This window comes from Streptomyces sp. NPDC056169 (genome assembly GCF_042268445.1).
Classification (GTDB): Bacteria; Actinomycetota; Actinomycetes; order Streptomycetales; family Streptomycetaceae; genus Streptomyces.
Genome location: NZ_JBHJUO010000007.1, coordinates 112,371 through 343,056 on the forward strand (window position 1 = coordinate 112,371; position 230,686 = coordinate 343,056).

181 protein-coding genes and 6 pseudogenes (2 of these 187 only partly in view) are annotated in these 230,686 nt (G+C 72.7%); 92 read left to right on the forward strand and 95 right to left on the reverse strand.

What is annotated here, in order from left to right; translation table 11 throughout:
- The 3 genes from ACFC0G_RS13175 to ACFC0G_RS13185 form a co-directional block, all read left to right on the forward strand.
- Window positions 1–932, forward strand: partial view of a hypothetical protein gene (locus ACFC0G_RS13175; protein WP_376401793.1) — the 3' portion only. The gene continues 382 nt to the left of window position 1, outside the view; only the last 932 of its 1,314 coding nucleotides appear in the window; its start codon lies off the left edge, out of view; its stop codon occupies window positions 930–932.
- Complete coding sequence (locus tag ACFC0G_RS13180; RefSeq protein ID WP_376401796.1) at window positions 929–1,807, forward strand: sortase; 879 nt, start codon at window positions 929–931, stop codon at window positions 1,805–1,807. The genes ACFC0G_RS13175 and ACFC0G_RS13180 overlap by 4 nt, the downstream gene beginning before the upstream one ends.
- 74 nt (window positions 1,808–1,881) lie before the next feature.
- Complete coding sequence (locus tag ACFC0G_RS13185; RefSeq protein ID WP_376402370.1) at window positions 1,882–2,685, forward strand: phosphate ABC transporter ATP-binding protein; 804 nt, start codon at window positions 1,882–1,884, stop codon at window positions 2,683–2,685.
- Between the two features lie 161 nt (window positions 2,686–2,846).
- On the opposite strand, the gene ACFC0G_RS13190 is transcribed toward ACFC0G_RS13185, so the two are convergent.
- The 3 genes from ACFC0G_RS13190 to ACFC0G_RS13200 all read right to left on the reverse strand — a co-directional run bounded on the left by ACFC0G_RS13190 (window position 2,847) and on the right by ACFC0G_RS13200 (window position 6,260).
- Window positions 2,847–4,499, reverse strand: a complete 1,653-nt coding sequence (locus ACFC0G_RS13190) for a phospho-sugar mutase (protein ID WP_376401798.1) — start codon at window positions 4,497–4,499, stop codon at window positions 2,847–2,849.
- 313 nt (window positions 4,500–4,812) lie between these two features.
- Window positions 4,813–5,616, reverse strand: coding sequence for a purine-nucleoside phosphorylase (locus ACFC0G_RS13195; RefSeq protein ID WP_376401801.1), 804 nt, complete (start codon window positions 5,614–5,616; stop codon window positions 4,813–4,815).
- A gap of 206 nt (window positions 5,617–5,822) precedes the next feature.
- A complete protein-coding gene (locus tag ACFC0G_RS13200) occupies window positions 5,823–6,260 on the reverse strand; it encodes a gamma-glutamylcyclotransferase (RefSeq protein ID WP_125745095.1) in 438 nt (145 codons plus the stop codon).
- Window positions 6,261–6,486: 226 nt separating this feature from the next.
- Here ACFC0G_RS13200 and ACFC0G_RS13205 point away from each other — a divergent pair, with 226 nt between their 5' ends.
- Both ACFC0G_RS13205 and ACFC0G_RS13210 read left to right on the forward strand, forming a co-directional pair.
- Window positions 6,487–7,926 carry an NAD(P)H-quinone dehydrogenase gene (locus tag ACFC0G_RS13205; RefSeq protein WP_376401804.1) on the forward strand — a complete coding sequence of 480 codons (1,440 nt, stop codon included), beginning with the start codon at window positions 6,487–6,489 and terminating at the stop codon, window positions 7,924–7,926.
- A 212-nt stretch (window positions 7,927–8,138) separates the two neighbouring features.
- The gene (locus ACFC0G_RS13210) at window positions 8,139–9,101 is read left to right on the forward strand and encodes a DeoR/GlpR family DNA-binding transcription regulator (RefSeq protein ID WP_376401807.1); all 963 of its coding nucleotides are present in this window, start codon (window positions 8,139–8,141) and stop codon (window positions 9,099–9,101) included.
- A 137-nt stretch (window positions 9,102–9,238) separates the two neighbouring features.
- On the opposite strand, the gene ACFC0G_RS13215 is transcribed toward ACFC0G_RS13210, so the two are convergent.
- Together ACFC0G_RS13215 and ACFC0G_RS13220 are read right to left on the reverse strand one after the other, a co-directional pair.
- Window positions 9,239–9,784, reverse strand: a complete 546-nt coding sequence (locus ACFC0G_RS13215; protein WP_362249473.1) for a helix-turn-helix domain-containing protein — start codon at window positions 9,782–9,784, stop codon at window positions 9,239–9,241.
- 73 nt (window positions 9,785–9,857) lie between these two features.
- Window positions 9,858–11,612: an acetyl/propionyl/methylcrotonyl-CoA carboxylase subunit alpha gene (locus tag ACFC0G_RS13220; protein WP_376401811.1), complete on the reverse strand. Its 1,755-nt coding sequence runs from the start codon at window positions 11,610–11,612 to the stop codon at window positions 9,858–9,860.
- Window positions 11,613–11,976: 364 nt separating this feature from the next.
- On the opposite strand from ACFC0G_RS13220, the gene ACFC0G_RS13225 reads away from it, so the two are divergent.
- Complete coding sequence (locus ACFC0G_RS13225) at window positions 11,977–12,411, forward strand: hypothetical protein (protein WP_376401814.1); 435 nt, start codon at window positions 11,977–11,979, stop codon at window positions 12,409–12,411.
- A 3-nt stretch (window positions 12,412–12,414) separates the two neighbouring features.
- Here the strand turns inward: ACFC0G_RS13225 and ACFC0G_RS13230 are convergent, their stop codons facing one another.
- From ACFC0G_RS13230 to ACFC0G_RS13240, 3 genes are all read right to left on the reverse strand, one after another.
- On the reverse strand, window positions 12,415–13,020 hold the full coding sequence (locus ACFC0G_RS13230) for a nucleoside triphosphate pyrophosphatase (protein ID WP_376401817.1): 606 nt from the start codon (window positions 13,018–13,020) through the stop codon (window positions 12,415–12,417).
- A gap of 80 nt (window positions 13,021–13,100) precedes the next feature.
- Window positions 13,101–13,229, reverse strand: a complete 129-nt coding sequence (gene mmpB, locus ACFC0G_RS13235) for a morphogenic membrane protein MmpB (RefSeq protein WP_376401820.1) — start codon at window positions 13,227–13,229, stop codon at window positions 13,101–13,103.
- A 93-nt stretch (window positions 13,230–13,322) separates the two neighbouring features.
- On the reverse strand, window positions 13,323–13,958 hold the full coding sequence (locus tag ACFC0G_RS13240) for a TetR/AcrR family transcriptional regulator (protein WP_376401823.1): 636 nt from the start codon (window positions 13,956–13,958) through the stop codon (window positions 13,323–13,325).
- A 70-nt stretch (window positions 13,959–14,028) separates the two neighbouring features.
- On the opposite strand from ACFC0G_RS13240, the gene ACFC0G_RS13245 reads away from it, so the two are divergent.
- Window positions 14,029–15,435 carry an MFS transporter gene (locus tag ACFC0G_RS13245; RefSeq protein WP_376401826.1) on the forward strand — a complete coding sequence of 469 codons (1,407 nt, stop codon included), beginning with the start codon at window positions 14,029–14,031 and terminating at the stop codon, window positions 15,433–15,435.
- A 72-nt stretch (window positions 15,436–15,507) separates the two neighbouring features.
- Here ACFC0G_RS13245 and ACFC0G_RS13250 read toward each other — a convergent pair whose 3' ends face one another.
- Both ACFC0G_RS13250 and ACFC0G_RS13255 read right to left on the reverse strand, forming a co-directional pair.
- Complete coding sequence (locus tag ACFC0G_RS13250; RefSeq protein WP_366309714.1) at window positions 15,508–15,720, reverse strand: acyl-CoA carboxylase subunit epsilon; 213 nt, start codon at window positions 15,718–15,720, stop codon at window positions 15,508–15,510.
- Window positions 15,721–15,747: 27 nt separating this feature from the next.
- Entirely contained in the window at window positions 15,748–17,340 is a 1,593-nt protein-coding gene (locus tag ACFC0G_RS13255; protein ID WP_376401831.1) for an acyl-CoA carboxylase subunit beta, read from the reverse strand.
- A gap of 134 nt (window positions 17,341–17,474) precedes the next feature.
- Between ACFC0G_RS13255 and ACFC0G_RS13260 the strand changes: the two genes are divergently transcribed.
- The 5 genes and pseudogenes from ACFC0G_RS13260 (at window position 17,475) to ACFC0G_RS13280 (ending at window position 24,129) form a co-directional block, all read left to right on the forward strand.
- On the forward strand, window positions 17,475–18,326 hold the full coding sequence (locus ACFC0G_RS13260) for a biotin--[acetyl-CoA-carboxylase] ligase (protein WP_376401834.1): 852 nt from the start codon (window positions 17,475–17,477) through the stop codon (window positions 18,324–18,326).
- 201 nt (window positions 18,327–18,527) lie between these two features.
- Window positions 18,528–19,691: an adenylate/guanylate cyclase domain-containing protein gene (locus tag ACFC0G_RS13265; RefSeq protein WP_376401837.1), complete on the forward strand. Its 1,164-nt coding sequence runs from the start codon at window positions 18,528–18,530 to the stop codon at window positions 19,689–19,691.
- 65 nt (window positions 19,692–19,756) lie between these two features.
- Entirely contained in the window at window positions 19,757–20,551 is a 795-nt protein-coding gene (locus ACFC0G_RS13270; protein WP_376401840.1) for an enoyl-CoA hydratase/isomerase family protein, read from the forward strand.
- Between the two features lie 148 nt (window positions 20,552–20,699).
- Window positions 20,700–21,809 (forward strand): annotated as a pseudogene (locus ACFC0G_RS13275) (diguanylate cyclase domain-containing protein); the annotation flags it as partial.
- A gap of 517 nt (window positions 21,810–22,326) precedes the next feature.
- On the forward strand, window positions 22,327–24,129 hold the full coding sequence (locus ACFC0G_RS13280; RefSeq protein ID WP_376401843.1) for a DUF4157 domain-containing protein: 1,803 nt from the start codon (window positions 22,327–22,329) through the stop codon (window positions 24,127–24,129).
- On the opposite strand, the gene ACFC0G_RS13285 is transcribed toward ACFC0G_RS13280, so the two are convergent.
- Window positions 24,115–25,209, reverse strand: a complete 1,095-nt coding sequence (locus ACFC0G_RS13285) for a helix-turn-helix domain-containing protein (RefSeq protein WP_376401846.1) — start codon at window positions 25,207–25,209, stop codon at window positions 24,115–24,117. The two genes, ACFC0G_RS13280 and ACFC0G_RS13285, sit on opposite strands and share 15 nt — an antisense overlap.
- A gap of 108 nt (window positions 25,210–25,317) precedes the next feature.
- On the opposite strand from ACFC0G_RS13285, the gene ACFC0G_RS13290 reads away from it, so the two are divergent.
- Window positions 25,318–26,220 (forward strand): alpha/beta hydrolase, encoded by a 903-nt coding sequence (locus ACFC0G_RS13290; RefSeq protein WP_376401848.1) that lies wholly within the window; start codon window positions 25,318–25,320, stop codon window positions 26,218–26,220.
- Between the two features lie 62 nt (window positions 26,221–26,282).
- Complete coding sequence (locus ACFC0G_RS13295; RefSeq protein ID WP_376401850.1) at window positions 26,283–27,518, forward strand: serine hydrolase domain-containing protein; 1,236 nt, start codon at window positions 26,283–26,285, stop codon at window positions 27,516–27,518.
- Window positions 27,519–27,550: 32 nt separating this feature from the next.
- Here ACFC0G_RS13295 and ACFC0G_RS13300 read toward each other — a convergent pair whose 3' ends face one another.
- The 3 genes from ACFC0G_RS13300 to ACFC0G_RS13310 form a co-directional block, all read right to left on the reverse strand.
- The gene (locus tag ACFC0G_RS13300) at window positions 27,551–28,192 is read right to left on the reverse strand and encodes a pentapeptide repeat-containing protein (protein WP_376401853.1); all 642 of its coding nucleotides are present in this window, start codon (window positions 28,190–28,192) and stop codon (window positions 27,551–27,553) included.
- Between the two features lie 88 nt (window positions 28,193–28,280).
- Window positions 28,281–29,312, reverse strand: coding sequence for a hypothetical protein (locus tag ACFC0G_RS13305; protein WP_376401856.1), 1,032 nt, complete (start codon window positions 29,310–29,312; stop codon window positions 28,281–28,283).
- Window positions 29,313–29,531: 219 nt separating this feature from the next.
- Window positions 29,532–30,020, reverse strand: coding sequence for a hypothetical protein (locus tag ACFC0G_RS13310; RefSeq protein ID WP_376401859.1), 489 nt, complete (start codon window positions 30,018–30,020; stop codon window positions 29,532–29,534).
- Between the two features lie 421 nt (window positions 30,021–30,441).
- On the opposite strand from ACFC0G_RS13310, the gene ACFC0G_RS13315 reads away from it, so the two are divergent.
- On the forward strand, window positions 30,442–31,398 hold the full coding sequence (locus ACFC0G_RS13315; protein ID WP_376401862.1) for a DUF1214 domain-containing protein: 957 nt from the start codon (window positions 30,442–30,444) through the stop codon (window positions 31,396–31,398).
- Here ACFC0G_RS13315 and ACFC0G_RS13320 read toward each other — a convergent pair.
- Together ACFC0G_RS13320 and ACFC0G_RS13325 are read right to left on the reverse strand one after the other, a co-directional pair.
- Window positions 31,364–31,630: a hypothetical protein gene (locus tag ACFC0G_RS13320; protein ID WP_376401865.1), complete on the reverse strand. Its 267-nt coding sequence runs from the start codon at window positions 31,628–31,630 to the stop codon at window positions 31,364–31,366. The genes ACFC0G_RS13315 and ACFC0G_RS13320 overlap by 35 nt on opposite strands.
- A 1,597-nt stretch (window positions 31,631–33,227) precedes the next feature.
- Entirely contained in the window at window positions 33,228–33,464 is a 237-nt protein-coding gene (locus tag ACFC0G_RS13325) for a hypothetical protein (RefSeq protein WP_376401868.1), read from the reverse strand.
- A gap of 109 nt (window positions 33,465–33,573) precedes the next feature.
- Here ACFC0G_RS13325 and ACFC0G_RS13330 point away from each other — a divergent pair, with 109 nt between their 5' ends.
- Both ACFC0G_RS13330 and ACFC0G_RS13335 read left to right on the forward strand, forming a co-directional pair.
- A complete protein-coding gene (locus ACFC0G_RS13330; protein WP_376401871.1) occupies window positions 33,574–34,383 on the forward strand; it encodes a Scr1 family TA system antitoxin-like transcriptional regulator in 810 nt (269 codons plus the stop codon).
- Entirely contained in the window at window positions 34,376–34,561 is a 186-nt protein-coding gene (locus tag ACFC0G_RS13335) for a DUF397 domain-containing protein (protein WP_376401874.1), read from the forward strand. The genes ACFC0G_RS13330 and ACFC0G_RS13335 overlap by 8 nt, the downstream gene beginning before the upstream one ends.
- Before the next feature lie 3 nt (window positions 34,562–34,564).
- Here the strand turns inward: ACFC0G_RS13335 and ACFC0G_RS13340 are convergent, their stop codons facing one another.
- From ACFC0G_RS13340 to ACFC0G_RS13350, 3 genes are all read right to left on the reverse strand, one after another.
- A complete protein-coding gene (locus tag ACFC0G_RS13340) occupies window positions 34,565–35,587 on the reverse strand; it encodes a hypothetical protein (protein WP_376401877.1) in 1,023 nt (340 codons plus the stop codon).
- Between the two features lie 61 nt (window positions 35,588–35,648).
- Complete coding sequence (locus ACFC0G_RS13345) at window positions 35,649–36,143, reverse strand: DUF3237 domain-containing protein (RefSeq protein ID WP_376401879.1); 495 nt, start codon at window positions 36,141–36,143, stop codon at window positions 35,649–35,651.
- A 69-nt stretch (window positions 36,144–36,212) separates the two neighbouring features.
- The gene (locus tag ACFC0G_RS13350; RefSeq protein ID WP_376401882.1) at window positions 36,213–36,362 is read right to left on the reverse strand and encodes a hypothetical protein; all 150 of its coding nucleotides are present in this window, start codon (window positions 36,360–36,362) and stop codon (window positions 36,213–36,215) included.
- A 271-nt stretch (window positions 36,363–36,633) separates the two neighbouring features.
- Here ACFC0G_RS13350 and hutH point away from each other — a divergent pair, with 271 nt between their 5' ends.
- Complete coding sequence (gene hutH, locus ACFC0G_RS13355) at window positions 36,634–38,175, forward strand: histidine ammonia-lyase (protein ID WP_376402373.1); 1,542 nt, start codon at window positions 36,634–36,636, stop codon at window positions 38,173–38,175.
- 81 nt (window positions 38,176–38,256) lie between these two features.
- Here hutH and ACFC0G_RS13360 read toward each other — a convergent pair whose 3' ends face one another.
- Window positions 38,257–38,532 (reverse strand): hypothetical protein, encoded by a 276-nt coding sequence (locus ACFC0G_RS13360; protein WP_376401885.1) that lies wholly within the window; start codon window positions 38,530–38,532, stop codon window positions 38,257–38,259.
- A gap of 110 nt (window positions 38,533–38,642) precedes the next feature.
- On the opposite strand from ACFC0G_RS13360, the gene ACFC0G_RS13365 reads away from it, so the two are divergent.
- Both ACFC0G_RS13365 and ACFC0G_RS13370 read left to right on the forward strand, forming a co-directional pair.
- Window positions 38,643–39,014 carry a hypothetical protein gene (locus ACFC0G_RS13365; protein WP_376401888.1) on the forward strand — a complete coding sequence of 124 codons (372 nt, stop codon included), beginning with the start codon at window positions 38,643–38,645 and terminating at the stop codon, window positions 39,012–39,014.
- A 212-nt stretch (window positions 39,015–39,226) separates the two neighbouring features.
- A complete protein-coding gene (locus ACFC0G_RS13370; protein ID WP_376401890.1) occupies window positions 39,227–40,498 on the forward strand; it encodes an Ig-like domain-containing protein in 1,272 nt (423 codons plus the stop codon).
- Window positions 40,499–40,555: 57 nt separating this feature from the next.
- Here the strand turns inward: ACFC0G_RS13370 and ACFC0G_RS13375 are convergent, their stop codons facing one another.
- A complete protein-coding gene (locus tag ACFC0G_RS13375; RefSeq protein WP_376401893.1) occupies window positions 40,556–41,431 on the reverse strand; it encodes a helix-turn-helix domain-containing protein in 876 nt (291 codons plus the stop codon).
- Window positions 41,432–41,559: 128 nt separating this feature from the next.
- On the opposite strand from ACFC0G_RS13375, the gene ACFC0G_RS13380 reads away from it, so the two are divergent.
- A complete protein-coding gene (locus ACFC0G_RS13380; protein WP_376401896.1) occupies window positions 41,560–42,615 on the forward strand; it encodes an NAD(P)-dependent alcohol dehydrogenase in 1,056 nt (351 codons plus the stop codon).
- 140 nt (window positions 42,616–42,755) lie between these two features.
- Here ACFC0G_RS13380 and ACFC0G_RS13385 read toward each other — a convergent pair whose 3' ends face one another.
- The gene (locus ACFC0G_RS13385; RefSeq protein ID WP_376401899.1) at window positions 42,756–45,197 is read right to left on the reverse strand and encodes a beta-N-acetylglucosaminidase domain-containing protein; all 2,442 of its coding nucleotides are present in this window, start codon (window positions 45,195–45,197) and stop codon (window positions 42,756–42,758) included.
- 312 nt (window positions 45,198–45,509) lie between these two features.
- On the opposite strand from ACFC0G_RS13385, the gene metK reads away from it, so the two are divergent.
- From metK to ACFC0G_RS13405, 4 genes and pseudogenes are all read left to right on the forward strand, one after another.
- Entirely contained in the window at window positions 45,510–46,733 is a 1,224-nt protein-coding gene (gene metK, locus ACFC0G_RS13390) for a methionine adenosyltransferase (protein ID WP_376401902.1), read from the forward strand.
- Window position 46,734: 1 nt separating this feature from the next.
- Complete coding sequence (locus ACFC0G_RS13395; protein WP_376401905.1) at window positions 46,735–47,718, forward strand: carbohydrate kinase family protein; 984 nt, start codon at window positions 46,735–46,737, stop codon at window positions 47,716–47,718.
- A 62-nt stretch (window positions 47,719–47,780) separates the two neighbouring features.
- Window positions 47,781–48,240, forward strand: a pseudogene (locus ACFC0G_RS13400) (methylmalonyl-CoA mutase family protein); the annotation flags it as partial.
- A gap of 17 nt (window positions 48,241–48,257) precedes the next feature.
- Window positions 48,258–48,518, forward strand: a complete 261-nt coding sequence (locus ACFC0G_RS13405; RefSeq protein WP_376402376.1) for a methylmalonyl-CoA mutase family protein — start codon at window positions 48,258–48,260, stop codon at window positions 48,516–48,518.
- 54 nt (window positions 48,519–48,572) lie between these two features.
- On the opposite strand, the gene ACFC0G_RS13410 is transcribed toward ACFC0G_RS13405, so the two are convergent.
- Together ACFC0G_RS13410 and ACFC0G_RS13415 are read right to left on the reverse strand one after the other, a co-directional pair.
- Window positions 48,573–51,359 carry an AAA family ATPase gene (locus tag ACFC0G_RS13410; protein WP_376401908.1) on the reverse strand — a complete coding sequence of 929 codons (2,787 nt, stop codon included), beginning with the start codon at window positions 51,357–51,359 and terminating at the stop codon, window positions 48,573–48,575.
- A gap of 134 nt (window positions 51,360–51,493) precedes the next feature.
- Window positions 51,494–52,741, reverse strand: a complete 1,248-nt coding sequence (locus tag ACFC0G_RS13415) for a cytochrome P450 (RefSeq protein ID WP_376401911.1) — start codon at window positions 52,739–52,741, stop codon at window positions 51,494–51,496.
- Between the two features lie 363 nt (window positions 52,742–53,104).
- Here ACFC0G_RS13415 and ACFC0G_RS13420 point away from each other — a divergent pair, with 363 nt between their 5' ends.
- The 5 genes from ACFC0G_RS13420 to ACFC0G_RS13440 all read left to right on the forward strand — a co-directional run bounded on the left by ACFC0G_RS13420 (window position 53,105) and on the right by ACFC0G_RS13440 (window position 59,180).
- Entirely contained in the window at window positions 53,105–54,349 is a 1,245-nt protein-coding gene (locus ACFC0G_RS13420) for a dTDP-4-dehydro-6-deoxyglucose aminotransferase (protein WP_376401914.1), read from the forward strand.
- A complete protein-coding gene (desII, locus tag ACFC0G_RS13425) occupies window positions 54,349–55,806 on the forward strand; it encodes a dTDP-4-amino-4,6-dideoxy-D-glucose ammonia-lyase (protein ID WP_376401917.1) in 1,458 nt (485 codons plus the stop codon). Before ACFC0G_RS13420 ends, desII begins: the two co-directional genes overlap by 1 nt.
- A gap of 190 nt (window positions 55,807–55,996) precedes the next feature.
- Entirely contained in the window at window positions 55,997–56,875 is an 879-nt protein-coding gene (rfbA, locus tag ACFC0G_RS13430) for a glucose-1-phosphate thymidylyltransferase RfbA (protein ID WP_376401920.1), read from the forward strand.
- Between the two features lie 125 nt (window positions 56,876–57,000).
- Entirely contained in the window at window positions 57,001–58,044 is a 1,044-nt protein-coding gene (rfbB, locus tag ACFC0G_RS13435) for a dTDP-glucose 4,6-dehydratase (RefSeq protein WP_376401923.1), read from the forward strand.
- The gene (locus tag ACFC0G_RS13440; protein ID WP_376401926.1) at window positions 58,041–59,180 is read left to right on the forward strand and encodes a DegT/DnrJ/EryC1/StrS family aminotransferase; all 1,140 of its coding nucleotides are present in this window, start codon (window positions 58,041–58,043) and stop codon (window positions 59,178–59,180) included. Before rfbB ends, ACFC0G_RS13440 begins: the two co-directional genes overlap by 4 nt.
- A gap of 89 nt (window positions 59,181–59,269) precedes the next feature.
- On the opposite strand, the gene ACFC0G_RS13445 is transcribed toward ACFC0G_RS13440, so the two are convergent.
- The 9 genes from ACFC0G_RS13445 to ACFC0G_RS13485 form a co-directional block, all read right to left on the reverse strand.
- Window positions 59,270–61,774, reverse strand: coding sequence for a beta-glucosidase (locus tag ACFC0G_RS13445; protein WP_376401928.1), 2,505 nt, complete (start codon window positions 61,772–61,774; stop codon window positions 59,270–59,272).
- Window positions 61,775–61,895: 121 nt separating this feature from the next.
- Window positions 61,896–62,609: a class I SAM-dependent DNA methyltransferase gene (locus tag ACFC0G_RS13450; protein WP_376401931.1), complete on the reverse strand. Its 714-nt coding sequence runs from the start codon at window positions 62,607–62,609 to the stop codon at window positions 61,896–61,898.
- Between the two features lie 56 nt (window positions 62,610–62,665).
- Complete coding sequence (locus ACFC0G_RS13455; RefSeq protein WP_376401933.1) at window positions 62,666–63,946, reverse strand: activator-dependent family glycosyltransferase; 1,281 nt, start codon at window positions 63,944–63,946, stop codon at window positions 62,666–62,668.
- A gap of 71 nt (window positions 63,947–64,017) precedes the next feature.
- On the reverse strand, window positions 64,018–65,316 hold the full coding sequence (locus tag ACFC0G_RS13460; RefSeq protein WP_376401936.1) for a P450-derived glycosyltransferase activator: 1,299 nt from the start codon (window positions 65,314–65,316) through the stop codon (window positions 64,018–64,020).
- Window positions 65,298–66,143 carry a thioesterase II family protein gene (locus ACFC0G_RS13465; RefSeq protein WP_376401939.1) on the reverse strand — a complete coding sequence of 282 codons (846 nt, stop codon included), beginning with the start codon at window positions 66,141–66,143 and terminating at the stop codon, window positions 65,298–65,300. Before ACFC0G_RS13465 ends, ACFC0G_RS13460 begins: the two co-directional genes overlap by 19 nt.
- Window positions 66,140–70,213 carry a type I polyketide synthase gene (locus ACFC0G_RS13470; protein ID WP_376401942.1) on the reverse strand — a complete coding sequence of 1,358 codons (4,074 nt, stop codon included), beginning with the start codon at window positions 70,211–70,213 and terminating at the stop codon, window positions 66,140–66,142. The genes ACFC0G_RS13465 and ACFC0G_RS13470 overlap by 4 nt, the downstream gene beginning before the upstream one ends.
- A 68-nt stretch (window positions 70,214–70,281) precedes the next feature.
- Entirely contained in the window at window positions 70,282–74,994 is a 4,713-nt protein-coding gene (locus ACFC0G_RS13475; protein ID WP_376401945.1) for an SDR family NAD(P)-dependent oxidoreductase, read from the reverse strand.
- A 94-nt stretch (window positions 74,995–75,088) separates the two neighbouring features.
- Window positions 75,089–86,539 (reverse strand): SDR family NAD(P)-dependent oxidoreductase, encoded by an 11,451-nt coding sequence (locus ACFC0G_RS13480; RefSeq protein WP_376402379.1) that lies wholly within the window; start codon window positions 86,537–86,539, stop codon window positions 75,089–75,091.
- Window positions 86,539–100,344, reverse strand: a complete 13,806-nt coding sequence (locus tag ACFC0G_RS13485) for an SDR family NAD(P)-dependent oxidoreductase (RefSeq protein WP_376401949.1) — start codon at window positions 100,342–100,344, stop codon at window positions 86,539–86,541. The genes ACFC0G_RS13480 and ACFC0G_RS13485 overlap by 1 nt, the downstream gene beginning before the upstream one ends.
- An 834-nt stretch (window positions 100,345–101,178) precedes the next feature.
- Between ACFC0G_RS13485 and erm (ACFC0G_RS13490) the strand changes: the two genes are divergently transcribed.
- A complete protein-coding gene (gene erm, locus ACFC0G_RS13490; RefSeq protein WP_376401952.1) occupies window positions 101,179–102,168 on the forward strand; it encodes a 23S ribosomal RNA methyltransferase Erm in 990 nt (329 codons plus the stop codon).
- A 379-nt stretch (window positions 102,169–102,547) separates the two neighbouring features.
- On the opposite strand, the pseudogene erm (ACFC0G_RS13495) reads toward erm (ACFC0G_RS13490), so the two are convergent.
- From erm (ACFC0G_RS13495) to ACFC0G_RS13505, 3 genes and pseudogenes are all read right to left on the reverse strand, one after another.
- A pseudogene (erm, locus tag ACFC0G_RS13495) lies at window positions 102,548–103,342 on the reverse strand (23S ribosomal RNA methyltransferase Erm); the annotation flags it as partial.
- A 358-nt stretch (window positions 103,343–103,700) separates the two neighbouring features.
- Entirely contained in the window at window positions 103,701–104,369 is a 669-nt protein-coding gene (msrA, locus tag ACFC0G_RS13500) for a peptide-methionine (S)-S-oxide reductase MsrA (protein ID WP_376401955.1), read from the reverse strand.
- Window positions 104,370–104,504: 135 nt separating this feature from the next.
- Window positions 104,505–105,614 (reverse strand): hypothetical protein, encoded by a 1,110-nt coding sequence (locus tag ACFC0G_RS13505; RefSeq protein ID WP_376401958.1) that lies wholly within the window; start codon window positions 105,612–105,614, stop codon window positions 104,505–104,507.
- A gap of 71 nt (window positions 105,615–105,685) precedes the next feature.
- Here ACFC0G_RS13505 and ACFC0G_RS13510 point away from each other — a divergent pair, with 71 nt between their 5' ends.
- Complete coding sequence (locus tag ACFC0G_RS13510; RefSeq protein WP_376401961.1) at window positions 105,686–106,840, forward strand: cystathionine gamma-synthase; 1,155 nt, start codon at window positions 105,686–105,688, stop codon at window positions 106,838–106,840.
- Between the two features lie 68 nt (window positions 106,841–106,908).
- Here the strand turns inward: ACFC0G_RS13510 and ACFC0G_RS13515 are convergent, their stop codons facing one another.
- The 4 genes from ACFC0G_RS13515 to ACFC0G_RS13530 are packed head-to-tail and all read right to left on the reverse strand — an operon-like array spanning window position 106,909 to window position 108,475.
- Entirely contained in the window at window positions 106,909–107,100 is a 192-nt protein-coding gene (locus ACFC0G_RS13515) for a DUF1059 domain-containing protein (RefSeq protein ID WP_376401964.1), read from the reverse strand.
- 46 nt (window positions 107,101–107,146) lie between these two features.
- Window positions 107,147–107,398 carry a hypothetical protein gene (locus tag ACFC0G_RS13520; RefSeq protein ID WP_376401967.1) on the reverse strand — a complete coding sequence of 84 codons (252 nt, stop codon included), beginning with the start codon at window positions 107,396–107,398 and terminating at the stop codon, window positions 107,147–107,149.
- On the reverse strand, window positions 107,395–107,907 hold the full coding sequence (locus ACFC0G_RS13525) for a sigma factor-like helix-turn-helix DNA-binding protein (protein ID WP_376401969.1): 513 nt from the start codon (window positions 107,905–107,907) through the stop codon (window positions 107,395–107,397). Before ACFC0G_RS13525 ends, ACFC0G_RS13520 begins: the two co-directional genes overlap by 4 nt.
- Window positions 107,908–107,938: 31 nt before the next feature.
- A complete protein-coding gene (locus tag ACFC0G_RS13530; protein WP_376401972.1) occupies window positions 107,939–108,475 on the reverse strand; it encodes a MarR family winged helix-turn-helix transcriptional regulator in 537 nt (178 codons plus the stop codon).
- Between the two features lie 148 nt (window positions 108,476–108,623).
- Between ACFC0G_RS13530 and ilvA the strand changes: the two genes are divergently transcribed.
- Complete coding sequence (gene ilvA, locus ACFC0G_RS13535; RefSeq protein ID WP_376401975.1) at window positions 108,624–109,853, forward strand: threonine ammonia-lyase; 1,230 nt, start codon at window positions 108,624–108,626, stop codon at window positions 109,851–109,853.
- Between the two features lie 259 nt (window positions 109,854–110,112).
- Here ilvA and ACFC0G_RS13540 read toward each other — a convergent pair whose 3' ends face one another.
- Window positions 110,113–110,577, reverse strand: coding sequence for a helix-turn-helix domain-containing protein (locus ACFC0G_RS13540; protein WP_376401978.1), 465 nt, complete (start codon window positions 110,575–110,577; stop codon window positions 110,113–110,115).
- 248 nt (window positions 110,578–110,825) lie between these two features.
- Here ACFC0G_RS13540 and ACFC0G_RS13545 point away from each other — a divergent pair, with 248 nt between their 5' ends.
- The 3 genes from ACFC0G_RS13545 (at window position 110,826) to ACFC0G_RS13555 (ending at window position 115,687) form a co-directional block, all read left to right on the forward strand.
- The gene (locus tag ACFC0G_RS13545) at window positions 110,826–113,705 is read left to right on the forward strand and encodes a BTAD domain-containing putative transcriptional regulator (protein WP_376401981.1); all 2,880 of its coding nucleotides are present in this window, start codon (window positions 110,826–110,828) and stop codon (window positions 113,703–113,705) included.
- A gap of 93 nt (window positions 113,706–113,798) precedes the next feature.
- Complete coding sequence (locus tag ACFC0G_RS13550) at window positions 113,799–114,884, forward strand: ATP-binding cassette domain-containing protein (RefSeq protein ID WP_376401985.1); 1,086 nt, start codon at window positions 113,799–113,801, stop codon at window positions 114,882–114,884.
- The gene (locus ACFC0G_RS13555; protein ID WP_376401988.1) at window positions 114,881–115,687 is read left to right on the forward strand and encodes an ABC transporter permease; all 807 of its coding nucleotides are present in this window, start codon (window positions 114,881–114,883) and stop codon (window positions 115,685–115,687) included. The genes ACFC0G_RS13550 and ACFC0G_RS13555 overlap by 4 nt, the downstream gene beginning before the upstream one ends.
- Before the next feature lie 9 nt (window positions 115,688–115,696).
- On the opposite strand, the gene ACFC0G_RS13560 is transcribed toward ACFC0G_RS13555, so the two are convergent.
- The 4 genes from ACFC0G_RS13560 to ACFC0G_RS13575 form a co-directional block, all read right to left on the reverse strand.
- Entirely contained in the window at window positions 115,697–117,982 is a 2,286-nt protein-coding gene (locus ACFC0G_RS13560) for a protein kinase (RefSeq protein WP_376401991.1), read from the reverse strand.
- Between the two features lie 89 nt (window positions 117,983–118,071).
- A complete protein-coding gene (locus tag ACFC0G_RS13565) occupies window positions 118,072–120,510 on the reverse strand; it encodes a protein kinase (RefSeq protein ID WP_376401994.1) in 2,439 nt (812 codons plus the stop codon).
- Window positions 120,511–120,618: 108 nt separating this feature from the next.
- Window positions 120,619–121,116 (reverse strand): transcription elongation factor GreA, encoded by a 498-nt coding sequence (gene greA / locus ACFC0G_RS13570; RefSeq protein WP_376401997.1) that lies wholly within the window; start codon window positions 121,114–121,116, stop codon window positions 120,619–120,621.
- Between the two features lie 189 nt (window positions 121,117–121,305).
- Complete coding sequence (locus tag ACFC0G_RS13575; RefSeq protein WP_376402000.1) at window positions 121,306–121,707, reverse strand: DUF4307 domain-containing protein; 402 nt, start codon at window positions 121,705–121,707, stop codon at window positions 121,306–121,308.
- Window positions 121,708–121,805: 98 nt separating this feature from the next.
- On the opposite strand from ACFC0G_RS13575, the gene mca reads away from it, so the two are divergent.
- The 3 genes from mca to ACFC0G_RS13590 all read left to right on the forward strand — a co-directional run bounded on the left by mca (window position 121,806) and on the right by ACFC0G_RS13590 (window position 125,166).
- A complete protein-coding gene (mca, locus tag ACFC0G_RS13580; protein ID WP_376402002.1) occupies window positions 121,806–122,687 on the forward strand; it encodes a mycothiol conjugate amidase Mca in 882 nt (293 codons plus the stop codon).
- A 1-nt stretch (window position 122,688) separates the two neighbouring features.
- The gene (locus ACFC0G_RS13585) at window positions 122,689–122,919 is read left to right on the forward strand and encodes a hypothetical protein (protein WP_376402005.1); all 231 of its coding nucleotides are present in this window, start codon (window positions 122,689–122,691) and stop codon (window positions 122,917–122,919) included.
- A gap of 213 nt (window positions 122,920–123,132) precedes the next feature.
- Entirely contained in the window at window positions 123,133–125,166 is a 2,034-nt protein-coding gene (locus ACFC0G_RS13590) for a thioredoxin domain-containing protein (protein ID WP_376402008.1), read from the forward strand.
- A 62-nt stretch (window positions 125,167–125,228) separates the two neighbouring features.
- Here the strand turns inward: ACFC0G_RS13590 and ACFC0G_RS13595 are convergent, their stop codons facing one another.
- The 3 genes from ACFC0G_RS13595 to ACFC0G_RS13605 form a co-directional block, all read right to left on the reverse strand.
- Window positions 125,229–125,636 carry a rodlin gene (locus ACFC0G_RS13595; protein WP_376402011.1) on the reverse strand — a complete coding sequence of 136 codons (408 nt, stop codon included), beginning with the start codon at window positions 125,634–125,636 and terminating at the stop codon, window positions 125,229–125,231.
- 97 nt (window positions 125,637–125,733) lie between these two features.
- Window positions 125,734–126,774, reverse strand: coding sequence for an LCP family protein (locus ACFC0G_RS13600; protein ID WP_376402015.1), 1,041 nt, complete (start codon window positions 126,772–126,774; stop codon window positions 125,734–125,736).
- Window positions 126,775–127,169: 395 nt separating this feature from the next.
- Window positions 127,170–127,580, reverse strand: coding sequence for a rodlin (locus ACFC0G_RS13605; protein ID WP_376402018.1), 411 nt, complete (start codon window positions 127,578–127,580; stop codon window positions 127,170–127,172).
- A gap of 219 nt (window positions 127,581–127,799) precedes the next feature.
- On the opposite strand from ACFC0G_RS13605, the gene ACFC0G_RS13610 reads away from it, so the two are divergent.
- Together ACFC0G_RS13610 and ACFC0G_RS13615 are read left to right on the forward strand one after the other, a co-directional pair.
- The gene (locus ACFC0G_RS13610; protein ID WP_376402021.1) at window positions 127,800–128,213 is read left to right on the forward strand and encodes a rodlin; all 414 of its coding nucleotides are present in this window, start codon (window positions 127,800–127,802) and stop codon (window positions 128,211–128,213) included.
- 176 nt (window positions 128,214–128,389) lie between these two features.
- On the forward strand, window positions 128,390–128,623 hold the full coding sequence (locus ACFC0G_RS13615) for a chaplin (RefSeq protein WP_376402024.1): 234 nt from the start codon (window positions 128,390–128,392) through the stop codon (window positions 128,621–128,623).
- Between the two features lie 67 nt (window positions 128,624–128,690).
- Here the strand turns inward: ACFC0G_RS13615 and ACFC0G_RS13620 are convergent, their stop codons facing one another.
- Both ACFC0G_RS13620 and ACFC0G_RS13625 read right to left on the reverse strand, forming a co-directional pair.
- The gene (locus tag ACFC0G_RS13620) at window positions 128,691–129,947 is read right to left on the reverse strand and encodes an FAD-dependent oxidoreductase (RefSeq protein ID WP_376402382.1); all 1,257 of its coding nucleotides are present in this window, start codon (window positions 129,945–129,947) and stop codon (window positions 128,691–128,693) included.
- 35 nt (window positions 129,948–129,982) lie between these two features.
- Window positions 129,983–131,317 (reverse strand): ATP-grasp domain-containing protein, encoded by a 1,335-nt coding sequence (locus ACFC0G_RS13625; protein ID WP_376402027.1) that lies wholly within the window; start codon window positions 131,315–131,317, stop codon window positions 129,983–129,985.
- Between the two features lie 157 nt (window positions 131,318–131,474).
- Between ACFC0G_RS13625 and ACFC0G_RS13630 the strand changes: the two are divergent.
- A pseudogene (locus ACFC0G_RS13630) lies at window positions 131,475–132,480 on the forward strand (glycoside hydrolase family 26 protein); the annotation flags it as partial.
- A 698-nt stretch (window positions 132,481–133,178) separates the two neighbouring features.
- Here the strand turns inward: ACFC0G_RS13630 and ACFC0G_RS13635 are convergent.
- The 9 genes from ACFC0G_RS13635 to ACFC0G_RS13675 form a co-directional block, all read right to left on the reverse strand.
- A complete protein-coding gene (locus tag ACFC0G_RS13635; RefSeq protein WP_376402030.1) occupies window positions 133,179–134,318 on the reverse strand; it encodes a GNAT family N-acetyltransferase in 1,140 nt (379 codons plus the stop codon).
- Window positions 134,315–135,025 carry a lipopolysaccharide biosynthesis protein gene (locus ACFC0G_RS13640; protein ID WP_376402032.1) on the reverse strand — a complete coding sequence of 237 codons (711 nt, stop codon included), beginning with the start codon at window positions 135,023–135,025 and terminating at the stop codon, window positions 134,315–134,317. Before ACFC0G_RS13640 ends, ACFC0G_RS13635 begins: the two co-directional genes overlap by 4 nt.
- Window positions 135,026–135,038: 13 nt before the next feature.
- Window positions 135,039–136,172: a glycosyltransferase gene (locus tag ACFC0G_RS13645; protein WP_376402034.1), complete on the reverse strand. Its 1,134-nt coding sequence runs from the start codon at window positions 136,170–136,172 to the stop codon at window positions 135,039–135,041.
- On the reverse strand, window positions 136,169–136,978 hold the full coding sequence (locus ACFC0G_RS13650; RefSeq protein WP_376402037.1) for a polysaccharide deacetylase family protein: 810 nt from the start codon (window positions 136,976–136,978) through the stop codon (window positions 136,169–136,171). Before ACFC0G_RS13650 ends, ACFC0G_RS13645 begins: the two co-directional genes overlap by 4 nt.
- On the reverse strand, window positions 136,875–138,602 hold the full coding sequence (locus ACFC0G_RS13655; RefSeq protein ID WP_376402384.1) for a lipid II flippase MurJ: 1,728 nt from the start codon (window positions 138,600–138,602) through the stop codon (window positions 136,875–136,877). Before ACFC0G_RS13655 ends, ACFC0G_RS13650 begins: the two co-directional genes overlap by 104 nt.
- Window positions 138,603–138,894: 292 nt before the next feature.
- The gene (locus ACFC0G_RS13660) at window positions 138,895–140,232 is read right to left on the reverse strand and encodes an O-antigen ligase family protein (RefSeq protein WP_376402040.1); all 1,338 of its coding nucleotides are present in this window, start codon (window positions 140,230–140,232) and stop codon (window positions 138,895–138,897) included.
- 2 nt (window positions 140,233–140,234) lie between these two features.
- The gene (locus tag ACFC0G_RS13665; RefSeq protein ID WP_376402043.1) at window positions 140,235–141,683 is read right to left on the reverse strand and encodes a sugar transferase; all 1,449 of its coding nucleotides are present in this window, start codon (window positions 141,681–141,683) and stop codon (window positions 140,235–140,237) included.
- The gene (locus ACFC0G_RS13670) at window positions 141,680–142,825 is read right to left on the reverse strand and encodes a glycosyltransferase (RefSeq protein WP_376402046.1); all 1,146 of its coding nucleotides are present in this window, start codon (window positions 142,823–142,825) and stop codon (window positions 141,680–141,682) included. The genes ACFC0G_RS13665 and ACFC0G_RS13670 overlap by 4 nt, the downstream gene beginning before the upstream one ends.
- Before the next feature lies 1 nt (window position 142,826).
- Complete coding sequence (locus tag ACFC0G_RS13675) at window positions 142,827–143,885, reverse strand: DUF3344 domain-containing protein (protein WP_376402050.1); 1,059 nt, start codon at window positions 143,883–143,885, stop codon at window positions 142,827–142,829.
- A 382-nt stretch (window positions 143,886–144,267) separates the two neighbouring features.
- On the opposite strand from ACFC0G_RS13675, the gene ACFC0G_RS13680 reads away from it, so the two are divergent.
- The 6 genes from ACFC0G_RS13680 (at window position 144,268) to ACFC0G_RS13705 (ending at window position 148,562) form a co-directional block, all read left to right on the forward strand.
- Entirely contained in the window at window positions 144,268–144,507 is a 240-nt protein-coding gene (locus ACFC0G_RS13680; RefSeq protein ID WP_376402053.1) for a chaplin, read from the forward strand.
- Between the two features lie 277 nt (window positions 144,508–144,784).
- Window positions 144,785–145,762 (forward strand): hypothetical protein, encoded by a 978-nt coding sequence (locus tag ACFC0G_RS13685; RefSeq protein ID WP_376402056.1) that lies wholly within the window; start codon window positions 144,785–144,787, stop codon window positions 145,760–145,762.
- A 198-nt stretch (window positions 145,763–145,960) separates the two neighbouring features.
- Window positions 145,961–146,227: a hypothetical protein gene (locus ACFC0G_RS13690; RefSeq protein ID WP_376402059.1), complete on the forward strand. Its 267-nt coding sequence runs from the start codon at window positions 145,961–145,963 to the stop codon at window positions 146,225–146,227.
- 158 nt (window positions 146,228–146,385) lie between these two features.
- A complete protein-coding gene (locus ACFC0G_RS13695) occupies window positions 146,386–147,366 on the forward strand; it encodes a hypothetical protein (RefSeq protein WP_376402062.1) in 981 nt (326 codons plus the stop codon).
- Window positions 147,367–147,483: 117 nt separating this feature from the next.
- Window positions 147,484–147,996, forward strand: coding sequence for a hypothetical protein (locus tag ACFC0G_RS13700; RefSeq protein WP_376402065.1), 513 nt, complete (start codon window positions 147,484–147,486; stop codon window positions 147,994–147,996).
- Between the two features lie 287 nt (window positions 147,997–148,283).
- Entirely contained in the window at window positions 148,284–148,562 is a 279-nt protein-coding gene (locus ACFC0G_RS13705; RefSeq protein WP_376402067.1) for a chaplin, read from the forward strand.
- Window positions 148,563–148,627: 65 nt separating this feature from the next.
- On the opposite strand, the gene ACFC0G_RS13710 is transcribed toward ACFC0G_RS13705, so the two are convergent.
- Window positions 148,628–149,494, reverse strand: coding sequence for a tyrosinase family protein (locus tag ACFC0G_RS13710; RefSeq protein WP_376402070.1), 867 nt, complete (start codon window positions 149,492–149,494; stop codon window positions 148,628–148,630).
- Window positions 149,478–149,891, reverse strand: coding sequence for a tyrosinase family oxidase copper chaperone (locus ACFC0G_RS13715; protein ID WP_376402072.1), 414 nt, complete (start codon window positions 149,889–149,891; stop codon window positions 149,478–149,480). Before ACFC0G_RS13715 ends, ACFC0G_RS13710 begins: the two co-directional genes overlap by 17 nt.
- A gap of 149 nt (window positions 149,892–150,040) precedes the next feature.
- On the opposite strand from ACFC0G_RS13715, the gene ACFC0G_RS13720 reads away from it, so the two are divergent.
- Genes ACFC0G_RS13720 through ACFC0G_RS13730 form a run of 3 tightly spaced genes read left to right on the forward strand, consistent with a single transcriptional unit; the run spans window position 150,041 to window position 152,250 of the window.
- A complete protein-coding gene (locus ACFC0G_RS13720) occupies window positions 150,041–150,544 on the forward strand; it encodes a DUF5949 family protein (RefSeq protein WP_221890723.1) in 504 nt (167 codons plus the stop codon).
- 28 nt (window positions 150,545–150,572) lie between these two features.
- Entirely contained in the window at window positions 150,573–151,223 is a 651-nt protein-coding gene (locus ACFC0G_RS13725; RefSeq protein WP_376402076.1) for a vitamin K epoxide reductase family protein, read from the forward strand.
- Between the two features lies 1 nt (window position 151,224).
- Window positions 151,225–152,250 (forward strand): glycoside hydrolase family 26 protein, encoded by a 1,026-nt coding sequence (locus tag ACFC0G_RS13730; RefSeq protein WP_376402079.1) that lies wholly within the window; start codon window positions 151,225–151,227, stop codon window positions 152,248–152,250.
- A gap of 39 nt (window positions 152,251–152,289) precedes the next feature.
- On the opposite strand, the gene ACFC0G_RS13735 is transcribed toward ACFC0G_RS13730, so the two are convergent.
- Window positions 152,290–152,994 (reverse strand): hemolysin III family protein, encoded by a 705-nt coding sequence (locus ACFC0G_RS13735; protein WP_376402082.1) that lies wholly within the window; start codon window positions 152,992–152,994, stop codon window positions 152,290–152,292.
- A gap of 197 nt (window positions 152,995–153,191) precedes the next feature.
- Between ACFC0G_RS13735 and ACFC0G_RS13740 the strand changes: the two genes are divergently transcribed.
- Entirely contained in the window at window positions 153,192–155,015 is a 1,824-nt protein-coding gene (locus ACFC0G_RS13740) for a phosphoenolpyruvate carboxykinase (GTP) (RefSeq protein WP_056643559.1), read from the forward strand.
- Between the two features lie 162 nt (window positions 155,016–155,177).
- Here ACFC0G_RS13740 and ACFC0G_RS13745 read toward each other — a convergent pair whose 3' ends face one another.
- The 7 genes from ACFC0G_RS13745 to ACFC0G_RS13775 form a co-directional block, all read right to left on the reverse strand.
- On the reverse strand, window positions 155,178–156,110 hold the full coding sequence (locus ACFC0G_RS13745; RefSeq protein ID WP_376402085.1) for a poly-gamma-glutamate hydrolase family protein: 933 nt from the start codon (window positions 156,108–156,110) through the stop codon (window positions 155,178–155,180).
- 17 nt (window positions 156,111–156,127) lie between these two features.
- A complete protein-coding gene (locus tag ACFC0G_RS13750; RefSeq protein ID WP_376402087.1) occupies window positions 156,128–156,718 on the reverse strand; it encodes a hypothetical protein in 591 nt (196 codons plus the stop codon).
- Window positions 156,705–158,327 carry a substrate-binding domain-containing protein gene (locus ACFC0G_RS13755; RefSeq protein WP_376402089.1) on the reverse strand — a complete coding sequence of 541 codons (1,623 nt, stop codon included), beginning with the start codon at window positions 158,325–158,327 and terminating at the stop codon, window positions 156,705–156,707. Before ACFC0G_RS13755 ends, ACFC0G_RS13750 begins: the two co-directional genes overlap by 14 nt.
- Window positions 158,324–159,514: a toxic anion resistance protein gene (locus ACFC0G_RS13760; protein WP_376402387.1), complete on the reverse strand. Its 1,191-nt coding sequence runs from the start codon at window positions 159,512–159,514 to the stop codon at window positions 158,324–158,326. The genes ACFC0G_RS13755 and ACFC0G_RS13760 overlap by 4 nt, the downstream gene beginning before the upstream one ends.
- Window positions 159,515–159,546: 32 nt before the next feature.
- Window positions 159,547–160,677: a hypothetical protein gene (locus tag ACFC0G_RS13765; protein WP_376402092.1), complete on the reverse strand. Its 1,131-nt coding sequence runs from the start codon at window positions 160,675–160,677 to the stop codon at window positions 159,547–159,549.
- Window positions 160,678–160,901: 224 nt separating this feature from the next.
- Complete coding sequence (locus tag ACFC0G_RS13770; protein ID WP_376402095.1) at window positions 160,902–161,303, reverse strand: hypothetical protein; 402 nt, start codon at window positions 161,301–161,303, stop codon at window positions 160,902–160,904.
- 79 nt (window positions 161,304–161,382) lie between these two features.
- Window positions 161,383–162,594, reverse strand: coding sequence for a pyridoxal phosphate-dependent aminotransferase (locus ACFC0G_RS13775; RefSeq protein WP_376402098.1), 1,212 nt, complete (start codon window positions 162,592–162,594; stop codon window positions 161,383–161,385).
- A gap of 113 nt (window positions 162,595–162,707) precedes the next feature.
- Here ACFC0G_RS13775 and ACFC0G_RS13780 point away from each other — a divergent pair, with 113 nt between their 5' ends.
- Window positions 162,708–163,223, forward strand: a complete 516-nt coding sequence (locus ACFC0G_RS13780; protein WP_376402101.1) for a hypothetical protein — start codon at window positions 162,708–162,710, stop codon at window positions 163,221–163,223.
- A 67-nt stretch (window positions 163,224–163,290) separates the two neighbouring features.
- A complete protein-coding gene (gene mptB, locus ACFC0G_RS13785; protein WP_376402104.1) occupies window positions 163,291–164,721 on the forward strand; it encodes a polyprenol phosphomannose-dependent alpha 1,6 mannosyltransferase MptB in 1,431 nt (476 codons plus the stop codon).
- Between the two features lie 30 nt (window positions 164,722–164,751).
- Here the strand turns inward: mptB and ACFC0G_RS13790 are convergent, their stop codons facing one another.
- Window positions 164,752–166,359: an amidohydrolase family protein gene (locus tag ACFC0G_RS13790; protein WP_376402107.1), complete on the reverse strand. Its 1,608-nt coding sequence runs from the start codon at window positions 166,357–166,359 to the stop codon at window positions 164,752–164,754.
- 11 nt (window positions 166,360–166,370) lie between these two features.
- Complete coding sequence (locus ACFC0G_RS13795) at window positions 166,371–167,699, reverse strand: amino acid deaminase (protein ID WP_376402110.1); 1,329 nt, start codon at window positions 167,697–167,699, stop codon at window positions 166,371–166,373.
- A gap of 129 nt (window positions 167,700–167,828) precedes the next feature.
- Here ACFC0G_RS13795 and ACFC0G_RS13800 point away from each other — a divergent pair, with 129 nt between their 5' ends.
- The 3 genes from ACFC0G_RS13800 to ACFC0G_RS13810 are packed head-to-tail and all read left to right on the forward strand — an operon-like array spanning window position 167,829 to window position 170,055.
- Window positions 167,829–168,884 (forward strand): sugar kinase, encoded by a 1,056-nt coding sequence (locus ACFC0G_RS13800; RefSeq protein ID WP_376402390.1) that lies wholly within the window; start codon window positions 167,829–167,831, stop codon window positions 168,882–168,884.
- Window positions 168,881–169,645 (forward strand): IclR family transcriptional regulator, encoded by a 765-nt coding sequence (locus tag ACFC0G_RS13805; protein ID WP_351819487.1) that lies wholly within the window; start codon window positions 168,881–168,883, stop codon window positions 169,643–169,645. Before ACFC0G_RS13800 ends, ACFC0G_RS13805 begins: the two co-directional genes overlap by 4 nt.
- Window positions 169,642–170,055 (forward strand): RidA family protein, encoded by a 414-nt coding sequence (locus tag ACFC0G_RS13810; protein ID WP_376402114.1) that lies wholly within the window; start codon window positions 169,642–169,644, stop codon window positions 170,053–170,055. Before ACFC0G_RS13805 ends, ACFC0G_RS13810 begins: the two co-directional genes overlap by 4 nt.
- Window positions 170,056–170,123: 68 nt before the next feature.
- Here ACFC0G_RS13810 and ACFC0G_RS13815 read toward each other — a convergent pair whose 3' ends face one another.
- The gene (locus ACFC0G_RS13815) at window positions 170,124–171,491 is read right to left on the reverse strand and encodes a M14 family metallopeptidase (RefSeq protein ID WP_376402117.1); all 1,368 of its coding nucleotides are present in this window, start codon (window positions 171,489–171,491) and stop codon (window positions 170,124–170,126) included.
- Between the two features lie 90 nt (window positions 171,492–171,581).
- Between ACFC0G_RS13815 and ACFC0G_RS13820 the strand changes: the two are divergent.
- Window positions 171,582–171,866, forward strand: a pseudogene (locus ACFC0G_RS13820) (hypothetical protein); the annotation flags it as partial.
- A gap of 85 nt (window positions 171,867–171,951) precedes the next feature.
- Here the strand turns inward: ACFC0G_RS13820 and ACFC0G_RS13825 are convergent.
- Window positions 171,952–173,673, reverse strand: a complete 1,722-nt coding sequence (locus ACFC0G_RS13825) for a chitinase (RefSeq protein WP_376402120.1) — start codon at window positions 173,671–173,673, stop codon at window positions 171,952–171,954.
- 363 nt (window positions 173,674–174,036) lie between these two features.
- On the opposite strand from ACFC0G_RS13825, the gene ACFC0G_RS13830 reads away from it, so the two are divergent.
- The 15 genes and pseudogenes from ACFC0G_RS13830 (at window position 174,037) to ACFC0G_RS13900 (ending at window position 185,191) form a co-directional block, all read left to right on the forward strand.
- Entirely contained in the window at window positions 174,037–175,104 is a 1,068-nt protein-coding gene (locus tag ACFC0G_RS13830) for a hypothetical protein (protein WP_376402123.1), read from the forward strand.
- A 70-nt stretch (window positions 175,105–175,174) separates the two neighbouring features.
- On the forward strand, window positions 175,175–175,885 hold the full coding sequence (cpaB, locus tag ACFC0G_RS13835; RefSeq protein ID WP_376402126.1) for a Flp pilus assembly protein CpaB: 711 nt from the start codon (window positions 175,175–175,177) through the stop codon (window positions 175,883–175,885).
- Between the two features lie 7 nt (window positions 175,886–175,892).
- Window positions 175,893–177,146, forward strand: coding sequence for a CpaE family protein (locus ACFC0G_RS13840; protein ID WP_376402129.1), 1,254 nt, complete (start codon window positions 175,893–175,895; stop codon window positions 177,144–177,146).
- A 3-nt stretch (window positions 177,147–177,149) separates the two neighbouring features.
- A complete protein-coding gene (locus ACFC0G_RS13845; RefSeq protein WP_376402132.1) occupies window positions 177,150–177,524 on the forward strand; it encodes a TadE/TadG family type IV pilus assembly protein in 375 nt (124 codons plus the stop codon).
- Window positions 177,521–177,910, forward strand: a complete 390-nt coding sequence (locus ACFC0G_RS13850) for a TadE/TadG family type IV pilus assembly protein (protein ID WP_376402136.1) — start codon at window positions 177,521–177,523, stop codon at window positions 177,908–177,910. The genes ACFC0G_RS13845 and ACFC0G_RS13850 overlap by 4 nt, the downstream gene beginning before the upstream one ends.
- Before the next feature lie 19 nt (window positions 177,911–177,929).
- Window positions 177,930–179,273 (forward strand): CpaF family protein, encoded by a 1,344-nt coding sequence (locus ACFC0G_RS13855; RefSeq protein WP_376402139.1) that lies wholly within the window; start codon window positions 177,930–177,932, stop codon window positions 179,271–179,273.
- Window positions 179,274–179,285: 12 nt separating this feature from the next.
- A complete protein-coding gene (locus ACFC0G_RS13860; protein WP_376402142.1) occupies window positions 179,286–180,227 on the forward strand; it encodes a type II secretion system F family protein in 942 nt (313 codons plus the stop codon).
- Window positions 180,228–180,241: 14 nt separating this feature from the next.
- Window positions 180,242–181,129 (forward strand): DUF5936 domain-containing protein, encoded by an 888-nt coding sequence (locus tag ACFC0G_RS13865; protein ID WP_376402145.1) that lies wholly within the window; start codon window positions 180,242–180,244, stop codon window positions 181,127–181,129.
- 7 nt (window positions 181,130–181,136) lie between these two features.
- Window positions 181,137–182,357: a sensor histidine kinase gene (locus ACFC0G_RS13870; RefSeq protein ID WP_376402148.1), complete on the forward strand. Its 1,221-nt coding sequence runs from the start codon at window positions 181,137–181,139 to the stop codon at window positions 182,355–182,357.
- Window positions 182,354–183,040 (forward strand): response regulator, encoded by a 687-nt coding sequence (locus tag ACFC0G_RS13875; RefSeq protein WP_376402151.1) that lies wholly within the window; start codon window positions 182,354–182,356, stop codon window positions 183,038–183,040. Before ACFC0G_RS13870 ends, ACFC0G_RS13875 begins: the two co-directional genes overlap by 4 nt.
- Window positions 183,041–183,136: 96 nt before the next feature.
- Window positions 183,137–183,349, forward strand: a complete 213-nt coding sequence (locus ACFC0G_RS13880) for a Flp family type IVb pilin (protein ID WP_376402154.1) — start codon at window positions 183,137–183,139, stop codon at window positions 183,347–183,349.
- 8 nt (window positions 183,350–183,357) lie between these two features.
- A pseudogene (locus ACFC0G_RS13885) lies at window positions 183,358–183,507 on the forward strand (pilus assembly protein TadG-related protein); the annotation flags it as partial.
- Between the two features lie 45 nt (window positions 183,508–183,552).
- Window positions 183,553–183,969, forward strand: coding sequence for a hypothetical protein (locus ACFC0G_RS13890; RefSeq protein WP_376402399.1), 417 nt, complete (start codon window positions 183,553–183,555; stop codon window positions 183,967–183,969).
- Between the two features lie 82 nt (window positions 183,970–184,051).
- On the forward strand, window positions 184,052–184,570 hold the full coding sequence (locus tag ACFC0G_RS13895) for a hypothetical protein (protein ID WP_376402157.1): 519 nt from the start codon (window positions 184,052–184,054) through the stop codon (window positions 184,568–184,570).
- A gap of 9 nt (window positions 184,571–184,579) precedes the next feature.
- The gene (locus ACFC0G_RS13900) at window positions 184,580–185,191 is read left to right on the forward strand and encodes an OmpA family protein (RefSeq protein ID WP_376402160.1); all 612 of its coding nucleotides are present in this window, start codon (window positions 184,580–184,582) and stop codon (window positions 185,189–185,191) included.
- On the opposite strand, the gene ACFC0G_RS13905 is transcribed toward ACFC0G_RS13900, so the two are convergent.
- On the reverse strand, window positions 185,192–186,193 hold the full coding sequence (locus ACFC0G_RS13905) for a hypothetical protein (RefSeq protein ID WP_376402162.1): 1,002 nt from the start codon (window positions 186,191–186,193) through the stop codon (window positions 185,192–185,194). It abuts the gene before it with no gap.
- Window positions 186,194–186,357: 164 nt separating this feature from the next.
- On the opposite strand from ACFC0G_RS13905, the gene ACFC0G_RS13910 reads away from it, so the two are divergent.
- Together ACFC0G_RS13910 and ACFC0G_RS13915 are read left to right on the forward strand one after the other, a co-directional pair.
- The gene (locus ACFC0G_RS13910) at window positions 186,358–186,720 is read left to right on the forward strand and encodes a hypothetical protein (protein ID WP_376402165.1); all 363 of its coding nucleotides are present in this window, start codon (window positions 186,358–186,360) and stop codon (window positions 186,718–186,720) included.
- A 30-nt stretch (window positions 186,721–186,750) separates the two neighbouring features.
- Entirely contained in the window at window positions 186,751–187,872 is a 1,122-nt protein-coding gene (locus ACFC0G_RS13915; protein ID WP_376402167.1) for a mannosyltransferase family protein, read from the forward strand.
- On the opposite strand, the gene ACFC0G_RS13920 is transcribed toward ACFC0G_RS13915, so the two are convergent.
- Window positions 187,844–188,296, reverse strand: coding sequence for a DUF192 domain-containing protein (locus ACFC0G_RS13920; protein ID WP_376402170.1), 453 nt, complete (start codon window positions 188,294–188,296; stop codon window positions 187,844–187,846). The two genes, ACFC0G_RS13915 and ACFC0G_RS13920, sit on opposite strands and share 29 nt — an antisense overlap.
- A gap of 41 nt (window positions 188,297–188,337) precedes the next feature.
- Between ACFC0G_RS13920 and ACFC0G_RS13925 the strand changes: the two genes are divergently transcribed.
- Complete coding sequence (locus ACFC0G_RS13925) at window positions 188,338–189,075, forward strand: prepilin peptidase (RefSeq protein WP_376402173.1); 738 nt, start codon at window positions 188,338–188,340, stop codon at window positions 189,073–189,075.
- A gap of 291 nt (window positions 189,076–189,366) precedes the next feature.
- Here ACFC0G_RS13925 and mgrA read toward each other — a convergent pair whose 3' ends face one another.
- Window positions 189,367–190,404, reverse strand: a complete 1,038-nt coding sequence (mgrA, locus tag ACFC0G_RS13930; RefSeq protein ID WP_376402176.1) for an L-glyceraldehyde 3-phosphate reductase — start codon at window positions 190,402–190,404, stop codon at window positions 189,367–189,369.
- Window positions 190,405–190,531: 127 nt separating this feature from the next.
- Here mgrA and ACFC0G_RS13935 point away from each other — a divergent pair, with 127 nt between their 5' ends.
- From ACFC0G_RS13935 to ACFC0G_RS13955, 5 genes are all read left to right on the forward strand, one after another.
- The gene (locus tag ACFC0G_RS13935) at window positions 190,532–191,293 is read left to right on the forward strand and encodes an isoprenyl transferase (protein WP_376402179.1); all 762 of its coding nucleotides are present in this window, start codon (window positions 190,532–190,534) and stop codon (window positions 191,291–191,293) included.
- A gap of 361 nt (window positions 191,294–191,654) precedes the next feature.
- Window positions 191,655–192,980 carry a PhoH family protein gene (locus ACFC0G_RS13940; RefSeq protein WP_376402182.1) on the forward strand — a complete coding sequence of 442 codons (1,326 nt, stop codon included), beginning with the start codon at window positions 191,655–191,657 and terminating at the stop codon, window positions 192,978–192,980.
- Between the two features lie 361 nt (window positions 192,981–193,341).
- Window positions 193,342–194,082, forward strand: coding sequence for a transglycosylase SLT domain-containing protein (locus ACFC0G_RS13945; RefSeq protein WP_376402185.1), 741 nt, complete (start codon window positions 193,342–193,344; stop codon window positions 194,080–194,082).
- A 133-nt stretch (window positions 194,083–194,215) separates the two neighbouring features.
- The gene (locus tag ACFC0G_RS13950) at window positions 194,216–195,712 is read left to right on the forward strand and encodes an AI-2E family transporter (protein WP_376402188.1); all 1,497 of its coding nucleotides are present in this window, start codon (window positions 194,216–194,218) and stop codon (window positions 195,710–195,712) included.
- Complete coding sequence (locus ACFC0G_RS13955; RefSeq protein ID WP_376402191.1) at window positions 195,709–196,386, forward strand: hypothetical protein; 678 nt, start codon at window positions 195,709–195,711, stop codon at window positions 196,384–196,386. Before ACFC0G_RS13950 ends, ACFC0G_RS13955 begins: the two co-directional genes overlap by 4 nt.
- Before the next feature lie 69 nt (window positions 196,387–196,455).
- Here the strand turns inward: ACFC0G_RS13955 and ACFC0G_RS13960 are convergent, their stop codons facing one another.
- Both ACFC0G_RS13960 and ACFC0G_RS13965 read right to left on the reverse strand, forming a co-directional pair.
- On the reverse strand, window positions 196,456–196,989 hold the full coding sequence (locus ACFC0G_RS13960; protein WP_376402194.1) for an alkyl hydroperoxide reductase: 534 nt from the start codon (window positions 196,987–196,989) through the stop codon (window positions 196,456–196,458).
- Window positions 196,990–196,995: 6 nt separating this feature from the next.
- Entirely contained in the window at window positions 196,996–197,550 is a 555-nt protein-coding gene (locus ACFC0G_RS13965; protein ID WP_024758658.1) for a peroxiredoxin, read from the reverse strand.
- A 134-nt stretch (window positions 197,551–197,684) separates the two neighbouring features.
- Between ACFC0G_RS13965 and ACFC0G_RS13970 the strand changes: the two genes are divergently transcribed.
- Entirely contained in the window at window positions 197,685–198,659 is a 975-nt protein-coding gene (locus ACFC0G_RS13970; protein ID WP_376402198.1) for a LysR substrate-binding domain-containing protein, read from the forward strand.
- A gap of 104 nt (window positions 198,660–198,763) precedes the next feature.
- Here ACFC0G_RS13970 and ACFC0G_RS13975 read toward each other — a convergent pair whose 3' ends face one another.
- Genes ACFC0G_RS13975 through ACFC0G_RS13985 form a run of 3 tightly spaced genes read right to left on the reverse strand, consistent with a single transcriptional unit; the run spans window position 198,764 to window position 202,382 of the window.
- Complete coding sequence (locus ACFC0G_RS13975; protein ID WP_376402201.1) at window positions 198,764–201,136, reverse strand: FtsX-like permease family protein; 2,373 nt, start codon at window positions 201,134–201,136, stop codon at window positions 198,764–198,766.
- Window positions 201,133–201,861 (reverse strand): ABC transporter ATP-binding protein, encoded by a 729-nt coding sequence (locus tag ACFC0G_RS13980; RefSeq protein ID WP_376402204.1) that lies wholly within the window; start codon window positions 201,859–201,861, stop codon window positions 201,133–201,135. The genes ACFC0G_RS13975 and ACFC0G_RS13980 overlap by 4 nt, the downstream gene beginning before the upstream one ends.
- A complete protein-coding gene (locus ACFC0G_RS13985) occupies window positions 201,858–202,382 on the reverse strand; it encodes a PadR family transcriptional regulator (RefSeq protein WP_376402207.1) in 525 nt (174 codons plus the stop codon). The genes ACFC0G_RS13980 and ACFC0G_RS13985 overlap by 4 nt, the downstream gene beginning before the upstream one ends.
- Before the next feature lie 277 nt (window positions 202,383–202,659).
- Between ACFC0G_RS13985 and ACFC0G_RS13990 the strand changes: the two genes are divergently transcribed.
- Entirely contained in the window at window positions 202,660–204,921 is a 2,262-nt protein-coding gene (locus ACFC0G_RS13990) for a transglycosylase domain-containing protein (RefSeq protein ID WP_376402210.1), read from the forward strand.
- 114 nt (window positions 204,922–205,035) lie between these two features.
- Here the strand turns inward: ACFC0G_RS13990 and ACFC0G_RS13995 are convergent, their stop codons facing one another.
- The 3 genes from ACFC0G_RS13995 to ACFC0G_RS14005 all read right to left on the reverse strand — a co-directional run bounded on the left by ACFC0G_RS13995 (window position 205,036) and on the right by ACFC0G_RS14005 (window position 209,542).
- A complete protein-coding gene (locus ACFC0G_RS13995; RefSeq protein ID WP_376402213.1) occupies window positions 205,036–207,081 on the reverse strand; it encodes a SpoIIE family protein phosphatase in 2,046 nt (681 codons plus the stop codon).
- Between the two features lie 311 nt (window positions 207,082–207,392).
- Complete coding sequence (locus ACFC0G_RS14000) at window positions 207,393–208,058, reverse strand: DUF402 domain-containing protein (RefSeq protein WP_376402216.1); 666 nt, start codon at window positions 208,056–208,058, stop codon at window positions 207,393–207,395.
- A 74-nt stretch (window positions 208,059–208,132) separates the two neighbouring features.
- Entirely contained in the window at window positions 208,133–209,542 is a 1,410-nt protein-coding gene (locus ACFC0G_RS14005; protein ID WP_376402219.1) for a class II fumarate hydratase, read from the reverse strand.
- A gap of 142 nt (window positions 209,543–209,684) precedes the next feature.
- Here ACFC0G_RS14005 and ACFC0G_RS14010 point away from each other — a divergent pair, with 142 nt between their 5' ends.
- The gene (locus ACFC0G_RS14010) at window positions 209,685–211,223 is read left to right on the forward strand and encodes a ricin-type beta-trefoil lectin domain protein (RefSeq protein ID WP_376402222.1); all 1,539 of its coding nucleotides are present in this window, start codon (window positions 209,685–209,687) and stop codon (window positions 211,221–211,223) included.
- 85 nt (window positions 211,224–211,308) lie between these two features.
- On the opposite strand, the gene ACFC0G_RS14015 is transcribed toward ACFC0G_RS14010, so the two are convergent.
- The 3 genes from ACFC0G_RS14015 to ACFC0G_RS14025 all read right to left on the reverse strand — a co-directional run bounded on the left by ACFC0G_RS14015 (window position 211,309) and on the right by ACFC0G_RS14025 (window position 214,586).
- A complete protein-coding gene (locus ACFC0G_RS14015) occupies window positions 211,309–211,980 on the reverse strand; it encodes a lipoprotein (protein ID WP_376402225.1) in 672 nt (223 codons plus the stop codon).
- A 73-nt stretch (window positions 211,981–212,053) separates the two neighbouring features.
- Window positions 212,054–212,740: an HAD family acid phosphatase gene (locus ACFC0G_RS14020; protein WP_376402228.1), complete on the reverse strand. Its 687-nt coding sequence runs from the start codon at window positions 212,738–212,740 to the stop codon at window positions 212,054–212,056.
- Between the two features lie 175 nt (window positions 212,741–212,915).
- The gene (locus tag ACFC0G_RS14025) at window positions 212,916–214,586 is read right to left on the reverse strand and encodes a fumarate hydratase (RefSeq protein ID WP_376402231.1); all 1,671 of its coding nucleotides are present in this window, start codon (window positions 214,584–214,586) and stop codon (window positions 212,916–212,918) included.
- A 216-nt stretch (window positions 214,587–214,802) separates the two neighbouring features.
- Here ACFC0G_RS14025 and ACFC0G_RS14030 point away from each other — a divergent pair, with 216 nt between their 5' ends.
- The gene (locus tag ACFC0G_RS14030) at window positions 214,803–215,519 is read left to right on the forward strand and encodes a DUF1707 domain-containing protein (protein WP_376402234.1); all 717 of its coding nucleotides are present in this window, start codon (window positions 214,803–214,805) and stop codon (window positions 215,517–215,519) included.
- Between the two features lie 317 nt (window positions 215,520–215,836).
- Window positions 215,837–216,211, forward strand: coding sequence for a WhiB family transcriptional regulator (locus ACFC0G_RS14035; RefSeq protein WP_376402237.1), 375 nt, complete (start codon window positions 215,837–215,839; stop codon window positions 216,209–216,211).
- Window positions 216,212–216,307: 96 nt separating this feature from the next.
- Here ACFC0G_RS14035 and glpX read toward each other — a convergent pair whose 3' ends face one another.
- Window positions 216,308–217,342, reverse strand: a complete 1,035-nt coding sequence (gene glpX, locus ACFC0G_RS14040; RefSeq protein ID WP_376402240.1) for a class II fructose-bisphosphatase — start codon at window positions 217,340–217,342, stop codon at window positions 216,308–216,310.
- 133 nt (window positions 217,343–217,475) lie between these two features.
- Here glpX and ACFC0G_RS14045 point away from each other — a divergent pair, with 133 nt between their 5' ends.
- A complete protein-coding gene (locus tag ACFC0G_RS14045) occupies window positions 217,476–218,009 on the forward strand; it encodes a DUF4245 domain-containing protein (RefSeq protein ID WP_376402243.1) in 534 nt (177 codons plus the stop codon).
- Between the two features lie 95 nt (window positions 218,010–218,104).
- Here the strand turns inward: ACFC0G_RS14045 and ACFC0G_RS14050 are convergent, their stop codons facing one another.
- The 5 genes from ACFC0G_RS14050 to ACFC0G_RS14070 form a co-directional block, all read right to left on the reverse strand.
- Window positions 218,105–218,695: a malonic semialdehyde reductase gene (locus tag ACFC0G_RS14050; RefSeq protein WP_376402246.1), complete on the reverse strand. Its 591-nt coding sequence runs from the start codon at window positions 218,693–218,695 to the stop codon at window positions 218,105–218,107.
- Window positions 218,696–219,092: 397 nt separating this feature from the next.
- The gene (locus ACFC0G_RS14055) at window positions 219,093–219,338 is read right to left on the reverse strand and encodes an exodeoxyribonuclease VII small subunit (RefSeq protein WP_376402249.1); all 246 of its coding nucleotides are present in this window, start codon (window positions 219,336–219,338) and stop codon (window positions 219,093–219,095) included.
- 46 nt (window positions 219,339–219,384) lie between these two features.
- Entirely contained in the window at window positions 219,385–220,614 is a 1,230-nt protein-coding gene (gene xseA, locus ACFC0G_RS14060; protein WP_376402252.1) for an exodeoxyribonuclease VII large subunit, read from the reverse strand.
- A complete protein-coding gene (locus tag ACFC0G_RS14065) occupies window positions 220,605–220,835 on the reverse strand; it encodes a hypothetical protein (RefSeq protein WP_376402255.1) in 231 nt (76 codons plus the stop codon). The genes xseA and ACFC0G_RS14065 overlap by 10 nt, the downstream gene beginning before the upstream one ends.
- An 11-nt stretch (window positions 220,836–220,846) precedes the next feature.
- Window positions 220,847–222,208, reverse strand: coding sequence for an APC family permease (locus ACFC0G_RS14070; protein WP_376402258.1), 1,362 nt, complete (start codon window positions 222,206–222,208; stop codon window positions 220,847–220,849).
- Between the two features lie 54 nt (window positions 222,209–222,262).
- Here ACFC0G_RS14070 and ACFC0G_RS14075 point away from each other — a divergent pair, with 54 nt between their 5' ends.
- Window positions 222,263–223,315: a 4-hydroxy-3-methylbut-2-enyl diphosphate reductase gene (locus ACFC0G_RS14075; RefSeq protein WP_376402261.1), complete on the forward strand. Its 1,053-nt coding sequence runs from the start codon at window positions 222,263–222,265 to the stop codon at window positions 223,313–223,315.
- A 64-nt stretch (window positions 223,316–223,379) separates the two neighbouring features.
- A complete protein-coding gene (ppgK, locus tag ACFC0G_RS14080; RefSeq protein WP_376402264.1) occupies window positions 223,380–224,123 on the forward strand; it encodes a polyphosphate--glucose phosphotransferase in 744 nt (247 codons plus the stop codon).
- 178 nt (window positions 224,124–224,301) lie between these two features.
- Here the strand turns inward: ppgK and ACFC0G_RS14085 are convergent, their stop codons facing one another.
- A complete protein-coding gene (locus ACFC0G_RS14085; protein ID WP_376402393.1) occupies window positions 224,302–224,898 on the reverse strand; it encodes a DUF6542 domain-containing protein in 597 nt (198 codons plus the stop codon).
- Window positions 224,899–225,245: 347 nt separating this feature from the next.
- On the opposite strand from ACFC0G_RS14085, the gene ychF reads away from it, so the two are divergent.
- From ychF to ACFC0G_RS14100, 3 genes are all read left to right on the forward strand, one after another.
- Window positions 225,246–226,334 (forward strand): redox-regulated ATPase YchF, encoded by a 1,089-nt coding sequence (gene ychF / locus ACFC0G_RS14090; RefSeq protein WP_376402267.1) that lies wholly within the window; start codon window positions 225,246–225,248, stop codon window positions 226,332–226,334.
- Between the two features lie 199 nt (window positions 226,335–226,533).
- Window positions 226,534–229,194, forward strand: a complete 2,661-nt coding sequence (locus ACFC0G_RS14095) for a BTAD domain-containing putative transcriptional regulator (RefSeq protein WP_376402270.1) — start codon at window positions 226,534–226,536, stop codon at window positions 229,192–229,194.
- A 103-nt stretch (window positions 229,195–229,297) separates the two neighbouring features.
- Window positions 229,298–230,089 carry a DUF4232 domain-containing protein gene (locus ACFC0G_RS14100; RefSeq protein ID WP_376402271.1) on the forward strand — a complete coding sequence of 264 codons (792 nt, stop codon included), beginning with the start codon at window positions 229,298–229,300 and terminating at the stop codon, window positions 230,087–230,089.
- 79 nt (window positions 230,090–230,168) lie between these two features.
- Here ACFC0G_RS14100 and ACFC0G_RS14105 read toward each other — a convergent pair whose 3' ends face one another.
- Window positions 230,169–230,686, reverse strand: partial view of a pyridoxal-phosphate dependent enzyme gene (locus ACFC0G_RS14105; RefSeq protein WP_376402274.1) — the 3' portion only. It continues 604 nt past the right edge of the window; 518 of the gene's 1,122 nt are visible here — the last part of the coding sequence; its start codon lies off the right edge, out of view; the stop codon is at window positions 230,169–230,171.

Genomic DNA, 230,686 nt, shown 5'->3' on the forward strand with positions numbered 1-230,686 from the left:
AGCTCGTCCCCTCCGGGCCCCTCGACGGCCGCTACGAGCTGCGGCTCTCCTGCGAGACGGCCGACTCCGAGGCGCGCGCCGAGTACTTCTCCCAGCTGATCGAGGTCACGGGCGACAACTGGGCGACGGTCAGCCAGCAGGCGACCAACCTGTCCGTCACCACGGACAGCGCGCTCCCGCCCGCCGGCCGCCCCTTCCCGATCCGGGCCGAGGTCCAGCCGGCCACGGCCGCGGGCACGGTCACCTTCTCCACCCTCGTCAACGAGGAGCTCGTCGAGCTCGGCACGAAGGACCTGGCCGACGGCAAGGCGGAGATCACCGCCACCATGGCCGCCGAGATCAACGCCAACTTCCCCGTCCTGGCCCAGTACACGCCCGCCGACCCCACCGCGTACACCGCCTCGACCTCCGTCGTCACGTTCATCGCGGGCCCGGCCACCACCCCCACCCCCACCGGTACGCCGACCGGCACCCCCACCGGCACCGGGACGCCCACCCCGACCGGCACCCCCACGGGCACGCCCTCGGAGACCCCCACGGACGAGCCGACCGGGACGCCGTCCGAGACGCCCGGCGAGACCCCGAGCGAGACCCCGTCCGGCACCGAGAGCCCGACCGGCACCGGCACGCCGTCCCCGTCGGGCACCGCCGACGGCGACAGCGCGGGCGGCTCTTCCGGCGGTGACGCCGGCGGTTCCGGTGACGGGACGACCGGGGGCTCCGGCACGAGCGGAGGCTCCGGCGATTCCGGTTCCTCCGGGTCCGGCTCCTCCGGCAACAACACCACCACCAACGGCGGCAACGGCTCCCTCGCCGCCACCGGCGCCTCCTCCGCCGCATCCGCCGCGCTCGGCTCGCTCGCGCTCTGCCTGCTCGGCGCCGCGGCCGTTCTCCAGAACCGCCGCCGCAAGGCGAAGGCCCCGCGCCCGTGACCACCGCGACGCCCCCCGTCGCCGCCCCCCGAGCCGGGTTCGCCCTGGCCGGGGCGGCGCTGTGCGTCCTCGCCGCGCTCCTCATCGGCTTCGCCGCCAACCTGACCGTCGTCGGCCACCTCCAGCACGCCCGCGACCAGTCCACCGCCTACGACGACCTGCGCGAGCAACTCGCCCTCGGCACCGCGCCCGTGGGCCAGTCGACGTACGACGGCAAGCCCCTCGCCCTCGGCGCGCCCGTCGCCCTCCTCCGCATCCCCGCGCTCGGGATCCGCGAGGTCGTCGCCGAGGGCACCACCTCCGGCGTCCTCATGTCCGGGCCCGGCCACCGCCGCGACACGGCGCTCCCCGGCCAGGCCGGGGCCAGCGTGATCATGGGCCGCCAGTGGGGGTACGGCAGCCCCTTCAACGACGTGCACCGCCTGCCGGGCGGCGCCCGCATCGAGGTGACGACCGGTCAGGGCACGGCGCGGTACGAGGTGACGGCCGTCCGCCGCCCCGGCGACCCGAACCCCGCCCCCCTCGGCGCGGGCGAAGGACGGCTCACGCTGATGACGGCGAGCGGCGGCGCGTACACCCCCGAGGACGTGCTCCGGGTCGACGCCGAACTGATCGGCGACGCGCAGCCCAGCCCCGCCAGGCCGCTGCGCCCCGGCTGGATCACCGCCGCGGAGAGGCCGCTCGCCGGCGAGTCCGACGTCTGGCCCGGGATCTTCCTCGGCGTCCAGGGCCTGCTCGCCGCCGCCCTCCTCACCGTCCTCGCCCGGCGCCGCTGGGGCGCCCGACAGACCTGGGTCGCCGCCGTCCCGGTCCTCGTCGCCCTCGGCGTCCTCGTGTCCGGGCAGCTGACCCGGCTCCTCCCCAACCTCCTCTGACCGCAAGGGAGTCACCGCCCGTGACCGATCTCGCCGACACCGTCACCCTGCCCCCCGTGCCGCCCGTGTCGCCCGTGCCGGGGGACGCGCCGGTCCCGTCCCGCGCCGCCGCGCTCGAAGCCGACGCCGTCTCCGCGTGGTTCGGCGACCGGAAGGTCCTGGACCGGGTCTCGCTCGCCATGCCCGCCCGCGAGGTCACCGCCCTCATCGGCCCCTCGGGCTGCGGCAAGTCGACCTTCCTGCGCATCCTCAACCGGATGCACGAACTCACCGGCACCGCCTCGCTCGCCGGCCGGGTCCTCCTCGACGGCTCCGACATCTACGACCGGGGCCGCCGCATCACCCACGCCCGCCGCGAGATCGGCATGGTCTTCCAGAAGCCCAACCCGTTCCCTGCGATGTCCCTGTACGAGAACGTCCTCGCCGGCCTGAAGCTGGGCGGCATCCGGGCGGGCAAGGAGGCGAAGGACGACCTGGTGGAGGAGTGCCTGACCCGGGCCGGGCTCTGGAACGAGGTCAGGGACCGGCTGCGGCAGCCCGGCGGCGCGCTCTCCGGCGGCCAGCAGCAGCGCCTCTGCATCGCGCGCTCGCTCGCCGTCCGCCCGCGCGTCCTGCTCATGGACGAGCCCTGCTCGGCGCTCGACCCGACCTCCACCCGGCGCGTCGAGGAGACCATCGCCGAGCTGAAGGCGGAGGTCACCGTCGTGATCGTCACCCACAACATGCAGCAGGCGGCCCGGGTCTCCGACTCCTGCGCGTTCTTCCTCGCCGAGCAGGGCACCCCCGGCGTGATCGTCGAGCACGGCCCGACCGCCACGATGTTCGGCTCGCCGCGGGACCCGCGCACCGCCGACTACGTCAACGGCCGCTTCGGCTGACCCGGGCGAGCGACCCGGGCGAGCCGACCCCGGCGAGCCGTCACCGACGGGCGGCGCGGATTTCACCCGTACAGCGGATTTCACCCGTACAGAGGAAAGGGCCGGTACGGAATCACTCCCGCACCGGCCCTCCGCCCTTCGCTCGTCGAGACGTCCCCGGGTCAGAGCCCCGCGGCCGTGCTCAGGTCGCGCTTGATCGCGGCCAGCAGCTCCGCGCCCTTCGCCCGCGCCGGCGCCAGCTCGCTCGCGTCGGCGACCGGGACGACGACCTCCAGGTAGCACTTGAGCTTGGGCTCGGTGCCGCTCGGGCGGACGATCACCCGGGCCTTGTAGTCGCCCTCCAGGTGGTAGCGCAGCCCGTCCGTCGGCGGCAGCGACTCCGTGCCCTTCGACAGGTCCTCGGCCGAGACGACCGTCAGACCGGCCAGCGAGACCGGCGGGCGCTCGCGCAGCGCGGCCATCGCGTTCGCGATGATCCCCAGGTCCTCGACCCGCACCGACAGCTGGTCCGTGGCGTGCAGCCCGTGGGCCACCGCCAGGTCGTCGAGCAGACCGAGCAGGGTGCGGTCCTGCTCCTTGAGCACCGAGGCCAGCTCGACGACGAGCAGCGCGGCCGTGATGCCGTCCTTGTCGCGGACGCCCTCCGGGTCGACGCAGTAGCCGAGCGCCTCCTCGTAGCCGTACCGCAGCCCCTCGACGCGGGCGATCCACTTGAAGCCGGTCAGCGTCTCCTCGTACCCGACACCGGCCGCCTCGGCGATCCGGCCGAGCAGCGACGACGACACGATCGACTCGGCGAACACGCCCGTCGCGCCCTTGTGCACCAGGTGCGCGGCGAGCAGCGCGCCCACCTCGTCGCCGCGGAGCATCCGCCAGCCGCCCTCGACGGCGGCGTCCGGGACGGCCACCGCGCAGCGGTCGGCGTCCGGGTCGTTGGCGATGATCAGGTCGGGGTCCACGGCCCGGGCCGCCTCGAAGGCGAGGTCCATGGCACCCGGCTCCTCCGGGTTCGGGAAGGCGACCGTCGGGAACGCCGGGTCGGGCTCGGCCTGCGCGGCGACGAGCGCGGGCGGCGGGAAGCCGGCGCGGGCGAAGGCCGCCGTCAGGACGTCCTTGCCGACGCCGTGCATGGCCGTGTAGACGGTCCGCGCGGTCCGGGGGGACCCGGGGGTCAGGACGGCGTCCGTACGCGCCAGGTAGGCCTCCAGGACCTCGTCGCCGAGGGTCTCCCAGCCGGCCTCCGGGCGGGGCACGTCCGCGAGGGAGCGCACCGCGTCGATCTCGGCGGCGATCTCCGCGTCCGCGGGCGGCACGATCTGTGAGCCGTCGCCCAGGTAGACCTTGTAGCCGTTGTCGCGCGGCGGGTTGTGGCTCGCGGTCACCTCGACACCGGCGACGGCGCCCAGATGCCTTATGGCGAACGCGAGGACGGGCGTCGGCAGCGGGCGGGGGAGCACGGCCGCGCGGAGTCCGGCGCCGATCATCACGGCGGCGGTGTCGCGGGCGAAGTCGGCCGACTTGTAGCGGGCGTCGTAGCCGATCACGACGAGACCGCCGGTCTCGCCCTTGGCCTTGAGGTACGCGGCGAGGCCGGCGGCCGCGCGGATGACGACGGAACGGTTCATCCGCATGGGGCCGGCGCCGAGCTCGCCGCGGAGGCCGGCGGTGCCGAACTGGAGGGTGCCGGCGAAGCGGGCGGCGAGCTCGGCGGTGTCACCCGTCTCGATGAGCTTCGCGAGCTCCTCGCGGGTCTCGGCGTCGGGGTCCTCGGCGAGCCAGGCCTGGGCCCGGGCGAGGAGGTCGTCCTGCGTCACGGTGTGCCTTTCGGGGAGTGCGGGGCGGGAGGGCGCGGATGCCTGCGGGGTGGGTGCCGCTGCGCGGAGCCTTTCCCCACCCCGCCCCTTCCCGTAACCGGGGGCCCTGCCCCCGGACCCCCGCGCCTCAAACGCCGGCGGGGCTGAAAGCGGGGGCGCGGTGAGGGGGAGGCCCCGCGCGGCGGCACCGGCGGGCCGGGCGTCGCGCAGGGCGTGCGTGCGGCGGGAGCACCCGGCGGTCGGAGGCCGCCGCAGGGCTCCGAAGCCCGCTCGGCCCCCTCGGGCCGAGCGGTGCGAGGAGCGCCGGAAAAACTCAGATCCGGTCCAGGACCCGGGTCAGGAGCTCGCCCATCCGGGCCGCCGAGTCGCGCCCCGCCTGGAGCACCTCCTCGTGGTTCAGCGGCTCGCCGGAGAGGCCCGCCGCCAGGTTCGTGACGAGGGAGATGCCCAGGACCTCGGCGCCGGCCTCGCGGGCCGCGATCGCCTCCAGGGTGGTGGACATGCCGACGAGGTCGCCGCCCATGGTGCGGACCATGTTGATCTCGGCCGGGGTCTCGTAGTGCGGCCCGGGGAACTGGACGTAGACGCCCTCCTCCAGGGTCTCGTCGACCTCCTTGCACAGCGCGCGCAGCCGCGGCGAGTACAGGTCGGTGAGGTCCACGAAGTTCGCGCCGACGATCGGGGAGGCCGCCGTCAGGTTGATGTGGTCGCTGATCAGGACCGGCTGGCCGGGGCGCATGCCCTCGCGGAGGCCGCCGCAGCCGTTGGTCAGGACGACGGTCTTGCAGCCGGCGGCGACGGCGGTGCGGACGCCGTGGGCGACGGAGGCGACGCCGCGGCCCTCGTAGAAGTGGGTGCGGCCGAGGAAGACCAGCGCGCGCTTCTCACCGATCTTGTACGAGCGGACCGTGCCGCCGTGGCCCTCGACGGCCGGCGGCGGGAAGCCGGGGAGCTCGGTCACCGGGAACTCGGCCTCGGGGGCACCGAGCGCGTCGACGGCGGGCGCCCAGCCCGAGCCCATGACCAGGGCGACGTCGTGGTTCTCGACTCCGGTCAGCTCGCGAAGACGTGCGGCAGCGGCCTCGGCGGCCTCGTACGGGGTGGCAGTTGCGTTCACTGACTCTCTCGCCTCGGGGAGGGGGGTCCGAGGGGAGCCCCGGACGGATTTGGTACGCGCAGAAGCGTAGCCGGAGAATCCCTACGCGCGTAGATGACGATGCTGACGGACATGCGATCGTTGTCTTGTCGTTTCCGACGAACGGGGGAATCCTCCGCCCCGGACCGATCGAACGGCTTTCCCGGCCCGCCCGGCCCGCACCCGGATCAACAGGGCCGCTTGCGCAACTCCATCACGTAGTCGTGCGGCGCGCCCGCCGACTCGGCCGCGTCGGCGACCTCGCCCAGGTACCGCGCGGACGGCAGCCCGCCCTCGTAGCCGTTGAGGACGTACACCCAGGCCGGCTCCTCGCCGTCGAGCGTGTCGACCCGCACCCGCATCCGCCGATAGATGTCGAGCCCGACGCCCTCCCACCGGTCCATGGACTCCTCGTCCATGGGCGCGATGTCGTACAGCGCCACGAAGACCTGCGAGCGAGGGGCCTCCACGATGGTGGCCAGCGCCCCCTCCCAGCCCATCTGCTCGCCGCCGAAGGTCAGCCGCCAGCCGTTCAGCCAGCCGGTGCCGCGCAGCGGGGAGTGGGGTGCGCGGCGGCTCATCAGCCGCGCGTCGAGGTTGCCGGCGAAAGCGGCGTAGAGCGACATGGGACCGAGAGTACGGGAGCGGGCGGGGTGTCCGGCGAACTCCGAGGTGGCGGCCGTGGGCGGGCTCCGCCGAACTCCGGCGCGGCGCGTACGGAGCCCCGGCGCGAGGCCGCGCCGGGCGTGCGGGAGAATGGGGTACGCACTTGAAGCGTGCGGGACAATGGCGTACGCACTGCACCCCAGGGGGGGACCCCCCGGCAGAACGAGACGCGAGGCGTAGATCCCAGTGACCCGGATCGTGATCATCGGTGGCGGACCCGGCGGATACGAGGCGGCCCTGGTGGGCGCCCAACTCGGCGCGGAGGTGACCGTCGTCGACTGCGACGGCCTCGGCGGCGCTTCCGTCCTGACCGACTGTGTTCCCTCGAAGACGCTCATCGCCACGGCGGAGGTGATGACCACCTTCGACTCCTCCTACGAGGAACTCGGCATCATCGTCGCCGACGACACCCCGCACGTGGAGCAGGCCGCCCGCGTCGTCGGCGTGGACCTCGGCAAGGTCAACCGACGGGTGAAGCGCCTCGCGCTCGCCCAGTCGCACGACATCACCGCCTCCGTCACCCGGGCGGGCGCCCGGGTGCTGCGCGGCCGCGGCCGGCTCTCCGGCCGGCAGACCGCGGACGGCTCCCGCCAGGTGATCGTCACCGCCGCCGACGGCACGGAGGAGACGCTCACCGCGGACGCCGTGCTGATCGCGACCGGCGGTCACCCGCGCGAGGTCCCGGACGCCAAGCCGGACGGCGAGCGCATCCTGAACTGGACGCAGGTCTACGACCTCAAGGAGCTCCCCGAGGAGCTCATCGTGGTCGGCTCCGGCGTCACCGGCGCCGAGTTCGCCGGCGCCTACCAGGCGCTCGGCTCCCGCGTCACCCTGGTCTCCTCCCGCGACCGGGTGCTGCCGGGTGAGGACCCGGACGCCGCCGCCGTCCTGGAGGACGTGTTCCGCCGCCGCGGCATGAACGTCATGGCCCGCTCCCGCGCCGAGTCCGCCAAGCGGGTCGGCGACCGCGTCGAGGTCACCCTCGCGGACGGCCGCGTCATCTCCGGCACCCACTGCCTCATGGCGGTCGGCGCGATCCCGAACTCGGCCGGAATGGGACTGGAGGAGGCCGGCGTCAGGCTGAAGGACTCCGGTCACATCTGGACCGACAAGGTCTCCCGTACGAGCGCCCCCGGCGTCTACGCGGCCGGAGACGTCACCGGCGTCTTCGCGCTCGCCTCGGTCGCCGCCATGCAGGGCCGCATCGCGATGTACCACTTCCTCGGCGACGCGGTGGCCCCGCTCAATCTGAAGACGGTCTCCTCGAACGTCTTCACGGACCCCGAGATCGCCACCGTCGGCTACACGCAGGCCGACGTGGACGCGGGCAAGATCGACGCCAAGGTCGTGAAGCTGCCGCTGCTCCGCAACCCCCGCGCGAAGATGCAGGGCATCCGGGACGGCTTCGTCAAGATCTTCTGCCGTCCGGGCACCGGCATCGTGGTCGGCGGCTGCATCGTCGCCCCGAAGGCGAGCGAACTGATTCACCCGATCTCGATCGCGGTCGACAACAATCTGACCGTCGAACAGATCGCAAATGCTTTCACCGTGTACCCCTCCCTGTCGGGCTCGATCGCAGAAGTGGCACGGCAGTTGCACACCCGAAAGCTGGCGGGCGAGGCGTAACACCCGGCCCGGGGGGTGCTCCAGGGGCGCTCCGGCCTGCGGGAACGGTTCGCCGACTCGGACAACCCCCGGCAAGGCGGGGCATAGCCCTGACATACGGCGGATCAAAGGCGGGGTCTCCCATACCACTTGGGGGCCCCGCCTGTGCGCATCTTCTGCAATTCGGCGCATAGTGCTGAAAACTATCGGCCGGTCACGTTACTGTCAGTTTCGTGTTCGCTGCAGAACGTCGCCAGTTGATCCTCGAAATGGTGCGCGCCAATGGGGCCGTCTCGCTCCGCGAGCTCGCACGTGTCGTCCAGACCTCGGAGGTGACCGTACGGAGGGACGTACGGGCACTTGAGGCAGAAGGACTCCTCGACCGCCGCCACGGCGGTGCGGTGTTGCCGGGTGGATTCACGCGAGAATCCGGCTTCCCGCAGAAATCCCATCTCGCCACGGCGGAGAAGACGGCCATCGCCGACGTCGCCGCGAGCCTCGTCGAAGAAGGCGAGGCCATCGTCGTCGGCGCCGGGACGACCACGCAGGAGCTGGCCCGCCGGCTCGCCCGCGTGCCCGGTCTGACCGTCGTCACCAACTCCCTGCTCGTCGCCCAGGCCCTCGCCCATGCCAACCGGGTCGAGGTCGTCATGACCGGCGGCACCCTGCGCGGCTCCAACTACGCCCTCGTGGGCAGTGGGGCCGAGCAGTCGCTCCAGGGGCTGCGGGTCTCCCGGGCCTTCCTCTCCGGGAGCGGGCTCACGGCCGAGCGCGGGCTCTCCACGTCCAACATGCTCTCCGCGAGCGTGGACCGGGCCCTGGTGCAGGCGGCGGCGGAGGTCGTGGTCCTCGCGGACCACACCAAGCTCGGCGCCGACACCATGTTCCAGACGGTGCCGACGGACGTCATCACCCGGCTGGTCACCGACGAGCCCCCGGCCCACGACGAGCGGGCCGCCTCCGAGCTCCAGGCCCTCGCCGACCAGGGCGTGCAGATCGCCGTCGCGGGTACGGGCGCGGGGCCCGGCGCGGTCGGCGGTGAGCAGCACCCCCCGGGCGTCCGGCCCCGCCGTGACATGCCGCTCCCCGTCCAGCGCGGACGGATGGCGGCCGGTCAGTTCCGGGGTCCCGGCGGGGGGATGGCGGCGGAGACGCTGGAGCGCACGGCCCGGGTCGCGGACATGCGCCGCCGCTGAGCCGAGTCGCGAGGGGCCCTCCCCCAGGGGTCCTGCGACCGCGCCCGGTCTCTCAGTCCTTGAGTACCGCCAGTCCTTGAGTACCGATAGTCCTTGAGTGTCGCTAGTCCTTGAGTACCGCCAGCCCTTGGGTACCGCTAGTCCTTGAGTCCCCGCAGCGTCAGCGCGAGCAGGCGGTCCGCCAACTCCGCGTCCTCCGGGCACTGTTCCGCCGCCAGCGCGATCGCGTTGGTGAGCTGCATCAGGTCGCCGATCGACACGTCGGCGCGCACCTGCCCCGCCTCCTGGGCGCGCCCGAGCAGCGTCTCGCCCGCGTCGCGCAGCGGCACGCTGCACGGGGCGAGTGCCGAACTCCTGTCGTACGAGGCGGACATCAGCGCGTGCGCGAGCCCCCGGTACGCGCCCGCGTGGGCGATCAGGGTCCGCAGCCACTCCACCAGCGCCCGGCACGGCTCCGCCGCCCCCGCCAGCTCGTGCGAGCGGTGCAGGAGCGCCGTCAGGGCCTCCTGGAAGACGGCGTTCAGCAGATCGGCCCGGGTGGGGAAGTGGCGGTAGAGGGTGCCGATCCCGACGCCCGCGCGGCGGGCGACCTCCTCAAGGGGCGCGTCCGTGCCCTGTTCGGCGAAGGCGGCCCTGGCCTCGGTGAGCAGCCGCTCGTGGTTGCGGCGCGCGTCGGCCCGCATGGAGCCCTCCCCTCGGCGGAAGGGCCCGCAGGCTGCTGCCTGCGGGCCCTTCGTACCGTACGTGGTGAAGCGGTCAGTCCTTGATGTCGCAGATGGTGGCGCCGGACGTGACCGAGGCGCCGACCTCGGCGCTCAGGCCCTTGACGGTGCCGGAGCGGTGGGCGTTGAGGGGCTGCTCCATCTTCATGGCCTCAAGGACGACGATCAGGTCGCCCTCCTTGACCTCCTGGCCCTCCTCGACCGCGACCTTCACGATCGTGCCCTGCATCGGGGAGGCGAGGGTGTCGCCCGAGGCCGTCGGGCCGGACTTCTTCGCCGCCCGGCGCTTCGGCTTCGCACCCGCCGCGAGCCCGGTGCGGGCCAGCGTCATGCCGAGGGAGGACGGCAGGGAGACCTCGAGGCGCTTGCCGCCGACCTCGACGACGATCGTCTCGCGGCCCGACTCGTCCTCGTCCGCGTCGGCACCGGCCGGCGCGAAGGGCTTGATCTCGTTGACGAACTCCGTCTCGATCCACCGGGTGTGGATGCGGAACGGGTCCGAGGTGAACGCCGGGTCGACGACGACGGCCTGGTGGAACGGGATGGCCGTGGCCATGCCCTCCACCTTGAACTCGGCCAGGGCGCGGGCGGCGCGCTGGAGCGCCTGCTCGCGGGTCGCGCCGGTGACGATCAGCTTGGCCAGGAGCGAGTCCCAGGCCGGGCCGATGACGGAGCCGGACTCGACGCCCGCGTCCAGGCGGACACCCGGGCCCGAGGGGGCGTCGAAGACGGTGACCGTGCCGGGGGCGGGCAGGAAGCCGCGGCCCGGGTCCTCGCCGTTGATGCGGAACTCGAACGAGTGACCGCGGACCGCCGGGTCGCCGTAACCGAGCTCCTCGCCGTCGGCGATGCGGAACATCTCGCGGACCAGGTCGAGGCCGGTGACCTCTTCGGTGACCGGGTGTTCGACCTGGAGGCGGGTGTTGACCTCCAGGAAGGAGATCGTGCCGTCCGTGCCGACGAGGAACTCGACCGTGCCGGCGCCGACGTAGCCGGCCTCCTTCAGGATCGCCTTCGACGCCGCGTACAGCTCGGCGTTCTGCGCCTCCGTCAGGAACGGCGCGGGCGCCTCCTCGACCAGCTTCTGGTGGCGGCGCTGGAGCGAGCAGTCACGGGTCGAGACGACGACCACGTTGCCGTGGGAGTCGGCGAGGCACTGGGTCTCGACGTGGCGGGGCTTGTCGAGGTAGCGCTCGACGAAGCACTCGCCGCGACCGAAGGCCGCGACGGCCTCGCGGACGGCGGAGTCGTACAGCTCGGGGACCTCTTCGAGGGTCCGCGCGACCTTCAGACCGCGACCGCCGCCACCGAAGGCGGCCTTGATCGCGATCGGCAGGCCGTGCTCCTCCGCGAACGCCACGACCTCGTCCGCACCCGAGACCGGGTCGGGGGTGCCGGCGACCAGCGGGGCGCCCGCGCGCTGCGCGATGTGACGGGCCGCCACCTTGTCGCCCAGGTCGCGGATCGCCTGCGGCGGCGGGCCGATCCAGATCAGACCCGCGTCCAGGACGGCCTGAGCGAACTCGGCGTTCTCGGAGAGGAATCCGTAGCCGGGGTGGACGGCGTCCGCGTCCGAGTCCTTGGCGGCCTGCAAGACCTTGGCCATGTCCAGATAACTGGTCGCGGGAGTGTCACCGCCCAGGGCGAACGCCTCGTCAGCCGCCCGGACGTGCAGAGCGTCCCGGTCCGGATCGGCGTACACGGCCACGCTGCCGATGCCGGCGTCCCGGCACGCCCGGGCCACACGGACAGCGATTTCGCCACGGTTGGCGATGAGCACCTTGCGCACGATGGCTCCCTCCTTGAAACAAGCTGAGTTTAGGGACTGCCGACACGGCCTTTCGACCCGTCCCCAGTGGTGAGCTTGCCCACACGGAGCGTGACCCCGGGCCTGCTCGGGTCGTGAATTCCCTTGTCGCACCACGGTACGCAGGGTTCCTTTACGGCACAGTAGCTCCGAGGTGTGGCGCAGGTCTCTGTTCGTCCGGCCAGTCGCCATTCGGGTTTCTTTGTCGGGTCTCTACGAATGGCCCGGTGATTCTTTGCCGAGCGGCGGGCCGCCGCCGTTCGTGTGCGAACTCTTGTCCGGGGGTTTACCGGCCAGTAGCCTTCGCGCTGTCGACCGTACTGTCGGTAACAGGCGAATCCAGGGGGTGGCCGAGGTGGCCCGCAGACCGATAGCTCTCGTGACGGCGGCGGTGCTCTTCCTCGAAGCACCCGGCATCGTCGTGATCAACGGCGTCATGGCGAGCTTCGTGGAGGTCCAGTCGATGTCCCTCGACGGCATGGACCCCGACGCCATGGTCGCCGGGACCTGGGGCCTCGGCATCGGCTCCGGGGTCGCCCTCGTCCTCTGCGGCCTCGTCGCCCTCGTCGCGGGCATCCGCGACCGCCGCCCGGGCCGCGTGGGCCGGGGCCTGCTCATCGGCTGCGCGGTCGTGCACGGCCTCCTCGGCGCGGTCGCCGTCGGCCTGCTCGGCTGGGGCGTGTTCGCCTTCCTGATGGCCGTGGTCGGACTCGTCGTCCTCACCCTGGTGGCGTACGGGAAGGGCGTCGACGCCCCCGAGCAGGCGGCGGCAGCCGTCTGACCGTCAGGCCCAGAGGTCGGTGATCTCGACGTCCAGCTTCCTGAGCAGCGTGCGCAGCAGCGGCAGCGACAGGCCGATCACATTGCCCGGGTCCCCGTCGATGCCGTCGATGAACGGCGCCGAGCGCCCGTCCAGGGTGAACGCGCCCGCCACGTGCAGCGGTTCGCCGCTCGCCACGTACGCGGCGATCTCCGCGTCCGTCGGCTCGCCGAAGCGGACCACGGTGGAGGCCGTCGCCGACTCGTACCGCTTCGCGGCCGTGTCGTACACGCAGTGACCGGTCTGGAGGATGCCGACGCGGCCGCGCATCGCCTTCCAGCGGGCCGTGGCCTCCTCGGCGTCGGCCGGCTTGCCGAGGGCCTGCTTGTCGAGCTCCAGGACCGAGTCGCAGCCGATGACGAGCGCCCCGAACACCTCGGGCCGGGCGGCGACATGGGCGGCCTTGGCCTCCGCGAGGGCGAGCGCGAGCTCCGCCGGGGTCGGGGCGTGGACCTTGTCCTCGTCGACGCCGCTCACGATCACCTCGGGGGCGAGCCCGGCCTGCCGGAGCAGCCCGAGCCGGGCGGGGGATGCGGAGGCGAGGACGACACGGCGCGGATCAGCAGTCATGGGGCCAGCGTAGTCAGTGCGGTGGCCCGGGACGCCGCTGAGCCGCGTCCGGGCACCTCCTGGGTCGTGTCCGGACACGGCTAGCGCGCGCTGACCACGATCATCTCCACCACCATCGCCAGCGCGAGGATGATGCCCGCGCGGCGGAGCATCGCCTGCATCTCGCGCATGAACCTCGGCGGCTCGTTCTTCGGGTCGGACCACAGCATGCTCCGATCCTGCGGCCGGGGCGCGCGGGGCGCCTGAGTACGGATACTCAAGCGCCCCCGTACCGAAGGACTATTCGTGGCGCCGGCATCCCCCTAGGGGGTGGGGAACACTCCGGCGCGCGCGGCCGCGAGCGCCGCCGCGGCGGCCCGTTCGGCCACCTCCCCGGTGAGCTCCTCGTGGGTGACGGCGAAGCGGTAGTAGAGCGGCGCGGAGACGGCGCGGAGCAGCTCCACCGGGTCCGTGCCCGCGGGGATCTCGCCGCGGGCCACGCCCCGGGTGACGACCGGGGCCCATTCGGCGAGCCGGGTCCGGTAGAAGCCGGCGAGTGCGCGGGCGCACTCCTCGTCGCAGGCCGCCGCGGCGATGACCGCGTGGAAGACGGCGCCCATCCGGGGGTCGGTCAGGGTGTCCCGTACGAGTTCGGCGTTGGCCCGCAGGTCGCCCGCGAGGCCACCCGTGTCGGCGGCGGGCAGGGACTGCTCCGCCATGTCGTGCAGGAGGTCGGTGACGAGGCCGACGGGGGAGCCCCAGCGGCGGTAGACGGTGGTCTTGCCGACGCCCGCGCTCGCGGCGATCCGGTCCATGTTCAGGGCGTGGAAGCCGCTCTCCGCGAGGGCGTCCCGGGTGGCGTCGAGGACGGCCCCGCGGACCTTCGCGGTGCGGCCGCCGGGGCGAAGGGTGCCGGGCGAGGCCGGTCGGCTCTCAGTCAAACGGGTCTCCTGTTCCATTAAGGCCTTCGACTCTGCTACGGTACGGGACATCTTAACGGAACTCGCTTCCCATTAAGGAGTCGTCAGCATGGTCGCCCTGGATCTCCCCACACCCACCCCCACGCCCACGGAACACGCCGAAGCCCGCATGACCGGACGGATGCGGCTCGTCCTCGTCGTCCTCCTCGTCGCCCAGTTCATGCTCGCCGTCGACTTCTCGATCCTGAACGTCGCACTGCCCGTCATCGGCCAGGGACTCGGCTTCACCCTCGGCGGCCTCCAGTGGATCGCCACCGCCTTCGCCCTCGCCGCCGCCGGATTCACCCTCCTCTTCGGGCGCGTCGCCGACCTCGTCGGCCGCCGCCGCCTCTTCCTCGGCGGCATGGCGCTCCTCGGCGTCTCCTCCCTCGTCGGCGGCCTCGCCACCGGCCCCGAGATGCTCATGGCCGCCCGGGTCGCCCAGGGCCTCGCCACCGCCGCCGTCACCCCCGCCGGGCTCTCCCTGCTCACCGCCTCCTTCCCGGAGGGCCCGCTGCGCGCCAAGGCGCTCGGACTCAACGGCGCCCTCATGTCCGCCGGCTTCACCACCGGCGCGATCCTCGGCGGCATCCTCACCGACCTGCTCTCCTGGCGCTGGGCGTTCTTCATCAACGTGCCGGTGGCCCTCGCCGTCCTCCTCGTCGCCCCCGCCGTCCTGAGCGAGAGCCGCCCCGCCGTCCGCCCCCGCCTCGACATCCCCGGCGCGATCACCGTCACCGGCGGGCTCCTCGCCCTCGTCTACGGCCTCACCGTCGCCGGCGAACACGGCTGGACCGACCCCACCGCGCTCACCGCCCTCGCCGCCGGCGCGGCCCTCCTCGTCGCCTTCGTCCTCGTCGAGCGGCGGGCCGCCTCACCGCTGGTCCCCGTCCACGTCCTGAAGCGCCGCACCGTCGTCTGGGGCAACCTCGCCGGGCTCGTCGCCTTCGTCACCGAGACCTCGCTGGTCTTCCTCATGACCCTGTACCTCCAGGACGTCCTCGGCTTCTCGCCGCTCGCCGCCGGACTCTCCTTCGGCGTCCTCGGCGCCGGCACGATCCTCGGCGGCGTCCTCGCCTCCCGCTTCATCGGCCGCTTCGGCGCCCGCGCCGCCCTCGTCACCGGCGGACTCCTCCAGGCCGCCGCCACCCTCTCCCTGTACGGGCTCGGCGACGACCGGGGCAGCCTCGGGCTGCTGCTCGCCGCGACCTTCGCCGGCGGCGTCGGCAACATGCTCGCCATCGTCGGCTTCATGGTCACCGCCACCTCGGGCATCCCCGACGGCGAGCAGGGCATGGCGACCGGGCTCGCGACCATGACCCAGCAGGTCGGCATCACCATGGGCACGCCGATCATGAGCGCCGTCGTCGTCACCGCGCCCGTGCTCCTCGACGGCATCGGCCTCGCGGTCCTCGTCAACGCCGCGATCGTCGCCGTCGGAGCCGTACTCGCCGGCGTCTTCCTCCGCCGTACGTGACGCGTGACGGCGGCATGCGGAAGGCCGGACCCCCCGCACACGGGGTCCGGCCTTCTCGCGTTCCGACGACGACTACACGGGCCAGTACGACCTGGCCCAGGCCCGCGGGCCCGGACGCTGGCGCACCGTCCGCGCGATGCGGGACGGGTCGGACCACCCCTCCGGTACCGCCGGGCCGCCGCCCTCGGCGGACGCCGCCGCCGTGGCCGCGGCCCGGGCCTGAACCACCGCCAGTGCGGCGGCCAGCTCCTCGGGCGTCGGATTTCCTCGTACGACCTTGATCACAACGGCTCCTTCAACGCTCGTACGCGGCTACAGCGGGATGTTGCCGTGCTTCTTCGGGGGAAGGGATTCCCGCTTCGTGCGCAGCTGACGCAAACCCTTCACGATCTGCGGGCGCGTGTCCGACGGCATGACCACCCCGTCGATGTAGCCGCGCTCGGCCGCCGTGTACGGGTTGAGTAGGGCGTCCTCGTACTCCTGCATGAGCCGCGCCCGCTCCGCCTCCTGGTCCTCCGCCTCGGCGATGGTCCTGCGGTGCAGGATGTTCACCGCGCCCTGCGCGCCCATCACCGCGATCTGCGCGGTCGGCCACGCCAGGTTCAGGTCGGCGCCCAGGTGCTTGGAGCCCATGACGTCGTACGCGCCGCCGAAGGCCTTCCGGGTGATGACCGTGATCAGCGGGACCGTCGCCTCCGCGTACGCGTAGATCAGCTTCGCGCCGCGCCGGATGATGCCGCCGTACTCCTGGTCCACGCCCGGCAGGAAGCCGGGCACGTCCACGAACGTCAGCACCGGGATGTTGAAGGCGTCGCACGTCCGGACGAACCGCGCCGCCTTCTCCGACGCGTTGATGTCGAGGCAGCCGGCGAACTGCATCGGCTGGTTCGCGACGACACCGACGGGGAAGCCCTCGACCCGGCCGAAGCCGGTCAGGATGTTCGGCGCGAACAGCGCCTGCGTCTCCAGGAACTCGCCGTCGTCGAGGACGTGCTCGATGACCTTGTGCATGTCGTACGGCTGGTTCGCCGAGTCCGGGATCAGCGTGTCGAGCTCGCGGTCCTCGTCCGTCACCTCGGTCTCGGCGACCTCGGGGAAGGCCGGCGGCTCGGAGAGGTTGTTCGACGGCAGGTAGGACAGCAGGGACTTCACGTACTCGACGGCGTCCTTCTCGTCGCCCGCCATGTGGTGGGCCACACCCGAGGTCGAGTTGTGCGTCCGGGCGCCGCCCAGCTCCTCGAAGCCCACGTCCTCGCCGGTCACCGTCTTGATGACGTCCGGTCCTGTGATGAACATGTGCGAGGTCTGGTCCACCATCACCGTGAAGTCGGTGATCGCGGGGGAGTACACCGCGCCGCCCGCGCACGGGCCGACGATCAGGGAGATCTGCGGGATCACCCCGGAGGCGTGGGTGTTGCGGCGGAAGATCTCGCCGTACATGCCGAGCGCGCTCACACCCTCCTGGATGCGGGCGCCGCCGGAGTCGTTGATGCCGATGACGGGGCAGCCCGTCTTCAGCGCGAAGTCCATCACCTTGATGATCTTCTGGCCGTACGTCTCGCCGAGCGCACCGCCGAAGACCGTGAAGTCCTGCGAGAACACGGCCACGGGACGCCCGTCGACCGTGCCGTACCCGGTGACGACACCGTCTCCGTACGGCCGGTTCTTCTCCAGGCCGAAGCTGGTCGACCGGTGGCGGGCCAGCTCGTCCAGCTCCACGAACGAGCCTTCGTCCATGAGGAGGGCGATCCGCTCGCGCGCGGTCAGCTTGCCCTTCGCGTGCTGCTTCTCCACCGCGCGCTCCGAGCCGGCGTGCGTGGCCTCGTCGATACGGCGCTTGAGGTCCGCGATCTTGCCCGCGGTCGTGTGAATGTCGATCTCGTACTGCTCTGCCGGCTCGGACATCGGGATGCGGCTCCCTGCCTGGTCACGGGGGGTTCGTTGACTACGAATGGGCTACTGCTGGCCTACTGACCCGTAGCGTATCGACGCGGATACGGTTCGGCACTGCGGTCTTTGCCACACCTACTCTGGCTTGCATGACGACCTCTCAAGGCTCCGGCCGGCCCTGGTCCGACCTCGACCGGCCCCCGCTGAACGCCCCCGCCCTGCGCCGCGCGCTCGTCCAGCCCGGCGGGCTGTGGACCTCGCTCGACGTGGTCAGCAGCACCGGCTCCACCAACAGCGACCTCGCCGCCCGCGCCGACGAGCTGCCCGAGGGGGCGGTGCTCGTCGCCGAGGAGCAGACCTCGGGGCGCGGCCGGCTCGACCGCAGCTGGACGGCGCCCGCCCGCTCCGGGCTCTTCCTCTCCGTGCTGCTCAAGCCGGAGGTGCCCGTGCACCGCTGGGGCTGGCTCCCGCTGCTCACCGGCGTGGCCGCCGCGACGGGCCTCGCGAAGGCCGCCGGGGCCGACCTTTCCCTCAAGTGGCCGAACGACCTGCTGGTTTCCGTCGGCGGCGAGGAGCGCAAGACCGGCGGCATCCTCGCCGAGCGCGCCGGCGAGGACGCCATCGTCGTCGGTCTCGGCATCAACGTCACGCTCCGTGAGAACGAGCTGCCCGTCCCGGCGGCCGGTTCCCTCCTCCTCGCGGACGCCGTCTCCACCGACCGCGACACCCTCCTGCGGGCCGTCCTGCGCTCCCTCGCCCAGTGGTACGGCGACTGGGTGCGGGCCGCCGGCGATCCCGAGTCCTCGGGCCTCCAGGCGGCCTACACGGCCGGCTGCGCGACCCTCGGCCGCCGCGTGCGGGCCGACCTGCCCGGCGAGCGGATGCTGGAGGGCGAGGCGGTCGCCCTGGACGGCGACGGGCGCCTCGTGGTGGCCACGGAGGGCGGCGGCACGGAGGCGGTCGGCGCGGGCGACATCGTCCACCTGCGGACCCCGGCCTGACCGCCCCCGAGGGCGATCCGAGGGCGATCGGATGGTGAGGGGTACGGGGCAGGGACGGCCACGGGCGGCTCGGACCCCGTCCACGGGACGGAATGGCTCGCCGTTCAGGCGTGAGCCATTCCACACCTGTCGTATCGTGGAGCGCGATCCAGGCGACAGATCGGCAGGACAAGTGGGCAGGGAACGGGCAGGAGGCGGCCGGTGACCGTCGACGACGCGAACGCGGGCGGCGAATCCGAGCCACCCCCGTTTTCCGTACCCGAGCCTTCCGCGTACCCCACGCCCCACCACGAGGTCGACCACACGGCCGAGCCGAGCGACGACCCGCTCGCCATCCGGCTGGAACAGCTGATCCTCGGCGCCGACCGCCGCTACACCCCGTTCCAGGCCGCCCGCACCGCCGGCGTCTCCATGGAGCTCGCCTCCCGCTTCTGGCGCGCGATGGGCTTCGCCGACATCGGCCAGGCCAAGGCGCTCACCGAGGCCGACGTCCTCGCACTGCGCCGGCTCGCCGGCCTCGTCGAGGCCGGACTGCTCAGCGAGCCCATGGCCGTGCAGGTCGCCCGTTCCACCGGACAGACCACCGCCCGGCTCGCCGAATGGCAGATCGACTCCTTCCTGGAGGGCCTCACCGAGCCGCCCGAGCCCGGCATGACCCGCACCGAGGTGACGTATCCCCTCGTCGAGCTGCTCCTGCCCGAGCTGGAGGAGTTCCTGATCTACGTGTGGCGGCGGCAGCTCGCGGCCGCCACCGGCCGGGTCGTGCAGGCCGCCGACGACGAGGAGATGGTCGACCGGCGGCTCGCCGTCGGCTTCGCGGACCTCGTCGGCTTCACCCGGCTCACCCGCCGCCTGGAGGAGGAGGAGCTCGGCGAACTCGTCGAGGCCTTCGAGACGACCTGCGCCGACCTCGTCGCCGCGCACGGCGGCCGGCTCATCAAGACCCTCGGCGACGAGGTCCTCTACTGCGCCGACGACCCCGGCAAGGCCGCCGAGATCGCCCTCCGGCTCATCGAGACCCTCGGCCACGACGAGACGATGCCCGCCCTGCGCGTCGGCATCGCCTTCGGCACCGTGACGACCCGGATGGGCGACGTCTTCGGCACCACCGTGAACCTCGCCAGCCGCCTCACCTCGATAGCTCCGAAGGACGCCGTGCTCGTCGACGGCGCGCTCGCGGAGGAGCTGTCCCGGACCGGGGAGGCGCCCGTCTCGGAGGCCGAGGCGGCCGAGGAGGCGGCCCGCGCGGAGAAGGAGGGCCGCAAGCCCGCCACGTACCGCTTCGCGCTCCAGCCGATGTGGCAGCGGCCCGTACGAGGCCTCGGCGTCGTCGAGCCCTGGCTCCTGACCCGCCGCCCCACCTAGGATCTGACGGTGAACGCCTGTTAACCGTCGTTAACGGGCTCCGTCCGGTCGGGAGGGTCTGCGGCATGTCCGAGCAGCGTTTTGGTGAGTTCGTGGTGGTCCGGAAGGACGGGAGCGGGCACGTCGCCGAGCTCGTCCTCGACCGGCCCAAGGCGATGAACGCCGTCTCCTCCGAGATGGCCCGCTCCCTCGGCGCGGCCTGCGAGGCGCTCGCCGCCGACGCCGCCGTCCGCGTCACCGTGCTGACCTCCTCGAACGACCGCGCCTTCTGCGTCGGCGCCGACCTCAAGGAGCGCAACTCCTTCACCGACGCCGAGCTCGTCCGCCAGCGCCCGACCGCCCGCGCCGCCTACACCGGCGTCCTCGAACTGCCCATGCCGACCGTCGCCGCCGTGCACGGCTTCGCCCTCGGCGGCGGCTTCGAGCTGGCGCTCGCCTGCGACGTCATCGTGGCCGACGCGACCGCCGTCGTCGGTCTCCCCGAGGTCTCGGTCGGCGTCATCCCCGGCGGCGGCGGTACGCAGCTGCTCCCGCGCCGGGTGGGCGCGGCGCGCGCCGCCGAGCTGGTCTTCACGGCCCGCCGGGTCGAGGCGGTGGAGGCCCGCGAGCTCGGCCTCGTCGACCTGCTGGAGGAGGACGCGCGCACCGGCGCCCTGGAGCTCGCCGGGCGCATCGCGGCCAACTCGCCGGTCGGACTGCGCGCCGCCAAGAAGGCGATGCGGCTCGGCCAGGGCCTGGACCTGCGGGCCGGCCTGGAGGTCGAGGACGCGGCGTGGCGTTCGGTGGCCTTCTCGGGGGACCGGGCGGAGGGCGTGGCGGCCTTCAACGAGAAGCGGAAGCCGGAGTGGCCGGGGGAGTGAGCCGTCGAGTGAGCCGTCGAGTGAGCGGGCGGGTGACGGGTCTTGGGCGGGGCCGGGGCGGGGGGTCGGCCGTCCGGATTTTCACTCCATGTCACTTTCCGTGACGTCTCGCGAGGGAAAACGGACTAATACTCCCTAAGCTGGAGGAATGGGTGAGGATGTGCGGCTGCGGGCCGTAGTGGCGCTGGCGCAGGGGATGGCGGCGGCGCACACTCCACGCGAGTTCTGGCGGGCGGCGGCGCTCGGGTCCTGCGAGGGGCTCGACGGGACCTTCGCCGCCCTCTCCGTCTGGGAGCGGGACCACGGCCGGCTGAAGGTCCTGGTCAACGCCGGGGAGCGGGCCGTGGGCGAGGAGGAGTTCCCGGACTCGGAGACGTATCCGGTGCACCAGTTCCCCGAGATCACCGAGTTCCTGCACGAGGCATGGGCGGGCGGCGGCGAGCCGGACGCCTGGGTGGAGACCGTCACCGACCGGGTCCCGACCGGCCGCGTGGCCGGTCTCCGCAAGCGGGGGCGCGGCTGCTGCGTCGTCGCCCCGATCGTGCTGCACGGGCGGGCGTGGGGCGAGCTGTACGTGGCCCGCCCGCCCGAGGCGAAACCTTTCACCCGGGCGGACGCCGACTTCGCGACCGTCCTCGCGGCGGTCGTCGCCGCCGGCATCGCCCAGGCGGAACGCCTGGAGGAGGTCCGCAAACTGGCCTTCACCGATCCGCTCACCGGGCTCGCCAACCGGCGGGCCGTGGACACCAGGCTCGACGAGGCCATCGAGCGCTACCGGGCCGACGGCTCCGTCGTCAGCCTGCTGGTCTGCGACCTCAACGGCCTCAAGCGCGTCAACGACACCCACGGGCACGCCGTCGGCGACCGGCTCCTCGAACGCTTCGGCTCCGTGCTCTCCCGGTGCGGGGCCCGGCTCCCCGGCGCGCTCGCGGCCCGCCTCGGCGGCGACGAGTTCTGCCTCCTCACGGTCGGCCCGACGGCGGACGAGGTCGTCGCGGTCGCCGAGGAGCTGTGCGTACGGGCGGCGGAGCTGGAGCTCGGCGAGGGCGTGGCCTGCGGGGTGGCGTCCACGGGCGACCCCATCGGCCCGCTCAGGTCGGCGCGCCGCCTCTTCCGGCTCGCGGACGCCGCCCAGTACCAGGCCAAGGCCGCGCGCTCGGCGAAGCCGGTCGTGGCGGGCCGGGACGGCACGGTCATCCGCCTCGCCGACGCCCCGCCGGGCGCCCGCGACCGCCGCCGCTTCCGGGACGCCCCACCGGTGGAGCCACGACCGGAGGGCCCGCCGGAGGGCCCGTCGTCGGTGGAGCCGATGCCGGGGAGTACGCCGCCGACGCAGCCGCTGCCGGAGAGCGCGCTGCCGGTGGAGCCGATGGGGGAGGGTCCGTCGTCGGTGGAGCCGACGCGGGGGAGTGGGCTGCCGGTGGAGCCGACGGGGGAGGGCTTGCTGCCGGTGGAGCACCGGCCGGAAGGGCCGGCGCAGGAGTCGTAGATCGGGCTGTCCGTAGGCGGGGGCGACAGCCTCGGGCCGGTGATCGGCGACGGCGCGCCCCCCGGCGCGGGGTTCGCCGCGCTCCTGCCGCCCGGGTCCCGGGAGGCCCTCGCCGGGCCGCGCGCGTCCCACGGAGGCCGGTGGGACGTGGCTCCGGCGTACGGATCCACCCCCGCGCTGCCCGTTCGTACGGCCCGCGCTGCCCGGCCGTACCTGGCACCGGCTCCTCCCGGCTGTGTATCCAGGAGGGGGGCAGGGTGACCCCGCGCCGGGAGGGGAGCTTCTTTTGCACGCTCACAGCCACGACCACGAGAACGCCAAGGCCACGGAGGCGGGAGGCGGGCGCGCCTCCTCCCGGAGGGGGACCGGGCCGGTTCCGCCCGCGCGGCTGCTCGGCCTCATGGGCCTCCAGGCCACGGCCGGGAACGAGGCCGTCGTCCAACTGCTCCGCGAGGCCGGCCATGCCCCGGCCCAGCCCGAGCAGCACCAGCACGGCGCCGGGTGCGGGCACCCGAACGACCCTCCTGCCGTGCAGCGTTCCACCGTGCCCGACGTCCTGCGCGCGAGCGGCCGCCCCCTGGACGAGGCGACCCGCAGCGACATGGAAGCCCGGCTCGGCGCCGACTTCGGCGACGTACGCGTCCACGACGACAGCGCGGCCAGGGCCTCCGCCGAGGAGGTCGGCGCCCGCGCCTACACCAGTGGCAGCCACGTCGTCCTCGGCGCCGGCGGGAGCGACCGGCACACCCTGGCGCACGAGTTGACGCACGTCATCCAGCAGCGGCAGGGTCCGGTGGCCGGGACCGACAACGGCTCCGGCCTCAAGGTCTCCGACCCCTCGGACCGCTTCGAACGCGAGGCGGAGGCGAACGCCGCCCGGGCGCTGGCCGCCCCGGCCCCCGGGCGGGCACCGACGGCACCGGACGCCCACGACGAGTCCCGGGAGTCCCAGGCGCCCCGGGATGGGGCTGTGCAGCGAGCCATCGACACCGGTCTCACGGTCTACGACGGCACCGAGGGGAAGACGGTCGACGACCTTCCCTGGCAGGCCAATGAGAAGGAGTTCTTCACCTTCAGCAAGAAGGTCGGCAAGGACAAGTGGAGCATCCGGCCCGGCAATGCCGACGACCTGGCGAAGGTGCAGAACAGGCTGTTCACCAAGCTTCAGGAGCTCGTTCTCGACGAAGAGACGTACAGCGCCAAGAGCGCCGATCTGCTGGCCCAGCTCGTGAAGGACCAGTTGGGGAAGCCCGTGGTCGCTTCCTCCGCCGGCCGGCAGTCCGGCGCCGGCGCGGGCGGCCAGGAATCCGGTCCCCCCACGCACGTGCTGGAGGTCGCCGCCGAGCTCGCCGCGATGGGTGCCCGCGCCTTCCCACAGGACGAGATCGCCGCCCTCGCGGCGAAGGCCAGGCCTGGCAACGGCTGGCTGTACGAGCTGGAGATGGGCCTGAAGGAACTCAAGGCGGATCCCCAATGCGTGGTCCAGTTCGGCTCGTGCACGCAGGCCGACATCAACCACGCGCTCGGGCGGGCGTCCGGAGCGACCGGCCAGGGCGTCCACATCGCGTCGTTCGTCGCCGACCCGCGGACCAAGAGCAGCAAGACGGGCGCCGACTGGGTGGTCTGGCGTCCCGTCCCCCAGGACACGAGCGAGAGCGCCAGTGCCCCGACACCGACGAAGTACACGGGGGAGTTCGTCCAGGCGAAGCAGACCGTCGCCCGCAACTTCAAGACCAACCTGAAGGCGGCCGCGTTCCAGCTCGAAGGGAAGAACGCCAGCGGTGCCGGCAGTGCCCAGACCGAGCGGGAACTCACCCTGCGGTCACGGTCGCAGGGCGACCACCAGCACATGGGCACCATCGCCATGCAGGTCACCGACGAGATCGGCCGGGAGCAACAGGCGATCGTGCGGCACATCAGTGACGAACTGAAGACGACCATGGACAAGAAGACCAAGAAGCGGCCCTACGTCGACCGCGTCATCGTGGAGGAGAGCATGGCCGCCGGCGAGCGGACCCTGTACGAGCTCGTGGACGGCAGCCTCACGACGACGTCGCTCGGCCCCGTCGCCGGTTCAGTCGGCGAGTAGCCGCCACGCGGTGAGGGCGAGCCGGGCGCGGGTCAGGCCGGTGGGCTCGGTGACGTCGATGCCCAGGGTCTTCGAGATCTGTTCGAGCCGGCGGGCGATGCTGCTGTGGTGCAGGTGGAGGAGGCCGGCGGCCCGGCGCAGCGAGCCGGTGGCGCAGTAGGTGTCCAGGGTCTCCAGGTCCTCCGGGTCGGCGGCGAGCCGGGCGACGGCGGCCACGTCGGTGTTGTCCCGCGCGGTGTCCTGGGGGACCTCGGCCAGGAGGGCCAGCGCGCCCAGGTCCCGGTGGCGGACGACGGGTTCGCGCGAGGTGGTGAAGCGGAGGGCGGTGCGCGCCTGCCGCCAGGACCGGTCGGGGCTTCCGGCGGTGCCGATGCCCGCGCGTACGCCCGCCGGGAAGCGGGCCGGGTCCAGGACGGTGGCCAGGAGGACGCCCACGTCGGCGAGCGGGGCCGCCTTCACCGGGCGGCCCGGGCAGATCAGGCCGCCGAGCCGGTCGAGCGGGAGCCGGGTCCGTACGGCGACGGCGTGGACCGGCACGCCGGCGGCGAACCCCAGCAGACGCAGCGCCCGGGCCCTGGCCGCCTCGTCGCCTTCCGAGCCGATCGCCAGCTCGACGAGGGCCGGGTCGGCCATGGTGGTGCGCGTCGGGCCGTGCCGTTCGACGACCCCGGCGGCGGCGATGGCCAGCCGGTCCAGGAGCACGTCGTCGAGCGGGTTCGGGGGGCCGGGGCGTTCCAGCCACACCGTGCCGATCTCCTCGTCGTCGAGCGTGATCGGGGTGGTGGAGGACGCGGAGGGCGGGGGAGAGGACGGCGTCGGTCCGGACTGCGGTGGTCCGGACTGCGATGGTCCGGAGGGTGGTGGACCCGACGCCGGTCTGCCGTCGGGCGCGACGCGGATCACCCGGCCCGTGCCGTGCAGCCTGATCCCCGCCGTGCACTCGGCCAGGCCCGCCGACGCCCGGGCGAGCGCCGCCAGATCCACGCGCCGCCGCATCAGCGTGTCGTAGAACGCGATGATGCGGATCGCACCGTCGACGTACGGATCCAGCCCCGACAGCCGTACGGCCAATGCCTCCATGCCGGAAGGATAGAAGGAGACGGGTGCGCCGAACGGCGCGATTCCGGGGCGGGATACGCGACGGACGGCGGATGACCCCCCGCGGCGGCGGCCGTGAGGATGGCCGTCATGGATCCCGAACTCGAACCGTTCCTCCCGTTCCTCCCGCTCATGGACATGACCGACCCGGTCGCCGGGCGCAAGGAATTCGCCGCCCGTGCCACCGCCGCGCCCGCCCCGGACACCTCCCGCATGGAGGTCGAGGACCACGCCGTGTCCGTGCCCGCCGCACCCGACGTGCCGGTACGGGTCTACCGCCCGCACCGGGCGCAGGGCGCCGTCGTCTGGCTGCACGGCGGCGGCGGTGTCTTCGGCGACCTCGACACCGAGCATCCGTGGGCCGCCCGGATCGCCGACCTCTCCGGGGCGGTGGTGATCTCGGTGGGGTACCGGCTCGCGCCCGAGAACCCGTTCCCGGCGGCCCTGGACGACGCCTACGCCGTACTGGCCTGGGCGGCCGGGCACACGGACGCGCTCGGCACCGATCCGGCGCGGATCGCGGTCGGCGGGCACAGCGCCGGTGCGGGCATCGCGGCCGCCACGGCCCTTCGGGCGCGGGACGAGCGGGGGCCGGCGATCCGGTTCCAGCTGCTCAACCAGCCGGGCCTCGACGACCGTCAGGAGACGTGGTCGGCACGGAACTTCACCGACACGCCCTGGCTCACCAGCGACACGCGCACCGCGGCGTGGGGGCACTACCTGGGAGGCCGGCCCGCCACCCCGTACGCCGCGCCCGCCCGGGCCGCCGATCTGTCCGGCCTGCCGCCGGCCTACATCGCCACCGCGGAGTACTGCCCGAACCGCGACGAGGGCATCGCCTACGCCCTGCGCCTGATGCAGGCGGGTGTGTCGGTCGAACTCCACCAGTGGCCCGGCACGTTCCACGGATCGCAGGCGATCCTCTCCGCCGAGGTGTCGCAGCGGCAGAACGCCGAACTCGGGGCGGCCCTGCGCCGCGCGCTGGCCGACTGACCCCGTCCCGCGACCCACTCACCTCCCTTGATCCACTGATCCACAGCGAAAGGACGCATGTCATGAAGCTCCGAACGGTGTTGTGCGGGACCGTCGCCGCGCTGGTCGCCTGCGCGGGCACGGTGGCGGCGGTGCCCCCGCCCCCCGGAACGGCGAGCCCGTCGGCCGGCCTCGATCGCGCGGCGCTGCGGTCCGCCCTGGACGGTGTCCACCGCGCCGGGGTCCCGGGGGTGTTCGCCGAGGTGCGCGACTCCGGCCGGACCTGGCGGGGTGCTTCCGGCGTCGCCGACGTCGGGACCGGCCGTCCCGTCACCGCGGACATGCGGCAGCGCGTCGGCAGCATCACGAAGACCTTCACCGCCGCCGCCGTCATGCAGCAGGTCGAGCAGGGCCGGATCCGGCTCGACGCGCCGATCGGCGGCTATCTGCCGCGGTTGGTGCCGGGGGAGCGCGGTACGAGGATCACGGTCCGGATGCTGCTGAACAACACCAGCGGCATCCCCGACTACATCCCCTACGCGTTCCCGTCGCTCGGGGCGTTCCCGTCCCTGCCGGACGTCTCGACGGAGAGCCTCGACGACAACCGGTTCAGGGAGTTCCGCCCGGAGGAGCTGATCGCGATGGGGCTCGCGGCGCCTCCCGCCGGCGAGCCCGGAGCCACTCCGGGGGTGTACTCGAACAGCAACTACCTGCTCCTCGGCGAACTCCTGAAGCAGGTGACCGGCGTCCCGGCCGAGGAGTACATCACCCGGAACGTCATCGAGCGCGCCGGCCTCCGGCACACCGGGTTCCCGATCGGGACGCGCATCGAGGGACCGCACGCGCGGATGTACGAGGCCTTCTACGGCCTGATCGACCCGCCGCGCGACTACAGCGTCTACAACATGTCCTGGACGGGCACGGGCGCCGCGCTCGTCTCGACCATGGCGGACCTCGACCGCTTCTACGCCGAGCTGCTGGCCGGCCGGATCGTCAGCCGGTCGTCGCTGGCCCAGATGCAGCGCACGGTCCCGGTCCGCGCCCTGGACGGCTCGATGATCGAGTACGGGCTCGGGCTGCACAAGGTCGCCACGGACTGCGGCACGTTCTGGGGGCACGACGGCACGGTCTGGGGGGCCGGGACGATCTCCCTGACGCGGGCCGACGGCAGGCGCCAGATGTCGGTCGCGGTCAACCTCCAGCGGTGGAACACACCGGACGCCTCCGGGCAGCCCCAGCCCCACCCCATCGACGGCGCGCTGGCGACGCTGTACGGGCAGGCGCTGTGCGGCGGCGAGGCGGCGGGGCTCGCCCCGTAGCCGGGGTTCCGGAGTACGGGGCCGGGGCGGGCTCAGGCGACGGTCAGCCCCAGCGCGGTGGCGATGACGGCGGCCTGCTCCAGGCTGACGGTGGCGCCGCGCATCTCGACGGTGAGCGGGTCCAGCGAGCTCAGGTCGCTGCCGCGCAGGTCCGCGCCGCTCAGCTTGGCGCCGTGGAACTGCGCCCCCGCCAGGTCGACGCCCGTGAGGGTGGCATCCTCCAGGCGGGCGCCGGTCAGGTCGCACTCGCGCATGCGGACCCGGTCGAACGACGCGCCCTTCAGCTCGGCCCCCGGCAGTCCCACGAAGGACCAGTCGCCGCCGCTGACCTCGAAGAGCGCGTACGTGCACCGCTGGAAGTGGCTGCCGACGAACTTGCAGTCGGTGAACTTCACGTCGAAGAACGTGCAGGTGCGGAACGTGCAGTTGGTGAAGGCCGTCGCCGTGTGCCGGGACGCGTTGAACTTGACGTTCGCGAAGGTGCAGCTGTCGAAGGTCGCGCCGTCGACGACCGCCTCGGTCAGGTCCATGTCGAGGAACGAGGTCCGTGTGAAGGACTCGGCCGACAGCTCGACGCCGTACCAGTCCTCGCCCCGGACGATCCGGTCCTCGTCGGGGACCGGCGGCCGGCCGGACACGGGGTCGACGTTCGCGCGGTCGCGGTGGATGGCCATGCCTCCATTCCACACCCGGGGTCTGACATCGGCCTGCCGGATGGCCGCCGCATCTCCCCGTCTCGCGTGCCCGACGCGTGTGCCCGCCTCAGGAGCCCTGAGGTGCGCCTTGCTGGGCCCTCGCGCATTCCGGGCACAGTGTCTGGCCCTCGATGACGGGCCGGAACAGCATGGGCTGTGTATGCCGTCCGCCCTGGCACTCCTGCGCGCCTTCGAGCCGTGGGGAGAGCCGGGGCGGCCCGGCGGCCGGCGGGGTCGCGCGCAGGGGCGGCACGTGGAGGAGGAGGTATCTCACCAGGCCCCCGGGCCGGAGTACGGGTGTCCCGGCTCCGGGCAGGCCGCGCAGGACGTGCTCGTGGACGTCGGCGGAGGTGTGCCCGGCGGCGAGCCAGCGGGCGGTGAGCCGTGTGAGCTCGTCGCGCATGCCGGGAGGGATGTGCCGGAGGGCGGGGGAGAGGAGGGGGAGGGCACCGACGAGGGCGCGAGCTTCGTCGAGCCGGGCGTCGGCTTCACCACCGGGCACGGGCTCGGGCACGGGCACTGACTCGGGCACGGACTCGGGCTCGGGCTCGGGTTCCGACTCCGACTCCGACTCCGACTCCGACTCCGACTCCGGGTCCGGGTCCGGATCCGGAGTCGGACCCGGCTTGGGCGGAAGGACGGAAGTGTCTTCCCTCAGTGGTTGCTCTGGATGACCGTCGGTCGACGGGCTCACCGGATGACCGACGGCCGGAACCCTGGCACTCGGCGCCATCTGCGGAAACACCCGCTCGATCCCGGCGCGGAAGGGGAGGCTGCCGAAGATCTTGGCGGCCTCTTCGGGGCGCATCGGGATGCTGGAGACGAGCTGTTGGGTGGCCCAGAGTCCTCCCTCTCCCTGCACGCGCCGCTCGTGCACGTACCCCTCGGCCTTGAGCTGCCGCTTGGCCTGGCTGAAGGAACAGGCCCCGATACGGGCGTGCTTGGCGGTTTCGGAGAGGGTCTGCCGGGAGTGCGGCGGGAGGGAAAGCTGCCAGTTGAGGATGCGCGCGGCGTCGGAGTCGAGGCGCGGATGCCGAATGATGTCGTTGGCGAGCTGGGTGAAGTCGCGCGAGGGCGCGATAAGGTTGCGATAGATCACGATGGAGTCGCATTCCATTAGTGGTTCAGGCCCTCGACGGTGGTTGCTGCCATCGACGGGGGCCGTTTTGTTGCGAACGTACCGCACGGCATATGCCCGCAACGACACGCGGAGTGAAGACCGCCCGTACGAGTGAAGTGCGCCGCGAATTCGCACAGTTGCTCGCCGCGACGGCCGCGTCTCCGAGACGACGTTCGGCGCGGTGACGAGCGAGACCGATCAATCCGCCCGCCGACGCTTACGGTTGGGCCGACTCGGGTGTACGAGGCTGGCGAGGCCTCCCACGGATGCACGGACGTGCGCCGGTTCGCGCGGGGTCCTCCCGCCCGCGCACCACCAGGAGAGCTGTCCGTCGGCTTCGCGCGGATGCATGCCGATGCCGTGCTCGCCGCACACGGGCCAGGCCTGCCAGAGAAGCTCCATGACGGTGTCCTGTGCGGCTTCGGCGACGACCTCCAGGGCTCCGGCGGGGTCGTCCACCGAGGTCGGGTCCAGCGGATTACCGTGCCATTCGCCGTTGGGGAGGGCTACGTAGACGTTCTCGACCTCGTCCCCGTCCCACGGGGGAAGTCCCATCAGCGCCAGCGGGCCTTGCTCGGGCAGCGTCACCGCGAGGTCCCGGTTGACGAGGGCGAGAGCCTCGTCCCACAGCGGGTACGTGCCCAGCAGGATCCGGCCGGGCTCGGGGGGACCGAAGAACGCTCTCATGAAGCCATCCTGCACGGCGGCCGGGCCTGGGCTGAACAGGACGATGGCCGCGACGGCCAGGACGAAGGCGACGATGGGCAGCCACGCGGTGGGTTTTGCCCATCAGAACCAAGAATAACTGACGCAGCGCCGGCGGGCGCCGACGCCGCGATGCGCTCGCGTAGGCGTGGCCCGCCCCCGCGCCCGGCCCGCCGGGATGCGGATGCGCCGCCCCAGCCCTTAACTGGGAATTGCGGTCTCGCACGGAAGTAGCGTGACCGGCTAAGGAACATGCCCTGGGTCACGCGATCGGGAGGCTCGAGCACCGGCGGTTGACGGCAGCCAGCCGCACCGCAGCACCGCGTGCCTTCGCAGTCGCTCCCGGACATCTGGAACCGGCCCAGGCCACCGAACCTGATCCCCGTCCCCGCAAGGAGTGCACGTGAGCGACGCGACGACCGTGACGTTGGACGACTTCGCCCAGGCGGAGACTGCGCACTACTTTCTCAAGCAGTTGGCGAAGGCACCGGTCAACCGGTACTTCCACGAACGGGAGCCGGTGAACGTCGACAACCAGGTAATCATCCGGTCGAACGTCGACCTGATCTACTCCTACGCCGTCGTCGACGTCACCAAGGAAGCCACCTTCCACGTCGCCGAGTCGGCGGAATTCCAGGTCGATCAGATCATCGACGAGAACCACTACACCGTCGGCGTGGTCTACCCGGGCGAGACGCTGACCGTGCGCAACTCCGACCTGTCGAGCGGCACGCACGTCTACATCGCGGGCCGCACCGCGATCACCGGTGGCCTCGAGCACGCGCAGCAGCTGCAGGACGCTCGGCGGATCAGCGCCGCCACCGACCACCCCTATGAGCCGGCCGACTACGACACCGCCAGCCTGGACGCGGTGCGCGCGACGCTGGAGGCCCGCGCCGCGGAAGCCGATTTCAGCAAGGCGTTCGGGACACCCGAGAGCACGACACCCGACCAGCACACCCTCGGCGCGGCGCTGGGATGGGGCGGGCTGCCACCGGAGCACGCCCAGTACTTCCAAGCCCGCACCACCGCCTCCGGGCACGACGCCTGGACGTTCCCCGTGCCGCCGCTGGACTTCGACCACAACGGCTACTTCTCCGTCGTCAAGTACGACAGCAAAGGATGGCTCGACGTCGCCCGGCCCGGACTGTCCGACAAGGAACTGGTCCGCAACGACGACGGCACGATCACCGTGTGGTTCGGCGACGAACGCACCGCAGGTAAAGCGAACGTCATCGCCACCACCGAAGGCCAGGAGTACTACTTCGGCATGCGCCTGTACCGGCCCAAAGACGTGGACGAGACACGGAAGTTCATCGCCGACCTCAAGGCCACGCCCGTGAAGCCCGTGGCCCCGTAGAGTCCGGTCGGCCTCTGGCGCGCACCGCCAGAGGGTGACCGAGCTCGGGATGCGCGGTGGAAGCCAGCTCCTGCGCCGCCGGCTCGGCCACGGCGTCCAGGACCAGCCGGGCCAGGATCGCTGTGGGCCGCTCCACACGGATCAGCGCATCGGCGAACAGCGTGTCGAACTCGGCGATGCGCAGCGGCTGCGCCTCGGTGGGCAGCGTGCACGATTGCGGTACCCAGGTCACGGCCGACCTCGTTCCCCTCGACGGACGCCCCAAGGAGCGCTGTCCTTCGACGGGAAACCTGTTCCCGGGTACCGGATGCCAGCCTGTCGAGGTGGGGAATCAACGCGAGCAGGTCCGGCCAGACCATGAGTATCGGGTGGGGAAAATCAAAGAGCCTCATCACCGGGCTCGGGAGGACCGAAGAACGGTCTCATGAAGCCATCCTGCGCGGCGGCCGGCCCTGGGACTCCGCTGTTCCGCCACCAGTTGTACGCGGCGCGGGCGGGCGCGGGGTGGGGCTCAGGGGGGGCGTTTCCATTGGGCTTCTGGTGGGACCGCCCTCTTTCCGAGAGTCGCAGCTTCCGCCACCGCGTCAAGGGCGCTTCGCGTCGGCTGCGCCGATGGGCTGCGCCCACCCTTGACCCGGCGGCGGAAGCTGCGCAAAAACTCTCGGAGGGCGGTCCGGGGGCCGGGGTCACGCCAGGGGCCCGGGCATCGCTCAGGCCGCGTAAGCGGGTGGCGGGCCGGTGGGGTGGGGCTCGGCCAGTGGCCGGGGCGGGTGGGTTCCTTGGGGTGGGTTCGGGGTGCGCGGCCGTTGAACGGGGCGGCCCGGCTCGGCTCAGCGAGTCGGGGCCGGTGGGGAGTTGGGATTCAGGCCCGGCTGGTCACTCCCGGTGGGTGGAGGGATGACTAACCTGCAGTTACTCCGAGTAGCAGTCCCCGGGATAGCCCCCAAAGGGGGTATATCACCCCTATCGGGCGGAGAAAGTGCACCAATGTCTCGCCGCCAGCCCCCCCCCAACCTCAACTCCAGCCCCGACCCGATCATCCAGGGCCCCGACCATTCAGGACCCACCGTCCATCAGTCACCACCCACGGCCCGCCTCCCACCGCCACGACCCACCCCCCCCGAACCCCTGCCATCCACCGGGAGTGACCAGCGGGGCCTGAATCCCCGCTCCCCACCGGCCGCGACCCGCTAAGCCCTGCCGGGCCGCCCCATTCAACGGCCGCGCACCCCGAACCCACCCCAGCGGACCCACCTGGCCAAGCCACTGGCCGAGCCCCACCCCACCGGCCTGCCAGGCGCCGTCCGACCCCGACCGATGCCCGGGCCCCCGCGTGGCCACGCCCCCGGCCGCCCTCCGAGAGGTCTTTCGCTCCTGGAGCCGCCGGGTCAAGGGTGGGCGAAGCCCATCGCGAAGCGACGCCGAAGGCGCCCTTGACGCGGCGGTGGAAGGTGCGACTCTCGGAAAGAGGGCGGCCGCACCAGAAGCCCACGAAGCAGGCCCACCCCCGGAGCCTCCCCGCTGCTCCCGTCGCCGTGCTCTGTCCGTCCGGCTACGGAGTGCGGAGCCAGAGGGCGGCGCAGAGCGCGCCCACGGCGACCGTGATCAGGAAGAGGGCCGCGCGGGCGAGGTGCTGATGATGCGCACGGCCCCTCGCGGGGTCAGGCTCGCGCGTTCCTCGGGGCTTGCCGACCAGCAATGTTCGACCGCCGCTTCCCAGAGGTATCCGCTGGGACGTACCAGCGTGAGCAGATTCCCGTGTACGTCCCGCACTTGCCCGGTGAGCGCCCGCTGCGCGTCGGTCACGACGTCGCCGACGCGGTACCTCATCACGGGGTGGGCCGGGCGGTGCGGAGGAGGGCGGTGAGCCGCTTGGCCCCGCCGAGGCCGATGACCCCGAGCCCGTACCGGTGGATGTCTCCGCCGGGGCCGCGCGTCACGTCGCGGTAGAGGCCGTTGGTGGGAAGGCCGGCGGTGTCCATGGCGGCCTTGAGGTCGCGGTAGACGCGGGCGGCTTCGGTCTCGGTGACGGGGCGGGTCGGGGGGCTGGTTGCAGGCGTACGCATGGAGGGCTCACTTTCTGATGGATCTCCTCCGGAACACCTCAACGATGACGCGGACAGTCCTACGCTCACCAGCAGTTGGGTTTCCGAAGGGGATGGGGAAACGACGCATATGCCGGCGGAGAAGGAGATCGACCCGAGCGAGAGCTTGGAGAGCTTCATCGCGGACATGGTCCGGGACGCGCGCAAGCAGCGCGGATGGCGGCAACAGGACCTCGCGGGGAAGGTGTTCAGCAGCACCACCCGGATCTCCGAGATCGAGAACGGGGACCCGCCGGACCTGAAGCTCGGACGCCAGCTGGACCAAGTGCTGGAACTCGGTGATGCCTTGGTGAACCTGCTGATGATTCGCGACCGGGTGGCGTTCCGCGACTACGCGCAGGGGTTCCTCAGGGACCAAGCGCGGGCGCGGGCCATTTACGAGTTCTCGCTTGTCGTGCCCGGCCTGCTCCAGACGCCGCAGTACGCGAGAGCGATCATGAGGCTGGAGGATCCCGACGGGGTGACCGACATCGAGGGCTCGGTTCACCGCCGAAGCGAGCGACAGGCCGTGTTGGCAGGCCCTGAGCCTCCGTGGGTGTGGGCTGTTCTCGATGAGTCCGCGCTCACGAAGGTCATGGGTGACAGGCACGTCATGCGTGACCAGGTTGCCTGGTTGCTCGAACTCACCGAGCGGCCGTTCATCAACGTGCAGGTCCTGCGGACCGACCGTGCTGTCATCCGTGGATCGGTGAGCTTGCTGACCTTGCCGTCGGGCGAACGCACGGCTTACACCGAGGGGTTCGGTACGGGCCGGTACATGGTCGAACCGGCAGAGGTCGATCTCTTCCAGAAGATCTATGATCGGCTGCACGCCGACGCCCTCGGGGTCGATGAATCACAAGAGTTCATGCGTGACGCACTGGGGATGCACGATGACTGAGCCGATATGGCGCAAGAGCACGTACAGCGGCAACAACGACAACTGCGTCGAGGTAGCCGACAACGCCCCCAGCGTCGTGCGCGTCCGCGACACCAAGGACCACGCCAAGGGCGAGCTCACCGCCGCCCCCGGCGCCTGGGTCGCCTTCACCGCGTTCGCGCGGTCGTACGCGGTCTGACCCCTACTGCACGCTCCAGCGCGGTGGGTGGTCCGGGTCGGACGGGCAGTGGAAGACGTTGAGCCGGCCGTGGTTGCCCACGACGACCCCGGTGGGTACGGCGTGCGGGTGCGGGCGCAGGCCCTGGTCCTCGATCGGGGTCCAGCTCTCGTATCCGCCGTTCCACTCCGACGTGCCCACGGTCAGCAGGAGGCGCATCGGCGTCGCGCACGTCGCGCAGTCCATCGCGTACGGGTCCGTCACGTGCCAGGACGCGTATCCGCCAGCCCGCCAGCCGGGCGGGATCGACAGGTCGAACTGGTACGAGACCGGGTCGTCCTCGTCATCGTCCGCCGCCTCCTCCTCCAGCGCCTCCTCCCACGTGTAGATCCGCTCGCTCAGCTCCTCGGGCAGCAGCCCCGCGAAGGGGTACGTGGCCACCTGTTCCGGGTGCAGCTCACAGGGCTCGGGGACGTATCCCTCGTAGCCGACGACCGCAGGCTGAGGGGGCGAGGTCAGTACCTCCCCCACCTCCGCCGCCCTGCGCCAGCGCAGGTGAAGGAACATGCTGTACCCGGTGGGTCGGTGTGCGTCGAAGGGGCACCAGAACACCTGGAGCAGATCGGCGCCGTCCGGCCCCGCGGGGAGATCCGGGACCTCCCGCGTGTAGAGCTGCGCGAGGCCGATGAGGGGCAGCGGGTCGGTCTCGCTCGCCCCCGGCACCCGGTGGTTGCCGCGCAGTGCCGTCACGAGCCGCTGTTCCTCCTCCGTCAGGCCTTCGTACGGTTCCCGCGCGTACGCCGAGGCCAGGAGTTCCCGCTCCTGGCGGATGTCGGCGGGGCGCCGCCCACGCCCGCGGCCGTGGACCTCGTCGCACACCGGCCACGGCTCGTCCGCCGGCCACAGCATCGGCCCGCCGACGGAGCTCACCGACATCCCCGGGTGCCCAGGTCGCGGATGCAGCCGGGTGGTCGTACCCCGATGCGCGGACAGTTCCGGGAAGAGCGCCTCGACGTCAAGTGGCCGTGGCGGCGTGGTCCTTGTCATGGAAGGACTTTAGAAGCCATCTCCCGGGAGGCCTTCCATTTGCGGCTTGTCGCGACGGCGGTCAGGTCACGGAGTAGAAGCGGATGGCGACTTCGGAGTCGTCGCCGCGGGCGAGGCCGATGAAGAGGGTGCGGGCGAGCCAGAGATGGGCGGGGGCGGCGGTGCGGAAGACGGGGGAGGTTCGGTAGTACACGCCTGCCTCGGACACCTGCAGGGCGCCGTCGTACTGGGCGGGGGCGGTGGGGTCGTCCTCGTGGTAGTAACCGCGGTTGGTGATGTCGATGACCGCGCCGTCATCGGCTTGAAGGAGGTATCGGGCATCGAGCTGGTAGACCCCGCCGCGTCTGTCGCACCAGTCGCCGCCGCCGGCCAGGACAGTGCCGCGCAGACGGGGGCCGTCGACAGTGCCGCCGGTGATGGGGACGTACTCGGTAATTTCGCCGGCACCGTGCCCGATGTGCAGTGAGGGGGCGAGGAAGGCACGGACCTCGAAGGCGAAGTCGAGGGCGGGGGTGAAACCCGGCTCGACGGCGGTCTGCGGCTCTGGGGCGATCACGGCACTCCGTAAGGTTGCGGGGCTGGCGTGGCGGTATGCCGGATCCTAGGCAAGCCATGCTCAGTCCGGTCAACAGTGTTGACATAGCGCGGCCATCTCAAGGGGGCGGCGGTCGGCAGGCGGGAGGGAGGCGGCGGTGTCGACGGAGGCGTACGTGACGCCGTGGTCGGCCAGGGCCTCCGCGACGATCCCGCCGGTCATGGTGAGGGCCGGCAGCATGTGCTCCTTGGTGGCGACGGTCGCACCGCCCCGCCCCGCGTGCTCGACCGCTCCCTCCGGCGCTCCCCGGCGCCCCCTCCGGCACTCCCTCCGGCGCCCCCTCCCGCGCCGCATCCTGCGCCGTCGAGGTCGTCGAGCGGCAGACTGGAACCCCCACCGGTGATCGCCGGTCCGACGGTCGTCACCCGGTAAGGGGTCGTCCCCGGTCGAGCCGGTGACAAATCACCTAGTGACAGGTCGGTCTTCAATCCGTAGGGTGCTGAATATGGATATGCAGACAGTCGTCCTCGGCACGTCCGGCACGACCCCGCAGGACGTCATCGACGTCGCCCGCCACGGCGCCCGCGTCGAGCTGTCGACCGAGGCCGTGCGCGCCCTCGCCGCCGCCCGGGACGTGATCGACGCGCTCGCCGCCAAGCCCGAACCCGTCTACGGCGTCTCCACCGGCTTCGGCGCGCTCGCCACCCGGCACATCAGCCACGAGCTCCGTGCCCAGCTCCAGCGCAACATCGTCCGCTCGCACGCCGCCGGCATGGGCCCGCACGTCGAGCGCGAGGTCGTCCGCGCGCTGATGTTCCTGCGCCTGAAGACCGTCGCCTCCGGTCACACCGGCGTCCGCCCCGAGGTCGCGCAGACCATGGCCGACGTCCTCAACGCCGGCATCACCCCCGTCGTGCACGAGTACGGCTCCCTCGGCTGCTCCGGCGACCTCGCCCCGCTCTCCCACTGCGCCCTCGCGCTCATGGGCGAGGGCGACGCCGAGGGCCCCGACGGTGAGCTCAAGCCCGCCGGCGAGCTGCTCGCCGCGCACGGCATCGCGCCCGTCGAGCTCAAGGAGAAGGAGGGCCTCGCCCTCCTCAACGGCACCGACGGCATGCTCGGCATGCTGATCATGGCCCTCGCCGACCTCGACACCCTCTACAAGTCGGCCGACATCACCGCCGCGCTCTCCCTCGAAGCCCTCCTCGGCACCGAGAAGGTCCTCGAACCCGAGCTGCACGCCATCCGCCCGCACCCCGGCCAGGCCGCCTCCGCCGCCAACATGCTGGCCGTGCTCAAGGGCTCCGGCCTCACCGGCCACGCCCTCGCCGGCGAGGCCCCCCGCGTCCAGGACGCCTACTCGGTGCGCTGCGCCCCGCAGGTCGCCGGCGCCGGCCGCGACACGATGGCCCACGCCCTGCTCGTCGCCGAGCGCGAGCTCGCCGCCGCCGTCGACAACCCGGTCGTCCTCTCCGACGGCCGCGTCGCCTCCAACGGCAACTTCCACGGCGCCCCCGTCGCGTACGTCCTCGACTTCCTCGCGATCGCCGCCGCCGACCTCGGCTCGATCGCCGAGCGCCGTACCGACCGGCTCCTCGACAAGAACCGCTCGCACGGCCTGCCGCCCTTCCTCGCCGAGGACGCCGGCGTCGACTCGGGCCTCATGATCGCCCAGTACACGCAGGCCGCCCTGGTCAGCGAGATGAAGCGGCTCGCCGTCCCGGCCTCCGCCGACTCCATCCCGTCCTCCGCGATGCAGGAGGACCACGTCTCCATGGGCTGGTCCGCCGCCCGCAAGCTGCGCACGGCGATCGGCAACCTCAACCGGATCATCGCGGTCGAGCTGTACGCCGCGACCCGGGGCATCGAGCTCCGTGCGGGCCTCACCCCGGCGCCCGCCTCCCAGGCCGCCATCGACGCGCTGCGCGCGGCCGGTGTCGCCGGGCCCGGTCCCGACCGCTTCCTCGCGCCCGACCTGGCCGCCGCCGACGCCTTCGTGGGCGCGGGCCGGCTGGTCGCCGCCGTGGAGCCCGTCACCGGGCCGCTGGCGTAGTACGCGGCAGGTGTGATGCGAAGGGCCCGACCCCGGAATCCGGGGTCGGGCCCTTCGCCATGTCCGATGGACGAGTGGAGTTCAGGACTCCCGGCCCCGTCGTCTCATCGCCAGGGCCACGAAGCCCGCGCCGACCCCGAGGAAACCCGTCCCGCCCAGCAGGTACGGCGTCGTGTCGAGGTTGCCGGTCTCCGCGAGGCGGCTGTCGTTCGCGGTCGAGTCGTCCTCGACGATCCCGACCCCGACCCGCACACCGCCCCGCTCGTCGGTGGCGTTGGCGGACGGAACGAACCACAGGGCGCACAGCAGCGTTCCCGCCGCGGTGGCGGTCAGGAGTGGGCGTCGGGCGGCGGACACGGAAATATCGATCCCCCTTGCGGAAACCGCGCATCGGTCGGTGCGTCGATGCTAATGAACACAGCGGGTCGCGGGAAAGCCGGGAGCCCGCTGACCCTACGCTCCGACACATGAGTACTTCCGAGACAGCGCGCTATGTACGGCTTCGGGTCGATGTCGTCCTGGAGATCGACGGCCCCGCCGAGCTGACCGAGGCCGCCGAGGGCCGGATCGACGGCGACGACTTCATGCCGGAGGAGGAGCGCGTCCAGGCCCGCGCCGCCGCCCGCGAGGACAGCGCCGAGGCGCTCGCCTACCTCGTCGAGCCCTTCGACCTGATCCGCGGCGTCCCCGGGATCGAGATGGTCCAGGCCTCCTGGAGCACCGAGGAGGTCGTGTACGACCCCGATGCCCTGGAGTGGGACCTGGGCGAGGAAGATGAGGACGAGGACGAGGGAGACGCGGGCTACACAGAAGAAGAAGACGACGACGTGCGGGCGTAGGGGCGGGGACCGGCCGGAAGGCCGGAAAAGGCCCTGATCACAGGTCCCGGGACGCCGTCCCGGGACCTTTCTCGTGCTCAGGGGAACCGGACGCACCACTCGTGCGTGTCGATCAGTGGCGTTCCCCACAAACTGTCCGGTTCCGGAACCGGACGGGGTGTCATGGGTATTTATGTAAGCAGCGAAGCAAGCGTTGGCAGGACTCGGCGACGATGGAGATGCGTGTGATGACGGACGGCAAGCGCCGCAAGAGCCTGGCGGTCGCGGCCGCGGTGCTCGGCGGCGTATTGGTGCTCTCGGCGTGCAATGACGGCGACCAGGGCGGCAGCGCCTCGGGCTCCCCGACGCCACCGTCACAGTCCCAGGTCGACGAGGCGGCGGAGGCGGCGAAGACCTCCAAGGCGCAGATCGTCATCGCGCCCAAGACGGGCACCCAGAACGCGTCGATCAACAACGACGCGAAGGTCACCGTCACCGAGGGCAAGCTCACGGCCGTCACCATGACGTCCGCCGAGGGCACCGCGGTCAAGGGCGAGATAGCGGCCGACGGCCTCAGCTGGAAGCCGAGCGTGCAGCTGGAGCGGGCCACGGTCTACAAGATCGCGGCCACCGCCACGGACGCCGACGGCCTGGAGGCCCACGAGAACTCGTCGTTCACGACGGTCTCGAAGGCCAACAGCTTCATCGGCAACTTCACCCCCGAGGACGGCTCGACCGTCGGCGTCGGCATGCCCGTCTCGATCAACTTCAACAAGGCGATCACCGACAAGGCGGCCGTCCAGGGCGGCATCACCGTCACCTCCAGCTCCGGCCAGGAGGTCGTCGGGCACTGGTTCAACCCCCAGCGCCTCGACTTCCGCCCGGACAAGTACTGGACCGAGGGCTCGACCGTCACGCTGAAGCTGGACCTCGACGGCGTCGAGGGCGCCGACGGCGTCTTCGGCGTCCAGCAGAAGACCGTCACCTTCAAGATCGGCCGCAACCAGGTCTCCACCGTCGACGTCGCCACCAAGACCATGACGGTCACCCAGGACGGCAAGACGATCAAGACCATCCCGATCTCCGCCGGCTCCCCGGAGAACCCGACCTACAACGGTCAGATGGTGATCTCCGAGAAGTTCAAGGAGACCCGGATGAACGGCGCCACGGTCGGCTTCACCGACGACGACGGCAAGGGCGAGTACGACATCAAGGACGTGCCGCACGCCATGCGCCTGTCCACGTCGGGCACGTTCATCCACGGCAACTACTGGGGCCCGGACTCGATCTTCGGCTCGGCCAACACCAGCCACGGCTGCGTCGGCCTCAACGACGCCAAGGGCGCCGGCGACCCGAACCAGCAGGCCGCCTGGCTCTTCGACCACTCGATCGTCGGTGACGTCGTGATCGTCAAGAACTCCAAGGACAAGACGATCGCCCCCGACAACGGCCTCAACGGCTGGAACCTGAGCTGGGCCGACTGGAAGGCCGGCTCGGAGGCCTGATCATCGGCCTGCACGCGCACACAGAAGGGCCCCCTCCACCCGGAGGGGGCCCTTCTGTCACTTCCGTACGTCGGCCTCGGCCGGCTCGTCCACGCCCCACTGCGCGAGCAGCCGCAGCGCGTCCGCCGAGGGAGTCCCCGGCTCCGCGTGGTACGTCACGAGCACCAGGTCCGGATCCCCGCCGGCCACCTTCATGCTCTCGTACGCCAGCGTCATCTCGCCCACCAGCGGGTGCCGCAGCCGCTTCGTCCCGTGCCCCTTGTCGGCCACCGTGTGCGCCGCCCACAGCGAGCGGAACTCGTCGCTCTTCACCGACAGCTCGCCCACCAGCGCGAGCAGCTTCGGATCGTCCGGGTAGCACCCCGCGTACAGCCGCAGCACGCTCACGACCTCGGTCGCCTTGCACTCCCAGTCGAGGTAGAGGTCCCGCGCGTTCTCCCCGAGGAAGACCAGTCGCGCCATGTTGCGCTCGTCCGGGTCCAGAGCCGTGAAGTCGCCGAGCAGCGCCCGCGCCATCCGGTTCCAGGCGAGGAGGTCGAGGCGCCGGCCGACGACGAGCGCCGGGACGCCGTCCATCGAGTCCAGCAGATGCCGCAGCCCGGGCCGCACCAGCTGGGGGCGGGCGATCGCCGCCCGGTGCTGCCGCTTCTTCGCCGTCGGCTTCGCCAGGTGCGTCAGATGCGCCCGCTCGGAGTCGTTCAGCCGCAGCGCCCGCGCGATCGCGTCCAGGACCTCCATGGACACGTTGCGGCCGTTGCCCTGCTCAAGACGCGTGTAGTAAGCGACGGAGACGCCGGCCAGCTGCGCGAGCTCCTCCCGGCGCAGCCCCGGCACCCGGCGATGGCGCCCGAACTCCGGCAGGCCCACGTCCTCCGGCTTCAGCCGGGCCCGGCGTGAGCGCAGGAATTCGCTGAGTTCGGCACTGAGATCCATGCGTCCCCATTATCCCCGGTCGTACGACAGGACGGACGGGTGTTCCTGTCCCTGCCAGTGGTAGGCACGCCGGTCGTAGGCAGAACAGGTGTCTGGGTGATGTCCGCGGCCTCCGGCAGGCTGAGGACATGACCACGAACGTGACCACCGTCCCCGCCTACGCCGCACCCGCCGCCAACGCCCCGCTGGAGCGCACCACCGTGCCGCGCCGGCCCGTCGGCGAGCACGACGTCCTCATCGAGATCAAGTACGCCGGCATCTGCCACTCCGACATCCACCAGGCGCGCGACGGCTGGGGCGAGGGCATCTTCCCGATGGTCCCCGGCCACGAGATCGCCGGCATCGTCGCCGAGGTCGGCTCCGGGGTCAGCAAGCACAAGGTCGGCGACCGGGTCGGCGTCGGCTGCTTCGTCGACTCCTGCCGCGAGTGCGACCACTGCAAGCAGGGCCTGGAGCAGTACTGCTCCGGCACCGGCATGACCGGCACGTACAACGCCCTCGACAAGAACGGCGAGCCCACCTACGGCGGCTACTCCACCCACATCGTCGTCGACGAGAACTACACCCTGCGCATCCCCGAGGGCATCGCCCTCGACGAGGCCGCGCCGCTGCTCTGCGCGGGCATCACCCTCTACTCGCCGCTCGCCCACTGGCAGGCCGGCCCCGGCAAGAAGGTCGCCATCGTCGGCCTCGGCGGCCTCGGCCACATGGGAGTCAAGATCGCCCACGCGCTCGGCGCCGAGGTGACCGTCCTCAGCCAGTCGCTGAAGAAGCAGGAGGACGGCCGCAAGCTGGGCGCCGACCACTACTACGCGACGAGCGATCCGGAGACCTTCACGAAGCTCGCCGGCACCTTCGACCTGATCATCTCCACCGTCTCCGCGCCGCTGGACTTCGGCGCCTACCTGAGCCTGGTGAAGACGGACGGCGCCCTGGTCAACGTCGGCGCGCCCGAGGAGCCCGTCGCGCTCAACCTCTTCTCCCTCATCGGCGGCCGCAAGACCCTCGCCGGGTCGATGATCGGCGGCATCGCCGAGACGCAGGAGATGCTCGACTTCTGCGCCGAGCACGGTCTGGGCGCCGAGATCGAGGTCATCGGCGCGGAGCAGATCAACGAGGCGTACGAGCGGGTCATCGCGAGCGACGTCCGCTACCGCTTCGTCATCGACGCGTCGACGATCTGATCGGCCTGCTGATCGATGTCGTCGGTCCGATCGGTCCGATCGGTCCGATCGGTCTGATCTACGGAAGCGCCCGCTGACGTACGAGGGGGCCAGGGCGTGCCGCCGCCCCGGCCCCTTCGCGCCGTCGTGCCCTCGTGTCGTCAGCCGACGCGGATCTCCCGCACGGTCAGCCACGTCTCCAGGCCGGTCTGCGCCTCGGTCGTCCGCAGCCGGACGTACCGCGCCCGCGTCCCCGCCGGGGCCGTCAGTACGGTGTCCGGGCCCCCCGACAGCTCGCCGAGCGGCCGCCACGTCGTCCCGTCGAGGGAGTGCTCCACCACGCCGCGCCGGGGGTAGCCCTGCGGCCGGTCGGGCGCGCCGAGCGCCAGCTCGACCGTGCCGATCTCCCGCTCGGCCCGCAGGTCGAGGCCGACCCACGCACCGGGCTTGGGATCCCAGAGGCCGCGGAAGTGCGTCGCGTCGTCGCCGTCGGCGGCGCGCGGGATCAGGTTCTCCTGGTCCGCTTCGAGGTTGGTGATGCCCTTGGGGCGGGGGGTGACGCCGAGGAGGACGTCGTGCTCGGCGATCGCGTCGAGGACGAAGGCGTCCAGGACCCCGTCCGCGACGATGACCGGGATCTTCAGCCCGTACAGGTGGGTGTACGTGAAGGACTGTGCGTGCGCGACCCGGCCGGGGAGGAGCGCCCGGAGCCGGGCCGCCTCGGCGGTGTCGCCGGCGCGGACGGCGACGGTGAGGGCGAGCGCGGTGCGGGCCGCGGTGCCCCAGGCCTCGGCGGAGTTCAGCCAGGGGCCGGTCTGCTCGACGAAGCGGCGGTCGGGCAGGTCGGCGCGGAGGACGGCCGGGGCGTTCTCGAAGGCGGCGAGCTTCCCGTCGAGGGCGGCGGCGGCCGCCGGGCGGTCGGCGGGGGCCGCGCTCCGGAAGCGGGCGACGGCGGCGGCCAGTTCGGGGGACTGGCGGCCGGTCATCCGGGAGAAGAAGCTGCCGTCGGCGAAGGTCCGCAGGGCCTGCCGGACGCGCCGGTCGCCGCCCGCCCGCTCGGCGAGCGCGGCGGTCCAGGCCGTGCCCGGGTCGTAGGCGCGGTCGTTCCAGAGGTACTCGGCGACCGTGAACAGGCCGATCTTGGAGGCGTCGGCCTGCGGCATCGGGTTCGCGGTGTAGCCGGCGAGGTCCTGGGGGAGGCCCTTCTCGCGGCTCTCCAGCGGACCGAGCATCAGCCGGCCGGGGACGTAGTCGTTGACGGGGAAGTTGTCCCAGAGCAGGACGTCGTGGCCGAAGAGCCGCCGGGCCTCGCGGGCCTGGTCGCGGGTGATGGACGGGGCGATGCCGGCGGTGCCGGTCCACTGGACGAGGACGCCGGGCGCCAGCTTCGTCTCCAGCGCCTTCTTGTACGGCGTCGCTTCGAGGTCGTAGTACTCCGTCGGCACCGTCTGGAGCGGCGCGGCGTCCGGATGGGCGGCGCGCAGGCCCTCGTTCACCCGGTTCAGGAACAGCGCCTGGGCCTCGCCGGCGGCGGCGCCGCCCGTGCCGAACCGCTCCTCGTCGGCCGTGCAGTTCCAGGTGGTGTAGCTGATGTCGTCCAGCGGTACGGAGAACGACCGGACGCCGATGTCCCGGACGGTCTCCAGCTTGGCGACCAGTGCCTGGGCCTCCTCGGGCGCGCTGTAGCAGACGGAGAGCCCGGGGGAGACGGCGTACGTGAAGTCGACGTGCCGCGCGCGGGCCCGGTCGGACAGCTCCCGGATCCGGGCCACCTCCGCGGCCGGGTAGGGCTCGCGCCACTTCGCGCGGAGGTAGGGGTCGTCCTTCGGCGAGTAGATGTACGTGTCGAGCTTGTGCTCGCCGTAGTAGTCGAGCTGGTCGAGGCGGGTGGCGTGGGTCCACGGGGTGTCGTAGAAGCCCTCGACGACACCGCGCGCCGCGGCGGCCGGCCAGTCCCGGACGGTCACGCCCTGGAGCCGGGCTCCGGACAGGGCGGTGCGGGGCAGGAGTTGGCGCAGGGTCTGGGCGGCGTAGTAGGTGCCCCGGGCGTCGGCGCCGGAGAGCGCGATCCGCTCCGTGCCGTCGGCGGCGCGGCCCGCCGCGAGGACGTAGCCGTCGGCGGGCAGGCCGGCCGGGCCGGGGACGCCGAGGGCGGCCAGGGCCCCGGCGGTGGCCGGGTTCTCCCGTACTCCGCCGATGTGGACGGTCAGTTGGCCGCGGACGGGGGCGGCGGCGCTCCGGAGGGTGCGGGCGCCCGCGTCGCGCAGGGCCTTCTCGACGACCTGGAGGGCGGCCGGGTCGGTCCGCGGGTCGGTCACCAGCGTCACGGTGGGTGTGACGGTGACGGCGTCGGCCCGGTGGGCGAGCTGCTGCGGGGTGGGGGTGACGGCGGCGCCGGTGGTGTACGCGGCCGGTGCCGGTGCCGGTGCCGGTGCCGGTGCCTGTGCCGGTGCCTGTGCCTGTGCCGGTGCCTGTGCCGGATCCGTGGGTTCCGCGCCCGCCGGGTGGGCCAGGGGCAGTCCGAGGGCCAGGGCCAGCGCGGCGGCGGTGGCGATCCGCGGCGCGGTGCGCCCGGGGTCGCCGGTGGTGCGGGTGTCGGGCATGTGGGGCGCTCTCCACGGGTCGCGCGCGGCCGGGCCGCGGGGGTCGGTCAGGAGCACAGGGACCTCATCAGCCACATCGTGGGGCGTCAACGCCCCTAGGTAGGGGGGTGGCCGCGTCGACGCGCGGATTCCGTTCGTGACGATCCAATAGGGGGTGGGGCAGGGGGATTTACCCGCCGGTTCAGGGGGCAGGTTGACTGGCGGTGCCCGGAGCGGGCCGGATTCAATGTGATCCGGTTCGGCCGTCTGCCGGCCGGTCCGCTTCCGGTCCGTCATATGTAGTCAGCAGCCGCTGCAACCCCAGGGAGCGTTGTGTCCCGTCGTCTGTTCACCTCGGAGTCCGTCACCGAGGGTCACCCGGACAAGATCGCTGACCAGATCAGCGACACCATCCTCGACGCACTGCTGCGAGAGGACCCCACCTCGCGCGTCGCGGTCGAGACGCTGATCACCACCGGCCTGGTGCACGTCGCCGGCGAGGTGACCACGAAGGCCTGGGCGGACATCCCGGCCCTCGTCCGCGGCAAGATCCTGGAGATCGGGTACGACTCCTCGAAGAAGGGCTTCGACGGCGCCTCCTGCGGCGTGTCGGTGTCCATCGGGTCGCAGTCCCCGGACATCGCGCAGGGTGTCGACACCGCGTACGAGCAGCGGGTCGAGGGTGCCTCCCGACGGGACGAGGAGGACGAGCTCGACAAGCAGGGCGCGGGCGACCAGGGCCTGATGTTCGGCTACGCGTCGAACGAGACGCCCGAGCTGATGCCGCTGCCGATCCACCTCGCGCACCGGCTCTCCCGCCGTCTGACCGAGGTCCGCAAGAACGGGACCATCCCGTACCTGCGCCCCGACGGCAAGACGCAGGTCACCATCGAGTACGACGGCGACAAGGCCGTCCGCCTCGACACGGTCGTGGTGTCCTCGCAGCACGCCTCGGACATCGACCTGGAGTCGCTGCTCGCCCCCGACGTACGGAAGTTCGTCGTCGAGCACGTGCTCGCGCAGCTCGTCGAGGACGGCATCAAGCTCGACACCGACGGCTACCGCCTGCTGGTCAACCCGACCGGGCGTTTCGAGATCGGCGGCCCGATGGGCGACGCCGGCCTCACCGGCCGCAAGATCATCATCGACACGTACGGCGGCATGGCCCGTCACGGCGGCGGTGCCTTCTCCGGCAAGGACCCGTCGAAGGTCGACCGCTCGGCCGCCTACGCCATGCGCTGGGTCGCGAAGAACGTCGTCGCCGCCGGTCTCGCCTCGCGCTGCGAGGTCCAGGTCGCTTACGCGATCGGCAAGGCCGAGCCCGTCGGCCTCTTCGTCGAGACCTTCGGCACGAACACCGTCGACACCGAGAAGATCGAGAACGCCATCGGCGAGGTCTTCGACCTCCGCCCGGCCGCGATCATCCGCGACCTCGACCTGCTCCGCCCGATCTACTCGCAGACCGCCGCCTACGGCCACTTCGGCCGCGAGCTGCCGGACTTCACCTGGGAGCGCACCGACCGCGTGGACGCCCTGAAGAAGGCCGCGGGGCTCTGACATGCGCATAGCCGTCACCGGGTCGATCGCCACCGACCACCTGATGACCTTCCCGGGCCGCTTCGCCGAGCAGATCCTGCCGGACCAGCTCGCCCACGTGTCCCTGTCCTTCCTCGTCGACACCCTCGACATCCGGCACGGCGGCGTCGCGGCCAACATCGCGTACGGCCTCGGCCTGCTCGGCCGCCGCCCCGTCCTCGTCGGCGCCGTCGGCAAGGACTTCGACGGGTACGGCGAGCTGCTCCGCACCGCGGGCGTCGACACCGACGCCGTACGGGTGTCGGAGCGGCAGCACACCGCCCGCTTCATGTGCACCACCGACGAGGACGGCAACCAGCTCGCCTCGTTCTACGCGGGCGCGATGGCCGAGGCACGCGACATCGACCTGGGCGAGACGCTCCGGCGGCCCGGCGGGCCCGACCTCGTCCTCGTCGGCGCCGACGACCCGGAGGCGATGGTGCGCCACACGCGGGTCTGCCGCGAGCTGGGCGTCCGCCGTGCCGCGGACCCCTCGCAGCAGCTCGCCCGGCTGGAGGGCGACAGCGTCCGCGAGCTCGTCGACGGAGCCGAGCTGCTGTTCACGAACGCGTACGAGCGGGCCCTGCTCCTGAGCAAGACCGGCTGGACCGAGGCGGAGGTCCTCGACCGGGTCGGCACCTGGATCACCACGCTCGGCCCCAAGGGCTGCCGCATCGACACGGCCGGCCGGCCGGGCATCGAGAGCGCGGCCGTGCCCGCGACGGACGCCGCGGACCCCACCGGCGGCGGCGACGCGTTCCGCGCGGGCTTCCTCGCCGCGCTGGCCTCCGGCCTGGAGGTCGTCGACGCGGCCCGGGCGGGCGCCGCCATGGCCACCTTCGCCCTGGAGTCCGTCGGCCCGCAGACGTACGAGGTCACGCGGGAGGGACTCCACGAGCGGCTCGTCGCCACGTACGGCCCCGAGGCCGCGGTGATCGCCCCCGCCCTCTTCAGCGGGGCCCTGTGACGGAGGAGTCGACGGAGGCGGGCCGGACGACGGAGTCCGGCCCGCCCGTCGCGTACGCCGGGTCCGGGTCCGGGACCGCCAGGGAGACCAACGCCCGCTACAAGCGGCTGATCGCCGACGGCACGACGGGTCTCTCGGTCGCCTTCGACCTCCCGACCCGGATGGGCCGCGACTCGGACACGGCGCTCGCCGCGGGCGAGGTCGGCCGGGCGGGCGTCGCGATCGACTCGATCGACGACATGCGGGTGCTGTTCGCGGGGATCCCGCTGGACACCGTGACGACGTCCATGACGATCAACGCCCCGGCCGCACTGCTGCTCCTGCTCTACCAGCTCGTCGCGGAGGAACAGGGGATCCCGGCCGCCGCGCTCACCGGCACGATCAGGAACGACGTGCCGGAGGAGTACCCGGCGCGGGGGAGGTACGTCTTCCCGCCGAAGCCCTCGCTGCGGCTCATGGCGGACATGTTCCGCTACTGCCGGGCCGAGCTGCCGCAGTGGAACACCGTCTCGATCGAGGGGGCGGAGCCGTACGAGACGCTGCGGGCCGCTCCGGGCATCGAGGAACGGCAGGCCGAACGGCTGGCGAAGCTGCGGGCCTGGCGCTGCGGGGACCGCGTCCACCGGACGCTCGCGGCCGTGACGGCCGCGGCCGGGGGCGACGACAACCTCCTTCCCCCGATGAAGGAGGCCCTGGCGGCCGGGGCCACCGTCGGGGAGGTCTGCGACGCGCTCCGCGCGGCGTGGGGCTCGTACGCGCCCACGGAAGCACCGCGCGAGAAGCAGCTCGACACCGTGTGATCCCGGCGTCCCCGGGGGCAGGACGGCTCACGGCCGCCCGCCTCCCGGGGCGCCTCACGCGGTGACGGACTTGTCCTGCGCGAGGCTGACCGGGAGGTCCGCCCTCCGGGTCACGTTCAGCTTCCGGTACACGCGCGTCAGATGCTGCTCGACCGTGCTCGCGGTGACACAGAGCCGGCGCGCTATCTGCCGGTTCGTCAACCCCCGGGCGGCCAGGGCCGCGACCCGCCGCTCCGCCTCCGACAGCAGACCGACGTCCGGACCGCCCGGCAGCTCCAGGTCGGGACTCACGGCCTTCGCCCGGCGCCCGCCGCGACCCGGCACGATCTCCTCGGCCAGCGGATACGCGCCGCACGCCCACGCCATGTCACCCGCGAGCCGCGCCGTCATCCGCGCCCGGTAGTTGTCGCCCTGGGCCTGCTGGTGGCGGCTCATCCCGGCCAGCGCGCGGGCGTGCTCAAGACGGTCACCGCTGTCGTGCAGCATGTCGACCGCCTCCGCGTGCAGCCGCTCCGCCTGCTGGCCGTCCGCCGCCGCCGCCAGGACCCGCAGGGTCAGGCCCCGCGTACGGGACCGCCCGGGCCGCACCAGGGCGAGCTGCGCCTCGGCCAGCGCCCTGGCCTTCTGGCGGTTGCCGAGCCGCAGGTACACCTCGGCGGCCGAGGTCCGCCACGGCACGATCGACGGCTGGTCGAGGTTCCAGCTGCCCAGGATCTCCCCGCAGAGCATGAACTCGCCGAGCGCCGCGTGCAGCCGGCCCGTCGCCAGCCAGTAACGGCCCCGGGCGTGCATGTACTCCATGCCGTGCCGCGAGTCGAACATCGCGTCCGGCACCGGCTGCCGCAGGACCCGCTCCGCCTGCTCGTACTCGCCGGCCTCCGTGCAGGCGAGCAGCAGCGCGGACAGGGGTACGCCCACGGCGAGACCCCAGCTCTCCGGCGCCGCGTGCGAGAGCGCCAGCTCGGCCCGTTCCCGCGCCGTCGGCAGGTCCCCGCAGCGGACCGCGATCATCGCCCGGGTCGCGGCGAAGACCGCCTCCCAGCCGAGCGACCGCCGCTCCGACGCCTCCGCGAGCAGCGCGTCCGACCAGAACAGCGCCCGGTCGAGCCGGTCGGCGTGGACGAGGACCAGCAGGGCCGTCTCCAGCGCCTCGTACGTGTCCTCCGACAGCCGGCAGCCCTGCAGTATCTGCTCGGCCTGCGCGACCGACGCGTTGTCCGGGCCCCGCTGGAACACGCCGGCCTGCGCCTGGAGCGCGGTCGTCCGGGGCGCGAGCCGCACCGGGACGGGACCCCGCTCCGGCTCGGGCGCGGCCGGCAGGGACTCCAGCAGCGGCGGGCACAGCGCCGCCAGCCACATACGGGTCAGCGACAGTTCCAGGTTCTCGCTGTCCGAGCCGGGCCGCAGCCGGGACAGCGCGTCGGCGGCCTCGGGCAGCCGCCCGTACCAGACGAGGCAGCGGATCAGCGCCATGACCGGGTGACTGGGCGGCAGTTCGCCACCAAGGAGCCGGTCGAAGAGCGCGAGCGCCCGCGTCGTCATGTGCGGGTTCATCCGCCACGACGCCGCGACCAGGTGCGGGGCGAGCCGGGCCAGCTGCGTGTTGTCGGTGCTGGAGCGCACCGCGAACTCCAGGATCCGGAACGCGTCGTCGAGACGGTCGTCGAACAGGGCCTGCTGCGCACCCCGTTCGAGCAGGGGCAGCGCCCACGGAGCGTCCGGGGCGCCACCGACGAGCAGATGGCGGGCCACGGTGTCCTCGTCGGCGCCGTCGCGGTGCAGCTGCTCCGCGGCGCGCCGGTGCAGCTCGGTGCGGTCCGCGGCCGGCAGGTCCTGGAGCGCGGCCTCGCGTATCGCCGGGTGCCCCAGGGTGCCGTCCTCGCCGAGGAGGCCGATGGCGGCGAGCTCCTGGAGGTGACGCTCGACGGCGGTGGCCGTCGCGCCGGTGAGCCGCTCCACGAGGAGCGGGTCGGCCTGTTCGAGGACCGCGAGCCAGCGGGCCGTCTCCAGCGTGCCCTCGGTGCTGCGGTGCAGACAGTCGAGGACGGCCTGGGCGAACGCGTCGCCGTGCACCGGCTCGTCGCCGCCGGCCCCGCCCAGGGTGGTGCGGGCGGCCTGCCGGTCCTGGGTCAGCGCCCGAAGGAGCAGCGGGTTCCCGCCGGTCGCCGCGAGGTACGCGGAAGCTCGTCGCTCGGCCGCCTCGGGGCCGTAGTGGTGGGCGAGGAACTCGCGGACGCCGCTCGGGGGAAGGCCCGCGAGCCACATACTTCGGCAGTGCGGCTGGCGGAGCAGCTCGGCGCGGAACACGCGGTACCCGGCACGCTGCGAGGCGCGCTCGGTGAGGACGAAGCCGATGCCGCCCTGGTCGTGGTGGGCGGCGCAGTGCAGGAGGAACCGCAGGGACGCGGTGTCGGCGTGGGTCAGGTCGTCGACGGCGACGAGGAACGGGGTGCCGCGGGCGACGGACAGCAGCCAGTCGTGCAGCTGGTGCGTCTCGTCGACACGGAGCGGCGCGTCGGCGGGGGCGGTGCGGTTACCGGCCCGCCGCGAGGCGGCGTCCAGCAGGTCGCGGACGGTGGACGTGTCGGCACCGTGCTGCTCGGCGCTGCGCAGTAACTGGCAGAGCACGCCCAGCGGGACGTCGCGGTCGCCCGGGAGCGCGCGGACCGTCCACACGGGCGTCCCCCGCTCGGCCGCCAGGCGCCGGAGCGACCGCAGCAGCTCCGTCTTCCCGCTGCCGGCCGGCCCGGAGACGAGTAAGAGCGTCCCGTCACCTGCGGCGGATGCGTCAAGAACCGCCCTCAGATGGGCTATCTCCCCGTCGCGTTCCACCAGATTCATCGCGGAAGCCCCCCTCGTCCGGGCACCGAACTTTTCGGCCGCCCGACGATCACTCTAACCAGCTCCTGTTACGGCGAAAGGGCGCCGATCCGGGCGGCCGGGCGCGACCGCCCGGCCTCGGGGGACGTACGCGATCAGCCGGTGCGGCCGCCCGCTTCCCGACCTCGCCGCCAGCGGATCGGCAGGGCCTTCAGACCGCGGATCATCGGGTTCGGATACCAGACGAGCTCGCCGGGGGAGACGTCCAGGGCGAGGTCCGGGCAGCGTTCGAGGAGCGCGCGGACGGCGATCCGGGCCTCCATACGGGCCAACGGGGCCCCCAGGCAGAAGTGGATGCCGTGGCCGAAAGCGAGGTGCCCGCCCGTGTCCCGGCGGATGTCGAAGCGGTGCGGGTCGGGGAAGCGCTCCGGAGTCCGGTGGGCGTCGGCCAGGACGACGAGGACCGTGTCACCGGCCGGAATGACCGTTCCGTCCAGGTCGACGGGTTCGACCGGGAAACGGTAGGTCGCGGACTCCACCGGTCCCTCATAGCGCAGCATCTCCTCCACCGCGCCGTCCAAGAGCGTCATGTCGGCGCGCAGGGCGGACAGCTGCTCCGGGTGCGAGAGGAGCGCGTACATGCCGTTGGCGATCAGATTGACCGTGGTCTCGTGGCCCGCGACCAGCAGGATGTGCGCCATCCCGAGGAGCTCCTCGGAGGTCAGCCGCGAGCCGTCCTCGTCGCTCGTCCGCACCAGCGCGCTGAGCAGGTCCTCGCCCTGCCCGCCGCGCTTGGACTCGATGAGCCGGGACAGATAGCCGCTCATCTCGGCCATGGCGCTCTGGGCGGCGGCCGGGTCGTCCGGGAAGACGAAGGCGTCGGTCCAGTCGCGGAAGGCGGCGCGCTCCGGCTCGGGCACGCCCAGGAGTTCGGAGATCACCGTGATCGGCAGCGGCCAGGCCAGGGCCTCCATCAGGTCGGCGCGCCCCTCGGGCGCCGCCAGCATGGTGTCCAGGAGGCCGTCGACGAGCTCCTGGACCCGGGGGCGCAGCAACTCGACGCGACGCATGGTGAACTCACGGGCCACCAGCTTGCGCAGCCGGGTGTGCCGCGGCGGGTCGGACTCCAGCATGTTGTGGTTGAGCCGGGCCTCGACCTCGGTCGGGCGCGTCGTGGAGTTCCGCCAGTCCTTGCTGAACCGCGGGTCGGTCAGGACCGCGCGCGCCGTGTCGTACCCGACGACCAGCCACACCTCGTCCCCGTCGGCGGTGCGCACCCGGTGGGCCGGACCCTCGGCGCGCAGCCGGGCGTACGTCGGATGGGGGTCGGCCGCGAAGTCCTGCCCCAGGGCGGCCAGATCGAGTACCGGGGGCGACGCCGTTGTGCCCTCGTGGGTGCGCACGGAGAACTCCTGACTGGGAACCGGAAGCGGAACGGAAACGGGAAGAGGAAACGGGACTTCTCGCGCGTACTCTTCCGCGGAGCGCGCCCCGGCCCTACCGGCGGCTCCGCTGATTCCCGGATCCTGTCAAGCATCATCACATTCGGGCCGCCGATGGAATACCTAGGAAGCTGATGTGATCCGAAGCACATCCCCCGGCGAACGGTGTGCTCTTGTCGGTCCGTTGCGCGCGGATTAGAGTCCCCCCGAAATCGACCACCACAATCGACCATCTCGTCGTACGTCACGGTGGAGCGCGGCGACCTCGTTCGGGATTCCCGGATCGGCGAATCATTTCGTGACGGTGGCCCGGAGGGAACATCCGTGAAAAGCGCCTTATCCGACCTCGCATTCTTCGGCGGCCCCGCCGCTTTCGACCAGCCGCTCCTCGTGGGGCGGCCCAACCGCATCGACCGCGCCAAGCTCTTCGAGCGGCTCGACCGCGCCCTCGACGGCCAGTGGCTGTCCAACGGCGGCCCGCTCGTCCGCGAGTTCGAGGAGCGCGTCGCCGCCCTCGCCGGGGTCCGGCACGCCGTGGCCACCTGCAACGCCACCGCCGGGCTCCAGCTCCTGGCGCACGCCGCGGGACTCACCGGCGAAGTGATCATGCCGTCGATGACGTTCGCCGCCACCCCGCACGCGATGCGCTGGATCGGCCTCACCCCGGTCTTCGTCGACATCGACCCGGACACCGGCAACCTCGACCCCGAGCAGGTGGCCGCCGCCGTCACACCCCGCACCTCCGCCGTGATCGGCGTCCACCTCTGGGGCCGCCCCTGCGCCGCCGACCAGCTGCGGAAGGTCGCCGACGAGCACGGCCTGCGGCTGTTCTTCGACGCCGCCCACGCCCTCGGCTGCGCGGTCGACGGCCGGCCCGCCGGCAGCCTCGGCGACGCCGAGGTCTTCAGCTTCCACGCCACCAAGGCCGTCAACGCCTTCGAGGGCGGGGCCGTCGTCACCGACGACGCCGACCTCGCCGCCCGGATCCGCGCCCTCCACAACTTCGGCTTCGGCCTGCCCGGCGGCAGCCCGGCCGGCGGGACCAACGCCAAGATGAGCGAGGCCGCCGCCGCCATGGGCCTCACGTCCCTCGACGCGTTCCCCGAGGTCGTCGACCGGAACCGGGCCAACCACGCCGCCTACCGCGCGCGGCTCGCGGACCTCCCCGGCGTCCTCGTCGCCGACCACGACCGGCACGGCGTCAACAACCACCAGTACGTGATCGTCGAGATCGACGAGGAGATCACCGGCATCCACCGCGACCTGGTGATGGAGGTCCTGAAGGCCGAAGGGATCCACACCCGCGCCTACTTCTCCCCGGGCTGCCACCAGCTGGAGCCGTACCGCGGACAGCCGCACGCCCCGCTGCCGCACACCGAGCGCCTCGCCGAGCGCGTGCTCTCCCTGCCGACCGGCACCGCCGTCGACGACGACGACATCCGCCGCGTCGGCGACGTGCTGCGGCTCTGCGCCGTCAAGGGCCACGAACTGACCGCGCGCCACCGCGACGCCGCAGGTGCCGCCGCCACCCCGACCACCTCGCCCACGCCCACGATTGGACGCTCCTGATGACCGCCCCTGCCCCCGCCGCCACCGCCCCGGCCGAACGCTGCGCGCACCCCGGAGCCGACCTGGGGGCGGCGGTCCACGCCGTCGGCCAGAGCCTCGTCGCCGGCGGCCTCGTACCGCCCGACGAGGCCGGAACCACCGCCCGCCTGCTCATCCGGCTCGCCGTGCGCTACGGCAACAGCCCCTTCACCCCGCTCGAAGAGGCCCGCCAGGACCTGGGCGTCGACCGCGACGCCTTCCGTCGCCTCCTCGCCCTGTTCGGGCAGGTCCCGGAGCTCCGCGTCGCCGTGGAGACCGGCCCTGCGGGGGCGTACTGGAAGAACACCCTGCTGCCCCTGGAGCAGCGCGGAGTCTTCGACGCGGCCCTCGCCGGAAAGCCCGTCTTCCCGTACAGCGTCGGCCTCTACCCCGGCCCGACCTGCATGTTCCGCTGCCACTTCTGCGTCCGCGTGACCGGCGCCCGCTACGACCCGTCCGCCCTCGACGCCGGCAACGCGATGTTCCGCTCGGTCATCGACGAGATCCCCGCGGGCAACCCGTTCGCCCTGTACTTCTCCGGCGGCCTGGAGCCCCTCACCAACCCCGGCCTCGGCACCCTGGCCACGCGCGCCACCGAGCACGGCCTGCGGCCCACCGTCTACACGAACTCCTTCGCGCTCACCGAGCGGACCCTGGAGCGCCAGCCCGGCCTGTGGGGCCTGCACGCCATCCGGACCTCGCTCTACGGCCTCAACGACGAGGAGTACGAGCAGACCACCGGCAAGAAGGCCGCCTTCCGCCGCGTCCGCGAGAACCTCCGCCGCTTCCAGCAGCTGCGGGCCGAACGCGAGTCGCCGATCAACCTCGGCTTCGCCTACATCGTGCTCCCGGGCCGCGCCTCGCGCCTGCTCGACCTGGTCGACTTCATCGCCGACCTCAACGAGGCCGGGCAGGGCAGGACGATCGACTTCGTCAACATCCGCGAGGACTACAGCGGCCGGGACGACGGCCGGCTGCCCCAGGAGGAGCGGGCCGAGCTCCAGCAGGCCCTCAACGCCTTCGAGGAGCGGGTGAACGAGCGCACCCCCGGCCTCCACATCGACTACGGCTACGCCCTGAACAGCCTGCGGGCCGGGGCCGACGCCGAACTGCTGCGGATCAAGCCCGAAACCATGCGGCCCACCGCCCACCCGCAGGTCGCCGTGCAGGTCGACCTCCTCGGCGACGTGTACCTGTACCGCGAGGCCGGCTTCCCCGACCTGGACGGCGCCACCCGGTACATCGCGGGCCGCGTGACCCCCGACACCTCCCTCACCGAGGTCGTCAGGGACTTCGTCGAGCGCGGCGGCCAGGTGGCGCCCCACGACGGCGACGAGTACTTCATGGACGGCTTCGACCAGGTCGTCACCGCCCGCCTGAACCAGCTGGAGCGGGACACCGCGGACGGCTGGGAGGACGTCCGCGGCTTCCTGCGCTGACCCCCACCCGCACGCCCTTCCCTTCCGAGGGCATCCGAGGGCATCCGAGGGCCCGGCCGTCCGGCCGGGCCCTCGGCGTTTTCCCACCCCCCCAAAGAGGCGACGGCACTCCCCCTGCACATCCCCTAGCGCCCCCCTAACTCCGCGCCGCCAACCGTGAATACCGGCCTTCTCCTGCTAGCTTCCGGGAATGAAGGGAATAGTCCTGGCCGGCGGGAGCGGAACTCGACTGCATCCGGCGACCTCGGTGATTTCGAAACAGATTCTTCCGGTCTACAACAAACCGATGATCTACTATCCGCTGTCGGTTCTCATGCTCGGCGGTATTCGCGAGATACAAATCATCTCCACCCCCCAGCACGTCGAACTCTTCCAGTCGCTGCTCGGAGACGGCAGCCACCTGGGAATCGAACTCGACTATGCGGTCCAGAAAGAGCCCGCGGGAATAGCGGACGCACTTCTCGTCGGAGCCGGCCACATCGGCGACGACACCTGCGCCCTGATCCTCGGCGACAACATCTTCCACGGGCCCGGCCTCTACACGCTCCTGCGGGACAGCATCGCGCGGCTCGACGGCTGCGTGCTCTTCGGCTACCCGGTCAAGGACCCCGAGCGGTACGGCGTCGCCGAGGTGGACGCCGCGGGCCGGCTGACCGGCCTCGTCGAGAAGCCGGTCAAGCCGCGCTCCCACCTCGCCGTCACCGGCCTCTACCTCTACGACAACGACGTCGTCGACATCGCCAAGAACATCCGGCCCTCGCCGCGCGGCGAGCTGGAGATCACCGACGTCAACCGCGTCTACCTGGAGCGTGGCCGGGCCGAACTCGTCGACCTGGGCCGCGGCTTCGCCTGGCTCGACACCGGCACCCACGACTCGCTCCTCCGGGCCGCCCAGTACGTCCAGGTCCTGGAGGAGCGGCAGGGCGTGTGGATCGCGGGCCTTGAGGAGATCGCCTTCCGGATGGGCTTCATCGACGCCGAGGCCTGTCACAGCCTGGGAGAACGCCTCTCCCGCACCGAGTACGGCACGTACCTGATGGAGATCGCCGGCCGCGAGGGAGCCCCGTGAGGGAGACGACGCCTCGCGACCGCCGCGTACGCGCCACCGGCAGAGCCACCGACAGCGCGCCCGACCGTGTGACCCACTGTGTGACCGACCGTGCGACCGACAGCGCCACCGAAAGGAAGACAGCAGTGCGGCTTCTGGTGACCGGAGGTGCGGGCTTCATCGGCTCGCACTTCGTGCGGCAGCTCCTCGCCGGGGCGTACCCCGACGTACCCGCCGACGAGGTGATCGTCCTGGACAGCCTCACCTACGCGGGCAACCGCGCCAACCTGGCCCCCGTGGACGGCGACCCGCGGCTGCGCTTCGTCCACGGCGACATCCGCGACGCCGGGCTCCTCGCCCGCGAGCTGCGCGGCGTGGACGCCATCGTCCACTTCGCGGCCGAGAGCCACGTGGACCGCTCCATCGCGGGCGCGTCCGTCTTCACCGAGACCAACGTGCAGGGCACGCAGACCCTCCTCCAGTGCGCCGTCGACGCCGGCGTGGGCCGGGTCGTGCACGTCTCCACCGACGAGGTGTACGGGTCGATCGACTCCGGCTCCTGGACCGAGAGCAGCCCGCTGGAGCCCAACTCGCCCTACGCCGCCTCGAAGGCCGGCTCCGACCTCGTCGCCCGCGCCTACCACCGTACGTACGGCCTCGACGTGCGGATCACCCGCTGCTGCAACAACTACGGGCCCTACCAGCACCCCGAGAAGCTGATCCCGCTGTTCGTGACGAACCTCCTCGACGGAGGGACGCTGCCGCTGTACGGCGACGGCGCGAACGTCCGCGAGTGGGTGCACACCGACGACCACTGCCGCGGCATCGCGCTCGTCCTCGCGGGCGGCCGGGCCGGCGAGATCTACCACATCGGCGGCGGCCTGGAGCTGACCAACCGCGAACTCACCGGAATGCTCCTGGAGTCCCTCGGCGCGGACTGGTCGTCCGTCCGGAAGGTCGCCGACCGCAAGGGCCACGACCTGCGCTACTCCCTCGACGGCGGGAAGATCGAGCGCGAGCTCGGCTACCGGCCGCAGGTCGCCTTCGCGGACGGCCTCGCGCGCACCGTGCGCTGGTACCGGGAGAACCGCGACTGGTGGGAGCCGCTCAAGACGCCCGCCCCGGAGGCACCCGCCGCAGAGGCACCCGCCTCGGAGCTTCCCGCCGCGACCGTAGGGGTGTCCGCATGACCACCCGTGTCCCGGCCCCCCGCGTCCCCTTCCTCGACCTCAAGGCCGCCTACGACGAGCTGCGCCCGGAGACCGACGCCGCGATCGCCCGCGTCCTCGACTCGGGCCGCTACCTCCTCGGACCCGAACTGGAGGGATTCGAGGCCGAGTTCGCCGCCTACTGCGAGACGGACCACGCCGTCGGCGTCAACAGCGGCATGGACGCCCTCCAACTGGCGCTCCGCGGCCTCGGCATCGGGCCGGGGGACGAGGTGATCGTCCCCTCGCACACGTACATCGCCAGCTGGCTCGCGGTGTCCGCCACCGGCGCGACCCCCGTGCCCGTGGAGCCGCGCGAGGACCACCCCACCCTGGACCCGCTGCTCGTCGAGAAGGCGATCACGCCCCGCACCCGGGCGCTCCTCCCCGTCCACCTCTACGGGCACCCGGCCGACATGGACGCCCTCCGCGACCTGGCGGCCCGGCACGACCTGCACATCGTCGAGGACGCCGCACAGGCGCACGGCGCCCGCTACCGGGGCCGGCGGATCGGCGCCGGCTCCTCCGTGGCCGCGTTCAGCTTCTACCCGGGCAAGAACCTCGGCTGCTTCGGCGACGGCGGCGCGGTCGTGACCGGCGACCCCGAGCTCGCCGAACGGCTGCGGATGCTCCGCAACTACGGCTCCCGGCAGAAGTACAGCCACGAGATGAAGGGCACCAACTCCCGCCTGGACGAGATGCAGGCGGCCGTCCTGCGGACCCGGCTCGCCCACCTCGACAGCTGGAACGGCCGCAGGTCGGCGCTGGCCGCGGAGTACCTGTCCGGGCTCGCCGGGCTCCCCGGCATCACCCTGCCGGTGACCGCGCCCGACACCGACCCGGTCTGGCACCTCTTCACGGTGCGCACGGACCGCCGCGACGAGCTGCGGGACCACCTGGACGCCCGCGGCATCGACACGCTCACGCACTACCCGGTGCCGGTGCACCTGTCGCGCGCCTACGCCGGCGACGCCCCGGCGGAGGGCGCGCTGCCGCGCGCCGAGAGCTTCGCGCGGCAGGTCCTCAGCCTGCCGATCGGCCCGCACCTGGAGCGCGAGCAGGCGCTGCGGGTGATCGACGCCGTGCGCGAATGGGCCGAGCGGGCCGACCGGACCTAGTCAGGTGGACCGGTAGACCGAGCAGGCCGAAAAAGGCGGTGCCCGCCACCCTTCCGGGTGGCGGGCACCGCCGTCTTCGTGGCGTCACGTCAGACGACGTTCACCGTGGCACTCCCGCGCAGGTCCGCGGAGGACGAACCGGTCTGCAGGAGACGGTTGCCCGTGCCGGTCTTCCAGCAGTCGGCTGCGGCGTCCCAGAACTGCAGCTGACGACGGTCGACGTTCACCGTCACCGTCTTCGACTCGCCCGCGGCGAGCGACACCTTCGTGTAGCCCACCAGCTTCTTCTTCGCCTGCGGTGCGGTCACGTTCGGGCTGGCACCGAGGTACGCCTGGACGACCTCCTGGCCCGCGCGCTGCCCGCTGTTGCGGACCGTGACCGTCACCTTCAGGCCGCCCGTGTTCGTGCGCACGACGGTCGGGGCGCTCTGCGTGAACGAGGTGTACGACAGGCCGTGCCCGAACGGGAACAGCGGCTTGACGTTCTCCTTGTCGAACCAGCGGTACCCGACGTGGATGCCCTCGGTGTACTGCTGCTGGTTGTCGACGCCCGGGTAGCGGTTCGGGTCGCCGGCGACGGCGTGCTGGTTCTCGGCGGCCGGGAAGCTCTGGGTGAGCTTGCCGCTCGGGTTGACGTCACCGTAGAGCAGCGCAGCGGTGGCCTCGGCACCCGCCTGGCCCGGGTACCACATGTCCAGGACCGCGCGGGTCTTGGACAGCCACGGCATCAGCACCGACGAACCGGTGTTGAGGACCACGATCGTGTTCGGGTTGGCGTCGGCGACCGCCGAGATCAGCTTGTCCTGCGTACCCGGCAGCGACAGGTTCGGACGGTCGACGCCCTCGGTGCCGTCGTCGTAGGCGAAGACGATGGCCGTACGGGCCTTCTTCGCCGCCTCCACGGCCTTCGCGATCGTCGCGTCGGCCGCCTCCGGCGTCACCCACCCCAGCTCCAGGGAGAGGGGGGTGGCGCTCATCGCGAAGCCCGAGATGGTGAGCTTGTGCGTGCCCTTGGTCAGCTTGAGGAGCGGGCTGCTCACCTTGCCGTAGACCTGGCCGGCCTCGATGGTGTGGCTGCCGAGCTGCACCGTGGCGTAACCGCCGGTGGCGCGGACCGCGATGCGGTACTCGCCGTCGGCGGGCACGGTCAGCGTGCCGTCGTACAGCGCCCCGGCCTGACCCGGCTGGAGCTGCACGCCCTGGTTGAACGCCGGGCTGAGGTTCGCCGCCGGGATCTGCGTCCCGAAGGTCTCCTCACCGGTCTCGTACGTCACCGTCGCACCCGCGCCCGCGCGGGCCTTGATGGTGTCGAGCGGCGCGGCCGCCGAGTCCGGGACGACGTGGGCGCTGCCCAGGCCGGTGACCTTGGGGTCGACGGCGGTCGGACCGATGACCGCGATGCTCTTGCCGGCGTCACCGGCGAGCGGCAGGGCCTGGCCCTCGTTGCGCAGGAGCACCGCGCCGTTCTCGGCGACCTTGCGGGACACCGCCTGGGCACCCGCCTTGTCGCGCTCCGGCCGCGGCGCCGGGGTGGCGAGGAGCAGACCGAACTTGTCCATCTGGTTGACGATGCGCTCCGCCGACCGCGTCACGGCCGACTCGGGGATCGTGCCGTTCAGGACGGCCTGCTTCAGCGCGTCACCGAAGAACTTGGCCGGCGGCGAGGGCTCGCCCGGCGGGATGTCGCCGGGGAGCTCGACGCCCATCTCCTGGTCGAGGCCCTTGGTGATGGCGTCGGTGCCCGGGGTGGCGAGCCAGTCCGACATCACCCAGCCCTGGAAGCCCCACTGCGTGCGCAGCACGTTGTTGAGGAGCTCGTCGTTGCCACAGGACGGCTTCCCGTTGAGGCCGTTGTAGGCACACATGAAGGAGGCCGCGCCGGCCTTGGAGGACGCCTCGAACGCCGGGAACTCGATCTCGCGGAGCGTCTGCTCGTCGACCGTGGCGTTGACGCTGAAGCGGTTGTTCTCCTGGTTGTTGGCCGCGAAGTGCTTGGCCGTGGTCATCAGACCCGCACCCTGGATGCCCTTGATCTGGGCGACCGCGGTGCGCGAGGAGACCAGGGGGTCCTCGCTGAAGGTCTCGTAGTTCCGGCCGCCGTGCGGCACCCGGATGTTGTTCATCATCGGGCCCAGGACCATGTCCTGGTTGAGCGCGCGTCCGTCGCGGCCCATGACCTTGCCGTAGCTGTCGGCCATGGTGTCGTCGAAGGTGCTGGCCAGGGCGACCGGCGCGGGCAGCGCGGTGGCCGTCCTGCCCACCAGACGGATGCCGTTCGGGCCGTCGGCGGCCCGCAGCTCCGGGATGCCGAGGCGCGGCACGCCGGGGAGGTAGCCGACGTTCTGCCGGTCGGGGTCCAGCGCCCAGTGGACGAAGCTGATCTTCTCGTCGAGCGTCATCTGCGCGACGAGCTCCGCCGCCCGGCTCGTGTACTGCACGTTGGCGGCGTCGGCGGCGTCGGCGGCGTCGGCGGCGCCGGGGGCGGCCGCCGCCACGGTGGTGCCCGCGAGGAGGGTACCGACGACGGCCAGGGTGAAGGCCCTGGGGCTCGTGCGGCCGCGCCTGACACGCGGTATTCGGGTCTTACCTGTCACGGTTCGTTTCTCTCTCTTTGCTTGGTGCACCCGGGGGTTCGTCCCGGGGGGCTGTGGGGGGTCCGTAGGCCCGTACGTCCGTAGGCCGTACGGTCGTAGGCCCGTGCGGTCGTACGCGGTACTAGGCGGGCACGCCGACGAAGAGGCCACGGCCCGACGGGCCGCCCTCCAGGTACTCGACGCGCAGCCCGGCGGCCGTGAACGCGGCCTCGTACTGCGCCTGGTGGAAGAGCGTGATGAGGTGGACGTCGGAGAAGTGCCGGACGCCGCGACCCGGGTCGGCCACCGTGAAGTGCACCTCCATGCGCGTCGCGTCGCCCTCCCGCACCGAGTGCGAGACACGGGCCACGGTGCGCCCGTCCCGGCGGACGACGTCCGCGCTGACCCAGCCGTCGGCGAAGGTCTCCGGGAACCACCACGGCTCGACGACGACGACGCCGCCCGGCTCCAGGTGCTCCGCGAACGAGGCGACGGCCGCGTCGAGTTCGTCGGTCGTACGGAGGTAGCCGACCGAGCTGAACATGCTGACGACGGCCGAGAACCTGCGGCCGAGCCGGAAGTCCCGCATGTCGCCCTGGTGGAGCGTGGCGTCGGGCAGCCGGGTGCGGGCGTGGGTGAGCATGTCCTCGGACAGCTCCAGGCCGGCGGTGTCGGCGAACTCCTTGGTGAAGTGCTCCAGGTGCGTAGCGGTGCCGCAGGCCACGTCCAGGAGCGAGGACGCCTCGGGCGTACGGGAGCGCACCAGGTCGGCGATGTCGGAGGCCTCGGCGGCGTAGTCCTTGCCGCGACCGAGGTAGAACAGGTCGTAGACGTCGGCGTGGTCGACTTCGTACACGGAACTCCTGCTTTCGGTGGGCCGGGGGTGTGCCCCGGACGGGTCAGAGGTACGGCTCAGGGGCGGGCGTCGGCCGGCGGGCGGCGGTGCTCTGCGGCGAGCCGCTCCAGCTCGGGGACGATCCCGGCCGGGGTCGGGTCGGCGAAGGTCTCGTCGCGCAGCCGGTGCGCGGCGGCGGTGACCGAAGGGTCGTCGAGGATGCGGACGACGGCGTCCCGCACGGCCTGCGGGGTGAGGTCGGCCGGCGGCAGGAACACCCCGGCGCCCTGCTCCGCGACGGCCCGCGCTTTGACCGGCGCGTCCCACAGCTCGGCGAGCATGACCTGCGGCACCGCGTTGATCACGGCCGTCGCGTAGGTGCCCGCACCGCCGTGGTGGATGATCGCCGAGCAGCTCGGGAGCAGCGCGTGCATCGGCACGAAGTCCGTGAACCGGGTGTGCTTCGGGTAGTTGCGCACCTCGGCGCGCTGGCTCGCGTCGAGCGTCGCGATCAGCTCGATGTCGAGGTCGGCGAGCGCCTCCAGGATGTCGCCCTGCGAGACGCCGTCGCCGCCGAGGACCTCGCGCGCCGAGACGCCGAGGGTCAGACAGACCCGGGGCCGCGCCGGCGGCTCGCTCAGCCAGTCGGGCACGACCGACGTGCCGTTGTACGGGACGTACCGCATGCCGACGGTCGGCAGGCCGGTGTCGAGGCGCAGGCTCGGCGGCGTCGGGTCGACGGTGAACTGACCGGTGATCAGCTCCTCCTCGAACGACGCGCCGTACCGGTTGAGGGTCCACGTCAGCCACTCGGCGGTCGGGTCCTCGCGGTGCTCGGGCGGCTGCTGGTCCCGCAGCGCCACGAACTTGCGACGGGCGCTGCCCATCACGTCGGGCCCCCACAGGACCCGGGCGTGCGCCGCGCCGGTGACCTGCGCGGCGACGGCGCCCGCGTAGGTCGTCGGCTCCCACAGCACCAGGTCCGGCTGCCAGGAACGGGCGAAGTCGACCAGGTCGTCGACCATCGAGTCGTTGTTGGCGAGCAGATAGAAGTACGGCGCGAGGATCGCCTCGATGCCGAGGGCGTGGTCCCAGTCCAGCGGCTCCGGACGGGCCTCGTCGAAGGCGATCGCCGGGTGGTTGGGGCGCGGCTCGCCCGCCATCCGCACCCGGTACTCGTGGATGAGGTGGTCGGTGCCGACGGGCACCGCGGCGAGCCCGGACCCGGTGATGGTGTCCGTGAGCGCGGGCTGGCTGGCGACCCGCACCTCGTGCCCGGCGGCGAGCAGCGCCCAGGCCAGGGGCACGAGGCCGTAGTAGTGCGTGTGATGTGCGAACGAGGTCAGCAGGACGCGCATGGCGTCGTTGTCCTTCCTGCCGGTGGAGGGGCGGGGCGGGGCGGGGCGACGGCGGACCGCGCCCCGGTGTCTCAGGCGCTCACCGGGACGCTCAGCGGCCCGCGGCCCACGGGGGCACGGCGGGGACGGAGCACGGGCCCGGCCTGCCGCAGCCCCGGGAAACGGCCCGCCAGCGTCCGCAGCGCCACCTCCGCCTGGAGCCGCACCAGGGACGCCACCGGGCCGTACGGGCCGGCGGGGTGCAGCGCGAGGTGCGCGGCGGCGTCGCGGCGCGCGAGGTCGAAGCGCTCCGGGTCCGCGAAGACCTCCGGGTCACGCCCGGCGGCGGCCGTGAGGACGACGACATGCGCGCCGACCGGCAGGCGCCGGCCCGCCAGCTCCGTCTCCGTACGGACCACCCGGGCGTCCAGCTGCACCGGCGGGTCGTAGCGGAGGGTCTCCTCCACGGCGGCCGAGGCGAGCCCGGGCCGTTCGCACAGCTCCCGCCACTGCCCGGGGCGGGCGAGGAGCGCGAGCACGGCGTTGCCGGTGAGCTGGACGGCGGCGGTGACACCCAGCGCCGACAACAGCGCACCGTGCGGGCCGACGGCCGTGCCGGCGGAGCCGTCGCGGGAGTCACCGGAGGAGCCGGGGCCACCGGAGGAGCCGTCGCGGGAGTCGGTCGCGGCTTCGGCGAGCAGGGTCGCGAGCGCGGCCAGCGCGTCGTCGGCCGCCCGTACCGTCCGCAGGGACTGCGGGGCCAGCAGACTGTCGGACAGCGGCCGGAGCTGCTCCACGAGCGCGCCGAACTCCGCGCGCCGGTCCGCGGCGACACCGAGCACGGCGGCCGTAGCGGCCGTCACCGCCGGGCGGACGAAACCGCCCACCAGCTCGAACGCGTACGCGGCCGACGGGTCCGGCGCGAGGCCCTCCAGCGTCTCCCGGTGGACCCGCTCGACCACGGCACGGTCACCGGACTCCGCCGCCCGGCGCGTCGCCGGCAGCCCCCGCTCGTGCTCCAGCGGGCTGCCCTCCCCGTACGAGAGGACCTGCTGCGGCACGGGCACGCCGTCGGCACCGGACACCCCGAAGTCCGCGGAGGAGAGGATGCCGGCCGCCAGGGCGTGGTCGGCGGTGACCCAGCTGCCGGTCGGACTGAAGGACAGCGGACCCCGGGCGCGCAGCCGCTCGTACTCGGGATACGGGTCGTCCGCCTGGCCGCGCAGCACGGTGGCGTACGGGTCGCCGTTCGCGGCATGGATCCAGTGGATCCCGCGGGTCTCCAGGAGGTGGGTGCCGAGTTCGCGATCGGCCACCGCGCGGACGGTACGGCCCAGCGGGGGCTGCGTGAGCGCCCCCGTCAGGTCGTCGCTCACCGTGGGTTCTGCCATCTCTTCGCCGCTCCTTCGATAAGACTGGTCGGGGGCTGCACGACACGCGGTTCGGGTGCGCAGCGGGTGACGAGCAGGTGGTCGGAGATGTCGTTGCAGATCTCGTGCCACTGGTCGTTGAGGTAGAAGTGGCCGCCGGAGTAGGCGCGCAGGCAGAACGGCCCGCTGGTGTGCCGCCGCCACTCGGCGACCTCGTTCAGCGGCGCCTTCGGGTCGCGGTCGCCGGCCAGGGCCATCACCGGGCAGCCGAGCTTGGGGGTCGGCCGGTGCTCGTACGTCTCCGCGGCCTTGTAGTCGCTGCGCAGCGCCGGCAGCACCATCCGCATCAGCTCGTCGTCCTGGAGGAACCGGTCATCGGTGCCGCTGAGGCGCCGGATCTCGGCCAGGAAGGCCCGGTCGTCCAGCTGGTGCACGAGCTCGGCAGGCGCCAGGGACGGGGCGCGTCGCCCCGACACGTACAGGCCCTCGGGCCGCACCCCGTGCCGGTGTTCGAGGATCCGGGCCGCCTCGTAGGCGACGGAGGCCCCGAGGCTGTGCCCGAAGAGCGCCAGCCGGCCTTCCTGCCACCAGCGTTCGGTGGCCGCGACCACGTGCTCGGCGAGCTCCTCGACGCTCTCCAGGCACGGCTCGGCGCGCCGGTCCTGGCGGCCCGGGTACTGCACCGACAGGGCCTCGACGGAGGGGTGGAGCTCCTCGGAGAAGCGGAAGAAGTAGCTGGCGGAGCCGCCGGCGTGAGGCAGGCAGACCAGCCGCACCGTGCTGTTCGGCGACGGGTGGAACCGCCGGACCCACAGGCCGCTGTCCACGTTCAGGGATCTGTCGCTCACTGGTTCGCTCCCTGCGCGGTCCGGAGGGAGGCGTTCTGCTCGATGCCGTCGAGCCAGGCCATGACGGCTCCGGCGACGGCGGGCGCGTGGTCCCGCATCATCGTGAAGTGGTCGCCGGGCACGTCCGCGACGGTGTGCGGAAGGTCCCAGTGGGCGCGCCAGTCGCCGCGCTCGTCCGACCAGTCGCCCAGCGGCTCGGAGGCGCGCACCAGGAGGACGGGCGCGCTGCTGCGGCCCGGCCGGGGGCCGGCGAGGAAGCGGGCGTACCGGCCCATGGCGAGCAGCCGCGCGTCGGCCATCGGCTCCAGCTCGCCGGCGAACAGGCCCTCGCCGAGCTGCCTGCTCCATGCCTCGACGGGCTCCTGATGGCCCGGCGGATAGGGGTCGACCAGGACGATCCCGGCGGGCGGGGCGCCGTGGGCCCGCTCAAGGCGGAAGGCGAGCTCGTGGGCGAGCAGGGCGCCGCCGGAGTGCCCGAGCAGGACGACCGGGGCGTCCCCGGCGGCCCGGAGGAGCGCCAGGGCCTGGGCGTCGAGCGCGGTGTCGAGGTCGGCCGGGAGGAGAGCGGTGCCGGTGCCCGTACCGGTGCCGGAGCCGTAGCCGGGCAGGGGCAGCGCGAGGAAGTCCCGCTGCTCCTGGAAGGAGGCGCTGAGCCGCAGGAACTCCTGCGGGCCGCCGTTCGCCGCGGTGCCGGTGCAGCCGACGAGCAGCGTACGGACTCCCGCCCGGTCGTCGGCCGGGGCGCCGGCGAGCAGCACCGGGTCGAGCCGATCCGAGCAGGCCTCGGGCGTGGCGAATTGCGGGCGGAACGCCGAGGCTTCGGCGAGCACACCGAGGAACTCGGAGTACCGGCCGTCGTCCACGGCCTGCCGGAACAGGGCGCGGAACATGCCCCCGTCGGCGCCGGACGCGGTGCCGGGGGTGATGCCGGCCGCAGTGCCGGACGTGCGGCGCGGCGCGGGCACGCCCGATGCGGTGGTCCGCTCCTCCGCGCGGGGCTCGGCGACGGCCCAGCCCCGCTCGGCCAGCTCGCCGCTGACGCGGTCGGCCAGCGCGGCGGGCGTGGGGTGCTCGAACACCGCGGTGGCGGGCAGCCGGAGTCCGGACAGCCGGTTGATGCGGTTACGGAGCTCGACGGCGGTCAGCGAGTCGAAGCCGAGCTCCCGCAGGGGCCGGTCGGCCGCGAGCTCGTCGGGCGTGTCGTGCCCGAGGACGGCGGCCGCCTGCCGCAGCACCATGGCGAGCACGACGCCGCGCCGCCCCTCCTCGTCGAGCTCGGCGGCACCGGGACCCCACGCCAGGCCCGTCTCGGCCTCGGCCTCGCTGTCGGGAGCGGTGTGGGTGGGAGCTTCGCCGGGGGCCGAGGGGTTGATCCAGTAGGGGCGGTGCTGGAAGGCGTAGGTGGGGAGGTCGGGGTGGGTGGCCGTCGTGGGGAGGTGGGAAGTCCAGTTGATGGGGAGGCCGTTGGCCCATGCTTCGGCGAGGGAGGTGGTGAGGCGGTGCTGTCCGCCGTTGTCGCGGCGGAGGGTGCCGAGTCCGGTGACGGTTTCGGGGAGGGCCATGGTGAGGACGGGGTGGGCGCTGACTTCGATGAAGTGGGTGAAGCCTTCGTCCGTGGCGAGTGTCTCGACGGCGGGTGCGAAGCCGACGCGGTGGCGGAGGTTGCGGTACCAGTAGGCGCCGTCGAGGGCGGGTTCGGTGATCCAGGCGCCTTCGAGGGTGGAGAAGAACGGCACCTGCGGCGAGCGCGGGGCGAGCCCGGCGAGGACCTCGGCGAGTTCGGTCTCGATGGTCTCGACGTGGGCGCTGTGGGAGGCGTAGTCGACGGGGATGATCCGGGCGCGGATGCCGTCGGTCTCGCAGGAGGTGGCGAGTTCCTGGATCTGGGTCGGGTCGCCGGAGACGACGGTGGCGGTGGGGCCGTTGACGGCGGCGATGGAGAGCCCGTCGAGGTTCTGGATGCGTGCCTGGGTGGCTTCCTCGCTGAGGGCGAGGGAGAGCATGCCGCCCTTGCCTGCGAGGTGAGCGGCGATCGACTTGGAGCGCAGGGCCACGACACGCGCGGCATCGTCCAGGCTCAGCGCACCGGCGACGCACGCGGCGGCGATCTCGCCTTGGGAGTGGCCGATGACGGCCTGGGGCGTGATGCCGTGGTGCTGCCAGACCTTGGCCAGGGAGACCATGACGGCGAAGGTGACGGGCTGGACGACGTCGACGCGCTCCAGGGAGGGGGCGCCCGGTGTCTGTCGGACGACGGATTCCAGGGACCAGTCCACGTACGCGGAGAGTGCGGTCTCGCACTCGGCCATCGCGTCCGCGAACTCCTTTGATATGTCGAGGAGTTCGGCTCCCATGCCGGCCCATTGGGTGCCCTGGCCGGGGAAGACGAACGCCACGCGTCCGAGGTCCGACGCCGTGCCGCGTACGAGCCCTTCCGGCATCCGCAGCGCGTCCCGCAGGGTCTCTCGGCTGTCGCCGATGGCGACGGCGCGGTGTTCCATCGCCGTGCGTCCGTCGAGGAGTGCGCGGCCCGCCGCGGCCGGGTCCAGGTCCGTACGGCTGTCCGCGTACGCCGCGAGTCGGCTGATCTGGGCGTCGAGCGCGGCCGGGGTCTTCGCCGATACGAGCCACGGGACCACACCGGCGGGGGACTCGACGGACCGCGCCGCCGTCTCGGTGGCCGGGGCCTCTTCCAGGACCACGTGCGCGTTCGTACCGCCGACGCCGAACGCCGACACACCCGCCCGCCGGGGCCGGCCCGGCTGCTCCGGCCAGTCCATGGCCTCGGTGAGCAGGTCGACCGAACCGGCCGTCCAGTCGACCTGGTCCGTCGGCTCGTCCACGTGCAGGGTCTTCGGCAGCAGCCCGTGGCGCATCGCCTGCACCATCTTGATCACACCCGCGAGACCGGAAGCGGCCTGCGTGTGCCCGATGTTCGACTTCACCGTGCCCAGGCGCAGCGGCTGCCCCGGCGCACGTCCCTGCCCGTACGTGGCGAGCAGCGCCTGCGCCTCGATCGGGTCGCCGAGCCGCGTCCCCGTGCCGTGGCCCTCCACGACGTCCACGTCGCTCGACACGAGCCGCGCGTCGGCCAGCGCCTGGCGGATCAGCCGCTGCTGGGACGGGCCGTGCGGCGCCGTGAGCCCGTTGCTCGCACCGTCCTGGTTGATGGCGCTGCCGCGCACGACGGCCAACACCTGGTGTCCCTTGCGCCGCGCGTCGGAGAGGCGCTCGACGAGGAGGACGGCGACGCCCTCGCCCCAGGCGAGGCCGTCCGCCGCCGAGGCGAACCCCTTGGTCCGGCCGTCGGCTGCCATGGCCTGCTGGCGGCTGAACTCGATGAACGCCCCCGGCGTCGCGAGGACGGCCACACCGCCCACGAGGGCCGTCGAGCAGTCGCCGTTCCGCAGGCCCTTCAGGGCGAGGTGCAGGGCGACGAGCGACGAGGAGCACGCCGTGTCCACGGTCACGGCGGGTCCCTCCAGACCGAGGGAGTACGCGATGCGCCCCGAGGCCACGGCGGAGGAGTTGCCGGTGACGACGTACCCGCCGGTGCCTTCGGGAGCGACCCGGATGTCCGGCGCGTAGTCCTGGTAGCCGCAGCCCACGTACACGCCGACGTCCGTGCCGCGCACCGACGCGGGGTCGATGCCGGCCCGCTCGAAGACCTCCCAGGAGGCTTCGAGGAGCTGCCGCTGCTGCGGGTCCATGGCGAGGGCCTCGCGGGGCGAGATCCCGAAGAACCCCGCGTCGAAGCCGGCGGCGTCGTCGAGGAACGCGGCGTTGCGGACGTACGTCGTGCCCTTCCGCCCGGGCTCCGGGTCGTAGAGGGAGTCGATGTCCCAGCCGCGCTCCTCCGGCACGTCGGAGACGAGGTCCTTGCCCGCGGCGACGGCGTCCCAGAGGTCCTCGGGGGACCCGATACCGCCGGCGAACCGACAGCTCATGCCGACGATCGCCATGGGCTCCTGCCGACGGTCGTCCTGGCGGCGGCTCTCTTTGCGGAGTTCTTCGTTCTCCTTGAGAGAGGCGCGCAGAGCGTCCACCAACTGCTCGTTGGAACTCGTCATCTGGGTGTGGTCTTCCGCTCGTGGATGGGGTTGTGGGCGTGTGGGGGGCGTGTGACCTGATGTGTGGGTCAGGTGGTGCGCGGGCCGAGAGCCATCCGGATAAGGGCCTCGGCGTCGAGGTCGTCGATCGACGCCTCCGGCTCCGCGTCCGCCTCCGACTCTGTGCCGGGGCCGGCGGTTCCGCCGTCCGTCCGGCCGGGTGTCGGCTCGGGCTCGATGCCGGTGAGGCGCAGGACGGCGTCGAGGACACCCGCGTCGCGCAGCCGGTCGAGGGGCAGTTCGGCCAGGGCCCGGCGTACCCGTCCCTCCCAGTCGGTGGGGGCGGGGTCGGCCGGCGCGACGTACTCCTGATGGAGGTACGCGGCGAGCGCGGTGGGCGTCGGGTGGTCGAAGACCGTGGTGGCGGGGAGCCGCTTGCCGACCGCAGCCGAGAGCTGGTTGCGGAGCTGCACGGCCGTCAGCGAGTCGAAGCCGAGCTCGGTGAAGGCGCGGCCCGGAGCCACCCGGTCGGGGGAGGGGTGACCGAGTACGGCCGCCGCGTGGGTGCGGACGAGCGCGAGGAGCGCGGGCCGGCGTTCGGCCTCGGGGAGCGCGGTGATCGCGGCCAGCGCCGTCGACTGCCCGGACGCCGCCGAAGCCGTGTCGCCGGGGGCCGCGGTGCCGCCGGCGGGTGCGGCGAGTGCCTGCCGCGCCTCCGGGACGCCGTCGATCAGGAGGCTGGGGCGCGAGACCGTGAACGCGGGCGCGAACCTCTCCCAGTCCACGTCGGCCACGGCGACGAAGGTCTCGTCGTGGCACAGCGCCTTGGCCAGTTCGTCCAGGGCACGGTCCGGGCTCATCGGGCGGATGCCGCGCCGCTGCCAGTACGCGTCGTCGGCGCCCCGGCCCATGCCGTCGCCCGCCCAGAGACCCCAGGCGACCGAGGTCGCGGTCTCGCCACGGGCCCGGCGCCGGGCGGCGAGGGCGTCGAGGTGGGCGTTGGCCGCCGCGTAGACGCCCTGGCCGCCGCTGCCCCAGACCCCGGCGTTGGAGGAGTACAGGACGAAGGCGTCCAGCGGAGTGCCGCGCAGCAGGTCGTCGAGGACCTGGGCGCCGCTGGTCTTCGCGCCCAGGATGCGGGCGACGTCCTCGGGGCCGGTGGCATCCAGGGGGTCGCCGCCCGGTGCGCCGGCGGTGTGGATGACCGCGGTGAGGGGCGCGTCGGCGGGGATGGTGTCGAGGAGGGTGCGCAGGGCGTGGGGGTCGGCGACGTCGCAGGCGGCGATGGTGACGCGTGCGCCGAGGGAGGTGAGTTCGTCGGTGAGTTGGTCGGCTCCGGGGGCTTGGTCGCCGCTGCGGCTGATGAGGAGGAGGTGGTCGGCGCCGTGTTGGGCCGTCCAGCGGGCGGCGTGGCTGCCGAGGGCTCCGGTGCCGCCGGTGATGAGGACGGTGCCGTGGGGCTGCCAGTCGCGGGCGGGACGGCGTCCGTGGAGGGGGGCGCGGGCGAGGCGGCGGGCGTGAAGTCCCGTTGCCCGTATGGCGATTTGGTCCTCTCCGGTGCTGCCGGAGAGGGCGGTCGTGAGGTGGCCGAGCGCGGCTGCGTCGAGCTCCGTGGTGGGGAGGTCGACGAGACCGGCCCACCGGTCGGGGTGTTCGAGGGCGACGACCCGGCCGAGGCCCCAGAGCATGGCCTGCTCGGGGTCGGCGGGAGTGTCGTGTCGGCCGACGGCTACGGCGCCCCGGGTGACGCACCACAGAGGTGCGTCGATTCCGGCGTCGCCCAGCGCCTGCACCCAGGCGAGAAGGGGCGTGAGTCCGTCGAGGAACGAGACCACACCCGTGAATCCCGCACCGGCCGTCAGCCCGGCGAGCCGGGCGGCGAGCGCCTCGCGGTCGTCGTCCCCGCCCGTCTCCAGCACCTCCACCTCGGCCCCGGCGGCCTTCAGCGCGCCCAGCAGCTCGGCGTCGGGCTCACCACCGGCGGCGACGAGCCACCGGCCGGCCAGGTCCGCCTGCTCGGCGGTCGCCAGCGGCTTCCAGTCGACGCGGTAGCGCCAGTCGTCGGCGGCGCTGGTGGGGGCGGCGCTCTGGAGCCAGTAGCGCTCGGTCTGGAAGGCGTAGGTGGGGAGGTCGGGGTGGGTGGTGGTCGTGGTGGGGAGGAGAGCACTCCAGTCGACCGTGAGGCCGTTGGCCCAGGCTTCGGCGAGGGAGGTGGTGAGGCGGTGCTGTCCGCCGTTGTCGCGGCGGAGGGTGCCGAGTCCGGTGACGGTTTCGGGGAGGGCCATGGTGAGGACGGGGTGGGCGCTGACTTCGATGAAGTGGGTGAAGCCTTCGTCGGTGGCGAGGGTTTCGACGGCGGGTGCGAAGCCGACGCGGTGGCGGAGGTTGCGGTACCAGTAGGTGCCGTCGAGGGCGGGTTCGGTGATCCAGGCGCCTTCGAGGGTGGAGAAGAACGGCACCCGAGGGGCTTGAGGGGTGAGTCCGGCGAGGACCTTGGCGAGGTCGTCCTCGATGGTCTCGACGTGGGCGCTGTGGGAGGCGTAGTCGACGGGGATGATCCGGGCGCGGATGCCGTCGGCTTCGCAGGTGGTGGCGAGTTCCTGGATCTGGGTCGGGTCGCCGGAGACGACGGTGGCGGTGGGCCCGTTCACGGCGGCGACGGAGACCCCGTCGAATCCGGCCAGTCGCTCCAGTACGGCTGTCTCGCTGAGGGCGAGGGAGAGCATGCCGCCCTTGCCTGCGAGGTGAGCGGCGATCGACTTGGAGCGCAGGGCCACGACACGCGCGGCATCGTCCAGGCTCAGCGCACCGGCGACGCACGCGGCGGCGATCTCGCCCTGCGAGTGGCCGATCACGGCCTGGGGTGTGATGCCGTGGTGCTGCCAGACCCGCGCCAGGGACACCATGACGGCGAAGGTGACGGGCTGGACGACGTCGACCCGCTCCAGGGAGGGGGCGCCCGGTGTCTGTCGGACGACGGCTTCCAGGGACCAGTCCACGTACGCGGAGAGTGCGGTCTCGCACTCGGCCATCGCGGTCGCGAACTCCTTTGATGCGTCGAGGAGTTCGGCTCCCATGCCGGCCCATTGGGTGCCCTGGCCGGGGAAGACGAACGCCACGCGTCCGAGGTCGGACGCCGTGCCGCGTACCAGTCCTTCGGGCATCCGCAGCGCGTCCCGCAGGGTCTCCCGGCTGTCGCCGATGGCGACGGCGCGGTGTTCCATCGCCGTGCGTCCGTCGAGGAGTGCGCGGCCCGCCGCGGCCGGGTCCAGGTCTGTACGGCTGTCCGCGTACGCGGCGAGCCGCCCGATCTGGGCGTCGAGCGCGGCCGGGGTCTTCGCCGACACGAGCCACGGGACCACACCGGCGGGGGACTCGACGGACCGCGCCGCCGTCTCGGTGGCCGGGGCCTCTTCCAGGACCACGTGGGCGTTCGTGCCGCTGATGCCGAAGGAGGAGACCGCCGCGCGGCGCAGTCCGCCGTCGTTCTTCTCCGGCCAGTCCATGGCCTCGGTGAGGAGCTCGACCGTGCCCGCCGACCAGTCGATCTGGTCCGAGGGCTCGTCCACGTGGAGGGTCTTCGGCAGCAGCCCGTGGCGCATCGCCTGGACCATCTTGATCACACCGGCGACACCGGCCGCCGCCTGGGTGTGCCCGATGTTCGACTTCAACGCGCCCAGCCTCAGCGGCTGTTCACTGCTGCGCTCCTGCCCGTACGTGGCGATGAGCGCCTGCGCCTCGATCGGGTCGCCGAGCCGCGTGCCCGTGCCGTGCGCCTCGACGACGTCCACGTCACCCGCCGCGAGCCGGGCGTCCGCCAGGGCCCGCCGGATCACGCGCTGCTGCGACGGGCCGTTCGGAGCCGTCAGGCCGTTGCTCGCGCCGTCCTGGTTGACCGCGCTGCCGCGTACGACCGCGAGCACCCGGTGCCCGTTGCGTCGCGCGTCGGACAGGCGCTCCACCAGGAGGACTCCGGCGCCCTCCGCCGGGCCGAACCCGTCCGCCGAGGTGGCGAACGCCTTCGACCGGCCGTCCGAGGCCAGCCCGCGCTGCCGGCTGAACTGGACGAAGAGGTCCGCGTTCGGCATGACCGTGACGCCGCCGGCGAGGGCCATGTCGCACTCGCCCTTGCGCAGGGCCTGCACCGCGAGGTGCAGGGCGACGAGCGACGACGAACACGCCGTGTCCACCGTCAGGGCCGGCCCGTCCGTACCGAGGACGTACGCGATACGGCCGGACAGGAAGCCCAGCGCCGCGCCGCTGACCAGGTGGCCCTCCAGCTCCGGCGACTGCACGGCCGTGCTCTGCCCCGAGGTGTAGCCGGTGTGCCAGCCGCCGACGAAGACGCCGAGGCCGCTGCCCTTCAGGGTCGTCGGGTCGATGCCCGCGTGCTCGATCGCCTCCCACGCGGTGGTGAGGGACAGCCGCTGCTGCGGGTCCATGGCGAGGGCCTCGCGCGGCGAGATCCCGAAGAAGTCGGCGTCGAACTCGCCCGCGTCGTGCAGGAATCCGCCGGACCGGCAGTACGTCCTGCCGGACGCGTCCGGGTCGGGGTCGTACAGGCCTTCCACGTCCCAGCCCCGGTCCTCCGGGAACTCCGAGATCGCGTCCCCGTCCCCGGCCACCAGCCGCCACAGGTCCTCAGGCGAGGCGACACCGCCCGGCAGGCGGCACGCCATGCCCACGATCGCCACCGGCTCGTGCGCGCGTCCCTCGATCTCGCGCAGACGCTTGGTGTTCTGCTGCAGCTCGGCGGTGACGCGCTTGAGATAGTCGCGGAGCTTGTCTTCGTTGTTCGCCATGGCTCCCGTTCTCGCCTGTCCGTTCCGTGTGTGTGGGGGCTGGTGCCGGTGGTGCTGGTGGTGCCGGGGGTGTTGGTGGTGCCGGTCGTGGAGGTCAGACGTCGGAGTCGCCCAGCTCCCTGTCGATGAAGGAGAAGAGGTCGTCGTCGGACGCGTCGTCCAGGTCGGGGGCGTCGTCGTCGCCGTCGTCCCCGAGTGCCGCGGCCAGCGCCCTGAGCCGGGCGGCGAGCTCCGGACGGCCGCCGGCGGCGGGTGCGAGGGAGGCGAGTACCCCCTCCAGCCGGTCGAGTTCGGCGAGGGCGGCCGTGGTCTGCCGGTCCGTCGCCGAGCCGGTCCCTCCGGAACCGGAGCCCGATCCGGGACCGTCCGTCCAGGACCCGCCCGCGCCCGCGGCGAGTTCGTCGAGCAGGTGCCCGGCGAGCTCCCCGGGGGTCGGGTGGTCGAAGACGAGCGTGGCCGGGAGCCGCAGGCCGGTGGCGGCGTTGAGGCGGTTGCGGAGTTCGACGGCGGTGAGGGAGTCGAAGCCGGTGTCGCGGAACGCGCGCTCGGTGTCGACCCGGCTCGGGGTGCCGTGTCCGAGGACGGTGGCCACGTGCGTACGGACGAGGTCCCGCAGGTGCGCGGCCCGTTCGTCCGGCGTCATCGCGGCGAGCCGCCCGGCGAGGTCCGTGTCCGCCTCCCCGGGGCCGCCGGCGGCGGTCCTGCGCTGGTTGACCGGCGTGCCGCCGGTCCGCGAGCCGCGGGTGAGCCCGCTGAGCAGCGGCGCCAGCATGCCGTCGCGCTGCTGGGCGCGGAGTGCGGCGACGTCCAGGGCGATCGGGACGAGCGCCGGGTCGTCGCGGCGCATCGCCGCGTCCAGGAGGGACAGGGTCAGCGCGCTGTCCATGGGCGTCGCACCGGAACGGGCGAGCCGCGAGCGGTCCGTGTCGCTCAGGCCGCCGGTCATGCCGCTGTTCTCGGCCCACAGGCCCCAGCCGAGGGAGAGGGCGGGGAGCCCGGCCGCCTGTCGGCGGAAGGCGAGGGCGTCGAGGGTGGCGTTGGCCGCCGCGTACGCGCCCTGGCCCGCGCCGCCGAAGGTGGCGGCGGCGGAGGAGAACATGACGAACGCGGCCAGGTCGGCGTGGGACGCCGTGGTCAGTTCGTCGAGGAGGAACGCCGCGTCGACCTTGGGGCGCAGGACGTGCTCGACGTCCGCCGTCGTCATCGACGGGACGGTGCCGTCGGACAGGACGCCTGCCGTGTGGACGACGGCGGTCAGCGGGTGCTCGGCCGGGATCCCGGCCAGTACGTCGGTGAGGGACTCGCGGTCCGCCACGTCGCACGCGGCCACCGACACCACGGCCCCCAGGCGCTCCAGCTCGGTCACGAGCTCTCCGGCACCCGGAGCGTCGGGGCCGCGACGGCTCACGAGCAGCAGACGCCGCACGCCCCACTCGCTCACCACATGGCGCGCCACGATGCCGCCCAGCGCGCCCGTGCCGCCGGTCACCAAGACGGTTCCCTCCGGGTCGAGCCCCGACGGCAGGGTGAGGACGACCTTGCCCGTGTGGCGGGCCTGGCTGACGTGCCGGAAGGCGTCGCGGGCGCGGCGGACGTCCCAGGTGGTGACGGGGAGGTGCTGGAGCACCCCGCTCTCGAAGAGGGCGAGGACCTCGTCGAGCATCTCGCCGATCCGCTCCGGCCCGGCCTCGCCGAGGTCGAAGGCCCCGTAGCCGACGCCGGGGTGGTCGGCGGCGACCTTCTCCGCGTCGCGGACGTCGGTCTTGCCCATCTCCACGAAGCGGCCGCCCGGGCCGAGCAGGCGCAGCGAGGCGTCGACGAACTCGCGGGCGAGCGAGTTCAGGACGACGTCCATGCCGCCCCCGGATCCGGTCCCGATCCCGGACCCGGTCCTGCTGGGTGCGGAGGTGCGGAACGCGGTCTCGAAGTCGAGCGTGCGGGAGGAGGCGATGTGCGCGTCGTCCAGGCCGAGGCGGCGCAGGGCCTCCCACTTCCCGGGGCTCGCCGTGCCGTGGACCTCCACGCCCCAGTGCCGGGCGAGCTGCACGGCGGCCATGCCCACGCCGCCGGCGGCGGAGTGGACGAGCAGGCGCTCGCCGGGCTTGACGTCCGCCAGGTCGCGCAGGGCGTAGACGGCCGTCAGGAACACCACCGGTACGGAGGCGGCCTGGGCGAACGTCCACCCTTCGGGCATCCGCGCGACGGTCCGGGCGTCGGCGACGACGGCCGGGGCGTACGCGCCGGACAGCAGGCCCATGACGCGGTCGCCGGGGGCGAGGTGCGTCACGCCGGGGCCGGTCGCGGTGACCACACCGGCACCCTCGGTGCCCATCAGCGCCGGATCGGGGTACATGCCGAGGGCGATCAGGACGTCGCGGAAGTTGAGACCGGTGGCCCGTACGGCGATGCGGACCTGTCCCGGACCCAGCGGTTCAGGGGCGAGGGAGTCGGCGTCGCCGGGTACCGCGGCCAGGCTCTCCAGGCTGCCGTCCGTACCGGGCTCCAGGCGCCAGAGGGCCGGAGCGGCGGGAAGCGGCAGGGCGGCGAGGCCGTCGGACGCGGCGGGCGCGGTGGCCCGGGCCAGACGGGGGACGAAGAGAGCGCCGTCCCGGACGGCGAGCTGCGGCTCGTCCGAGCCGAGGGCCGTCGCCAGGGTCTCGCCGAGAGCGGCGTCCCCGGAGGCGCCGAGAGCGGAGTCCCCAGCGGCGCCGAGAGCGACGTCCCCTGAGGCGCCGAGGGCGGCGTTCCCTGAGGTGCCGGGGGTGGCGTTCCCCGCGGTGCCGAGGTCGAGCAGGGCGAACCGGCCCGGGCTCTCCGTCTGCGCGGACCGGCCGAGACCCCACACGGCGGCCTGTCCTGTCGACCGCAGCGCGTCACCGGAACGGGCGGCGACCGCGTCACGGGTCACGAGCACCAGCCGCGCGTCGCCGAACCGGTCGTCCGCGAGCCAGGCCTGCATCAGCGCGAGCGCCCCGTGCAGGGCCTCGCGGACGTGCTTCGGCCCACCGGGGCCGGCAGCGGGGCAGGCCGCCAGGACGGTCGTCGGGGCCGGGGTCTCGCCCCGGTCGACTGCCTGCGCCAGGGCGGCGAGGTCCGGGAAGGGCAGGACCTCGGTGCCGCCGGCGCGTAGCGCCTCGGCGAGGCCGTCGGTGCCGGCGCCAAGCACGACCGCGCCGGGCAGCGCCTGCGCGGCACCGTCCCAGGCGGTCCACTCCAGGACGTGCAGCGCGTCCGGCGTCGGGTCGCTGAGAGCCGCCAGCTGCGAGGGGTCGACGGGAAGCACCGTGAGGGAGTCCGCGGCGAGCACCGGCTGCCCGGTGGCGTCGGAGGCGGTCAGGGACACGGTGTCCGGGCCGACGGGGGCCAGCCGCACCCGGAGGGCGGTGGCGCCGACCGCGTACAGCGAGAGCCCGCTCCAGGCGAACGGCAGGCGCGTGCCCTCGCCGAACGCCCCGCCCGCACCGGCCGCCTGCACGGCGGCGTCCAGCAGTGCCGGGTGGAGACCGAACCGCGCGCCCTCGGCGCCGGCGGCCTCGGTCGGCAGGGCCACGTCGGCGAACACCTCGTCGCCACGCCGCCAGACGCCACGGACGCCCTGGAAGACGGGGCCGTAGCCGTAGCCGCGCGCCGCGAAACGCTCGTACAGACCGTCCACGTCCACCGGCTCGGCGCCCGGCGGCGGCCAGGCCTCCGTGTCGGCGACGGGGGCGGGGGCGGTGCCGTGGGCGCGGGCGGCCAGGACACCGGTGGCGTGGCGCGTCCACGCCGCCTCGCCCGGAGCGTCCTCGGGGTGCGCGTACAGGCCGAACGTCCGGCGACCGGACGCGTCGCTCGCGCCGACGGACACCTGCACGCGGACCGCGCCGCGGCGGGGCAGGACGAGCGGCGCGTCGAGGGTGAGCTCCTCGACCAGATCGCAGCCGACCTGGTTCCCGGCCCGGAACGCCAGCTCCACGAAGGCCGTCCCCGGCAGCAGCACGGTGCCGGACACCGCGTGATCGGCCAGCCAGGGGTGCGTACGGAGGGAAAGACTCCCCGTCAGCAGGCAGCCGTCGGAGTCCGCGAGCGGAACGGCCGCACCGAGCAGCGGGTGCTCGGCCGCCCCGAGACCGGCGGAGGTGATGTCACCGGCGGCGGAGGGGTTGGGCTGCGGCCAGTAGCGCTCGGTCTGGAAGGCGTAGGTGGGGAGGTCTGGGTGGGCGGTGGTCGTCGCGGGGAGGAGAGCACTCCAGTCGACCGTGAGGCCGTTGGCCCAGGCTTCGGCGAGGGAGGTGGTGAGGCGGTGCTGTCCGCCGTTGTCGCGGCGGAGGGTGCCGAGGCCGGTGACGGTTTCGGGGAGGGCCATGGTGAGGACGGGGTGGGCGCTGACTTCGATGAAGTGGGTGAAGCCTTCGTCGGTGGCGAGTGTTTCGACGGCGGGGGCGAAGCCGACGCGGTGGCGGAGGTTGCGGTACCAGTAGGCGCCGTCGAGGGCGGGCTCGGTGATCCAGGCGCCTTCGAGGGTGGAGAAGAACGGCACGCGAGGGGCCTGAGGGGTGAGTCCGGCGAGGACCTTGGCGAGGTCGTCCTCGATGGTCTCGACGTGGGCGCTGTGGGAGGCGTAGTCGACGGGGATGATCCGGGCGCGGATGCCGTCGGTCTCGCAGGAGGTGGCGAGTTCCTGGATCTGGGTCGGGTCGCCGGAGACGACGGTGGCGGTGGGGCCGTTCACGGCGGCGATGGAGAGTCCGTCGAGGTTCTCGATCCGCTCCAGTACGGCGGTCTCGCTGAGGGCGAGGGAGATCATGCCGCCCTTGCCGGCGAGGTGCGCGGCGATGGACTGGCTGCGCAGGGCCACGACACGTGCGGCGTCATCCAAACTGAGCGCACCGGCGACGCACGCGGCGGCGATCTCGCCTTGCGAGTGCCCGATGACGGCCTGCGGCGTCACTCCGTACGCCTGCCAGACCCGCGCCAGCGACACCATGACGGCGAAGGTGACGGGCTGGACGACATCCACGCGGTCCAGGGAGGGCGCCCCCGGCGTCTGTCGGACGACGGCCTCAAGCGACCAGTCCACGTACGCGGAGAGCGCGGTCTCGCACTCGGCCATCGAGTCCGCGAACTCCTTTGATACGTCAAGGAGTTCGGCTCCCATCCCGGCCCACTGCGTGCCCTGACCGGGGAACACGAAGGCGACCCGGCCGACACCGGAGGTGACGCCCCGGACCAGACCCTCGGGTGCGGCCAGTGCCGCCGCCAGGTCGTCCCGCCCTGTGCCGATCGCGACGGCCCGGTGCTCGAACTGGGCACGTCCACCGGCGAGTACGCGTGCGACGGCGCCCGGATCGACGTCCGTACGGCTGTCGGCGAACGCGGCGAGCCGCCCGATCTGCGCCTCCAGCGCGCCCGGAGTCTTCGCGGACACCACCCACGGCACGACACCGCCGACCGACGGCTCGGCGGCCGGGGTCTGCTCGTCCGCCGGGGCTTCCTCCAGTACGACGTGCGCGTTCGTGCCGCTGATGCCGAAGGAGGAGACCGCGGCGCGGCGCAGTCCGCCGTCGTTCTTCTCCGGCCAGTCCCTGGCCTCGGTGAGGAGCTCCACCGCACCCGCCGACCAGTCGATCTGGTCCGAGGGCCTGTCCACGTGGAGGGTCTTCGGCAGCACGCCGTGGCGCATCGCCTGGACCATCTTGATGATGCCGGAGACGCCGGCGGCGGCCTGCGTGTGCCCGATGTTGGACTTCAACGACCCGAGGCGAAGGGGCTGTTCGGCGTCCCGCCCCTGCCCGTAGGTGGCGAGGAGTGCCTGTGCCTCGATGGGGTCGCCGAGCCGCGTGCCCGTGCCGTGCGCCTCGACGACGTCCACGTCGTTCGGCGTGAGGCGGGCATCGGCCAGGGCGCGCCGGATGACGCGCTGCTGCGACGGGCCGTTCGGGGCCGTCAGGCCGTTGCTCGCACCGTCCTGGTTCACGGCGCTGCCGCGCACGACCGCGAGCACCCGGTGCCCGTTGCGCCGTGCGTCCGAAAGGCGCTCGACGAGGAGCATGCCGACGCCCTCCGACGGGCCGAACCCGTCCGCCGACGCGGCGAACGCCTTCGACCGGCCGTCCTCCGCCAGCCCGCGCTGCCGGCTGAACTCCACGAAGGTCGTGGGCGTCGACATGACGGTCACGCCGCCCGCGAGCGCCAGCCCGCACTCGCCCTTGCGCAGGGCCTGCACGGCGAGGTGGAGGGCGACCAGCGACGACGAGCACGCCGTGTCGATGGTGACCGCCGGGCCCTCAAGGCCCAGCGTGTACGAGACCCGGCCCGACATGATGCTGGCCGCGTTGCCCGTACCGACGTAGCCCTCCAGGTCCTCGGCGGTGTTGCGGAGCAGCGGCTCGTAGTGGGGGCCGTTGGTGCCCGCGAAGACGCCGACCTGCTGTCCCCGCAGGGAGGTCGGGTCGATCCCGGCGTCCTCGACGGCCTCCCAGGAGGTTTCGAGGAGGAGACGCTGCTGCGGGTCCATGGCGAGGGCCTCGCGGGGCGAGATCCCGAAGAAGTCGGCGTCGAACTCGCCCGCGTCGTCCAGGAATCCGCCGGCGCGGCAGTACGTCCGCCCGGACGCGTCCGGGTCCGGGTCGTACAGCCCCTCGACGTCCCAGCCACGGTCCTGCGGGAACTCGGAGATCGCGTCCCCGCCGCCCGCGACGAGCCGCCACAGGTCCTCAGGCGAGGCGACGCCGCCGGGCAGGCGGCACGCCATGCCCACGATGGCGACCGGCTCGTCGGTGACACCGCTGTCGGCCGGCACCGGCTCGGCGCCGCCGGCCTGCTCGCCCAGGATCTCCGCGAGGAGGAAGTCCGCGAGCGTCCGGGGGGTCGGGTAGTCGAAGACCAGGGTGGCCGGGAGGGCAAGGCCGGTGGCGTTCTTGAGGCGGTTGCGGAGCTCGACCGCCGTCAGCGAGTCGAAGCCGAGGTCACGGAAGGCCCGCCCGGTGTCGACGGCCTCCGGGGAGGGGTGGTTGAGGACCACGGCCAGGTGGTCGCGGACCAACTCCTGGATACGGCGCTGCTGTTCGGCGCCGGTGAGGCCGGCCAGCTCGCGGCTCAGGAGGGTGTCGTCGGTGGCGGTCGGCGTCTGCTGCTCGTCGAGCGCACGGCGCGCCTCGGGCAGGTCGGCGAGGAGCGTGCTCGGCCGGGCCGTGGTGAAACCGGGGGCGAAGCTCGCCCAGTCGACGTCGGCGATCGTGACGGCGGTGTCGCCGTGGCCGAGCGCGGTGTCGAGGGCGGTGAGCGCCGTCGCGGGGGCGAGGGGGCGCAGGCCGAGACGGCGCAGCCGCTCGCCGGTCGCGCCCTCGGTGACCGCGCTGCCCTCCCAGGGGCTCCAGGCCACGGAGGTCACGGTCGGGCCGTCGGCCCGGTGCTGACCGGCGAGGGCGTCGAGGAAGGCGGTACCGGCGGCGTACGCGCCCTGCCCGGCGCCGCCCCAGATCGCGGCGACGGAGGAGAAGAGGACGAGGACGGGCGTACGGTGTCCGGCCGCGGCGGCCGCGGCGACCTCTCCGGCCTTCCCAGCGCCCTCCGCCTTCCCTGCGCCCTCCGCCTTCCGCAGGAGGTCGTCCAGGTGCAGCGCGCCGGCGGCCTTCGCGGTCACGACGCGGGCGAGCGCGTCCGGGTCGGTCGCGGCGAGCGGGTCGGAGCCGACCGTCGGCGGCAGGTGCAGGACGGCGCTGAGCGGGTGCTCGGCGGGGACTTCGGTGAGCAGGCGTGCGACCGCGTCCGCGTTCGTGAGGTCGCAGGCCACGACGGTGGCCTCGGCGCCCAGGTCCGCGAGCTCGGCGACCAGCTCGGCGAGGTCCGTGTCCACGCCGGAGTCCGTGGTGCCGGAGGGGACGGTGAGGAGGAGGTGTCCGGCGCCGTCACGGGCCAGCCGGCGCGCGGCCTCGGCGGCCGCCGGCTCGTCGGCGCCGGTGACGAGCACCGTGCCGTCGGCCTGCCACCACGGCGCGGCCGTGCCGTGGGCGGCGAGGGGGGCGCGGACCAGACGGCGGGCGAGCAGCCCGGAGGCACGTACGGCGACCTGGTCCTCGCCCGTACCGCCGGCGAGGACCGTGGTCAGACGGTCCAGGGCCGACCGGTCGGCGTCCGTGAGCGGGTCGACGTCCGTGAGCAGGTCGGTGTCGGCGGGCAGGCCGGTGTCGGCGAGTCGGCCGGTGTCGGCGGGCAGGTCGATCAGGCCGCCCCACCGCTCGGGGTGCTCAAGCGCGGCGACCCGGCCGAGGCCCCACACCATGGCCTGGGCGGGGGAGGTGACGTGGTCGGCCCGGCCGACGGACACCGCGCCCCGGGTGACGCACCACAGCGGGGCGCCGACGCCGGCGTCCTCCAGTGCCTGCACCAGGGTGAGGGTGGCGCCGGTGCCCCGGGTGAAGGGCGCGGGGTGAGCGGGGTGCGCCCGCTCGTCCCACGCCAGCAGCGAGACGACGCCGTCGACGGCCCCGCCGGCCGCCAGGGCCTCCTCCAGCGCCTCCGCGAGTCGCTGCCGGTCGCCCAGCGCGGACACGTCCAGCTGTACGGGGTCGGCGCCGGCGCCGGCCAGCGCGGCGAGCACCGGGGCCGCCTCGGAGGAGTAGCCCTCGGGGGTGACGACGAGCCACCGGCCGGACAGCCCGGTCCCGGCGGCCTGCTCGGCGACGGCGAGGCGCTTCCAGTCGAGGCGGTAGCGCCAGGAGTCCTGCACGGAGCCCTGGACGGCGGGGGAGTTGTGGAGCCAGTAGTGGCGGCGCTGGAAGGCGTACGTGGGGAGGTCGGGCTGGGACGTGGCGGCGGGGAGGAAGGGCGCCCAGTCGACGGGGAGGCCGTTGGCCCATGCTTCGGCGAGGGAGGTGACGAGTCGTTCCAGGCCGCCGTTGTCGCGACGCAGGGTGGCCAGACCGGTGACGGTTTCGGGGAGGGCCATGGTGAGGACGGGGTGGGCGCTGACCTCGATGAAGTGGGTGAAGCCCTCGTCTGCGGCGAGTGTCTCGACGGCGGGTGCGAAGCCGACGCGGTGACGGAGGTTCCGGTACCAGTAGGCACCGTCCAGAACGGCGTTGGTGATCCAGCCGCCTTCGAGCGTCGAGAAGAACGGCACCTGCGGCGAGCGCGGGGCGAGCCCGGCCAGAACCTCGGCGAGCTCGCTCTCGATGGTCTCGACGTGGGCGCTGTGGGAGGCGTAGTCGACGGGGATGATCCGGGCGCGGACTCCGTCGGCTTCGCAGGAGGTGGCGAGTTCCTGGATCTGGGTCGGGTCGCCGGAGACGACGGTGGCGGTGGGGCCGTTGACGGCCGCGACCGAGAGCCCGTCGAGGTTCTGGATGCGTTCCTGGGTGGCGGTCTCGCTGAGGGCGAGGGAGATCATGCCGCCCTTGCCGGCGAGGTGCGCGGCGATGGACTTGGAGCGCAGGGCCACGACACGCGCGGCGTCGTCCAGGCTCAGCGCTCCGGCGACGCATGCGGCGGCGATCTCGCCCTGGGAGTGGCCGATGACGGCCTGCGGCGTCACACCGTGGTGCTGCCAGACCCGCGCGAGCGACACCATGACGGCGAAGGTGACCGGCTGGACGACGTCGACCCGCTCCAGCGAAGGAGCACCGGGCGCCTGCCGGACGACGGCCTCAAGCGACCAGTCCACGTACGGCGCGAGCGCGGCCTCGCACTCGGCCATCGCGTCCGCGAACTCCTTCGACACGTCGAGGAGTTCGGCGCCCATCCCGGCCCACTGCGTCCCCTGGCCGGGGAAGACGAACGCCACGCGTCCGAGGTCGGCCACCGTGCCGCGTATCAGCCCCTCCGGAGCGGCGAGCGCCTGCACGAGGTCGTCTCGCCCGGCGCCGGTCGCCACCGCGCGGTGCTCGAACTCCGCACGCCCGGAGGCCAGTACGCGCGCCACCGCACCCGGGTCCACGTCCGTACGGCTGTCGGCGTACGCCGCGAGCCGGCCGATCTGCGCGTCGAGGGCGGCCGGGGTCTTCGCGGAAACGAGCCACGGGACCACGCCGGCGGGGGACTCGACGGCCTGCGCCGCCTCGGCGGCCGGGGCCTCCTCCAGTACGACGTGCGCGTTCGTGCCGCTGACGCCGAACGACGAGACCGCCGCCCGGCGCAGTCCGCCGTCACCCTTGTCCGGCCAGTCCATGGCCTCGGTGAGCAGCTCCACCGCACCCGCCGACCAGTCCACCTGGTCCGTCGGCTTCTCCACGTGGAGGGTCTTCGGCAGCACGCCGTTGCGCATCGCCTGGACCATCTTGATGACACCGGAGACGCCGGCCGCGGCCTGCGTGTGCCCGATGTTGGACTTCAACGAACCGAGCCGCAGCGGCTGTTCGCCGTTGCGCTCCTGCCCGTACGTGGCGAGCAGAGCCTGTGCCTCGATGGGGTCGCCGAGCCGCGTGCCCGTGCCGTGCGCCTCGACGACGTCCACGTCGCCCGGCGTCAGACGGGCGTCGGCAAGCGCCCGCCGGATGACCCGCTGCTGCGACGGGCCGTTCGGGGCCGTCAGGCCGCTGCTCGCACCGTCCTGGTTGACGGCGGTGCCACGGACCACGGCGAGCACCCGGTGACCCTTGCGCCGCGCGTCCGACAGGCGCTCGACGAGGAGCACGCCGACGCCCTCGGACCAGCTGGTGCCGTCCGCCGTCGACGAGAAGGACTTGGACCGGCCGTCCGGTGCCAGGCCGCGCTGGCGGCTGAACTCCACGAAGGTGCTGGGCGTCGACATGACCGTGACGCCGCCGGCGAGGGCCATGTCGCACTCGCCCTTGCGCAGGGCCTGCACCGCGAGGTGCAGGGCGACGAGCGACGACGAACACGCCGTGTCGACCGTGACCGCCGGGCCCTCAAGGCCGAGCGTGTACGCGACGCGGCCCGAGGCGACGCTGCCGGAGTTGCCGGTGCCCAGGTACCCCTCGATGCCCTCGGGGACGTCCGTGAGCCGGGTGGCGTAGTCGTGGTACATCACGCCGGTGAACACGCCGACCGATGTGCCGCGCGCGGTGGCCGCCGGGATGCCGGCGTGCTCGAACGCCTCCCAGGACGCCTCCAGGAGGAGGCGCTGCTGCGGGTCCATGGCGAGGGCCTCGCGCGGCGAGATCCCGAAGAAGTCGGCATCGAACTCGCCCGCCTCGTACAGGAATCCGGCCTCCCGGGCGTAGCTCTTGCCCGTGGCCTCCGGGTCCGGGTCGTACAGGCCCTCCACGTCCCAGCCGCGGTCCTGCGGGAACTCCGAGATCGCGTCCCGGCCGCCCTCGACCAGCCGCCACAGGTCCTCAGGCGAGGCGACACCGCCCGGCAGGCGGCACGCCATGCCCACGATCGCCACCGGCTCGCCCGCCTTGGCCTCCAGCTCGCGGAGGCGGCCGCGGGCCTCGTGGAGGTCCGCCGTGGCACGACGCAGGTAGTCGAGGTACTTCTCTTCGTTCACCGTGGACACGCTGTCCCCTTGAGTTCCTGGAGGCGCCCGAGGCGCGCATGACGTGATTCGAGTCGAGGTGCCCGGGACGCGGGTCCGGGCGGGAGGCGACCGTGCGGCAGGGATCAGTCCGTGCTGGGGTCCTGGTCGAGGTCGAGGTCGAGGAGGCCGAACAGCTCTTCGGCCGAGGCGTTCATGAAGTCCGGCACGTCCGCGCCGTCCTCGTCCCCGTCCCCGGTCCCGGCTCCGACCCCGGCTCCGGTCCCGGCGCCGACCTGGTCCTCGGCCTTGGCGCCGGACCCGGACCCGGACCCGGACCCGGACCCGCCTGGAGTCCCGCTCCCGGCTTCGCCCGTGACCATCGAGCGCAGGGACTGCAAGTGCTCCAGGACCTCTTCGCTCCCGGGGGCGCCCGAGAGGCCCGTCAGCACCAAGGCGCCTTCCAAGCGGGTGAGTTGTGCCAGGAGCGCGTCCGTGTCGGCGGTGCTCCTGGAGGCCGTGGCCCCGGCGTCGGTGTCCTCGGCTCGGCGCGGCAGCTCGGCGTCCAAGTGGGCGGCGAGTGCGGCCGGGCTCGGGTGGTCGAAGACCAGGGTCGCCGGGAGGGCGAGGGCACCGGCGGAGTTGAGCCGGTTGCGGAGTTCGACGGCGGTGAGGGAGTCGAAGCCCAGGTCGAGGAAGCCCCGCTCGGCGTCGATCCGGTGGCCGCGGCCGTGGCCGAGGACCTCGGCCACCTCACAGACGACGAACTCCAGGAGCAGGCGCTGCCGTGCGGACCCGTCCGCGGCGGCGGCCCGTTCGGCGAGTGTGACCGCCCCCGGTTCTTGCGCACCGGTCGAGGCTCCCGGAGTCCCAAGAGCCCCCTGAGTCCCCAGAGCCCCCTGAGTGCCTGAACTCCCCGCCGTCGCCGTCGCCGTGGCGGAGGCCGCGGTCGGCCGGGGCCGGACGGTCCTGGCGCCGACGACGTCCCGGAAGAGCGCCGGGATCCCGGCCGGGTCGTTCCCGGCCGCGTCACGCAGTCCGGCGGTGTCGAGCCGCAGGGGCAGCAGGACCGGGTACCGGCCGTCGTGGAGGGCGGCGTCGAGGAGCGCGGTGCCCTCCGCGTCGCTGATCCCGCCGATGCCCGCGCGGCTCATGCGGCGCAGGTCCGCCTGGCCGAGGCCGCCGGTCATGCCGCTGTTCTCGGCCCACAGGCCCCAGCCGAGGGAGAGGGCGGGGAGCCCGGCCGCCTGTCGGCGGAAGGCGAGGGCGTCGAGGGTGGCGTTGGCCGCCGCGTACGCGCCCTGGCCCGCGCCGCCGAAAGCAGCGGCGGCGGACGAGAACATCACGAACGCGGCCAGGTCGACGCCTGATCCCGAGGTCAGCTCGTCGAGGAGGAACGCCGCGTCGACCTTGGGGCGCAGGACGTGCTCGACGTCCGACGCCGTCGTCGACGGGACGGTGCCGTCCGACAGGACGCCTGCCGTGTGGACGACGGCGGTCAGCGGGTGCTCGGCCGGAATTCCGGCCAGTACGTCGGTGAGGGACTCGCGGTCCGCCACGTCGCACGCGGCCACCGAGACCACCGCACCCAGGCCCTCCAGCTCGGCCACGAGCTCTCCGGCACCCGGAGCATCGGGGCCGCGACGGCTCACGAGCAGCAGACGCCGCACACCCCACTCGCTCACCACGTGCCGGGCGACCACTCCGCCCAGACCACCGGTTCCGCCGGTCACCAGGACCGTCCCCTCCGGGTCGAGCCCCGACGCCTCGGCGCCGGTCTCGGGGCGGACGGAGGCCAGGCGAGCCAGCCGGACGGTGCCGTCGTGCAGGGCGAGCTGCGGCTCGTCGCGCAGGCCGGCGTCGGAGAGCACCGACGGAAGCGCCCGGTACGACGGGGCGTCGTCGGCCAGGTCGAGCAGGCCGAACCGGCCGGGGTTCTCCGTCTGCGCGGACCGGACGAGGCCCCAGGCCGCCGCGTGCGACAGGTCCTCGCCGCCGTCGTCGGCACCGGACCCCTCCGGGTCCAGGACCGCGCCGCGGGTGACCAGGACCAGCCGGGTGCCCGCGAGGTGCTCGTCGGCGAGCCACGCCTGGAGCAGCTCCAGGGTGCGGACCACCGTGCTCCGTACGGTCTCCGCACCGCCGTCGGCGGGACCCGCGGGCAGCGGGGCGAGGACGGTACGGGGCGCCGGGGCGCCCGCCGCCACGTCCCGGGCCAGCGTGGCCAGGTCGGGGTAGACCCCGACCTCGACACCCGCGGACTCCAGGGCGGCGGCGACCTTCAGCTCGTCCTTGCCGAGGACGGCCGTCGGCCCGTAGGCCGCGGCGGCGTGCTCGCCCCGGCCGGCGTGCTCGTCCTGACCGGTGGCGGTGGCGGTGGCGGTGGCGGTGGCGGTGGGGGCCAGGGCGTACGGACGCCAGGCCACCCGGTGCATCAGCCCGCCGACACGGCCGGCCGCCGCCTGGTCGGAGGTGACCGGGCGCAGCGTGAGGCGTTCCACGGAGACCAGCGGCCGACCCTCGCCGTCCGTCAGGGACAGCGAGACGGCGTCCTTCCCGGCGGGGGCGAGGCGGACCCGGGCCGCCGCGGCACCGGCCGCGTGCACGGTGACACCGCTCCAGTGGAACGGGACACGGACGCGCTCGGGCTCGTCGACGAGCCCGCCGACCGCGATGGCGTGCAGGGACGCGTCGAGCAGGGCGGGGTGGATGCCGTAGCGGGCCGCCGCCGCGTGCGCGTTCGCGTCCGTGGGCAGGGCGATGTCGGCGAAGACCTCACCCTCGTACCGCCACACCGCGCTCAGGCCCTGGAACAGCGGGCCGAAGGCGAGGCCGTTCCCGTCGAGCCGCTCGTAGAGACCGTCGAGCGGCACCTCTTCGGCGCCCTGCGGGGGCCAGGCCACTCCAGCGGTCCCGGCGGGCAGCTCCGGCCGGTCGTCGGCCAGGAGGCCGGTCGCGTGGCAGGACCACGGGGTGCCGGCGGGCGCGTCGGCGCGTCGCGAGTGGAGGGAGACGGGCCGTGCTCCGTCCCCGGCCGGCTCGCCGACCGTCACCCGCAGCTCGACGCCGTCGCGCTCGGGCAGCACCAGCGGTTCGCGCAGGGTCAGTTCCCGCACGTCGCGCAGACCGGCGGACTCCGCCGCGTGGGCGGCGAGTTCGACCATCGCGGTGCCGGGCAGCAGGACGCTTCCCAGGACCGCGTGGTCCGCGAGCCACGGGTGGGTGCGCAGCGAGAGCCGGCCGGTGAGCAGCAGGCCGTCCCGGTCCGGGAGGCTGACCACGGCGCCGAGCAGCGGGTGGTCGGCGGTGCCCAGGCCGAGACCCGCGGTGTCCGCCGCGGTGTCGCCGCCCACCGGGGCGTCCAGCCAGTAGCGGTCGCGCCGGAAGGAGTACGTGGGCAGGTCCACGCGGCGCGCCCCGGATCCGGCGAACCAGGCGTGCCAGTCCGGTCCGGTGCCGTGCGCGTGCGCCCTGCCGAGGGCGTCCGCGACGGTCTCGGCCTCCGACCGCTTGCGGCGCAGCAGCGCCACGAGCAGCGGCCTGCGACCGTCACCGGGCGCATCGGTGGAGACATCGGTGGAGACATCGGCGGCGGTATCGGCGAGTCCGTCGGCCGCCATCGCGGTGAGGACCCCGTCGGGGCCCAGCTCCAGGCAGGTCCGCACGCCGAGGTCGCGCAGGACGCGGACGCCGTCGAGGAAGCGGACCGTGCCGCGGACGTGCCGCACCCAGTACTCGGGGTCGCACAGGTCGTCCGGGCCGGCGGCCCGGCCGGTGACGTTCGAGACCACGGTCAGGGACGGGCGCCGGAACTCCACCGTCTCCAGGACGGCACGGAAGCCGTCGAGCATCCCGTCCATGTGCGCGGAGTGGAAGGCGTGGCTGACCCGCAGCACGCGGGTCCTGCGGCCGAGCCCGGACCAGTACGCCTCCGCCTCCCGCGCCGCGTCGGCGTCACCGGAGAGCACGGCGGCCTCGGGGCCGTTGACGGCGGCGACGTCCAGACGTCCCGCGTACCGCCCGTCGGCCCGGCCCTCCGCCTCCAGCCACGCGCGGATCTCGTCCTCCGCGGCCTGGACGGCGAGCATCGCGCCGCCGGCGGGCAGCTCCTGCATGAGCCGGCCGCGGGCGGCGACCAGGACGGCGGCGTCGGCGAGCGAGAACACCCCGGCGACGTGCGCGGCGGCGATCTCGCCGACCGAGTGGCCGAGCAGCGCGGCCGGCCGCATCCCCCAGCTCTCGACGAGCCGGAAGAGCGCGACCTCCAGGGCGAACAGCGCGCACTGCGTGTACCGGGTCTCGTCGAGCAGCGCGGCCTCCGCGCTGCCCTCGGCCGCGAACATCACGTCGAGCAGGGGCAGTTCGAGGTGGCCGTCGAGCTGGGCGCAGATCTCGTCGAGCGCCCGGGCGAAGACGGGGTACCGGTCGTAGAGCTCACGCCCGGCGCCCGGACGCTGACTGCCCTGGCCGGTGAAGAGGAACGCGGTGGAGCCGTCCCGGGCGGTGTTCCGGTGGACGTGCGCCGAGGTGCCGCCCCGGGCCAGGGTGGCCAGTCCGTCCAGGAACCCGTCCCGGTCGGCGGCGGTCACGGCGGCCCGCTGGGGGAAGGCGGTACGGCTCGTGGCGAGCGCGTACGCGATGTCCCGCAGGTCCGCCGACCCGTCGGAGTCAGTGCCGGCGTCAGTGCCGGCACCGATGCCGATGCCGGCGTCGGCGTCGCTCAGCCAGGCGTGCAGGGCGGCGGCCTGGCCGCGCAGCGACTGCTCGTCCTTGGCGGACAGGATCCAGGGCAGGGGCCCGGGGCGGTACGCCTCCGGGCTGCCCGAGGACACGGAAGCCACAGCGGCCTCAGATGCCTCAGACGCCTCGAACACCCCAGCCGACCCAGCGGACTCGGCCAGCTCAGCCGACCCAACCGACTCGCCGGACCCAACCGACTCGCCGGACCCAACCAACCCAACCGACCCAGCCGACCCAGCTGACCCAGCTGACCCACCGAACTCAGCCGACTCACTCGCCTCGGCGGCCTCAGGCGCCTCCTCCAGCACCACGTGCGCGTTCGTCCCGCTGATGCCGAACGACGAGACGGCGGCACGGCGCGGACCGGTCCCCGCCGGCCAGTCGATCGGCTCGGTGACGAGGGCCAGGCCGCTGTTCGCCCAGTCCACGTGCGGGCTCGGCTCGTCGGCGTGCAGGGTCTTCGGCAGGGTGCCGTGGCGCATCGCGAGGACCATCTTCATGATGCCCGCCGCCCCGGCCGCGGCCTGGGTGTGCCCGATGTTGGACTTCACGGAGCCGATGGCGAGCGGCCGCTCCGAGGGCCGCTCCTTCCCGTACGTGGCCTGCAGTCCCTGGGCCTCGATGGGGTCGCCGAGCGCGGTTCCCGTGCCGTGCGTCTCGACGGCGTCGATGTCGCCGGGCGTCAGCCGGGCGTCGGCCAGGGCCTGCCGGATGACCCGCTGCTGCGACGGCCCGTTGGGCGCGGTCAGGCCGTTGCTCGCGCCGTCCTGGTTGACGGCGGTGCCGCGGACCACGGCGAGCACCGGGTGCCCGTTGCGCCGCGCGTCCGAGAGCCGCTCCACGAGCAGCAGCCCGACGCCCTCCGCCGCGCCGAACCCGTCGGCGTCCGCGGAGAAGGCCTTGCTCCGGCCGTCCGGGGCCAGCGCCCGCTGCCGGCTGAACTCCACGAACATGTGGGGGGTCGCCATCATCGCCACGCCGCCGGCGAGCGCCATCGTGCACTCGCCGCCGCGCAGCGCCCGCACCGCCAGGTGCAGGGCGGTCAGCGAGGACGAGCAGGCCGTGTCGACGGTCGTCGCGGGACCTTCGAGACCGAAGGTGTACGCGATGCGGCCGGACGCGACGCTGGCCGTGTTGCCGGTCAGCAGGTAACCCTCCACGCCACGCGGGGCGTTCGGGACGCGCGCCGCGTAGTCCTGGTAGGAGAGACCGATGAAGACACCGGTGCTGCTGCCGCGCAGCGAGCCCGGCTCGATGCCGGCCCGCTCGAACGCCTCCCAGGACGTCGCCAGGAGCATCCGCTGCTGCGGGTCCATGGCGAGCGCCTCGCGCGGCGAGACGCCGAAGAACTCCGCGTCGAACTCGGCCGCGTCGTGCAGGAACCCGCCCTCGCGGACGTACGCCCTGCCGAGTGCGTCCGGGTCCTCGTCGTACAGACCCTCCAGGTCCCAGCCGCGGTCGGTCGGGAACGGGGTGATGCCCTCGCCGCCCTCGGACAGCATCCGCCACAGGTCTTCCGGGCTGCGGACGTCACCGGGGAAGCGGCAGCTCATCGCGACGATCGCGATCGGATCGGTGTCGTCGGAACCCTCGACCGAAGCGGAGGCCGGGCCCGAGACCGAGCCCGAGGCCGGCTCCGTGGAGGACTCCTCCTCGCCGAGGAGCTCGGTACGGAGCAGCGACACGAGGGCCAGCGGCGTCGGGTGGTCGAAGACGAGCGTCGCGGGCAGCTGGAGCCCGGTCGCCCGGGTCAGCCGGTTGCGGAGCTCGACACCGGCGAGCGAGTCGAAGCCGATGTCCTTGAAGGCCCGGTCGCTGTCGACGTCCTCCGGCGAACGCATCCGCAGCACGGCGGCGGCCTGCGTCCGTACGAGACCGAGGAGGATCTCCGTACGCTCGCCGGGAGCCGCGGCGGCCAGCCGCTCGGCCAGCGGGTTCCCGCCCGTGGAGGGCGTCCCGTCCGGCCCGGCGGTGGCGGCGCTTTCCCGCGCGTCGATGATGCGCCGCACCTCGGGCAGCTCCTCGACGAGGGGCTGGGGGCGGCCGGAGGAGTACGCGAGGTAGAAACGGTCCCAGTCGATGTCCGCGACGGTGATCGCGGTCTCGTCCCGGCCGAGGACGGACTCCAGGGCGGCCAGGGCGAGTTCGGGATCCATGCCGGGCACGCCGTGGCGGTGCAGCCGCTCGGCCACCCCGTCACCGGCGGCCATGCCGCCGCCGTCCCACGGCCCCCAGGCCACCGACACGGCGGCCTGGCCCCTGGCCCGGCGGCGGGCGGCGAGGGCGTCGAGGTAGGCGTTGTGCGGGGCGTAGTTGCCCTGGCCGGGGATGCCGAGCGTGCTCGACACCGAGGAGAAGAGCACGAACGCGTCGAGGTCGAGATCCCGGGTGAGCTCGTCGAGCACGGCGGCACCGACGGCCTTCGCGCGGTGGGCCCGCCGGACCTGCTCGGCGGTCAGCGTGTCCACGATGCCGTCGTCGAGCGCGCCGGCGGTGTGGATGACCGCGGTGAGGGGTGCGTCGGCGGGGAGGGTGTCGAGGAGGGTGCGCAGGGCGTGGGGGTCGGCGACGTCGCAGGCGGCGATGGTGACGCGTGTGCCGAGGGAGGTGAGTTCGTCGGTGAGTTGGGTGGCTCCGGGGGCTTGGTCGCCGCTGCGGCTGATGAGGAGGAGGTGGTCGGCGCCGTGTTGGGCCGTCCAGCGGGCGGCGTGGCTGCCGAGGGCTCCGGTGCCGCCGGTGATGAGGACGGTTCCGTGGGGCTGCCAGTCGCGGGTGGGGCGGCGTCCGTGGAGGGGGGCGCGGGCGAGACGGCGGGCGTGAAGCCCGGTGGCACGTACGGCGACCTGGTCCTCGCCCGTACCACCGGCGAGCACCGCAAGCATGCGGTCCAGGACCGACTCGTCGACGTCCGACCCATCGACGTCCGGCGCGTCGACGCCCGACCCGTTGACGCCCGACGCGTCGGCATCCGACGCGCCGTCGTGCGACGGGGCGGCGTTCGCGGGCAGGTCGATGAGGCCGGCCCAGCGCTCGGGGTGTTCGAGGGCGACGACCCGGCCGAGACCCCAGAGCATGGCCTGCTCGGGGTCGGCGGGCGTGTCGTCGCGCCCGACGGAGACGGCGCCCCGGGTGATGCACCACTGCGGCGCGCTGATTCCGGCGTCGCCGAGCGCCTGCACCCAGGCCACCTGCTGCACGAGTCCGTCGAGGAGCGAGACCACACCGGTGAACGGATCGCCGGCCGTCAGCCCGGCGAGCCGGGAGGCGAGCGCCTCGCGGTCGTCGTCCGCGCCGGCTTCCAGCACCACCACCGTGGCGCCGGCGTCGACCAGCGCGGTGAGCACGGCGGCGGCCTGCGAAGACTGGCCCTCGGGGGTGACGGTGAGCCAGCGACCGGACAGTCCGGTCCGGGCGGTCTCCTCGGCGACGGCGAGGCGCTTCCAGTCGATGCGGTAGCGCCAGTCGTCGCCGGTGGTGAGGGTGGCGGGAGTGTTCTGGAGCCAGTAGCGCTCGGCCTGGAAGGCGTACGTGGGAAGGCCCGGTCGGGTGGCCGTCGCAGGGAGGAGAGCACTCCAGTCGACCGCGAGGCCGTTGGCCCATGCTTCGGCGAGGGAGGTGACGAGACGCTCCCGGCCACCCTCTTCACGGCGGAGGGTGCCGAGTCCGGTGACGGTTTCGGGGAGGGCCATGGTGAGGACGGGGTGGGCGCTGACTTCGATGAAGTGGGTGAAGCCTTCGTCGGTGGCGAGCGTCTCGACGGCGGGTGCGAAACCGACGCGGTGGCGGAGGTTGCGGTACCAGTAGGCACCGTCCAGAGCCGCCTCGGTGATCCAGGCACCCTCCAGCGTCGAGAAGAACGGCACCCGAGGGGCCTGCGGGGTGAGCCCGGCGAGGACCTCGGAGAGCTCGTCCTCGATGATCTCGACCTGCCGGCTGTGGGAGGCGTAGTCGACGGGAATGATCCGCGCGCGGGCCCCGTCCGCCTTGCAGGCGCGGGCGAGTTCCTCGATCTGTACGGGGTCACCGGAGACGACGGTGGCGTTCGGCCCGTTCACGGCGGCGACGGAGAGCCCGTCGAATCCGGCCAGTCGATCGAGTACGGCGGTCTCGCTGAGGGCGAGGGAGAGCATGCCGCCCTTGCCGGCGAGGTGCGCGGCGATGGACTGGCTGCGCAGGGCCACGACACGTGCGGCGTCGTCGAGGGTGAGTGCTCCGGAGACGTATGCGGCGGCGATCTCACCTTGCGAGTGCCCGATGACGGCCTGCGGCGTCACTCCGTACGCCTGCCAGACCCGCGCCAGCGACACCATGACGGCGAAGGTGACGGGCTGAACGACGTCGACCCGCTCCAGCGAAGGAGCACCGGGCGCCTGCCGGACCACAGCCTCCAACGACCAGTCCACGTGCGCGGAGAGCGCGGCCTCGCACTCGGCCATCGCGGCGGCGAACTCCGCGGAGGAATCGAGAAGTTCGGCACCCATCCCGGCCCACTGCGTCCCCTGACCGGGGAACACGAACGCCACCCGGCCCACACCCGAGCCCGTGCCGCGTATCAGCCCCTCCGGGTCGGCGAGCGCCTGCATGAGGTCGCCTCGCCCGGCACCGATCGCCACCGCACGGTGCTCGAACTCCGCACGCCCGTCAGCCAGTACGCGCGCGACCGCGCCCGGGTCCAGGTCCGCCTGACGGTCCGCGTACGAGGCGAGCCGCGAGATCTGCGCGTCGAGCGCGGCAGCGGACTTCGCCGACACCACCCACGGCACCACATCACCCGAAGGTTCAGGGGCCGGAGTCTCCTCGACGGCCGGAGCCTCCTCCAGCACCACGTGCGCGTTCGTCCCGCTGATCCCGAACGACGAGACCGCCGCCCTGCGCAGCCCGCCGTCACCCTTGTCCGGCCAGTCCATGGCCTCGGTGAGGAGCTCCACCGCACCAGCCGACCAGTCGATCTGCTCCGACGGCTCGTCCACGTGCAGTGTCTTCGGCAGCACGCCGTGGCGCATCGCCTGCACCATCTTGATGACACCGGATACGCCGGCCGCCGCCTGCGTGTGCCCGATGTTGGACTTCAACGACCCGAGCCGCAGCGGCTGTTCGCCGTCCCGTCCCTGCCCGTAGGTGGCGAGGAGCGCCTGCGCCTCGATCGGGTCGCCGAGCCGCGTGCCCGTGCCGTGCGCCTCGACGACGTCCACGTCGTTCGGCGTGAGGCGGGCGTCGGCCAGGGCGCGCCGGATGACGCGCTGCTGCGACGGGCCGTTCGGGGCCGTCAGGCCGTTGCTCGCGCCGTCCTGGTTCACGGCGCTGCCGCGCACGACGGCAAGGACCTGGTGACCCTTGCGCCGTGCGTCCGACAGTCGCTCGACGAGGAGCACGCCGACGCCCTCGGACCAGCTGGTGCCGTCCGCCGACGCGGCGAACGCCTTCGACCGGCCGTCGCCGGCCAGCCCGCGCTGCCGGCTGAACTCCACGAACATCCCCGGCGTGGGCATCACGGCCACACCGCCGGCGAGCGCCATGTCGCACTCTCCCCGGCGCAGGGCCTGCACGGCGAGGTGCAGGGCGACCAGCGACGACGAGCACGCCGTGTCGACCGTGAGGGCGGGGCCCTCAAGGCCGAGCGTGTACGAGACGCGGCCCGACATCACACTGGCCGTGTTGCCGGTCAGCAGGTAGCCGTCGAGGCCCTCCCCGCCGTCCCGCAGGCTCGGCCCGTACTCGTGCGTCATCGCCCCGGTGAAGACGCCGACCTGCTGTCCCCGCAGGGAGGTCGGGTCGATCCCGGCGTCCTCGACGGCTTCCCAGGAGGTTTCGAGGAGGAGGCGCTGCTGCGGGTCCATGGCGAGGGCCTCGCGCGGCGAGATCCCGAAGAACGCCGCGTCGAAACCGGCGACGTTCTCGATGAACCCGCCCTGCCGGACGTACGACGTACCGGGGTGCTCGGGGTCCGGGTGGTACAGCCCCTCGACGTCCCAGCCGCGGTCCTGCGGGAACTCGGAGATCGCGTCCCCGCCGCCCGCGACGAGCCGCCACAGGTCCTCAGGCGAGGCGACGCCACCGGGCAGGCGGCACGCCATGCCGACGATCGCGACCGGCTCGTCGACGGCACCGGCCGCCGCCGAGACAGGAGCCTGCCCGGCTTCGGCCTGCCGCCCCAGGGCCTCGCCGTGCAGCACGACGAGCAGCTGCTCGGCCAGAGCCTCGGGGGTGGGGAAGTCGAAGATCATGGACGGCGCCATGCGTACGCCGAAGGCCGCGTTGATCCGGTTGCGCAGGTCCACGCCGGTCAGCGAGGTGCAGCCGGCCTCACGGAAGGTGCGGTCGACCTCGATCCGGCCGCCCGTCGCGTACCCCAGCACCTGGGCCGTCTGCGCCCGGATCTTGTCCAGGATCACGCGGAGCTGCTCGTCCCGGTCGAGCTCCGCGAGCTCGGCCGCCTCCGCGCGCAGCACGGCGGCCTGCACCGGCAGTTCGGCGGCGGGGGCGAGCTCCGCGATCTCGCCGAGCCAGTAGCGCTCGGTCTGGAAGGCGTACGTGGGGAGGTCGATGTGGCCGGCGCGGTCGGCGGGGCCGGCCGCGGCGGGGAGGAGAAGACTCAAGTCGACCGCGAGGCCGTTGGCCCATGCTTCGGCGAGGGAGGTGACGAGCCGTTCCAGCCCGCCGTTGTCGCGACGCAGGGTGGCCAGACCCGTGACGGTTTCGGGGAGGGCCATGGTGAGGACGGGGTGGGCGCTGACCTCGACGAAGTGGGTGAAGCCCTCGTCCGTGGCGAGCTTCTCGACGGCCGGGGCAAAGCCGACGCGGTGACGCAGGTTCCGGTACCAATAGGCGCTGTCCAGAACGGCGTCGGTGATCCAGCCGCCTTCGAGCGTCGAGAAGAACGGCACCTGCGGCGAGCGCGGAGTGAGCCCGGCCAGGACCTCGGCGAGCTCCTTCTCGATGATCTCGACCTGCTGGCTGTGGGAGGCGTAGTCGACGGGGATGACCCGCGCGCGGACGCCGTCCGCCGTACACGCCTGCGCGAGCTCTTCGATCTGTACGGGGTCGCCGGAGACGACGGTGGCGTTCGGCCCGTTCACGGCGGCGACGGAGAGCCCGTCGAATCCGGCCAGTCGATCGAGTACGGCGGTCTCGCTGAGGGCGAGGGAGATCATGCCGCCCTTGCCGGCGAGGTGGGCGGCGATGGACTTGGAGCGCAGGGCCACGACACGCGCGGCATCGTCCAGGCTCAGCGCACCGGCGACGCACGCGGCGGCGATCTCGCCCTGCGAGTGCCCGATGACGGCCTGCGGCGTCACACCGAACCGCTGCCAGACCCGCGCCAGCGACACCATGACGGCGAAGGTGACCGGCTGAACGACGTCGACCCGCTCCAGCGAGGGAGCACCGGGCGCCTGCCGGACCACAGCCTCCAACGACCAGTCCACGTACGCGGAGAGTGCGGTCTCGCACTCGGCCATCGCGGCGCCGAACTCCTTTGATACGTCGAGGAGTTCGGCGCCCATGCCGGCCCACTGCGTGCCCTGTCCGGGGAACACGAAGGCGACCCGGCCGACACCGGAGGTGACACCCCGGACCAGACCCTCGGGCGCGGCCAGTGCCGCCGCCAGGTCGTCCCGCCCGGTGCCGATCGCGACGGCCCGGTGCTCGAACTGGGCACGCCCACCGGCGAGTACGCGCGCGACCGCGCCCGGATCCACGTCCGCCTGACGGTCCGCGTACGAGGCGAGCCGGCCGATCTGCGCGTCGAGCGCGGCAGCGGACTTCGCCGACACCACCCACGGCACCACGCCGCCGACAGACGCCTCGCCGAGAGACGCGTCGCCGACAGACGCCTCGCCGACCGAAGTCCCACTGACCGAAGTCCCGCCGGCCGGCGTCTCCTCGGCGACCGGAGCCTCCTCCAGCACCACGTGCGCGTTCGTCCCGCCCATACCGAACGACGACACGCCGACGACCATCCGCTGCCCGTCACGCTCCGGCTCCCACGGCAGGTACTCCGTGTTGACCTTGAGGTTCAGTTCCTCGAACGGGATCGCCGGGTTCGGGGTCTCGTAGTTCAGGCTGGCGGGCAGCGCGTGGCCGCGGAGCGCCAGGACGGCCTTGATGAAGCCCGCGATGCCGGCCGCGCCCTCCAGGTGGCCGATGTTCGTCTTGACCGAGCCGACCAGGAGCGGCTGTCCGGCCGGGCGGCCGGTGCCGAGGGCGGCGCCGAGCGCGGCGGCCTCGATCGGGTCGCCGACGGGGGTGCCCGTGCCGTGCAGCTCGACGTACCGCACGTCGGACGGCGCGGTCCCGGCCTGCGCGTGGGCCTCCCGGAGCACCGCCTCCTGCGCCGCCGCGTCGGGCGTCGTCATGCCCTTGGCGGCGCCGCCGTTGTTGACGGCGCTGCCCCGGATCACGGCGAGCACCGGGTCGCCGTCGGCGATGGCCCGGGAGAGCCGCTTCAGGACGACGAAGCCGCCGCCCTCGCCGCGCACGTAGCCGTTCGCGCGCGCGTCGAAGGTGTAGGCGCGGCCGTCGGGGGAGAGGCCGCCGAACTTGCTGGCGCCGATGGTGCTGTCCGGCACCAGGTTGAGCGAGATGCCGCCGGCGAGCGCGAGCTCGGACTCGCCCCGGCGCAGGCTCTCGCACGCCAGGTGGACGGCGACGAGCGACGAGGACTGGCCGGAGTCGACCACCAGGCTCGGGCCGCGGAGCCCGAGCGTGTAGGAGAGCCGGTTGGCGATGACGCCCCGGTGGAGTCCGGTGACGGTGTGCGCGGTGATGGCGGCGGCGCCCTGGCGGTGCTTCAGGGTGGCGTAGTCGTCCCAGATGGCGCCCGCGAAGACGCCGGTACGGGTTCCGGTGAGCGAGGACGGGTCGATCCCGGCGCGCTCCAGGGCCTCCCAGCCCAGCTCCAGGGCGAGGCGCTGCTGCGGGTCCATCTCCGCGGCCTCGCGGGGCGAGATGCCGAAGAACGCGGCGTCGAACCGGTCGACGTCCTCGATGAACCCGCCCCACCGGGTGTTCATCCGGCCGGGGACGGAGCGGTCGGGGTCGTAGAGGTCGCCGGCGTTCCAGCGGTCCGCGGGGACGTCGGTGACGGCCTGCCCGCCGGCCGTCAGGAGCTCCCAGAACTCTCTCGGGTCCCGGGCGCCGGGCACCCGGAGGGAGATGCCGACGACGGCGACGGGTTCCGCTGTGCCGTGCGCGGAACCGGCGTCGTTCGACACGGACACGAATTCCTCGGACTCACTCTTGGACACTGTCGACATCTCTCCACGAATCAATTCGGCGCGCACACCACCGGTGGGAAGCACGAGAGAAGGAGTGCTCCGCACGATCGGGTCCGGCAGGGGAAACCCCCGTCGGACCCGCGCTTCCCCCATGTCCCACGCTGCCGCCCCACGCCCTGTCACCGGTGTTCTCGCACCGGTCCTGGTAATTCCGGCTGAAGACATCCGGCTCCGTTTCCGGAAGCCGCCCTTTCACCCAACCCCAGGGCACCCCCCCTATGCTCCCCCTAGGTTCCCCCTATACCTGGCGTCGACCCCAGGCCACGGGTGTCCGGCGGTGCGCGGGACCCCCCTTGTCGGCACGTCCGGGGGTACTGCCCGGAACATGCGGAGCCCCTGCGGTGTTGCGCCGACTCCCGCTCTATACCAAGGGTCGGTAAATCCGCGCCAGGTAAAGGGAGGGGTAACGGCCGATCTCAAGGGATTGGCTTGATTTCATCCCCGACCTGACATATTCCGGCCTTGCGTGCGGAGGGGGCGGGTCGGATGCGGGCTCAACCAGGCTCGTGAGGAGGCCCCTTGAGGGCTCGTCACCCCACCTCCTTCAGGGAGTGTCCAATACCACTCCCTCGCACCTCACTTGAGGGTCGACGGCTTCTCGACGCCTCTCCCGCCCCTCCCTGCTCACCCCTCACGGGCTTCCCTCGGTCCCCTTCCAACTCCCTTGTGGCAGGCCGCCCCTGTGTCAACTCACTCCCCGGCCGGGCGGTGACCCGTGAGGTATGGTCCGTGCCAAGTCCATTGACCACGGAGCCAGGGAGGGGAGCGTTCATGGCCGTGCGCGACTCCGCACCGAGACGAGCGGATCGGGACACTCTCCGCCGTGAATTGGGGCAGAATTTCCTCCAGGACGACAGAGCCGTGCGCAATCTCGTCCGGCAGGTCGAGGGGGACGGAAGGCACGTTCTCGAAATCGGCCCCGGAAAGGGCGCGATCACCGAGGAGCTGCTGCACTCCTTCGACACCGTCACGGCCGTGGAGATGGACCCGCACTGGGCCGCGCATGTACGGAAGAAGTTCTCCGGGGAAAGGGTCACCGTATTCCAGGGGGATTTCCTCGACTTTCGCTTTCCGAGCGAGATCGACACCGTCATCGGAAACGTTCCCTTCGGCATCACGACCCAGATCCTCCGGTGTCTCCTGGAATCCACCGACTGGCAGTCGGCTTCCTTGATCGTGCAGTGGGAGGTCGCCCGTAAACGGGCCGGTCACAGCGGCGGATCGCTGCTCACGACCTCCTGGGCGCCGTGGTACGAGTTCGAGGTCCACGACCGCGTCCGCGCCGCGTCCTTCCGCCCGATGCCCAGCGTCGACGGCGGCATCCTGACGATCAGGCGACGGCCCCGGCCCCTCCTGCCGGAGAGCGCGTGCCGCGCCTTCCAGAACTTCGCCGAAGCCGTCTTCACCGGCCGCGGCCGGGGCCTCGCCGAGATCCTCCGGCGCCACATCCCCCGGCAGAGCTACCGCCCCCTCGCCGACCGCCACGGAATTCCCGACGGCGGACTGCCGAAGGACCTGACCCTCACCCAGTGGGTGGCCCTCTTCCAGGCCTCCCAGCCCGGGTCCGGGCCAGGGGTGGCCGGCCCGCGCACGCCCGCCCAGGGCGGCGGCGGCCGGGACCACGAACCGGCGACGCCCGGGGCCCGCAGGTCCGGCCCTGCGCGCGGCGGCGACCCCTACGCTCCCCGCGGGCAGGTTCGGCAGACGAAGGGACGCCAGGGCGCACGCGGCTCCTCGTACGGACGCCGCACGGGCAGATAGCCCCGAGGCCCGGCCCCGGGGCCTCGCGACCCTGCGACCGCCGGCCGGCCCCGCGGCCTTCGGCCTCGCAGCCCACAGCCCCGGCCTCGCACCCCCGCAGCCCCGCGACCCCGCAACCCCGCGACGCCACCCCCCGGGGGGCCTGTCCGGCCGCCCCAGGTCAGGAGGCCTCCGGCCGGCCCCCGCGCCGCCCCGGCTCGGTCCCGGTGGCGCTGCGTACGGTGCGCCCCCGGCCGCGCCGCGCCTGCGGCGGCACGCCCCGGCGGTTCGCGGACACGCGGGCTCCCGGATGACCGGCCCCCGCCCGGGCCGTCCCGGGTGCTCCGGCCGCGCCGACGACCGTGCCGTCGACACCGTCGAACCCACCGCCGGCCGAACCGCCCGCCAGCTCCCACAGCGAAGCCCACTGGCCGGGCTTGAGATCCTTGGGCAGCGCGTGCGGCGAGATGTCGTTCCGCCACAGCCACGCCGCCAGCTCCCGCTGCGAGATCCGCCCGGTACGGCGCAGGATCTCCTTCAGCCCGTTCCCGCGGCCCGTGAACACCTGGCGGACGAAGTCCTGGTACGTCTTCACCTGGCCCACGAGCGGCGCGGACCGCCGCCGGATGACCAGGACACCCCCGTCCACCCCCGGCATCGGGCGGAAGGCGCGAGCGGGGACCCGGGAGTGCAGGTCGAACTCGTACCAGGGAGCCCAGGCGGCCGTCAGCAGGGTCGACCCGCCGACGCCGGCCCTGCGACGGGCGACCTCCCACTGGACGAGGAGGACGGCGGTGTGCCAGTGCTGGGCGTCGAGCAGCCGCCGCATGATCGACGTCGTCAGATGGAAGGGGACGTTGCCGACGACCACGTGCGGGTTGCGCGGCAGCGGGAAGCGCAGGAAGTCGTGGTGCACCACGGTCACGTGACCGGGCGTACGGGCCCCGAGGCGCTGCGCCCGCCGGCCGTCGAGCTCGACGGCGGTGATCGGCCTGCCGTGGCTGCTCAGGGGGAGGGTCAGGGCGCCGTCACCCGGACCGATCTCGAGTATCGGACCCTTGGTCCGGGCCACCAGGCCGTCGATCTCGTCGATCACGGACCGGTCGACGAGGAAGTTCTGGCCGAGCTCGTGTCGCCCGCCCTGCGGGGAAAGCGGGGAATGCGAAGAATGCGAGGAATGAGGAGGGAAAGGCATGAGTCTGCTCCGCGAAGCCGTTCGGAGCCGGGGCAGCACGAGGGGCCGCACCGGCGGGACACGGAAGCGGAGGGCCTGAACGAACGCGAGAGCGCGCGTACCGACGCAGGGCTGCGAGCGAAGAACGCAGGAGTGCGAACGAAGAACGCAGGAGTGCGAGGAAGGGCGCGCGGAGAGTCGAGACGCGTGAAGAGGGGCCCGCCGCTAGGCGCGGCGCAGCCTCATGTAACGGGCCTGAGCGTGGCAGAACTGCATGGCGCCAGCCTAACACCGCCGGATTCCGGCCCGATTGAGGATTCCTGGAGCCCCGACGCCCCCGCCGCTGCCGGCGAGGGCAGGGCGGGGGCGTCGGCCGGACTCACACCCCCGGCGCCTCGGCGACGCCGATCGGGCAGGAGACACCGGTGCCGCCGATGCCGCAGTAGCCCGCGGGATTCTTGTCCAGGTACTGCTGGTGGTACGCCTCCGCCGGATAGAACGGACGCTCCTCGTCCGCCGGCAGGACGTGCGTGGTGATCTCGCCGTAGCCGGAGCCCGCCAGCACCTTCTGGTAGGCCGCACGGGAGGCCTCGGCCTGCGCGGCCTGGGCGGGGGAGTGGGTGTAGATCGCCGAGCGGTACTGCGTGCCCACGTCGTTGCCCTGGCGGAAGCCCTGGGTCGGGTCGTGGGACTCCCAGAAGAGCTTCAGGAGGGACTCGTACGAGACCTTCGACGGGTCGAAGACGACCCGGACGACCTCGGTGTGGCCGGTCAGGCCCGAGCACACCTCCTCGTACGCCGGGTTCGGCGTGAGGCCGCCCTGGTAACCGGCGAGGGTCGTCCAGACGCCCTCGGTCTGCCAGAACTTGCGCTCGGCGCCCCAGAAACAGCCCAGGGCGAAATCGGCGACCTCCAGCCCCTCCGGGTAGGGGCCGAGGAGCGGGTTGCCGAGGACCGTGTGGCGCTCCGGGACGGAGAACTCGGGCTCCGGGCGGCCGCGCAGAGCCTGCTCGGGGGTGGGGAGGACGGGGGTGCGGGACAGGAACATGCTGCATCTCTCCTCGACGGTCGGCGCTACGCACAACAAGGGAGGGCCGGAAGGGATTCCCCTCCCGGCCCTCGCCGCCACACTTCCGGCGGTCCGCCTCAGCGCGGCAGCAGTCACCGGACTGCGCCGTCCGCCTCAGCGCGGCAGCGTCACCGGACTGCCGCCGTTCGCCTCGTACCCCGCCACCGCCAGGTTCCGGAAGACCGTGTACTCCGCCGCCGGGTCCCCGCTCAGCGTCCACGGCACCGCACCCACGTGCCCGTCGACGTGCACCAGCTGGTGCATGGCCTCCGCCCAGCGCTCGCCGCGCACCAGGAACCAGACGAGCAGATGGCGGACGTGCGCGAGCATCGGGTCGTCGGGCCGGGCCGAGTGGACCGCGTACAGCGCGCCTTCCGTCGCCTTGCTCACCACGGCCGTACGGAAGAAGTCCTGCACCAGCACCACGTCCGGCACGTGCTCGTACACCGCGAACAGCGGCAGCGCCGCGAGCAGCGACCCCCGCGGGGCGCGCGCCGCGGCCGTCGTCGCGAAGTGATCGGCCTCCTCGCGCGAGCCGTGCCACTTCTCGCACCAGTAGTGCAGGGCCGCCAGGTGCGCCCCCATGTGCTGCGGAGCCCGGTCGATGACCTTCGCCCACACCTGGTCGAACTGCTCGTGGCCGTAGCCGAGGCCGCGCGCCACGGCCAGCTGCGTGATGTACGGGACGGGGTCGCCGGGGGCGAGCAGCGCCGCCTCGTCGGCGACCTTCAGCGCCTCCTCCAGGATGATCCGGAAGTCGTCGGACCCGGCCGCCGAGGAACGCCACGCCTGCTGCACCAGGAACTCGGCGTGCACGGCCGCGCCGCCCGCGTCCTTCGGGGCGTCCGCCCGCCAGGCCCGCAGCCACGCCCCGCCGACGCCCGGCCGCTCCTGGAGCTCCAGGGAGGCGGCGCCCGCGAAGGCCTGGACGCGCTGCCAGCGCACCTCGCCCTCCTTGTCGGTGTCCGCGAGGAGCCGCGAGGCCGCCCGCCAGTCCTGGGTGGCCTGGACGACGTCGAGGACGTGGAGCAGGTCGTCGTCGGCGCCGGGCAACCGCACGTCCTGCTCCTCCTGCCGGGCGAAGCCGTACGCCTCCGGGTCCGCCGCGTCCGGTGCCCCCGGCGCGACCTGACGGATCCCGACACCGCCCCGGCGGCGCAGCACAAAGCGGCTGAGCACACCGAACAGCAGCACCATCGCGAACAGGAACAACAGAATCTCCATGCGTCCATTGTCCAGGACGCCGCGTGAGACGAACGAAGCGGCAGGGGGCGCTCGGCACTACGCTCCTGACCATGAGCGACCAGCACTCTCATCAGAGCTTCGAGACCCGCGCGATCCACGCGGGCAACACCGCCGACCCGCTGACCGGCGCGGTCGTCCCGCCCATCTACCAGGTGTCCACCTACAAGCAGGACGGCGTCGGTGGGCTGCGCGGCGGATACGAGTACAGCCGCAGCGCGAACCCGACCCGTACCGCCCTGGAGGAGAACCTGGCGGCCCTGGAGGGCGGCCGGCGCGGTCTCGCCTTCGCCTCGGGGCTCGCCGCCGAGGACTGCCTGCTGCGCACCCTCCTCGCGCCCGGCGACCACGTGGTCATCCCGAACGACGCCTACGGCGGCACCTTCCGGCTCTTCGCGAAGGTCGTGCAGCGCTGGGGCGTGGACTTCTCGGTGGCGAACACCTCCGACATCGCCTCGGTGCGGGACGCCGTCAACGACCGTACGAAGCTGATCTGGGTCGAGACCCCCTCGAACCCGCTCCTCGGCATCACCGACATCGAGGCCGTCGCCGGCGTCGCCCGCCAGGCCGGCGTCAAGCTCGTCGTCGACAACACCTTCGCCTCGCCCTACCTCCAGCAGCCGCTGGCGCTCGGCGCGGACGTCGTCGTCCACTCGCTCACCAAGTACATGGGCGGGCACTCGGACGTCGTCGGCGGCGCGCTCGTGACGGCCGACGAGGCGCTCGGCGAGGAGCTCGCCTACCACCAGAACGCGATGGGCGCGGTCGCCGGGCCCTTCGACTCGTGGATCGTGCTGCGCGGCATCAAGACGCTCGCGGTGCGCATGGACCGCCACAGCGAGAACGCGACGAAGATCGTCGAGATGCTGACCCAGCACCCGAAGGTCACCCAGGTCCTCTACCCGGGCCTGCCGGAGCACCCGGGGCACGAGGTCGCGGCCAAGCAGATGCGTTCCTTCGGCGGGATGATCTCCTTCCGCGTCCAGGGCGGCGAGGAGGCGGCGGTCGAGGTCTGCAACCGTGCGCAGCTCTTCACGCTCGGTGAGTCGCTGGGCGGCGTGGAGTCCCTCATCGAGCACCCGGGCCGCATGACGCACGCGAGCGTCGCGGGCTCGGCCCTTGAGGTCCCGGCCGACCTCGTCCGCGTCTCGGTGGGCATCGAGAACGTCGAGGACCTGCTCGCGGACCTCCGCCAGGCCCTGGGCTAGCCGGTACGGAGGGCCCGGGCACCTTCCAGGGGCCCGGGCCCTCTGCCGTACTCGGGTCCCCGGCAGCCTCAGGTCCCCGGCAGCGACTCTTTCAGCTCGGCCCTGACCTGCTCGCGGAGCTCGGGGGAGTCCGTGTGTTCGTGGACGGAGACCATGTGCTCGGCCGCCGCCCGTACGACCTCTTCCTCCTCGCCCGAGATGTAGAGCGAGCAGCCGGAGACGCTCGGGGTGTCCCGGCAATCGGTGGCTTTCCTGGCCATGACGACCTCCCGTAGCCCCCTCCTCCAGGCTAGGCCCGGCCTCTCCTCACCACCCTTCGAGCGGGGGAGTCGTCCGTGCCGGCGGGGTCTCCCAGGGCCGTTCCACCGACGCCCACACCACGAACACGAGCACCGCGACGGCGAACAGGCCCCACAGCACCCGGCGGGCCGCACGGTCGCGGCGGGCCCGCCGGGAGCCGCGCTCCACCGCCCGGAGGGCGAGGTCCGCGGGGACCGGCGGGTGCGGGGTGTCCAGCATCCGCCGGACCGCCGCCTCCTTGTCCTCGTGCCGGGTCACGCGGCGATCTCCCGAGCGGCACCCGGGGCGGCCGCCGCGCCGCGCGCCGCGGCCCGGAGCGCGGCGACCGAGCGCGCGCACACGGCGCGGACACGTGCCTCGGAGAGCCCGAGCAGGGCCGCGACCTGCTCCTCGGCCACGCCTTCGTACAGCCGCAGGACGACGACGAGACGTTCCTGCGGGCCGAGCGCGGCCAGCGGACCCTGCCCGCCGTGGTGCCGCCACGCGGTGCGGGCGAAGCGGGCGGCGAGATCGCGTCGCGCGAGGTCGTACGGGTCCTCGTCGCGGAGCCGCGTCCACACCGCGTACGTATGGGCGAGGGCGGCGCTCAGCAGCGCCCTCGCCTGGGGGTTGGCGGTACGGGACTCGGCGGTGAGCAGGGTCGCGGCATGCAGCAGCCGCCCTGCCGCCCCGGCCACGAACGCCTCGAACTCCCGGGTGCGGTGGGCCTGTTGACTCCCGGGCCCGTTGCCAGGCCCGCCGCCAGGTCCGATCCGATGCTCGCGCACCCCCTCATAGGAGGGCAGCGGGCGGCCGGGGTCAAGAGGTCGGAGCGGACTCCGTCGACGAACCCCCGGACGCGGTGCCCGGGTGGCCCGTGTGCGCCGACTGCCGTGCGGACAGGGCGGTGTTGAAGCGCGTCAGCAGGGTGCAGAAGGACTCGCGCTCGGCCTGCGTCCAGCCGTCCGTGACCTCCACCATCAGCTGACGGCGCGAGGAGCGGACCTCCTCCAGGCGGGCGAGGCCGCGCGGCGACAGCTGGAGCACGACCGCGCGCCCGTCCTCCGGGTGCGAGGTCCGCTTGACCAGGCCGGTGTCGACGAGCGGGGCGACCTGCCGGGTGACCGTGGACGAGTCGATCCCCATGCCCGCCGCGAGCGCCTTGACGCCCATCGGCCCTTCCTGGTCCAGCCGGTTGAGGAGCAGGTAGGCGGCCCGGTCCATGGAGTTGCGGAGCTGCCCCGTACCGCCGAGGCGCGTCTGCTCGGCCCGGCGGGCGAAGACGGCCACCTGGTGCTGGAGGGCGTCGAGGAGACCGGGGTCGAGCTCAGTCGTCATGTCCTGAGATGTGGGCATGGCTGTGGGTCTCTCTCGTGCGAGGTGGTCGGTTGGTGGGGGACAGAGTACGCGGACCCGAGGGGGTCCGTACCGGGGCTGCGCAAACCGGATTCGGCACCCGCCCGCCGAGCGGCCACGAGGGCGGTGAGCTGCGAGACTTGCTGTCATGAGCTTCCGTACGCGAGACCCCTTGCACCACCTCATGCTGGACGACGTGCGCGGGGCGCAGAAGATGCTGTCCGGGGTGGCCCGGGTGACCGCGATGGAGGGCAGCCGCCACCTGTCGTCGCTGGTGGGGGCGCCGGTCCAGCTCAAGTGCGAGAACCTCCAGCGGACCGGTTCCTTCAAGCTGCGCGGGGCGTACGTACGGATCGCCGGGCTGCGCCCCGAGGAGCGGGCGGCCGGGGTCGTCGCCGCCTCGGCGGGCAACCACGCGCAGGGCGTCGCGCTCGCCTCGAAGCTGCTCGGCGTGCACGCGACGGTCTTCATGCCGGTCGGCGCCCCGCTGCCGAAGGTCGCGGCCACCCGGGACTACGGCGCCGAGGTCCGGATGCACGGCCACGTCGTCGACGAGACGCTGGCGGCGGCGGAGGAGTACGCCCGGGAGACGGGCGCGGTCTTCATCCACCCCTTCGACCACCCCGACATCATCGCGGGGCAGGGCACGGTCGGCCTGGAGATCCTGGAGCAGTGCCCGGAGGTCCGGACGATCGTCGTGGGCATCGGCGGCGGCGGTCTGGCGGCCGGCGTGGGGCTCGCGGTGAAGTCGCTGCGCCCGGACGTGAAGGTGATCGGCGTGCAGGCGGAGGGCGCGGCCGCGTACCCGCCCTCGCTGGCGGCCGGGCATCCGGTGGTGATCGAGTCGCCGGTGACGATGGCCGACGGGATCAAGGTGGGGCGGCCGGGCGACGTGCCGTTCGCCCTGATCCAGGAGTACGTGGACGAGGTCCGTACCGTCTCCGAGGACGAGCTGTCGTCGGCGCTGCTGCTCTGCCTGGAGCGGGCCAAGCTGCTCGTCGAACCGGCCGGCGCGAGCCCGGTGGCGGCCCTCCTCGCCGACCCGAGGGCCTTCCAGGGGCCCGTGGTGGCGATCCTGTCGGGCGGGAACGTCGACCCGCTGCTCCTCCAGCGGATCCTGCGGCACGGCATGGCCGCCGGGGGCCGCTATCTGAGCCTGCGGCTGCGGGTGACGGACCGGCCGGGGGCGCTCGCGACCCTGCTCGCGGTCCTCACGGTGGTCGACGCGAACGTCCTCGACGTGAGCCACGTACGGACGGATCCGCGGCTGGGCCTCACGGAGGCGGAGGTCGAGCTGCACCTGGAGACGAAGGGCCCGGAGCACTGCCGGGAGGTGGAGGAGGCGCTGCGGGACGCGGGCTACACGATCCTCGGCTGACCCGGCTCCGCAGCGCCCGGTACCCCCGTACCCCAGCGTTGCGCCCGCCGCCCGGCCGACCCCGTACCCCCGTACCCCCGCGCCCCGCGTACCTCCGTATGCCTGCGCCACCGCCCCGCGCCCTGCGGCGCCCGTACGCGTCCACCGCCCCGCCCCGCCCCGCGCCCGGCCGCGCCCGTACCCCGCGCGCGTACGCGTCCACCGCCCCGCGCCCGTACCCCGCGCCCTACCCCCCCCGTACCCCGCCCCGCCCGCCCCGTCAGCGCGGCCGGTGGAGTCGGGCCGCGCGGGTGAGCTCGGCCGCCAGGCCGCCGAGCACGGCGCCCGCCACGACCAGGCCGAGGGGCCGGACGCCGCCCGCCACGACCGGGCCGCGCGGCCGCACGGGCCCCCGGCGGATCCGCGCCGCGGCGTGCGGCGCGGGCGCCGGGATCCCGGCGGTCGTCCGCGCGGCCGACTCGTGCGCGAGCGAGTGCTCCAGGCGGATCAGGAGCGGCCGGGGGTCCTCCCCGGAGGCCGCCGCGAACTGCTCGACCGCGATCCGCGTCGGTAACTGCTTCTGGTTCAGGAACCGTTCCCACGAGGATCGGCTGTAGTGCGTGCGCTGCGCGAGCTTGCCGTAGCTGAGCTCCGCGGCGCACTTGATCCGCCGCATCTCGGCCGTCAGCTCCTCCCAGGGCGCCGCCTCGCATCCCGAGCAGCCCCGGCCACCGTTCGCCGCCATCCTGGATCCCCCGATCACTCGTCCTCCTCACCGGCGGTCACAGCCTCGCGCGCGGGCCCAACGGCCCACCAACGAACCACCAACGGGGGAGCGGACGCGGTGGCCGGATGCCACTGTCCCGGCGCCCTCCCGCGTCCCTGGGACGCGACCCGCCCACCATGCGAAACCCCGTCCCGAATCGGCCGTTCCGGACCTACGATGCGACCGTCGGATCATCTCCCCAGTGGCTGGTGAACGACTCTGGGGGGATGGTCGCCGTGCGCTTCGGGCTGCTGGGTTCGTTCGTCGTGGAGGATGTCGGGGGTACGCCCCGGCAGGTCGGGACACCGAAGGCGCGGGCCCTGCTGGCCGTGCTGCTGCTGCGGGCCAACGCCCCGGTGTCCTGGGACACCGTGAAGACCGCGATCTGGGGGGAGTCCGTTCCGGCCACCGCCCGCGCCTCGCTCCACAACCACGTCGCCCGCCTCCGGCGCGACCTCGACCCGGGCTGCGACGGGGCGGCGGAGGACCAGGGGATCGACGCGCCGGAGTCCCGGATCCAGGTCACCCCGGCCGGCTTCCGGCTGCGGGTCCTGGACGACGAGCTGGACGTCACCCGCTTCGACCGGTACATCTCCCGGGCGCGGACCGCGCGGCTCGCCGAGGACTGGACGGCGGTCGAGGAGCTGACGGGCGCGGCGCTCGCCCTGTGGCGGGGTGCGCCGCTCTCCGACGTACCCCTGCCCGACAGCGAACGGGAACCGTTCGTCAGGCGCCTGGAGGAGGCCAGGCTCCAGGTCCTGGAGTGGCGCTACGAGGCCGATCTGCACCTGGGCCGCCACCAGGGCATCGCCGCCGAACTCGCCGCACTGGTCGCGGCCCACCCGCTGCGCGAGACGTTCGTCGGCCAGCTGATGCTGGCCCTCCACCGCAGCGGCCGGCCGGCCGACGCGCTCCTCGCCTACGACACCGCCCGCCGGACGATCCGCGGGGAGCTGGGCGTCGACCCCGAGCCGGGTCTCGTCGAACTGCACCGCCGCATCCTGACGCTCGACCCGGCGCTCACCGCACCGCAGGCCCCCGCGGAACCCCTTCCACTGCCGAGCCCGTCCCACCCCGTACGCACCGACGCGGACCCGCCCGCCGACACCCACCCCGTCCCGCACCAACTCCCCTCCTCGCCCGCCGACTTCACCGGCAGGGAGCAGGAGCTGGACCGTATCGTCGGAGAGCTGACCGCGACCGACCGCCCCGGCGGGGCGACGGTCCTCGTCCACCGGGTCTCCGGCAGCGGCGGCATGGGCAAGACGACGCTGATGGTGCGGGCGGCGCACCAGATCCGCGAGCGCTTCCCCGACGGCCAGATCTTCCTCGACCTGGGCGGCATGACGACGATGCCCATGTCCCCGGAGAACGCCCTCGGGCTGCTGCTCCGCACGCTCGGCGCGGCACCGGAGGAGGTGCCCGGCGGCCTCCAGGCCCGCAGCGCGCTGTTCCGCAGCCTGATCGCCGGCCGGCGGATGCTGATCCTCCTGGACGACGCGGGCGACGCGGCCCAGATACGGCCGCTGCTGCCGGGCGCGGCGGGCAGCGCCGTCCTGGTGACCAGCCGCCGCAGGCTGGTCAGCTTCCCGGGCGTACGGATCGACCTCGGCGCGCTGCCCGACGACGCGGCCCACCGGCTCCTCGCGTCGATCGTCGGCGAGGACCGGGTCGCGGCCCGGCCGGCCGCCACCGAGGAGGTGCTGCGCGCCTGCGGCGGAATGCCGCTGGCGCTGCGCCTCGCCGGGTCCCGCCTCGCCGCGCGCCCCGCCTGGTCGGTCCAGGACCTGGCCCAGCGGCTCACCAGCCACGGGCGGGTCCTGCGGGAGCTGTACGCCGACGACCTGCACGTCCGCACGGCGCTCCAGATGAGTTACGAACTCCTCCTCCAGGAGTCCACGGCGCGCACCGGCCCCGCGCGGGCGTTCCGGCTGCTCGGCCTGATGCCGAGCGTGGCGTTCGGCACCGAGGCCGCCGCGGCCCTGCTCGACTGCGACGAGATGTCCGTCGAGGACTGGCTGGAGGCGCTCGTCGACGCCCACCTCCTGGAGTCCCCCGCGCCGGGCCGCTACCAGTTCCACTGCCTGCTCCAGGAGCTCGCCAGGGAGCTGGCCGAGGAGACGGACACCGCGGAGGAGCGCACGCGGGCCGTCGAGCGCCTCGTCCTGTGGTGCCTGCGCGGCGCCGACGCGGCCACCGCGCGCCTGGCGCCCTCCGCCCGTCGCGTGCCCCTGGGCCCCGATCCGCGGCGGCCCGTCACCTTCGCCGGCTACGACGAGGCGTACGGCTGGTCCGAGCGGGAACACGACGTGCTGGTCGCCGCCGTGAGCCTGGCCCACGAGACCGGCCTGTACGCGCAGTCCTGGAGTCTCGCGGCCTCCCTCTGGGCGTACGTCAGGCTCGGCCGCAACGACGACTGGCTGTCCACGCACACCGTCGGCCTCGCGGCGGCCCGGGCCCTCGGGGACAAGCGGGCCGAGGCGTGGATGCTGAACGGCATCGGGAACCAGATCCAGCAGGCCGGCCGCCCCGCCGAGGCGATCACGTACTTCCGCCGGGCGCTGCGCCTCCACGAGGGGGTGCGGGGCCGGGACGCCGAGCTGTCCTCCGTCTTCAACAACATCGGCACGTGCTTCACCGACCTCGGCGACCACGAGCCCGCGCTCCACCACTACCGGGAATCCCTCGCCTGGGATCCGAAGAGCTGCGCCACGCTGAACAACACGGCGCACGCGCTGTCCCACCTGGGCCGCCACGACGAGGCCCTCGACGTGCTCGACCGGGCGGAGGAGATCCAGCGCGCGACGCACGACCGCGTCAGCCTCGCGATCGGTCTGCGGGTCAGGGGCGGCGTCCTGCGCGCGGCGGGCCGCCCGGCGGAGGCGGTCGAGGCGTACCGGCGCGCGCTCGCCCTCCAGCGGCTCGGCGGGGACCAGCACAGCGAGGCCGTCTCGCTCATGGGGCTCGGGGACGCCCTCGCCGACCTCGGGGACAAGACCGGGGCGGAGAGCTGCTGGGGGAAGGCGCTCCGCTGGATGGAACGCCTCGGCGACCAGGGCAGGACCGTGGAGCTGCGGAAGCGCCTGGAGGGGGCCGCGACCCCGTGATCGTGTGGCGTGGATCACTTATTCACTGGGCGGGGCCCGCCCGGTAAATCTAGGATCGGTAGGAAACGCCCGAATCTCCCTGGGAGAATCCACATGCCAGGCGCGATCTACGCCGAGGGTCTGGTGAAGACCTTCGGCGACGTACGAGCTCTGGACGGCGTCGACCTCGACGTACCGGAGGGCACTGTCCTGGGCCTCCTCGGTCCGAACGGCGCGGGGAAGACCACCACCGTGCGCATCCTCACGACGCTCCTCCAGCCCGACAGCGGCAGGGCCGTCGTCGCCGGAATCGACGTCCTCAAACATCCCGAACAGGTCCGCCGCTCGATCGGCCTCTCCGGCCAGTTCGCCGCGGTCGACGAATACCTCACCGGCCGCGAGAACCTCCAGATGGTCGGCCAGCTGTACCAGATGAAGGCGAAGGCGGCGAAGGTACGGGCCGACGAGCTCCTCGAACGGTTCCGGCTCGCCGACGCCGCCGACCGCACCGCCAAGACGTACTCCGGCGGCATGCGGCGGCGCCTCGACCTCGCGGCGGCCCTCGTCGTCTCCCCGCCGGTCATGTTCATGGACGAACCGACGACCGGCCTCGACCCCCGGAACCGGCAGGCGCTGTGGGAGGTCATCAAGGAGCTCGTCGCGGGCGGGACGACGCTGCTCCTCACCACCCAGTACCTGGAGGAGGCCGACCACCTCGCCCACGACATCTGCGTCGTCGACCAGGGCAAGGTCATCGCGCGCGGCACCTCCGACCAGCTCAAGGCCCAGACGGGCGGCGAGCGCGTCGAGGTCGTCGTCCACGAACCCGGCATGATCGCGGGCGCCCGCGACGTCCTCGGCCGCTACGGCATCGCGGGCCGGGGCCAGGGCGAGGTCTCCGTGGAGGAACACACCCGCAAGCTCACCGTCCCCGTCTCCGGCGGTGCCAAGCTGCTCGCCGAGGTCATCCGCGACCTGGACGCCGTCGGCGTCGAGATCGACGACATCGGCCTGCGCCGCCCCACCCTCGACGACGTCTTCATCTCCCTGACCGGCCACGCGGCCGCGCTGACGGAGGAGGAGAACGGCGGATCGCCCCCGCAGAACGGCAAGGACGGCCAGGGCGGCAAGGACGGCAAGGACGGCCAGGGCGGACGCGACGGACGCGGCCGTGACCGGACGAAGGAGACGGCCACGTGAGCACCGTGAACGACTCCCTGGTCATCGCCCGCCGCAACCTGATCCGCATGACCCGGATCCCCGAGATGATCCTGTTCGGGCTGATCCAGCCGGTGATGTTCGTGATCCTCTTCACGTACGTCTTCGGCGGCTCCATGAGCATCGGCGGCAGCACCGACCCGGACGTCTACAAGAACTTCCTGATGGCGGGCATCTTCGCGCAGACCGTCACCTTCGCCACGGCCGGCGCGGGCGCGGGCATCGCGGACGACATGCACAAGGGCCTCATCGACCGCTTCCGCTCCCTGCCGATGGCCCGGGGCGCGGTCCTCACCGGCCGCACCCTCGCCGACCTCTGCCAGACGGCGCTGACCCTGTTCGTCCTCGCGATCGTCGCGCTGCTCATCGGCTGGCGCCCGGGGTACGCGGCACCGACCAACTTCGGCAAGGTCATGGCCGGCTTCGCCCTGCTGCTCCTCCTCGGCTACGCCTTCACCTGGATCGGCGCCCTCATCGGCCTCTCGGTCCGCACCCCGGAGGCGGCGACGTCCGGCGGCCTCATCTGGCTCTTCCCGGTCACGTTCATCTCGAACGCGTTCGTGGACTCCAGCCAGATGCCGTCCTGGCTCCAGCCCATCGCCGAATGGAACCCCTTCAGCGCCACCGTGCAGGCCTGCCGCAAACTCTTCGGCGACCCGGGCGTCTCCCCGTCCGACGCCTGGCCGATGCAGTACCCGGTGTGGGCGTCGCTGATCTACTCGATCCTGATCGTCGCGATCTTCCGTACGCTCTCGGTCCGCAAGTACCGCCGCGCGGACGGCTAGGAGAGCGGATCAGGGCAGATATCCGGAGACGACGAGGCCGTCGGGGAGGGCGAGGAACACCGCCCCTCCGGCGGCCAGCGCGTCTCCGGCGGCCTGCACTCTCGGGAAGTCGTCAGGCGGGTTGAGGCGGTAGTCCTCCCTGCCGTTGTCGTCGTCAGGACCGGAGGCCGGATAGGAGACGACGCTCTCCGTGCCCGCGACCACGACCCGATCGCCCGCGAGATAGACACGCTGCCCGGAGTCCGCCCACGCCCGCCACTTCTGGCGGCCGCTCTCCAGGTCGTACGTGACGACCTGGTCGCCCGCGTCGATGACGGCGACGAGCCCGTCCGCGCTCACCGCGGGCCCGGCCGAGACCTGGCTGCCGATCGTGCGGCGCAGCGCGAGCGTCGCGGGGTCGAGGACGCCGACGGTGCCGTCCTGCCGGCCCGAGCACAGCACGCTGCCGCTCTTCTCGTGGACGGTGAAGCCGCCGCAGGCCTCCGTGCCCCGCGCCGTCTCCTTGCCGGTACGGGCATCCAGGGCCACCGGCACGTTGCCGAGCGGGACGAACACCCGTCCGGCCGCCGCGACCGGCTCCTCCGGCAGGGCGTCGAGCGGCGTCCGCCACAGCTTCTTGCCGTCGCCGAGTCGGACGGCGGTCACGAGCCCCGTCCGCTCGTCGCGCGTGTTGACGTACGTGGAGTAGAGGACCCCGTCCAGCAGGTCGGTGCCCTTCACGGCCCACTCCGCCCCGGGCCCCGGGATCCGGCGCCGCTCCTTGCCGTTCAGGAGCCCGTACGCGACGACCCCGTCCGGCCCCGTCACATACGCGGTGTCGCTGACGACCGCCGGGTACTGGGCCCCGCTGCGCAGCCCCTCGCCCCGGCCCAGCACCTTCCACCGCTGCTTGCCGTCCGCCGCGTTCAGCCCGGTGACCGCGCCGCCGGACCCGGGGCAGACCAGGACCTTCGGGGAGAGCGCGCAGGTGCCCGCGCCCGGCTCCACCTCGGTGGTCCACGGCGACCATCCGGCCGGGCGGTACGCGCGGTCCGTGCCGGCCGTGCCGAAGTCGTTGGTGTGGCCCTTGCCGCCGTACGGCAGGACGACCTGGCTCAGCGTCCGCGGAGCCGGGGCCTCCGACGTACCGGGGGCCGTACTCGGCGGCCCCGCGACCCCACCGTCCGCACTCCCCGTCCCGTCGGTCCGGTTGAGCAGCACCACGCCCACCGTCGCGAGCACGGCCACCGCCACCGCGCCCGCCACGACCGCACCCCACGGCCGCCGGCGAGGCGCGGCAGGGGCGGTGACCGGCGCCGGCGGCCGGTCCGTCATCGCCGTGGGGGAGTACGGAACGACCGGACCGAGCGTCGGCAGGTCCGCCACGCCCGCACCCGAGGACGCCGCCTCCCCGACGCTCCGCGCCGCCTCTCCGTATGAGGCGAGCAGTGACAACACCCCACCGGGCCAAGGGAAGACGGCCGGAGCACCTCCGCCGCCGAGCAGCTCCGCCAGCTCCCCCGCCGAGGGCCGCTCCGCCGGATCGAGTCGCAGGCAGCGCTCGACCACCGGCCGCAACTCCTCCGGGACCCCGGACAGTTCGGCGTCGGCGCGCGTGATCCGGTAGATCACCGCGGCCATCTCGTCGTCGTGGAACGGCCCTCGGCCGCTCGCCGCGAACGCGAGCACCGCACCCAAGCAGAACACGTCCGACGCGGTCACCACCGCCCGGCTCCCCACCAGGTGCTCCGGCGACATGAACCCGGGGGAGCCGACCACGAGCCCGGTCGAGGTCAGCGCCGTCGCCTCGAAGGCCTGGGCGATGCCGAAGTCGATCAGCTTCGGCCCGGCCGCGCCGAGCAGCACGTTCGCCGGCTTGAGGTCCCGGTGCAGCACCTTCACCCGGTGCACCTCCGCCAGGGCCGTGGCGAGCGCGACCCCGAGGGCCCGCACGGCCGCGACGGGCAGCGCCCCCGACCGTACGACGGCCTCGGCGAGGGAGGGCCCCGGCACGTACTCCGTCGCCAGCCACGGCGAGGGCGCGTCGGCGTCGGCGTCCACGAGCCGCGCCACCCCCGGCCCGTCGACGGTCCGCGCCGCCGCGATCTCCCGCCGGAACCGGGTCCGGAAGTCCCCGTCGACCTCCAGGTCCTCCCGCACGGTCTTCACGGCGACCATCCGGTACGGATCGGCCGTCGGCGCGTCGGCCCGGCAGGCGAGATGCACCTCGCCCATGCCGCCCGCACCGATCCGGGCCAGCAGCCGGTAGGGCCCGACGAGCCGCGGGGGCTGCCCCGAGGGCAGAGCTTCCAGCACCGAACAGGTCCTTTCAGGACGTCACTTGAACGGAGTCACTTGAACGGGTCACTTGAGTGAGGTCACGTGAGCGGGTCACTTGAGCGGCGTCACTTGGGGAGTTCGACCGACGCGACGGCGCCCTTGTCGAAGACGACGTACGCGATCCCGCCCACCGGCAGGACCTCCGGCTGCCGGATCTGCGCGGCCGAGAACGTGCCCCAGTTCGGGTCGTAGTCCTCCTCCTCGGCGCGCGCCCCCGGCGCCCCCGGCAGCGCCGTGACCTTGAGACCGCCGGGCGTGCCGTCGGCGCCGAGCCGCACGGTGTAGAGCGAGGAGTAGTCGGCGTACACGGCCTGGTCGCCGGCGAGCAGCGGCGCGGACCAGTTCTGGGCCAGGCCGGCCGGAGCCGCCTCGGCCGGGAAGGAGGCGAGCGTCTCGCCGGTGCGCGGATCGAGGATCCGCAGGCCCTTGTCCCAGGCCGCGACGGACCGCGGACCGATCGCCGTGGGGACGGTCCTGCCGAGTGCGCCGGGAAGCGACGCCTTCGTGGCGAGGGTGCGGGCGTCGAGCAGATGCAGGTCGGCCTTCTGGCCGGTGTTGGCGCCGTGCGTGATGTCGGCGCAGTACGCCGACGCGCCGAGCACCCGGACTTCCTCGCAGTCCTTGGCGTCCGGGTCGACCTGCCCGAGCTGGGTGCCCTTCCTGCCGTCGTACGCGACGAGCCCGCCCTGGCTGAGGCCGTAGACGATCCCCCGGGAGTAGGCGAGGGGCTCGTACGCCTTGCGCTCGGCCATGGAGATCTGCCCGTTGGTGAGCTCCTTCGACCAGAGCTGCTTCCCGTCGGCCAGGGAGAACGCGGTCAGGGCGGCCCGGACCCAGTTGACGTCCTGCGCCACCTCCGTCGCCGCGTAGACGATCCCGTCGGCGACGACGGGCCGCGTCGCGAAGAAGCCCTGCGGCCCCTGCGCGGGCTTCTCCCAGCGCACGGCGCCGGTGCGCGCGTCGCGCACCTGGAGGGACTGCGCGGCGACGAGGACCACGCTCCCGTCGTGGACGGTGGGGCGCGTGGCGCCACCGGCCGCGTGGGGGAACCCCTTGCCGGTCACGTAGGTCTCCGGCGGCGAGTTCTCGTCGCGCGGGACGTCCCACAGCTTCTTCCCGCTCGCCGGATCCAGCGCCTCGTACCGCCCGTCCGTCGTCCGGCAGACCAGCACCTTCTCGTTGGCCGAGCAGCCGAACGCCGGCGCGGTCAGCTTCGCCTTCCACGGCTTCCAGCCGGCCGGCCGCTGCGCCGCGTTCTGCGGGACGACCCCGGAGGCGTCGGCGAGTCCCCGGTCGTCCACGCCCGGGATGCGGGGCGCGGCGGGCGGGGCGGCCTTCGCGGGAGTCTTCGGTTTCTTCGCCTCGCCGTCCGGCCACAGCAGATACGTGCCGAGGCCCCCGGCCACGACCGCGAGCGCCAGGACGGCGGCGAGCACCCGCCCCCGCCGCCCCCGACGAGAAGGCGCGGGCGCGGTGGGAGCGGATACCGGTGCCTGCGTCGGTACGGAGTGCAGCCCGGGCACTCCGGACGTCACCACGGGCCCTCGCGGATCGACCGCCGGCGCGGGCGCGACCTCCAGGAGCGGCCCGCCCGAGGCGACGAGCTGGGCGAGCTCCGTCCCGTACTCGCCGATGTGGTCCCGTACGCCTTCCGGCCACGGGAAGCGGCTCCCCGCGTCCGCGCCGAGCAGCTCGGCGAGCTCGCCCGGCGTGGGCCGGTCCGCCGGATCCAGGGCCAGGCAGGCGGCGACGGTCCCGCGCAGCTCCTCCGGCACCCGGCTCAGGTCGGCCTCGGCCTGCGAGACCCGGTAGAGGACGGCGGCGAGGGGCCCGTCGCCGAAGGGGTCCTCGCCGGTCGCCGCGTAACAGAGGAGCGAGCCGAGGCAGAAGACGTCGGAGGCGGCGGACACGCGACGGGCCCCGGCCACGTGCTCGGGGGACATGAAGGCAGGGGTGCCGACCATCACTCCCGTCGCGGTCATGGTGGTGGCGGTGCTGCTGCGGGCGATGCCGAAGTCGATGAGGCGGGGGCCGTCGACGGAGAGCATGACGTTCCCGGGCTTGAGGTCCCGGTGCAGGACCCCGGTCCCGTGCAGGTCGGCGAGGGCGCGGGCGACCCCGGCGCCGACGGCGCGCACGGTGGCGACGGGCAGCGCGCCGCCGCGCCGCACGGCCTGGGAGAGGCTGGGCCCGGGGACGTACGCGGTGGCCAGCCAGGGCACCTCGGCGTCGGCGTCGCCGCCGACGGGTGCGGCGGCGTACGGGCTGGAGACGAGGGCGGCGACCCGGATCTCGCGCCGGAACCGGTCCCGGAAGGCGGGATCACCGGCGACGTCGCGCCGCACCGTCTTCAGGGCGACGAAGACCCCGTCCTGCGACGCGTCCCGTCCGTCCCGCGCGAGGAAGACCTCGCCCATGCCGCCGGCGCCGAGCCGCGCCAGCACCTCGTACGGTCCGATCTGTCGTGGTGTGCCCTCACGCAGCGGTCCCAGCACTGTGCCCATCCCCCCTGATGACGCAACGTCAGGCCGCATCATTGCATGTGCATGCAAGACAAAGGGCCGGACCCCGAGGGGTCCGGCCCGTCACCCGAAGCCGGGAAATGCGGTGGCTCAGACGCCGTACGGCCTGGCGCTGAGGATCTTCACCGTGGCCTTCTTGCCGTTCGGCAGCTCGTACTCGGCTTCGTCCCCGGCCTTCTTGCCGTTGACGCCGACGCCGAGCGGCGACTGCGGCGAGTAGGTCTCGATGTCGTCGCTCGCGTACTCGCGGGAGGCGAGCAGGAAGGTCGTCGTGTCGTCCTCGTCGCCGTCGAAGGCGATCGTCACGACCATGCCGGGCTCGACGACGCCGTCGTCCGCCGGGGCCTCGCCGACCTTGGCGTGCTCGAGCAGCTGGGTGAGCTGGCGGACCCGGAGCTCCTGCTTGCCCTGCTCCTCCTTGGCCGCGTGGTACCCGCCGTTCTCGCGCAGGTCTCCCTCTTCGCGCGCCGCCGCGATCTTGGTCGCGATTTCGGTACGCGCGGGACCAGACAGGTACTCAAGCTCTCCCTTGAGCTTGTCGTACGCCTCCTGGGTGAGCCAGGTGACGTTGTCGCTGGTCTGGGTCACAGGTGCTCCTCGTAGGTACTGGGAATACAAAGCATCGCCCTACACGGACAGCAGGTGCTTCCCGTGCGGGCGAAACCACGAGCCTAACAATGAGTGGCGAAAAGCGGGAGGACATACATCATCAAGATGGCGTCAGCCCAGGTCACGCTCGTGACCCGCCGGGACTCGTCACCCGGTCCCTACCCACCGCTACTGCGCCGTACACCCCACGAGCTCGGCACTCGTCGCGTGCGCGGTCGTACGGAGCGTGAAGACGCTGTCGACGCGGCCGGCGGGGTCGTCGACCCGCACGTCCTTGCGGGCCACCTCGGTGCCGTCCTCGGCCCGCGACCGCAGCGTGCAGACGCCCTTGACGCCCTCGTCCTTGCGGATCTCCAGGTGCACCTGCACCTCGGTGGGGCTCACCACGTCGAACTTGATCATCTCGGCGCTGATCTTGCTGTCGATGACGTAGTACCAGCCGAACCAGCCCAGCATGCCGAGGAAGAGGACACCCAGCACCGCTCCGGTGATCCTGAGCTTGCGGTCGGCCCGCTCGTCCGCGGAGCGCCCGTAGCGCCCTTCGGGCAGCTGCTCTCGCACCGCGCTCATGGTGGATCCTCTCGAAGCCGGGGGTGGCGGAATTTTCACTCCCCCGATTCCGTCACTATAGAAGCCTCCCTCCGCGTCGAATCACTGAGGATCGAGTCTTGACCGAGCAACTGCGACTGATGGCCGTGCACGCCCACCCCGACGACGAGTCGAGCAAGGGTGCGGCCACGATGGCCAAGTACGTGTCCGAGGGGGTGGACGTCATCGTGGTGACGTGCACGGGCGGCGAGCGCGGCTCGGTCCTCAACCCCCAGCTTCAGGGTGACGCCTACGTCGAGGCGAACATCCACGAGGTGCGCCGCAAGGAGATGGACGAGGCCCGCGAGATCCTCGGCGTCTCCCAGGAGTGGCTGGGATTCGTCGACTCGGGCCTGCCCGAGGGCGACCCGCTGCCCCCGCTCCCCGAGGGCTGCTTCGCCCTGGAGGACGTCGACACGGCGTCCGGCGAGCTGGTCCGCAAGATCCGCTCCTTCCGCCCGCAGGTCGTCACGACCTACGACGAGAACGGCGGCTACCCGCACCCCGACCACATCATGACCCACAAGATCACGATGGTGGCCTTCGACGGCGCGGCCGACGCCGAGAAGTTCCCGGAGGCCGAGTTCGGCCCCGTCTGGCAGCCCCTGAAGCTCTACTACAACCAGGGCTTCAACCGCCCCCGCACCACCGCCCTGCACGAGGCGCTGCTGGCCCGCGGCCTGGAGTCCCCCTACGGGGAGTGGCTGGAGCGCTGGAGCGAGTTCGAGCGGAAGGAGCGGACGCTGACCACCTTCGTGCCCTGCGCCGACTTCTTCGAGATCCGCGACAAGGCCCTGATCGCCCACCGCACCCAGATCGACCCCGACGGCGGCTGGTTCCGGGTCCCGATGGACATCCAGAAGGAGGTCTGGCCGACGGAGGAGTACGAGCTCAGCAAGGCGCTGGTCCCGACCTCCCTCCCCGAGGAAGATCTCTTCGCGGGCATCCGCGACAATGCCTAGCATGAGCGCACACCTGGCACTGACCCAGCTTGTCCCCTTCGCCGCCGAAGAGCTGGACAAGAACAAGGTGACCCCCGGCGTCCTCGGCTTCGTCGTCTTCGCGGTCCTGGCCGTCGCGGTCTGGCTGCTGATGAAGTCGATGAACCGCCACATGGGCAAGGTCGACTTCGAGGAAGCCCCGGAGACCGCCGCGGACACCCCGGCGGCCGCGTCCGGCGCCCCCGGCAAGTAGCGGACGACGCCCCCTGTCCCGTACCCCTGGCGGTACGGCACAGGGGGCGTCCACACGCCCGCCCCGTCCGGTGCCGCGTCGACGATCGGCCGGCTCCCGACAGAAGGTTCACGGACGGTGCCGTTCTCGTGGCGGCGCCCCGCCGGGAGCGGCCCCGGCTCGACGGGGGAGGGATCCCGCGCGGGGCCGCGGCGGCAGGGCAGGATGGGGGCCATGCCGAACCGACTGGCCCATGAGACCTCCCCGTACCTGCTTCAGCACGCCGACAACCCGGTCGACTGGTGGCCCTGGTCGGCCGAGGCCTTCGAGGAGGCCCGCCGCCGCGACGTCCCGGTGCTGCTCAGCGTCGGCTACAGCTCCTGCCACTGGTGCCACGTGATGGCGCACGAGTCCTTCGAGGACGAAGCCACCGCCGCCCTGGTCAACGAGCACTTCGTCGCGGTCAAGGTCGACCGCGAGGAGCGCCCCGACGTCGACGCGGTCTACATGGAGGCCGTCCAGGCCGCCACCGGCCAGGGCGGCTGGCCGATGACCGTCTTCCTCACCCCGGACGCCGCCCCCTTCTACTTCGGCACGTACTTCCCGCCGGAGCCCCGCCACGGCATGCCCTCCTTCCCCGACGTCCTGGAAGGCGTCCGCGGCGCCTGGGCCGACCGCCGCGACGAGGTCGGCGAGGTCGCCGACCGGATCGTCAAGGACCTCGCGGGCCGCTCCCTCGCCTACGGCGGCGACGGCGTCCCCGGCCAGGAGGAGCTCGCGCAGGCCCTCCTCGGCCTCGTCCGCGAGTACGACGCCACCCGCGGCGGCTTCGGCGGGGCCCCCAAGTTCCCGCCGTCGATGGCCCTGGAGTTCCTGCTCCGCCACCACGCCCGTACGGGCTCCGAGGGCGCCCTCCAGATGGCCGCGGACACCTGCGAGGCCATGGCCCGCGGCGGCATCTACGACCAGCTCGGCGGCGGCTTCGCCCGCTACGCCGTCGACCGCGCCTGGGTCGTGCCCCACTTCGAGAAGATGCTGTACGACAACGCCCTGCTCTGCCGGGTCTACGCCCACCTGTGGAGGGCCACCGGCAGCGACCTGGCCCGCCGGGTCGCCCTGGAGACCGCCGACTTCATGGTCCGCGAGCTGCGCACCCCCGAGGGCGGCTTCGCCTCCGCCCTCGACGCGGACTCGGACGACGGCACGGGCAAGCACGTCGAGGGCGCCTACTACGCCTGGACCCCCGAGCAGCTGACCGCCGTCCTCGGCCCGGAGGACGCCGCCCTCGCCGCCGCCCACTACGGCGTCACCGAGGACGGCACCTTCGAGCACGGCAGCTCGGTCCTCCAGCTCCCGCAGGAGGCCGGAGTCGCCGACGCCGGCCGGATCGCCTCGATCGCGGCCCGGCTCCTCGCCGCCCGCGAGGAGCGCGAGCGCCCCGGCCGCGACGACAAGGTCGTCGCCGCCTGGAACGGCCTCGCGATCGCCGCCCTCGCCGAGACCGGCGCGCTCCTCGACCGCCCCGACCTCGTCGAGCGCGCCACCGAGGCCGCCGACCTGCTCGTCCGCGTCCACATGGACGAGACCGCCCGCCTCACCCGGACGTCCAAGGACGGCCGGGCCGGCACCAACGACGGGGTCCTGGAGGACTACGCCGACGTCGCCGAGGGCTTCCTCGCCCTCGCCGCCGTCACCGGCGAGGGCGCCTGGCTCGACTTCGCCGGCTTCCTCCTGGACCTCGTCATCGACCGCTTCACCGGCGAGGGCGGGGCGCTGTACGACACCGCCCACGACGCCGAGGCCCTCATCCGCCGCCCGCAGGACCCCACGGACAACGCCGCTCCCTCGGGCTGGACCGCCGCCGCCGGAGCGCTCCTCTCCTACGCCGCCCACACCGGCTCGGACGCCCACCGCGCCGCCGCCGAGGGAGCCCTCGGCGTCGTCAAGGCCCTCGGCCCGCGCGCGCCCCGCTTCATCGGCTGGGGCCTGGCGGTCGCGGAGGCCCTCCTCGACGGGCCCCGCGAGATCGCCGTCGTGGGCGTCCCCGCCGACGCGGCCTTCCAGGAGCTGCGCCGTACCGCGCTCCTGGCCACCGCCCCCGGCGCGGTGGTCGCGACGGGCGCCCCCGACAGCGAGGAGTTCCCGCTGCTGAAGGACCGGCCGCTGGTGGCCGGCGGGGCCGCCGCGTACGTCTGCCGTCACTTCGTGTGCGAGGCCCCGGTCACCGACCCGGCGGAGCTCGCCGAGTCCGTGAAGGCCTCGCACTAAAGGGGACGGCCCCGCCACCCCTCCGAGGAGGGACGGCGGGGCCGCCTGCCGAGCGGCGTCGCTCAGCTGTTGCCGGCGCCGTTGCCGGACAGCACGGGGATGTCGCTGAGGATGTGCGACAGCGGCTCGTCACCCTTGGCCTGGGTGGAGTTCTCGGTGCACTGCTGGTTCTGCGGGGAGGACAGGACGTTGACGTCCTGGACCGCGATCGGGATGAGACCGATGAGCGAACCGGCGTTGACCTTGGCCGGGAGGCCGATGCACGGCTTGTTCAGGGAGCCCTGGACGAGCGCGAACTGCGGGCTCATGTTGCCGTACGTGGCGGAGTTGCCGAACTCCTGGTGGGCACCGTTGCCGCTGAGCGAGGTGGTGCCGCCGTCGTCGGCGATGGCGAGCGCCTGCCCGGCACCCGCCGCCGTCGCGCCGAGAACCGACGCGGCCACAGCAGCCGTAGCCAACAGCTTCTTCATGAGGTAAGGCCTTTCGGATACTGGCTCGTGCTGAGTGCCGAGCCGTGCTGATCAACTGGTCAGAGGCCCGGAGGTTCCGCGAAGTCCTCCGGACGGCCTACGGGCAGATGAGCGAGGAACCCGCGGCGGGCCGGTACGCGGCGGCCGAGACCGTGCTGGGCGCGACGTCCCCGGCGGCGGGCAGCGGCCGGTCCTCGCGCAGCCGCCGGAAGACCTCCGCGGCCCCTTCCTCGTCCCAGGCGAGCGTCGACCCGACACCCTCGACGGTCGGGTTGAAGCCCCGTACGGGCACGGTCGCGAACTCCGTACGGTCCGGGGGCAGGTCCCGCAGCCGGCCGGCGAGCGTCAGCAGCTCCGCCGTCGAGATCCCGCGTTCGGCCGCCGCCGTCCCGCGCAGCGTCGCGGCGAAGGCCTCCAGCCGCTCCGGGTCGTCGAGGACTCCCTCGCGGAGCTGCTCCAGGGTGTTGACGACGAAGTTCTGCTGCTTGTGGATCCGGCCGAAGTCCATCTGCCCGTCCGCCTTGCGCGAGCGGACGTACTGGAGCGCCTCGCCGCCCCCGACGCGCTTGGTCCCGGGCTGGAGGTCGATGCCGGTGGAGGGGTCCTTCAGCGGCTCGGCCGTGCAGATCGGCACCCCGCCGTCGACGCGGTCCACGGTGTCCATGAAGCGCCGGAAGTCGATCTCCAGGTAGCGGTGGACGGGGAGTCCGGTCATCGACTCGACGGTCTCCACGGCGAACGGGGAACCGCCCTCCGCCCAGGCACTGTTGATCTTCGCGGGGTGGGCGGCGTGCACCTTGCCGGTCCGCCGGTCGCGGTGGTCGGCGGGGAACGAGGTGAGCGAGTCGCGGGGCAGACTCACGACGTCGACCCGGTCGTTCGCCGCCGAGACGTGCACGAGCATCATCACGTCCGTGCAGTCGCATCCCGGACCACCCAGCCGGAAACGTTCCTTCTCCTCCGCGGTGACGCCCTTGCGGGTGTCGAGGCCGACGACCAGGAGGTTCAGTCCCCGCTCCGGGGACGGGAGTTCGCTCGGCGCGGCGGCGAGCGCTCCGGGAACGAGGGCGATGACGGCGGTGAGGGCAGCGGGAGCGAGCAGCAGCCGCCGTGTCCGCTTCGGGCGCGGGGAATTCATGCCCGCACGCTAATTCGACCCCGCTCGTACAGAGGTGCCCGACGCGACATGGGCCGAGCGAATCACTCTCCTGCGGCGCCTGTGTAATCCTGTGTAATGATGCGTGAATCGCAGCGGAAGGAGCGAAGATGGCGCCGGGTCCCGGGAAATGGGAACGGATGGCCTTCATTCCGAAGAGCCGATATGTGAGTGACCAGCCGACCGTCGACCGCACACCGTTCCCGGTCTATTCGGCACTGGTGACACAGTGGGTGCAGGCGGGGCGCACGGTACCGGGAATGCCGGACCGGGAATGGGAACGACTGATGGCCACCCCCGTCTGGCCGCGCCCGTAGCGCGTACGCACACGAAAGGGGCCGCCCTGGCAGGGCGGCCCCTCGTGCGTGCGCGGAACGTCAGTTGTTGCCGACGCCGTTGCCCGACAGGACCGGGATGTCGTCCAGGATGTGCGACAGAGCCTCGTCACCCTTGGCCTGGGTGGAGTTCTCGGTGCACTGCTGGTTCTGCGGGGAGGACAGGACGTTGATGTCCTGGACGGCGATCGGGATGGCGCCGATGAGCGAACCGGCGTTGACCTTCGCCGGGAGGCCGATGCACGGCTTGTTCAGGGAGCCCTGAACGAGCGCGAACTGCGGGCTCATGTTGCCGTACGTGGTGGAGTTTCCGTACTCCTGGTGGGCACCGTTGCCGCTGAGCGAGGTGGTGCCGCCGTCGTTGGCGATGGCGAGCGCCGGGGTCGCCATCGCGGCGGAGACGCCGACGATGGAGGCGGCTGCGGCCGCAGTGGCCATAACCTTCTTGATCACGGGAGTTCCCTTCTAGAACCGGCTCCGTGCAGGGAGCCCCCTGATCAACTGGCCCCGGACGCCGGGGTTCCGCTGTGTCACCCCCTTGGCGGAGCGCACGCGGCAGCGCGAAACGGGGGTGCCAGTCGAACGAGTGAAGGGCCGGAACCAAAGGCCCCGGCCGCAGTTGATCCCGTCGCATCAATCAGGTCGATTGGTGGGAACAGGAACGGAATCACCGTGATCAAGAAGATTATGGCGGCTGCGGCTGTGACGGCCTCTGTTGTCGGCGCTTCCGCTGCGGCGGCCTCTCCGGCGCTCGCCATCGCCAACGACGGCGGCACCACCTCGCTCAGCGGCAACGGCGCCCACCAGTCCTTCGGCAACTCCAAGACCGCCGGTGACATGAGCCCCCAGTTCTCGGCGATCCAGGGCTCGCTGAACAAGCTCTGCGTCGGTGCTCCGGTCAAGGGCAACGTGGGCTCCGTCGTCGGCGTCCTCGTCCCGGTCGCCGTCCAGGACATCAACGTCCTGTCCTCCCCGCAGAACCAGCAGTGCGCGGAGAACTCCACCCAGGCCAAGGGTGACGAGCCGCTGTCGCACATCGTCGAGGACATTCCGATCCTCTCCGGGAACGGCGCCTACAACGGCTGAGCCACACCGCGCTCGACAGGGCCGGAGGGAACGTCCGCGTTCCCTCCGGCCCTGTTTCGTGCGCGCAATGGAGTGAAAGAGACGACGTCGCCGTTGTTTCGGTTTCCTTTGTGACGCGTGTTCGTTGTGTGGTGTGCAGCGGAAATGCATTCCGCCAAGGAAAGGATCCAGACGCAATGAACTGTAAGAAGGCCGCGGCCGTCATCGCCGGTATCGTCATGGCCATGGGTGTGGCGTCGCCCGCCTTCGCGGACGCGGACGCGCACGGCGCGGCCATCGGTTCGCCGGGCGTCCTGTCCGGCAACGTCGTCCAGGTCCCGATCCACATCCCGATCAACGCCTGCGGCAACAGCATCAACGTCATCGGCGTGCTGAACCCCGCGTTCGGCAACTACTGCATCAACGCCTGAGTCCCAGCGGCACGCAGGCACAGGGGCCGGCCCCGGAGAGCACCCGCTCCCCGGGGCCGGCCCTCGCCTATGCCCCGACGGCGGCCCTCTCGCCCGTACGGGGCCGGCCCACCGTGCCGCGCCGGGCGCCCGACCGCAGCCGCTGCCGGACCCCCTTCACCAGCCGGCCCGCCGTGTACTCGGCGCCGAAGACGAACCGCATCGACGGCCCGTACGACGGGGCCGTCAGCAGCCCGGCGAGGAAGAGCCCCGGCCACGAGGACTCGAAGAGGCCGCCGACCTCAGGCGCGCCGACCGCGCCGACCGTCCGCAGCGCCCCGCGCAGCGCCGGATCGAGCATCCCCGCCCGCTCCAGGCTCGGGGTGAAACCGGTCGCCGCGACGACGTGGTCGGTCTCCAGGACCGTCGAACCCCCGGGCCCGTCGACCTCCAGCCGGAGCCGCTCGTCCCCGGTCACCGTCGCCGACGTGATCCGCTGCCCGAGCCGTACGTCCCCGACCGCCGCGAACCGCTCGCGCAGCCACCACGCGCCCGCCGGACCGAGCGCCGAGTCGAAGATCCGCTCACGGGTGGCGGCCGGCAGCCGCCGGAAGATCCCCGGGGTGTCCGCGTAGAGCTTGTTGTGCCAGCCGCAGCCGAGGCCCGTGTGCGGGGCGCGCACCGAGGGCCACAGGCCGCGGTCGAGGGCCGGCGGCAGGGTGTTCCAGTTCAGCCGGTCCGCGCGGGCGACGATCCGGACCGCGGCGGCGCCCTGCTCGGTGAGGAGCGCGGCCGTCTCCAGGGCGGCCTGGCCGGCGCCGACGACGGTCACGTCCTGCCCGGCGAAGCGGTCGAGAGCGCCGTGGTGGCTGGAGTGCGTGACGTACCGCCGGGGGAGGCCGCGCAGCGGTCCGGGGATCTCCGTGAAGGGCAGGACCCCGACGGCGAGCGCCACCGTCCGCGTACGGACCCACTCACCGTCCTCCGTCCGCAGTGCGAAGCCCCCGGCCGCGGGCCCGACCGAGGCGATCAGGCGCTCGTCGAGCGCGGGCACGGCCTGGCGGGCGAACCAGTCGCCGTAGGAGGCGAAGAAGCCGACCGGGAGCGGCACGCCGTGCTCGGCGCGGACGCCCCGCGTCACGGCGTACGCGTCGAGCCCGTACGCCCCTTCCGGGTCGGAGAGGTGGGAGGCCCAGGGCTCCGACTTGAGGAACATGCCCGCGGGCATGGCGTGCCAGGACTCCATCGAGCGGCCGAAGGTCCGCAGCTCCAGACCGCGGGCCGCCGCGTGCGCGGCCACGGACAGACCGTAGGGTCCGGCCCCGACGACCACCAGGTCGTACATCGACTTCGACATCGTGCCTTCCGCCTTCATCGTTCTCATCGTGGGGTGAGCTGGTCGGGGGTGGTGCGGGCCGGCGTCGGTACGGCGGCCGGGCGCCGGGCCCGGCCGGCCCCGAGCCGCCGGGCCACCGCGCCGACGGCCTTGCGCAGGAGGTGCGCGAGCCAGGCGAGCCCCATCGCGAGCGCCGGCGCCGGGTCGTCGGCCGCGAACCAGGCGTACTCGGTCCACCCTTGCCGGGCACCACCGGGCTCGGCCGCGTACCGGGGGCGCGGGGAGGTGGCGAGGGAGAGCGCCGCGTAGTTCTCGACGACGAACCGGCGGCCGTACGCCGGGGAGTGCGGCGGCACCGGACGGCCGGTCAGGTCCAGGTGCGCCGCCCGGACGACGTCCAGCCCCTCGGCGTCGGCGAAGAGCCGGAACTGCGCGCCGGGCCGGGGGTTGAAGTCGAGCAGGTGGTACGCGCCCGTCGCCGGGTCGAGCCGGAAGTCCAGGTCGCACACGCCCCGGTAGTCCAGCGCGTCGAGCAGCTCGCGGGCCGTCCGGTCCACGGCCGGGTTCGCCGTCCAGCGGCCCACTGCGGTGAGCCCGGCCCCGTCGGGCCAGGAGCGCTCCTTGCGCCCGGTGGCCCCCGTCGCGCAGCGGCCCGCGGAGTCCACGTACCCGTGGAAGAACCAGTCCAGGTCCCGGCCCGCCGGCAGGAGTTCCTGGAGCAGCAGCCGGCTGCCGGCCTCCGGAGTGCGGCCGTACAACTCCCGCACCTCCGCGAGCGACCGCACGATCGAGGTGCTCCGCAGCCCGCTGCCGGCCGGCAGCAGCCAGGGCCTGCTCCACTTGACGACCACCGGGAGCCCGATCGACCAGGCCATGGCGGCGGCCTCGTCGGCGTCGGCGGGGAGTTCGGTCCGCGGATGGGGCAGGCCGAGCACCGCGCAGGTCCTGGCGAGCGCGGCCTTGTCCGCGACCCGCAGGAGCTGCTCCCCGGTCTGCTCGGGCAGCAGGAAGCGCGGGGCGAGCTCGGCGCGCCGGCGGGCCAGGGCGAGGGCGCTGACATCGTCCAGGGGGAGGGCGAGCACGGGATGTGAGGCCCCGTCGGGTGCCCGCCCGTCGCTGCCGTGGCTGATCTCGTCGGCGAGTCGGACCAGCAGTTCCGTGAGCGCGGCGGAGGACGGCGTGGGCGGGCCCGTACGGGCCGAGCGGAGATAGCGGGACCGGGTGACCGGACTGGTGCTCGATTCGATGACGGCATGGACCGGAATTCCCGCTCGTCCCAGCGATCGGGCGGCGCCGAGAGTGCCGTGATGGAAGGGGTTCCGGTCGAGCCGCACAAGGACGGTGGGGACGCGGGTGTCGAAACTCTGTCGGCGCGGCACGGCATGCCCTTCCTCTCGGGTGCCCCAACTGGGCGATGAAATCCTCTAATGGACTACTGATCAGAGGGAAGTCGAGTTCACGGTCGGCTCATTAGGAATACTTTCGGAGCATCGGATTGACGGATCATCAAAAAGCGAGCGACGTTAAGGAGCGGCCATGGCAGCTGCACGCCGGAGAACATCGAGAGCGTGGCTGGGGGTGTTCACCGCCGGGCTCCTCGCCTCGGGTTCGGTCGTCCTGTCGTCCCCCGCCCACGCCACCGACTCCGTAACGACGAAGGACCCCGGACCGACTCTCTCCAGTGCCATGGGAGCCTTCCTCCAATCGGGCGCGCTCGGGGTCGCCCGCATCGGACAGCTCGAACGCTGGCTCGGCGGTCGCGAGCTGCGCGTCGGTCACACCTACCTGCCGGGCGACCTCTGGAAGAACATCGAGGGCCCGCCCGGCTTCCTCGACGCCTGGGCGGACTGGCGCAACGAGAAGGACGACCGGCTCTTCGTCCTCAACGTCCCCATGCTGGAGCGGAACGAGGCCGGCGTCTCCGACTACGAGGTCCGCCGCCAGCTCCAGCTCGGCGCCGCCGGGTACTACGACCACCACTTCACGACGCTCGCCGAGCGGCTCGTCGCGCTCCGGGCGACCGACACCGTCATCGTCCTCGGCTGGGAGATGAACGGCACGACGTACACCCACCGGTGCGCGCCGGACCCCACGGCGTGGAAGAAGTACTGGACCCGCATCGTCACCGCGATGCGTTCCGTGCCGGGGCAGAAGTTCCGCTTCGACTTCAACCCGAGCCGGGGCCGGGACGCCGTTCCGTGGACCGAGTGCTACCCGGGCGACGACGTCGTCGACATCATCGGCATGGATTCGTACGACCAGCCGCCGGGAATGAGCTTCGACGAACACGTGAGCGAGCCGTACGGGCTGCAGAAGCAGGTCGACTTCGCCGCGGAGCACGGAAAGCAGATCTCCTATCCCGAATGGGGGCTCTTCCGTAACGGCGACAATCCCGTGTACATGCGGCGCATGCTGGACTGGATGAAGCAGCACAAGCCGCTGTACCACACCATCACGGATTACTGTCCGCACGGCGTATGGCAGTGCGACGACAATCCGCAGTCGTCGCTGGTGTTCCGGCAGATGCTGTTCGGGACGGAACCGGAGATCCCCGAGATCCCGGAGATTCCCGAAATCCCGGTGGATCCGGTGGATCCGGTCGATCCGGTCGATCCGGTGGACCCGGTGGACCCGGTGGACCCGGTGGACCCGGTCGATCCGGTCGATCCGGTGGACCCGGTGGACCCGGTGGACCCGGTGGACCCGGTCGATCCGGTGGACCCGGTGGACCCGGTGGACCCGGTCGACCCGACGGACCCTGTCGAGCCGACAGACCCGACGGTTCCGGTGCCGAAGCCGGAGCCCAAGCCCGAGCCGAAGCCGGAGCCCAAGCCGGAACCGAAGCCGGAACCGAAGCCCGAGCCCAAGCCGGAGCCCAAGCCCGAGCCGAAGCCGGAACCGAAGCCCGAGCCGAAGCCGGAACCCAAGCCCGAACCCAAGCCCGAACCCAAGCCCGAACCCAAGCCCGAGCCGAAGCCGGAGCCCAAGCCCGAGCCGAAGCCGGAACCCAAGCCGGAACCGAAGCCGGAACCCAAGCCCGAGCCCAAGCCGGAGCCGAAGCCCGAGCCCGACTGTTGGACCGTGAACCTCGGTTCGTGGGTCGAGAGTTGGATCGGTGGGCCCGTCTGCGTCCCGAAGGACTCCTGGAAGGACGAGGTCGACCTCGACTGGAAGGACGCGCTGGAGGGCGTCTGGCCCTTCTGACCGGTCCGGGCCGGATCCGGGCGGCGGCGGTGGAGATCAACCGCCGCCGTTCGGCGTCCGGCCGGGGAGCCGGGCGATCGCCCGTCCCACCCAGGCCCGTTCCCGGGCCTGGCGGGCCGCCCAGCGGCGGCCGTCGGCGGCGCCCGCGCGCAGCCACAGGAGCGGTGCCGTACGCCGGCCGGCGAGCATCAGCCGCTGGTTGCGGACGGCCTCGGGGCGCCAGTGCTGCTTGTACGCCTCGGTGCCGCGCAGCATGCTCAGCGTGGCCCGCCCGCCGGTGCTGGTCTCGCGGGCCCCGTGGCGGAGGAGCATCGTCGCCACGTCGACCTTGCGGGCCCGCAGCGCCGGGTCTGCGCCGTACAGATAGCCGCCGGCCAGCCGGGGGGACATCAGGGTCAGGTCGGCGGCCACCACGTCCCCGGCGAGCCGGAACTCGGTGACCATCGCGTCCCCGCGCTCCACCATGGGCCGCACGGCCCGTGTGAGGTGCTGGGCGAAGCGCCGGCTGGTGTGCTCGGCGGTCACCCCCCGTCCCTGCCACTGGAGCTGATGGAGCTTCAGGAGCCGGTCGAGGGCGGCCGGGACCTCCTCGCCGGTGACGACGTGCGAGTCGATCCCGAGGGCGTCGAGCTTGCGGAGCTTGGCGCGGACCCGCTGGGCCTTCCCGGAGGGGATCCGTTCGAGGAGCCCCTCCATGGGGACGGCAGGCAGCTCCAGGCAGAGCGAGTCGGGCAGCCGTCGGCGCGGCCCGCGCCAGCGGGCGAAGACCCGCTCGCTGGCCGCCCCGGGCCGCACCTCCCGCAGGTCGATCACCGCGCCCCGAGCCGCCCGGGCGAGCGCCCGGGCCAGGGCGGGCGCCGCCTCCGGGCAGTCGTCGTCGAGGAGCACGTCCGTGAAGTCGGTGATCGTGCCGCCGAGCTGGGTGAGGACGGGCAGCGGCCCGCCGGTCCGCATCAGGGGCGCGGCGGCGACGAGTTCGCCGCCCTCCCGTCGTACGAGCACCACCCGCAGCGCACCGGGGCGGCCGTACGAGAGCCACCAGGAGTGCAGCCAGGAGTGGGACTGGAAGGGGGTGGCGGAGGAGCAGCGCCCGTACAGCGCCGTCCACTCGGCCGCCAGCCGCCCGAACCGCTCCTCGTCACGGCAGATCTCGGTCCGCAGGGTTCTCGGGGTCACACCGCCTCCGGTTCCGGCTGGTGCGAGGCGACCGCGGGGGCGGGCACGGCGGGCGCGACGGCGGGCGTCGGGGACGAGGCCGTGGCGGGTGCGGCGGGCTGCCGGGAGTGCCGGGCCTCGCCGCGCGCGGCCGGGCGCTTCGGGCGGACGAGGAGGACCAGGCCGCCGAGGAGCCCGCCCGCACAGCCGCCGACGAGCGCGGAGAGCGGCGCGGACGGGGAGACCGGGGCGACCGGCTTGGTGGCGCGCGAGAACTGGACGACCTTGACGCCCGTGCTGCCCGCGACGTGCGTGCTGTTGAGGACGAGCGCGCGGGCCACCCCGTCGGCCATGGAGACGGCCTTCGCGGGCTTCTCGGCCCGGGCGGTGATCGAGATCATCGGCGCGTCCGGGGAGGTCGCGGCCTGCACGCTCTTGCGCAGGGTGTCGGCGGTGACGCCCGCCCACACCTGGGCGTCGCCGGTCACCGCGATGTCGGTGGCGACCCGCCCGTAGGCCTGGGCGAAGCCGAGCGCCGCCGCCGGGTCGGACTTCTCGGCCGGTACGACGATGACGTAGCTGACCGCCGCGTACTGCGGGGTCTTGAGCGCTCCGTATCCGCCGCCGAGGACCGCCCCGGCGAGGACGGCGGCGGGGAGGACGGCCCAGCGGCCCGGGCGGCGGAGGCCGGCGGGCGGGAAGGCACGGGGTGGGGTGGTGGTGTTCATCGTGCGGGCTCTCTCACTTCGCGGGGGACGGGGTGCCGTGGACGGCCTGGTCGTAGAGGGACATCAACTGCCCTGCGCTCTGCGTGATGTCGTAGCGGCGGGCGGCCGCCGGCTGCGGGAGCCGGGCGAGCCGGGCGCTCCGGATGCCGCGCAGCGCGGAGATCAGCTCGGGCACGGACTCGCCGATCCGGCGCGCGCCCGGGGCCGCGTCCGGGGGCAGGTCGTCGATCGCGGGGCAGGCCACGTACAGCACGGGAAGGCCCGCGGCCAGCGCCTCGACGACCGCGAGCCCGAAGGTCTCGTCGGGGGAGGTGGACACGAAGACGTCCATGGCGGAGAGGAGTTCGGGCAGCGAGGGCCCGAGCGAGGCGACGGACGGCGGGTCCTCGCAGGCCCCGGCGAGCAGCACCCGGTCGGCGGCCCCGCACTCCCGGGCGATCCGCAGCAGCTCCTCGCGGTGCTCGCCCTCGCCGACGAGGAGCAGCCGGGCCTCCGGCACGGAGGCCACGGCGCGGACGAGCCGGTCGAACCGTTTCCCCGGCGCGAGCCGCCCCACCCCGCCGACGACGTACGCGTCCTCGGGGATGCCGAGGACGCCCCGGGTGAGGCGGCGGGCGCGGGCGTCGAAGGAGAAGCGGCCGGTCTCGATGCCGTTGGGCACCACCTGGATGCGGTCCGGGGGCACCCCCCAGTCGGCGAGCCGGCGGGCCACGCTGGGCGAGACGGCGACCGTGGACGTGCCGAGCCGCTCCGACGCCAGGTACAGGGCGCGGGTGCCCGCGGAGAGCGGGCGGCCCTCGATCTGGGCCTCGCCGAGCGAGTGCTCGGTGGCGATGACCCGGCGGACCCCGGCGAGCCGGGCGGCGAGCCTGCCGTACACGCACGCCCGGTAGAGGTGGGTGTGGACGAGGTCGTAGCGGCCCTGGCGGACGATCCGCGCGAGGCGGGGGAGCGCGCCGAGGTCGCGGTTGCCGGCCATGCCCAGGTGGGTGACGGGGGTGCCGTCGGCCTCGATGCCCGCGGCGACCGCGCCGGGGTTGGTGAGGGTGACGACCCCGTGCTGGACGGGGAGGTGGCGCAGCAGGAGCCGCAGCTGCTGCTCGGCGCCGCCGATGCCGAGCCCGGTGATGACGTGCAGGACCCTCATGGCGCACCGACCGCGGCGGGTCCGGCCTGGGCCTGCGAGGGGAACACGTCGACGGGGTGGCGGCGGCGCAGCGGGTGCAGGACGCGCTTGGCGGTGAGCCGCCAGGAGGTGTCGTCCTCGCCGATGTGGACGCGGGGCAGGGCGTACGCGCCGGTGTGCGGGCCCGGGTCGATCGCGCAGGCGTGGCGGTAGCCGGCCTTCCGCACGGCGTGGATCACGCGCGGGTCGACCTTCCCGTACGGGTAGCAGAAGCCGTCCACGGTGTCGCCGGTGATCTCCTCCAGGAGCTCCCGGCTGCGCCGGGTCTCGTCGGCGAGCGTCGTGTCGTCGGCCTCGGTGAGCGGGATGTGGGTGAGGCCGTGGGAGCCGATCTCCATGCCGGCCTCCGCGATCCGCAGGATGCCGTCCTCGTCGAGGAGCCGTTTGCGCGGGCCTTCGGTGTCCCAGGCGTTCTCGCCGCCGAGCCGGCCGGGCAGGACGTACACGGTGGCCGTGAAGCCGTGGCGGCGCAGCAGCGGCAGCGCCGATTCGTGGAAGTCGGCGTAGCCGTCGTCGAAGGTGAGCCCGACGAGCCCCTTGGCGCGCCCGGCGGCGGTGGCGGCGAGCAGCTCCCGCACCGAGACCCCGCGCAGTCCCCGGTCGCCGAGCCAGTGCAGCTGCCGGGCGAAGCGGACCGGGGAGACGGTCACGTGGTACGGGTCGTCACCGGGGTCCGTGATCGAGTGGTACATCGCCACCCACAGGGGCGGTTTCACCCACAGGGGCGGCTTCGGCAACAGTCGGCGCAGCGCGGTGGGGGCGGGCATGGTCGGTCCTCCGGGAGGCGGAGCGGGGCAGGGGCGGAATCTCCGGCGCCTTGGCGGCGCAGGCGATGAAGAGCAGGAAGACGCCGATGACGACCAGGCTCGCGACGGCGACGGAGAGGACGGCGGAGTCGATCGCGACCGAGCAGATCCAGCCGGTGCCGGTGGCCCACGCGGCGGCGGTGGCGAGCCGGAGGAGGCCCTCGCCGAGCCGGTCGACGTGGACGGGCACGGTCTGGCGGTGCGCGCCGCGCAGCAGCAGGACGGCGGAGCACGTGATGCCGAGCGCGTTGGCGGCGGCGATGCCGACGGCGCCCCAGTAGTGGGCGCCGGGGATCCCGGCGGCCGTGGTCGTGGCGAGCCCGGCGGCCATGGCGGCGGCCGGGTACCAGAGGGGGCGGGCGGCGGAGAAGTAGCAGCGGACGAGGGCGCCGACCATGGTCTGGCCCAGCAGGCCGAGAGCGTAGACGCGCATGACGGCGGCGGTGGACACGGTGTCCGTACGGTCGAACTCGCCCCTCTCGAAGAGGAGTTCGACGATCTTGGGGGCGGCGGCGATCACCGTCGAGGCGCCGACGAGCACGACGACGGCGGCGAGCAGCAGATCCCGCTCGACCCGGCGGCGGGCCGCCTCGGTGTCGCCCGCCGCGAGCGCGCGGGCGACCACCGGGAAGCTGACCGTGCACAGCATCAGGGAGAGGATCATCGGCATCTGCGCGACCTTCTGCGCGTAGTTCAGATGCGAGATGGCCCCGGCGGGCAGCGGCGAGGCGAGGAACCGCTCGATCAGGGTCTGGGACTGGCGGCACAGGGAGAAGGCGACGACGGGCGCGATGAGACCGAGGACGAGGATGCGCCCTTCCGCCCCGCTCGCCCCGCCGTCGGGAGCGAGCGTGGTCGGCTCCTCCTTCGGCACCGGGCGCGCCCGCAGCTCGCGGAGGAGCGACGGAGCCTGGACGAGGACCATCAGGACCCCGCCGACCGCGACCCCGGCGGCGGCGGACCGCACCCCCCACGGCTCGCGCAGCACCAGGATCGTGCCGATGATGCCGACGTTGTACGCCACGTAGATCGCGGCCGGCGGCAGGAAGCAGCCGTGCGCGCGGAGCGCCGCCGAGCAGTACCCCACGAGCGCGAAGGACAGCACGCAGGTCGCGGTCAGCCGCGTGCAGTCGACGGCGAGCTGCGGGTCGGGCAGGCCGGGGGCGAGGGCGGAGACGATCAGCGGCGCCGCCAGGACGAGCAGGGCGGCGGCGACGGCGACGGTGACGGTGAGCCGCGGGAGCGTGCCGCGTACGAGCGCGCGCACCGGATCCCCGAACAGGCTGCCGGAGCGGCGGGCCAGGGCCCGGGAGAAGGCCGGCACCAGGATCAGCGCGAGCGCGTCCTCGATGAGCAGCGTCGAGGCGAACTCGGGCACCGTCCACGCCACCAGGAAGGCGTCGGTCTCGGCGCCCGCGCCGAAGTACCCGGCAAGGATCTGGTCCCGGACGAGCCCGAGCAGGGCCCCGACGGCGGTGAGCGCGGCGGTCACGGCGGCGGCCTTCGCGAGGAAGCCCCGCCCCTGCACCCGGTCGGCCCCCGCTCGCACCCGGGCGTGCGCCCGGCGCCCGCGCGGCGCCCCCACCCGTACCGGCGCCGCCCGTACGGCCGTCTCGGCACCCGCCCCCGGGAGCGCCGAGGCCCCCGGGAGCGCCGAGGCCCCCGGGCGTGCCGATGCCCCTGAGAGTGCCGAGGTCCCCGGCAGCGCCGAAGCCCCCGGGCGTGCCGAGGCCTCCGGGGCCCACGAGGAGTCCGTGGGGCCCGGAGGCGCGGCCGGCCAGGGGTCGGCGAGCGGGGTGCCGCAGGGCGGCCGGGAAGCGGAGCGCGGGGCGCCGGGCCACGGGGTGTCCGTGGGCTCCGGCTCCCCGGCCCACGGATCACGCACGCCGCACCTCCGCCAGCGACCACCAGGCCGCCAGGCCGAACACGACGGACATCAGCACCGTCGAGGGGCCGCCGATGTCCGCGTAGAAGAAGTCGATGAGCTGCCAGGACAGCAGGCCCGTCGCGACGAGCGCGCAGTCCGCGCCGAGGCGCCGCCGGCGCAGCGCGCCGACCAGCAGCGCCACCCAGCTGCCCGCCAGGGCGAGCAGCCCCACGAGCCCCTGCTCGCTGAGGACCAGGAGGTACATGTTGTGCGGGGACAGCAGCGGCTGCCGCTGGAAGGCGGCGCCCGCGCCCGCCGTGTCGCTGCCGGAGGACAGTGCGAGCGAGGCGTTCGAGTCCCGGTAGGCGGGGAAGCCCTTGAGGCCGACGCCCGTGACCGGCTCCGTGCTCCACATCCGCCCGGCTGCCGCCCACATCGTGTACCGGTCCGTCACCGATTGGTCCGGCGCCGCCGCCACCTGCGTGATGCTGGCGACCCGCTCCTTCACCATCGCCGAACCGATGCCGAGGCCGCCGACGAGGACGACCCCGAGCGCACCCGCCGCGAGCGCCACCACGGCCGCCCGGCGCGGCCCGGAGAGCAGCAGCTGGATCCCGCAGGCGAGCACGGTCGCGATCCACGCACCCCGGCTGAACGACAGCACCAGCGGCAGGAACAGCAGCCCCGCGCAGACCAGCGCCGCCGTCCGGGTCCGGCCGGGGCCGCTGCCGAGCGCGATCCCGGTGACGATCACCAGGCCGTACGACACGACCGTCGCCATACCCATCACATCGGTCGGCCCGAAGGTGCCGACGGCCCGGATGTCCTCGCCCATGTAGGAGGCGCCCGTGCCGGTCAGGTACTGGAGCACGCCCACCGCGCCCTGGAGCAGCGCGAGCCCGACGAGACCCCAGGCGACGACGGCGAAGTCCCGCCGGTCGCGGATCATCAGGAGGACGGCCGCCGGGACGAGGACGAAGATCTGTACGTAGCGGGCGACGCCCGGCAGGCTCGCCGCCGGGTCGCCGGAGGTGATCGCGGCCAGACAGATCCCGAGGACGGGCAGGCCGAGGACGACGGCCGCCGCCCGGGTCAGCGGCCGGGCACCGCCGCGCAGCACCCGCACGAGGCAGATCAGGACGAGGAGCCCGGAGGCCGCGTCCGCGACCGTGCCCGTACCGCCGGTCCCGCCCTGCGCGCCGCCGCCGCCCGGGACGAGCAGCAGCGCGATCACGGCGAGGACCGGGGACAGCGCCCCGGCCCGGCGGGCCCAGTCGCGTACGTCCTCGCGCGACCGGTCCCGTACCCCCGGGTCGACCGCCGGCACATGCGTCACGGCCGTGGCCATCCTCAGCTCCCTGTGGGTCGGACGAGCCCGGCCGCCGTACGCAGCAGGATGCAGACGTCCTGCCAGAGCGACCAGTGGTCGATGTAGTGGTTGTCGAAGCGGCAGCGGTCCTCGATCGAGGTGTCGCCGCGCAGCCCGTGCACCTGCGCCAGACCGGTCAGCCCCACCGGCATCCGGTGCCGGGCCGCGTAACCGGCGTGGATCTTGCTGAACTGGGCGACGAAGTACGGTCGTTCGGGCCGCGGCCCGACCAGGCTCATGTCCCCGCGCAGCACGTTCCACAGCTGCGGCAGCTCGTCCAGCGAGCTCTTGCGCAGGAAACTCCCGGCCGAGCTCATCCGCCGGTCGCCCGCCACGTTCCAGCGGGTCGCCGACTCGGTGTCGTCGGACGGCCGCAGCGTACGGAACTTGAGGAGCGTGAAGTGGCGGCCGTGCTGGCCCACCCGCTCCTGCCGGAAGAGGACCCCCGGACCGTCCGAGAGCCGCACGGCCAGCGCGCACAGCAGCAGCACGGGCAGCGCGACCGCGAGCGCGGGCGCGGCGAGCGCGATGTCCAGCGCCCGCTTCGCGGTCAGCCCGCGGCGCGCGCCCAGCGGGACGATCCGGTGCCGGGCGTACCCCCACAGGTGCTCGCCCATCGGCCCGGTCTGCCGGTCGCCGCCCACCCGCCACGTCGTGCAGCCGTAGTGCTGGAAGAGCGACACGAGCCCCGGGTCGTCGTGGAGGAACACCGCCTCGCACACGCTGTTCTGGATGACGGCCCGGTGGATCTCCTCGGTCGTGGTGAGCACCGGAAGTCCGGCCTCCCCGGCCGTCCGGGCAGCCCCGCCCTGCTCCGGCACGCCGACGATCCCGACGGGCCGCACCCCGTACTCGGGATGCTGGGCCGCCGCGGCGGCGAACCGGCGCGCGGCCCCCGCCCCGCCGACGACCAGCGCCGAGCGCGGATGCTCCCGCGCCCCCCGCCGCCTGCGGGCCAGGAGCACCCCGCGGACCAGGCACGCGACGGCCACGTGCGCGGCGTACGCGGCGCACAGCCGCAGCGGCCCGATCGCCAGGGCGGGGGAGTACGCGGCGACCCCGGCCGCCGCCAGACACCAGGCGACCCCGGCGCGGGAGGCGAGCGCGGGCAGCTCGTCGAGCACCCGGGCGTGCGCCGCCGGCCGGTAGAGGCCCCCGTGCCCGTCGAGGACGAGGACGAGCGCCGCGACCGGCAGCAGCAGCCGGGCGTCGTGGTGCGCCGCGCTCAGCAGCGAGGCGGCGGCCAGGACGGCGAGGCCGTCGACCGCCACGAGCGGCCCGGCCAGGGACGGGCGCCGGACGGGGCGGCGCGGCAGCGCGAGCCGGTCCGTCGTACCGCGGCGCGGCGCGAGAGAGGCGAGGCCGAAGGCCTGGCCCGCCGTGGGCCAGGGGCCCGGTGAAGGAGGAACGCTGGTACTTTCCGTGGTCACTGCGCAATCGGCTCTCTGTGCTCGGCCCCCCGCACGCCGGCCAGTTCGCGGTAGACGTCCGCGACGGCCGCGGCGGTGCGCCGGACATCGAAACTGCTGAGTACGTGTTCGTGGGCCTCGCGGCCCAGACGGTGGCGCAGCTCCGGCCTGCCGAGGAGGCGGCCGAGAGCTGCGGCGAGCGCGGCCGGGTCCTCGGGCGGGACCAGGCACAGGGGTTCGTGGGCGGCCGGCAGGCTCTCGCGCGCCCCGTCCACATCGCTGACGACGACCGGCCGGCCGCTCGCCATGGCCTCCAGGGGCGCGAGCGCCATGCCCTCCCAGCGGGACGGCAGGACGACCACGTCGGCGGCCCGGTACCAGGGCACGGTGTCGTCGACGGCGCCGGTGAAGCGGACCGAGGGCCCGGCGGCCGTCCGCAGCCGCGCGCCGTCAGGGCCGTCGCCGACCAGGACGAGACGGGCCGTGGGCACCTCCGCGAGGACGGCGGGCCAGGCGGCGAGCAGCACGTCCTGACCCTTCTGGCGGCAGAGCCGGCCCACGCAGACGACGGTGGGTACGGGGTTGCCGGGCGGCCCGTCGGTCGCGAACCGGGCCACGTCCACACCGTTGTGGACGACGGACCAGTCCGCCACGACCCCGGCGCCCTCGCCGGTACGGCGCTCGGCCTCGCTGACGCAGAGGATCCGGTCCGTCCAGCGGGCGCCGAACCGCTCCCAGCGGCGGGCGAGCGACGCGGTCGTCCCGGAGACCGCCTCGAAGGACCACGCATGCGGCTGATACACCGTCGGAACCCGTCCCCGCAGGGCGAGTCGGGCACAGAGCCCGGCCTTGGCGCTGTGCGCGTGGACGAGACCGGGCCGGACGGAACGGATCACCCGGGCCAGCCCCCTCGTCTCGCGGACCAGCTGCGGGCCGGGGTCCCGGCCCGCCCGCCAGTCGTGGGTCTCCGCGCCCTCGGCGCGGACGGCGGCGGACAGGGAGGTGTCCGGCGGACACGCGACCGCGACCCGCAGGCCGGCGGCGCGCTGGGCGCGGACCAGGTCGACGACGACGCGGGCGACCCCGCCGTCACCCGGCTGGACCGCGTGCAGGACGGTGACGGACGCGAGGTCCGGCGCTTCCGGCGCTCGTGGAGGCCGCACGTCAGCGCCGGACGTCGGCCTGGAGGAAGAGCGCACCGAGCCAGACGGTGTCCTTCCGGCTGCCGAACCGGACGTGAACACGATCGGCCCCCTCGCGCAGCGCCCCCCGCAGGTCGAAGACGTCGGAGTCGTATCCCAGAGTGTTCGTACCATCGGGATAACGGACCGTCCGACCGGTGCCGAATTCGGTGATGCTGGAGTTCATGACGTCGTCCGCGGAATTAGCGGAATCGGCCATTCGGACGCTCTTGGACGGGCCCGTTTCGACCGCCAGGTAATCACCGGAAGTGCCGCGGTCACCGTCATAGGCGATCACGCCGAGCCGCCCGCCCACACCCTTCGGATAACGCTTTCCGTCAACGGGGACACGCAGCTCGCCGCGGCCCGGGCCGACCGTTTCGAAACCGTCCCAGACGGCCAGTCGGCGTAGTGGCTCCGAGGTCTTCTCGTACGCGGCGACGAGCGTCCAGCCGCCCCAGCCGCCGACCTTCGAACGCCCCATGGCCACATTGACCTGGGCGACTGTCCACTGCCCCGGGCGGGACGAGCGGACGAGCTCGGTGACGTCGGCGGAGGCCTGGAAGGCGTCGGCGCCGTCGGCCGTACGGTGCCCGATCAGGGTGTCGGCGAGCAGCGCCTTGTACTGGCCGCCGGGCTCGGCGATCAGCACGCGCCCGTTGTCCGCGGGCGGCTTCTGCTCGCCCACCCGCAGGTTCCCGCCCCAGTACAGACGGGCCCAGCTCACCCGGGACCCCGAGGGAACCGGCAGCTCGGCGCGGCTGGAGTTGTACGTGTTGGCGTCGCTGTCCACGTCGACGTACGCGATCGAGGCGTTGTCGTTGACCGACTCGGTGCCCTTCGCGCCCTTCGCCGAGGTGTTCGCGGCCCGCACGATCCCGCCGTGCTGCTCGGCCGTGTAGCGCGGGGCGAAGGGGACGCGGGCGGCCTCACCGGGCCGGGGCGCGGCGGCGGAGGCGGCCGGCAGCGCGGCGGACAGGACCGCGCACGACAGGGCGCACAACACACTGCGACGCACAGCAGGAAACGCTGAATTCCGCATACAGGTTCTCCGCTTTGATGAGAGGAGGAAGGGAAGACCCGAGAAGGCCGGGAGAGGGGGAGGTGTCGTCCGCACGAAATGGGTGAACGCGCGGCCGGCCCGGAAGCAACGTTCGGGAACGTTATAACCCCGACGCGGGGCGATAGTAAGCATTAGATGCTCGGAAACGCTAACTCCCGTATCTGCGCGGCAGGTTCCTCGTTGAGCGTGTTGCGCCATTCCACGCCCAGTCGCTCCAATGGCCCTCTTATGGCCCAAAGATCGGTTGAACGTCACCCGTTCGGGAGAGCAACCGATGAAAGGCAGGGGCGTTGTTGAGAGAGCCGGGCCGAACAGTCCGCGCAGTCCGAGTTGGATGAATTCGATCGAGGAGCACTTCCCCATGTCCCGTATCGCCAAGGCCGTTGTCCTGACCGTGGGTGCCGCCGCCGCGGTCGCCGGTGCCGCCGGTGTCGCCGCCGCCGACTCCATCGCCGAGGGTGCGGCCGTGAAGTCCCCGGGCGTCGGCTCCGGCAACGTCGTCCAGGTCCCGGTCCACATCCCGGTGAACCTCTGCGGCAACACCGTCAGCGTCATCGGCGCGCTGAACCCGGCCTTCGGCAACTTCTGCGCCAACGTCTGATCTCGCACTGCGGATCGATCCTTCCGAAGCCGGTGCGCCCACCCCGATCGGGGTGGGCGCACCGGCTTTTTCCTTGCGGGGACTGGTGGGCTACACGTTCGGCCGCACCGCCGTGCGCCGTTCGGTGCAACGGCGTACGCCCCTTCGAGGGGCAGGTCGGGAGGGTGGATTCACTCGAACGGAGGCGTGGCGCTCAGTAGTTCCCCGGTTGCGGAGGGCTATACCTGCAGGCACGGTGGGAGAGCAGTTGTCCGACGCATAAGGAAAAGGAACACATATGCGTCCCCTGGCTACACGCCGCATCACCGCCCTGGCGATATCCGCCGCCATCACCCTCGGCGCGGCGGGACCCGCCGCCGCCGGCGAGCACCACCCGTCCTCCGCGGCCGACCGGGCCGCCCACGCGCCCCTCCCCGAAGCCGCCGCCCTGCTGACCCAGGCCGAAGCGCTCGGCGAGCTCGGCTCGGTGACGACCCCCGTGACCGAACTCGTCACGGCAGCCCTCAAGGCCGACGCGGGCCAGCTGCCCGCCGCCGACGCCGACGCCCTCAAGGCGAAGATCGCGGCGGCCGTCGACCAGGCCAAGGAAACGGCCCCGGCCCCGCTGCCGGAATCCCCCGCACCCGAGGCCCCGGCGCCTGAAGTCCCGGCGCCCGAGGTCCCGGCGCCCGAGGTCCCGGCGCCCGAGGTCCCGGCACCTGAGCTCCCCGCCCCTGAGCTCCCCGCCCCGGATCTCCCCGCCCCGGATCTCCCCGCGCCCGAGGTCCCGGCGCCCGAGCTTCCCGCCCCGGATCTCCCGGCGCCCGAGCTTCCTGCCCCGGCCGTTCCTGCCCCGGCCCTTCCCGCGCCGGCCCTTCCGGTGAAGCCGCCGGTGAGCCTGCCCGTCGCCGCCGGTGCGAAGTCCGCCGCACCCGCGGACATCGTGGACGACGCCCTCGCCACGGTCGAGAAGGCCGTCGCCGACCTGCTCGCCGCCGTCACCTCGGGCGCCGCCGCCGGAGTCGTACCGCAGGTCACCGCGACCCTGACCTCGCTGGTCAACCTCGCCGTCGCCACCGTGCTCGGCAGCGGTCTGCCGGCGCCGGACCTGGCCGGTCTGCCCACGCTCCCGGCGCTCCCGGTCACCGCGCCGGAGCTGCCCGTCGACCCGCCCGCGCTGCCCGTCGACCCGCCCGCGCTGCCGGTCGAGGCGCCCGTGACGCCGCCCGTCGCCGTCCCCGACCTGCCGGTCAAGCCCCCGCTGCCCGTCAGGTAGTCCCCGCACAGGCCCGTACCGGCCCGGCGTCCGCCGCACCGGTACGGGCCTTCGCATGCGACAAATGTCGAGAAATCCTTCCCTCCGGAGTTTCCGCAGGCGGGCGCCTCTCGTTACAGAAGGCGAAGGAACACATGGGATTCGGCCAAGAAGCCTGTGTGGGACGTGCCTTGAAATTCCAGAGGAAGGATTCTCCCCATGAAGTCCACCAAGGTCGCCGCGGTCGTCGCCGGTTCGCTCGTGGCGCTGGGTGCCGCCGCGCCCGCCATGGCCACGGAGGCGCTGACCCCCACCAGCCTGAACGGTGGGCTGGAGGCGATCGCCGCCAATGGACTGAAGACGGACATGCTGAGCAGCACCACCGACGGCTCCCCGGTCAAGACCGCCACGGACACCCTGGGCAAGCTCAACGAGGCCGGCAAGGGCGGCTCCGCGCTGCTCGGCGGCCTTCCGCTGGGCGGCTGATCGAATGATTTTCTGATCGGCCGCCGTGTGGCCCCCGCTCGGCGCGGGGCCCCGCTCCCTACTCTCTGGTCCATCCCACGCGAGCTCTGCGTGGACTGGCCGGTCGGAGCGAGGGGGGATCCTCGCCGGTCTCTCCCTTTCTCCAGAGGAAGAGCGGTATGCGGTCCATCATCAGCAGGAAAGTACTCACCGCGGCGGCAGCGACCGGCATCCTGTCGCTGACCGGCGGATTCGCCCTTGCCGCCAACTCCCACGCCGGTACGGGCGATTCCCCGGGTCCGGGAGCGGTGGGCCAGGTCCAGGCCCCCCTCCCGGCGGACGTCTGCGGCGAGAGCATGGAGCTCGGCGGACTCGTCGCGGCAGCCGTCGGCGACCTCTGCGCCCAGGCGGGGGAACCCGGCGGCTACGGCGAGGAGCCGGGCGAGCCGACCCACCCCGGCGAGCCGACGGAGCCCCCGACGACTCCGCCGCACACCGAACCGCCGCAGACCGAACCGCCGCACACCGAGCCCCCGACGACCCCGCCGCACACCGAACCGCCGCACACCCAGCCCCCGACGACCCCGCCGCACACCACGCCTCCGCCGACCAACCCGGACGAGCCCGGTGAGTGCGAGGCCCCCGCGCCCGGCGAGGAGCCGGAGCCCGGTTGCGAGGAGCCGACCACTCCGCCGACCACCACTCCGCCCACGTCCCCGCCGTGGACGCCTCCGACCAACCCGGACGAGCCGGGTGAGTGCGAGGAGCCCGCGCCCGGTGAGGAGCCGGAGCCCGGTTGTGAGGAGCCGACCACTCCGCCGACCACCGCTCCGCCCACCGGCCCGCCCACCACCACTCCGCCGACCACCACGCCGCCCACGTCCCCGCCGTGGACCCCGCCGACCAACCCGGACGAGCCGGGGGAGTGCGAGGAGCCCGCTCCCGGTGAGGAGCCGGAGCCCGGTTGCGAGGAGCCGACCACTCCGCCCACCTCGCCGCCGACCGACGAGCCGAGCCACCCGACGACCCCGCCGGGTCCCGAACTCCCCGACACCGGCAGCGACCCCGCGCTCATGGGCGCGGCCGCCATCAGTGCCGCGCTGATCATCGGCGGCACCGTCGTCTACCTCCGGGGCGGACGGATCTCCCGCCGTCACTGATCCAGCACGCTGACGGAACGTCAACCGAGGCCCTCGCCTTCACCGGTGAGGGCCTCGGGCGTTGCTGCACACGGGCGTATTACGCCACGTTCCCCCGAACGCCTCGTTCTCCAGAACATGACTCTGCGCTCTCACGCCGGCATGGGCATCCTCATGACCGCGCTCGCCTCCGCCGCTCTGGCCGCCCCGGCCTCCGCCGTCGAGGCACCGGTGATCGTCCCGCTCCAGGGCCTGGAGCCGGTGCTCCCGATGGACGCCCCCACGGTGGCCACCGGCGTGCCCGTCCCGGTGCCCGGCGCGCCCACCGGTTTCCAGAAGGGCCTCGGCGCCCTGCCGGACGTCGCCCTGCCCAGCGTGCCGCTCACCGGCACCCTCCCGAAGACCGTGGTGGACGCCCCGCTGCCCGAGGTCCTGGACGGCAGCGACCCCGGCCGGGCCCTCCTCAGCAGCCCGCACTCGGAGATGCAGGCGGCCACCCCCGGCGCCGTCGTCGGCAACCCGGTGGAGGCCCCGCGCGGCAACGGCCTGGCGGGCCTGCCGGACCTGGCGAAGCCTCAGGTCGGCCTCCTCACCCCCGTACTCAGCGGAGCCCTCGACCCGCAGCTGGGTCTGGCGCCGACCTCGCACTGACGTCACCGCGCCCCCCGGGCGGGTGAAGACACGATTCTTCCCCGACACCCCAGGGGTCGTTGATCGTTGGAAGAGAGGCTCGTCGCATGGCCGCGGCCCGTGGACCGAGGCCCGTCCCGTCGTATCCGGCGGCGGGCGCCCTCCGGTCCACGGGCCATTCCTTTCGGATCTTTTCGGATTTCTTTCGTCCCGTTCGGCCCAATGACCGTGACCAGTCCCGGTGACGGGCGTTGAAGGGGAGTCGGCCGTGATTCCTGCGGTCGCTTTCCACGTCCAAGGAGTTCTTGATGTCTCGCATCGCGAAGGCTGCCGCTGTTCTCGCCGGCACGGGTGCCGTGGCCCTCAGCGGAGCCGGCCTGGCCGTCGCCGACTCGGGCGCCGAGGCCGTCGCCGCCCACTCGCCCGGTGTCGCCTCCGGCAACGTCGTCCAGGTCCCGGTCCACGTCCCGGTCAACCTCTGCGGCAACACCGTCAACGTCATCGGCCTGCTCAACCCGGCCTTCGGCAACACCTGCATCAACGCCGACGGTCACCACGACAACGGTGACGGCGGCTACGGCGGCTGATCCCCCGATTCACCACGTGTGTCCCCCCGGCCTCAGCGGCCGGGGGGACACCCGTGTGTGCGGGGTCAGGCGTACCGGTAGATCCTGCTGTGGTCGAACAGCTCCGCCGGGGTGACCCCCCAGGGCGCCATCGGCTGGTGCCGGGCGACGACCTTGCGGTACTGCGCGTCCCCCAGCGGCGGCGGCTCCGCCGGGAGGTACGCGGCCCCCGGGTTGCGCTGCTGCCACCGTGACCAGACCAGGTCGACGAAGGAGTGGTGCAGCCAGAAGACGGGGTCGTTGACGGAGCCGCCGCCGAGCATGAGCCCGCCGACCCAGCGGTGGACCCGGTTGTGGATCCGGAACCGCTCGTTGCCCTGGCCCGGGGCCCAGCCCTCAAGACGGTTGCGGAAGCCGGACGCGCTCGTCGAGTTCCAGGGAGCCACGTCGTACACCCGCTCCCGCATCACCTCGTCGAGTTGGGCCTGCGTGGGGAGCGCCACCGGATCGCGGGGCCGGCCGAAGTCCCTGGTCAGGAAGCGGGTGTCGGTCATCCCGTACGTGACGTCCCACCGCCCGGACGAGTGGGCGAAGGGGCCGGTCATGACCTGGAGGTCGGCGCGGCGCCCGTTGCCGCCCATGAAGTCCTCGCCCCAGATCGAGGAGGCCGGGCTGTTGTCGCGGGTCCAGTCCCAGTACGGGACGGAGACCGTCGCGTCGATCCGGCGCAGGGCCTTCTCGAACTCCAGCAGGAACCTGCGGTGCCAGGGCAGGAAGCTCGGCGCCATGTGGGCGGTCCGGAGCCGCCCCTCCCCGTCGGACGTGTAGTGGTCGATGTGGGTGCGGACGAACTCGTCGTACGCGCCGGTCCGCTTCAGCTCCAGGACGGCGGCGACGAACTTCCGGCGCTCGGCGCCGGTCAGGTCGCGCTGGTTCTTACGCGTGTACACCACGCGGGCTCCCTCCCGTCGGGTCGGTGTGGACGCCGTGGGCGGCGGCGAACCGGGACAGCCGGGCCGCCCCCAGCTCGTCGACGGCGGCGCGGGTGGCCGCCAGCGGCGTCGGGCAGGACTCGTAGTGGTCGATCGGCGACACGTAGCCGCCGTCGGCGCAGCGCATCAGGTGCAGCGGCCGGCCGTCGACGAAGGCCACCGGGGCGCCGCCGGGGCCGGCGAAGCCCCGGATGCGGCGGCCTCCGTACATCTCGTCGAAGGCGAGCGGGTCACGCGGAGTTCCGGACGGTTCGCCCGGAGGGGTACGGGTCGCGATGCGGCCGAGCGTGCCGCCGGTGAAGGCGGTGACCGCCAGCGCGAAGAGGGACCGCAGTGCGACGCGGCGCGGGACGATCATGAGTGATCTCCTCGGGTCGGCAATTGCCCTCAGGGCACAACGATGAAAACCCGGGTTCGTTGCGTCGGAAATGCCAGGGGCATGAATATCGACCGTTCGGGTGAAATCGGCGCGGGGAAAGGGTGGTTGGGCCACTAGCATCCGTATTCATGACCACTTCCAATGTCGTTTCCTCGGCGCGCAGCGCCTCTCCGCTGGGAACTCTCACGGTGATTCCGTGGTCCAGCGAGCCCTCCGCCGATTCGGCGGGCACGCCGTTCCTGATGGCGTATTCGCTCGGCGACGGCCGGGACGGCCCGGAGGCCGGTCAGCAGGCGATGCGGACGGCCCTGGAGTCGATGGGCCTCTCGGTCGGCGACCGGCTCTTCGACCTGGACAAGGACGCCGGGATCAACGCCACGCTGCTCGTCGAGGGCGGCTCCGTCGTCCTCAACCTGCCCTTCCTGAAGGCGCAGTGCCCGGTGCCCGACGAGTGGCAGGCGGCCGCCCGCGAGCGCGGCCAGGTCTACCTCATCTGCTCCGTGCGGCCCTGGCCCGAGGCGGTCCCCGGGCAGCCGGTCGACGAGGCGCGGCTGCGGTCCTTCGTCTCCGACGAGGAGATGCTCGCCGAGAGCGCCCACGTCCTGATGCCGGTCCGGCGCCTCCAGGGCTGAGCGGAACAGAACGGAAGGGGGTCGCGCCATGGCGACGACGGACGTACGGGGCGGGGTGCCCGGGCAGCGGCAGGAGGAGTCCGAGCGGGAGACCGCCGGGACGGGACTCGGCGCGAGCCGGGCCTTCGCCTGGATGCTGATGATCACCGGGGCGGCGGGCGTGCTGTCCGGCTGGGTGATCACGATCGACAAGTTCAAGCTCCTGGAGGACCCCGGCTTCCAGCCCGGGTGCAGCCTGAACCCGGTCGTCTCCTGCGGCAACATCATGAAGAGCGAGCAGGCGGGGGTCTTCGGCTTCCCCAACCCGATGCTCGGGCTCGTGACGTACGCCGTCGTCGTCGCCGTCGGTGCCGGGCTGCTCGCCGGGGCCCGCTACCGGGGCTGGCTCTGGCTCGGCCTCAACGCCGGGATGCTCTTCGGGGTCGGCTTCTGCACGTGGCTGATGTACCAGTCGCTGTACGAGATCAACTCGCTCTGCCTGTGGTGCTGCCTGGCCTGGGTCGCCACCATCGTCATGTTCTGGTACGTGACCGCGCAGAACGTCCGGGCCGGGCTGCTGCCCGCTCCGGCCGGGGTGCGGACGTTCCTCGGCGACTTCACCTTCGCCCTGCCCGTCCTGCACATCGGGATCATCGGGATGCTGATCCTGACCCGCTGGTGGGAGTTCTGGACCAGCTGACGTGAACCCCTTCCCCAGGCTGTCCCGGCCGCGGGCCGCACTCACCGTGCTGCTCGCGGCCGTTCTCGTGCTCCTGCTGTCCCACGACGGGATCGCGCCCGGCGGGCGGCACACCGGGAGCCGCGCCTCGGTGGAGCCGGAGCCCCTGCCCGGGGTGCCGTCCGGCTTCTTCACCGGCTCCGACGAGAGCGGGGTGCGGCGGATCGCGCAGGTGCAGGCCTGGCTCGGCGGGGAGACGCTGACCGTCGGGCACACGTACCTGCCCGGCGACCGCTGGTCCAACATCGAGGGGCATCCGGCGCTCTTCGGGCCCTGGGCGCGCTGGAAGGAGCAGCGGCCGGGACGGCTCTTCGTCCTGAACGTGCCGCTCCTCGACCGCAACGAGGAGGGGCTGCCCGACGTGGAGGTGCGCGCGGGGCTGCGGCGCGGCGCGGGCGGCGCGTACGACGCGCACTTCCGGGTCCTGGGGGAGCGGCTCGTGGAGCACGGGCTCGGCGACGCGGTCCTGGTGCTCGGCTGGGAGATGAACGGCACGACGTACAGCCATCGCTGCGGCCCGGACCCGACGGCCTGGAAGGCGTACTGGCGGCAGGTCGTGGGGGTGCTGCGGGGGGTGGCGGGGCAGCGTTTCCGCTTCGACTTCACCCCGAGCCGGGGGCTCGACGCCGTGGCGTGGCCGCGCTGCTACCCCGGGGACGACGTCGTCGACATCATCGGGATGGACGCCTACGACCAGCCGGCCGGGGTCTCCTTCGAGGAGCAGGTGACCGAGGAGTACGGGCTCGAACACCACGTGCGGTTCGCGGCGGCGCACGGGAAGCCGGTCTCGTACCCGGAGTGGGGGCTCTTCAGGAACGGGGACAACCCGGTGTACGTGCGGGGGATGCTCGACTGGTTCGCGGCGCACCGGCCCGTCTACCAGACGGTGACGGACTACTGCCCGCACGGAGTGTGGGGGTGCGCGGACAATCCGGAGTCGGCGCGGATCGTCCGGGGTGCGCTGGGGGCGGCAGCGGCGAGCCGGTAGGGGCCTCGGCCGCCTTCCGGGTCGCCGCCCCGTCCTGTGTCAGGCGTGCTGGTAGGCCACCAGCGAGATGCCGACGTAGTGGACGATGAAGGCCGCGAGGGTCAGCGAGTGGAAGACCTCGTGGAAGCCGAACCAGCGGGGCGAGGGGTTCGGGCGCTTGATGCCGTAGATGACCCCGCCCGCGCTGTAGAGCAGACCGCCGACGATGACGAGGACGAGGACGGCGATGCCGCCCGTGCGCATGAAGTCCGGCAGGAAGAAGACCGCGGCCCAGCCCATCGCGATGTAGCAGGGCGTGTACAGCCAGCGCGGTGCTCCCACCCAGAAGACGCGGAAGGCGATGCCCGCGGTGGCCGCCGCCCAGACCGCCCACATGAGCGGCTCGCCCGTGGAGTCGGGGAGCAGGAGCAGGGTGAGCGGGGTGTAGGTGCCCGCGATGATCAGGAAGATGTTGGCGTGGTCGAGGCGGCGCAGGACGGCCTCGCCGCGCGGTCCCCAGTTCCCGCGGTGGTAGAGCGCGCTGATGCCGAAGAGCAGGCAGGCGGTGAGGACGTAGATCCCGCAGGCGATCCGGGCGCGGGGTGAGTCGGACAGGGCGACGAGGACGACGCCCGCGACGATCACGGCCGGGAACATGCCGGCGTGCAGCCAGCCTCTGAGCCGGGGTTTCACCGGGAGCGACGGGGGGTTCTCGACCGACGGCGGGTTCTCGGTCGGGGTCACTTCCGGCGTGGCTGCAGTCATGACAACGAATCGTACCTACGCGCCCGTAGGTCCCGGATACGAGTGGCGATGCTCACGTGGGCGGCCCTCTGGACATATGGGCGTTAACATCGGATGATCAAATGAGTGCGGTCGGCACCGGATGAGCAGCTACGAAGCATCCGGGTCGCGGCCCCCACGGGGCATACACCAAAAAAACCCCTCAACAAGGAGCAATCGTGGCGCGCGACAACGCGGCTCCCACCACCGTCCCGACCCAGCACCAGGAGCTCGTCTCCTGGGTGAACGACATCGCCGAGATCACCCAGCCGGACAACATCGTCTGGTGCGACGGGTCCGAGGCGGAGTACGAGCGACTGTGCGAGGAGCTCGTCGCCAAGGGGACCTTCACGAAGCTCGACCCGGTCAAGCGCCCGAACTCGTACTACGCCGCTTCCGACCCCTCCGATGTCGCGCGTGTCGAGGACCGCACCTACATCTGCTCCGAGAAGGAGGAGGACGCGGGCCCGACCAACCACTGGAAGGCCCCGGCCGAGATGAAGGAGCTCTTCGCGGGCTCCGAGGGCATCTTCCGCGGCTCGATGCGTGGCCGCACCATGTACGTCGTGCCCTTCTGCATGGGCCCCGTCGGCTCCCCGCTCTCCGCCATCGGCGTCGAGATCACGGACTCCGCCTACGTCGCCGTCTCCATGCGCACCATGACCCGCATGGGACAGGCCGTCCTGGACGAGCTCGGCACCGACGGCTTCTTCGTCAAGGCCGTCCACACCCTCGGCGCGCCGCTCGCCGAGGGCGAGGCCGACGTGCCGTGGCCCTGCAACACCACCAAGTACATCTCGCACTTCCCCGAGAGCCGCGAGATCTGGTCGTACGGCTCGGGCTACGGCGGCAACGCCCTGCTCGGCAAGAAGTGCTACGCGCTCCGCATCGCCTCCGTCATGGCGCGTGACGAGGGCTGGCTCGCCGAGCACATGCTGATCCTCAAGCTCACCCCGCCGCAGGGCGAGTCGAAGTACGTCGCGGCCGCCTTCCCGTCGGCCTGCGGCAAGACCAACCTCGCCATGCTCGAGCCCACGATCTCCGGCTGGACGGTCGAGACCATCGGCGACGACATCGCCTGGATGCGCTTCGGCGAGGACGGCCGCCTCTACGCGATCAACCCCGAGGCCGGCTTCTTCGGCGTCGCGCCCGGCACCGGCGAGCACACCAACGCCAACGCCATGAAGACCATGTGGGGCAACTCCGTCTTCACGAACGTCGCCCTCACGGACGACGGCGACGTGTGGTGGGAGGGGATGACCGAGACGGCCCCCGCGCACCTCACGGACTGGAAGGGCAACGACTGGACGCCCGCGTCCGAGACGCCGGCCGCCCACCCGAACGCCCGCTTCACCGTCCCGGCCGGGCAGTGCCCGATCATCGCGCCGGAGTGGGAGGACCCGAAGGGCGTGCCGATCTCGGCCATCCTCTTCGGTGGCCGCCGCGCCTCCGCCGTCCCGCTGGTGACCGAGTCCTTCGACTGGAACCACGGCGTCTTCCTCGGTGCGAACGTCGCCTCCGAGAAGACCGCCGCCGCCGAGGGCAAGGTCGGCGAGCTGCGCCGCGACCCCTTCGCCATGCTGCCGTTCTGCGGCTACAACATGGGCGACTACATGGCCCACTGGGTTAAGGTCGGCGCGAACGCCGACGCGGCGAAGCTGCCGAAGATCTACTACGTGAACTGGTTCCGCAAGAACGACGCGGGCAAGTTCGTGTGGCCCGGCTTCGGCGAGAACAGCCGCGTCCTGAAGTGGATCGTCGAGCGCCTGGAGGGCAAGGCCGAGGGCGTCGAGACCCCGATCGGCATCCTGCCGACCCCGGAGTCCCTCGACACCGAGGGCCTGGACCTGCCGGCCGAGGACCTGGAGTTCCTCCTCAAGGTCGACCGTGACGTGTGGCGCGAAGAGGCCGCCCTCGTCCCGGACCACCTGAACACCTTCGGCGACCACACGCCGAAGGAACTGTGGGACGAGTACAACGCGCTGGTCGAGCGCCTGGGCTGATCCCGCACCCGAGACTCGTGGTGGGTTGCCCCGAAACACCGCCCTGACCAGTGGGGTCACGACGGCCCATCACGACGCATCCGGCCCCTGGAGCCCCCTCAGGCTCCGGGGGCCGGCGCATGTGCCCTAACGGATCTACAGGACCTACAGGACCTACAGGACCTACAGGATCGGCTGGCCGGACTCGACGGTGGCGATGGCCCGGCGGCAGGCGTCGCGGAACCTCTCGAAAGCCGCGTCCTTCGACTTGTCCCAGGTATCGGCACGATCGCCGCGGGACGAGGGGTCGCCGAAGAGGCTCTCGCGCAGCTCGGTGGTCATCTCGATCTGGGCGCCCTTGCCGAGCATCGTGAGGTTGCACGGGTTGGTGGGGTGGCTGCCGTTGAACTCGCCGAGCGTGGCGGAGTACCGGGGGTCGTAGGCGTCGACCGCCTGGAAGCCGGCGTTGTTGATCTCGGTCACCAGGGCCGAGCGGAATGCGGCGTTGAGGCCGCCGACGACGGCGACGCGGAGGTTTCCGGTCGGCGGGTACGTGGCCGTGGGCAGCTTCAGCTGGTCGAACTGGCAGCCGTGCAGGGACAGTACGTTGAGGTGGCTCCTGACGAAGGACAGGGCGACGTGGTCGTCACAGTTCTTCGACGTGACGTGCAGTGCCTTGTTGCCGGTGGACAGCAGGCCCTCGAACATCCAGTAGTCGTACGTGGTCGGCAGGATCGGGTCGCCGCCGACGTTGCGCGGGTTGTAGCCGGCGATGCCCAGGGCGAGTTCGCTCGTGCCGATCTCTATGCCGCCGCCGTGCAGGGCGAGGATCACGGTGCGCGGGAACTCGTACTTCTCGCTCAGCTTGGGGTCGAGCTTCTCGTGCCGCTTGTAACGGCGGCTGTACGAGGTGCCCTCGACCAGGTCCGGGTCCTGGTAGAGGGCGGTGTTCGAGGGGTACTCGAGCGGGTCCGGAAGCGTGGCGTCGGAGGGCGGGGTGGCGGCGGCCGGGGTGGCGGCGGCGAGCTGGCCGAGGACCGGGGCTCCGGCCGTGGCTGCCGCGGCCAGCGCGGTCAGGACAGTGCGGCGGGATGCGGAGTGTTCGAAAAGGGTCATGTGCGGACCGTAGTCGATCAGTTGCCGCGCCCTTCCACGTACTCCGTGTGGATGTGCTGACGGATCTCCTCCGCTTCCTGGAGGGCGGTGGCGATCGCCGTCGCCTCCTCGTGGAGCGCGGCCAGCTGCCGCTCCAGGTGACTCTCCGGCGCCTCGGCGCCCGAGGTGAAGCGTGACCACCACCGCGTCCGTACGAAGGTGTCGACGGCCTCCGGGATGTCCAGGCGGACCGCGCGGGCCAGGACGTGGAGGTGCTCCGGGTCGCTCACCCACCCCGGTTCGAGCAGCGCCTCGACGAGGGTGTCGAGCGCCGTGAGCCTCTCGCGGGTGGCCGACGGCAGCTCCACCTCGGTCAGATACCCGCGCAGCTTGGTGAAGTCGGCTCGCAGGGCGTCCAGTTGCTCGTCGGCGCTCGGGAAGTGCGGGGTGTCCGGGCGCTCGGGCGGGGCGATCAGCGCCCCCGCCCCGTACAGGCCCACGACCACCAGCGGCCACAGCGCGCCGGCGGCCCCGGTGAGGGTGAGCGCGAGACCGGCCAGGCCGGCGGCGCAGCCCGTCAGGTTCTTGCGGGACTCGGCGTACCGCAGGAAGCGATTACTGGTAGCCACGGATCTCCTCGAACGCGCCGTCCAGTGAACCCTGTTGTGCGTCGAAGAGCTTGCCGCCCGTCAGGTTCGCGAGGTGGTCGAGCTCGCCGCGGTCGGAGTCCCCGAAGAGGATCGGGAAGACCGGGGTGCGCTGCTGCGCGGCGGGCAGGGAGCGGTAGAAGCTGTCGAAGGCGGAGGCCGGATCGCCGTCGGTGTTCTCCCCGTCCGTCATGAGCACGATCGACGTGAACGTGTCGGCGGGGGCGGTGCCGTCGGTGGACCTGCCGAGGAAGCGGTACGCCTCCTGGACGCTGGAGTAGATCGCGGTGCCGCCGGAGGCCGACAGGTTCCCGGCGTCGGTCCTGAGCGCGTCGAGCGCCGCCGTCGGGGAGGCCGGGTCGACCGTGTGCGTACGGACCTCCGACTGCTTCACCGCGGAGCCGAAGGGCATCAGGGTGACCTCCTCCCGGTCCCGGAAGTCGCTCGTGAGCTCGGCGAGCGCCGTCTTCAGGCGTTCGAGGCGGTCGCCCGCCATGGAGCCGGACGTGTCGAGGACGTAGACCGTGCGGGAGGGTCTGCGCAGGGTGTTGTCGTAGGCGTCGAGCAGACCGTCGGCGACGGCCCGGCTGCCGGGGAACGGCAGCTCGCGCCGCTGGTCCTCGGCGAGCGCGGCGGCCGGCGGGACGCCGAGGACGACCGGGCGGCGCAGCGTCGTCTCCGTGATCCGCCGCTGGGCGGCCGGGGTGCGCAGATAGGTGGTGAGCCGGCCGGCCGCCTCCTTCGCCTCGGGGCGGGCGGAGGTGAGGAGGGTGAGCGGGTAGTCGGCGGTGACGACGCCGTCCGACGGCCGGATCACGGTGAGCTTCCCGGGCGCGGACAGCAGCACGGACTCGTAGTTGACGAGCGCGTCGACGTCGGCGCGGCGGCCGTAGGCGGTGGCGAGCCAGCCGGAGGAGCCGGAGGTCAGCTTCTGGCCCGCGAAGAACTCCTTCAGCCGGGGAGTGGCCCGGGTGACGTCCTGCTCGGTGAGCGCGGACTGGGCGCCGGAGAGCCCCGAGGCGACCGAGACCAGCGCGGAGAAACCGGAGTTGGAGCGCATCGGGTCCGTCATGCCGTACGTCAGCTTCTTCTCGGCGACCGCCTTGTGCAGCTGCGACCAGGTGACCTTCGCCGGGTCCCAGCCGAGGCGGGTGACGGCGGCGGGCCGCACGCCGAGGGCCACCGGAGAGGTCATGATCGGGGTCTCGCCGGTGATCCGCCCGGCGGTGTCCGGGCGGAGCCGCAGGTAGTCGTTGGAGGAGAGCCAGATCGCGTCGTACGCCTTCTCCGCCTCGCCGGAGGCGATCTGCTCGACGGCGTCGAGGGTGCCGGCGTAGGTGGGCCGGACGGTGACCCCGGTCGCCTTGCGGGCCTCCTCCAGGACGGGGGCCATGTCGGCCAGCTCGGAGGAGGCGAGGACCCGGAGCGTGCCGGGGGCGTAGCTCGTGCCGTACCGGTCGGGGGTCGGGCCGCCCTGGCCGCCGGAGGAGCTGGTGTCGATCGTGGAGCAGGCGCTGCCGGTGGCCGTGACGAGCAGGGCGAGGGCGAGGCCGGCGAGGGTCCGGGAGAGGAGACGGGAGGTGGTGATCACGAGAGGCCGCCGCCTTCCAGGGCGCCGGTGCGGCGGCTGCGCTCCAGGTGGGAGCTCGCCTGCTGGAGTTCGGAGGTCAGGGACCGGACCGTGGCCGCCATGGACTCCGTCGCCTGCACCTTGTACGTGTCGATGGCGTCGAGGGTCGTGTAGATCTGCTGGAACGCCGTGCGGAGCGTCTCCACGCCCACCGCCGGGTCCGCCGCGATCCGCTGGATCTCGCCGGCCTGCTCCGACAGCATCCCCGCGTTGGTGGCGATGAGGCTCTCCGTCGTCGACCGGAGCGCGTCGACCTGCGCGGTGACGTTCCGCTGGTGCTCCAGCGCGGTGGCGAGCATGACGGCGATCCGCAGCGCCGACAGGGTGGTCGTCGCCGCCCGGTCCACGCCCTTGATCAGCTCGGCGTTGTTCCGGCGGACCACGTCCATCGCCATGTATCCCTGCGCGCATACGGCGAGTTGGGTCAACAGGTCCTGGTGCTTCTGCCGGACCGGGAAGAGGACGTCGGCGCGCAGCGCGTCCGCCTGGGCCCGGTCAGGAGTGAGGGCGATCCGCTCCTCCACGGCCGTGTCGAGGGCCTCGGTGAGCACCGCGTACTCCTGGAGCTTCCCCATGGTCTCCCAGAGGCGGGCCCGTTCGGTCTGCAACGCGGCGTTGTCGCGCTCCAGTTCGTCCTGGCCGCCGCGCAGCGCGCCGACGATCCGGTTCAGAGTGGCCTGCGAGGAGGCGTACTTGGCGACGTGGTCGCGCAGCTTGTTGCCGCCGGGAAGCTTCGAGAGCAGGCCCTTGATGCCCTTGGCGGGGGTGTCCCGGGGGTCCAGGTCCTCGACCGTGCGCCGGAGTTCGACGAGGGAGGCGCCGACCCGGTTCTGGGCGTCGCCGCCGGGTGCGCCGGTGCCGAGGGAGCGGACCGTGCGGTCGAGCATGCGGTTCGACTGCTGGGCGGCGGAGCGCATCTCGCCGGCGCCGAGCGCCGCGATCTCGCCGATGCGGCCCGAGAACTCGGGGGAGCGCGGGTCGAGCCCGGAGAGCGAGCCGACGTACTCGACGGCCCGCCGGGACATCTCGGTACGGGTGGCGTCGTCGAGCGGGACGACGCCGGCGACCTGCTCGGAGCGGACGGGCGCCACCGCCTCGGGCGGGGTGAGGACGAGCGGGGTCTCGGACCCCGGAGGTGTCAGGGACATCGTTCTTCTCGGATCCTCCGGCTGCTGCGTGGTCATGCGGTGTCCCCCTGGTCGCGGGCCCGCAGCGCCATCTCGTGCAGCACCTTGCTGGTGGGCACGGGCGCCTGGCGGACACCGGTCAGTGTCTGGTTGAGGTAGGCGGCGTGGTCGTTCGTGGCCGAGGTGAACTCGCTCCCGGCGCCCTGCGGCCGGAAGCCGTGGCGGACCGCGAGCCTGCGCAGCTCGGGGTCGGTGGCGAGGAGTTCGCCGAACGCCCGGCCGTTCTCGGTGAGCGGTACGAGGGTGTGGTCGCTGTTGACGGTGGTGTCCGGGTAGAGGACGACGAGGTCGCCCATGGGCCGGCCCGCGAGGAGCTGCGCGGCGACCTGGGACTCGTACACCAGGACCAGCGGATTGCCGACGCCGCTCACGAAGTCGCGGAACGGGGCGTCGGAGCCCGTCTGCTGGGCGCCCTGCACCTGGATCAGCTTGCGCAGGAGGGGTGCGGTGCGGGTGACGGCGGCCGCGTCGCCGGCGACCTTCCCGCCGTCGGCGACGTAGCTCGCCGCCGCGAGGTAGAGGGCGCCGGAGTTGGAGGCGACCGGATCGGTGGAGGTGATGAAGAGGGTGCCGCTCAGCTCGGCGTGCCCGGCGGAGCCCTTGAGCTGCTGCCAGGTGCGGTCGGCGCGGGCGGCGGCCAGGTAGGCGTCCATCTTCAGGATGCCGGTCGTCCCGCGCTCGCCGAGCGTCGCGAGGCCGTTGTCCGCGAGGGTCCGGGCCGCCGCGCTGTGCGCGACGACGACGAGCGGCGAGTAGAAGGGCCGCAGGGGGGCGGTGGCCGCCTTGTCCTTCGTCTTCGCCTTCGCACGGAGCCCGTCGGCGGGCCCCCTGGAGGAGGGGAAGGCGAAGTCGTAGCCGTCGAGGGGCAGTTCCTCCATGTCCCAGGACCCGGAGGTCTCGGTGCCCACGGTGAAGCCCTTGGCGGCGAGGGCCTTCACCACCTGCGGGTCGGCGAAGAACTCCGCCTTCTCCGACCCGATGACTCCTCGCACGGTCTTCGTTGCCGTGCCTGTGTCCTTGTCGCCGCCCGTCACGAGGACGGCGGCCACGCCGCCGAGGAGCAGGACGGCCAGGACGATTCCCAGGATGCGTCTCACGCGGGCAGCGTGCTCGCGGAAACCCACATTCCAGGGGGAGTTGGGTGGACGGGGGGTGAAGTGCCGATCCCGGTACCGAACCGGAGCAGGGGCCGCCGGATGGGCTGTGGGGCGGGCTGCGAGGCGGGTCGCCGGGCAGGGCTGTGGGGCGCCTGCGGGGTGGGGGTTGCGGGCGCGAGCCTACGGGGCGCCTGCGGTGTGGAGTGGGTGGCGCCCGGTCCGCGCGGTTCGTGCCGCGCGGACCGGGGCCGTCAGGGGGTGCCGGCTGCTGCCAGGGTGGGTTCCCCGGTCAGTGCCGCGGTGTGCGCGTCCATGCGCCCGGCGGCGAGGATCGCGGCGGCCGTGTCGGCCCGGGAGGCGGCGACGACCAGGGCGCGGCCCGCGAGGGCGTGCGCCTTGCGGTGCAGGTCCCCGGCGGGCGAGCCGCTCAGGCCCGCGTGGCGGGCGGGCGGTGCGCCGCGCAGCCGCGCCACCTGGCGGGCGATGAGCTCGCCCGCCTCCGTGTCGCCGAGCTCGTCGGTGACGGCGAGCAGGGCGGCGAGGTGTCCGGCGAGCTGGATGTCCAGCTCCTCCTCGCGGGAGCGGTGCGGGTACGTGTCGTGGACGTCGTCGGCCACCCGGTGGACCGACTTGGTGCGGATCGGTTCGTACATGGGGATGGCCTCCTGAGTGCTCTGGAGCCATCCTAGCTTAGATTTGGTCTAAAATTGTGTGGTGTCCGGGCGGGGGTTCCTAGGGCTGGCTGTAGCCGTCCAGGAACCGGCCGATCCGCGTCACCGCGTCCGCCAGATCCGCCGCCGCGGGCAGCGTGACGATCCGGAAGTGGTCCGGTTCGTGCCAGTTGAAGCCCGTCCCGTGCACGACCATGATCTTCTCGGCCCGCAGCAGGTCCAGGACCATCTGCCGGTCGTCCTTGATCTTGTAGACGTTCGGGTCGAGACGCGGGAAGAGGTACAGCGCGCCCTTCGGCTTCACGCAGGTCACGCCCGGGATCTGCGTCAGCAGCTCGTACGCCGTGTCCCGCTGCTCCAGGAGCCGCCCGCCCGGCAGCACCAGGTCCTCGATCGACTGCCGGCCCTGGAGGGCGGCGGCCACCGCGTGCTGCGCCGGCATGTTCGCGCACAGCCGCATGTTGGCCAGGATCGTGAGGCCCTCGATGTACGAGGTCGCGTGGTGCTTGGGGCCGCAGACCGCGAGCCACCCGGAGCGGAAGCCCGCCACCCGGTAGTTCTTGCTCATCCCGTTGAAGGTGAGGCAGAGGAGGTCGGGGGCGATCGCGGCGGTCGGCGTGTGCGTCGTGCCGTCGTAGAGGATCTTGTCGTAGATCTCGTCCGAGCAGACGACCAGATCGTGGCGGCGCGCGATCTCCGTCAGGGAGCGGAGCATCTCGTCGTCGTAGACGGCGCCCGTCGGGTTGTTCGGGTTGATGATCACGATCGCCTTGGTGCGGTCGGTGATCTTCCGCTCGATGTCGGCGAGGTCCGGCATCCAGTCGGCCTGCTCGTCGCAGCGGTAGTGCACCGCCGTACCGCCCGCGAGCGAGACCGAGGCGGTCCACAGTGGATAGTCCGGGGCCGGTACGAGGACCTCGTCGCCGTCGTCGAGGAGCGCCTGCATCGACATCTGGATCAGCTCCGAGACGCCGTTGCCGAGGTAGATGTCCTCGACGGAGAGCGGAATGCCCTTCGTCTCGTAGTGGCTCATCACCGCACGGCGGGCCGCGAGCAGGCCCTTCGCGTCGCCGTAGCCGTGCGCCTCGGAGAGGTTGCGCAGCACGTCCTCGAGGATGGCGGGCGGACACTCGAAGCCGAAGGCGGCCGGATTGCCCGTGTTGAGCTTGAGGATGCGATGACCCGCAGCCTCCAGCCGCATCGCCTCTTCGAGCACCGGACCCCGGATTTCGTAACAGACGTTGGCGAGCTTCGTGGACTGGATCACCTGCATGACGAGAGCTTACGGCCGGGCGGGCCGGGACGCTTCGTGTTTTGGGACACGTCGGACACCTTGATGTGACCCCCGTCGCACCGGACGTGTCGTGCTCCCTACAATTCGGGCTCATGAGCCAGCACGACCCCGGAGCCGCCGGATCCCGGCGCTCCCGCCGCCGTCACGCCCCCGCACGCCGGGGGCCGGGTCCGGTGTGGCTGATCGCCGCCGGCGGGGTCGCCGTCCTCGGGGCCGCCGCCGCGCTGCTCTCGGGCGGGTCCGGCGCGAAGGGCGGTACGGGCTCCTCCGAGGGCGGCCCCGGCGGACCGCCCGCGCTGATCCAGGCGGACCCCTCCGGCTCCTCGGAGTCGTCCGGCTCCGACGGCCGGGCCGGGTCGTCGGGGTCGTCCGGGTCGTCCGGTGCCACGGGCGCCGGCTCCGGCGGAGGCGCCACCGCGCCCGGGTCCGCGTCCGGGAAGGCGACGGCGGCCCCCTCCGCGACGGCCGGCGGCCAGGAGCCGACGGCTGCTCCGTCCGGGCCCGGGACGGCCGCGCCGGAGGCGGGCCCGACGGCGGAAGCGACCCCCGACGGCGACCGGCCCACCAAGCCGGGCAAGGGGCGGGGCCTCTCCAAGCGACCGCGATAGGCGCGGCCGGAGGCGCGGGGTCCCCGACGGTGAGGGCGGGGCTCCGGCCGGGATAGGTTGGCACGTCATGTGGGTTTTCAGTGCCTCCGGATGCCGGTGGCTGGGTGCTGCCGGATCGCTCGCCGTCGCCGTGGGCGGGTGGGCCGCCGGAACGCTGCCCGTACGCGGCGGCTGGGGCCTGTGGGAGCCGCGCGGCTCCGCCCTCACCGTGGCCGGCGCCGTCCTCGCGTACCTCGGCCTGACCCTGCTCGTCGCCGCCTGGTGGCGGTACGGCGTCCTGTTCGCGCGGGGCCTGCGGGACGGGGTTCTCCGGACCCTGGGCCTCTGGACCGCCCCGCTGCTCCTCGCCCCGCCGCTCTACAGCGCCGACGTCTACAGCTACATCGCCCAGGGCGCGATGGTCCTCGAAGGCCACGACGTCTACGGGGGCGGGCCCTCCGTCCTCGGCCCCGGCGACCTCGGCGCGGACGCGGCGGCGAGTGTCGGCGGCCACTGGACCGACACCCCAGCACCGTACGGGCCCGTCTTCCTGCTCCTCGCCGAGGTGGTCGTGAAGGCGACCGGCGGGGCGATCGTGCCGGCCGTGCTCGGGATGCGGCTGATCGCCCTCGGCGCGCTCGCGCTGATCGTCTGGGCCGTACGGGGGCTCGGCGGGGGTGCGGGAGGCCGGGACGGTGCGGTGTGGCTGGCCGCGCTCAATCCGCTGCTGCTGATCCATGTCGTCGCCGGTATGCACAACGACGGGCTGATGATCGGCCTCATGCTGAGCGGCGTGCTCCTCGCGGTGCGCGGGCGGTGGGTGCTCGGCTGCGTCCTCGTCGGGCTCGCGATGATGGTGAAATCGCCGGCGGCGGTGGCCCTGCTCTTCATCGGCGTCATGATCGCGCGCCGGGACGGTGGCGGCGTGCGGGGTGTGGCGAAGGGACTGGTGCTGCCGGGGCTCGTGGCGGGCGGGGTCGCCGTGGGCGCGACGCTGGCCGCCGGGACCGGGTTCGGGTGGCTGCGGACGCAGAGCGTCGCCGGCGCGATCCACACGGCGCTCTCGGTGACGAGCGACCTCGGGCTCGGCCTCGGACTGCTCGTCGCGGACGACCCCGATCCGGTGAAGGGCGCCGTGCAGACGGCGGGTCTCGCCGTCGCCGTCGCGGTCATCCTCGTACTCGCCTGGCGGGCGTGGCGGGGGGCGCTGGATCCGGTGCTCGGGCTCGGGCTCTCGCTGGTGGCGCTCGTCGCGCTCTCGCCGATGGTGCAGCCGTGGTACCTGCTGTGGGGCACGGTCGTCGTCGCGGCGGTCGCCTGGCGGAGCCGTGCGGGGCAGGTGCTGGCGGTGCTGTCGGCGGCGCTGGTGTACGAGACGGCGCCGTCGGGTCGCACGCCTTGGTACGGGTTCGTGGTGGCGGGGGTCGTCGTCGTGACGGGGCTCGTGTGGATGCGGCGGGAGCGGTGGGAGGGGGCGACGCCCGTCGCCGCGCCGGAGCCGACGGGGGCGCGGCCCTAGGGGGCGCGCTTCCTCGCCCTGGCTCCGTCGTCAGGCCGTCGGGGTTCTTCGGATGGAGCGGCCCGCCAGGGCGTCCGTGCGCTTGCCGTCCTCCACGGTGAACTCGCCGGCGATCAGGACGTGCGGGATGCCCACCGGGAGGGTGCGGGGGGAGGCGTACGTCGCTCCCGCCGCGACCGTTCGCGGGTCGAAGAGCACCAGGTCCGCCACGTGGCCCTCGCGGACCAGGCCCCGGTCCGGGAGGCGGAGGCGGGCCGCCGGGCGGGAGGTCAGATGGGCGACGCACTCCTCCAGGGAGAGGACGCCGAGCTCGCGCACGTACCGGCCGAGGTAGTGCGGGAACGTGCCGTACGCCCTCGGGTGCGGCTTGAGGCCCTGGAGGATGCCGTCCGAGCCGCCCGTGTGGACCCGGTGCCGCATGATCGTCCGGACGTTCTCCTCGTGGCCCACGTGCTGGAGGATCGTCGTCCCGAGCCGGTCGTCGAGCAGGAGCCGGCGGGCCGTCGTCCAGCTGTCCAGGCGGCGGCCCACGAGGTCCGTGAGGGCGGGGTCCGTCACGCCCGCGATCTCGATCGTGTGCCAGTCCATCGGCACTCCGTGGCAGCCGTCCGAGCCGACCACTTCGAGGTCGTGGCGGATCCGGTCCGCCGTCCCCTCGTCGCGGAGGCGGGTCAGGACCGCCTCCGGGCCGCCCTCGCTCGCCCAGCTGGGGAGGACGGCGACGAGGGTGGTGCTGCCCGGGGTGTACGGGTACGTGTCGAGGCTGATGTCCGCCCCGGCGTCGAGGGCCTCGTCCAGGAGGGCCAGGAGCTCCGGCGCCCGGCCCTCGTTCACGCCGAAGTTCATGGTGGCGTGGGCCAGGTGGAGGGCGCAGCCGGCCTCGCGGGTGAGGGCGATCATCTCCTCGTACGCCTGGAGGGCGCCGGCGCCGTACGAGCGGTGGTGCGGGCAGTAGTAGCCGCCGTACTCCGCGACGACCCGGCACAGCTCGGTGAGCTCGGCGTCCGGCGCGTACATGCCGGGGGTGTACGTCAGACCGGAGGACATGCCGACCGCGCCCTGCTCCAGGCCCTCGGCGACGAGCCGCCGCATCCGGTTCAGCTCGGCGTCGGTGGCGGGCCGGTCCTCCCAGCCCATCGCGTACATCCGGACCGTGCCCTGCGGGACCAGGTACGCCGCGTTCACCGCGATCCCCCGGCCGCCGTGCGCGTGGTCGAGACGGTCCAGGTAGCCGCCGACCGTGCGCCAGTCCAGGTCCAGGGTCGTGTCCCCGGGCGCACCACCGTTCCAGCCGGCGATCGCCCGCCGGACCTCCGCGAGCGTGCGGTCGTCGACGGGCGCGTACGACAGACCGTCCTGGCCCAGGACTTCGAGCGTCACGCCCTGTGCGGCCTTCGCGCTGTGGTCCGGGTCGCGGAGCAGCGCGAGGTCGCTGTGGGCGTGCATGTCGATGAAGCCGGGGGAGAGCGCGAGGCCCTCGGCGTCCACGACGCGGCGGGCGGTGGGGCGCTGGCAGCCGGCGGCCGCGCCCTCCTTGACGATCGCGGCGATCCGGCCGCCGTCGATCGCCACGTCGGCCCGGTAGGAGGGGCCGCCGCTGCCGTCGACCACCTCCGCGTCGCGGAAGACGAGGTCCATGCCGACTCCTTCTAGAAGTACGTGCGGATGTAGTCGACGACCGTGCCGTCCGCCTCGACCAGCGGGATCAGCTGCCACTTGTCGAAGGACGTGCACGGGTGCGACAGGCCCATGCCCACCCAGTCGCCGACCTCCACGTCCGCCCCGGGGGCCGTGCGGAGCCAGGCGTGCTGGTCGGAGAGGCCGGTGACGGTGACGCCCTCGGCGGCGCGGACCTCGCCCGTGCGGGCGTCGCGGACGACCTGCGCCTCCGGGAGGTGGAGGTCGTAGGCCGCGTCCCGCTTGCCCGCGTTGGTGAACGCCTGCTCGGGGGTCGGCCGGGAGACGACCTGCGACCAGAGCCTGAACGCGGGCTGGAGCGCGCCCTCTTCGGGGACCCGGTTGAAGGGGGTGAGGTTGCGGTACTGGCCGTCGTCGTGGGACACGTACGCGCCCGAGCGCAGCAACTTCAGTGTGGGGAGGGAGAGTTCGGGCAGCTCGGCGAAGACCTCGGCGACCGTGTCGAACCACGCGCTGCCGCCCGCGCTGACGACGATCTCGCCCGCGTCGGCCGAGAACCTGCCCGCCTTGTCGAACTCGACCGCCAGCGCGGTCAGTCGGCGCAGCCAGGCGTCGACCCGCTCCGGCGTCGCCTGCGGCACCTCGCCCTCGTACCCGGCGACTCCGACGAGTCGGAGCGTGGTGGTGGCGGCCACGGCGTCGGCGACGGCCGCGCACTCCGCCTCCGTACGGACGCCGGTACGGGCCCCCTCGCCGGCGCCGAGCTCGACGACGACGTCGACCGGGCGGGCGTCCGCCGGCCGTGACGCGCCGGCCGCGCGCAGCGCCTCGTCCATCAGCTCCACGCCGCGGACCGAGTCGACGTAGCAGACGAAGCGGAAGTCCGGGTCGGCGTCCAGCTCGGCGGCGAGCCAGCGCAGGGCGACGGCGTCGACGAGCTCGTTGGCGAGGAAGATCCGGGCGACGCCGTGGGCGCGGTACACGCGGGCCTGGTGCGGCACGGCGGCGGTGATGCCCCAGGCGCCGTGCTCCAGCTGGCGGTCGAAGAGCTGGGGGGCCATCGAGGTCTTGCCGTGCGGGGCGAAGGCGAGGCCGTGACGCTCGGCGTAGACCTCCAGGAGGCGGAGGTTGTGCTCGACGGACTCGGCGGAGAGCGCGAGGACGGGGGTCGTGAAACCGCCGGTGAAGAGGGAGCGGCGCTGGGCCGCCAGCTCGCCGACGGTCAGGCCCTCGGCGTCCGGGGGCAGCCCCTTGAAGCGGTGGTCGACTCGCTCGTTTGCCAGGTCGGGCACGGGGCCTCCTCGTCCAGCGTTGCACTCAATGCAACGGTCATTGCGCATCTTGCTCATGGCTGTCTAACATCCGGGCCAAGGCCGGGTCAATGGACCCGTAGGAGCGCGGGGAGCACCAGAGTGACCGGAACCCCGTCCGCGGGCACCGCCCCGGACGTCGTCTGCCTCGGCGAGTCCATGGTCACCTTCCTTCCCTCCCGGCCCGGGCGCCTCGCCGACGTCCCCTCCTTCGCCCGCGCGATCGGCGGCGCCGAGTCCAATGTCGCCTGCGCCCTCGCCGCCGCCGGGCACCGCGCGAAATGGGTCGGCCGCGTCGGCCGGGACGGCTTCGGCGACCACCTCGTCGACACCATCGGCGGCTACGGCGTCGACGTCACCGCCGTCGGCCGCGACCCGCACCGGCCGACCGGCGTCTACTTCCGTACCGACGCGGACCGGGCCACCGACGCCCACGAGGTCGTCTACTACCGGGCCGGCTCCGCCGCCTCGGCCATGTCGCCCGCGACCGTCCCCTACGACTCCGTCGCCGATGCGCGGATCCTCCACCTCACCGGCATCACGGCCGCGCTCTCCGCGGACTGCCTCGCCCTGGTGCGGGAGCTCACCGCGCCCCGCCCCGGCCGCCCGCTCGTCTCCTTCGACGTCAACCACCGGCCCGGTCTGTGGCGCGACGGCACCGCTCCCGACGTGCTGCTCGACCTCGCCGGCCGCGCCGACCTCGTCTTCGTCGGCGCGGACGAGGCGGAGGCGCTGTGGGGGCTCCGCGACCCGGCCGCGATCCGGGGCGCGCTGCCGGAACCGGCGGTCCTCGTGGTGAAGGGGGGAGGGGAGGGGGTGGTCGTGTTCGAGCGCTGCGCGGCTTCTTCCCCCACCCCGCCCCTTCCCGAACCGGGGGCGCTGCCCCCGGACCCCCGCGCCTCGAACGCCGGCGGGGCTGAATGTCGGCCCACCTCCGTCCCCGCCCCCCGGGTCGACGTCGTCGCGTCCGTCGGTGCCGGGGACGCCTTCGCCGCCGGATTCCTCTCCGCCACCCTCCGCGGCCTCGACACCACCGCGCGGATCCGCCACGGCCACCTCATGGCCGCCGCCGCCCTCACCGTTCCCGGTGACGTCGCCGTCCCTCCCCGCCGCGCCCACGCCGACCGGCTGGCCGCCCTCGGCGCGGGCGCCTGGGAGACACTTCACCTCGGCCCCGGCTGGACGGGGGACGACCAGGAGGTACGTACGCCATGAGCCAGACCGTCGACCGGGCGCTCAGCATCCTGCCGCTGCTCGCACAGGGCCCCGCCGACCTCGGGCAGGTCGCCGAGCGGCTCGGCGTCCACAAGTCGACCGCGCTGCGCCTGCTGCGCACCCTCCACGAGCACGGCCTCGTCCACCGGCAGCAGGACCAGCGCTACCGCCTCGGCGCCCGCCTCTTCGCCCTCGCCCAGGAAGCCGTCGAGAACCTCGACGTCCGCGAGATCGCCCACCCCTATCTCGCCGCGCTCAACGAGCAGATCGGGCACACGATCCACCTCGCCGTGTACGAGGAGGGCGAGGTCCTCTACATCGACAAGGTCGAGAGCCGCTACCCGGTCCGGATGTACTCCCGCATCGGCAAGCCGGTCGCGATCACCGTCGCCGCCGTCGCCAAACTGCTCCTCGCCGACCTGCCCGAGCCCGAGCGCCGTGCCGTCGCCGCGAAGCTCGACTACCCCCCGTACACGCCCCGTTCGACCCCGAATGCCGCTGCCTTCCTCAAGGAGCTGGCGACCGTGCGCGAACAGGGCTGGGCCACCGACCTCGGCGGCCACGAGGAGTCCATCAACTGCGTCGGCGCGCCGATCCGCGGCGCCGACGGCCGGGTCGTCGCCGCCATGTCGGTCTCCGCGCCCAACGTGGTCGTCACGGCGGAGGAACTCCTCACCCTTCTCCCGCTGGTGCGCCGCACCGCGGACGCCATCAGCCGCGAGTACTCCGGCACCACCCCGACGAAGGAAGCCAGCGCATGACGACCGAGAAGACCGCCCTCACCCCCGCCACCCACACCGCCCCGCCCGCGAAGTTCTCGCACGGCGTGCGGAAGGGCAACATCCTCCAGGTCGCCGGCCAGGTCGGCTTCCTGCCCGCCGTCGAGGGCGAGGCGCCCACGGTCGCCGGCCCGACCCTGCGCGAGCAGACCCTCCAGACCTTCGCCAACGTCAAGGCGATCCTGGAGGAGGGCGGCGCGACCTGGGACGACGTCATGATGATGCGCGTCTACCTCACCGACGTGGACCACTTCGCCGAGATGAACTCGATCTACAACCAGTACTTCCAGGAGGAGGGCCTCAAGGCCCCGGCCTCCGCCCGGACGACCGTGTACGTCGGCCTCCCGGCCGGCCTCCTCGTCGAGATCGACGCGCTCGCCGTCCTCGGCTGACCCATGACGAACAGGGAAGGGCGCCCCGGCGTGCCGCCGCCGGGGCGCCCTTCACGTCGTACCGGTCGTCAGGCCGTGCAGTACTGCGCCTGCTTGCCGATCGACCGGTACATGCAGTCGGCGTTCTCCAGGAGCTGGAGGACCGCGTCGCGGTTGCGGCTCGTCTCGCGCTCGATGACCTCGTCGGGCGGGTAGAAGCCGCCGCCACCGGACGAGGACGGGTACATCTCGAAGGTGTACGCGAAGATGCGCTGCGTGCCCCACAGGTAGTCGTCGATCGAGCCGTCCGTGATGTAGAGGTCACTGGACTGCTCGGGCGTGTAGCCGTTGCTCGAGGCCATCTTCCCGCCGACGGTCGCGAAGGCGTCGCGGTCGTCCTGGGTCATGCCGGTGGTGGTGTTCGCGGTGGTCCAGCCGAAGGGCCAGAGGACCAGTTCGCTGTAGGTGTGGAAGTCGATGGCCGCGGTGATCTGCTGCTTGCCGCCGACCGTACGGGAGCGGACGAAGTCGGCGACGACCTTCACCTCGGGGGCCGACTCGGGGGCCGCGCCGCGGTACGTCTCGGAGCTCTTGGAGCCGGAAGAGCCGCCGCAGCAGCCCCACTTGTAGTCCCAGTTCCGGTTCATGTCCGTACCGATGTACGAGGAGCCGGAGTTGGGCTGGCGGTTCTTGCGCCAGCTGCGGTACGAGCCGGAGGCGATGTCGTACTCGCCGCCGTCCGGGTTGAGGTCCGGGACGATCCAGATCTCGCGCCCGTTCACGGCGTTGGTGACCCGGGAGTCGGTGCCGTAGCCCGCGCCGAGCTCGCGCAGCAGGTACAGCGCCATCTCGACCGTGAGGTGTTCGCGGGCGTGCTGGTGGTGGGTGAAGAGGACCTCGGGCTCGCTCTCGTCGGTGGCGACGTTGTCGCTGATCTTGATCGCGATGATGTCCCGGCCCTGGTACGACTTCCCGATGACCTGCTTGCGCATGATCGACGGGTACTGGGCGAGCCGCTGGTCGATCTCGGCGTTCATCTCCGCGTAGTTGTGGTACTTCGCGTCGGCGGAGGGGAAGTCGAGCGGGCCGAGGGTCTGGTCGCGGGTGTGGTCCTCGGCGGTGCTGCGGTTCGGCGGCCCGGGGAGGGCGACCGGCCGGTAGCCGAGGGCCTTGAGGTTCTTCAGCTGCTCGGCGTTGGCGCTGACGACGACCGAGCGGGCGTCGACCTCGTCGATCGAGACGCCGGTGGCGGTGAGTGCGGTGCGGGCGGCCGGGGTGGACGGTCCGGCGATCTCGTACTGCCGGATCACCTCCTCGGCGCCGGAGGCGATCCGGGCGGCGGTCGGCGCGGGGTCGGCCCCGGCGGGTGAGGAGAGGGCGGAGAGGGGCGCCGCGAGGGCGAGCGCCACGAGGGCCGCGAGGGTGGCGGACCTTCTGCCGCGGGTGGGACGTCGCATGCTGTCTCCTGGGTGGGGAGTGTGGGGGAGTGCGACAAACTCGTGCGGGTGTCCGGCCACATGGTGAAGCTATGTCATGGACCGGTCAAGATGAGGAGTTCGGCCATACTGTCCGGCGTGGGGACCCTCATCGGTGGATACGTCATCGAGCACAAGCTAGGCGAGGGCGGCACGGGAACCGTCTACCTGGCCCGATCGCGCGGCGGGCGTGCCGTCGCCGTCAAGGTCGCACGGCCGGAACTCGCCTCCGACCCGTCCTTCCGCGCCTGCTTCCGCGCCTGCTTCCGCGCCTGCTTCCGCGCCTGCTTCCGCGCCCGCTTCCGCGCCGAGGTCGCGGCGGCCCGTCAGGTCGGCGGATTCCACACCGCGCAGGTCGGGTCCGGCCGGTGTCCGGCGTACGGCGAAACACGACGCAGCGCCGCCGGGGGAGCGGCGGCGCTGCGCGGGAACCCCCGTACTGCTAGGGGAGGTTGTGGACGTGCGGGCCGACGGCGTTGGACCAGGCGTTGCCGGCCGTCGCGTCCCAGTTGGTCGACCAGGTCATCGCGCCGCGCACCGTCGGCCACGCCTGGGCCGGCTTGTAGGTGCCGCAGCCGGTGAGCTTGGTCAGGCAGTCGAGCGCGTTCTTCACGATCTGCGGGTCGACGTAGCCGCTGCCCGCGCCGCGCGTGGAGGCGGGGACGCCCAGGCCGACCTGGGACGGGTCGAGACCGCCCTGGATCTGGATGCAGGCGAGCGCGGTGAGGAAGTCCACCGAGCCCTGGCTGTAGACCTTGCCGTCGCAGCCCAGCATCGAACCGCTGTTGTAGTACTGCATGTTGACGACGGTGAGGATGTCCTTCACGGCGAGCGCCGTCTTGAAGTACTCGGTGCCCGTGCTCTGCATGTCGATGGTCTGCGGGGCCATCGTCAGGACCATCGACGAACCGGCCTTGGCGGAGAGCTGGCGCAGCGCCTTGGTCAGGTAGGTGGAGTTGATGCCGTGCTCCAGGTCGATGTCGACCCCGTTGAAGCCGTACTCCTGCATCAGGGCGTACGCGCTGTTCGCGAAGGCGGTCGCGCTCGCGTCACTGTTGACCGTGACGTTGCCCTTCTCGCCGCCGACCGAGATGATCACGGACTTGCCGGCCGTCTTCTTGGCCGCGATGTCGGCCTTGAAGTCGGCGGTGGAGGCGTAGCCGACGGCCGGGTCGAGGTTGAAGACGATCTGGCCGGGCGTGGTGGTCGAGTCGGCGAAGGAGACGGCGATGATGTCGTACTGCGACTGGACGTCCCGCAGCTTCTGGACGGTCGCGCCGTTGTTGAAGTTCTGCCAGTAGCCGGTCAGCGCGTGCTTGGGGACGGCCGGGCCGGGGCCCGGGTCGGTGACCTTGGAGGTGCGGGCCGACACGGCGGCGGACTTGGCGGACTCGCCCGCGGAGTTCGTCGCGGCGACCTGGAACTGGTAGGCGGTGTCGGCGGTGAGGCCGGTGACCGTGGCCGAAGTGCCGGTGACGGCCTGCGGGTTGGCGCCGTCGCGGTACACCTTGTAGCCCGTGGCGCCGGAGACCGCGCCCCAGCTGAGGGCGACGGAGCTCGACGTGACCGTGCCGGCGGCGAGGCCCGCGGGAGTGGCCGGGACGACCGGGTCGGGGTCCTGGCCGCCGCCCCCGTCGGGGCCGAAGACGCTCACGTCGTCGACGACGTAGGGGGAGGTGCCGTACCAGCCGTGGGTGTAGATCTCGACGGAGGTGGTGCTCGCGCCGGTGGTGAAGGTGGTGGTGAGCTGCTTCCAGGCGGCGCTGTCGGGCGTCCAGGTGGAGACGCTGCCCGTGCCGGTCCCGGTGCCGCTCGCGCCGAGGTAGGCGTACCCGCCCTGGACCCAGGCGCTCAGCGTGTACGTGGAGTTGGGCTTCACGGCCACGGTCTGCACGCATTTGGCGTTGTCGAGACCGGCCGGGGTGGCCTTCAGGGCGCCGGTCCCGGTGCGCGCCGGCGAGGAGACGGCGGCGCCGCTCCCCGCGGAACAGGACCAGTTGGCGAGGCCGTTCTCGAACCCGGCGTTCTTGGCGACGTTGACGTCGGCCGCCTGGGCGGTGCCGGCTCCGCCGACGAGGACGAGCCCGGAGCCGACGGCGAGCGCGAGGGCTCCGCCGAGCCATCGACGTCCGTGCGGGCGGGTGGTGGTGCGGTCCACGTGCATCCTCCGGTGGGGGAGTTGGGGATGTGGAGGTGCCGTACGTCGTCGTACGGAGGGGCTCGTACGGGGGTACGAGGCTGGTGCGGGGGTGCGGACGGTGGCCACCGTTGTCGCAACAAGTTGGTCCAGACCAATCGCGTTGTCAAGACCTCTGGCGGCAAGCGGTGTTCGAGCGGGTTGAAAAGGGCCGGTGGGCCCATTGCTAGGCCCAAAGAAAGTCGGGGGAGCTTGGCGGATTGTGTGTTCACCACCCCGGGTGGCGTGGATAAAGTGCAGAGGCGGCGGCGCCCTGCGGTGACGCCGCGAACGCGGTAGGTGATCTGCGGCCCCCGGGACCCCGGAGGCCGGAGGGGACGGGGGTCTGACGTGCCGACAGCGATCGCGGTCACCAGCGCCGACCTGGTGCTGCCGCCGACCGACCCGCAGACGCCCGACGCCGCCGTGCTCCCGGCCCCCGAGACACGGTCCCTCGACGCCTCCGTCGCCGACATGCAGCACCTCCTCGCGCGGTACGGCAGCGTGGTCGTCGTCTGCCCCACCTCGGCCCCCGCCGCCGTCGAGCGGCGCCTGCACGCCGTCCGAGGCCTCCTCGAAAGCGACCGGATCGCGCTGGTCAGAACCGACCTGCCACCCCTCGGCGCGGCCGTCCTGGTCCGGCAGTTACGGCAGCTGGCGGCCTGCGACTTCAGCCCCGGCGTGCTCGCCTCCGCCGCCCGGCTGCTCGCCCACTACATCTACGCGGGGGCCGTACTGGGCTCGGTCTCCCGCCTCGACCGCGTACCCGTCAGCCTCTCCTCCCACCTCAAGGGCTGGCTGCCCGGGGCCCACTTCGCCGTCCTCGCCGGACCCACGCCGCAGATCGTCCGGCTCGGCGGAGCGGGCGACCAGCGCCTGGCGGGACCGGAGTTCGCCACCCAGCTCCTCGTCGCGCGCGGCCAGCTCCAGACCGACTGGCCCACCACCGCCCTCGTCCCCGCCTGGCAGATCCAGAGCCCCGTCCAGGAGACCGGGCTGCCCGAGACCTCGCCCGGCTGGTGGGGCACCGGCAAGCTCGTGGAGTTCGTCGCGTACCTGCCCGACCTGCCCGTCCTCTACCAGCTCGTCGCCTCCGTCCGGCGCGAGACGTGCCACTGGTGCGGGATGGAGCTCATCGGCGACCGCTGCGGCTTCTGCACGGCCCCGCTGGCGGCGCTCGCCCCTCCGCAGGCCGCGGTGGCCCGGGGAGCGACCCAGGCACTCGGCGCGGCCCAGGCACTCGGCGCGGCCCAGACGCCCGGCGCCGCCCAGGTACTCGGCGCCGCCCGCGCCACGGCTCCGGCGCTCGACCCGGTGCCGGCCCGGGGCGCCACGCGAGCCCCCGGCGCCGCACGGGCCCTCGGCGCGGCACCGGCGCCCGCACCCCGCCACGCGATCGACCCCCGCACCGTCCCGTGAGCACCGCCGCGCACCACCACCGCCACCCCCGCCCGCCCAGACCCACGTCTCCGATCGAGGAAGTACGGCCATGAACTCCCGCCAGCGCCGCGGCGTGATCCTGTTGCTGCTCTCCGTCCTGTGCGCCCTCGGGGCCTTCGCCGGCGTCCTCACGGTCATCAGCGACGTGAACGCGAAGGTCGGCCCGGAGGTCACCGCGTACCGACTCAACGGGAACGTGAAGCCCTACACCCCGCTGAGGGCCGACCAGTTCGAGAAGATCTCCATGCCCAAGCGCTGGCTCTCCGCCACCGCCGTCACCGATCTCCGCCAGATCGAGGGCAGGATCGCCGTCACCGAACTCAGGAAGGGCTCCCTGCTCCAGACCGACATGATCGTGGAGCGGCCCGAACTCGAGCCGGGCGAGCAGGAGATCGCGATCATGATCGACGCGGCCACCGGCGTCGCCGGAAAGATCAACGCCGGCGCCACCGTCAACATCTACGCCACCTTCGCCGGCGAGAAGAAGGACGACCCCTCCCAGTCGCGGATGATCGTCGCCGGCGCCCGCGTCCTCTCCGTCGGCCAGCTCACCCCCATCGACAACCGCAACGACCGCTCCGGGCGCGCCGCCGCCGAGGCCGTGCCCATCAGCTTCGCCCTCTCCACCCTCGACACCCAGCGCGTCGCGTACGCCGAGTCCTTCGCCGAGCACGTACGCCTCGCCCTCGTCGCCCCGGCCACCGGCGGCGCCCCGGCCGACCAGCGCGACCGCACCTACACGCTCGACAAGGACAAGTGAGGCCGGTATGACCACCAGGATCCTGCCGGCCGTCGGGGACCCCGACGCGGCCCGGTCCGTCGTCACCCTGCTCAGCCAGCTGCCCGACGCCGAACCCGCCGCGCCCGTCACCGACTCCACCCAGCTCGTCGACACCCTCGCCCGGCTCGCCGCCGAGTCCCTCGACGAACTCCCCGAAGTCGTCCTCGTCCACGAGCGGATCGGACCCGTCCCCGCACTCGACGTCGTCCGCGAGGTCGCCCTCCGCTTCCCGGCCGTCGGCGTCGTCCTCATCACCGCCGACGCCAGCCCCGTCCTCTTCTCCGCCGCCATGGACTCCGGCGCCCGCGGCCTCGTCACCCTCCCCCTCGGATACGAGGAGCTCGCCAGCCGCGTCCAGGCCGCCGCCCAGTGGTCCGCCGGAGTCCGCCGCCACCTCGGCGCCGGGGCCGAACTCGCCACCGGACCCGGCGGCACCGTCGTCACCGTCAGCGGCGCCAAGGGCGGCGTCGGCACCACCGTCACCGCCGTCCACCTCGCCCTCGCCGCCCGCGCCTCCGGACGGAGCGTCGCCCTCGTCGACCTCGACCTCCAGGGCGGCGACATCGCCTCGTACCTCGACGTCCAGTTCCGGCGGTCGGCCGCCGACCTCGCCGCGATCGCCGACATCTCGCCCCGCGTCCTCCAGGACGCCGTCTTCGTCCACGAGACCGGCCTCGCACTGCTCCTCGCCCCGGCGGAGGGGGAGCGCGGCGAGGAGGTCACCGACCGCGCCGCCCGCCAGATCGTCAGCGCCCTGCGCGCCCGGCACGAGGTCGTCGTCGTCGACTGCGGCAACCAGCTCACCGGCGCCAACGCCGCCGCGATCGAGATGGCCGACACCGCGCTCCTCGTCACCACCCCGGACGTGGTCGCCGTGCGCGCCGCCAAGAGGACCGTACGGATGTGGGAACGCCTCCAGGTACGCAAGGCCGAGGAGACCATCACCCTGGTCAACCGCCACCACCGGTCCACCGAGATCCAGCCGCCCCTCGTCCAGAAGATCACCGGCACGCGCACGGCGGGCGTCTCCGTCCCCGCCAACTTCAAGGAACTCCAGGCCGTCGTCGACGCGGGCCGGCTGCACGACCTCGACGCGAAATCGACGGTCAAGCAGGCGCTGTGGGCCCTCGCGGGAGAACTGGGCCTGGTCCAGCCGACGGCCCCGGCAGCGGGCAAGCAGCTCGCCCGCGCCGGCGACCGAGGCTCCCTCGGCCTGCGCCGCCGCACCGGAGGACGCTGAGCCATGCGGGCGGCCTACCGGGACGACGACAGAGGGCAGGTGGCGATCGAGTTCCTCGGCATGGTGCCGCTGATCCTGCTCACGCTGGCGCTGCTCTGGCAGGTCGTCCTGGTGGGGTACACGTACACGCTGGCGGCGAATGCGGCGGACGAGGGGGCGCGGGCGGAATCGGTGGACGGGGACTGCGCGGGCGCCGCGCTGCGTCACCTGGACGGTGCGTGGAGGAGCGGCGCCCATGAACCGTCCTGCTCGACGAGCGGCGGGATGTCGACGGCGGTGGTGACGATCCGGGTCCCTGTCCTCTTCCCGGGCGTGGGCGGCCTCTTCGACGTGTCGGCCACAGCGGGCGCGATCTCGGAAGAGGGCCTGAGGCCATGAGGGAACACCTCCGCAAGAGGGCTCGTGATCGAGGCCAGGTCGCCATCGAGTACCTCGGCTTCCTCCCGATCCTGCTCATCGTCGGGCTCGCGGGCCTTCAGCTCGGCATCGCCGCGTACGCCGCCCAGCAGGCGGGCACGGCGGCCCGCGCCGCCGCGCGGGCGGCGACCACCGACGAAGAGAACGCGCCGGACTGCGAGACGGCGGGTCGCGCGGCCGTGAGCGGCTGGGTCGACCCCGAGATCGGGGGTTGTGAGGGGGGCGCCGAGGCAGTCGTGATCACCGTCCGTGTCGAGATCCCCCCCGTCCTCCCTTTCTGGGATTTCGACCCGATCGTCAAGACCGCCACCATGCCCCGCACCCCGCCCACCGAGGACGACGAATGAGAAGGAGGGACGACACGTCATGAGTCTGCGTGCCCGGATCAACGCCCCCGAGGACAAGGGCGCCGGAGCCGGCCGGGAGGACGGGCATCTCGTCGCCGCCTTCCGCGCCAAGCTCCTGGAGGAGATCGACCTCACCGAGATGTCCGCGCTCGCGGCCGCCGAACGGCGTGCCCGCCTGGAGCGCGTCCTCGGGCACATCATCAGCCGCGAGGGCCCCGTGCTCTCCACCGCCGAGCGCGCCCAGCTGATCCGCCGCGTCGTCGACGAGGCGCTCGGGCTCGGCGTCCTCGAACCGCTCCTCGAAGACGCCTCGATCACCGAGATCATGGTCAACGGCCCCGACCAGATCTTCATCGAGCGCGCCGGCCGCGTAGAACTCCTCCCGCTCCGCTTCGCCTCCCACGACCAGCTGATGCAGACCATCGAGCGGATCGTCTCGACCGTCAACCGCCGCGTCGACGAGTCGAACCCCATGGTCGACGCCCGGCTCCCGTCCGGCGAGCGCGTCAACGTCATCATCCCGCCGCTCTCCCTCACCGGGGCGACGCTCACCATCCGCCGCTTCCCCCGCGCGTACACGCTCCACGAGATGATCGGCCTCGGCTCGCTCGACGAGCAGATGCTGCTCCTGCTCTCCGGGCTCGTGCAGGCCAAGTTCAACCTGATCGTCTCCGGCGCCACCGGCACCGGGAAGACGACCCTCCTCAACGCCCTCTCCGGTCTCGTCCCGGAGGGCGAGCGGATCATCACCATCGAGGACTCGGCGGAGCTCCAGCTCCAGCAGGCCCACGTCATCCGCCTCGAAGCGCGCCCGCCGAACATCGAGGGCCGCGGAGCCATCTCCATCCGCGACCTCGTCCGCAACTCCCTCCGCATGCGCCCCGACCGCATCATCGTGGGCGAGGTCCGCGGCGGCGAGACCCTCGACATGCTCCAGGCGATGTCCACCGGCCACGACGGCTCGCTCGCCACCGTCCACGCGAACTCGGCCGAGGACGCCCTGATGCGGCTCCAGACGCTCGCCTCGATGTCCGAGGTCAAGGTGCCCTTCGAGGCGCTCCGCGACCAGATCAACAGCGCGGTCGACGTCCTCGTCCAGCTGACCCGCCACCCGGACGGCACCCGCCGCATCACCGAGATCGCCGTCCTCGCCTCCCACGGGCGCGAGCGCTTCCTGCTCGCCACGATCTGCCGCTTCCAGGCGCAGCCGGTCGCCGCCGACGGCCGGGTGTACGGGCAGTTCACGTACCACCCGCTGCCCCGGCGGGTCGCCGAGCGGCTCTACATGGCCGGCCAGCCCATCCCGCAGGCCTTCGGCGTGGCCGCGACCGACGACTACCTCGCCACCCGAGAAGCGAACTAGGAGCAAGGGCTGATGACCGATCCCGTGTGGCTGACGCTCGGCGTGGCGCTGCTCTGCTGCGTCCTCGGCGTGACGGGCCTCCAGGTGTACACGAGCGGGGCCCGCCGCCACGCGGAGCTCGTCGCCCGGCTCGACGAGACGAACGAGCCCGAGGCGGCCGGCCGCCGCAGGCGCCACTTCCGGGGCATCGACCGGCGCGTCCGCCGGACGTCCCTCGGCCGGAAGCTGGAGCTGCGGATCGCGGCGACCGGACTCGACGTCACCCCCGGCGAGTTCACCGTCGGCCTCGCGGCGACCGTGGCCGTCCTGTGGGCGGTCGGGCAGTCGGCGCTCTCCCCGTTCTTCGGCCCGATCTGCGGGCTCCTCGGCGTGTGGGTGGCCCTCGGCTTCCTCAACTGGCAGCGGCAGAAGCGCATCGAGAAGTTCATCAACCAACTCCCCGAACTCTCCCGCATCCTGGCCAACGCCACCCAGGCCGGACTCGCCCTGCGCATGGCGCTGAGCCTCGCCGCCGACGAGCTGGAGTCGCCGGCCGGTGACGAACTGGAGAAGGTGGCCCAGCAGTTGGCCGTCGGCACTTCCCTCGACGACGCGCTAGGCGAGCTCGCCGAGCGACTCCCCTCCCGCGAACTGGTCGTCCTCGTCACCACCCTCGTCCTCGCCAACCGGGCGGGCGGCACCGTCGTCTCCTCCCTCCGGAACCTCACGGAGACGCTGGAGGAACGCAAGGAGACCCGGCGCGAGGTCCGCACCCAGCTCTCCCAGGTGAGCATGACCGCGTACGCCGTCCCCGTCATCGGCGTCGGCTCCCTCCTGCTCATCGACAACATGCAGCCCGGCGCCCTCGACCGCATGACCAGCTCGACCGTCGGACAGTTCGCCGTGGTCGCCGCCTGCGCCCTGTACGTGGTCGGCTTCGCCGCCATCCGCCGCTTCTCCAAGATCGACGTATAGGACGGGCGCGCGCCATGGACCTCCTTCTCGCCCTGCTCGCCGGCCTCGCCGTCGCCGGCATCGCCTACGGCCTGCGGCTCTACCGCGCCGACGCCCGCCTCCCCGACGACCTCAAACTCGCCCTGGAGGTCGGTGCCACCCGTACCGGCGCCGTCGACTCCGCCGTCGACCGGCTCGGCATGCGCTACTCGCCCGCCGTCCTGCGCCTCATGGGCCCGAAGCGGGTCAACGCCGTACGCCGCCGCATCGACCTCGCCGGCAACCCCGGCGGACTCACCATCGACCGGTACGGGGCGAGGCGGGCCGTCTACGGCTTCCTCGGTGTCCTCGGCGGCCTGCTCATGCTCGCGCGGGGGTCGGTCCTCGTCGCGCTCCTCCTCTTCGCCTTCGGCGCGTTCTGGACGGAGGTCGGCATCTGGTCCGCCGTCCGCATCCGCAAGGACCAGATCGAACGGACCCTGCCCGACTTCCTCGACGTCCTCGCCGTCGTCGTCAGCGCCGGACTCGGCTTCCGGCAGGCCCTCGAACGCGTCGCGGAGCAGTACGCCGGCCCCTGGTCCGACGAACTCCGCATCACCCTGCGCCAGATGGACATGGGTGTCAGCCGCCGCCAGGCCTTCGACGAACTGCGCCGCCGCAACGACTCGGAACAGGTCGCACAGTTCGTCACGGCGCTCCAGCAGGGCGAGGAGCTAGGCGCCCCCATCGTGGACACACTCATACAGATCGCCAACGACATGCGGCGGACGGACGCCCAGAACGCCCGCCGGAAGGCGGCCAAGGCGGTCCCGAAGGCCACCATGGTCATCACGACCCTGATGGTCCCGGCGACGATGATCCTCCTCGGCGCGGGCCTCTTCCTGGGCACGGGCACCGACTTCGGCTCGGTCACGGGCGAGTGAGCCGGCGATGAAGCCGCCCACACGCCCTGGAGCCGCGCCGCCTGGCTCCGCGATCCAGACGAACGCGCTCCAGGCGATGTGCCGCCAGGTCTTCGGCTTCCGCCTCGCGATGATCGCGCTCGCCGCCCCGGCGGCACTGCTCGGCGCGGCCCCCGGCCTGCCGGTGTGGCTCGTCGGCGCGGCGACGGTCGTCACCTTCATGGCCTCCTACGTCCTCTTCCGGGACTGGGAACGCTTCGGCCCGCTCCTCCTCCGGCACCCCGCCCTCCTCGCCGCCGACACCCTCCTCGGCGCCCTGCTCCTCGTCACGGCGGGACCGCAGAGCACGCTCGCGTACGTCAGCGTCTGCACGCCCCTCCTCGCCGGCCTCGCCTACGGCCGGCGCGGCGCGGCCTTCTTCGCCTGCCTCCAGGGCCTCGTCCTGCTCGCCGTACGCGGCGAGGTCCTGCTCCTGGCCGGCCTGTGCGTGATCACCGGCGCGCTCGGCGTGACCCTGCGGAACCTGCTGCTGCGGTTCGGGGCGGCCACGCAGGCGCTCGCGGAGGCACGGGCCGGATTGGCGGCCGCGCAGGCGGTCGAGGTCGAACGGGCCCGACTGGCACGGGAGATGCACGACTCCGTCTCCACCACACTCCACGGCCTGGCCCTGGCGGCCGACGCGCTCGCCTCCTGCTCGGACCCGACCGAGACGAAGGAACGCGCGGAACTCGTGGCCCGGGCGGCCCGCCGGGCGGCGGCCGAGTCCCGCGAACTCCTCTCGGACCTGCGCAGCCAGTCGTACGGAGGGGTGAGGGCGGGCGTCGACGTCACCTCGGAACTGAAGAACCGGGTAAGGGATTTGAGTACCCGGTGGGAAGGCTCCGGAATAGAGGCGGCCTACCGCTCGGTCGGCGACGGGGCGCCCCCTGTCGTCCCGTACCCGATGGCCCGCCAGCTCCTCTCCATCGCCGCCGAGGCGATGGAGAACGCCGTCCGCCACGCCCACCCCACCCGCATCGACGTGACGGCGGGAGTCCACGCGGGCCTCCTCCGCATCAGCGTCCGCGACGACGGCCGGGGCCTGCCGCCCGGCACCACCCTGGACGGGCTGCGCGGCTCCGGCCACTTCGGCCTGGTGGGCATGGTCGAACGCGCGGCGGGCGTCGGCGCGCGGCTCCGGATCGGCCGGGGGGACGGGGCGCGGGGCACGGAGGTCCGCCTGGAGATCCCCCTGGGCGCGACGCGATGAGGCCGCCCCTGAACGTCCTGGTCGCCGACGACAACCCGGTGGTACGGGCGGGCCTGCGAGCCCTGCTCGGGGGCCGTGCCGGCATCGCGGTGGTGGCGGAGGCGTCGGACGGCCGCGAGGCCCTCCGAGAAGCGCTCCGCACGCGCCCCCACGTCATCCTCCTCGACGTCCGCATGCCCCCGCACGACGGCCTCACGGCCCTCCCGCACCTCGCGCGCCTGGCCCCGGTCCTGATGCTGACCCACAGCCGGGACCCGGAGACGGTGGAGGAGGCGTTGAGGAGGGGGGCCGGCGGGTACCTGGTCCATGGAGAGTTCACGACGGACGAACTGCTGCGAGTGGTACGGGAGGTGGGGGAGGGGAGGGCGCGCTTCACGGCGACGGCGTCGGAGGTGCTGCTGCGGTCGTTGCGCGCGACGGCGGCAACTGTCTCAATCCCACCGCAGGATGACGATCCCGCTTCGCGCGCGCAACCACATGTGACAGAGTGCGGACTGAGTGTGAGAGAGGTGGAAGTGATGGACCTGATCGCCACGGGCCTGAACAACCGGCAGATCGCCGCGACTTGCTTCATCACCGAGAAGACGGTCAAGAACCACGTCAACCGCATCTTCGCCAAACTCCACACCACGACGCGCGCCGAGGCCATAGCCTCCTGGCTGGGCACCAGGCCGACCCGATGACCGGCACCCACAGATGGGCCCACGGGCCCTGTGCGCCGACACGACCACCGGCGTACCGTGCCGGTGCGCAGGCGTCTGAACGCGGAGGGGACCACGATGAACGACGCGATGCTGAAGGCCGTGACCAAGGCCAAGATCCGGGCCTGGAGCTGGACGACAAGGCCCACGAGGGACCGCGGGCAGACGGCGGTGGAGTACCTCGGGATCATTGTGGTGGTGGTGGCGATCGTGGTGGCGATCACCGGCACGGACATCGGCAGCTCGATCAAGAACGCCATCACGCAGAAGATTGCCGACCTGACGAAGTAGTCGGGCGCCTGCGGCGAGGCGATGAGGGCCAGGCATTCCCTGTCTATATCGCGGTCGTCGGAGGCCTGCTGTTCCTTGCGTTCGCCTACTTTGCGGTGGGTCAGGCTGCATTCACTCGGAACGGCGCCCAGACTGCCGCCGATGCAGCAGCCCTAGCCGCTGCTCAAGATGCTCGGGAGCAGCTACGGGAGGGCTGGTTCGAGGTGATCCGCGACCCTGGTCAGTGGGGCGGTTTCGTCGACGGACTGGACTACGACAGTGACGTCGCGTGTGACCAGGCGGCGGAGTTCGCATCCCTGAACGGTGCCGCACTCTCGGGAGACGCATGTGAGCCCCTCGATTCAGGGGGTTTCCATGTGACGGTGCGTACGAATGGCACGGAGTCGCATCCTGCAACAGCATCTGCTTCGGCAGTGATCGAACCTCGCTGCGAGTTCGAGGGGCAGGAGCCCCCCTCGGAGCCGCCTCCATCCACGCCGACGCCACCCGGCGAGGGTGAAGAGGAGGAAGAGAGCCCGATCGTCGGGCTCGTGTGCGACGGGGTTGCGTGGGAGATCGATCCGGAGAAGCCGACCCTGCCGGAAGCCGTCGATCTCTTCACGGTCCGACTGTCCAAATGACCTCCGACGACGAGTAAAGGAAGCGCGCTTCATGAACGTTCGGTACGCACGAAGGGGATTGGCTTCCCTCACAGTCGCGGCGGTGGCTCTTCTCGTAGCAGGTTGCGGGGCTGAGGAGAAGCCGAAGGCAGACAAGCCAGCCGCGACCACCGCTGCCACCCAGAAGACCCAAGCGGAGCAGACGCCGAGCACGGAGGTGCCGACCGAGACGCTGGCCGTCCTCAAGGGGCAGAAGGGTTTGGAACTTTCGATCAATTCCGCGCAACGTGATTCGGGCGGCTTCCTGACGGTCAAGGGCCATTTGAAGAACACCTCGGATTCTGCCGTTGCTCTTCCTTCTCAGATGAGGGGCGACGAGAACGAGGTTGTGAAGCACGGCAACTCTCTGGGTGGTGCAACCCTCGTGGACTCCGTCGGCAAGAAGAGGTACTACGTTCTGCGGGACACAGACGGGCGACCGCTGACCACCACGGCGCTCGATATCTTCTCCGCAGGGGAGACCGCCGAGGTCTTCATGCAATTCCCCGCACCCCCCGCCACCACCACCGACGTCTCCTTCCAGCTCCCCACCTTCGAACCCGCCACCCTCAAACTCTCCTGAGGCGACGCCATGACGACGACGAACCGCCGCCTGGCCGCTCTGGCCCTCGTCTCTGTGGGGCTCTGGCCGCTCACCGTGCCCATCGCGTACGCCGACGATCCGCCCGGCTCCGCCGGCTCCGCCTCGCCGCCGCCGGTCATCGACGCGAACGCGCCCGGGCTCATGCTTCCCGACGGCGCCACCCTCGCGCCCGCCAAGGTGCTCGACATCAAGCAGATCGTCGAGGAGGAGGGCGGCGAGCAGCGGCGGCAGGACACCAACGTGGACGTGACCTTCGCGCTCCAGGCCGAGGTGCTGTTCCCTAAGAACAGCGCGAAGCTGAGCCCCGCCGCCACCGCCCGGATCGCCGCGATCGGCGCCGAGGTCAACAAGCTCGGCTCCGGACGCGTCCGGGTCTTCGGGTTCACCGACAACCTCGGGACGTACGAGCACGGGCTCAAGCTCTCGAAGCAGCGCGCCGTCGCCGTGCAGCAGGTCCTCGCCCGGAACCTCGACCCCGGGACGTCCTTCGACGTCCGGGGCTACAGCGAGGACTACCCGATCGCGGACAACGGCACCGAGGAGGGTCGTAAGAAGAACCGGCGCGTCGAGGTCTCCTTCCCCCGGACGACCGCACCTTAGTCAGGTCGCGAGCGAGGTCAGGGCCGTCCGGATCGTTCTCGTCATGCGGTCCGGGGCCGTGAAGACCTCTCTCGCCGTGAAGCGCAGGACACGGCGGACCTCCGGGCAGGACTGGAGCGCGTCGAAGCGGGCGACGTCCCGTTCGTGGGCCCGGCGCGTGCCGTGGAAGGCGTAGCCCTCCACCTCCACCGCCAGTCCCGCCTCGCGGAAGAGGAAGTCGGGGCGCAGGGTCCGGCCGCCCTCGGCCGTCCGGAGCGGCGGCTGCGACTCCGGGAAGAGTGCCGCGTCCCGCATCCGGAGCCGGGCCACCGACTCCGCCGGGGAGCCCGAGGCCGCCTCGGTGAGGGGCAGCCAGGCCCGGGCCCGGGGCCCGCCCGATCTCGGCGCGGCGAGTTCGGCGGCCAACTCCTCGTACCGGACGAGGGCCTCGCGCCGTACGCCCCCGACCGCCCTCCACGCCAGCGCCGAGTCCGCCGCGACGACCGCCTCCTCGCGGCTGCCGCAGCTCCGTATGAGGTCGCCGACCGTCCGCGCCGGGGTCGTCACCCGCAGCCCCCGCCGTACCGACCGGTCCCCGGCCGTGAGGGAGGCCGTGGCGTGGACCCGTATCCGGTTCCGGGTGTCGTGGGTCGAACGGGACGACGCCGGGGCCGTGAAGTCCAGGAAGTCCAGGAAGTCAGGGGAGGTAAGGAAGTCAGGGGAGGTCGGGGAGGTAGGGAAGTCAGGGGAGGTCGGGGCGACTGGCCCGCCCAGTAGTTCGATGCGGTGCAGCCGCGCCGCCGTCCCGTGGCTGCACACCAGCTCCGGGCGGAGGAACTGGAGCGCCGTCGCCCGTACCCGCCAGTCCACCTCCTTGCCCGGGACCGCCCACGCGCCCCGGCAGATCCCCTGCCACCTGTCCCGGCGCAGGCACCCCGCCAGCCGGCCCCGGGACCAGCCCGCCGCGAGCGCCCACACCGTGAGGAGTACCCCGCCCCTCGCGAGGATCGCCAACTCGTACATACGCCCAACGATCCACGGAAGAGGGACACTTCGCACCCCCTGTGGAAAACCCGGAGAAAGTCGTCGTCAGGAAAGCGCAAAAGCGGCGGGACGTACGGGTGGTGGAGGAGCATTCTGGACGGGAGTACCCGACATCACAGGGACCGTTCCGAAGTGGGCTGCCGATGACGTCGACGCCGAGCGTCCAGCTGGTCAGTGACCTCGTCACCCGGATCCCCGAGTTCCGGGGCGCGTACGAGACCCATGTCTTCGCCCAGGGCGGTGTCCTGCCGCACGTCTTCTTCTGGGACGTCGTCCAGGGCACCGTCCGCTCCTTCCTCGGCGAGGACCCGACCGCCGCCGACTGGCGCCGCACGCTCGACTTCCTGGAGGAGCAGAGCTGTCGCGGTGTCATCGGCATCGACGAGGTCATCGTCACCTCGTTCCTCGGCGACCTGCCCTCCCCGCAGGAGCCCGGCCACGCCATCGTCGGCGAGCTCGGTCCCGTCCTGTCGGCGAAGTTCGTGCGGATAAGGCCCCTCGGGTGAGTGCGGTGGCCGCCCCGGGATAATCGGCGGATGCCCTCGCTCCGCCGTCCCAGCCGTCCCAGCCGTCCCCTCAGCCTCACCCTCACCGCCGTCGGCGGTTACGCCGCCACCCGGCTCATCGGCCTCGCCGTCCTCGCGATCGCCGCCGCCGCGACCGGCAAGGACGGGCTGCACCGGCTCAAGGGCCGCTGGGACTCCGTCTGGTACGTCCGCGTCGCCGAGCACGGATACGGGTACGAGGTCACCCTGCCGAACGGCGACGTCCACTCCGACCTGGCCTTCTTCCCCCTCCTCCCCGCCCTGGAACGGGGCCTCTCCGCCGTCCTCCCCGTCGACGCGGCGACCGCAGGGCTGTGCGTCTCCTGGACCGCCGCGCTCGCCGCCGCCTGGGGCATCTACCGCTGCGGCGCGCACGTCGCGGGGGAGCGAGCGGGGGTGCTGCTCGCGGTCCTCTGGGGCGTGTACCCGACCGCGTTCGTGCAGTCGATGGCGTACACGGAGACCCTGTTCACCGCCTTCGCCGCCTGGTCTCTGTACGCCGTCCTGCGCGGGCGGTGGATCCTGGCCGGCACCCTGTGCGCCGTCGCCGGGCTCACCCGGCCGACGGCCGCCGCACTGATCGCCGCCCTCGGCATCACGGCTCTCGTCACCCTCGTACGGGATCGGAGGCTGCCCCTCCGGACGGTGGTCGGGGTGCTGATCGCCCCGCTGGGGTGGCTCGGATACGTCGTGTACGTGGGTGTACGGGAGGGGAGCCCCTCCGCCTACTTCGACGTCCAGGCCGCCTGGGGCAACTCCATCGACGGCGGCGTCGCCCTCGCCCGCTTCATCGCCGGGCTGCCCTGGCCCGCCGCCCTCGGCCTGTGCGCGGCGCTCGCGCTCCTCGGCTGGCTCGTCGCCCTCTGCGTACGGCAGAAGCAGCCGCTGCCGCTGCTCGTCTACACGATCGGCGTCGTCCTCGTGTCCCTCGTCGGCGCCGCCTACTTCGGCTCCCGGCCGCGCCTGATGATGCCCGCGTTCGGCCTGCTCCTGCCGCCCGCCGTGGCCCTCGCGCGGCTCAGGACCCGCACCGCCCTGCCCGTCCTCGCCGGACTCGCGCTCGCCTCCGCCGCCTACGGGGCGTTCACCCTGCTCGGCTCGGGCCCGCCGTGACCTGCACGGAAACGCCCGGCCGCAGCCCCCACCCGGCCATCGCGCCGGCCTCCGCCTCCAGGACGTGCCGGCCGCGCGGCCTGACCATGCCGAGCCGCCCCGGCCGCATCGTCACCACGGACAGGACCCGGAGCGAGCGGTCCAGATAGGCCACGTCGATCGCGAACCGCATGCCGAAGGTGTGCACGCTGTTCGTCGGCGTGATCAGCAGCGCCCCCGCGATCCCGTCCCGGCCGAGCAGCCCCCGCCGCCGCGCCCGGTACGAGGCCGCCACTTCCAGAGGCACCTCCAGAGGTACCTCCAGAGAAGCCCCCCGAGGAATCTCCAGAGGAACCCCCAGAGAATCCCCGTCCACGGGAACCTCCCGAGGGCCCCCCACAGCCGCCACCGTCAGAATCCCCGGTCCGTCCGCCCATTTCCCCATGCGCCAGACCGTAGCGGCACCCGCCTCTTAGGGTCAGCTCCGTGTACGTCTCGCTGATCGCCGTCGCCGCCCTGTGGGGGGCCGCCGCCGGGCTGCTCGTCCCGCGCGCCGCGTACCGGCTCGCCGTGCCGGCCGAGGAGCCGTGGCGGGACCGCTGCCCCGCCGGGCACCCGCTCGCCGGGCCCGCGCGCGGCTGGATCGGCGGGCCCGGGCGGCAGGACTGCGCGACCACCCCCGCCCCGCTCGCCGCGCCGCTCCTCACCGCCCTCGCCTGCGCCGCGCTCGCCGCCGCCACCGGCGGGCCCCGGCCCGAGCTGGCGGTCTGGCTGCTCGCCGCGCCCTTCGCCGTCCTCCTCGCCTGCGTCGACGCCCGCGTCCACCGGCTCCCGGACGGGCTCACGCTGCCGCTCGCCGCGACCGTCCCGCTGCTCCTCGGCGGCGCCGAACTCCTCCCGTACGACGCGGGATCCTGGCTCCACGCGCTCCTCGGCGCGCTCGCCCTCGGCGGGTCCTATCTGGTGCTGTTCGTCATCAATCCGGCCGGTCTCGGCTTCGGTGACGTCAAACTGGCGCTCCCGCTGGGCGCCGCCCTCGGCTGGTACGGCTGGGGCGTCCTGTTCGCCGGGGCCTTCGCCGGCTTCCTCCTCGGCGCGGTGTACGGCCTCGGGCTGGTCCTGCTGCGCCGTGCGGGCCGCTCCTCGGCGATCCCCTTCGGCCCGTTCATGCTGGTGGGCGCCCTGCTCGGGCTGCTCCTCGGGGCGTTCACCGCCCTCCCCTGACCCGCCGGGGAGGTGGCGCGGCGGCCCTCGCACGTCCCCCGTGACGTCAATGCCGCGCCCCTGCCGGCCGGTCCCTCTTCGGAGGGACGGAACCCCGCCGCCACGCCGGGGCGCAAACCCGCCACACGGCCCCACAGCCCTTGTCCCGACTGGGATCCGGCGAATCCCGTGCGGTGAGTTCCGTGCACGTGGCGCGCGGCACGACTATCGAAGGGTTATGGTGGAAACCCCCCCTCGGGCCGGTCCGTATCCCCCCCCACGGACCGGCCCGTTTTTCTTTTCCGCCGGGCGTCAGCCCCGGCCGGCCCAGATGTTCGTCCCCTCGGTGTCGACCGCGAACGAGTCGATCTTCTTGAGGTCGTCATCCGTCAGCGGCGCGGCCGCGAGCGCGGCCACGTTCTCCTCCAGCTGGGCGACGCTGGACGCGCCGATCAGCGCCGAGGTCATCCGCTCGTCGCGCAGCACCCACGACAGCGCCAGCTGCGCCAGCGACTGCCCGCGCCGCTCCGCGATCTCCGCGAGGCCGCGCAGGCGCCGCAGCACCTCGTCGGAGAGCAGGTTCGGGTCGAGGGACTTGCCCTGGGTGGCCCGCGAGCCCTCCGGGATGCCCTTCAGGTACTTGTTGGTGAGCAGCCCCTGCGCCAGCGGCACGAAGGAGATGCAGCCCATGCCGGCCGCCTCCAGCGTGTCGAGGAGGCCGTCCTCCTCGGTCCAGCGGTTGATCATCGAGTACGAGGGCTGGTGGATCAGGGCCGGGACGCCCATCTCGCGCAGGATCCGGGCCGCCTCGGCGGTCTGCTCGCTGGTGTACGAGGAGACGCCGACGTACAGCGCCTTGCCCTGCTGCACGGCGGAGGCCAGGGCCCCCATCGTCTCCTCCAGCGGGGTGTGCGGGTCGAAGCGGTGCGAGTAGAAGATGTCGACGTAGTCGAGGCCCATCCGCTTCAGGGAGGCGTCGAGCGAGGACAGCAGGTACTTGCGGGAGCCCCACTCGCCGTACGGTCCGGGGTGCATCTCGTAGCCGGCCTTGGTCGAGATGATCAGCTCGTCGCGGTAGGGCGCGAAGTCCTGGGCGAAGAGCTTGCCGAAGTTCAGCTCGGCGGAGCCGGGCGGCGGCCCGTAGTTGTTGGCCAGGTCGAAGTGGGTCACGCCGAGGTCGAAGGCGCGGCGGAGGATCGCGCGCTGGGTGTCGAGGGCGCGGTCGTCGCCGAAGTTGTGCCAGAGGCCGAGGGAGATCGCCGGGAGCTTGAGGCCGCTGCGGCCCGTGCGGCGGTATTCCATGGCGTCGTAGCGGTCCGCGGAGGCGCGGTACAGGGGGGAATCAGTCACGTATCTCTGCTTATCACGGACTTGTGACAGTCCCGGGCTGGGAGCCCGTCGCCCGTGCGCAGTAGTGTGGCGGCTTGCGGACCGCCGCTGCCGGGCGGACCGCCGCTGCACGGAGAGGTAAAGAACGGTGAACCTGCGCGACCTGGTGTACGGGCTCTACGCACGCCGGGTGGAAGGCCGCCTCGACCATGACCAGGTGCCCAAGCACATCGGGGTCATCCTCGACGGGAACCGGCGCTGGGCCAAGGCCTCCGGCGGGACCCCCGAGCAGGGCCACAAGGCGGGCGCGGACAAGATCCAGGAGCTGCTCGGCTGGTGTGCCGAGACGGACGTCGAGGTCGTCACGCTCTGGATGCTGTCCACGGACAACCTGAACCGGCCGGAGGAGCAGCTGATCCCGCTGCTCGGCATCATCGAGAACGCCGTGCGCGCGCTCGCCGCCGACGGCCGCTGGCGGGTCAACCACGTCGGCACGATGGATCTGCTGCCCGCCCGCACCCAGTCCGTGCTGAAGGAGGCCGAGCAGGCCACCCACGCCAACACGGGGATACTGGTGAACGTCGCGGTGGGCTACGGCGGCCGGCAGGAGATCGCGGACGCGGTCCGCTCGCTGCTCTTGGAGCACTCGGAGCGGGGGACGAGCTTCGAGGAGCTCGCCGAGATCGTCGACGTCGAGCACATCTCGGAGCACCTGTACACGCGCGGCCAGCCCGACCCGGACCTCGTGATCCGCACGAGCGGCGAGCAGCGGCTCTCCGGATTCATGCTGTGGCAGAGCGCCCACTCCGAGTACTACTTCTGCGAGGTCCACTGGCCGGCCTTCCGCAAGGTCGACTTCCTGCGGGCGCTGCGCGACTACGCGGCGCGGCACCGGCGCTACGGCACCTGAGCCCGCCCGGTCAATCGAAGGACACACCCTCCCGGAACCCTCCCGGAACCCTCCCGGAACCCCCTCGGAACCCTCCCGGAACCCCCTCGGAACCGATCACCTCGTGTTCACGAACACGTCGTCATATGCCGTGGCATGGCAGAGCTGGTTCGAGGGCATATCCCTGGTGAAGTGAGCGGCACGGAGACCGCCACCCGGGAGGCCCCTTGCACCAGGACGACCGTGCGGGACACGTACGGGAGAAGCGGAGGGCCGTGGTTCGGCCCGTGCATCGCGGCCTGAGCCCGGTCCCATTCCGTAGCGACACCGGTTCCGTCGCGCCCCGACCTCACAGGGGTCTTCAGAGGGGGTCTGTCCTTCCGTGGTGACCAGCACGAAGCGCCGCCTTAACGACCGGCGCACCTATGTTCTCGACACCAGCGTCCTGCTGGCCGACCCCAACGCCGTGTCCCGGTTCGACGAGCACGAAGTCGTGCTCCCGATCGTCGTGGTCACCGAGTTGGAGGCCAAGCGGCACCACCCCGAGCTCGGCTACTTCGCCCGGCAGGCCCTGCGCCTCCTGGACGACTTCCGGGTCAGGTACGGACGCCTCGACGCTCCTCTCCCCGTCGGGGAGCTGGGCGGCACCCTGCGTGTCGAACTCAACCATTCCGACCCCGGCATCCTGCCCGCCGGCTACAGGTTGGGGGACAACGACTCACGGATCCTCGCGGTCGCGCGCAACCTCCAGGCGGAGGGGTACGACGTCACGGTCGTCTCCAAGGACCTGCCGCTGCGCATCAAGGCCTCCTCGGTGGGTCTCCTCGCCGAGGAGTACCGCGCCGAGCTCGCCATCACGGACGCCAACGGCTGGACCGGGATGTCCGAGCTCGCGCTCTCCGGGGAGCAGGTCGACCTGCTCTTCGAGCAGAGCACGCTGTACGTCCCGGAGGCCGCCGAGCTCCCGGTCCACACGGGCCTGGTGCTCCAGTCGGAGCGCGGCAAGGCGCTCGGCCGGGTCACGGCCGACGGGAACGTCCGGCTGGTCAGGGGCGACCGGGAGGCCTTCGGGCTCCACGGCCGCAGCGCCGAGCAGCGGATCGCGCTCGATCTGCTCCTCGACCCGGACGTCGGCATCATCTCGATGGGCGGCCGGGCCGGTACCGGCAAGTCCGCGCTCGCGCTCTGCGCGGGCCTGGAAGCGGTCCTGGAGCGCCGGCAGCACCAGAAGGTGATGGTCTTCCGCCCGCTGTACGCGGTCGGCGGCCAGGAGCTCGGCTACCTGCCGGGCAGCGAGGCGGAGAAGATGAGCCCCTGGGCTCAGGCGGTCTTCGACACCCTGTCCTCGGTCGCCAGCCGCGAGGTCATCGAGGAGGTGCTCGGGCGCGGGATGCTGGAGGTCCTGCCGCTCACCCACATCCGGGGCCGCTCCCTCCACGACGCGTTCGTCATCGTGGACGAGGCCCAGTCCCTGGAGCGGAACGTCCTGTTGACCGTTCTGTCCCGGATCGGGGCGAATTCGCGGGTCGTCCTGACCCATGACGTCGCCCAGCGCGACAACCTCCGGGTCGGCCGGTACGACGGAGTCGTCGCCGTGGTCGAGAAACTGAAGGGGCATCCGCTCTTCGCCCATGTCACCCTCACCCGCTCCGAGCGCTCCCAGATTGCCGCGCTCGTGACGGAGATGCTGGAGGACGGTCAGATCTGACCCGATTGGTACGCGTCTGTACGTGTACGGCAGTTGGCGCCGCCCGGCAAAGCGCAGGAGCTTAGCCGGGCGGCGCCCCTGTGTCCGCTGTATCTCCAAAAACACCTGCGTCTGCTGAGGTGTGAGCTTTCACACGCAGGACGGAATTGCCTTGCGGTGTCGCCGTCCGGCAAAGTCTTGCTTCCGTCAGGCCCCGCATACGGCACCCGTGCACCTTCCGAGGCGCACAACCCACGTACAACTCCACAGTCGTCAGCCGTATGCCGCCCACAGCACCACGGGCCCGTGTCTTCAGTGACCCAGTACGTCGGAGACCAGCGCCAGGGGCACGATTTCGCCCGCGTGGTCACCTGTGCGAGCGATGCTGGAAGGAAACCGTGTGAGCCGGATCTCGGTCCGGGGATTCGCGGTGGCTTCGGCCACTGCGGTCACCACCGTCGGCGCCGTCGTCGGCGTTGCCTCGGGCAACGTCGCGCAGGCTTCGGATGACAACTTCGAGGCCACCGCGGCCGACACCACGCTGCTCGCGGACATCCCCGCGGGCGAGCAGGCGCAGGTACAGGTCTCCTCGCTCTCGGAGCAGGCCGACGTCCAGGCCGCGGCCGCGGACGCCACCGCGAAGAAGACCGCGGAGGAGAACGCCCGGCTCCGTGCCGCCAAGGACGCCGAGGCCAAGAAGGAGGCGGCCGACAAGGCCGCCGCCGAGGCCAAGGCCGAGGAGGAGCGCAAGGAGCGCGAGAAGGAAGAGGCCGAGCGCGCCAGCCGTTCCGCGGTACGCGACGCCTCCAGCTTCTCCGCGCAGGGGTCGTACTCCGTCGCCGAGGTCAAGGCGATGGCCCGGCAGATGATCCCGGCCTCCCAGTTCCAGTGCTTCAGCAACATCGTGAACCACGAGTCGAGCTGGAACTACCGCGCGGTCAACCAGGGTTCGGGCGCCTACGGCCTCGTGCAGGCCCTCCCGGGCTACAAGATGCAGTCCGCCGGCGCCGACTGGCAGACCAACCCCGCCACCCAGATCAAGTGGGGCCTCAGCTACATGGACGGCCGCTACGGCAGCCCCTGTGGCGCCTGGGCGTTCTGGCAGGCCAACCGCTGGTACTAGTACCGGCGTGCTCAACCTCGGGGAGCCCCTCACCGTCCTACGGTGGGGGGCTCTTGCGTGTAGGTTGCGAAGGCCCATGGGCTTCCGGGGGGAGCGCACGGGCCGGACGACGAGCGGGGGGAAGAGGGAAGCGATGTCGAGACTGCCGGGATGGCTGGGACGGCTGGGCGAGGGCCTGAGCCGCATGGGCGAACGCCTGGACGAGCGCAGGGCCGAGGCGGAGCGCGAAGACCCGCTCGGACCTCCGTACGAGAGCGGTACGGGGACCGCTGCCGGCCGCGGCATCGGCCGCGAGGCCGGGCATCCGGCGCCGGGCGGCGTTCCGTACGAGGACGTGGCCGTCCCCGCCCCAGCGCCGGAGCGGCTCACGTCGTCGGACGTCGACCTCGCCCCGCCCCTCACGACGGACGCCCCGGACGGAGCCGGCCGCTCCGTCCCCGCGCCCCCCTCGTACGCCCCCGCCGTCGCCGCCCGCCCCGACCCCGTCGCCGCGATCCCCTGGGGCATGCGCGTCGCGGCGGAGGCGAGTTGGCGGCTCCTCGTCTTCGCGGGCACGCTCTGGGTGCTGATGAAGGTGATCAGCTCCGTCCAGCTCGTCGTCCTCGCCTTCGTCGCCGCCCTGCTCGTCACCGCCCTGCTCCAGCCCACCGTGGCCATGCTGCGCAGGAAGGGTCTGCCGCGCGGACTCGCCACCGCCGTCACCGCCGTCTCCGGCTTCGTCGTGATGGGCCTGGTCGGCTGGTTCGTGGTCTGGCAGGTCATGGACAACATCGACAATCTGTCCGACCAGGTCAAGGACGGCATCGAGGAGCTCAAGCTCGCGCTGCTCAACAGCCCCTTCCACGTGACCGAGCAGCAGATCAACGGCATCGCGAAGAACCTCAGCGATTCCGTCGGCTCCAACGCCGAACAGATCACCCAGGTCGGACTCCAGGGCGTCACGGTCGTCGTCGAGGCGCTCACCGGCATCCTGCTCGCCATGTTCTCGACGCTCTTCCTGCTCTACGACGGGAAGAAGGTCTGGGAGTGGACGCTCAAGCTCGTCCCTGCCCAGGCCCGGCCCGGCGTCGCCGGCGCGGGGCCGCGCGCCTGGCGCACCCTCACCGCCTATGTGCGCGGCACGGTGCTCGTCGCCCTCATCGACGCGGTCTTCATCGGCCTCGGCCTCTACTTCCTCGACGTGCCGATGGCCGTGCCGCTCGCCGTCTTCATCTTCCTCTTCGCCTTCATCCCGCTGGTCGGCGCGGTGATCTCCGGTGCCCTCGCGGTCGTCGTCGCCCTCGTCACCAACGGTCTGTTCACCGCGCTCATGGTGCTCGTCGTCGTCCTCGCCGTGCAGCAGATCGAGGGCCATGTGCTCCAGCCCTTCATCCTCGGCCGGGCGGTCCGGGTCCACCCGCTGGCCGTCGTCCTCGCGGTCGCGGCCGGCGGTCTGACCGCGGGCATCGGCGGCGCCGTGGTCGCGGTCCCGCTGGTGGCCGTGTCCAACACGGTGGTCGGTTACCTGCGCGCGTACAGCACCGAACAGGCCCTGCGCAGCACACCGGAACCGCGCGGCGCGACCGCGTTCGAAGTGGCCCCGACCCCGGCACCGGGCTCGGCGGCCGTCAAGGGGGAGAGCCGCGCGTGATATCCGAGCCGGAACTGGACGGCGAGGACGGCTTCGTCACCTCCGAAGTCCTCACCGAGACCCCGCCGCCCGGCCCGCACCGCCCGCCCCGCACCCGCCGCCCCTGGCTGTGGGCGCTCGGCGGCGCGGTGCTGGCGTCGGCGGTGTGGGGCGGCGGGCTCTACGCGTACGAACGGGGGAAGGAACCGGGCCCCGACCTGGGCGGGTACAAGCCGGTGGAGGATCTCTGCGAGGTGGCGGAGCTGAAAGCGCTGGTCGCCGCGTTGGGGAAGCGGAGTCAGGACGGAGCCGGTGACGTCGTGAACCAACCGGCGATCAGCGAGTCGTCGTGCATGGTCACCTTCGGCCCGGTGGACACCGGACAGAGCATCGACATCACGTACACCCTGCACAAGGTGGTCGACCCGGGGCCCGAGTTCGCGGTGCGGGCGGAGCAGTACGGCGTGATCCAGGCGCTCGACGGCGTCGGCGAGCAGGCCTTCTTCGACGACCGGAACGGGGAGGGCGCAGTCCTCCGGATCCTTGACGGTCAGGCGGAGATCTCGTTCGACATGTACCGCCAGCACTACGAAGTGGACGGGAAACCCGACCAGACCGAGCCGATCGACCTCTCCGGGATCGAGATCCCGATGACCCAGGACGCGCTCGCCCTCATGGCGGCGCTGAAGAAGTGACCGGCCGGACGTGAGGAAAGGGCCCCGGGGCGCGATGCCCCGGGGCCCTTCTCGTTCTTCGGTGACGCCCTACTCGGCGAGGACCGCTTCCGCGTCCAGCGTGACGCCGACCGCTTGGATCACCGCGGCGATCTTCACGGCCTCCTGGATCGTCTCGCGGTCGACACCGGCCTCGCGCAGGACCTGCTCGTGCGAGTCCAGGCACTGGCCGCAGCCGTTGATCGCGGAGACGGCCAGCGACCACAGCTCGAAGTCGACCTTCTCGACGCCCGGCTTGCCGATGACGTTCATCCGCAGTCCGGCGCGCATCGTCCCGTACTCGGGGTCCGACAGCAGGTGCCGGGTCCGGTAGAAGACGTTGTTCATCGCCATGATCGCGGCGGCGGACTTGGCCGCCTGGTACGCCTCGGGCTTCAGGTTGGCCTGGGCCTCGGGCTCCAGCTCCCTGAGGACCTTCGGCGAGCGCGAGGCGATCGCGCAGGCGAGCACGGTGCCCCAGAGCTGCTGCTGCGGGAGCTCGCTGTTGCCGATGACCGAACCGAGGTTCAGCTTCAGGTCCTTGGCGAAGTCCGGTACGGCGGCCTTGAGTTCGTCGAGAGCCATCTCAGATCACTCGCCCGAGAGCAGCGCGGCCGCGTCGAGGGTGCCCTCGCCCTTGTTCCAGTTGCACGGGCACAGCTCGTCGGTCTGCAGGGCGTCGAGCACCCGCAGGACCTCCTTGGGGTTACGGCCGACGGAGCCGGCGGTCACCATGGTGAACTGGATCTCGTTGTTCGGGTCCACGATGAAGACGGCGCGCTGGGCGAAGCCGTCCTCGCCCCGGACGCCGCAGTCGCTCATGAGCTCGTGCTTCGAGTCGGCGAGCATCGGGAAGGGCAGGTCACGCAGGTCGGCGTGGTCCTTGCGCCAGGCGTGGTGCACGAACTCGGAGTCGCCGGAGACGCCGAGGATCTGGGCGTCGCGGTCCGCGAACTCGTCGTTCAGCTTGCCGAACGCGGCGATCTCGGTCGGGCAGACGAAGGTGAAGTCCTTCGGCCAGAAGAACACCACGCGCCACTTGCCCTCGTAGGCCTTGTGGTCGATCTGCTCGAACTCCTTGCCGCTCTCCAGCGACACGCAGGCGGTCAGGTCGTAGGTGGGGAACTTGTCACCGACAGTGAGCACGCGCTCTCCTTGCGAAACGGGAAGGGTCCCTTTTGGGGTCTTCCGTGGGGGTTGGACGTGTTCACAGCATGGCACGGAGTGCATTGATCAGTGAAATAGCTAGAGTGGGTCGTGTTGATCGAAGGTGGTTATCAGTGGCGTCCCCGTACAGTCCCCCGTACAGCCCGCATCGCGGCAAGCAGCCGAGCCTTTCGCAGCTCAGAGCGTTTGCGGCGGTCGCCGAGCATCTGCACTTCCGCGATGCGGCGGCGGCCATCGGCATGAGCCAGCCCGCGCTCTCGGGCGCGGTTTCGGCTCTCGAAGAGGCACTCGGTGTCCAGCTCCTTGAGCGTACGACGCGGAAGGTGCTGCTCTCGCCCGCGGGGGAGCGGCTCGCGGTGCGCGCGCGGGCCGTCCTCGACGCGGTCGCCGAGCTGATGCAGGAGGCGGAGGCGGTCCAGGCGCCGTTCACCGGGGTGCTGCGGCTCGGGGTGATCCCGACCGTCGCCCCCTATCTGCTGCCCGCGGTCCTGCGGCTCGTCCACCGGCGCTACCCGGACCTCGACCTCCAGGTCCACGAGGAGCAGACCTCCTCGCTCCTGGAGGGGCTCACGGCCGGACGGCTCGACCTGCTGCTGCTCGCCGTGCCGCTCGGGGTGCCCGGCGTCACCGAACTGCCCCTCTTCGACGAGGACTTCGTCCTGGTCACTCCGCAGGGACACCCGCTGGCCGGGCGGGACGACATCCCGCGCGAGGCCCTCAAGGAGCTCAGACTGCTGCTCCTCGACGAAGGGCACTGCCTGCGCGACCAGGCCCTCGACATCTGCCGCGAGGCCGGCCGCACCGACGGCGCCGAGGTCACCACCACCGCCGCCGGGCTCTCCACCCTGGTCCAGCTCGTCGCCGGCGGCCTCGGGGTGACCCTGCTGCCGCGCACCGCCGTGACCGTCGAGACCGCCCGCAACAGCGCCCTGTGGACCGGGATCTTCACGGAACCGGCGCCCACGCGGCGGATCGCCCTCGCGATGCGGACGGGCGCCGCCCGGCACGCCGAGTTCGAGGAGCTGGCGGAGGAGCTGCGGGGCGCGATGAAGGGGCTGCCGGTACGGGTCGTGGGCGCGGGTTCCTGACGCCCGCCCTCCTTCGTACCCCGCCGTACGCGTGAGGGGCGCGGGTTCCCGAAGCCCCCCGGCTCCAGGAACCCGCGCCCCCCTGCGTACATCCGCTCGACGGGTTACTCCGTGCGCAGCCCGTCCGCCCGCATCAGCCGCCACAGGACCGGCATGCTCAGGAGCGTCACGGCCGCGATGAGCGCGAGCCCGATCCCGACGACCGGCAGGAACGCCCACCAGTCCTGGACCTGCTGGCCGCCCATCTTCAGCAGGACGACCCCGAGGCCGAGCCCGCCCGCCACGGACAGGGCGAGGCCGAGGGCGATCGGGACCGCCGTCTGCCACAGCACCGACCAGCTCAGGGTCGAGCGCCGGGTGCCGAAGGCGACGAGCGAGGAGAGCAGCCGCTTGCGGTCCCTGAGCTGCTCCAGGGTCGCGACCAGGAGCGAGGCCGCCACCAGGAGCATCGTCAGCGTGGAGCCGACCAGGATGCCGGTGCGGACGCTGGAGAACGCCGCGTCCCGCTGGACGTCCTTCAGGGTCCGGACCCAGGACGTCGGGTCGATGGCCGCCGCCGTGTTCCGTACGTACTCGGCGGCGTCCGGCACGGCCGGGTCGAGACGGACCATGGCCTGCGCGTCGGGCTCGTCGAGCCGGGCGGCGTCGATCGCCGACGGGGTGGCGAGGATGCCGTACTGGTACATGCCCGTCGGGTCGGGCCGGGAGTCCACGACCCGGGTGGTCGCGGGGACGCGCCACTGCGGCAGCGGTCCGCTGTCGGCGCGCTTCGGCGCGTCCGGGTAGGGATGCGGGTCGCGCAGGTCGACCGTGGCGCCGGGCCGTACGGCCCTGGTGACGAAGGAGTCGTCCGGGTTGCCCTGGGCTCCGTGCGAGAGGAAGACGAACACGTCGCCGTCCGTGCAGGAGGGCAGCGTGGCGAACTCCCTGAGGGAGGCACAGTCGCCGACCCTGAGCGTGGCCGACGGGGCGAACTCCTCGCCCCCCTTCAGGGGACCGGGACGCCACACCCGCGATTCGACGATGCCGATCACGCCGGTGACGCCCTCGGTCCGCTCGAACTTGGCGATCATCCCGCGGGCCTCGTCGGAGGTCCTGGCATCGGCGCCGAACACGATCTGGGCGCGGGACGAGTCCTCGCCCGTGAGCTCCGTGAAGTCGGTCTCCATCGCCTGGAAGAGCATCTGGAGGGCGATCGCCCCGGTCGCCGCGACGACGATCCCGCTGACCGCGCGGGCCGCGGTGCCGCTGCTCAGCTGGAGCCTGCGGACGGCCAGCTGCCAGGCCACGGGGCCCGCGTGCAGCCGCTTCACGCAGGCTTCGACGAGCCAGGGCAGGAGCGTCGTGAGGCCGATCAGGGAGAGCGTGGTGCCGGCCACGACGCCCACGCTGTCGATGCTGGTCTCGCTCACCTGGACCTCGCCCATCAGCGGGACGAGCAGGGCCGCGCCGGCCGCCAGGAGCAGCAGCCGCCACCACAGCCGGCGGCGCCGGGGCGTGGAGACGCGGACGACCCCGAGCGGCTCGATCACCACTCCGCGCAGCGCGAAGAGGGTGACCACGACCGAGGAGACCGGGACCGCGAGCAGGACGATCGCGGCGAGCACGGGCATCGGCACGACGTCGGAGGGATAGGCGTTGACGTCCCAGATGGTGAAGGCCCCGGCGAACTGCCGGGCCACCGCGAAGAGTCCGAGGCCCACCAGCAGGCCGAGCAGCGCCCCCGCGAGGGACTCGCCGGCCGCGATCCGGCGGGTCATCGCCGTGTCCGCGCCGACCAGGCGCAGCGCCGCGAGCCGCCGGTCGCGCTGTTCGCCGCCGAAGCGGACGGCGGTCGCGATGAAGACGAGCACGGGCAGGAGCAGGACGACGCAGGCGACGACGACGAGGAGGACGAGGAACGCGTTCATCGGTTCCTCGGGCACGGACCAGCCGTACCGCGTGCCGCGCCCGTCGAGGTTCTCGGCGTCGAGGAAGTCGACGTGGGCGACGTACCGCAGCTCGGCCGGGCCGATGAGTCCGGCCTGGCCGATCGTCCCGGTGACCTTGTAGGGGATCCGCTCCTTGAGGAGGGCGCCCTCGGGGGAGTCGAGCAGCTCGGCGAGCGCGGGGGAGACCAGCATCTCGCCGGTCCCGGGGAACGCCGCGGCGCCCGGCGGGACCGGGGGCGCGTCGCCCTCGGGCTGCAGGAGCAGCCCGGTGACGACCTCGTCCCGGTAGTTCGTGGTCCGGCCGAGGTGGAGGAAGGAGTCGGACCGGGGCGAGGTGACCTGCTCGCTGCCGTCGACGGCGCGGACGGACTCCCGTACCTCCCGCTGGAAGAGCATGTTGGGCAGGGAGACCGAGAGGAGCAGCAGGGCCACGCCGAAGCCGACGCCGGTGGCGGTCAGCAGCGTGCGCAGGAGGCCCGGGCGCCCGCCGGTGACCGCGAACCGGGCGCCGAGCGTCAGGTCGCGGGCCCAGGTGGCGAGGCTCATGCGGCCCACTCCGCGTCCCGTACCGCGCCGTCGCGTACGACGATCTCCCGGTCGGAGTAGGCGGCGACGCGGGCTTCGTGGGTGACGAGGACGACGGCGGCGCCGGTGTCCCGGGAGGCGTCGGTGAGCAGCTGCATGACCCGCTCGCCGTTGAGGGAGTCGAGCGCGCCGGTCGGCTCGTCGGCGAAGATCACCCGCGGGGCGGTGACGAGGGCGCGGGCGACGGCGACGCGCTGGCCCTGGCCGCCGGATATCTCGCCGGGGCGCTTGTGTCCGACGGTGTCGACCTCCAGGCGGGCCATCCACTCGGCGGCCCTGGCCTCGGCGGTCTTCCGGCGCTCGCCGTTGAGACGGAGCGGGAGGGCGACGTTCTCGACGCAGGTCAGCTCGGGGACGAGCTGGCCGAACTGGAAGACGAAGCCGAAGTCGGTACGGCGCAGGGAGCTGCGCGCGGAGTCCGAGAGCGCGGTGAGGTCGCGTCCGTCGTAGGTGATCGTGCCCGCGTCGGGGCGCACGATTCCGGCCAGGCAGTGCAGCAGCGTGGACTTGCCGGAGCCGGAGGGGCCCATGACGGCGACGACCTCGCCGGCCCGGAGGGAGAAGTCGGCGCCCGCCAGCGCGGGGGTGGGGCCGTAGGACTTGCCGAGGCCGGTGGCCCGGAGGAGGGGCGCGTGGTGGAGCGGGACGTCGTGGAGCGGGTCGCGGGAGAGCGGTGCGGAGGTCATCGGCGGACCTCCTCGGCGAGCCGGTCGAGGCGGGCGGCGGTCAGTTCCAGCCAGCGCAGATCCGCTTCCAGATGGAAGAGGGCGTGGTCGCAGATGAGCTGGTCGGCGAGGTCGCCGTCCTTCTTGCGCCGGGTGAGCTCGCGCATCAGGCGCAGGTGCTCGGAGCGCTGGGTGTCGAGGATGTCGGCGGCCCCGCGGCCGGTGAGCAGCGCCAGGACGACCTTGGTGTAGAGCGTGGACTGGAGGTACGGCTCCGGCTTCTCGGGGGTGGCGAGCCACGCGGCGACATCGGTGATGCCGGCGTCGGTGATCGCGTACCGCTTCCGCTCGGGCCCACCGCCCGCCTCGATGCCGTCGACGACGACGAGGCCGTTCTTCAGGAGCCGGGACATGGTCGAGTAGACCTGGCCGTAGTGCAGCGGCCGGTCGTGACCGAACCGCTCGTCGAAGGCGCGCTTCAGGTCGTAACCGTGGCGCGGTCCGGATTCCAGGAGTCCCAGAAGGGTGTGACCGATGGACATGCGGGTCACTGTACATGGGGTGTATACGCACGATGAATAGTGGCTGGAAGTGGCGCGGAGCGCCCTCACTGCGCGTATCCGATTGCTGCGAGCGCGCAACCATCGGGCCCGTTCGAGCGTCGGTTCCTCTGGGGGTGGGTGCTGATTCTCACGTCCGGAAAAGGTGTGATCGGTTGCCCTTTGTCTGCATCGTCGGTGTTAGCTTTCTGAGCTGATCCGGCGCGGACGGACGACAGTCGAGGCGCCGAGACACACGACGAGTGGAGCGACAGGACCCATGGGCCGACCGGACAAGAGCAAGGCGAAGAAGCGCGGCATACGCCGCTTCTTCTCCTGGAAGAAGCTCCTGGGCACCTTCTTTGTGTTCTGCCTGCTCGCCATGGGCGCCCTGTACGTCGTCTACCTCGTGGTCCCCGTGCCGACGGCCAACGCCGAGGCGACCATGCAGAGCAACATCTACAAGTACGCCAACGGCAAGATCCTCGCCCGCACCGGTGAGATCAACCGCGAGATCGTCGGCCTGGAGAAGATCCCCGAGCCGGTCCAGAAGGCCTTCGTCGCCGCCGAGAACAAGAGCTTCTACAAGGACAACGGCGTCGACATCAAGGGCACCACGCGCGCCGCCTGGTCGACCCTCACCGGCCAGGGCAAGCAGGGTGGCTCGACCATCACCCAGCAGTACGTCAAGAACTTCTACCTGAGCCAGGACCAGACCGCGACGCGCAAGCTCAAGGAAATGGTCATCGCCGTCAAGGTCGACCGCCAGTCGAGCAAGAGCGAGATCCTCGCCGGGTACATGAACACCAGCTACTACGGGCGCAGCGCCTACGGCATCCAGGCCGCCGCCCGCTCGTACTACGGCGTCGACGCCGCCGAGCTCACCACCGCCCAGGGCGCCTACCTCGCCTCGCTGCTCCAGGCGCCCAACCAGTACGACTGGACCTCCGCGAGCGCCACCGGCCGCAAGCTCGTCGAGGAGCGCTGGAACTACGTCCTCGACAACATGGTCGGCGAGGGCTGGCTCTCGCAGACCGAGCGCGCCGGCATGAAGTTCCCCGTGCCCCACAAGCCCAAGCCCGCCCCCGGCATGGAGGGCCAGACCGGCTACATCGTCGAGGCCGCCAACCAGGAGCTGATGCGCCAGGGCATCAGCGAGGAGGACATCAAGGCCGGCGGCTGGACGATCACCCTCACCATCGACGAGAAGAGGCAGAAGGACCTCGTCAAGGCCGTCGACCGGCAGCTGGAGGCCAAGCTCGACCGCAAGGGCGACAAGAAGGACGCCACCGTCCAGGCCGGCGCCACCTCCGTCGACCCGAAGACCGGCGCGGTCGTCGCCCTGTACGGCGGCGTCGGCGCCACCGAGCACTGGACGTCCAACGCGACCCGCCGCGACTACCAGCCCGCCTCGACCTTCAAGCCGATCGTCCTCGCCAGCGCCATCGACACCAAGGCGGAGACCCAGGACGGGCGGGAGATAGGCCTGGGCACGATCTACGACGGCACCAGCAAGCGGGAGGTCGTCGGCAGCGACATCCCCTTCTCGCCGGAGAACGAGGACGACTACAGCTACGGTCCCGTCACCGTCCAGAAGGCCGCCAACAAGTCCATCAACTCGGTCTTCGCCCAGATGATCGTCGACGTCGGCGAGGCCGAGACCAAGAAGACCGCCCTCGCCCTCGGCATGAAGGACGGCCCGGACTTCGGCGAGACCCCCGCCATGTCCCTCGGCACCATGGGCGCCTCGACCATGGACATGGCCGGTGTGTACGCCACGCTCGACAACCACGGCAAGAAGGTCACCCCGACCCTGGTGAAGGCCGCCTCGCACAAGGACCGCAAGGTCGAGCCCGTGGAAGCGATCGGCAGCCAGGCCATCAGCCGCGAGGCCGCCGACACCACCACCAAGGCCATGCAGGGCGTCGTCCAGAGCGGTTCCGGTTTCCGCGCCGCCGGCGACTACGACGCCGCCGGCAAGACCGGCACCTCCGAGAACAATCGTTCCGCCTGGTTCGTGGGCTACACCCCCGAACTCGTCACCGCCGTCGGACTCTTCGGCGAGGACGCCAAGGGCAACCAGGTCACCCTGACCAACACCATCAACGAGGGCCGCGCCAACGGTGGCCGCACCCCCGCCCAGATCTGGGGCGACTACACCACCAGCGCCCTCGACGGCGGCTCCGACGCCCGCTTCGACCTGGAGACCGACAGCTCGGGCTCCTACGAGCCGGACCCGGAGCCCAGCCGGACCGGCGAGACGACGGACGAGCCGACCGAGGAGCCGACCACCAGCTCCCCGGACCCGACGCCCCCGCCGACCTCGACGGCCACCACGCCGCCGGAGCCGACGCGCGACCCCACCACCGCGCCGACGCAGCCGCCCACGGAGGACCCGACGTCTCCGACCCAGGACCCGACCACTCCGCCGCCGCCGACCACCGAGCCGCCGACGACCGGCCCGACGACCGCCCAGCCGCCGAACCCGGACGCGGATCAGGGCCAGACCGACAGCGCCGCCACCGGGCGCCCCGGCCGGTGACGGTGAAGCCGCGTAGGACGGTGAGGCCGTGTAGGCCGGTGACGGTGAGGCCGTAAGGCAGTGATGGCCGGACCCCCGCGGGGGTCCGGCCATCGCCGTGTGGTCTCTCCGTGCTCAGCCGCGCGTGGCCAGCTCGAACCAGACGACCTTGCCGCCCGAGAGCCGGGTCGCGCCCCACCGCCGGGCCAGCCGGTTCACCAGGAACAGACCGCGCCCGCCCTCGTCCGTGTCCCGCGCCCGCCGCTGCCGGGGCAGCTGCGGCGAGTCGTCGCCGACCTCGCAGCGCAGCACGTCCGTCTTGAGCAGCCGCAGGGTCACCGGCCGCTCCGCGTACCGCACGGCGTTCGTCACGACCTCGCTGATGAGCAGCTCGACCGAGTCCGTCAGCTCCTCCAGGTCCCAGCGGGCCAGCGCCCGCCGGGCGAGCCGCCTGGCCCGCCCCGGAGCCGCGTCCTCCGGCTCCAGGAACCAGTACGCGACGTCGCTCGGCGCGATCCCCTCGAACCGGGCCGCGAGCAGCGCGATGTCGTCGTCCCGGTCGCCCGGACCCAGCATGTCCAGGACGTCGTCGCAGAGCGCCTCAAGAGGCGGCGAGTGGTCCGGTCCCGTCAGCTGCGCGGTCGCCGCGAGGCGCTCCCGCAGCTGCTCGATCCCGGTCCAGACGTCCCGCAGCCGGGACTCCACCAGGCCGTCCGTGTACAGCAGCAGCGTCGCGCCCGCCGGGGCGTCCAGCTCGACCGCCTCGAAGTCGACGCCGCCGACCCCGATCGGGGCGCCGGGCGGCACCCGCAGCACCTCGGCGCGACCGCCGAGGTGGAGCAGTATCGGCGGCGGATGGCCGGCGTTGGCCACGGTGATCCGGTGCGAGACCGGGTCGTACACCGCGTACATGCAGGTGGCCATCCGGTTCTCGCCGAGCCGCTGCGCCTGCTCGTCGAGGTGGTGCAGGACCTCCTGCGGCGGCAGGTCGAGCCCGGCCAGGGTCTGCGCGGTGGTGCGCAGCTGGCCCATGATCGCCGCCGAGGTCATGGAGTGGCCCATGACGTCGCCGACGACCAGGGCGACCCTGCTGCCGGGCAGCGGGATCGCGTCGTACCAGTCGCCGCCGACCCGGGCCGTCTCGGCGGCCGGGAGGTAGCGCGAGGCGAGCCGCACGCCGGTCGGCTGCGGGAGGGAGTCCGGCAGCATCGTCCGCTGGAGCTCGTCCGCGATGTACGCCTCACGCCCGTACAGCACGGCCTTGTCGATGCCGAGCGCGGTGTGGGTCGCCAGCTGCGCCGCGACGAGCAGGTCGTTCGGCTCGAAACCGGACCGCTCGGGGCGGCGCAGGAAGACGGCCGCGCCGATCACCCGTCGCCGGCCGCGCAGCGGAGCGAGTATCGCCCGCAGCCCGCCGGGCAGCGGGTGCTCGGAGCCGAGGAGTTCGGTCAGCGCGGTCTTGGCGGCGGCGGAGTCGCCGAACACCGGACGCACACCGCGCAGCACCTCGGCGAGCGCCCCGCCGGACCGCACCTCGCAGAGTTCGGCCGCGGGGGTCGGATCCGGATCGGGTACGAGGACGAGCTCCTCGCCCTCCAGCTCGCTTAACCGGAGCCGGTCGGTACGGCGCAGCCGCAACACGAACGGCGCCACCGGACGCTCGTCGCCCACCGGCAGCGGATCGCGCAGGTAGACCAGGATCTCGTCGGAGAAGGTGGGCACGGTCGCCCGGCACAGGCCGAGCACGATCTCGTCGAGGTCGAGCCCGCGCGCGATCCGGCGGGTCGCGGCGCCGACGAACCGCAGCCGCTCGCCCTCGCGCCGCGCGGCGCCGTCGGCGCCCTGGCCCGTGCCGGGGCTCTGCGCGGCCACGGCGACGGCCACGGCCCCGGCTCCGGGGGCACCGCCCCCGCCGACCGGGCCGCCGGCCTCGGCGGGCGCGCCGGGGGCGCCTGAGGTGCCGCCTGAGGCGCTGGAGGCGCCTGAGGCGCCGGGGACGCCGCTCGGCACCGTCGTGTCCGTACCGGGGGCCGTCGCCGTCCGGTCCGCCGGGCCGCCCGGCTGGGCGGGCACGTCGGAGGGCAGGCCGGGGGCCGCCGCCTCCTGGCGAGGGCGCGCGCGTTCCTGCGGCCGGGCAGCCAGCGGCTGTCGGCCTTCGTGGGAGGTGGGATGCTCCGTCACGCGTGGGATTCCGTCCGTCCGGGCCGGTGGTGCGATGCACTCGCTCTTCTCGCCGATGCCGCGCCTTCGGCAGGGATAAACCCCTCGTATGCAGCGGATGTGGACGTTCCGCGAGAGGCGGCAACGGCAGGGGTCGGAACACCCGGGCGCACGTCCGGCACTGCTCTCCCCCTCGTGGATGACTTGCGGTCAGGTCCTGTGCTGTGCTCAGTCGTTGACGTGGTCTTCGGTCGGTCTGACGTGCTGTTCGATCCGCTTCTGCCGTGCGGAGGACGATCCTACGTTTGAACCCCGGGGGCGCATCAAGGGTCTCACGGGGCCGTGTGGGCCGGAGTGCGGTCCCAGTCTCCCGGCAACTGCGGCACGGGCCACCCCGGATCGGGCCGCCAGTCCTCCCAGCCGTCGGCGAACGGCGTCCCCCAGGAGTGGATCTGCTCCACGGCCCGCCGGCCCGCGGCCCGCACCCGCGCGGCCTGCTCCGGGTCCATCAGACCGGACCGCTGGGCCTGCGCGAACTCGTCCTCGTCCCGCCACAGCCAACTGCGGTCGGGGTAGACGGAGATGTCGAGGAAGTGGTCCTCGGAGTCGACGCCGCCGGCCCAACGGGTGCGCGGCTCCTCCAGGTTCACGTACCAGCTGCGGAAGCGCCAGCCGCGCTCCCAGAACAGCCACACCGACCAGGGGTCCCCGGGCCGGGCCAGCTTGAGGACCCCGCTGCCGAACCAGCGGGACCGCTCCGTGGTGCGCGGGGCGGTGTACCGGGTGGCGAGCGGCTCCTCGTGCACGGGCGTCCCGTCGCTCAGCACGGGCCGTACGCATTCGGTGCCGGGCGCCATCCAGACCGCGAGCAGCTCAGACGTGTCCTGGACGACGGTCACCGGCCGGCAGATGTGCACGGCGCCGGTGCCGTTGCCGCGGTAGCGCCAGAGGATCTGCTCCCCCGGCGCCCAGTGCTGAGGCCCGCCCGACTCTGTCATGCGCAGATCTTAGGGGCGCGCTCCCACGATCGCTGCGGTACAGGTCACTGATGAGTCAGCCACCGACCGGTCGGTCACGGACGTGTCATCCGCAGGACGTCCAGCGCCTCGTCCAGCTGCTCGACCGTGAGGTCGCCCCGCTCGACGTAGCCGGAGGCGAGCACCACCTCGCGGATGGTCTTCCGCTCGGCGAGGGACTTCTTGGCGACCTTGGCGGCCTCCTCGTAGCCGATGTACTTGTTCAGCGGGGTGACCACGGACGGCGAGGACTCGGCGTACTCGCGGGCGCGCTCGACGTTGGCGGTGATCCCGTCGACCGTGCGGTCCGCGAGCAGCCGGGAGGCGTTGGCGAGCAGCCGTACCGACTCCAGGAGGTTCTTGGCCATCACCGGCAGCATCACGTTGAGCTCGAAGTTCCCCGCGGCGCCCGCCACCGCCACCGTGGTGTCGTTTCCGGTCACCTGTGCGGCGACCATCAGGACCGCCTCGGGGACCACCGGGTTCACCTTGCCCGGCATGATCGACGAGCCCGGCTGGAGGTCGGGGAGGTTGATCTCCGCGAGGCCCGTACGCGGGCCGCTGGCCATCCAGCGCAGATCGTTGGCGATCTTGGTGAGGGAGACGGCGACGGTCCTGAGCTGCCCGGACGTCTCCACGAGCGCGTCGCGGGCGCCCTGTGCCTCGAAGTGGTCGCGGGCCTCCGTCAGCGGCAGGCCTGTCGCGCGCGCGACCTCCGCGATGACGGCCGCCGAGAAGCCGGCCGGGGTGTTGATGCCTGTGCCGACCGCCGTACCGCCGAGGGGGAGTTCGGCGAGCCGGGGGAGTGCGGAGCGCAGCCGCTCCACGCCGTACCTGACCTGGGCCGCGTAGCCGCCGAACTCCTGGCCGAGGGTGACCGGGGTGGCGTCCATCAGATGCGTACGGCCGGACTTCACCACCGTCGCGAATTCGGCCGATTTTCGCTCCAGGGACGCGGCCAGATGGTCGAGCGCGGGGATCAGGTCGCGGGTGACGGCGCCGGTGGCCGCGATGTGGATGGAGGACGGGAAGACGTCGTTGGAGGACTGCGAGGCGTTCACGTGGTCGTTGGGGTGGACGTCCCGGCCCTCGGGGAGCCGCTCGGTGGCGAGGGTGGCGATCACCTCGTTGGCGTTCATGTTGGACGAGGTGCCGGAGCCGGTCTGGAAGACGTCCACGGGGAAGTGGTCGTCCCAGCGTCCCTCGGCGACCTCCTCCGCCGCCGAGACGATCGCCCCGGCCCGGTCCGCGTCGATCACCCCGAGCTCGGCGTTGACCGTGGCCGCGGCGGCCTTGATCCGGGCCAGGGCCTCGATGTGGGCGCGCTCCAGGCGCTGGCCCGACACGGGGAAGTTCTCCACGGCCCGCTGGGTCTGCGCACGCCACTTGGCGTGCGCGGGGACCCGCACCTCGCCCATGGAGTCGTGCTCGATCCGGTACTCGCCGGGTGCGCTGTTCGTCGTCATCTTCGTCAACCTCCTGGCTGTGCCCGTCGGGGGGCGACCCCCTGACCCCCCGAAAAAGCTGAGCACTTGTCTTGTTCGATGTATTCCCAACCCGCGTACCGACCAGTAAAAACCGTGGGTAACCCCACTTCCAGGAGGCGCAATGACGCGCACCAGGTACAGACTCCGCTGGCCCATCGCGGCCGTCGCCGCGGCCGCCGCCGCGCTCGGCACGATGACCGCCGCGGCACCCGCCGGCGCTGCCCCCTCGGTCGCCACCGGCACGGCGGCGGTCACCGCTTCCGTACCGCTCCCGCCCGAGCTGGAGGCGATCCGGGCCGCCGAGGCCACCAAGATCTACGGCGACCCGGCCGAGCGCCCGCTCGCGCAGCGCAAGACCGGCCTCATCTCCCTCGGCGACAGCGAGATCTCCGGCGAGGGCGTCGGCACGTACGAACCCCCCACGAACGGCCCGACCAACTGGTGCCACCGCTCGCCGGACGCCGCCATCCACCGCACCGGCATCCCCGCGGACCTCACCTTCAACGTGTCCTGCTCCGGCGCGTACACCGGGAACATCCGGATCGGCGGCTCGAAGCAGTACGCCGACGAGCTCGTCCAGAGCGACAACCTCGCCGTGAAGGCCCGCAACACCCGGATCAAGATGGTCCTGCTCGTCGCCGGAGCCAACGACGACCTGCAGTTCGGCCCCGTCATGACCGACTGCGTCCAGCGCTACCTGCTGCTCCAGGGCACCTGCGAGCCCAAGTACGCCCCCGGCTGGCAGGCCCGCGTCGACGCGCTCGTCCCCAAGGTCGAGCAGACCGTGCGCGACCTCAAGACCGTCATGCGCGACGCCGGATACGCCGACGGCGACTACAAGCTCGTCGTGATGGGCTACCCCAGCCCCATCGGCCCCGACTTCCCCGACAACCCCTCCTTCCCCGGCAAGCTGATCTGCGGCGGACTCGGCTACGACTCCGACACCGTCTGGGGCCGCAACACCGCCGTCCCCGCCTTCGAGCGCGGCATGCGCAGGGCCGCCGCCTCGACCGGGGCCGTCTACCTCGACAACTCGCGGCTCTTCCACGGCCACGAGGTCTGCATGGAGGACACCTGGGCCCGCGGTCTCTTCATCGACCTCTCCAAGCCCGGCACCCCGGACGAGAACTCGGTCCGGCAGTCCTTCCACCCCAACGCGCGCGGCCACGCCGCCTTCGCCTCCTGCCTCACGCAGATCTACGACTCCGGCCTCCGTGAGGCCGGCTGCGCCGACGTGAACTCCTCGGGCCGGCCGACGCTCTTCCCGGTCGCCTGGGACGACGCGTACAAGCCGCTGACGAACCAGGCCACCGGGCAGTGCCTGGACGTCGAGGCCGCCTCCTCCGCCAACAACACGGGAGTGGTCGGCTGGGACTGCCACGGCGGCCGCAACCAGGGCTGGTGGTACGACTCCGCCCGCCAGACCGTCCACACCCAGCTCACGCAGGACCGCTGCCTGGACGTGCCGGCCTCCGGCTTCCAGGCCGGCAAGGCGCTCATCATCTGGAACTGCCACGGCGGCGCCAACCAGAAGTTCGTCCGCGACGGCGCCACGATCCGGCCCGCCGGAGCGACGGGCCTCTGCCTCAGCCAGGGCGCGTCGAAGGAGCCGGTCCGGCTCCAGAACTGCGACGGCTCCGCGAACCAGAAGTTCGTGTAGCCCGGACCGGGCACGAACCCCACGGAACGCCGTGGCCCCCGTCCGGTGCGGGACGGGGGCCACGGTTCGTCGTGTCCGGAACGGATCAGCCGAGCTTCAGCGTCGTCCTGGCCAGCTCGTACGCCGGGAGCATCGCCCGGTGTTCCGCCGTGTCGAGTCCGCCGAGGTGGACGATCACCGTCCCCTGCGGGGTCGCGACGGCGAAGGCCCGCTCCTCCTTGGTCTCCTCCATCACGTCGTTGTGGACGGTGTACGTCACCTCGGTGGCGGGCAGCGCGCCCGCCTTCGTCTCGCGGTAGACGACGGCCGAGCTTCCCTTCTCCGCCTTCACGAACGCTTCGAGGCCGGCGCGGGCCGGCCCCTCGCCCCTCGTCGTCCACACCCGCAGATAGCCGACGTGCCCGGCCGGCTTGGCGTCCACCTCGCAGCGGACCGTGGCCGGGCCCTGGCGCGTGAGCGCCACGAACTCCGGGTTCTCGGGATCCTCGATCGCCTCCGGCTCCCACTTCTCCGCCAGCGCGAAGGAGACGGGCAGCGCGCAGGCCGTCCCCGGCCCGCCGAGGGGCTTGCCCGCGGCGACCGCGGCGGTCCCCGCCGTCGCCTTCGGGGCGGGAGTGGCCGTCGAGGCCGCCGCTGCCGTGGGCCGAGCGCCCTGGGTGATCTCGGGCAGCGGCTCGGGGGCGGCGCAACCGGCCGCCGACACCCCGCCCACCAGCAGGGCGACGGCCGGGACCATGATCCGTATCGGGTGTTCCATGCGCGTCAGAGTAGCCGCGCGAGCGGGCGGGACCGGGGCGGGACAGTGCTCAGGGACTCAGGGGCTCAGGGGCTCAGGACAGCTTGCCGTCGTAGTCGGGCAGCTTGAAGGCCCGCTCCGCGTGACCGCCGACGATGTCGGTGGTGTTGTTGCCGATGTTCGCGACGATCGTGTAGCCCTTGGCCTCGATCTCCGCGCGCTTCTCCGTCTTGTACGCGCTGACCTCGGCGAACAGGTCGGGCAGCGAGCGCACGTACAGACCGTCGACCGGGTATCCGGCCCGCTTCAGGTTCCAGTCGGTCAGGGAGTGGATGATCCCCGGGCGGGCGGTGACGAAGAAGACCGCCACGCCCTTGGCGTGGGCGTCGCGGACCAGGTCCCGGACGTCCGCGATGGCCGGGGTCGGCAGTTCCCAGAAGGGGTGGAAGTCGGTCTCCAGGGAGGAGTTGTCGATGTCGAGGACGATGGCCTGCTTCTCGCGGCCGGCGTCCTTCGCGCGCTCCTCGATGTACGGGCGGGCCTCGGCGACGACGGCGGCCACGTCCTTGCGCCAGGTCGCGTAGTCCACGTCCGCGAGGGCGGCGGTCGACACCAGGTGGGTGTCCGGGTCGGACGCGGAGGCGGCGGGGGCGGGACCGACGACGAGGAAGGCCGTCAGGGCCAGTGCGCCCGTGGCGCCGGCGGCGACGCGCCTGCGGGCGGACGTGCTCGGCGCGGACGTGCTGGGGGCGGACGTGCGGGTGGGGAATGCGGAGGGCATGGGGGGCTCCCGAGTGGTCTACCGGCTCAGTGGTTGACATGCTCGCGGCCAATACTGACCGGTAGGTAACGAGAGGTCTACCGGTCGGTAGCCAGTTTCTGAGCGGAGATCGACAGCGCCCCCGGTCCGTACGGCGAAGGTACGGACCGGGGGCGCTGTCGGGAATCCGGACGGATCAGGCGAGACCGGGACCCCGCACCGGGATGTGCGTGAACGTCGGCTCGGGCGCCGGGTTCTGGAAGAAGTCGTTGCCCTTGTCGTCCACGACGATGAACGCCGGGAAGTCCTCGACCTCGATCTTCCAGACCGCCTCCATGCCGAGCTCCTCGTACTCGACGACCTCGACCTTCTTGATGCAGTCCTGCGCGAGCCGGGCCGCCGGGCCGCCGATCGAGCCGAGGTAGAAGCCGCCGTGCGCGTCGCACGCGGCCGTGACCTGGCCGGAGCGGTTGCCCTTGGCCAGCATGACCTTCGAGCCGCCCGCCGCCTGGAACTGCTCCACGTACGAGTCCATGCGGCCGGCCGTCGTCGGACCGAACGAACCGGAGGCGTACCCCTCGGGGGTCTTCGCCGGGCCCGCGTAGTAGACCGGGTGGTCCTTCAGGTACTGCGGCATCTCCTCGCCCGCGTCCAGGCGCTCCTTGATCTTGGCGTGCGCGATGTCGCGCGCCACGACCAGCGGGCCGTTGAGGGAGAGGCGGGTCTTGACCGGGTACTTGGTCAGCTCGGCGAGGATGTCGTCCATCGGCTGGTTCAGGTCGATCGTGACGACGTCGCTCTCCTCGGAGAGGTGCTCGTCGGTCGTCTCCGGCAGGAAGCGCGCCGGGTCGGTCTCCAGCTGCTCAAGGAAGACGCCCTCGGCGGTGATCTTCGCGACGGCCTGGCGGTCGGCCGAGCAGGACACGGCGATCGCGACGGGCAGCGAGGCGCCGTGGCGGGGGAGGCGGACGACGCGGACGTCGTGGCAGAAGTACTTGCCGCCGAACTGCGCGCCGATGCCGATCTTCTGCGTCAGCTCGAAGACCTTCTCCTCCAGCTCCTTGTCGCGGAAGCCGTGGCCGGTCTCGGCCGAGCCCTCGGTGGGCAGCTCGTCCAGGTAGTGCGCGGAGGCGTACTTCGCGGTCTTGAGCGCGAACTCGGCGCTCGTGCCGCCGACGACGATCGCCAGGTGGTACGGCGGACAGGCGGCCGTGCCGAGCGAGCGGATCTTCTCCTCCAGGAACTTCATCATGCTCGCCTCGTTGAGGACGGCCTTCGTCTCCTGGTAGAGGAAGGACTTGTTGGCGGAGCCGCCGCCCTTGGCCATGAAGAGGAACTTGTACGCGCCGCCGTCGGTCGCGTACAGCTCGATCTGCGCGGGCAGGTTCGAGCCGGTGTTCTTCTCCTCCCACATGGTGACGGGGGCCATCTGCGAGTACCGCAGGTTGAGCTTGGTGTACGCGTCGTAGATGCCCTTGGACAGGGCCTCCTCGTCGCGGCCCGGGGTCAGCACGTTCTGGCCGCGCTTGCCCATGACGATCGCGGTGCCGGTGTCCTGGCACATCGGGAGGACGCCGGCGGCGGCGATGTTCGCGTTCTTGAGGAGGTCGAGCGCGACGAACTTGTCGTTGCCCGACGCCTCCGGGTCGTCGATGATCCGGCGCAGCTGGGCCAGGTGGGCCGGGCGCAGGAAGTGCTGGATGTCGTGGATCGCCTCGGCGGCCAGCGTGCGCAGCGCCTCGGGCTCGACCTTGAGGAACGTACGGCCGTCGGCCTCGAAGGTGGAGACACCTTCGGAGGTCACCAGGCGGTAGGGCGTGGTGTCCTCTCCCAGGGGGAGCAGATCGGAGTACGCAAACTCTGGCATGGCAGCCATTCCTCACTCGACAGACAGCGGCGCCGCCTCCCTTGGCCGCGCGTCCTCCAGCGTAGAACGAGGGCGCGGCCCGGATCCTGTGAGGTAAGGCTCACTGGCGAACGGGACCACGCCGATGTGGCGCGTTTCCGCTTCGTCCGCATCGTCTTCCACAGGCCCGGCCCCGCCCCCTGGTCGCGATCTATCGCGTTTCGCTAGGCTGGCTCCGTGGACCTCGAAAAGAAGCCCGAACCCGAGAAGCAGCCGCAGCCGCAGCGGTCGGCCGCTGCCGAACCCGCCCCGGCCGAGACCGCTTTCGCCGATCCGCGAGGCGCGCTGCGGGCGTCCGACGCGGACCGGGACCGGATCGCGGACATCCTCCGGGACGCCCTGGCCGAGGGTCGGATCGATCCCGAGGAGCACTCGGACCGGATCGACGCGGTCTACCGCGCCAAGACCGTCGGGGAGTTGGAGCCGATCGTCAGCGACCTGCCGGGCCCCCGGACCCGCCGGGATCCCGAGCCGGCGTACGACGACTACCCGGGCGACCCCGAGGGTGCCGCGGACAGCCTCGTCGCGATCTTCTCCAGCACCACCCGCAAGGGCCGGTGGCGGGTGGGCCGCAGGACGAACGCCTTCGCGCTCTTCGGCAACATCGAGATCGATCTGACCGAGGCGATCTTCGCGCAGCGGCTGACCACGATCAACGCCACGTCGATCTTCGGGAACGTCGAGGTGCGGGTCCCGGAGAACATCAGCCTGCGGGGCAACGGCAGCGGAGTCTTCGGCAACTTCGAGGTCGTGACCCTGGAGGGCGTCGATCCGCAGGCCCCGGTCGTCGTCGTCAACGGCTACTCGGTCTTCGGCAACGTCGAGGCGAGGCCCAAGCGCGGCAAGTGGATCACCGACCTCCAGAGCAAGCTGCGCAAGCATCTCGGCAACTGACGGCAAGCACCTGGGCGACTGACAACCAGCACCTGGGCGACTGACGGCAAGCACCTCGGCGACTGACAGGCAGGCCTCGCGGCGACTGACAGCAGGCCTCGCGGCGTCGGGCGGGCCGTCGGCGTCGAGCCCTGGCGTCAGGCCCCGGCGTCGGCCGCCGGCGGCGGGACGATCTTCCCGGTCGAGCGCGGTGACCGGATTCCGCCCTGAGGTATCCGCAGTGCGGAACGGGACCGCACGCAGTGCATAGGCGCGCGCACAGCGGGTAGGGCTGCTGCATCGCCGCTCGCTCGCGAAGCCGTCGTCAGGAGTAGACCGTGCTGCCACTGCCGCATCAGCCCCTCCAGGTCGCCGCCGTTCCCCCTCAGCGCACACCTGCCCGGGAGGACGAGGCCGGCCCCTGGCACGCGGAGGCGGTGTGCCGCCGGGACGAGGCCGGGCTGTTCTTCGCCCCCTCCAAGGAGCCGACCGCCGCGCGGCTCGCGCGGGAGGAGGCGGCCAAGCGCGTCTGTGCCCGCTGTCCCGTGATGGTCGAGTGCCGGGAGCACGCGCTGATCCAGCCCGAGCCGTACGGGGTGTGGGGCGGGCTCACCGCGGCGGAGCGCCGCGTCGTCCTGGCCCGGCGCCGGCGGCGCGAGGTGGAGCTGAGGAAGGCGTCCGCGACCGACGGACGGATCGCCCAGGCGGGCTGACGGGGGAGCGGACGCCGTCGCGGCCCGTACGGGAAGGGGCGCCCCCACCGCACATGGGGGCGCCCCTCTTCGTACCGTTCGGGCGACTCGCTCGGCCTACTTGGCGCGGTCGAAGTCGATCTTGCTGTACGCGCGCAGCTTCGAGAGCCGGTGCGTCGAGTCGATCTGGCGGATCGTGCCGGACTTCGAGCGCATGACCAGCGACTGCGTGGTCGCCGTCTCGGCGCGGTAGCGCACGCCGCGCAGCAGCTCGCCGTCGGTGATGCCGGTCGCGACGAAGAACACGTTGTCGCCGCTGACCAGGTCGTTCGTGGAGAGCACCCGGTCCAGGTCGTGGCCCGCGTCGAGCGCCTTCTGCCGCTCGGCCTCGTCCTTCGGCCACAGCTTGCCCTGGATCACACCGCCGAGGCACTTGATGGCGCAGGCGGAGATGATGCCCTCGGGCGTGCCGCCGACACCCATGAGCAGGTCGACGCCGGTGCCCTCGCGGACGGCCATGATCGAGCCGGCGACGTCGCCGTCCGAGATGAACTTGATCCGGGCCCCGGTCTCGCGGATCTCCTTGACGATGCCCTCGTGGCGGGGGCGGTCCAGGATCATGACCGTGATGTCCTCGGGCGAGGAGTTCTTCGCCTTGGCGACCCGGCGGATGTTGACCGAGACGGGGGCGTTGATGTCGACGAAGTCGGCGGCCTCGGGGCCGGTGACCAGCTTGTCCATGTAGAAGACCGCGGACGGGTCGAACATGGTGCCGCGGTCGGCGGCGGCCAGGACGGCGATCGCGTTCGGCATGCCCTTGGCGTTGAGCGTGGTGCCGTCGATCGGGTCGACGGCGATGTCGACCTCGGCGCCGGTGCCGTCGCCGACCCGCTCGCCGTTGAAGAGCATCGGGGCTTCGTCCTTCTCGCCCTCGCCGATGACGACGACGCCGTTCATCGAGACGGTGGAGATCAGGGTCCGCATGGCGTTGACCGCCGCGCCGTCCGCGCCGATCTTGTCGCCGCGGCCGACCCAGCGGCCGGCGGCCATGGCGGCGGCCTCGGTGACGCGGACCAGCTCAAGGGCGAGGTTGCGGTCGGGGGCCTCGGGGGAGACGACGAGCTCGGGCGGCAGGTGATGGCTCTCGGTCATCGAAGCGCACCTTTCTGTACGGCGACGGCCGGGAACGGCGACGGCCGGGAAAACGAGGGTGTTCCGACTCTATCGGTACGTCGACAAAATGAGCAGAGGGGCCCACGTTTGAGCGCGACGCCCTGATGCGACCATGATGGGCGTGGCAGGTATGCGAGGTAGGCAGACGGTACGAGGGATGTTCCAGTCCCTCGGGGTGATCATGGTTGCTGCGGGAGTGATGTATCTCTTCATCCCGCACGACGAGAGCGCGGCGCCGGTCAAGGCGAAGGACTACCGCGTCGAGCTCCTGACGGCCCAGCGGGCGGCGCCATATCCGGTGCTGGCCCCCGAGGGGCTCGGGGCGGACTGGAAGGCGACGGTCGTCTCGTACAAGCGCGAGAAGGGCGACGCCTGGCAGCTCGGGTTCCTCTCCCCGGACACGCAGTACGTGGCGATCCACCAGTCGACGGCGGAGCCGGGCAAGTACGTGCCCGAGGTCACGCACGAGGCGAAGAACACCGGGAAGACCCAGACGGTGGCCGGCCAGCTCTGGCAGCGCTGGGAAGGGCCGAAGTACGACGCGCTCGTCCGTACGGAGGGCGGCGCGACGACCGTCGTGACCGGCACGGCCTCCTTCGAGCGGCTCGCCGAGATGGCGGGCTCGCTCAGGTCGCAGAAGGCCTGAGGAGCGACCGAGACGCACGGGAAGGGCCCCGCACTCCGTGAGTGCGGGGCCCTTCGTGCGTGCCGCGTGTGCCGTGAGGCCGAGCGCGATCAGGCTCAGACGGTCGTGACGACGTCGTCGTAGGCCAGGCGCGGGGAGCGCGGGAACCAGGCGTCCTCGCCCGGCTTGCCGATGTTGACGACCATCAGCGGGGTGTGGTCGTCGTCCAGGAACTCCTTCTGGAGCCCGGCGAAGTCCAGACCGGTCATCGGGCCGGCGGCGAGGCCGGCGGCGCGGACGCCGACGATGAAGTAGGCGGCCTGGAGGGCGGCGTTCAGCACGGCGGACTGCTCGCGGACCGGGCGCTCGGCGAAGAACATGTCCTTGGCCTGCGGGAAGTGCGGGAGCAGGGCCGGGAGCTCCTCGTGGAACTCGTTGTCGGCGGAGAGGATCGCGACCAGCGGGGCGGTGGCGGTCTTCGGCTGGTTGCCCTCGGACATGTGCTTGACCAGGCGCTCGCGGGCCTCGGGGGAGCGGACCAGGGTGATGCGCAGCGGGGTCTGGTTGAAGGCGGTCGGGCCGTACTTCACCAGGTCGTAGATCGCCTGGACCTGCTCGTCGGTCACCGGCTCGTCGGTGAACGTGTTGGCGGTGCGGGCCTCACGGAAGAGGAGGTCCTGGGCGGCGGGGTCAAGGGCGAGAGACATGCTGCGTACCTTCCGGACTGCGGATCAAGCGATGTCCTCGAATGTACGCGCATGATTGGTGAAACTTCAACTAATCCATCCGGATAGTGATCCGCTTCACTCCGAGTCTACGACAGGGCATGGGTGGGGCCGGGCGGGGGCGCCGGCAGTCCACGGGTAGGGCCTGGGCAAGGGCGTCGGCAGTCCATCGGCAGGGCCCGGGCAAGGGGCGCCGGCAGCCCATCGGAGGGTCCGGGCAAGGGTGTCGGCAGTCCACCGGCAGGGCCCGGGCGGGGCGGACGCAGCGCACCGGCGGGGCGCCCAAGTTCACCGCCAGCCCGGCAAAGCCAAGCCCACCGCAAGCCCACCTTCAGCCCGGCGGCAGTCCGCCTGCGGCCCACCGGCAGGGCCGCTCCGGCTACTCCTCCCCGCCCGCGGACTCCTCCTCGGCGGCGCGCTCCGCCGCCAGGGAGGCGTCGAGCCGGGCCCGCGCGCCCTCAAGGCGCCGCCGGCAGACCTTCGCCAGCTCCTCGCCGCGCTCCCAGAGCGCGAGGGACTCCTCCAGGGAGGTCCCGCCCGCCTCAAGCCGCCGGACGACCTCGATGAGCTCGTCCCGCGCCTGCTCGTACCCGAGCGCCGCCTCTTCCGTACCGGCTGCCGCCATGTGGTCCCTCCGTGTCGCTTCTCTCTCGATGATCTTCGGGCTCTGTTCAGGCCGGGCCGGCCACGTCCCCGCCCACGCGCCGCACCGCGAACTCGCCCTCGGCGACCCGGGCCCGCAGCTCCTCGCCCTCCGCGACCTCCTCGGGGGAGCGGACCACCGCCCCGTCCGCCCGCTGGAGCACCGCGTACCCCCGCTCCATCGTCGCGGCGGGCGACAGTGCCCGGACCCGCGCCCGTGTGTGCGACAGCTCCGAGTCGGCCCGGTCCAGGAGGTGCCCGAGGACCCGCCGGCTCCGCGCGAGCAGCGCGTCGATCTCGTCCTCGCGGACCTCGACCATCCGCTGCGGATGCTCCATGACGGGCCGCGCGAGCGCGTGCGCGAGACCGCGCTCCTCGCGCTCCAGGAGCCCCCGGACGGTCCGCAGCGCCCGGTCCCGCAGCCCTCGGACGCGGTCGAGCTCCTCCCCGACGTCCGGTACGACCTTCTTGGCCGCGTCCGTCGGCGTCGAGGCCCGCAGGTCGGCCACCAGGTCGAGCAGGGGAGAGTCCGGCTCGTGCCCGATCGCGGAGACCACCGGCGTACGGCAGTCGGCGACGGTCCGTACGAGCTGCTCGTCCGAGAACGGCAGCAGGTCCTCGACGCTGCCGCCGCCCCGGGCGACGATGATCACGTCCACGTCCTCGTGGGCGTCGAGCTCCTTCACCGCCTGGACGACCTGCGGGACCGCCTTCACGCCCTGCACCGGGACGTTCCGCACCTCGAAGCGGACGGCCGGCCAGCGGCGTCGCGCGTTCTCCAGGACGTCCCGCTCCGCCGCCGAGGCGCGTCCGCAGACGAGCCCGATCAGATGCGGCAGGAACGGCAGCGGCTTCTTCCGGTCGAGCGCGAAGAGCCCCTCGGCCGCGAGGCTCCGCTTCAGCTGCTCCAGCCGGGCGAGCAGCTCGCCGATGCCGACCGGCTTGATCTCCACGGCCCGCAGCGACAGCTGCCCGCGCGGCGCGTACCACTCGGGCTTGGCGTGCACGACGACCCGGGCGCCCTCGGACACCAGGTCCGCGACCGAGTCGAAGACCTGGCGGTAGCAGGTGACGCCGATCGAGATGTCGTGCGAGGGATCCCGCAGCGTCAGGAAGACGACCCCGGCGCCGGGGCGCCGCGACAGCTGGGTGATCTGCCCCTCGACCCAGATCGCTCCGAGCCGGTCGATCCAGCCCCCGATCAGGCGGGAGACCTCACCGACGGGAAGCGGTGCTTCGGCGGACGTAGTCAGAGCCATGGACCGAGCGTAACGGCGCGGTACGACAACGTGTACGACCACGGCAGCGCGTACGACGACGGCGAGGCAGCGCGTACGAAGACGGCGACGGCCGTGCGTACGACGACGAGACGACCGGGCGCCGCGTACGAAGACGGGACGGCGGCGCGCAAGGCGGCGGCGACGGCGGAGTGCAAGGCGGCGGCGACGGCAACGGCCTCGTCCCCGACCCGCGCACGCACGCACGGCGACGTCAGGGCCGCACGGGCGTCCGCGTCGTGCCCTGCAGGGCCAGGACGACGAGCCCGATCCCCAGCCACACCACGCCCACTACCTGCGCGGCGACCGAGGCCTCCACGATCACCGCGATCAGGATCGACGCCCCGACGACCGGCATCACGACGTGCTTCAGCCAGTGCGGCGGCCCCTCCGCGCGCCGAACCGCGAACCACCCCACCACGCTCGCGTGCAGCAGGACGAACGCCGTCAGCGCGCCGACGTCGACCACCGACACCAGATGGTCGAGGCCGTCGTCCTGCCGCGCCGCCCACACCGCCGCGACCATCGTCACGGTCGCCGCCACGAGCAGCGCCACCCGCGGCACGCCCGCGTCCGTCCGGGCGAGCAGGTGCGGCAGCCGCCGCTCGCGGCCCATCGCGAAGAGCAGCCGCGCACCGGCCGCCTGCCCCGCGAGGGCGGCGAAGGCCGCGCCGATCGCCTTCGAGACCGCCACCAGGTCGTGCAGCCAGCCGCCGACCGACACCTCCACGGCGTCGTAGAAGGCGGAACCCTGCTTCGCCGGATCGGCGGCCAGCTCGGCCGACGAGACCGGTTCGAGGAGCGCCACGAGCCAGGTCTGCGCCACGAACAGCGCGCCCGCGAGCGCGAGGCAGAACAGCACCGCCCGCGCGACCTTCGCCGACCCGCCCGTGACCTCCTCGGCGAAGGAGGCGATCGCGTCGAAGCCCAGATAGGACAGCACCGCCACCGACACCGCGCCGATGACCGCGGCCATCGAGAACGAGGCGTCCCCGGTGAGCGGCGACCACCAGTCGCGCCGCGGCCCGTCCCGTACGAGCACCACCACCGCCGACACGACGAAGACCAGCAGGACGACGATCTCCATCGCGAGCACGGCGAAGCCGACCCGGGCCGCGGCCCGGACGCCCCACAGGTTGAGCAGGGTGGTGATCACCACGGCGATCCCGGTCCACACCCACCGGTCCACCTCCGGGACCAGCGCCTCCATCGCGATGCCCGCGAAGAGATAGGCGACGGCTGGGATCAGCAGGTAGTCGAGCAGCGCCATCCACCCGGCGATGAATCCCGGGCCTTCTCCGAGGCCCTTGCGCGCGTACGTGAAGACCGAGCCGGCCTGCGGCGCGACCCGGATCATCTGGGCGTAGCTGAACGCGGTGAACGCCATGGCGACGGTGGCCACGACGTACACCAGTGCGACGGCCCCGTGGGACTTGGCGTCGAGCGTGCCGAAGACGCCGACGGGAGCCATGGGAGCGATGAAGAGGAGTCCGTAGACGACCAGGTCGCGGAAGCCGAGGCTCCGGCGGAGATCGGTGTGTTCCTCGCGCGCAGCCACCTGCGGTTCCTCGGCCATGCGGTCAGTCTCGGCCACGGCACCGATCAATCCGCTGACCGACGCGGCCTTACGATGGGACGCATGACTGCAACGCCCGCGTCGACGCCCGAGTCCGCCCCCGCGACGAACCGCCCGAAGCGTGTCCTGCTCGCCGCTCCCCGCGGTTACTGCGCGGGCGTGGACCGTGCCGTGATCGCGGTGGAGAAGGCCCTGGAGCAGTACGGGGCGCCGATCTACGTGCGCCACGAGATCGTCCACAACAAGTACGTGGTCCAGACGCTGGAGCGGAAGGGCGCGATCTTCGTCGACCAGGCGACCGAGGTGCCGCCGGGCAACATCGTGATGTTCTCCGCGCACGGCGTCGCCCCGACCGTCCACGAGGAGGCCCGCCAGGGCCGGCTCGCGACGATCGACGCGACCTGCCCGCTGGTCACCAAGGTCCACAAGGAAGCCGTCCGCTTCGCCAACGAGGACTTCGACATCCTCCTCATCGGCCACGAGGGCCACGAGGAGGTCGTCGGCACCTCCGGCGAGGCGCCCGACCACATCCAGCTGGTCGACGGCCCCGGGGACGTCGCCAAGATCGAGGTCCGCGACCCGTCCCGGGTCGTGTGGCTCTCCCAGACCACGCTCTCGGTCGACGAGACGATGGAGACGGTCGACGCGCTGAAGGAGAAGTTCCCGCAGCTGATCTCCCCGCCGTCCGACGACATCTGCTACGCCACGCAGAACCGCCAGATCGCCATCAAGGAGCTCGCCGGCGAGGCCGAGCTCGTGATCGTCGTCGGCTCGAAGAACTCCTCGAACTCGATCCGCATGGTCGAGGTCGCCAAGCAGGCCGGCGTCCCCGCCGCCTACCTGGTCGACTTCGCGAGCGAGATCGACGAGGCCTGGCTGGAGGGCGTGACCAGCGTCGGCCTCTCCTCCGGCGCCTCCGTCCCGGACATCCTGGTCCAGGAGGTCCTGGAGTGGCTCGCCGAGCGCGGCTACGCGGACGTCGAGATCGTCAAGACGGCGGACGAGTCCCTGACCTTCTCGCTCCCCAAGGAGCTCCGCAACAAGGACCTGCGGGCGGTGGCGGAGCAGCTCGGCAAGGGCGATCCGGTCGCGGCCGCGGCGGAGTGACTCCACGCGCCGGGGAGTCACTCCACAAGGAGTAACTCCGCCCCACAGCCCTTACGGTGGGTCCATGAACGTCTTCGGAGTGGACATCGGCGGCTCGGGCATCAAGGGCGCCCCCGTGGACCTGGAGCGCGGAGCGCTCACCGAGGAGCGCCACAAGGTACTGACCCCGCAGCCCGCCACACCCGACGGTGTGGCGGGCTGTGTCGTGGAGGTCGTGGAGCACTTCGGCTGGACCGGACCGGTGGGCGTGACCTTCCCCGGTGTGGTGACGGGTTCGACGATCCGTACCGCGGCCAACGTCGACAAGGCCTGGATCGGCGTCGACGCCGGCACCCTCCTGAGCGAGCGGCTCGGCGGCCTCCCGGTGACCGTCCTGAACGACGCGGACGCGGCCGGCGTCGCGGAGATGACCTTCGGCGCGGGCCGGGGCCGCAAGGGCACGGTGATCCTGCTGACGCTCGGCACGGGCATCGGCTCGGCCCTCTTCGTCGACGGCCGCCTCGTGCCCAACACGGAGCTGGGCCACCTGGAGCTGAAGGGCCACGACGCGGAGACACGGGCCTCGACGAAGGCCAAGGAGGACGAGGACCTCACCTGGGAGCACTGGGCGAAGCGCCGGCTGACGAAGTACCTCGCGCACGTGGAGATGCTGTTCTCGCCGGACCTGTTCATCATCGGCGGCGGCGTCAGCCGCAAGGCCGACAAGTTCCTCCCGCTCATCGAGGGCATCCGCGCGGAGATCGTCCCGGCGGAGCTCCAGAACAACGCGGGCATCGTGGGAGCGGCGATGGCGGCGGGCGAGGCCTGAGGCCGCCGCCAGGTCCGATAAGCGGACGGGCGGACGGACGCTGGGCGACGGGGCGGGCAGGCGCTGGGCGACGGACGCTACACGGCGGGCGCTGGCGCCGGGCCGACGGACGCTACGCGCCGGGCCGACGGACGCTACGCGCCGGGCCGACGGGCGCTACGCGACGGGGCGGCGGGCGCTACGCGACGGGGCGGCGGCCCGGCGCGGAGGGACGCCCGCTCGGCTTCTCACCCGCACCGGAAGCCACCCGGCCGCCACCGACACCACTACCACCACCGGCGGCCGCGGCTGCGGCGGCTCGGTGCTGCCGCCTCCCCATGTCCCGTACCTTCCGCACGCTCGTGATGAGCCCGGCGACGAGGGTGCCGCCGTAGAGCCACCCGGCGTGCACGGCGAGCGCGGTCACGACGGCCATGGCCTGGCCGCCGAGTCCACCCGTACCGCCCGCGATGGGGACGACCCCGACGGCGAAGGCGATGGGCACGCCGATCGGGGCGGTGACGAGGTCGGCGGTACGGACCCACAGCGCGGTCAGGGCGCTGACCGGCAGGAACAGCAGCCCGAAGACGACCGGGGAGCCGTCGAGGATCAGCCGGTCGAGGAAACCGATCACCAGCATGGCGGCGGCGGCGAACAGACCGGCGCCGAGGCCGGTGAGCCGGGGCGAGGGGAGCCGTCGCAGGGCGAGGACGACGGGCGGCACCGGCCGTGCGCCCGGCGGCCGCCTCGTACCGCGCCCGGGAACGGCGGCCCCCGCGGCCCCGGCCCGCTCCATACGGGCGCCGCCGGCGCCCCGACCGGCCCTGCCGGTCACGCGGTACACGGCCGCGCCCTCGACGAGCGCGGCCGGTGCGGCGGGCGCGATGGGTGCGACGGGCGGTGTCACGGGCGTCACGGGCGGCGTGACGGGGTTTTGCGGCCGTCGGCGGCCTCGCGGCTGACTTGTCCTGTGCTGCTCCACCCCACCAACGTAGGTCGGGAATGGGCGGGAAGCGGGTCCGGGACACGCCCTTTGGGTGACCTTGCCCCCGAGATCGACCGAAGGTCGGCGTCACTGGCCGGTTCGCCCCGCCCGTAAACTGGGGGATCGGCCCACCATCCACACTTCAGGAAGTCGCCACCGTGTCGCTCACGATCGGAATCGTCGGTCTGCCGAATGTCGGCAAGTCGACCCTGTTCAACGCCCTGACCAAGAACGACGTGCTGGCGGCCAACTACCCGTTCGCCACGATCGAGCCCAACGTCGGAGTCGTCGGCGTCCCCGACGCCCGCCTGGCGGTCCTCGCGGGCATCTTCGGCTCGCAGAAGATCCTCCCCGCGACGGTGGACTTCGTCGACATCGCCGGCATCGTGCGCGGCGCCTCGGAGGGCGAGGGCCTCGGCAACAAGTTCCTCGCGAACATCCGCGAGTCGGACGCGATCTGCCAGGTCATCCGCGCCTTCAAGGACGAGAACGTCGTCCACGTCGACGGCAAGGTCTCGCCGAAGGACGACATCGAGACGATCAACACCGAGCTGATCCTCGCCGACCTCCAGTCGATCGAGAAGGCGGAGCCGCGCCTGACGAAGGAGTCCCGCCTCCAGAAGGAGAAGGTCGCGGTCCTCGCGGCCGTCCTCGAGGCGAAGAAGATCCTCGAGGCGGGCGACACGCTCTTCTCGAAGGGCATCGCCAAGGGCACGGAGCAGGGCGACCTCCTCCACGAGCTGCACCTCCTCACCACGAAGCCCTTCCTCTACGTCTTCAACGTCGACGAGGACGAGCTGACGGACGAGGCCTTCAAGGACGAGCAGCGCACGCTGGTCGCCCCCGCCGAGGCCATCTTCCTGAACGCGAAGCTGGAGCAGGAGCTCATCGAGCTGGAGGACGACGAGGCCCTCGAACTGCTCCAGTCGGTCGGCCAGGACGAGCCCGGCATGGCGACCCTGGGCCGCGTCGGCTTCGCCACCCTGGGCCTCCAGACCTACCTGACGGCAGGCCCGAAGGAAACCCGCGCCTGGACGATCAAGAAGGGCGCCACCGCCCCCGAGGCGGCCGGCGTCATCCACACCGACTTCCAGCGCGGCTTCATCAAGGCGGAGATCATCTCCTTCGCCGACCTGGTCGAGTGCGGCTCGGTGGCAGAGGCCCGCGCGAAGGGCAAGGCCCGCATGGAGGGCAAGGAGTACGTGATGCAGGACGGCGACGTGGTGGAGTTCCGCTTCAACGTCTGATCCGTGTCCGATCGACGACGGAAGGGCCGGGCTCGGGTGAGTCCGGCCCTTTCGGCGTGCTCGGGGCGGCCCGGGTGGGTGGATTCGGACGGTGGGGGTGGGGGCGGGGAACTTCGCGTCGTCGGTGACCCTCTTACCCCACGTATCCTCGACTGCCGGGGAAACGGGGGCCGGGGACAAGGGATCGCGGAGGTATCAGGTGGAGTTCCGGCTGCTCGGCTCCGTTGCGCTGGTGACGGAGGACGGCGACGTAGCCCTGGGGCCCGCCAAGCGGTCCAGTCTGCTCGCCATGCTTCTGCTGCGGCCCAACGGTGCCGTGAACGTGGGGCAGTTGATCGACGCCCTCTGGGAGGACGAGCCGCCCACGCATGCCAAGACCGTGCTCCAGGGGCACGTCTCGCGGCTGCGGGCGCTGCTCGCCGAGCACGGGGCGGAGGCGTACGGGGTCGAGCTCGCCACCCAGGGGTCGGCGTACGTGCTGCGCATGCCGGAGTCGCTCGTCGACGCCCACCGTTTCGAGGAGCTCGTCGGGCTCGCCGGGGTGCAGCGGCATCCCGGTGACGCCGTGCGGATGCTGCGCGAGGCCCTCTCGTACTGGCAGGGGCCCGCGCTCACCGGGACCGTCCACAGCCGGCCGCTGGAGGCCGCCGCCGGGGGGCTTGAGGAGTTGCGGCTGGCCTCCGTGGAGGCGCTGGCCGAGGCGTACGGGGCGCTCGGCGAGCACGGCCGGGCCGCCGCCGTGCTCCGTACCGAGGCCGTCGCCCATCCCCTGCGCGAGTCCCTGGCCGCCGCGCTGATGCTGGCGCTCGGCCGCGCGGGGCGCCAGTCGGACGCCATCGACTGGTACCACCGCACCCGGCGGCTGCTCGCGGAGGAGCTCGGGGTGGACCCCGGCGAGGCGCTCAGCGAGGCGTACGCGACGCTCCTGCGCTCCGCCGAGCCCGCCGCCCGCGTCCCCCGCCCGGCCCTCCCGGTCGAGGCGGCCGTCGCGTTCGCCGCGCCGGAGCAGCTGCCGCGCGCGCCGCGCGGCTTCACCGGCCGGGGCGCCGAGCTGGCCGGCCTCGACCGTGCCGTCGGCGGTGTGGTCGCGCCGCTGTGTCTTGTCACCGGGCCCGCCGGCGTCGGCAAGTCCGCGTTCGCCGTCCACTGGGCGTACGAGCGGCGCTCCGGCTTCCCCGACGGGCGACTTTTCGCCGATCTGCGCGGCTTCAGCGACACCCCGGCGCCCGAGACGGCCGCCGTCCTCCGCGAGTTCCTGCTCGCCCTCGGCGTCCCGGCGCTGCGGATCCCGGAGGCCGCCGACGCGCGCGGCGCGCTCTTCCGCTCCCTCACGGCGGGCCGCCGGCTGCTCGTCGTCCTCGACAACGCCCGCTCCTCCGAGCAGGTCAGGCCGCTGCTGCCCGGCGGCGACCTCTGCGCGACGGTCGTCACCAGCCGCGACCGGCTCAGCGGCCTCATCGCCTCGGACGCCGCCCGGCCGGTGCCGCTCGGGCAGCTGCCGCCCGCCGACTCGGCCGCGCTGCTCGCCACCGTGCTCGGCGAGGCGCGGGTCGCCGCCGAGCCCGCCGCCGCCGAGCGGCTCGCCGGGCTCTGCGACGGACTGCCGCTCGCGCTGCGCGTCACGGCGGCCCGCCTCGCCGAGCGGCCGCAGTGGACCCTCGGTGCGATGGTTGGCGAGCTCGCCGACGAGCAGGTTCGGTTGACACTGCTGGATGTGGAGGACGTCGGTGTCTCGGCGGCGCTGCGTCTCACCGTGCAGCAGCTGCCCGATTCCGCCGCCCGGATGTTCCGCGCGCTCGGCCTGCACACCGGATCCGACCTGGACCGTTTCGCGGCGGGCGCGCTCGCCGGCACGTCCCCCGCGCACGCCTCCGCCGACCTGGACCGGCTCGCCGCCGCCCACCTCCTCGCCGAGGCCGTCCCGGGCCGCTGGAGCCCGCACGACCTGGTGCGCCTCTACGCCCGCCACCTCGCCCCGGAGGCCGACCCCGAGGGCCTGCCCCGCCTCCTGGACCACTACCTCTATACGGGGCTCGCCGCCGACGCCGCCGCGGAACCGGGCTCCCAGCCCTGCTACTCCCTGCCCGCCGATGCCCGACGGCCCGCCGCGACGCGGGAGTTCGAGGACCGTACGGCGGCGCTCGACTGGTACGTGGCCGAACGTGCCGCCCTGGAGGGCGCGGTGGCCGCCGCCGCGGCGCTCGGCCTCCACGACCGGGCCTGGCGGCTCGCCCTCGTGCTGTGGCCGCTGATGCTCATGCGGATCGGGGACGGCTGGACGCCGCTCCTGGAGGCCGGGCTCGCCTCCGCCGAGCAGGTGGGCGACTTCGACGCGCAGTCGCGCACGCGGGCGCTCCTCGGCTGGGTGCTGCACGAGGAGGGCCGGGACGCCGAGGCGCTCGTCCACCTGGAGAAGGCGCCGATCCTCGCCGCCCGGGCCGGGGACGCGGTCAGCGAGGCGATCGCGTACGTCAACTACGCCGCCGTCCTCGACGCGGCAGGGGAGCACGAGCGGGCCGGACTGCTCATGGTCCACGCGGTGTCGCTCGCCGACCGCACCGGCCATCCGTCCACCCAGGTGCTGACCCTCCAGCACCTGGCGACGCACTGCCTGAAGGCGGAGCACTACGACGAGGCGCTCGCGCACACCGTTCGCGCGGGGGAACTGGTCGCACCCGACGCGGTGGTCGTCCGGGCCCAGCTGCAGATCGTCCGGGGTGAGGCCCTGGCCGGCATAGGCCGTCTTGAAGAGGCTGCTGACCAGCTGAAACGGGCGATCGCGGCGGCCGACGCGGCCGGTTTCACCGAGGGTTCGGCGCGGGCGGCGGAGCGGCTTTCGCGGTTGTCAGCGGATCGTTAGCGGTACGCAAGCGGGACGGCAGCGCGGGGCCGGAAGCTGGATACAGCACGCAGTACGGATGTACGTACCGCGTCGACCTAGAGCTTCACGGGGGAGAACCATCATGCGTACTCAGTACAAGACCACCGTCCTGGCCGCCGCCGCCCTCACCGCCCTCTCGCTGGGCCTGACCGCCTGCGGCGGCGACACCGACACCGGCGCCAAGGACGCGGGGAACGCGAGCAGCTCGCAGCAGGCCGCGGGCAAGGCGGACACCGGCAAGACGGACACCGGAACGGCGGACACCGGTACGGGCACGACCGGGGGCCAGGCCGGGGGCCAGACCGGCGCGGGCGACGACGCCGCCGGTTCGGCGAATCAGGCCTCGGTGAAGGGCGCCACCGCGGGCGGGTCCGCGTCCGGCGGCACGAGCAAGGCCACCAGCGGTTCCACCGGCTCCACCGGCGGCAAGACCGACGCCAAGGCCCCGGCCTGCGCTCACGGCGACGTCAAGATCACCGCGGCGAAGGCCGACGAGGTCCCCACCGAGCACATCGTCCTCACCGCCACCAACGTCTCCGGCCGCTCCTGCACCCTCCTCCAGTACCCGCTGATCGCCTTCGGCGACATCCAGACGGCCAAGGACGTCCCGGCCGTCGCGAAGAGCAAGCCGGCCGCCCCGGTCGTCCTGGGGCCCGGCGCCCCGGCGTACGCCAACGTGCGCGTCGCGCTCGGCGGTGTCGACGAGGAAAACAAGGTCGTGAAGAGCTTCAACGTGAACCTCTTCGCCGCCGACGGCCCGGCCGAGGGCAGCGTCGTCGTCAACGCCCCCGCCGGTGGCCTCGCGGTCGACGAGGCCGCCGCCAAGACGGGCTACTGGACGGCCGAGCTGCGCAACGGCGCCGACGAGTTCTGATCGGTACGAGGCCCTCGACTCGGTACGAGGCCCTCGACGCCCCCCAGGGCCTGTCCGGCCATGATCCGCCGGACAGGTCCTAGCGCGCCAGGCCCGTCTTCGCGCCCGCCCCGCACAGCGGGACCACGGTGAGGCCGGGGCGCGGCGCGGCGGCGCCGATGGCCGCCCAGCAGGCCACGCCCGTCGCCTCGACGAAGAGGCCGCGGGCCGCCAGGTCCCGCTGGGCGGTACGGATCTGGTCCTCCGTCACCGTCAGGAACGTGCCGCCCGTCTCGCGTACCGCCCGCAAGATCTGGCGGGCGCGGGGCGGTGCCGGGATCGCGATGCCCTCGGCGAGGGTGGGGCGCGAAGGGGCCGGGCCCGCGATGTCGTCCGCGCCCGCGTGGAAGGCGGTTGCCAGCGGGGAGACGGCCTCGGCCTGCACGGCGACCAGGGCCGGCCGGGTGTCCGTGAGGCCCTGGCGGTGGAGTTCGTCGAGGGCGAGGGCGGCGCCGAGGAGCAGCGTCCCGTTGCCGACGGGGACGACGATCGTGTCGGGGAGCCGGCCGCCGAGCTCCTCCCAGAGCTCGTACACATAGGTCTTGGTGCCGTGCAGGA

Excerpts from the sequence above, each read along its gene's own strand:
- ACFC0G_RS13200 (WP_125745095.1), bottom strand. The coding sequence starts at position 6,260 with ATGTCGCTCTACGCCGCTTTCGCCGGCAACCTCGACGCGCGGCTGATG.
- ACFC0G_RS13215 (WP_362249473.1), bottom strand. The coding sequence starts at position 9,784 with ATGCGGGCCGACGCGCGCCGCAACCACGAGCGGCTGCTCACCGAGGCC.
- ACFC0G_RS13230 (WP_376401817.1), bottom strand. The coding sequence starts at position 13,020 with ATGACTGCTGATCCGCGCCGTGTCGTCCTCGCCTCCGCATCCCCCGCC.
- mmpB (WP_376401820.1), bottom strand. The coding sequence starts at position 13,229 with ATGCTGTGGTCCGACCCGAAGAACGAGCCGCCGAGGTTCATGCGCGAG.
- ACFC0G_RS13240 (WP_376401823.1), bottom strand. The coding sequence starts at position 13,958 with ATGGAACAGGAGACCCGTTTGACTGAGAGCCGACCGGCCTCGCCCGGC.
- ACFC0G_RS13245 (WP_376401826.1), top strand. The coding sequence starts at position 14,029 with ATGGTCGCCCTGGATCTCCCCACACCCACCCCCACGCCCACGGAACAC.
- ACFC0G_RS13255 (WP_376401831.1), bottom strand. The coding sequence starts at position 17,340 with ATGTCCGAGCCGGCAGAGCAGTACGAGATCGACATTCACACGACCGCG.
- ACFC0G_RS13260 (WP_376401834.1), top strand. The coding sequence starts at position 17,475 with ATGACGACCTCTCAAGGCTCCGGCCGGCCCTGGTCCGACCTCGACCGG.
- ACFC0G_RS13270 (WP_376401840.1), top strand. The coding sequence starts at position 19,757 with ATGTCCGAGCAGCGTTTTGGTGAGTTCGTGGTGGTCCGGAAGGACGGG.
- ACFC0G_RS13285 (WP_376401846.1), bottom strand. The coding sequence starts at position 25,209 with ATGGAGGCATTGGCCGTACGGCTGTCGGGGCTGGATCCGTACGTCGAC.
- ACFC0G_RS13290 (WP_376401848.1), top strand. The coding sequence starts at position 25,318 with ATGGATCCCGAACTCGAACCGTTCCTCCCGTTCCTCCCGCTCATGGAC.
- ACFC0G_RS13295 (WP_376401850.1), top strand. The coding sequence starts at position 26,283 with ATGAAGCTCCGAACGGTGTTGTGCGGGACCGTCGCCGCGCTGGTCGCC.
- ACFC0G_RS13300 (WP_376401853.1), bottom strand. The coding sequence starts at position 28,192 with ATGGCCATCCACCGCGACCGCGCGAACGTCGACCCCGTGTCCGGCCGG.
- ACFC0G_RS13310 (WP_376401859.1), bottom strand. The coding sequence starts at position 30,020 with ATGAGAGCGTTCTTCGGTCCCCCCGAGCCCGGCCGGATCCTGCTGGGC.
- ACFC0G_RS13325 (WP_376401868.1), bottom strand. The coding sequence starts at position 33,464 with ATGCGTACGCCTGCAACCAGCCCCCCGACCCGCCCCGTCACCGAGACC.
- ACFC0G_RS13330 (WP_376401871.1), top strand. The coding sequence starts at position 33,574 with ATGCCGGCGGAGAAGGAGATCGACCCGAGCGAGAGCTTGGAGAGCTTC.
- ACFC0G_RS13335 (WP_376401874.1), top strand. The coding sequence starts at position 34,376 with ATGACTGAGCCGATATGGCGCAAGAGCACGTACAGCGGCAACAACGAC.
- ACFC0G_RS13340 (WP_376401877.1), bottom strand. The coding sequence starts at position 35,587 with ATGACAAGGACCACGCCGCCACGGCCACTTGACGTCGAGGCGCTCTTC.
- ACFC0G_RS13350 (WP_376401882.1), bottom strand. The coding sequence starts at position 36,362 with ATGCTGCCGGCCCTCACCATGACCGGCGGGATCGTCGCGGAGGCCCTG.
- hutH (WP_376402373.1), top strand. The coding sequence starts at position 36,634 with ATGCAGACAGTCGTCCTCGGCACGTCCGGCACGACCCCGCAGGACGTC.
- ACFC0G_RS13365 (WP_376401888.1), top strand. The coding sequence starts at position 38,643 with ATGAGTACTTCCGAGACAGCGCGCTATGTACGGCTTCGGGTCGATGTC.
- ACFC0G_RS13370 (WP_376401890.1), top strand. The coding sequence starts at position 39,227 with ATGGAGATGCGTGTGATGACGGACGGCAAGCGCCGCAAGAGCCTGGCG.
- ACFC0G_RS13375 (WP_376401893.1), bottom strand. The coding sequence starts at position 41,431 with ATGGATCTCAGTGCCGAACTCAGCGAATTCCTGCGCTCACGCCGGGCC.
- ACFC0G_RS13380 (WP_376401896.1), top strand. The coding sequence starts at position 41,560 with ATGACCACGAACGTGACCACCGTCCCCGCCTACGCCGCACCCGCCGCC.
- ACFC0G_RS13385 (WP_376401899.1), bottom strand. The coding sequence starts at position 45,197 with ATGCCCGACACCCGCACCACCGGCGACCCCGGGCGCACCGCGCCGCGG.
- ACFC0G_RS13395 (WP_376401905.1), top strand. The coding sequence starts at position 46,735 with ATGCGCATAGCCGTCACCGGGTCGATCGCCACCGACCACCTGATGACC.
- ACFC0G_RS13410 (WP_376401908.1), bottom strand. The coding sequence starts at position 51,359 with ATGAATCTGGTGGAACGCGACGGGGAGATAGCCCATCTGAGGGCGGTT.
- desII (WP_376401917.1), top strand. The coding sequence starts at position 54,349 with ATGACCGCCCCTGCCCCCGCCGCCACCGCCCCGGCCGAACGCTGCGCG.
- rfbA (WP_376401920.1), top strand. The coding sequence starts at position 55,997 with ATGAAGGGAATAGTCCTGGCCGGCGGGAGCGGAACTCGACTGCATCCG.
- ACFC0G_RS13440 (WP_376401926.1), top strand. The coding sequence starts at position 58,041 with ATGACCACCCGTGTCCCGGCCCCCCGCGTCCCCTTCCTCGACCTCAAG.
- ACFC0G_RS13455 (WP_376401933.1), bottom strand. The coding sequence starts at position 63,946 with ATGCGCGTCCTGCTGACCTCGTTCGCACATCACACGCACTACTACGGC.
- ACFC0G_RS13460 (WP_376401936.1), bottom strand. The coding sequence starts at position 65,316 with ATGGCAGAACCCACGGTGAGCGACGACCTGACGGGGGCGCTCACGCAG.
- ACFC0G_RS13470 (WP_376401942.1), bottom strand. The coding sequence starts at position 70,213 with ATGACGAGTTCCAACGAGCAGTTGGTGGACGCTCTGCGCGCCTCTCTC.
- ACFC0G_RS13475 (WP_376401945.1), bottom strand. The coding sequence starts at position 74,994 with ATGGCGAACAACGAAGACAAGCTCCGCGACTATCTCAAGCGCGTCACC.
- erm (WP_376401952.1), top strand. The coding sequence starts at position 101,179 with ATGGCCGTGCGCGACTCCGCACCGAGACGAGCGGATCGGGACACTCTC.
- msrA (WP_376401955.1), bottom strand. The coding sequence starts at position 104,369 with ATGTTCCTGTCCCGCACCCCCGTCCTCCCCACCCCCGAGCAGGCTCTG.
- ACFC0G_RS13505 (WP_376401958.1), bottom strand. The coding sequence starts at position 105,614 with ATGGAGATTCTGTTGTTCCTGTTCGCGATGGTGCTGCTGTTCGGTGTG.
- ACFC0G_RS13510 (WP_376401961.1), top strand. The coding sequence starts at position 105,686 with ATGAGCGACCAGCACTCTCATCAGAGCTTCGAGACCCGCGCGATCCAC.
- ACFC0G_RS13515 (WP_376401964.1), bottom strand. The coding sequence starts at position 107,100 with ATGGCCAGGAAAGCCACCGATTGCCGGGACACCCCGAGCGTCTCCGGC.
- ACFC0G_RS13530 (WP_376401972.1), bottom strand. The coding sequence starts at position 108,475 with ATGCCCACATCTCAGGACATGACGACTGAGCTCGACCCCGGTCTCCTC.
- ilvA (WP_376401975.1), top strand. The coding sequence starts at position 108,624 with ATGAGCTTCCGTACGCGAGACCCCTTGCACCACCTCATGCTGGACGAC.
- ACFC0G_RS13540 (WP_376401978.1), bottom strand. The coding sequence starts at position 110,577 with ATGGCGGCGAACGGTGGCCGGGGCTGCTCGGGATGCGAGGCGGCGCCC.
- ACFC0G_RS13545 (WP_376401981.1), top strand. The coding sequence starts at position 110,826 with ATGGTCGCCGTGCGCTTCGGGCTGCTGGGTTCGTTCGTCGTGGAGGAT.
- ACFC0G_RS13550 (WP_376401985.1), top strand. The coding sequence starts at position 113,799 with ATGCCAGGCGCGATCTACGCCGAGGGTCTGGTGAAGACCTTCGGCGAC.
- ACFC0G_RS13565 (WP_376401994.1), bottom strand. The coding sequence starts at position 120,510 with ATGGGCACAGTGCTGGGACCGCTGCGTGAGGGCACACCACGACAGATC.
- ACFC0G_RS13575 (WP_376402000.1), bottom strand. The coding sequence starts at position 121,707 with ATGAGCGCGGTGCGAGAGCAGCTGCCCGAAGGGCGCTACGGGCGCTCC.
- ACFC0G_RS13585 (WP_376402005.1), top strand. The coding sequence starts at position 122,689 with ATGAGCGCACACCTGGCACTGACCCAGCTTGTCCCCTTCGCCGCCGAA.
- ACFC0G_RS13590 (WP_376402008.1), top strand. The coding sequence starts at position 123,133 with ATGCCGAACCGACTGGCCCATGAGACCTCCCCGTACCTGCTTCAGCAC.
- ACFC0G_RS13595 (WP_376402011.1), bottom strand. The coding sequence starts at position 125,636 with ATGAAGAAGCTGTTGGCTACGGCTGCTGTGGCCGCGTCGGTTCTCGGC.
- ACFC0G_RS13600 (WP_376402015.1), bottom strand. The coding sequence starts at position 126,774 with ATGAATTCCCCGCGCCCGAAGCGGACACGGCGGCTGCTGCTCGCTCCC.
- ACFC0G_RS13615 (WP_376402024.1), top strand. The coding sequence starts at position 128,390 with ATGAACTGTAAGAAGGCCGCGGCCGTCATCGCCGGTATCGTCATGGCC.
- ACFC0G_RS13620 (WP_376402382.1), bottom strand. The coding sequence starts at position 129,947 with ATGTACGACCTGGTGGTCGTCGGGGCCGGACCCTACGGTCTGTCCGTG.
- ACFC0G_RS13640 (WP_376402032.1), bottom strand. The coding sequence starts at position 135,025 with ATGAACACCACCACCCCACCCCGTGCCTTCCCGCCCGCCGGCCTCCGC.
- ACFC0G_RS13645 (WP_376402034.1), bottom strand. The coding sequence starts at position 136,172 with ATGAGGGTCCTGCACGTCATCACCGGGCTCGGCATCGGCGGCGCCGAG.
- ACFC0G_RS13650 (WP_376402037.1), bottom strand. The coding sequence starts at position 136,978 with ATGCCCGCCCCCACCGCGCTGCGCCGACTGTTGCCGAAGCCGCCCCTG.
- ACFC0G_RS13660 (WP_376402040.1), bottom strand. The coding sequence starts at position 140,232 with ATGGCCACGGCCGTGACGCATGTGCCGGCGGTCGACCCGGGGGTACGG.
- ACFC0G_RS13675 (WP_376402050.1), bottom strand. The coding sequence starts at position 143,885 with ATGCGGAATTCAGCGTTTCCTGCTGTGCGTCGCAGTGTGTTGTGCGCC.
- ACFC0G_RS13680 (WP_376402053.1), top strand. The coding sequence starts at position 144,268 with ATGTCCCGTATCGCCAAGGCCGTTGTCCTGACCGTGGGTGCCGCCGCC.
- ACFC0G_RS13685 (WP_376402056.1), top strand. The coding sequence starts at position 144,785 with ATGCGTCCCCTGGCTACACGCCGCATCACCGCCCTGGCGATATCCGCC.
- ACFC0G_RS13690 (WP_376402059.1), top strand. The coding sequence starts at position 145,961 with ATGAAGTCCACCAAGGTCGCCGCGGTCGTCGCCGGTTCGCTCGTGGCG.
- ACFC0G_RS13695 (WP_376402062.1), top strand. The coding sequence starts at position 146,386 with ATGCGGTCCATCATCAGCAGGAAAGTACTCACCGCGGCGGCAGCGACC.
- ACFC0G_RS13700 (WP_376402065.1), top strand. The coding sequence starts at position 147,484 with ATGACTCTGCGCTCTCACGCCGGCATGGGCATCCTCATGACCGCGCTC.
- ACFC0G_RS13705 (WP_376402067.1), top strand. The coding sequence starts at position 148,284 with ATGTCTCGCATCGCGAAGGCTGCCGCTGTTCTCGCCGGCACGGGTGCC.
- ACFC0G_RS13715 (WP_376402072.1), bottom strand. The coding sequence starts at position 149,891 with ATGATCGTCCCGCGCCGCGTCGCACTGCGGTCCCTCTTCGCGCTGGCG.
- ACFC0G_RS13720 (WP_221890723.1), top strand. The coding sequence starts at position 150,041 with ATGACCACTTCCAATGTCGTTTCCTCGGCGCGCAGCGCCTCTCCGCTG.
- ACFC0G_RS13725 (WP_376402076.1), top strand. The coding sequence starts at position 150,573 with ATGGCGACGACGGACGTACGGGGCGGGGTGCCCGGGCAGCGGCAGGAG.
- ACFC0G_RS13735 (WP_376402082.1), bottom strand. The coding sequence starts at position 152,994 with ATGACTGCAGCCACGCCGGAAGTGACCCCGACCGAGAACCCGCCGTCG.
- ACFC0G_RS13745 (WP_376402085.1), bottom strand. The coding sequence starts at position 156,110 with ATGACCCTTTTCGAACACTCCGCATCCCGCCGCACTGTCCTGACCGCG.
- ACFC0G_RS13760 (WP_376402387.1), bottom strand. The coding sequence starts at position 159,514 with ATGTCCCTGACACCTCCGGGGTCCGAGACCCCGCTCGTCCTCACCCCG.
- ACFC0G_RS13770 (WP_376402095.1), bottom strand. The coding sequence starts at position 161,303 with ATGTACGAACCGATCCGCACCAAGTCGGTCCACCGGGTGGCCGACGAC.
- ACFC0G_RS13775 (WP_376402098.1), bottom strand. The coding sequence starts at position 162,594 with ATGCAGGTGATCCAGTCCACGAAGCTCGCCAACGTCTGTTACGAAATC.
- ACFC0G_RS13780 (WP_376402101.1), top strand. The coding sequence starts at position 162,708 with ATGAGCCAGCACGACCCCGGAGCCGCCGGATCCCGGCGCTCCCGCCGC.
- mptB (WP_376402104.1), top strand. The coding sequence starts at position 163,291 with ATGTGGGTTTTCAGTGCCTCCGGATGCCGGTGGCTGGGTGCTGCCGGA.
- ACFC0G_RS13790 (WP_376402107.1), bottom strand. The coding sequence starts at position 166,359 with ATGGACCTCGTCTTCCGCGACGCGGAGGTGGTCGACGGCAGCGGCGGC.
- ACFC0G_RS13795 (WP_376402110.1), bottom strand. The coding sequence starts at position 167,699 with ATGCGCAATGACCGTTGCATTGAGTGCAACGCTGGACGAGGAGGCCCC.
- ACFC0G_RS13800 (WP_376402390.1), top strand. The coding sequence starts at position 167,829 with ATGGTCACCTTCCTTCCCTCCCGGCCCGGGCGCCTCGCCGACGTCCCC.
- ACFC0G_RS13805 (WP_351819487.1), top strand. The coding sequence starts at position 168,881 with ATGAGCCAGACCGTCGACCGGGCGCTCAGCATCCTGCCGCTGCTCGCA.
- ACFC0G_RS13810 (WP_376402114.1), top strand. The coding sequence starts at position 169,642 with ATGACGACCGAGAAGACCGCCCTCACCCCCGCCACCCACACCGCCCCG.
- ACFC0G_RS13815 (WP_376402117.1), bottom strand. The coding sequence starts at position 171,491 with ATGCGACGTCCCACCCGCGGCAGAAGGTCCGCCACCCTCGCGGCCCTC.
- ACFC0G_RS13825 (WP_376402120.1), bottom strand. The coding sequence starts at position 173,673 with ATGCACGTGGACCGCACCACCACCCGCCCGCACGGACGTCGATGGCTC.
- cpaB (WP_376402126.1), top strand. The coding sequence starts at position 175,175 with ATGAACTCCCGCCAGCGCCGCGGCGTGATCCTGTTGCTGCTCTCCGTC.
- ACFC0G_RS13840 (WP_376402129.1), top strand. The coding sequence starts at position 175,893 with ATGACCACCAGGATCCTGCCGGCCGTCGGGGACCCCGACGCGGCCCGG.
- ACFC0G_RS13845 (WP_376402132.1), top strand. The coding sequence starts at position 177,150 with ATGCGGGCGGCCTACCGGGACGACGACAGAGGGCAGGTGGCGATCGAG.
- ACFC0G_RS13850 (WP_376402136.1), top strand. The coding sequence starts at position 177,521 with ATGAGGGAACACCTCCGCAAGAGGGCTCGTGATCGAGGCCAGGTCGCC.
- ACFC0G_RS13855 (WP_376402139.1), top strand. The coding sequence starts at position 177,930 with ATGAGTCTGCGTGCCCGGATCAACGCCCCCGAGGACAAGGGCGCCGGA.
- ACFC0G_RS13860 (WP_376402142.1), top strand. The coding sequence starts at position 179,286 with ATGACCGATCCCGTGTGGCTGACGCTCGGCGTGGCGCTGCTCTGCTGC.
- ACFC0G_RS13865 (WP_376402145.1), top strand. The coding sequence starts at position 180,242 with ATGGACCTCCTTCTCGCCCTGCTCGCCGGCCTCGCCGTCGCCGGCATC.
- ACFC0G_RS13870 (WP_376402148.1), top strand. The coding sequence starts at position 181,137 with ATGAAGCCGCCCACACGCCCTGGAGCCGCGCCGCCTGGCTCCGCGATC.
- ACFC0G_RS13875 (WP_376402151.1), top strand. The coding sequence starts at position 182,354 with ATGAGGCCGCCCCTGAACGTCCTGGTCGCCGACGACAACCCGGTGGTA.
- ACFC0G_RS13880 (WP_376402154.1), top strand. The coding sequence starts at position 183,137 with ATGAACGACGCGATGCTGAAGGCCGTGACCAAGGCCAAGATCCGGGCC.
- ACFC0G_RS13900 (WP_376402160.1), top strand. The coding sequence starts at position 184,580 with ATGACGACGACGAACCGCCGCCTGGCCGCTCTGGCCCTCGTCTCTGTG.
- ACFC0G_RS13905 (WP_376402162.1), bottom strand. The coding sequence starts at position 186,193 with ATGTACGAGTTGGCGATCCTCGCGAGGGGCGGGGTACTCCTCACGGTG.
- ACFC0G_RS13910 (WP_376402165.1), top strand. The coding sequence starts at position 186,358 with ATGACGTCGACGCCGAGCGTCCAGCTGGTCAGTGACCTCGTCACCCGG.
- ACFC0G_RS13915 (WP_376402167.1), top strand. The coding sequence starts at position 186,751 with ATGCCCTCGCTCCGCCGTCCCAGCCGTCCCAGCCGTCCCCTCAGCCTC.
- ACFC0G_RS13920 (WP_376402170.1), bottom strand. The coding sequence starts at position 188,296 with ATGGGGAAATGGGCGGACGGACCGGGGATTCTGACGGTGGCGGCTGTG.
- ACFC0G_RS13945 (WP_376402185.1), top strand. The coding sequence starts at position 193,342 with ATGCTGGAAGGAAACCGTGTGAGCCGGATCTCGGTCCGGGGATTCGCG.
- ACFC0G_RS13950 (WP_376402188.1), top strand. The coding sequence starts at position 194,216 with ATGTCGAGACTGCCGGGATGGCTGGGACGGCTGGGCGAGGGCCTGAGC.
- ACFC0G_RS13960 (WP_376402194.1), bottom strand. The coding sequence starts at position 196,989 with ATGGCTCTCGACGAACTCAAGGCCGCCGTACCGGACTTCGCCAAGGAC.
- ACFC0G_RS13975 (WP_376402201.1), bottom strand. The coding sequence starts at position 201,136 with ATGAGCCTCGCCACCTGGGCCCGCGACCTGACGCTCGGCGCCCGGTTC.
- ACFC0G_RS13980 (WP_376402204.1), bottom strand. The coding sequence starts at position 201,861 with ATGACCTCCGCACCGCTCTCCCGCGACCCGCTCCACGACGTCCCGCTC.
- ACFC0G_RS13985 (WP_376402207.1), bottom strand. The coding sequence starts at position 202,382 with ATGTCCATCGGTCACACCCTTCTGGGACTCCTGGAATCCGGACCGCGC.
- ACFC0G_RS13990 (WP_376402210.1), top strand. The coding sequence starts at position 202,660 with ATGGGCCGACCGGACAAGAGCAAGGCGAAGAAGCGCGGCATACGCCGC.
- ACFC0G_RS14000 (WP_376402216.1), bottom strand. The coding sequence starts at position 208,058 with ATGACAGAGTCGGGCGGGCCTCAGCACTGGGCGCCGGGGGAGCAGATC.
- ACFC0G_RS14005 (WP_376402219.1), bottom strand. The coding sequence starts at position 209,542 with ATGACGACGAACAGCGCACCCGGCGAGTACCGGATCGAGCACGACTCC.
- ACFC0G_RS14010 (WP_376402222.1), top strand. The coding sequence starts at position 209,685 with ATGACGCGCACCAGGTACAGACTCCGCTGGCCCATCGCGGCCGTCGCC.
- ACFC0G_RS14015 (WP_376402225.1), bottom strand. The coding sequence starts at position 211,980 with ATGGAACACCCGATACGGATCATGGTCCCGGCCGTCGCCCTGCTGGTG.
- ACFC0G_RS14020 (WP_376402228.1), bottom strand. The coding sequence starts at position 212,740 with ATGCCCTCCGCATTCCCCACCCGCACGTCCGCCCCCAGCACGTCCGCG.
- ACFC0G_RS14025 (WP_376402231.1), bottom strand. The coding sequence starts at position 214,586 with ATGCCAGAGTTTGCGTACTCCGATCTGCTCCCCCTGGGAGAGGACACC.
- glpX (WP_376402240.1), bottom strand. The coding sequence starts at position 217,342 with ATGACCGAGAGCCATCACCTGCCGCCCGAGCTCGTCGTCTCCCCCGAG.
- ACFC0G_RS14045 (WP_376402243.1), top strand. The coding sequence starts at position 217,476 with ATGATGGGCGTGGCAGGTATGCGAGGTAGGCAGACGGTACGAGGGATG.
- ACFC0G_RS14050 (WP_376402246.1), bottom strand. The coding sequence starts at position 218,695 with ATGTCTCTCGCCCTTGACCCCGCCGCCCAGGACCTCCTCTTCCGTGAG.
- ACFC0G_RS14055 (WP_376402249.1), bottom strand. The coding sequence starts at position 219,338 with ATGGCGGCAGCCGGTACGGAAGAGGCGGCGCTCGGGTACGAGCAGGCG.
- xseA (WP_376402252.1), bottom strand. The coding sequence starts at position 220,614 with ATGGCTCTGACTACGTCCGCCGAAGCACCGCTTCCCGTCGGTGAGGTC.
- ACFC0G_RS14070 (WP_376402258.1), bottom strand. The coding sequence starts at position 222,208 with ATGGCCGAGGAACCGCAGGTGGCTGCGCGCGAGGAACACACCGATCTC.
- ACFC0G_RS14075 (WP_376402261.1), top strand. The coding sequence starts at position 222,263 with ATGGGACGCATGACTGCAACGCCCGCGTCGACGCCCGAGTCCGCCCCC.
- ppgK (WP_376402264.1), top strand. The coding sequence starts at position 223,380 with ATGAACGTCTTCGGAGTGGACATCGGCGGCTCGGGCATCAAGGGCGCC.
- ACFC0G_RS14085 (WP_376402393.1), bottom strand. The coding sequence starts at position 224,898 with ATGGAGCGGGCCGGGGCCGCGGGGGCCGCCGTTCCCGGGCGCGGTACG.
- ACFC0G_RS14100 (WP_376402271.1), top strand. The coding sequence starts at position 229,298 with ATGCGTACTCAGTACAAGACCACCGTCCTGGCCGCCGCCGCCCTCACC.